The following is a 229,711-nucleotide window of genomic DNA, read 5'->3' as shown; positions in this document are numbered from 1 at the left end:
CATGCAGGCCGCATGGGCGGCAGGCTCGGATAAACCGGAGCAGGAAACGGTGCGCATCGGGTTTATCCCGCTGACCGACTGCGCCCCGGTGGTTATCGCAGCGCTGAAAGGCTTTGATAAAAAATACGGTATTACCATCGTGCCCACCAAAGAGGCGAGCTGGGCGGCGGTGCGCGACAAGCTGGTGGCGGGCGAGCTCGACGCCGCGCACATTCTCTACGGCCTGCTGTACGGCCTGGAGCTGGGCATCGCCGGCAAGCCGCAGCAGATGGCGAACCTGATGACGCTCAATCAGAACGGCCAGGCGATTACGCTTTCAAGCGATCTGGCGGAGAAGGGCGTTCGCGACCTGGACGGGCTGAAAAAGCTGATTGGGCAGCAGGCGCCCGGCACCTATACCTTCGCGCACACATTCCCGACCGGGACGCACGCCATGTGGCTCTACTACTGGCTGGCCAGCGCGGGCATTAACCCCTTTGACGACGTGCGCACGGTGGTGGTGCCGCCGCCGCAGATGGTGATGAACATGCGCATTGGCAACATGGTCGGCTTTTGCGTCGGCGAGCCGTGGAACGCCCGGGCCATCAACGACCGCATCGGTTTTACCGCCGCCACGTCGCAGTCCATCTGGGCCGATCATCCGGAAAAAATACTCGGTACGCGCCGCGACTGGGTGGAGAAAAACCCGCACACCGCGCGGGCGCTGGTGAGCGCCGTGATGGAGGCGGCGCGCTGGATCGAAGCCTCCCCGGAAAACAAACGCGAGACCGCGCAGATCCTCTCCCGCCGGGCGTGGCTCAACTGCAAGGAACAGTATCTCACCGGACGCATGCTCGGCGAGTACGATAACGGCCTGGGCCAGCGCTGGCAGGACGCGCACCCGATCCGCTTCTTCAACGAGGGGGCCGTCAGCTACCCGTATCTCTCCGACGGCATGTGGTTCTTAACCCAGTTCCGCCGCTGGGGCTTGCTCAAATCCGCACCGGACTACGCGGGCATCGCGCAGCGCATTAACCAGACGGCGGTCTGGCAGGATGCCGCCGCGGCGGTGGGGGGCATTACCACACCGACTTCACCACTGCGCAGCAGCACATTGATGGACGGCACTGTCTGGAACGGTACCGACCCGGAAGGATACGCCAGCCGTTTCGCCATTCACCGTAAAGGGGCCTGATTATGCAGCATCTGCAAAAGACGAATTCACACGAGACGCCGGAGAGTGGGGAGGTGATTGTCCTGCCTCCGGTGCAGGTTCGCCGCCGTACGCCGACGTTTGCGCGTCGGATTAACGCGATCCTTCAGCGCATCATCCCGGCGTTTCTCGGTCTGGGACTGCTGGCCGTGCTCTGGCAGCTGGCGGCGATTAACAGCAAAGGTTTCCCGACGCCGCTCAGCACGCTCGATTCCGCCATCACCCTGTTCGCCGATCCGTTTTATCGCGACGGGCCTAACGATATGGGCATCGGCTGGAACGTGCTCGCCTCATTACAGCGCGTGGCGGTGGGCTTTGGCCTGGCCGCGCTCGTCGGGATCCCGCTCGGCTTCCTGATTGGCCGCTTCACCTTTTTCTCTCGCATGTTCGGCCCGCTGATCGCGCTGTTACGCCCGGTTAGCCCGCTGGCCTGGCTGCCCATCGGCCTGCTGCTGTTCCAGAAAGCGGAGCCCGCGTCGAGCTGGACCATTTTTATCTGCTCCATCTGGCCGATGGTGATCAACACCGCCGAAGGCGTGCGCCGCATTCCGCAGGACTACCTCAACGTGGCCCGGGTGCTGCAGCTTTCCGAGTGGACCATCATGCGCCGCATTCTCTTCCCGGCGGTGCTGCCCGCGGTGCTGACCGGGGTGCGTCTCTCCATCGGCATCGCCTGGCTGGTGATCGTCGCCGCCGAGATGCTGACCGGAGGTTTAGGGATCGGCTTCTGGATCTGGAACGAGTGGAACAACCTCAACGTCGAAAACATTCTCATCGCCATCGTCATCATTGGCGTGGTCGGGCTGCTGCTGGAGCAGGGGCTGATGCTGATCGCCCGCCGCTTTAGCTGGCAGGAAAAATAAGGAGCGAATATGAAACCATTAATTCAGGTCCAGGCCGTGAGCCAGCGTTTTTCCACCGCCAGCGGCGAGTTTCTGGCGCTGCAGAACGTCTCTTTTGATATCCACGAGGGCGAAACCGTCAGCCTGATTGGTCACTCCGGCTGCGGCAAATCGACGCTGCTGAACCTCATCGCCGGTATTACCCTGCCGACGGAAGGCGGGCTGATTTGCGACAACCGCGAAATCGCCGGGCCGGGTCCGGAGCGCGCCGTGGTCTTCCAGAACCATTCGCTGCTGCCGTGGCTCACCTGCTTTGACAACGTGGCCCTGGCGGTCGATCACGTGTTCCGCCACAGCATGAGCAAGGCGGAGCGCAGGGAGTGGATTGAACACAATCTCGACCGCGTGCAGATGGGGCACGCCCTGCACAAGCGCCCGGGGGAGATCTCCGGCGGCATGAAGCAGCGCGTCGGCATTGCCCGCGCGCTGGCGATGAAGCCGAAAGTCCTGCTGATGGATGAACCCTTCGGCGCGCTCGATGCCCTGACGCGCGCGCATCTGCAGGACTCGGTGATGCAGATCCAGCAGGCGCTGAACACCACCATCGTGCTCATTACCCACGACGTGGACGAGGCGGTGCTGCTCTCCGATCGCGTGCTGATGATGACCAACGGCCCGGCGGCGACCGTCGGGGAGATCCTGCGCGTCGATCTGCCGCGCCCGCGCAACCGGGTGCAGCTTGCCGACGACAGCCGCTATCACCACATGCGCCAGCAGATCCTTCATTTCCTCTATGAAAAGCAGCCGAAAGCGGCGTAATGAGGGGGCTTTGATGCGTCTGGTCATTATCGGAAATGGCATGGCGGCCACGCGGCTGATTGCCTCGCTCACCGGGCGTGCTGCCGGTCGTTTCGCTATCACCGTCATCGGTGACGAGCCGGAGCATGCCTATAACCGCATCCTGCTTTCGCCGGTGCTGGGCGGTGAAAAGCAGGATGCAGACATCTCCCTTCAGGATGACGACTGGTACCAGTCGCGCGGCGTGACGGTGCTGCGGGGTGAAAAGGCGATCGCCGTGAACGTGGACGCGCGGGAAGTGCAAACCACCGCCCGCACGCTGGGCTGGGATGCGCTGGTGTTTGCCACTGGATCAACGCCCTTTGTTCCGCCAATTCGCGGCTGCGATGCGCCGCATGTGTTCACGTTCCGTACCCTGGCAGATACCCGGGCCATTCAGGCGATCGCCGGTCCGGCGGTGGTGCTGGGCGGCGGCGTGCTCGGGGTTGAGGCGGCGGCTGCGCTGGCGCGTTCAGGTGACGAGGTCACGCTTGTTCATCGCGGTCCGTGGCTGATGGAGCAGCAGCTGGATCGGCAGGCGGGAATGCTGCTGGAAGAGGCGCTGGCGGCGCGGGGCGTGCGCTGTGAGCTCGTCTCTGGCATCGCAGCGGTGAACGGAGATAGCGTGACGCTGCTCAACGGACGCCGCGTCGCCGCCTTGCGCGTGGTACTGGCGACCGGCGTGCAGCCCAGCGTCGCGCTGGCGCAGGCCAGCGGCATTCGCTGCGCGCGCGGCATCGTGGTGGATCACCAGATGCAAACCTCCGAACCGAACGTCTACGCCATCGGCGAGTGCTGCGAAATTGACGGCCAGACGTTTGGCCTGGTCGCCCCCTGCCTGGCGCAGGCGGAGATCCTCGCCGCGCGGCTGGCCGGGGACGCCACCGCGCCGTTTACCCTGACCGACAGCGGGATGCGCCTCAAGGTGACGGGCGTGGAGCTGTTCAGCCTCGGCCGCGCGGCGGAGCAGGAGGGCGACGTGGTCTGGAGCGCATGGGATCCGCTGACCCGTCACTATCGTCGTTTATTGATCCATCAGGGGGCGCTGGCTGGCGCGCTGCTGATCGGCGACTGCCGCAGCGCGGCAACGTTTACCGATTTACTGGCAACGGCTGCGCCCGCCCACGCGGACTGGCTGTTCGATCGTTTCACTACGCAACCGCAGGTTGCAGGACAGAATGCTATGACAAAACCTACTCTGGTGGTGGTTGGGCACGGTATGGTCGGCCATCATTTCCTCGAAGACTGCGTTAAGCGCAATCTGCATCAGCAGTATCAGATCGTTGTCTTTGGCGAGGAGCCCTATGCCGCCTACGACCGTGTGCATTTGTCGGAATATTTTGGCGGCCGCAGCGCGGCGTCGCTCTCGCTGGTGGAGGGGGATTTCTTTGCCGACAGCGGCATTGAGCTGCGCCTGTCGCAGCAGATCGTCGCTATCGATCGCGCCGCGCGCGTGGTGCGCACCGCCAGCGGGCATGAGACCCACTGGGACAAGCTGGTGCTGGCGACCGGCTCATACCCGTTCGTTCCGCCCGTGCCGGGCAACGACTTGCCGGGCTGTTTTGTCTACCGCACCCTTGACGACCTGGACAGCATTGCTGCACATGCGGCGGGCTCGCGCCGCGGCGTGGTGATTGGCGGCGGCCTGCTCGGACTGGAGGCGGCGAATGCCCTGAAGCAGCTCGGGCTGGAAACCCACGTGGTGGAGTTTGCGCCCAACCTGATGGCGGTCCAGCTCGACAGCGACGGCGCGGCGATGCTGCGCAAGAAAATCGAGGCGCTGGGCGTCGGCGTTCACACCAGTAAAGCCACGACGGAGATCGCCACCGCGGACGGCGGGCTGGTGCTGCGCTTTGCCGATGGCGAACAGCTGGAAACGGACATGGTGGTCTTTTCGGCGGGCATTCGTCCGCAGGACGCGCTGGCGCGCAGCAGCGGGCTGGCTATCGGCGAACGCGGCGGGATCTGCATTGACGACGGATGTCGCACCTCCGATCCGGACGTGCTGGCCATCGGCGAATGCGCCCTGTGGGAGGGGAAAATCTTCGGACTGGTCGCGCCCGGCTATCAGATGGCGCGCGTGGCCGCCGCCGCGCTGGCGGGAGAGGATAAAACCTTCACCGGCGCGGATATGAGCACTAAGCTCAAGCTGCTCGGCGTAGACGTGGCCTCGTTCGGCGACGCGCACGGGCGCACCCCGGGGGCGCTGAGCTACCAGTGGACGCACGGTCCGCAGCAAGTCTACAAGAAAATCGTGGTCAGCCACGACGGTAAAACGCTGCTCGGCGGCGTGCTGGTGGGCGATGCCAGCGAGTACGCCACGCTGGTGCAGATGATGCTCAACGGGATAGCCCTGCCGAAAGAGCCGGAAACGCTCATTTTACCCGCGTCGTCAGGCAGCGCGCCAAAAGCGCTGGGCGTGGCGGCGCTGCCGGAAAGCGCGCAAATATGTTCGTGTCATAACGTCAGTAAGGGCGATATCTGCCGGGCGGTGAGCGCGGGCGCGGCGGATATCGGCGCCGTTAAGCAGTGCACCAAAGCGGCGACCGGCTGCGGGGGATGTAGCGCGCTGGTGAAGCAGGTGATGGAGTTCCAGCTTGCGGAGCAGGGCGTGGAGGTGAAAAAGGACATTTGCGAGCACTTCCCGTACTCGCGCCAGGAGATATACCACCTTGTGCGGGTCAACCATATCCGCACTTTCGACCAGTTGATTAGCCGCTACGGACAGGGGCACGGATGCGAGATCTGCAAGCCGCTGGTGGGGTCGGTACTCGCCTCCTGCTGGAACGAGTATCTGCTGAAACCGGCGCACCTGCCGCTGCAGGACACCAACGACCGCTACTTCGCCAACATCCAGAAGGACGGCACCTACTCCATCGTGCCGCGCATGCCCGCAGGGGAAGTGACCGCCGACGGGCTGATTGCCATCGGCCAGATTGCGAAACGCTACAGCCTGTACAGCAAAATCACCGGCGGACAGCGTATCGACCTGTTTGGCGCCACCCTCGAACAGCTGCCAGAAATCTGGCAGGCGCTGGTGGAGGCCGGTTTTGAAACCGGGCACGCCTACGGGAAATCCCTGCGCACGGTGAAATCCTGCGTCGGCTCGACCTGGTGCCGCTACGGCGTGCAGGACTCCACAGGCCTCGCGGTCCGACTGGAGCACCGCTACAAGGGCCTGCGCGCGCCGCACAAAATCAAAATGGCGGTCTCAGGCTGTACCCGCGAGTGCGCGGAGGCGCAGAGCAAAGACGTGGGGGTCATTGCCACCGATAAGGGCTGGAACCTCTATCTGTGCGGCAACGGCGGGATGAAGCCGCGCCACGCGGATCTCTTCGCCAGCGATCTCGATGATGAAACGCTGATCCGGACCGTTGACCGTTTCCTGATGTTTTACATCCGCACGGCGGATCGCCTGCAGCGCACCAGCACCTGGATGGACAACCTTGAGGGCGGCCTCGACTATCTGCGGGAGGTGATCCTCAACGACAGCCTCGGCATCGCCCACGAGCTGGAGCAGGAGATGGCCCGGGTGGTGGAAACCTACCAGTGCGAATGGCAAACCACGCTCAGCGATCCCAACCGCCTGGCGCTGTTCCGCACGACGGTGAACGACACCGCGCCGGATGAAAGCAAGCGCTGGCAGGAAATCTGCGGCATCGACGATATCCCCGAGCAGGCGGGCATCGGCGCGCGGCTTGGACGTAAGCCGATTGCGCTCTTCCGCTTTGGCAAAACCGTTTACGCCCTCGACGATCGGGAGCCGGGCGGCGATGCGAACGTGCTTTCACGCGGCATTCTTGGCGATGCGGCGGGCGAGCCGGTGGTGATTTCACCGCTCTACAAGCAGCGCATTCGCCTGCGCGACGGCTGTCAGGTAGAGAACGGCGAACCCGCGGTGCGCGCCTGGCCAGTGAAAATTGAAAACGGCAAGGTGTGGGTTGGCAGCGACGCCCTGGTAATGCGTGCGGAGGCCTCATGACGGAAACCCGGACAACGTGCCCCTATTGCGGGGTGGGCTGCGGCGTGGTCGCCCGCGTGGAAGGTGAAGCGGTCAGCGTTCGGGGAGATGAAACCCATCCTGCGAACCTGGGTCGCCTGTGCGTGAAAGGATCGGCCCTGGGGGAGACGACGGGATTACAGGGGAGGCTTTTGCGCCCGGTCGTTGACGGCCTTGAGGTGGACTGGGCGCAGGCGCTGAGTGCGGCAGGGGAGCGCCTGCGGGAGATTATCGATAAATGGGGGCCGCAGGCGGTGGCGTTTTACGCCTCCGGCCAGCTGTTAACCGAAGATTACTATGCCGCCAACAAGCTGATGAAAGGGTTTATCGGCGCGGCAAACATTGATACCAACTCCCGGCTCTGTATGTCCTCGGCGGTGGTCGGCTACAAGCGCGCCTTTGGCGAAGACGTGGTGCCGTGCGGCTACGAGGATATGGAAAACAGCGATCTGGTGGTGCTGGCTGGCTCGAACGCGGCCTGGACGCATCCGGTGCTGTATCAGCGGCTGGTGCAGGCAAAGCACAGCAATCCGCAGATGAAGGTGGTGGTGATTGACCCGCGCCGCACCGCCACCTGCGATATAGCCGATCTGCATCTGGCGCTCGCCCCCGGCAGCGACGCCGGGCTGTTTGTCGGGTTACTCAATCTGATCCAGGGTGATGAGGAGTGGCCGATTGCCCGCGTGGCGGCGTTTTGCGACCTTCCGTCAGAGGAGATTGCTACCTTTTACGACTGGTTTGTCACCGCGCATCGCGCGATTACGCTCTACACGATGGGGATCAACCAGTCCGCCAGCGGCAGCGACAAGTGTAACGCCATCATTAACGTTCATCTTGCCAGCGGGAAGTTCAACCGTCCGGGCTGCGGCCCGTTTTCGCTGACCGGACAGCCAAACGCGATGGGCGGACGGGAAGTGGGCGGGCTGGCGAACCAGCTGGCGGCGCACATGAACTTTGAGCCGGACGACCTCTCGCGGGTGGCGCGTTTCTGGGGAACGGAACGGCTGGCGCAGACGCCGGGCCTGATGGCGGTGGAGCTGTTTGACGCCATTGCCCGCGGCGAGGTGAAGGCGGTGTGGATCATGGGCACTAACCCCGCCGTGTCGCTTCCGGACAGCCACGCGGTGTGTCAGGCGCTGGCGAGCTGCCCGCTGGTGATGATCTCTGAGGTGATGAAGGATACCGACACCAGCCGATTCGCCCATATCCGTTTTCCGGCGCTGGGCTGGGGAGAGAAGGACGGCACGGTGACCAATTCCGAGCGGCGCATTTCGCGCCAGCGCGCGTTTCTGCCCGCGCCGGGCGAGGCGAAGCCGGACTGGTGGATCGTCGCGCAGATGGCGAAACGGCTGGGCTACGGCGAGGCCTTTACCTGGCAACATCCGCACGAGATTTTTTGCGAACATGCGGCGCTGACGGCCTTTGAAAATGACGGCGCGCGGGCATTGAATCTTCATGACCTGGCTGCGCTAACCCGTGAGGAGTGGGATCAGCTTGAGCCCTGGCAGTGGCCGACGGGGGATTTCCCGTGCCGAAACATCGTTCCCGTTAACCCTCTGTCGCACGGCGCGACGGTCAGCGCGTTATACCCGCTGATTCTCAACTCGGGGCGCATCCGCGATCAGTGGCATACCATGACCCGAACGGGATACGTGGCGAGGCTGATGCAGCATATCGCCGAACCGTTTGTTGAGATTTGCCCCGCAGACGCCGTTCGGTTTTCCCTGTGCGACGGCCAGCTGGCGCGCATCAGCTCTCCGCGCGGCGTGATGGTGGCAAGAGTGTGCGTCAGCGACGGGATACGGGAAGGCGAGGCGTTTGCCCCGATGCACTGGAACGCCGGGTTTGCCCGCCAGGGAAAGGTGAATGCGCTGGTGGAAGGGCGCTACGATCCGGTTTCGGGCCAGCCGGGGAGTAAACAAACCGCCGTCAGGATCCTGCCCTGGCAGCCCGCCTGGCAGGGGGAACTCTATGCCCGGGAATGGCCGGAAATGCCCTCTTCGGCTTACTGGTGGCGTAAAGCCTCACGCCTGACGGTGGCGGGCGATCAGCCGCTGCTGCCGTGGGTAATGGAATACGCCAGCGCTCAGGGCTGGCAGCTGCAGGTTGCGCAAACCGGTGAACGCAGCAGCGTGCTGGCCTGGCATGAAGGCCGGCTGATGCTGGGCTTCTGGGAGGGCACCGCGTTACCGGCGCTGGCGCATGCGGTGATTGAAGCCGCTTTTCAATCCCCACCCGTGCGTCTCGCAGAACGCCATGCCTTGTTGAACGGACAGAGCGTCGGGAAGGCGGCTGATCCGGGACGCATCATCTGCAGCTGTTTCAGCGTCGGAGAGAATACGATACGGGAGGCGATCGTCGGCGGGTGTGATTCCGTCACCGCGCTGGGGGCGACGCTGCGCTGTGGTACGAACTGTGGCTCCTGCGTGCCGGAGCTGAAAGGGCTGTTTCAGGATAATCCTGAAATGTCCGCCAGAACTGCATTTCAAGGCTTATCGCGTTAACATAATAGGAGTTTATTCATAAACACAGGTTCTTATTTACGACGTTGATGGCTGTATCGTCCCGCATTCGTTTGCTGTTATTACTCTCCCTTGTTACGGTCGGAGCCGTTCACGGTGCGCCGAATTCCTTTATGCAGCAGGCGCAAAATCCCTTTGATAATAATGGGGATAGTTTGCCCGACCTCGGCATGGCGGCGCCAACGGGCGAGGGGGAAAAACACCTGGCCGAAATGGCGAAAGCCTTCGGTGAGGCCAGCATGACCGACAACGGCCTGACAACGGGCGAGCAGGCGCGTCAGTTTGCGTTTGGCCAGGTGCGCGACGCGGTGAGCGGCGAAGTGAACCAGCAGATTGAGTCCTGGCTTTCGCCCTGGGGGAACGCCAGCGTGAACTTGCTGGTGGATAACGATGGCAAATTTAACGGCAGCAGCGGGAGCTGGTTTATCCCCTGGAACGATAACAACCGCTATCTGAGCTGGAGCCAGCTTGGCCTGACCCAGCAGACGGATGGCCTGGTCAGTAACGCTGGTATAGGCCAGCGCTGGGTGGCGGGAAAATGGCTGCTGGGTTACAACACGTTTTACGATAACCTGCTGGATGAAAACCTGCAGCGTGCCGGGCTGGGCGCAGAAGCGTGGGGGGAAAATCTGCGCCTGTCAGCCAACTATTATCAGCCCTTTGCCGGCTGGCGCGATCGCTCCGACGTCCAGGAGCAGCGGATGGCGCGCGGCTATGACGTCACCGCGAAAGCCTGGCTGCCGTGGTTCCATCATCTGAATACCAGCGTGAGCTTCGAGCAATACTTCGGCGATAACGTCGATCTCTTCAACAGCGGAACCGGCTATCACAATCCGGTGGCGGTGAATCTGGGGCTTAACTATACCCCCGTACCGCTGGTCACACTGACCGCCGCGCACAAGCAGGCCGAAAGTGGCGAGAGCCAGAATAACCTCGGGCTGAAGGTCAACTATCGTTTTGGCGTGCCGCTGGTGAAGCAGCTTTCCGCCGGTGAAGTCGCCGCCACGCGCTCCCTGCGCGGAAGCCGCTACGACTCGCCGGAGCGCAATAGCCTGCCGGTGATGGAGTTCCGCCAGCGTAAAACGCTGTCCGTCTGGCTGGCGACGCCGCCGTGGGATCTGAAAGGGGGCGAGACCGTTATGCTGAAGCTTCAGGTTCGCAGCGCGCACGGCATTCGTCAGATCCACTGGCAGGGAGATACGCAGGCGCTGAGCCTGACGTCGCCGGCCAAAAGCAACAGCAGCGACGGCTGGAGCGTGATTATGCCTGCCTGGGATGACAGTGAAGGGGCGACAAACCGCTGGCACCTGTCGGCGGTGGTGGAAGATGAGAAAGGCCAGCGCGTCTCGTCCAATGAGATCGTGCTGACCGTCGTGCAGCCGCTGGTCGCATTACCGGACAACGACCCGCGCTGGAAGCTTCTGCCGGAGGAGTAATCCTTAAAAAATGCGTTCCTGATGCACCCACACGGCGGCTTCAACGCGGGATTTGAGCTTCATTTTCTTCAGCATATGCTTCACGTGTACTTTGACCGTGCTTTCGGTGATGTCCAGGCGGCGGGCGATCATTTTGTTCGGCAGTCCCTGGGCAATGAGTTTAAGAATATCGCGCTCGCGCGGGGTTAACTGGCTGACGTCACGATCAGAGGTGGCGCGGTTGGCGCGCAGGCTGGCGGCCAGCACCGGCGTTAAGGCTTCGCTGAGAACCATCTCGCCCGCCGCCGCCTGCTGCAGCGCCTTAAGCAAGTCTTCCGGCTCCATATCCTTGAGTAGATAACCATCCGCCCCGCGCTTCAGGGCCGTGACCACATCCTCTTCATGGTTTGACACGCTAAAGACAACGATGCGCCCGGAAAGCGATTTTTCCCGCAGCTTGTCGAGGGTTTCCAGACCGTTCATGCCGGGCATATTCAGATCGAGCAGGATCAGGTCGGGATCGAGGGATTCGGCAAGCTCAATACCCTGTTCACCGTTGCTGGCTTCGCCAACCACCGTGATATCGGGCGCCATGCTGACCAGCTGTTTCACGCCAGTACGCAGCATCGGATGGTCGTCGATCAACAGGATGGATGCCGGTTCCTGATTAGTCATGGGTTTCTCCTTGAGCAGTTGTAAGCGGTTTCTCGGGAATAAAGGTGACCACAACTTCCGTGCCACCCGTCTCTCTCCGGCGAACCTGGCAATCACCGCGCAGGCTTTGGGCGCGGTCTCGCATAATAATTAAACCATAGTGGTTAGTGCGTTCGGCATTTTCCGGCACGCCGCGGCCGTTGTCGTGAACCGTGAGCTTCACCTGATTGTTGTGCTGGCTGACGGTGACCGTTACCGCCGTCGCGCCGGAATGCTTAAGCACGTTGCTCAGCGCTTCACGGGCGATCTGCAGTACATGTATGGCCTGGTGGGAGGGGACAAACCGCGGCGGCAGCTGGTAGTCCAGCTTCACCGGGAACCCCAGACGGGCGCTAAATTCGTGACAGCTGGCCTCCAGCGCCGGGCGCAGGCCCGGCTCGGTCAGCTGCAGACGGAAGGTAGTCAGCAGCTCGCGAAGCTGTATCCAGGAGGTGTTCAGCTCGTTGCGGATCTGGCTAAGCAGCTGCTTGTTGCTTTCGGGCATCTCTGCATCCTGCATCTGCAGGCAGCTCACCTGCATTTTCATACAGGAGAGCGACTGGGCGATCGAGTCGTGAAGCTCGCGGGCGATGGTCGCGCGCTCTTCCATGACGATCAGCTGCTGCTGCTTTTCCTGATGCCTGTCGAGCGCCAGCGTGGCCGTGAGCTGTTCGACCAGCGTATCAACCAGCTGCTGCTGGTCGTGGCTCAGGTGACGCCCGGCTGGCAGCGTTGCCAGCAGAATACCGTACTGGGTGTGGCTGTCGGTCAGGCGCCACTTCAGGGTGGTGCCGCCGGACGTCAGCGGCGGCAGGCCGCGAGGGCAAAGATGGCAGCCTTTGTCATCGCAGGACATATCCGACTGACAGGTAAATTCCTGATGGTTATCTTCGTCTTCCACGTCGTAGACGCGCAGCTCAAGGTCGTGAAGCAGGGTCAGATTTTGCAGGCCGTTCAGGACAGGAGAGAGGCGCTCGCAGAGCGGTACCTGCATGTGCAGACGACGGTTGGCCTGCCACAGGAAGGAAAGTATTTCGTTTTTCTGCTCCAGCCCGGCCGTTTTTTCCTGAACGCGCTGTTCCAGCACCGCGTAGCTCTCGGATAGCTCTGCCGACATGGTGTTGAGCGCCTGGCCGAGCATGGCCATCTCGTTGCGCCCGCTGATGCGCGTGCGCTGGGTAAAATCGCGTGCGGTCACCGCGCGGGCCATCGCCAGCAGCTGTTTCCACGGGTTCAGCAGCCGCGCTCGGAGCCAGACGATGGTGAAGATCAGCAGTAGCCCCATAAACAGCGCCATGGCGCGGTGCACCATCACCACCCGGTCAATGCGTAATTCGGTGGTTTGGTCGAAAGAGGAGACCAGCGCATCGATGCGTGAGACGAACCCCGCCACGTCCTGCGCAACGGTTTCGGTGCTGCGCGCCTGTTTCAGCCCAGGCTGCAGCTGGGTGTGCCAGTAGCCCTGAAGGGCTTTAAGCTGGGATTGCTGACCGGCGCGGATGGCGGCGTTTTCCAGTTCGGGGCTGAAGACCGTGCGCTCCATTTCATCAATCAGGGGCCGATCGTCCTGCGTCAGGGGAACCGACGCCAGCAGGCGATAACTCTGCATGCGTAGCGAGCCTGCCTCGTTGATGGCATGCGCATTACCTTGTACGCCCTGTACCAGCCAGCCGGAGATCGCCATGCCGGTCACGCCGATGGCGGTGGACAGCAAAACAATCAGGGCTAGCTGATTCACGAGCGTCAGCGGAGATAAACATCTTTTTAACATAGAGGTGGCGTGCTCCTGACGTGGCCTGCTTGCAGGAATGGCGCTATTCTGGTGCATACCCTGGAGTATACCCATACCAATAAAGGATTACCCCTAAATTGCCAACGGAGTAGGGGGAAGGAGGTGGGGGTAGCCTGGAACCGTCAGTGCCGTGAAAAACCACGTCTTTTTTACCGAATTAGCCTACTCACTAAGGGTAAGGCCTTATTTTACGCCGCAAATCCTCCCACTTTTCCTTTGATTTATATCAACTTACCGCCGCCCTAAAACCCTAATGTTTGCAGCATCATTCGAGAATCAGAGGTGTCTATGAGTCACTCATCCGCTCCCGAAAGGGAAAATGGTGCCGTTATTACAGACTGGCGTCCAGAGGATCCGGCGTTCTGGCAACAGCGCGGCCATCGTGTAGCAAGCCGGAATCTGTGGATTTCCGTGCCGTGTTTGTTATTAGCGTTTTGCGTATGGATGTTGTTTAGCGCGGTGGCGGTAAATCTGCCGAAAGTGGGTTTTACATTTACTACCGATCAGCTGTTTATGCTGACCGCGCTGCCGTCGCTGTCAGGCGCGCTGCTGCGTGTACCTTACGCGTTTATGGTGCCGGTGTTTGGCGGTCGTCGCTGGACGGCGTTCAGTACGGGCATCATGATCGTTCCCTGCGTCTGGCTCGGCTTCGCGGTGCAGGATACCTCTACGCCGTTCAGCGTGTTCGTGATTATCTCCCTGCTGTGCGGTTTTGCGGGCGCGAACTTCGCCTCCAGCATGGCGAACATCAGCTTCTTCTTCCCGAAAGCGAAGCAGGGCGGTGCGCTGGGCATTAACGGCGGCCTGGGGAACATGGGCGTCAGCGTGATGCAGCTCATTGCCCCGCTGGCGATCTCCGTTTCTATTTTCGCGGCCTTTGGCGGCGGTGGCGTTGAGCAGGCGGATGGTTCTTCCCTCTATCTGCAGAACGCCGCCTGGATCTGGGTACCTTTCCTGGTGGTCTTCACCCTCGCAGCCTGGTTCTTTATGAACGACCTGTCCGCGTCGAAGGCGTCGCTGAGCGAACAGCTGCCGGTGCTGAAGCGCGGACACCTCTGGGTGATGGCGCTGCTGTATCTGGCCACCTTCGGTTCGTTTATCGGCTTCTCGGCGGGCTTCGCGATGCTGTCGAAAACCCAGTTTCCGGAGATTCAGATCCTGCAATTCGCCTTCTCCGGACCGTTTATTGGTGCCCTGGCGCGTTCGCTGGGCGGCATGGTCTCTGACCGCCTGGGAGGTACCCGCGTGACGCTGGTTAACTTCGTCGTGATGGCGGTCTTCTGCGCGCTGCTGTTCCTGACGCTGCCCGCTGACGGACAGGGCGGTAACTTCATCGCCTTCTTCGGCGTGTTTATGGTGCTGTTCCTGACGGCCGGGCTCGGGAGTGCGTCTACCTTCCAGATGATCTCCGTGATCTTCCGTAAGCTGACGATGGATCGCGTGAAGGCGCAGGGCGGGAGCGAAGAGCAGGCCATGCGCGAAGCGGCGACGGATACGGCCGCGGCGCTGGGCTTTATCTCTGCCATCGGCGCGATTGGCGGCTTCTTTATCCCGAAAGCGTTCGGTATCTCTCTGGACCTGACCGGCTCTCCGGCCGGTGCCATGAAAGTCTTCCTCGTCTTCTATATCGCCTGCGTTGTGATTACGTGGCTGGTATATGGCCGAAATACCAAAAAAAATAAGTAAGTGTGATTATCCGTTTACGCGGCCTTCGGGCCGCGTTTTTTTTAGCCTGAATAATAGTTACAACATACTTAAGGCTTTTACGGCAGACGCCTGCGGTGACATTGCGATCGCCATCGCTTTGCAGGTGGGTCTACCCCTTAATACCTGAGAGGTTAAATTTTGACTGGCTTTTTGTACGATAAAATAAAAATAACTCTATATTTCATGATGATATGAAATTTTTGAAGATACCACTTTGGTGGTATTTGGTGTAACCCCTCCCCGGAAAGTCCCTCCTCGTCTTGATCGTTATCAATTCTCCTCCTCTTTCAGGGCGTTACCTTCGCTGCAAATCAGCAATGTCGATTTAGAGAGCCACAGGCTCCACACAGGAGATACCCGATGAGCAAATTTTTGGACCGGTTTCGCTACTTCAAACAGAAGGGTGAAACTTTTGCCGATGGGCACGGCCAGGTTCTGGATACCAACCGGGACTGGGAAGACGGTTACCGCCAGCGCTGGCAGCATGACAAAGTCGTCCGTTCGACCCACGGCGTGAACTGTACCGGTTCATGCAGCTGGAAGATTTTCGTTAAAAACGGTCTGGTGACCTGGGAAATGCAGCAGACCGACTATCCGCGCACCCGCCCGGATATGCCAAACCACGAACCGCGCGGCTGCCCGCGCGGTGCCAGCTACTCCTGGTATCTCTACAGCGCCAACCGTCTGAAATACCCGCTGATGCGTAAGCGCCTGATGAAAATGTGGCGTGAGGCGAAAGCGCAGCACAGCGATCCGGTTGATGCCTGGGCGTCCATCATCGAAGACGCGGACAAAGCAAAAAGCTTCAAGCAGGCTCGCGGTCGCGGTGGTTTCGTTCGCTCCTCATGGAAAGAGGTAAACGAGCTGATTGCCGCCTCCAACGTCTACACCGTTAAAACCTACGGTCCTGACCGCGTGGCGGGCTTCTCGCCTATCCCGGCGATGTCGATGGTCTCTTACGCCTCCGGGGCGCGCTATCTGTCGCTGATCGGCGGTACCTGCCTGAGCTTCTACGACTGGTACTGCGACCTGCCGCCTGCGTCTCCGCAGACCTGGGGCGAGCAGACCGACGTGCCGGAGTCTGCGGACTGGTACAACTCCAGCTACATCATCGCCTGGGGCTCAAACGTTCCTCAGACCCGCACGCCGGACGCGCACTTCTTTACCGAAGTCCGTTACAAAGGCACTAAAACCGTGGCGGTCACCCCTGATTACGCGGAAATCGCCAAGCTTTGCGATCTGTGGCTGGCGCCGAAACAGGGTACCGACGCCGCGATGGCGATGGCGATGGGACACGTCATGCTGCGTGAATTCCACCTCGATAAGCCAAGCCAGTACTTCACCGACTACGTTCGCCGCTACACCGACATGCCGATGCTGGTGATGCTGGAAGAGCGTGAGGGCTACTATGCCGCGGGCCGCACGCTGCGCGCGGCCGATCTGGTGGATTCGCTGGGCCAGGAAAATAACCCTGAGTGGAAAACCGTTGCGTATAACAGCAACGGCGAGCTGGTGGCGCCAAACGGCTCTATCGGCTTCCGCTGGGGCGAGAAGGGCAAGTGGAACCTTGAGCAACGCAACGGTACGACCGGCGAAGAGACGGAGCTGCGCCTGAGCATGCTGGGCAGCCAGGACGAGATCGCCGAGGTCGGGTTCCCGTACTTCGGCGGTGAAGGTTCCGAGCACTTCAACAAGGTCGAACTGAAAAACGTTCTGATGCACAAGCTGCCGGTTAAGCGCCTGCAGCTGGCCGACGGTTCTACCGCGCTGGTCACCACCGTCTATGACCTGACCATGGCGAACTACGGTCTGGAGCGCGGCTTGGGCGATGAAAACTGCGCAACCGGCTATGACGACGTGAAGGCCTACACCCCGGCATGGGCGGAACAGATCACCGGTGTGCCACGCGCGCACATTACCCGTATCGCCCGTGAGTTCGCTGAAAACGCGGACAAAACGCACGGCCGTTCGATGATCATCGTCGGCGCGGGTCTGAACCACTGGTATCACCTCGATATGAACTATCGCGGTCTGATCAACATGCTGATCTTCTGCGGCTGCGTCGGTCAGAGCGGCGGCGGCTGGGCACACTACGTCGGCCAGGAAAAACTGCGTCCGCAGACCGGCTGGCAGCCGCTGGCGTTTGCCCTCGACTGGCAGCGTCCGGCACGTCACATGAACAGCACCTCCTACTTCTATAACCACTCCAGCCAGTGGCGCTACGAGACGGTCACCGCGCAGGAGCTGCTGTCGCCGATGGCGGATAAATCCCGCTACAGCGGCCACCTGATTGACTTCAACGTGCGCGCCGAGCGCATGGGCTGGCTGCCGTCTGCGCCGCAGCTGGGCACTAACCCGCTGCGCATTGCGGAAGCGGCGAAGCAGGCGGGCATGTCACCGGTGGATTACACCGTGAAATCCCTGAAGGATGGCTCCATCCGCTTCGCGGCTGAACAGCCGGAGAACGGTAAAAACCATCCGCGTAACCTGTTCATCTGGCGCTCCAACCTGCTGGGCTCGTCCGGCAAAGGCCACGAGTACATGCTGAAATACCTGCTCGGTACCGAAAACGGTATCCAGGGGAAAGATCTCGGCAAGCAGGGCGGCGTGAAGCCGGAAGAGGTGGAGTGGAAAGACAACGGTCTCGACGGCAAGCTGGATCTGGTGGTGACGCTCGACTTCCGTCTGTCCAGCACCTGCCTGTACTCCGACATCGTGCTGCCAACCGCGACCTGGTACGAAAAAGACGACATGAATACCTCGGATATGCATCCGTTTATTCATCCGCTGTCTGCGGCCGTTGACCCGGCGTGGGAATCGAAAAGCGACTGGGATATCTACAAAGACATCGCGAAGAAATTCTCCGAAGTCTGCGTAGGGCACCTCGGCAAAGAGACAGACGTGGTGACGCTGCCAATCCAGCACGACTCCGCCGCCGAACTGGCGCAGCCGCTGGACGTGAAGGACTGGAAAAAAGGTGAATGTGACCTGATCCCGGGCGTAACCGCGCCGCACATTATTCCGGTTGAACGCGACTATCCGGCAACCTATGAGCGCTTTACCTCTATCGGCCCGCTGATGGAGAAAATCGGTAACGGCGGGAAGGGGATCGCCTGGAACACCCAGAGCGAAATGGATCTGCTGCGCAAGCTCAACTACACCAAAGCGGACGGCCCGGCGAAAGGCCAGCCCATGCTGAACACGGCAATTGATGCGGCAGAGATGATCCTGACCCTGGCCCCGGAAACCAACGGCCACGTGGCCGTGAAAGCCTGGGCGGCACTGAGCGAGTTTACCGGTCGCGACCATACGCACCTGGCGACGAATAAAGAGGAAGAGAAAATCCGCTTCCGCGATATTCAGGCGCAGCCGCGCAAGATTATCTCCAGCCCTACCTGGTCAGGCCTGGAAGATGAGCACGTGTCTTATAACGCGGGCTACACCAACGTTCATGAGCTGATCCCATGGCGCACCCTGTCCGGCCGACAGTCGCTGTATCAGGATCACCAGTGGATGCGCGACTTCGGTGAAAGCCTGCTGGTCTACCGTCCGCCAATCGACACCCGCTCTGTGAAAGCCGTGATGGGGGCGAAATCGAACGGTAACCCTGAGAAGGCGCTTAACTTCCTGACGCCGCACCAGAAGTGGGGTATCCACTCCACCTACAGTGACAACCTGCTGATGCTGACCCTGTCTCGCGGCGGTCCGATTGTCTGGATGAGCGAAACGGACGCCAAAGATCTGGGGATCGAAGATAACGACTGGATCGAAGTGTTCAACAGCAACGGTGCCCTGACGGCGCGTGCGGTGGTGAGCCAGCGCGTACCGGCCGGGATGACCATGATGTATCACGCGCAGGAACGTATCGTTAACCTGCCGGGGTCAGAAATTACCGAGCAGCGCGGCGGGATCCATAACTCCGTGACCCGCATTACGCCGAAGCCGACCCACATGATCGGCGGCTATGCGCAGCTGGCCTACGGCTTTAACTACTACGGCACCGTAGGATCGAACCGCGATGAGTTCGTGGTGGTACGTAAGATGAAGAATATTAACTGGTTAGACGGCGAAGGTAATGACCAGGTACAGGAGAGCGTAAAATGAAAATTCGTTCACAAGTCGGCATGGTGCTGAATCTGGATAAATGCATCGGCTGTCATACCTGCTCGGTCACCTGTAAAAACGTCTGGACCAGCCGTGAAGGTATGGAGTACGCCTGGTTCAACAACGTGGAAAGCAAGCCGGGCACCGGCTTCCCGACCGACTGGGAAAACCAGGAGAAGTGGAAGGGCGGCTGGATCCGTAAAATCAACGGCAAGCTGCAGCCGCGCATGGGTAACCGCGCGATGCTGCTGGGTAAAATCTTCGCTAACCCGCACCTGCCGGGCATCGACGATTACTACGAGCCGTTTGACTACGACTACCAGAACCTGCACAACGCGCCGGAAAGCAAGCACCAGCCGATCGCCCGTCCTCGCTCGCTGATCACCGGTCAGCGCATGGACAAAATTACCAGCGGTCCAAACTGGGAAGAGATTCTGGGCGGCGAGTTCGAGAAACGCGCCAAAGACCAGAACTTCGAGAACATGCAGAAGGCGATGTACGGCCAGTTCGAAAACACCTTCATGATGTATCTGCCGCGCCTGTGCGAGCACTGCCTCAACCCGGCGTGCGTGGCGACCTGCCCGAGCGGCGCCATCTACAAGCGTGAAGAAGACGGCATCGTGCTGATCGACCAGGACAAGTGCCGCGGCTGGCGTATGTGCATCACCGGCTGCCCGTACAAAAAAATCTACTTCAACTGGAAGAGCGGTAAATCTGAGAAGTGCATCTTCTGCTACCCGCGTATTGAAGCCGGAATGCCGACCGTCTGCTCAGAAAGCTGCGTAGGCCGTATTCGCTACCTCGGCGTGCTGCTGTATGACGCGGACGCGATTGAAAACGCCGCGAGCACCGAGCACGAGAAGGATCTGTATCAGCGTCAGCTGGACGTGTTCCTCGACCCGAACGATCCGAATGTGATTGAGCAGGCGCTGAAGGACGGCGTGCCGCAGAGCGTGATTGACGCCGCGCAGCAGTCTCCGGTGTACAAGATGGCGATGGACTGGAAGCTGGCCCTGCCGCTGCATCCGGAATACCGCACCTTGCCGATGGTCTGGTACGTGCCGCCGCTGTCGCCGATTCAGTCTGCCGCTGACGCGGGCGAGCTGGGCAGCAACGGCATCCTGCCGGACGTGGAAAGCCTGCGTATTCCGGTTCAGTACCTGGCGAATCTGTTGACCGCAGGGGATACCCAGCCGGTACTGCTCGCGCTGAAGCGTATGCTGGCGATGCGTCACTTCAAACGTGCGGAAACCGTAGACGGTGTGACCGATACCCGCGCGCTGGAAGAGGTCGGTCTGACCGAAGCGCAGGCGCAGGAGATGTACCGCTATCTGGCGATTGCCAACTACGAAGACCGTTTCGTGGTGCCGAGCAGCCACCGCGAGCTGGCCCGCGAAGCCTTCCCGGAAAAAAATGGCTGTGGCTTTACCTTTGGTGACGGTTGCCACGGGTCAGACAGCAAATTCAACCTGTTCAACAGCCGCCGCATCGATGCCATGGATGTGACCAGCAAAACGGAGCCGCACCAATGATTGAACTCGTCATTGTTTCGCGTCTGCTCGAGTACCCGGATGCTGCGCTTGCGCAGCATCAGCAGGAACTCTTTGATGCACTCGCGTCATCTGAAAACCTGGATAAAGACGATGCCCAGCGGCTTGGCGTTTTCCTCCGCGATCTGCTGGCGCGCGACCTTCTGGATGCCCAGTCGGACTACAGCCAGCTGTTTGACCGGGGGCGTGCGACCTCGCTGCTGCTGTTTGAACACGTTCACGGTGAGTCCCGTGACCGCGGTCAGGCGATGGTGGACCTGATGGCCCAGTATGAACAGCACGGCCTGCAGCTCGACAGCCGCGAACTGCCGGACCATCTGCCGCTCTATCTGGAGTACCTGGCGCAGCTGCCGAAAGAGGAGGCGCTGGGCGGTCTGCAGGACATCGCGCCGATCCTGGCGCTGCTCGGCGCGCGTCTTCAGCAGCGCGAGAGCCGCTATGCGGTGCTGTTCGATCTGCTGGTGAAGCTGGCCAACGCCGCGGTCGACAGTGAAAAAGTGGCGGAGAAAATCGCGGATGAAGCCCGCGACGATACCCCACAGGCGCTGGATGCGGTCTGGGAAGAAGAGCAGGTGAAATTCTTTGCTGACCAGAACTGCGGCGAGTCTGAAATCTCCGCTCACCAGCGTCGTTTTGCCGGCGCGGTTGCCCCGCAATATTTGAATATCTCTAACGGAGGACGGCACTAATGCACTTCCTGAATATGTTCTTCTTTGACATTTACCCGTATATCGCGGGCACCGTGTTCCTGGTGGGAAGCTGGCTGCGTTACGACTACGGCCAGTACAGCTGGCGTGCGGCCTCCAGCCAGATGCTGGACCGCAAAGGGATGCATGTGGGCTCTAACCTGTTCCACATCGGTATTCTGGGGATTTTTGCCGGTCACTTCCTGGGGATGCTGACGCCGCACTGGATGTATGAAGCGTGGCTGCCGATCGAGGTGAAGCAGAAGATGGCGATGATCGCCGGCGGTGCCTGCGGCGTGATGACCCTGGTAGGCGGCCTGTTGCTGCTGAAACGTCGTCTGTTCAGCCCGCGCGTGCGTGCAACCACGACCGCAGCGGACATCCTGATCCTCTCCCTGCTGATGGTGCAGTGTGCGCTGGGCCTGCTGACCATTCCATTCTCTGCGCAGCATATGGACGGCAGCGAAATGATGAAGCTGGTCGGCTGGGCGCAGTCCGTGGTGACCTTCCACGGCGGAGCCTCCGCGCACCTGGACGGCGTGGCGTTTATCTTCCGCGTTCACCTTGTGCTGGGGATGACGCTGTTTGTGCTGTTCCCGTTCTCTCGTCTGGTGCATATCTGGAGCGCGCCGGTGGAGTACCTGACGCGCAAATACCAGATTGTGCGCGCCCGCCGCTAATTCGTCGTTTTGATACCAACCCCGCACTCGCGGGGTTTTTTTTCGCCCCAGCCCAGGTTATTGCCCGCGGCAGCAAACAGGATCAGCGCGCCGCCCGCCAGTTGGGTCAGGTTCAGCGAGTGTCCGAACACCAGATTATCGACAACGATCGCCACCACCGGATAGATAAACGACAGGGAGCCGGTAATGGGCGTAGGCAGCTTCTGGATCGCGCTGTAGAGCAGCTGGTACATAATGCCGGTATGGACGATGCCCAGCGTCAGCAGGGTAGGCCAGGGAAAATCACCGGAAAATGACGGCATGCTGGCAAACGGCAAAAGCATCACGACGCCCGTCAGCACCTGGATAAAGGCAATATGCTGCGGCGCAACGGATCTGAGTTTGCGGGCAATAATGGCCGTGACCGCGTAGAAGAAAGCCGCGGCCATCGCCAGACCGATTCCGGCGAGCCATTCACCGCCGTGCGCGCCGGTCAGCTCGCTGGAGAGCAAGATCACCACGCCGCCAAAGGCGAGGAACAGCCAGCCCCATTTCACCAGGGTGACGCGCTCACCTAAAAACATCCCCATCAGGACCAGCATAAACGGCTGGGTGTTATAGACCACGGTCGAAAGACCAATCGAGATCCGTTCATAGGCCGCGAAGAGCAACAGCCAGTTCACCACGAGCGCTACGCCGCCGAGAATAGCCAGCAGCAGCGTGGGGCGGGTGAGGGGGCTAAAGGGCTTTTGACTCATCCGGATAAAAATAAAAAGCGCCATTGCCCCGATAAGACAGCGCCAGAACACCACTTCCGTCACCGGCAGACCGCTGAGTAAAACAAACGCACCGATAGAGCCGGAAATTAACATCGCCAGGCTCATTTGCCAGACGCCTTTATGGAAATCACGCATCATCCACCTCCTGATTGATGTGCATATTGTCGAAAATCGCTGTCGGGTTTTACAGGAGTGATATAAGGTTGAAGGAAGAAATCACTTTTAAAAATTAGGTGAAAAGAATGGAATACCTTATCGATGATATCGATCGGCAAATTTTAGCCTGTCTGGTCGAAGATGCGCGCATGTCGTTGAAGGTCCTCAGCGGACGCATTGGTCTGACGTCCCCCAGCACGGCAGAACGCCTGAAGAGGCTGGAGGAGCGCGGTGTGATTCAGGGGTATGGCGCACGGGTGAATCTGGCAGCGCTGGGGTATACCCTGCAGGCGCTGGTGCGCGTGCGGCCTTTGCCGGGGCTGTTGCATAAGGTGGATAAATACATTCAGGCGATGCCGGAGTGTATTGAGAGCGACAAAGTCACCGGGGAAGATTGCTTTGTGATTAGGCTGGTGGTGCGCTCGATAGAGCAGCTGGATGTGCTGCTGGACGGCCTGGCGGAGCATGCCCAGTGCAATACGTCAATTGTGAAAAGTTCGCCGGTGAAGCGTCGTTTGCCGCCGATGTAGGCTTCTGTCGCCGGGTGGCGGCTGCGCCTTACCCGGCCTACAACGACGGATTCGGTTCAGTTTTAAAATGATTTTTTGGATTAGATGGGGGAAGGATTACTCGGCGCGTTGCGCCTCGCCCTTCGGGTCGTTGCCTACGGCAACGCTTTCTCGCTGCGCTCGAATCGAACCTTAGTCGAAGCTTCTCATCCTTCCCCGTTACGGAAATGCATGATGCATGGTGCGCACGTAAGGTTTGGAGTCGTTTGAAAGTGGTGGTGGTGGGGGAAGGATTCGAACCTTCGAAGTCGATGACGGCAGATTTACAGTCTGCTCCCTTTGGCCGCTCGGGAACCCCACCAGGGGTAATTCAAATTTTGAGGTCGTGCTGAGAGATGGTGGTGGGGGAAGGATTCGAACCTTCGAAGTCGATGACGGCAGATTTACAGTCTGCTCCCTTTGGCCGCTCGGGAACCCCACCACGGGGTAATGCTTTTACTGGCCTGCTTCCTGCTGGAAGCGGGGCGCATCATATCAAATGAGACGCCCCTGTAAAGCATTCCTTTAGGTAAATGAAGCTGTTTGCCTGCTTTTTATCCGTAAAGGCGTAAAGCTAATCAATTCATTTTCCGAAAGATTAAAGAATGATGGTTCTGTTGCCGTAGACAAAGACACGCTGTGCCAGCACCTGATACAGAGCGCGACTGAGCACGTTCTTCTCAACGTCACGCCCTGCACGCATCATGTCCTCGGCCGTGTAGGTGTGGTCCACGTGAATCACGTCCTGCATGATGATTGGACCTTCGTCTAGGTTGTCATTCACGTAGTGTGCGGTCGCACCGATGATCTTCACGCCGCGCTCGTAGGCCTGGTGGTAGGGACGCGCACCAATAAAGGCCGGCAGGAACGAGTGGTGAATGTTGATGATCTTGTTCGGGAAACGCGCCACGAAGGATGGCGTTAACACGCGCATATATTTCGCCAGCACCACGTAGTCCGGGTTATGCGCTTCAATGGCCTGGGCCATCAGATCGTCGTGCTCTTCGCGGGTATGGCCTTCATGGCTGACCAGCTCAAACGGAATATCAAAACGCTCGACCAGCGTGCGCAGCGTCTCATGGTTGCCAATAACGGCAGCTATTTCCACGTCCAGACCGCCGTAGTTTGCTTTCATCAGCAGGTCGCCAAGACAGTGTGCTTCTTTGGTCACCAGGATCACGATGCGGCGTTGACCGGCTGGGGTCAGTTCGCGCACGGAGCCTTCCGGAAGCGCGCTGTCGAGATCGGCAAGCAGGGTGGTGTCGTTGAAAATACCTTCCAGTTCGGTACGCATAAAGAAGCGGCCGGTACGGTGGTCAACGAACTCGTTGTTCTGCACGATATTCAGTTCATGTTTGTAGCAAATGTTGGTAATTCGTGCGATCAGCCCTTTTTGATCGGGACAGATGGTGCGCAGAACTTTACGTTGTAATGATTGCATCGCCGGGAAATCCTGTTTGTATTTGCGAAGTCTGGGTTGTCAGGCATTACTGCCCGCAACACTTTTTAAATTTTTTACCTGAACCACACGGGCAGGGATCGTTACGACCAAACTGTGGGCGCGTTCCGTCAATATAATACCACTGCCCGCTTTCCTTTAAGAACCGGGAACGCTCGATAATGGCCCCCGGTTTATTATTCTCGTTAAAACGGGCGACAAAGCTAACGTAACCTTCATCAACATGACTGCCCGTTGCGGATTCATAGACGGTGAGGCCGAGCCACTGCGTGTTCGCGAAGCCGGCTTCGATGTCCTGTCTGAATTCGGCAGCGTGGCAGGAGGGATGCCAGGTTTTAATCAGGTAGTCTGCGTCTTTGATCACAAAAGCAGTGTAACGTGAACGCATGAGGTGTGACGGGTCTGGTGCAACCTGATCGCCAGACAGATATCGCTGGCAACATAGGCTATACTCCAGAGCGCTACCACAAGGGCAGAGTTGAGACACGATTCTCTTCCTGGAACAAAAAATAAAGGCGTAAAACGCTTCGGGTAGCACTATGTTAACTGAGCTGTTGCGTTGACGCTATGTCAGGAATCCAGGGGAAGTAAAACAGGGCTAATGAGAAAGGTAAAAATTGGACTGGCGCTGGGCTCAGGTGCAGCCCGGGGATGGTCACACATCGGCGTGATTAATGCCTTAAACAAGATGGGCATTGACGTAGATATTGTCGCAGGGTGTTCAATAGGATCGCTTGTCGGCTCCGCTTACGCGTGCGGGAAGCTTCCTGAACTTGAGACATGGGTGCGTTCCTTCAGCTACTGGGACGTCCTGCGTCTGATGGACCTCTCGTGGCAGCGTGGCGGGCTGTTGCGCGGCGAACGCGTCTTTAACCAGTTCCGTCAGGTTATGCCTCTCGAAGACTTCACGGATTGTCAGATGCCCTTCGGCGCCGTCGCGACGAACCTCAGCACGGGACGCGAACTGTGGTTAACCGAAGGGGATATCCATCTTGCCGTGCGCGCCTCCTGCAGCATGCCGGGGCTCATGGCACCTGTCCCACACAACGGTTACTGGCTTGTCGACGGGGGCGTCGTGAACCCGGTTCCCATCTCTCTGACTCGTGCAATGGGGGCGGATATCGTGATTGCCGTCGACCTGCAGCACGACGCCCACCTGATGCAACAGGACCTCATGCCGGTCAATCTCCAGAGCGAAGATGCCGAGGGCGAGAAACTGGCCTGGCATGAGCGCCTGCGCGGCAGAATCGGGCGTATGGCCGCGCGACGCTCGGTTGTCGCGCCGACGGCGATAGAAATCATGACCACGTCAATCCAGGTTCTGGAGAATCGCCTCAAGCGCAATCGTATGGCAGGCGACCCTCCGGATATTCTTATTCAGCCGTACTGTCCGCAAATCTCTACTCTTGATTTCCATAGGGCTGAGGCCGCCATCGCAGCGGGCTCGTTAGCCGTCGAAAAGAAAATGGACGAATTGTTGCCTTTTGTGCAGACCGCACGTTAAGCACCTTTTTTTGACTACTTCAGCAAAATCTGACAGGCGATAGTGCCGATCGCATGCCACTATTTAGTTACTGTCAGCCAGGGGAGGAACCATGACGCAGCCATTGGCCGGAAAACACATTTTGATTGTTGAAGACGAGCCCGTTTTCCGATCGCTACTGGATTCGTGGTTATCATCGCTGGGAGCCATTACTTCACTGGCTGAAGATGGTATCGACGCCCTGGAAAAAATGATCAGCGTTACGCCCGATTTGATGATTTGCGACATTGCGATGCCGCGCATGAATGGACTGAAGCTGGTTGAACATCTGCGTAACGAAGGTAACCAGACGCCGATTCTGGTGATCTCTGCCACAGAGAATATGGCGGATATCGCCAAAGCATTGCGTCTTGGCGTACAGGATATTCTGCTTAAACCGGTCAAGGATCTGAACCGGCTGCGAGAAACGGTCTTAGCGTGCCTTTATCCGAATATGTTTAATTCCCGGGTAGAGGAGGAGGAGCGTCTTTTCCAGGACTGGGATGCCCTGGTGAGTGATCCTCCTGCTGCGGCGAAACTGTTGCAAGAACTTCAGCCGCCCGTACAGCAAACTATTTCACATTGCCGCGTAAATTATCGCCAGCTGGTGGCGGCTGACCAGCCGGGACTCGTGCTGGATATCGCACCATTATCTGATTCCGACCTTGCGTTTTATTCTCTGGATGTCACCCGTGCGGGGGATAATGGCGTATTAGCCGCGTTGCTTCTTCGCGCGCTATTTAATGGTTTGTTGCAGGAACAGTTATCGCATCAGGGACAACGGCTGCCGGAGTTAGGCAGTTTACTCAAACAGGTAAACCAGCTTTTTCGTCAGGCCAATTTACCTGGACAGTTCCCGCTGCTGGTCGGCTATTACCACAGCGGTTTAAAAAATCTGATCCTCGTCTCAGCAGGTCTCAACGCTTCACTGAATACCGGTGAACATCATATTGAGGTGAGTAACGGTGTGCCGCTTGGGACATTGGGCACGGCTTATCTTAATCAAATTAGCCACCGCTGTTCCTCCTGGCAGTGCCAAATTTGGGGCGCCGGGGGACGGCTACGCTTAATGTTGTCCACGGAATAAGCAATTGGATCTTAATTTTAAGATTGCTTTACCTGTGTTTTACGGGGAGTGCTACTATCGCTGCCCAGATTCATGCGTATTTGTCCTAATTGATCGGCAACGCGTTCTTTTCAGACCCGGACTGCGGGGCGAGGCTGATATACTCAACGCGTTATTTATTGCATAAAAGTTCAAAACTTGAACAGCTCAGGAGAATTTGAATGGCTGCCCTAAATTCGAAAGTCAGAAAGGCCGTCATCCCGGTAGCGGGATTGGGGACCAGGATGTTACCAGCAACTAAGGCAATTCCTAAAGAGATGCTGCCTCTGGTTGATAAGCCATTAATCCAGTATGTCGTTAATGAATGTATCGCAGCCGGCATCACTGAAATTGTGCTGGTTACGCATTCATCTAAAAACTCTATCGAAAACCATTTCGATACAAGCTTTGAACTTGAAGCCATGCTGGAAAAACGTGTTAAGCGTCAGCTGTTAGAAGAAGTTCAGTCTATTTGCCCGCCACACGTTACCATTATGCAGGTTCGTCAGGGCCTGGCTAAAGGTCTGGGCCACGCTGTTATGTGTGCACATCCTGTTGTAGGCGATGAGCCTGTAGCGGTAATTCTGCCTGACGTAATTCTGGACGAATACGAATCCGATCTTTCCCAGGATAACCTGGCAGAGATGATCAAACGTTTCGACGAAACCGGTAGCAGCCAGATTATGGTTGAGCCTGTTGAAGACGTGACGGCATACGGTGTGGTTGACTGCAAAGGCGTTAACCTTGAGCCGGGCGAAAGCGTGCCAATGGTTGGCGTGGTAGAGAAGCCTAAAGCCGACGTAGCGCCTTCAAACCTGGCCGTCGTAGGTCGCTATGTCCTGAGCGCTGAAATCTGGCCTCTGCTGGCTAAAACGCCTCCAGGAGCGGGTGATGAGATTCAGCTGACGGATGCCATTGATATGCTAATCGAGAAAGAGACCGTTGAGGCCTACCATATGAAAGGTAAGAGCCATGACTGCGGTAATAAGCTTGGTTATATGCAGGCGTTTGTTGAATATGGTATTCGCCACAATACTCTTGGTGAAGAATTTAAAACCTGGCTGAAAGAGAACGTAGGTATTAAGAAATAAGCCACGGTTACATATGTCCGAAACCGGTGAGGCGCTGCCCACCGGTTTTTTTATGCCCTAAACACTTCTGAAACCTGTCTCTAAGTACAGTTATTAAAATTGCCAAATAATGCTTTATGACAGAGTGTAAGGGGATGTTTGCGACAAATTTAGGTTAAAAAAAATCCCGCATTACGCGGGATTTTTCTGAATACTGCTGGATTAATCCTTGATCAGGAAGTCGTCCAGCTGTTTACCTTGTTCGTCCATGGCTTTCTTGATAACAGCAGGAGTGCGGCCCTGGCCAGTCCAGGTTTTAGTTTCGCCGTTCTCGTCAACGTAGCTATATTTAGCAGGACGTGCAGCACGCTTGGCTTTAGTACCGGTTTTAGCTGCAGCCATGCTGTTCAGCAATTCATTTGGATCGATACCATCAGCAATCAGCATTTCACGATATTGCTGCAGTTTACGAGTGCGTTCTTCGATTTCAGCAGCTGCTGCGCTTTCTTCTTCACGACGTTCATTAACTACAACTTCTAATTTTTCCAGCATTTCTTCAAGCGTTTCGAGGGTGCATTCTCTTGCCTGCGCACGAAGAGTACGGATGTTGTTCAGAATTTTAAGTGCTTCGCTCATTGTAGTAATCTCAAACTTATAATGGGGGGTGGTTTGTTGACCTAATAATAGAGCCATAAATTCAGTTGTGCAATAGCCAGGAATGTAAGGAATTCAAAAAATACTAAATAATGCCGCTATTATTAATTACGCTAACTTAAATTTCATCACCCCACAGTCTCGTTTGTTATCAGCTAACCCGGCTGAACCCGGCCGATTGCCTCTTTTTTTTGTGACATTTACCGCAGGAATTATAGTTGCGGCGGAGAAATATCAGCCTTTTGTATTAGTTCCGCGCCGTGATGTTAAGACTGAAATAGTTAATAAATAGTGAATTTTAAAGAACGGGGATTCCACTATAAAAAGCAGTGTTATGTTTGGGTGAACATATAACATATTGGCGGATTGAAGGGGTTTACTACATGTTTTAACGGGCTATTTTCACAAAAAGAAGGTTGTGAACTCCGCGCTGAAACGCTTCCCCTGCGTGCTACATCGCTGATGACCAGACAAATTATGGTACAATGAATCATCGGGAATATTACACATTGATTGGGGTTTTACGGCCAATGGCACAACTTTATTTCTACTATTCGGCTATGAATGCCGGGAAATCCACCGCGTTGCTGCAATCCTCGTACAATTACCAGGAGCGGGGGATGCGCAGCGTTGTTTATACGGCTGAAATTGACGATCGCTTTGGCGCAGGGAAGGTAAGTTCCAGAATAGGGCTCTCGTCGCCTGCCAGACTGTTTAACCCGAAAACCGATCTGTTTGAGGACATTCGCACAGAACACGCTGTTAAGCCCATTCACTGTGTTCTGGTAGATGAGTGCCAGTTCCTGACGCGTGAACAGGTTCATGCCCTTTCAGAGGTGGTCGATGAGCTCGATATTCCCGTGCTGTGTTACGGCCTGCGTACTGATTTCCGTGGTGAGCTCTTTGCAGGTAGCCAGTATTTGCTCGCCTGGTCGGATAAGCTTGTCGAATTGAAAACAATCTGCTTCTGTGGTCGCAAAGCCAGCATGGTGCTTCGCCTCGACCAGGCCGGGAAACCTTATGCAGATGGTGAGCAGGTGGTGATAGGCGGTAATGAACGCTATGTTTCGGTCTGTCGTAAGCATTATAAAGAAGCGCTAGCTGTAGGCTCGCTGACGGCGATTCAGCACGACAACAGAAAATAACATCCGCCTCATTATTCAGGCATAAAAAAACCCGCCATAAGACGGGTTTTTCATCTGCTGAGGTCAATTAAGCGCTTTTCTTCGCTTTCTTGTCAGCTTTGATGACAGGAACTTCTGTTTTCACAGCGGCAACGTCACCTTCTTTGAATTCACGACCGTAGTAGGTATCCAGCAGAATCTGTTTCAGCTCGGAGATCAGTGGGTAGCGCGGGTTAGCACCAGTACACTGGTCATCGAATGCATCTTCAGACAGCTTATCTACATGAGCGAGGAAGTCAGCTTCCTGAACGCCTGCTTCACGGATAGATTTAGGAATACCCAGCTCAGCTTTCAGGCTTTCCAGCCATGCCAGCAGTTTCTCAATCTTCGCGGCAGTACGGTCGCCCGGTGCGCTCAGACCAAGATGGTCTGCGATTTCAGCATAACGACGACGCGCTTGCGGACGGTCGTACTGGCTGAAAGCAGTCTGCTTGGTTGGGTTGTCGTTAGCGTTATAACGGATAACGTTGCTGATCAACAGGGCGTTCGCCAGACCGTGAGGAATGTGGAACTGAGAACCCAGTTTGTGCGCCATAGAGTGGCAAACACCCAGGAAGGCGTTCGCAAACGCGATACCGGCGATGGTTGCTGCGCTGTGAACGCGTTCACGTGCTACCGGGTTTTTAGCCCCTTCGTTGTAGGACGCTGGCAGGTTTTCCTTCAGCAGTTTCAACGCCTGCAGAGCCTGACCGTCAGAGAACTCAGATGCCAGCACAGAAACGTAAGCTTCCAGGGCGTGAGTTACCGCATCCAGACCACCGAACGCACACAGTGACTTCGGCATCTCCATAACCAGGTTCGCATCAACGATAGCCATGTCTGGGGTCAGTGCATAGTCAGCCAGTGGATATTTCTGACCTGTTGCATCGTCCGTTACTACCGCGAATGGCGTAACTTCTGAACCGGTACCGGAAGTGGTTGTTACCGCGATCATTTTCGCTTTTACGCCCATTTTCGGGAACTTGTAGATACGTTTACGGATATCCATAAAGCGCAGCGCCAGTTCTTCGAAGTGGGTTTCAGGGTGCTCGTACATGACCCACATGATTTTCGCGGCGTCCATTGGGGAACCACCACCCAGTGCAATAATCACATCTGGTTTGAAGGAGTTAGCCAGCTCAGCACCTTTACGCACAACGCTCAGGGTAGGGTCAGCTTCAACTTCAAAGAACACTTCAGTTTCAACGCCGGCCGCTTTCAGCACAGAGGTGATCTGGTCAGCGTAGCCGTTGTTGAACAGGAAACGGTCAGTCACGATGAGCGCACGTTTGTGGCCATCAGTAATCACTTCATCCAGCGCGATTGGCAGTGAGCCACGGCGGAAGTAGATAGATTTCGGAAGTTTGTGCCACAACATGTTTTCAGCTCGCTTAGCAACGGTTTTCTTGTTGATCAGGTGTTTTGGACCAACGTTTTCAGAGATGGAGTTACCACCCCAGGAACCACAACCCAGAGTCAGGGAAGGTGCGAGTTTGAAGTTGTACAGGTCACCGATACCACCCTGAGAAGCAGGGGTGTTAATCAGGATACGTGCAGTTTTCATCATCTGACCGAAGTGAGCAACGCGTTCTGGCTGGTTGTCCTGGTCGGTGTACAGACAAGACGTGTGACCGATACCGCCCATGGCAACCAGTTTCTCGGCTTTCTCTACCGCGTCTTCGAAATCTTTCGCACGGTACATGGCAAGCGTTGGAGACAGTTTTTCATGTGCAAACGGCTCGCTTTCGTCGACAACTTTCACTTCACCGATCAGAATTTTGGTGGTTGCCGGAACGGTAAAGCCTGCGAGCTCAGCAATTTTGTAAGCCGGCTGACCTACGATAGCGGCGTTCAATGCGCCATTTTTCAGGATAATGTCCTGAACCGCTTTCAGCTCTTTGCCCTGCAGCAGGTAGCCGCCGTGGCTGGCGAAACGCTCACGAACAGCGTCGTACACGGAATCGACAACAACAACAGACTGTTCAGATGCACAGATCACGCCGTTATCGAAGGTTTTAGACATCAGTACAGACGCAACGGCACGTTTGATGTCAGCGGTTTCGTCGATAACAACAGGGGTGTTACCGGCGCCCACACCGATCGCAGGTTTACCGGAGCTGTATGCGGCTTTAACCATGCCTGGACCACCGGTCGCCAGAATCAGGTTAATGTCCGGGTGGTGCATCAGCGCATTGGAGAGCTCAACGGAAGGTTGGTCGATCCAGCCAATCAGATCTTTTGGTGCGCCAGCAGCGATCGCCGCCTGCAGGACAATATCTGCAGCTTTGTTGGTCGCGTCTTTCGCACGTGGGTGTGGAGAGAAGATGATTGCGTTACGGGTCTTCAGGCTAATCAGTGATTTGAAGATAGCAGTAGACGTTGGGTTAGTTGTCGGAACAATACCGCAGATGATGCCGATAGGTTCAGCGATGGTGATGGTACCGAAGGTGTCGTCTTCGGACAGCACGCCACAGGTTTTCTCATCTTTATAGGCGTTGTAGATATACTCGGAAGCAAAGTGGTTTTTGATCACTTTATCTTCTACGATACCCATACCGGATTCGGCAACGGCCATTTTAGCGAGAGGGATTCGAGCATCTGCAGCAGCCAGTGCGGCCGCGCGGAAGATTTTATCAACCTGTTCTTGGGTGAAATTGGCATATTCACGCTGGGCTTTTTTAACGCGCTCGACGAGGGCGTTCAGTTCAGCGATATTAGTAACAGCCATAATGCTCTCCTGATAATGTTTAAACTCTTTTAGTAAACCAGCGCTCGATACGTCACACAGTATAGACAGAGCCGATACGACTTGCGTAACACAAAGTAAAACAAAGAGTTACTTTCTGCGTCTGCACACTAATTTACTAAAAGAGCCTTACCTTAGCATCATCCCTTTTTGTCAGGTGATCTCCCTGGGGGCGTAACCAAGATTACTCACTTCTGAGTACGGAAATCATGATCTGCGTCAATTTTCCCCCAAGCTGATACCTTTCAGCAGGGTTATTTCGTTGAGATTTTTCAAGTGTTAAATACTTACGTAAGTAATGGAAGCAGCGCTATCATTGATTATACATATGTTTAACATCCTGAAATGATAACGTTTTGCCACAGATTTCGAGTGAAGTATGCTGATAAAAAGGGTATCTTCAGCGCGATTTCTCATGACAAATTGTCAGTCCCGGGCATGTGTATAAGCGGAGCAAAACGTGATCCAAACGCTCTTTGATTTTCCAACGTATTTTAAATTTTTTATTGGTTTGTTTGCCCTGGTCAACCCGGTGGGGATCATTCCTGTCTTCATTAGTATGACGAGTTACCAGACGGCGGCGGCCAGGAATAAGACCAACCTCACCGCTAACCTGTCAGTGGCTATCATATTGCTCACCTCCCTTTTTCTTGGGGATGCCATTCTCCAACTCTTCGGCATTTCGATTGACTCTTTCCGCATAGCGGGTGGGATCCTGGTCGTGACCATCGCGATGTCCATGATCAGCGGTAAGCTGGGCGAGGATAAACAGAACAAGCAGGAGAAGTCAGAAACCGCCATCCGCGAAAGTATTGGCGTGGTGCCGCTGGCCTTACCGCTCATGGCTGGCCCCGGCGCCATCAGTTCAACCATTGTCTGGGGCACGCGTTACCATAGCCTGATGCACCTGATTGGTTTTTCCGTCGCCATTGCCATTTTCGCGCTCTGCTGTTGGGGGGTATTCCGCATGGCGCCCTGGCTGGTGCGCCTGTTGGGGCAGACGGGCATTAACGTCATAACGCGTATTATGGGCCTGCTGTTGATGGCGTTAGGGATTGAATTCATCGTTACGGGAATTAAAAGCATATTCCCCGGTTTGCTGCACTGATATTTCGTATGAAAGAACGGAGCCACGGCTCCGTTTTTTTACGTCATTATCAGTAAATCCTATAACTAAAGTTGAAATGCTCACATATCATAATAAATTCTACTAATAATGTTCATTGCTTGTATTTCAACAAGTTATTAATTCCCGCCAAACCCGCCTGCGCAGAAAACCTTCGATCGATCTGTTATTTTACTCACATGATACTCTGGGGCTTGCTGAGAGATAACCGAAATGATATTAGTAAATTCAACATTCCCCTAGATGAATGTGCTAAATAATAACCAGTTGTTAAATTTTTGTACAAAATCACTCGATGATAGCGCAGCGACGCGCGTGTAGAGAAAATTTTCTCTATCTTTTTGAATATCAGGCTTTTTTAGTGGTGTTCGATATCTGGCAGGGCTGCCCTCAACGACACGGTACTCACCGTAAAAGAGAATTGCTTAACAAATTTGCAAAATGTATTGGCGCGCGTTTACGCCATTTGATACTTTCCGGCCTAATATTTTGCAGCATAAAACAAGCAGATGAGAATTATTTTCATATGGTTCTCTTCTCAGATATCCATCGCAGGTCTCAAACAGGGGAGGCCTGCTAAGAATCGACGCAAGACGGCCATACGAGCTGTCAGTAATAAAAAAGTCGGTGATAGCAAGCAGTAAAAGAAGAACCTGACAGCAGCAAAAAAAACTCCTGCGCTGTACAGGCCCCAACAGGGGATTACACAGCTGGCGAAGGCCAGTCATTATAATGAGTGGAGTACCAACACAATGTCCATCATCACAAAAAAAAATCTGGTAGCGGCGGGGATTTTAACTGCGCTAATCGCGGGCAACGCTGCAATGGCTGCGGACGTTCCTGCAGGTGTTCAACTGGCGGAGAAACAGACGCTGGTGCGTAACAACGGTGCGGAAGTTCAGTCTCTCGACCCGCACAAAATTGAAGGTGTTCCTGAGTCCAACGTTAACCGCGACCTGTTCGAAGGCCTGCTGGTGACAGACGTAGACGGCCACCCGGCGCCGGGTGTAGCAGAAAAATGGGAAAACAAAGATTTCAAAGTCTGGACCTTCCATCTGCGTAAAGATGCGAAATGGTCCGACGGTACACCGGTCACAGCCGAAGATTTCGTTTATAGCTGGCAGCGTCTGGCGAATCCAAACACCGCCTCTCCGTATGCGAGCTACCTGCAATATGGCCACATTGCCAATATTGATGACATCATCGCGGGCAAAAAACCTGTAACCGATCTGGGCGTAAAAGCGATCGATGCCAATACCTTTGAAGTGACGTTGAGCGAACCTGTTCCGTACTTCTATAAGCTGCTGGTTCACCCGTCCGTCTCTCCGGTACCAAAATCCGCCGTGGAAAAATTTGGTGAAAAATGGACCCAGCCTGCCAATATCGTGACCAACGGTGCCTATAAGCTGAAAGACTGGGTGGTCAACGAGCGTATGGTCCTTGAGCGTAACCCGCAATACTGGGACAACGCTAAAACCGTTATTAATCAGGTTACCTATCTGCCAATTTCGTCCGAAGTGACTGACGTTAACCGCTACCGCAGCGGTGAAATCGACATGACCTATAACAACATGCCGATTGAACTGTTCCAGAAACTGAAAAAAGAGATCCCTAAAGAAGTTCACGTCGATCCGTACCTGTGCACCTATTACTATGAAATCAACAACCAGAAAGCACCGTTCACCGACGTACGTGTCCGTACCGCGCTGAAGCTGGCACTGGATCGCGATATCATCGTGAACAAAGTGAAAAACCAGGGCGATCTGCCAGCGTACAGCTATACCCCTCCATACACCGATGGCGCAAAACTGACCGAGCCAGAGTGGTTCAAACAGACTCAGGAACAGCGTAACGCGGAAGCGAAGAAACTGCTGGCCGAAGCGGGCTACACCGCAGATAAGCCGCTGACCTTCAGCCTGCTCTACAACACTTCCGATCTGCACAAAAAACTGGCTATCGCCGTTGCCTCAATCTGGAAAAAGAACCTGGGCGCGAACGTGAAGCTGGAGAACCAGGAGTGGAAAACCTTCCTCGACAGCCGTCATCAGGGCACCTTTGATGTGGCTCGTGCTGGCTGGTGTGCGGACTATAACGAACCGACCTCCTTCCTGAACACCATGCTGAGCGACAGCTCGAACAACACCGCTCACTATAAGAGCCCAGCTTTCGACAAGCTGATCGCCGACACGCTGAAAACCACTGACGAAGCACAGCGTAAAGAACTGTACTCTCAAGCCGAGCAGCAGCTGGATAAAGATTCCGCGATCGTTCCGGTTTACTACTACGTTAACGCCCGTCTGGTGAAACCGTGGGTAGGTGGATATACCGGTAAAGACCCGATGGATAATATCTACGTTAAAAACTTGTATATTATCAAGCATTAATGGCAATGAGTGGGGCGGGCATGCTCGCCCCACGGTGTCTAACCAACGTCACATAATATAGGCACACGCCAGAAGGTACGGGCAATGTTGAAATTTATCCTACGTCGCTGTCTTGAAGCGATTCCAACGCTATTTATTCTCATCACGATTTCCTTCTTCATGATGCGTCTTGCGCCGGGCAGTCCATTTACCGGTGAGCGTACGCTGCCGCCTGAAGTCATGGCGAATATCGAAGCGAAATACCACTTGAACGATCCTATCTCCACCCAGTACTTCAATTACCTGAAGCAGCTGGCCCACGGTGATTTTGGACCGTCATTTAAATATAAAGACTATTCCGTTAACGACCTGGTCGCGTCCAGCTTCCCGGTTTCGGCTAAGTTGGGTGCTGCGGCATTCATTCTGGCCATCGTTTTCGGGGTCACCGCAGGCGTTATCGCCGCGCTCAGACAAAATACCAAATGGGATTATGCCGTAATGGGGGTGGCAATGACCGGGGTAGTGATACCCAGCTTCGTTGTCGCGCCATTACTGGTGATGATATTTGCCATCACGCTGAAGTGGCTGCCTGGCGGCGGCTGGAACGGCGGGGCATTGAAGTTCATGATTTTGCCAATGGTGGCATTATCTCTGGCGTACATCGCCAGTATCGCGCGTATCACCCGTGGTTCAATGATCGAAGTGCTGCACTCGAACTTCATTCGTACCGCGCGCGCTAAAGGGCTGCCGATGCGTCGGATTATCTTCCGCCACGCGCTCAAACCGGCGCTGTTGCCCGTGCTCTCCTACATGGGACCGGCATTCGTTGGGATCATCACCGGCTCTATGGTTATCGAAACAATCTACGGCCTGCCTGGCATTGGTCAGCTGTTCGTTAATGGCGCGCTCAACCGCGACTATTCGCTGGTGCTGAGCCTGACCATTCTCGTCGGTGCGCTGACCATTCTCTTTAACGCTATTGTCGATGTGCTGTACGCCGTCATCGACCCGAAAATTCGTTACTAACGCTGGAGCACGCCATGATGTTGAGTAAGAAAAACAGCGAGGCGCTGGAAAACTTCAGTGAAAAACTGGAAGTAGAAGGTCGTAGCCTCTGGCAGGACGCGCGCCGTCGCTTTATGCACAACCGTGCAGCGGTTGCCAGTCTGGTTGTTCTGGTGGTCATCGCGCTGTTTGTGACCCTGGCGCCGATGCTGTCGCAATTTACCTATTTCGACACCGACTGGGGCATGATGTCCAGCGCGCCGGATATGGAATCAGGCCACTATTTTGGCACGGACTCCTCGGGACGCGACCTGCTGGTGCGTGTCGCTATTGGTGGCCGTATCTCGCTGATGGTCGGTATTGCTGCCGCGCTGGTCGCGGTGATCGTGGGTACGCTCTATGGCTCACTTTCCGGCTACCTCGGCGGCAAAATAGACTCGGTAATGATGCGTCTGCTGGAAATCCTGAACTCCTTCCCGTTTATGTTCTTCGTCATACTGCTGGTGACCTTCTTCGGCCAGAATATCCTGCTGATCTTCGTGGCTATCGGGATGGTTTCCTGGCTGGATATGGCGCGTATTGTTCGCGGCCAGACGCTGAGCCTCAAACGCAAAGAGTTTATCGAAGCTGCACAGGTTGGCGGTGTGTCCACCGGGAATATCGTGGTTCGCCATATCGTTCCTAACGTGCTGGGCGTGGTGGTGGTTTATGCCTCACTGCTGGTACCAAGCATGATCCTGTTTGAATCTTTCCTGAGCTTCCTGGGTCTCGGTACACAAGAGCCTCTGAGCAGCTGGGGCGCGCTGCTGAGCGATGGCGCAAACTCGATGGAAGTTTCACCGTGGCTGCTGCTTTATCCGGCGGGTTTCCTGGTCGTCACCCTGTTTTGTTTTAACTTTATCGGCGATGGCCTGCGTGATGCCCTCGACCCGAAAGACCGTTAAGGAGCGCCGTCATGACAATTATTGAAACGGCCACTGCGCCACAGGCGCAACAGCAGAATAATCTTCTGCTGGATGTGAAAGACCTCCGCGTGACCTTTAAAACGCCGGACGGGGATGTTACCGCCGTCAACGATCTCAACTTCAACCTGCGCGCGGGTGAAACGCTGGGGATCGTAGGGGAATCCGGTTCCGGAAAATCCCAGACCGCCTTTGCGCTGATGGGCCTGCTGGCCGCAAACGGCGTTATTGGCGGTTCCGCGAAATTCAACGGTCGTGAAATCCTTAACCTGCCGGAACACGAGCTGAACAAGCTGCGCGCTGAGCAGATTTCGATGATTTTCCAGGATCCGATGACCTCGCTGAACCCGTATATGCGCGTAGGCGAGCAGCTGATGGAAGTCCTGATGCTGCACAAAGGCCTGGGCAAAGCGGAGGCCTTTGAAGAGTCGGTCAAAATGCTCGATGCGGTGAAAATGCCGGAAGCGCGTAAGCGTATGCGCATGTTCCCGCACGAATTTTCTGGCGGTATGCGTCAGCGCGTGATGATTGCGATGGCGCTGCTGTGCCGGCCAAAGCTGCTGATTGCCGATGAACCTACCACCGCGCTGGACGTTACCGTTCAGGCGCAAATCATGACCCTGTTGAACGAGCTGAAGCGCGAGTTCAACACGGCGATTATCATGATTACTCACGACCTGGGCGTGGTGGCCGGCATCTGCGACAAAGTGCTGGTGATGTACGCCGGTCGTACCATGGAATACGGCAAAGCGCGCGATGTCTTCTATCAGCCTGCGCACCCGTACTCGATTGGTCTGTTGAATGCGGTGCCGCGTTTGGATGCGGAAGGGGAATCCCTGCTCACCATTCCGGGCAACCCGCCAAACCTGCTGCGTCTGCCGAAAGGCTGTCCGTTCCAGCCGCGCTGCCCGCACGCGATGGAAATCTGCAACAGCGCTCCGCCGCTGGAAGAGTTTGCACCAGGCCGTCTGCGCGCCTGCTTTAAGCCGCAGGAGGAGCTGGTATGAACGCATTAGATGAAAAACGCAACGTGCTGCTCGAAATTGCTGACCTTAAGGTGCATTTCGATATTAAAGACGGCAAACAGTGGTTCTGGCAGCCGCCGAAGACCCTGAAAGCGGTGGATGGCGTCACGCTGCGCCTGTACGAAGGGGAAACCCTGGGCGTGGTGGGTGAATCCGGCTGCGGGAAATCGACCTTTGCGCGAGCCATTATCGGCCTGGTCAAAGCCACCGACGGTAAAGTGGCCTGGCTGGGTAAAGATCTGCTGGGCATGAAGCCCGACGAGTGGCGCGAGGTGCGCAGCGATATCCAGATGATTTTCCAGGATCCGCTGGCATCATTAAACCCGCGTATGACCATCGGCGAGATTATTGCCGAGCCGCTGCGGACCTATCATCCAAAGATGTCTCGTCAGGAAGTGCGCGATCGCGTGAAGGCGATGATGATGAAAGTCGGCCTGTTGCCAAACCTCATCAACCGCTATCCGCATGAGTTCTCCGGCGGTCAGTGCCAGCGTATTGGTATTGCCCGTGCGCTGATCCTCGAACCGAAGCTGATTATCTGCGATGAGCCGGTTTCCGCGCTGGACGTGTCCATTCAGGCGCAGGTGGTTAACCTGCTGCAGAAGCTGCAGCGCGAAATGGGGCTGTCGCTGATCTTTATCGCGCATGACCTGGCCGTGGTGAAACACATTTCTGACCGCGTGCTGGTGATGTATCTGGGGCATGCCGTGGAGCTGGGCACCTATGACGAGGTATACCATAATCCATTGCACCCATACACCAGAGCGCTGATGTCCGCGGTGCCGATCCCCGATCCGGATCTGGAAAAGAATAAAACCATCCAGCTTCTGGAAGGGGAATTACCCTCACCCATTAACCCACCGTCAGGCTGCGTCTTCCGCACGCGCTGCCCAATGGCCGGGCCGGAATGTGCAAAAACGCGACCGGTTCTCGAAGGCAGTTTCCGACATGCGGTTTCCTGCCTGAAAGTAGACCCGTTATAATCGCAAGGGCTGACATGATGTCAGCCCTTATTTTTTGCGAGGTTACTGTGTCGCGTTTATTCACGTCAGCCCGTCGGCGGCTATATCATTTTTTATTCGATCCTGAAACGGTATCCGGACGACGCTTCGAAGGTCTGTGCGGTTTATTTGCGCTCCTCAGCGTGGTTGTCATCTTTATTGAATCGGGTGCCGGGACGCAATACCACCTGACCTTTGACGAATGGCATATCTTTGTCTGGCTTGAGCTGGCGATTACCCTGGTTTTTACCGCTGAATATCTCCTCCGGGTAATAGCCTGGCCCAACCCGGCCCGATATGTTTTCAGCTTCTGGGGATTTATTGATTTAGCCACCATTCTGCCGCTCTACGTCATGTGGCTGTGGCCGGAGATCAGCCTGAGCTATGTCTTTGCCTGGCGAGCGATGCGCGTTATTCGCGTCTTACGTATTCTGAAATTACTGCGCTTTATGCCGTCATTGCGCGTGTTCTGGAGCGCAATCGTCAGCGCCCGGCATCAGCTTATTTTGTTCTACTCCTTTATTGCCATCGTCATGATTGTTTTTGGCGCGCTGATGTATTTAATAGAAGGGCCCAAATATGGCTTTACGACGCTCAATGCGTCCGTCTACTGGGCCATTGTGACCGTCACGACCGTGGGTTACGGTGATATCACGCCCCATACGCCACTGGGCCGCATCGTGGCATCTGTGTTGATTTTGATTGGCTATTCGGTCATTGCGATCCCGACGGGACTTATTACCACACACATGAGCAGCGCCTTTCAGAGCCGCAAGCAGCAGCGCAAGTGTCCTCATTGCCAGCAGGGCGAACATGAACACGACGCGCGGTTTTGTCACCGCTGCGGCAGTAAATTACCGGAGTAAATAAAAAAGGCTGCAATCGCAGCCTTTTTTATTATTCGCGCCAGAGAATATGGCACAGCTTGTGGTCTTTCTCTCGACAGAGCAGAACGCGCGCGAAAATATCGTTAATTTCGCCGCCGTCTTCATCGGCCAGCCCAATCACCACTTCGGCAAAGAAGTCCGGATTCAGGTCGAAATCCACATGCTCAGCCCAGTCTTCTGAAGGGTCGAACAATTCGGCGCCGCCGCGCTCTTCGAACTGCAGATTGAAGAGGATCACGTCTGCGGGATCGAGGTTATCAACCGCCAGTTCGAGAAAAATGTCATAGGCCTGCTCGAGCGTTTCGTCTTCGGTCAGGCGATTGTTCAGATCCATTTCCATGATGACTACCTGTTTAACATCGTTGGGCACGTTTTACAGCAACGGACTAAAGAAGTAAAACAGTCGTTCGGCAATTCTCTGCCACAGCGGACGTTTTACCCACAGTCTGGCATCCAGCAGCCGCGAGCGGGAGATATAATCATCCTGCACCGCCGCAAGGTCGCCGCCAAAGCCGGCATCATCAATGACCAGCGTGATTTCAAAGTTTAGCCAGAGGCTGCGCATGTCCAGGTTGACCGTGCCCACCAGGCTCAGCTCACCGTCGACAAGAACGCTCTTGGTGTGGAGCAATCCGCCTTCAAACTGGTAAATTTTTACGCCTGCGGCCAGCAGTTCGCTGAAGAATGCCCGGCTGGCCCAGCCCACCAGTAGGGAGTCATTTTTGCGTGGCAAAATGATGCTGACATCGACACCGCGCTGCGCGGCGGTACAAATCGCGTGCAGGAGGTCGTCGCTGGGGACAAAGTAGGGCGTCGTCATGATCAGATATTCACGCGCCGAGTAGGTTGCCGTCAGCAGCGCCTGATGAATTAAGTCCTCCGGGAAGCCCGGCCCTGAAGCAATGGTATGAATGGTGTGACCGCTGGCCTCTTCAAACGGCATAATATTGCCGTCCGGCGGTGGCGGCAGGATACGCTTGCCGGTTTCAATCTCCCAGTCGCAGGAATAAACGATGCCCATCGAGGTGGCAATCGGACCTTCCATTCGCGCCATCAAATCCACCCATTGACCTACGCCCGAGTCCTGCTTGAAGAAGCGTGGATCAACCATATTCATACTGCCGGTGTAGGCAATATAGTTATCGATCATGACCATTTTGCGATGCTGGCGGAGATCCATCCGGCGCAGAAACACGCGCAGGAGATTCACCTTCAGCGCTTCAACCACTTCGATCCCGGCATTACGCATCATGCCGGCCCACGGGCTACGGAAAAATGCCACGCTACCCGCGGAGTCGAGCATCAGGCGGCAGTGAATGCCGCGCCGCGCGGCGGCCATCAGCGACTCAGCGACCTGGTCAGCCATCCCGCCGGGCTGCCAGATATAAAAAACCATCTCGATATTATGGCGAGCCAGCTGAATATCGCGGATTAACGCCTGCATGACGTCGTCGGACGAGGTCAGCAGCTGCAGTTGATTGCCCTTAACGCCTCCAATCCCCTGGCGGCGCTCGCACAGCTTAAACAGTGAGGAGGCGACGCTGCTGTTCTCCTCGGCAAATATATGTTTGCAGGCTTTGAGGTCGTTCAGCCACTTCGCGGTGGAGGGCCACATGGCACGGGCGCGCTCGGCGCGGCGTTTACCCAGATGAAGCTCACCGAAAGAGAGATAGGCAATAATTCCCACCAGCGGGAGGATATAAATGATCAGAAGCCAGGCCATGGCAGAGGGTACGGCTCTGCGCTTCATCAGGATGCGTAATGTCACACCCGCGATTAACAGCCAGTATCCCAGAATGACCAGCCAACTCACCACGGTGTAGAAGGTTGTCATAGGTAAAAAAATCCTTTTGAAAGCGTATTGTTATGAGTGTACGCATCAGGATTCATCTGGCAAATAAAAACGCCAGGTAAAAGCGCTGGTTTGCTGCCGGGTTGGGTTTATAATGGCCTTTCTTTTAGAGAAAAAGTGTTAGAGAAAGAGTTGTAGACATGAAGCGCAGTAGAACAGAAGTAGGGCGCTGGCGCATGTTGCGACAGGTGAGTCGTCGCAAGGCTCGTTGGCTGGAAGCACAATCCCGCCGCAATATGCGTATTCACGCCATCAGAAAATGTGGATTGACCCGGCATCGCAATGCGTTGCTGTTCGCAGTCCAGGATATCTGAATCCATGAGGGCACCGTAACCGGTGCCCGCTGATTTTATAGCGTCTGATTTTTAGGAGTAGCGTATTTGCAGCGCTATTCCTGCTGTATTGAGCAAAAGGAGGGAGAAGTGTTTGCGGAGTTTGGCGTACTGAATTTCTGGACGTATGTTGTCGGCGCGTTTTTTATCGTGCTGGTGCCAGGGCCGAATACCCTGTTTGTGCTAAAAACCGGGATCGGTCACGGCGTTAAAAAAGGATATCTTGCCGCCACAGGCGTATTTATCGGCGATGCGGTGCTGATGTTTCTGGCCTGGGCGGGCGTCGCGGCATTAATCCAGACCACGCCGGTACTGTTTAATATCGTGCGCTATCTCGGGGCTTTCTATCTGCTCTGGCTGGGCGGCAAAATGCTCTGGTCAGTGGTGAACCGCCAGAAAAACGCGCATGAGAGCGGCCCTGAACCGGCCAGTATGATCATGAAACGTTCGCTGGTGTTAAGCCTGACCAATCCCAAAGCGATTCTGTTCTACGTATCGTTCTTCGTTCAGTTCATTGACGTGAATGCGCAGAGCACCGGCACCTCTTTCCTGATCCTCGCGACGACGCTGGAGTTGATAAGCTTCATGTATATGAGCTTCCTGATCTTCTCAGGCGCGTTTGTCACGCGTTATCTGAAAACGAAAAAGAAACTGGCAAAGCTGGGGAACGGGCTGATAGGGCTGCTTTTTGTCGGGTTTGCTGCGAGGTTGGCATCGCTACATTGATGGTTTGAAAGGCTCCTGAGGGAGCCTTTTTAATGTCTGGCGTAGCTGGAAAGCCGCGCCAGACAAGGCTTCACGTTTTACTACTAGCAGTCAAAAGCCATAAAAAGCGGCTAGGGTGTGGACACATTGTGGACACTCTGACCACCATTAGCACCCTTCAACGGATTAAGCGAAATCGCGTCCTGCAGGTACTGAGGAGCGAAGTGCGCATAGACCATTGTCTGCGCAATTTTCGTATGACCTAAGATCCTCTGCAGTGTGATGATATTGCCCCCGTTAATCATAAAGTGCGTGGCGAAAGAGTGTCGTAGAGCATGTGTTGCTTGCCCCGCCGGTAAGTCGGGCTTAACTTCTTTGAGGATTCGCCTGAATTCAGCATAACTGGCCTCAGGAAACAGAAAGCCTCGTGCTTTGCCGACTACGTAAGCCGCAACGTCATCAGAGATCGGGACCGTGCGCGGTGTGTTGGTTTTCGTCTTAACGAAAGACACCCGGTTATGAATCACATTCTCCGCCTTCAATCGCGCAGCTTCTCCCCATCTTGCCCCGGTACTCAAACACAAAACCGCAATTTTACGATTATCACCTGAGAGCGCAGCAAGTAAGGCGTCAATTTCCTCAAGAGTGAGATAGCCCGTTTCGGCTGTCTGCTCTTTCAGTTTTTTGAATCCCCTGAATGGATGTTCACCGTTATACAGTTCTGACTCAATCAGGGTTGTGAACATCCCACCTAGCGTGATCAGGTCGCGGTTGATGGTAGTTGGCTTAATACCTTCACCCCGGCGTTGAGCACAATATTGCGTTATCAGGCTCTTGGTGATCTGGAAAGCGCACGGATTTCCGGTCATCGTTTCGAAACGCTCAATTTTCCTGAGATACGATTGACCGTGCTCCTCATGTTTACCTTTCAGCTTCCACCATAACTCTTTCAGTTCCGACAATTGGCGTTTGTCCGTTGGTTTTGAAAGCCATTCCTTTGAGTGATGGTTATATTGAGTATGCTTTTCAAAAGCCATCGCCTCGCTTTTCTTGTCGAACTTCCGACGGATGCGTTTTCCGTTACGCCCAGTCGGTCTAATGTCCACTTCATATCGACCATCATCGAGCTTTTTAACAGACATAAAGCCTCCCGATGATGTTACTGCGTACTTCAATTTCCTGATTTAAATAGCAAAAACTAACTGTGCATTTACTGCACAAATAAGCGCCATAAATAGTTAGCCAGTTTTCTGGTCTGAGTGGGATGACGTTGTTGTCTGCTGCCCAAAGTGCGCGAGAGCCGGTGCAATCTGCCCAGCTTCAGGTGATATCGTCTCTGTCATGAACCACATAGTGTATTTTTTGAACTGAGGATGATTCAAAATCTTCATCACCGCTTGTATGCCCATATCTTTTACACCCTTCTCGTAACTCGAAAGAGAGCTGTATGGAACGCCTGTTAAGTCACTGAATTCTTTCCTATTCATACGTTCTGACTCACGCATGATCGCTAGCTTTTCATTTACGGGTATCATCGTAATTAACACTCCACTATTGATAGAAAAACGATAACGGAGTAATCTTTAATTCGTTATCGCAAACCAATGGCTCCAATATGGCAATTAATAGCCATTAGGAGCAATTAAAACACTAACGAGGAATACTCACAAATGAATAGGGTCATTGATAGTGTGAGCGACGCCGTTCCATATCAGGAATTCGCGCGCCTTATTGGTAAAACACCTGCAGCCGTTAAAGGCATGATTGAAAAGGGCAAGCTTCCTGTTGTCGAGATGACTGATCCGCAGTCAACGAGTGGGCGCGCAGGGGAATATTGGGTTTATCTGCCTGCATGGAACAAGGGTATGAAGATGGCATATGACAGCCGCCCGAAGGAAATTCGTGATGGTTGGCTGATGTGGCTCGGATTAGGAGAGCCAGTATGAATAGTGAACCTCGCTGTATTGCACAGTTGCTTCGAAGAGAAAGTCCTAATTCTATCAACTTCACTATCACTCATGGTCGTGGACGTAAGGGCATCATCATCCGAACCCGAAAGCCGGGGGTTATCGAGAAGCTTCGTCGGCTGGTCAAAAAGAGAGGACTGTGGTTATGACGGTAATGACACTGGACGTGATCCAGAAACAACCAACAGCGCTTCGCGGTCTGGTCTGCAAGTATTTGGCTCAGCCTCGCTGGCAGGATACCTGTGATTTTTACAATCAGATGATGGAGCGGGAGCGTCTTACGGTTTGTTTCCACGCTCAATTAAAACAGCGTCACTCGGTCATGCGCTTAGAGGAAATGACCGAAGCAGACCGTGAGCGTCTTGTTTGTGCGCTTGATGAATTGAGAAATGCATTTGCCCGTCCCCGCCAAATTGGCTCGTCAAAAGCAACTTTCATCAGTCGCCTGACCGTTAGCCAAAGGCGCTCATTGTTTCTTCATGCGGGACTGACAGAACAGGAATTTATGATGCCGCACTGGCGTTTAAATGAAGAGGACTGTTATTGGCGTGACAAACTTTTCCGCGCTTTGCGAGAACTGTTTAGCCTTTTTGAGTACGCACCAACAATTTTAACCTCGGTAAAACCTGAGCAGTATTTACATTAATTAATCTGGATTCGTTTTATTACGCGCCTTACAGCGTGGGGACTCCTTTTGTCTGGAGATAGGCAAATGCAAACACAAAACATAGTACCAGATGGCATGTTTTCAGCTCTCCTGGGGCAGGCAGTAAACGAAGCACAGCGCGACCTCGCGACACGTTTCTCTTCTCGATTTGACGGGCTTATCGCGCATATCAGCAAGTCTGAGCTCAATCGTACCGAGATTATCGAGTTATTAGGCCAAGAGTCGGCAAATCTGCACAACTCAATTTTCGATTGAGCGGGCTAACCACTTTTAAAAGGAAGCCAGAATGAGCATACGCATCGAGATTAATAACCAATACGTCATCACCAGTGACCGTTATCAATTCATTTTGCAGGAGAAGAAGACCGCAACATCCGGGAAGAACAAAGGCAAGGATTGGCTGGACGCTGTGGGTTACTACCCAACTATCCCTAAGCTTATCTCAGGCCTGATATTGCATGATCTTTTGACCAGCGATCTTATTGGCTTCTCAGCTTTGGAAGCTCGAATTGAACGCCTGGGGAAGCAATGTCTGGACGCCTTTAAATAGTATGTCCATCGAATCTCGGGGGCGTATTGCCCCCTCGCCACCACCACCATTTTTGAAGGGCACCAGTGATTCATTCGTTGGTGCTTATCCCTGGAATAACGTCAACAAAGAGGCCATTGGCCGCGACAGACCCCTTACACGTGCCGAACTCCGTCAGGTGCAAGGTGTTTTAAACCGTATTGACCGTTTGCCGTTTTTCCTGCAAACGCTGTTTACATCGCGTTATAACTTCATCCGCCGTAAAAAGAGCCCTTTGGGTGGGCTGTATTTCCTTAAAAACACGTTTGAGCGCAAGCTGCTGCCGCGTCTTGAGCGTGTTAATCAGCTGTGCGGGATGAATGAATCCGCCTCGATTGGGTTTCTGTCCGAGCGCGACCAGTATGCGCGCTTACCAGATATGAATGACAAAGAGCTCAGGAAGTTTGCGGCCAGAATTGCCTCGCAGCTCTGGAGCAAATACGAGGAGTTAAGCGACGCATGGGCGGAGGCTCACGGCGGGAAAGAGACACTTTTCACCGATGAAGCTCAGTCGCACCTATACGGGCAAGTGGCCGGTATTGCTCGCGCATTTAACATCACCCCGATGTACTGGAAAAAATTCCGTAAGGGTCAGATGACGATCCGCATGGCATTTTCCGCTATTTCACGGCTTATTAAAGACGAGTGGTGGGACAACCAGCTCAAGGCTCAGCGGATGCGCTGGCGCGAGGCGTTGCTCATCGCAGCAGGTGAGGTCAACAAAGACCGTTCACCTTACGCAAGCAAAATGGCGATCCGCGATGTTCACGCGCGCCGCCTAGCTAACCTCGAATACCTGAAATCCTGCGAACTGGAAAACAAAATCACTGGCGAACGTATTGACCTCATAAGCAAGGTCATGGGGAGTATTTCGAACCCTGAAATACGTCGTATGGAGCTGATGAATACTATCGCCGGGATTGAACGCTACGCGACCAGCGTTGGTGACGTGGGGATGTTTATCACGCTGACCACGCCATCGAAGTATCACCCGACCCGTCAGGTTGGCAAAGGTGAAAGCAAAACGGTGCAGCTCAATCACGGCTGGAACGAAACAGCATTCACACCCAAAGACGGCCAGCGCTATCTATGCCGAATCTGGAGCCTGATGCGTACAGCTTTCAAAGATAACGATTTAGATGTTTACGGGATGCGCGTTGTCGAACCGCACCACGACGGCACGCCACACTGGCACATGATGCTTTTTTGCAAACCCGGTCAGCGTAAAGCCATTAACGAAATTATGCGTCGTTATGCCCTCAAAGAGGACGGACACGAAAAGGGCGCGTCAAAACAGCGCTTTGAGTCACGCCATCTTAATCAGGGCGGAGCGGCGGGTTATATCGCTAAATACATTGCAAAAAATATCGACGGTTACGCGCTCGACGGCCAGCTCGATCACGACACCGGCAAGCCTCTGAAAGATACGGCCGCAGCCGTCACCGCATGGGCGTCTACATGGCGCATCCCGCAGTTTAAACCGATTGGTCTCCCGACGATGGGCGCTTACCGCGAATTGCGCAAGCTGCCGCGCGGGGTGAGTATTGCCAGCGAGTTTGACGACAGGGTTGAAGCCGCGCGAGCTGCTGCAGATGAAGGGGACTTTGAGCGGTACATCATCGCGCAGGGTGGGGCAAACATGCCGCGTGATGCTCAGGCCGTAAGGGTTGCCCGTAAGGTGACGGATGAGGTCAACGACTATGAGGAAGATATCGAGAGGATTGTCGGGATTTATGCCCCTCACCTCGGGGCTCACCGTGTCCATGTAACCCGTACAGCCGAATGGCGAATCGTGCCAAAGGTTTTGGCCGTTGAGCCTTTGACCTTAAAAAGCGGCTCTGCCGCGCCTCGGAGTCCTGTCAATAACTGTGGAAAGATGAAAGTCGGGGATGACCCAGTTATGACGCCTACGCCGTCTGAGCATGCCGCAGCGGTGTTAAATCTGGTTGATAGAGGCGTTATAGGATGGGATGACCCCGAGGTCGTGACGGTACTTAGAGATGGATTGAAGTACTTATGTTATGAAAAGGGCGGAGCAAAGGAGTTGAGCATGACGAAATCTGTTCTGGTGACTCGACCATCCAAGGTGAAGAAAATCAATGGGGGTAGTGTGGTTTAATTAGATATGAAGTGAGCCGTAAATACATCATTTCTAATTATTTAAAGTAATTTGTTCTACAATTGCAAATTAATCCATTTTGAATAGTTTATACATGAAATTGAATGAGTTCTATTGCTTGTGTCGAATGGTTAAAAATGATGTTTAGTAGGGTTCTGAGTTAAGTGTAAGGAAAACATAGGGTTAATGCGATATATATAAAAATATTGCAGAAATGGCTAGGAAAAGCAACTGTGTGCATGTACAGTTGTTTTGTGGTTGATATAGTTACTTTCAATGCTGTAAATGTGAGCGTTTGGGTTTACTGTCTATAGAACAAGGGGTTATACTCTGAAAAAGTAATTTCTATGGACTAGGAATGTTTACTGATCCGAACAGCGACCCGAAAGTATGGGAGCAATATTTTAAGAGCATTATCCGTTTACACTATAAGCCAGCTAATTGCTGCGATTTGCCTGATTCGCAAAATGGTGATTTCGGCATTGAGTGTTACACCCTATCAGGGCATGTTTTTCAATGCTACTTACCCGAGCAATCAAGCGATATCGAAAAACTTGTTAAAGCACAGCGAAAAAAAATAAATAATGACATTTCAAAATTCACAACTAAATACAAAGCTGATCTTGAACTGTTGTTCGGCGATACAAAAATTAGTAGATGGATTTTGGCAACACCTTATAGTAAATCTGCAAAGCTTACGCAATATTGCACTCAAAAATCGTTACGAGTAAGAGAACTCAAATTACCGTATGTTGCAGATGACTTCCAGATTTTGGTGCAAACAGATAGTGACTATGTTACTGAGAGGGCACTTCTTAGGAGAACAAACTATCAGTTAAATCTAGATCTTAGTAATGCTACTGTTGATAATGCTGTAGCATTTATTAATGAGAATGTTGATTTTTTGGATAAATTGAATTTGAAACTTCCAAAAATTAACCCTTCGGAATCAGTACAGGACTCTTACAGGCATTTCATAATACAAAAATATCTTGATTATCAAAATCTTATAGATGAATTAAAGCAGAATTGGGTTGATATTTATGAAGTTGTATATAAATGCATTCAGCAAAGAGAAACTAACTTAGTTGGACTTTCTATGCTTACTTCCTCAAGTGCACAACCTGCCGAGAAGATGCTGAAGCAAATGGAAGTTCTTAAAGCAAATATCGAAAAGGAAATACCTACGCTCAAAGAATCAGATTTAGAAAAAATAAATTGGGGCGTAATAGCGGATTGGCTAATTAGGTGTCCTTTAGATTTTTAACAAGGTGAAAAATGAATATTAAAATAGAAGATATCATTGGACGGCCCTTCACATTTACCCGGAGGCCTGAACATCTTCCATGTGAAATGAGACCTATGTGGCGTTCTAGCCTTGTTTTAATAATATTCTCACTTATCGCTGCGAGAACGGGTTCATGCACTTTGAAAAAACTTCATGTTGTCAATTGGTTGTTAAAGTCAGAAAAAAACATCACTGATTTTGCATTTTGGGTTTTGAATAAAGATAGTGTTAAGCCTGAAGTCAGAATGGATCCGACTTTGGATAGGGCAATTGAACTTTTACTGGCCGATGGTTTTCTCACTCGCGAAAATGACAAGATGAAATTGACAGATAAAGGTAATATTTGTGCTGTCAATTTACTCGCATTAGATGTCTTTAAAAAGGAACGTATTGTCTTAGGAAAACATAAAAAAGGTTTGACAGAGACTAATATAACCAAAATATTTCAGGTGGGATGATATGTCTTTTGAAATAATTTCTCTTAAAATAACAGTCAATACCATCGATGGATTATATGGTATTGATATTCCTTTCTCAAATGGACTTTTTCTTTTACGTGTTGAAAACTCACATGGTAAATCAACATGTATGAATGCGATTGCTTATGCTCTTGGAATGGAAAAAGCTTTAGGATTAGGTGGTGCAAAGATACCATTCCCCCCATCTTTAACTAGAGTACTTACTAATAAGGATGGTAAAGAAGTTAGTGTAATTAAATCATATGTTGAATTGACAATAAAAAATAATAAAAATACTGTTGCGAAACTAAAGAGAAATATAGCGGGTTTTGAGACTGACAATCTCATAACTATTAATGAGGTTAGCTCTGGCGGCGATCAAAGCACTGGTTCATATTTTTTACATCTTGAAGGGGATGCTAAAAGAGAGCGAGGCTTTTATTTTTGGTTTTCTAAGTTCCTTGATTGGAATCTACCACAGGTTCCAAATCATAATGGTAAAGACACCCCCTTATATCCGTCGGTTCTTTTCCCTGCATGGTTTGTTGAACAGAAAAAAGGTTGGTCATCTATCCTTGCTACAATACCAACTCAATTTGGCATAAAGGAATCAAAGAAAAGGGCTTTAGAATTCTTACTTTCCTTAGATGTAAATGACAATATTTTGGAACGTAGCGCTATAAAAAATGATATAGAAGCTATTGGTTTTCAATGGAAGCTTGTAAGGCATAATGCCGAGATTGTTGCAGCGAAAGTTTCTGCGATTGTTTCAGGGATTCCTGAACAACCCGAAGTAAAGTTTGATACTTATAAAATGGATCTGATTTTAAAGGAAAAAGATACCATTATCGCAGCGATTGACTACCGGGCTAAACTCGAAAGCCAGTTAAAAAGTCTTAATAATGAGTATGTTAGCCCTGTTGATGATGAAAGACTTCAGAAAGAGGTTGTACGTATTATTAGTTCTAAATTGGATGAAATTAATTCATTAGAGCTCGATTTGCAAAAAATAAGTGATCACAAGAGCTATATATCACATCAGATTAATTCTACAACGGACAGGTTGAATAATCTTTTAGATGATAAAAGAAAATATGAAGATCTTAAAAAGATAGCTTCCTCAACAGTTTTTGATAATACTCATTTGAACAGTAATGAGTGCCCAACTTGTGGCGCTCATTATAGTGATAACTTGTTAGACCTTTCACCGCAAGATAATCTCATGACTTATGAAAGCAGTTTGAATTTCATCAAAGATCAGATTAAAGCTTTTGAGTTTGTTTTGGAAGATAGCAAGAATCAACTTAAATTTAAAACTACTGAGCAGATAAAAACACAAGAGGCAATCGCTGCCCTAAAAGTTGATATTAATAGGTTAAAGAAAAGAGATGATTCATCGCTTGCTTTACAAGAAGATATTTTGAGAAGAAAGATTAATTTAGAAAATTCAATTGAAAATATAACTAATGCCTATGCTGCATTAGCTGAAATAAAGCTTGAATTAAATACATTGCACTCAAAATACATCAAGCTTGTTTCTAAAAGAAAAGCATTGCCGCAGAGCGTACTCTCAAATAAAGATGTTGAGAAGTTGAATTCACTTAAGTTAGGAATGGTAAATAGACTTAATAAATATAACTTTACCAGCTTTGATGCAAGTCTTATTAGTATCTCAGAAGATACATATCTCCCTACTAGAGAGGGGTATGATATAGGTTTTGATACTTCGGCTAGTGACGGAATACGAATTATCTGGGGGTATTTATTGAGCTTGTTCTCTGTTGGTAGAGCATATTCTACAAATCATCCTGGGCTGGTTATATTTGATGAGCCACGTCAGCAAGAGGCAAATAAGGTGAGTTTTGCAGAGTTATTGAGAGATGCAGCGAGATCTGCATCAAATGGTGGACAAATAATTTTTGCGACATCAGAGGAAGAAAGTGTGCTTGTTGATGCATTGAAAGGACACAACTACAAGATAGTATCTTTCGATAAAAATGACGGCAAGCTGATTCGTAAACTGGATGCATAAATATGCTGCATTTTTTTGCATGTAATCCTGAATAATTTAACAAGTATGCTCTGCCAGCCCTGAAGCTGGCTAGAGCACATAATGCACCTGCATTAAAAGCGACTCTTTAAGCGCGCAGGCGAGGCGGGGATAGCACTGCGCGCCAGACGTGGTGACAAGATTTATTTTGCGCGTCTGTGCGCGCCGTGGCGGCGCGCTGAGCGATGAGGTCGAATCGTAGGCGGTGGCGGGGTTGCGTCGCGTGTGCGGCGGCTAGCTTGCTCTGAGGATGTGCCGCCCGCAGGCGGCATTTTGGGCGGGGCTTAGTCGGTCTCTATGGTGTAATCCTTAAAGCGGATCACCTCCATCCCGAGCCAGTCGTTTATCTCTTTGAAACGCTCCTGCAGCGGTGTCAGCTCGTTACGCACAAATACCCGAGCCACCTTCTCAATATCCCCCATCGAGCCGATATTTTCAGGCTTGCCGCCCATGAGCTGGAACGGCACGCGGTGCGCATCGAGCAGGTCAGCGGAGCTTACCTTCTTGATGTTAAAAAAATCATCCTTCGTGGCGACTTCACTCAACGGCACGATCTTAATACCATCCGGTTTCCCGTTCGGGGCGTAGAAAAACAGGTTTTTGAAATTTCCGAGCCCTTTCGAGTCGCGCATCGCGGAGCGCAGCGCCTCAACGTCGGTGCTGCTCTGCGCCGCGTCGGTCACGTACATGATGTAACCCGCGTGCGCGCCGTTCTGGTAATACTTGCGACGAAACAGCGTGGCGGATTCATTCAGCCAGGCGGAATTGAGCGCGCTCAGGTATTCCGGCATCCCGTAGAGCTCCTGATTGATATCGGGCTCAAGCAAATGGCACACCGAACCGGGTGCGAACTGGTGCGGGTGCGTATAGTCCGACACGTACCAGTAAACGCCATCCTCTACACCACGGCGGGTGTATTTGGCCGGGGAGGTTTCCAGTTTAAAGAGCTGGCCGGTCACGCTCATGCGCTTTTCGAGATAGCCGTTGGCGAAGACCAGATAATCAAGCACAAGGCGGCTGAAGTCCTGACGCGACAGCAACGGGTGCGGGATAAAGGTGCTGGTCAGAATGTTGCGCTTTACGTAAATCGGGGAGCTGTGGTGCACGGCGGCACGCAGGCTTTTTGCCAGTCCCGAAAAGTTGACCGGCGGCTCGTACCATTTGCCGTTATTGATGCATTCGACATAGTCGAGAATGTCGCGGCGATCCAGAACGGGGGAGGGCTCACCAAAGGTGAACGCCTCCATTTTCTGCGACGTGCTGGCCGTCATGCTGGTCTGTTTTGGCTGTTTCTTTTGGCGCTTTTTCATCTTAGTTAATATCCAGAATTGAGCTTGATTGCATACCGCTACCGGCGGAAAGCGGCTCGTTTAACAGCGCGTGCATGGTTGCCCACGCGATATCCGCGTGGCTGGCCTCTTCACTGCGGCTGGCTTCGTAGGTGGCGCTGCGGCCGCTGCTGGTCATGGTTTTGCGGATAGCCATAAATGACTGCGTGATGTCGGTTGCCCCGGCGTCGTATTCCAGACACCCGCGGCGAATGGTGTCTTTTGCTTTCAGCACCATTGCGGTTTTCATTTCCGGCGTGTAGCGGATGGCGCGCGCCGCCGGGAAGAATGAGCGCACGAGCTGGTAAACACCCTGGCCGATGCCGGTCGCATCGATGCCGATGTAATCGACTGTATATTTCTCGGTCAGCGCCCGGATGGCCTCGGCCTGCGCGGCAAAGTCCATGCCTTTCCACTGGTGACGCTCAAGGATGCGGAACTTGCCACCGGCAACCAACGGCGGAGCCAGTACCGCACAACCTGCGCTGTCGCCGGTGTGTGACGGGTCGTAGCCAATCCAGACCGGTCGCCAGTTAAACGGACGTTCGGCGAACGGCTCGAAGTCCTCCCATTCTTCCATCGCATCGACCATGCAGCGCTGCAGCTCCTCAAACGGGAATACCGACGCCTTGTCGTCGACGAACTCGCACATAAACAGGTTACGGAAGTCATCCGCGCTGTTTTCCTGCTTAAGCTGGTCGAGGTTAAACAGGGTGCAGCCACCGGCGAGCGCGTCCTCAATGGTAACAATCTGCCGCCACTGGCCGTCACCGCACAGCACGCCACCTGCGAGCGCCTGATGACTGATATCGATGTCGACACGTTCGTCGCGGTTACTGCGGCCACGGTTAAACAGCTCGCCTGACCAGAACGGGTACGCGCCGTGCGCCAGCGTCGACGGCGTCGAAAAATAGGTGGTGCGCAGGTGCGACTGCGAGGCCATGCCCGAGGCGACTTTGCGCAGCTTCTGGAAATTTGGGATCCAGAAAATTTCATCGACGTACAAATCCCCGTTGTGACTCTGCGCGGTGTTGGAATTGGTCCCGAGAAAAATCAGCTCAGCGCCATTGTTACCGATGACGATCGGGTCGCCTGACAGGTCGACGTCAACCAGACGGGCAAAGGCGATGATGTACTTACGGAACACGTAAGCCTGCGTTTTACTGGCCGACAAAAATATCTGGTTTTGCCCGGTCTTAAGCGCGCGCAGGAGTGACTCACGCGCAAAGTAGAACGTCGCGCCAATCTGGCGGGATTTCAGGATGTGGCGGATGCGGTGCTCTAATCCCGCTTTATGCCAGCGGAGCTGATAGTCAAACGATTGGTCGAAGAAAATCTCTTCCAGCTTTTCAATCGCTTCATCACTGAAGAAATTGCGTTTCGGCTTTTTGCGATCCCCTTTGTTACGGCTGGCGATATTGGGGTTTAAATCCACCTCGTTTCCGGTCTGGCCGTAGCGGTTAATGCGCGCGAGCCGCTCCATCTGGCGCGACAAAAAATCCGCGACTTTGAAGTCATGCGCGGTCAGGTCTGGCTTAGCGTAGAGCTGGATAAGCCGCGCCTCTAATGTTGATTCCACGCGGTTAATCGGCGCGGTTTCTTCCCATCCATCCCGCTGTTTCCAGCTCTGCACGGTCGGGCGCTTGAGCTGCAGCATGTTGCAGATTTGCGGCACGGCGAACCCCTGCCAGTACAACAGCCGCGCCTGTCGTCGCGGGTCATTTAACAGAGAAAGGTCAGTTGAAATGGTCATGGTTGCCTCGTTTTTGGTATGACGTGGCAAGGCTAAGGAAATAGGGGGTTATTCGCGCTAAGTGCCTGTTGTGTCAGATCTAATCAGATCGTAAGCGGTGGCTGATACGGGTCAGAGTCGGGAAACTAACCCCGACCCGAAAACCCAACTTCAGGACATCTGAACAATGGCAAAGAAAGTTTCTAAATGGTTTCGTATCGGCGTCGAGGGTGACACCTGCGATGGCCGCGTCATCAGCGGCGATGATATTCAGGATATGGCAGACACGTTCGACCCGCGCGTCTACGGCTGCCGCATTAACCTCGAACATATCCGGGGGTTGATGCCTGACAGCCAGTTTAAACGTTATGGCGATGTGACCGAGCTTAAGGCGGAGATTATCAGCGATGGCTCTGCGCTCGATGGCAAAAAAGCGCTGTTTGGCAAAATCGCCCCGCTAGACGAGCTGGTCAGCATGGTTAAGGCCGGGCAGAAGGTTTACACCTCCATGGAGATCCGCCCGAACTTTGCCAACAGCGGCAAATGTTACCTCGTTGGCCTTGCCGTCACCGATGACCCGGCAAGTCTCGGCACCGAATACCTCGAATTCTGCAGCCGCGCCGCGCAGAACCCGCTCGCCGGTAAAAAAGACCAGCCGGACGACGTTTTTTCTGTCGCCTCACTGGCTGAGCTGGAGTTTGAGGACGTTCCCGACACCATGCTCAACAGCCTTACCGATATGGTTAAGGCCATTTTCAGCCGGAAGCAGGTCAGCGATGACGCGCGTCTCGCGGATGTGCATGAGGCGGTGACCACCATCACCGAGCAGGTGCAAACCAATTTCAGCGCCACCGACCAGCGCATCACCGAGCTGGAGACCGCTTTTGCGCTGCTTAAGCAGAACGTGACCAGCAAAGCGGAAGAAAGCGCGCAGGCGTTTAACGCCCTCAAAAGCTCCCTCGATAACACCGAAAGCCAGAGCCAGCCGCGCCGCGAGCTTTCAAAAGGCGGTACAGGCGACGAGCTGCTGACCAACTGCTGATAACGCGCCGGGCGTGCTGCCCGGCCTGAACCCTTTTACCCGAACAGGAAAAACCATGCGTAAAGATACCCGTTTCAAATTTAATGCCTACCTGTCCCGCGTCGCGGAACTGAACGGTATTTCCACCGATGACGTGGCGAAGAAATTCACCGTCGAGCCATCGGTCACGCAAACCTTGATGACCACCCTGCAGATGTCATCCGCGTTTCTGACCAAAATCAACATCGTGCCGGTTGACGAGCTGAAAGGCGAAAAAGTCGGCGTCGGCGTTAACGGTACGATTGCGAGTACCGCCGACACCGCCGGTGATGATGAGCGTAAGACCGCTGACTTTACCGCGCTGGAGTCCAATAAATACGAGTGCGACCAGATTAACTTTGACTTCCATATCCGCTACAAACAGCTCGACCTGTGGGCGCGATTCCAGGACTTCCAGACCCGTATCCGTGACGCCATCATCAAACGTCAGTCCCTCGATTTCATCATGGCCGGTTTCAACGGCATCGAGCGCGCGGCGACGTCCGACCGCAAAAAGAATCCGATGCTGCAGGACGTGGCGATCGGCTGGCTGCAGAAGTACCGCAATGAAGCGCCAGCGCGCGTGATGTCAAAAATCACTGACGAAGAAGGTGCGGTGATTTCTGAAGTGATCCGAGTGGGTAAAAACGGCGACTATGCGAACCTCGATGCGCTGGTCATGGATGCCACCGGCAACCTGATTGACGAGATTTATCAGGATGACCCGGAGCTGGTTGTCATCACTGGCCGTAAGCTGATGGCGGATAAATATTTCCCGATCGTCAACAAAGAGCAGGCAAACACCGAGTCGCTGGCCGCTGACATCATCATCAGCCAGAAGCGAATCGGCAACCTGCCAGCCGTGCGCGTGCCTTACTTCCCGGCAGATGCGCTGATGGTGACGCGTCTCGACAACCTGTCTGTCTACTTCATGGATGACGCGCACCGTCGCAGCATCATCGAAAACCCGAAGAAAGACCGCATCGAAAACTACGAGTCAATGAATGTTGACTATGTGGTCGAGGCTTACGCCGCCGGTTGCCTGATTGAAAACATCAAGCTCGGTGACTTCACCGCACCTGCAGCACCGGAAAGCGGAGAGTAAGCCATGACGAGTCCCGCAGCGCGTCACATGATGCGGGTCTCGGCCTCTGAAACAGCGCAGCGGGCTGCCGTCCCGCTGCGCAACGCAACTGCCTATGAGCAGATGCTCGTTAAGCTGGCCGCAGACAACCGCACGCTAAAACAAATCAGCTCTAAAGAGCGCAAAGCCGCGAAAAAGCGCGAGCTGCTGCCGTTCTACCTGCCGTGGGTCGCAGGCGTCCTCGAAAACGGCAAAGGCGCACAGGATGACATTGTCATGACGGTGATGCTCTGGCGTCTCGATGCTGACGATATCGCCGGGGCGCTGGAAATCGCCCGTTACGCCATGACCTACGGCCTCACAATGCCGGTCGGTCGCCGTCCGACGCCGTGCCTGCTGGCCGAAGAGGTCGCGCTCGCAGCGCAGCGCCTGCTGGCGGCAAAGCAGCCGGTCAATCTGGCGAACCTGCTCGACACTATCGCGCTGACTGAACGCGCGGATATGCCCGATATCGTGCGTGCGAAGCTGCACAAAATCACCGGCTACGTGCTGCGTGATGTGGAGCAACTGCCCGAGGCGCTGGCGCACCTGCAGCGTGCGATCCAGTTAGAAAGCACTATCGGGGTGAAAAAGGATATCGAGCAGTTAGAGCGTCAGCTCAGACCAAAACCCGAACCGGCACCGAAAACCAAAACGACTAAACCGCGCACGCGCAAACCTGCCGCCAAACCGGCGGCACGGCGCGGGCGTCCACCAAAGGCGGCAAAAGCCGCAGGTTAACCGAGCGCTCCCCGAGCCGGGCGGCACGCCGGTCAATGCGGGTATCAATTGCCCTGACTGCGACCGGCGTCCACCGCCCACCCATTACCCGAGGTTGTCATGACGACGCTGATTATTGAGCCAAAAAAAGAGCCGCAGGATGTGCCGGGCGTGGTGATACCGCCACCGGGCGTGAGCGAGCCGGTAATCAAAAACACCCCGTTTTTTCCTGACGTTGATCCGAAGCGCGTGCGGGAAGAAATGCGACTGGAGCAGACCGTTTCCCCCGTGCGCCTGCGCCGGGCGATTAAGACCGCCATTGCGGAGACTAACGCGGAGCTGAGCGACTGGCGCGAAAGTCAGCTCGATGCCGGTTACGCCACGCTGGCGGATGTCCCGACCGACGAGCTCGACGGCGAGAGCGTGCGCGTTTTCCACTACTTCAACGCCGTGTGTTCGATGACGACGGCCACACTTTATGAACGTTTTCGCGGCGTGGATGCGACCGGCAAAGGGGATAAAAAAGCCGACAGCATCGACAGCACTATCGATGAAATGTGGCGGGATATGCGCTGGTCTGTGGCGCGCATCCAGGACAAAGCGCGCTGCATTGTGGGGCAAATCTGATGAAAGCGTATGCGCTGCAGGGCGACACCCTCGACGCAATTTGCGCCCGGTATTACGGGCGTACTGAGGGCGTGGTCGAAACCGTCTTAAAGGCTAATCCCGGCCTGTCCGAGCTCGGTGTGATCCTGCCACACGGCACGGCAGTAGAGCTGCCCGAGACCGAGAGCGCGGCCAGAACCGAAACGGTGAATCTATGGGACTGAGCATGGAAAAAATCACCACGTTTATCGCCTACTGGCTGGCCGTGGGGCTGGCGTATGTCGGGGCAATGTCCCCCGAAAAGATGGCGCTTTACGTGGGCGGCGGATGCGCCATTTTTACCGCGCTGACGAACTACTGGTTTAAGCGCAAAACGTACCTCTATCTGACATCGCTCGGACTCGATAAAGGGGCTATTCGTGAAATCAATCGTTAAAAAATGCAGTGTGGCCGCCGTGCTGGCGCTGGCAGCGCTGATGCCTGACTTTCGTCTGCTTAACACCTCGCCCGGGGGGCTGGCGCTGATTGCCGACCTCGAAGGTTGTCGCCTGACGCCTTACCAGTGCAGCGCGGGAGTGTGGACGTCAGGCATCGGCCACACTGCAGGCGTCGTGCCAAAAGGGGAAATCACCGAGCGACAGGCGGCGGCGAACCTCGTCGCGGATGTGCTGAACGTCGAGAAACGTCTGGCCGTATGTGCGCCGGTGAAAATGCCGCCGCACGTTTACGACGCGCTGGTCAGCTTTTCATTCAACGTGGGAACCGGCGCGGCCTGCCGGTCGACGCTGGTCTCGTTTATCAAACGCCAGCAATGGCCGCAGGCGTGCGACCAGCTCACCCGCTGGGTTTACGTGAATGGCGAAGTTAACAAAGGGCTGGAAAACCGCCGCGCGCGTGAGCGTGCCTACTGCCTCAGGGGGATTTAATGAAAGTGATGTTGTTTTTACTGGCCGCGCTGATGGCGGGTGTGCTCTGGCAGCGTCATGAAAACGGCAACCTGACGCGCTCGTTTGAACGGGCAAACAGGGTCGCCACGGAACAAAAAACTGCGATCGGAATGCTGAAAAATCAGCTTTCCGTTTCGCAGGGAATTGCCAGGCGAAATGAAACCGCGCAGGTCAGTTTACGCGGCGAACTGCTGGCCGCAGGTGCGATGGCCGTGCGGCGTGAAGAAACCATTACGAGGCTGATAAATGAGAATGAAACCTTACGCCGCTGGTATAGCGCTGAGCTGCCTGATGTTGTGCGTCGGCTGCACACCCGCGCCGCCTGTGCCTCCGCCGGTCATTGTTTACAGCGCCTGCCCGAAGGTGAGCTATTGCCCGATGCCGGGAAGCGACCCGGCCACTAATGGTGACCTGAGCGCCGATATTCGCAGGCTCGAGCACGCGCTCGCCGCCTGCGCGCTGCAGGTTGAAACCGTCAAAGACTGTCAGGATAAACTCGATGAAGAAAGCACGCAGCCTGCGCGAAGCGCTGATTAAAGCCGTTCCGCAGCTTGAAACAAACCCCGAAATGATGCGCATCTTTGCCGATGAGGGGAATATCGACGCGCGGCTCGCGGCCTCGCTGTCGCATGAGAAAATTTATACCCTGAATGTGATCGTGTGTGACTTTGTGGGCGACCCTGACCTGATTTTCGTGCCGGTGGCCGCATGGCTCAGGGAAAACCAGCCGGATATTTGCACGCTCGATGACGGCCGCAAAAAGGGCTACCGTTTCCAGATGGATTTGAACGACGGGGACAGCGTCGATATCAGTATCAGCCTGCAGCTCACCGAGCGCACCATCATCAAAGAGGAAAACGGCGCGCTGCACGTAAGCTATGCCTCTGAGCCGCCGCTGCCGGAGCCCGTCACCCGTCCAAAAGAGCTCTATCTTGATGGGGAGCTGGCGAGTAAATGGGATGAATGAATTTAAACCCTTTGATGACAGGCTCAATGGTCTGATTTCTGCCCTGTCACCGGCGGCGCGCCGGAAGTTGGCCGGGGAGATAGCAAAGGAGCTGCGCAAGTCGCAACAGCAACGTATCAAGCTGCAAAAAGCCCCGAACGGCTCACCCTATCAGGCGCGAAAGCGTCAGCCGCTCAGGGCTAAGACCGGGCGGATTAAACGGGCTATGTTCCAGAAGCTTCGAACAAGCCGCTACATGAAAGCCACTGGCCGTGAAAACAGCGCCGTGGTGGAGTTTACCGGCAAAGTGCAGCGTATCGCACGGATACATCATTACGGATTAAAAGACCGGCCAAACCCACACAGTCAAGATGTGCAATATTCGGAACGTCAACTGCTTGGTTTCTGTAATGATGATAAACAACTCGTTGATAAGCTCATCCTTAGGAGCTTGAGCTCGCTTTGAGGTGCTACTTACGATGGAGCGGATAAAAAAGATGGGTAAGTGGTGACTTTCATACAAATCCTATTTATCTTTTCAGGGGCCCATTCTGTCGATATGACATTTGATAACTTCTGGATGAAAGGATTGTGAAAGTGAACATAGACATAAACTCTATTCTGAATGATGCAGTAAAGGACATGCCTGTAGCTAACATTATAGTGATAGGTAAAACGGGCGTTGGAAAAAGTTCTCTTATAAATAGCGTGTTCAGAGGTGAGTTCGCAAAGACGGGTGTAGGAAAACCTGTGACAGAAAATATCAATGTAATCAAAAAGGCTGGTGTTCCTCTGCAGATCATTGATACTCAAGGACTTGAGGTTGCAGATTATGAAAAAACAAAGTTGAGTATTGAATCATATATTAATGAGCATAATAATAGTGAGCAGTCAGATAATTATGTTCATCTCGCATGGTTGTGTATAAATGACACAGGAAAGCGATATGAAAAAGCTGAATTGGATATAGCAAAATATCTTATCAGTAAGGGTGTGCCAATCATTGTTGTTCTAACCAAAACTAATTCTTTCAAAAATAATGAATTTGCCGATGAGGTTAAGACGGCATTTAAGAGTTATAGCCATGCTGTTTGTTTGACTCGAGCTGTGCCAGAGGTTATTTATGATGAAGATGAAACGGATGAGGTGTTGGGTACGAGAAAGGTTAGAGGGATTGATGAATTAATTCAGGTATCCTATGAGGTAATTCCTGAAGTGCAAAAAAAGGCTTTTTCCAATGCCTTGTCTGTAAAAAATAAAAAAGCATTGGAAATAAAAAAAGAGCAAGCTAGCAAGGAAGTGCTGGCAGCCACAGCTTTAGCTGCAACCGCTGCCGCTACACCAGTACCATTCTCAGATGCTTTTACATTAGTTCCTATTCAAGTTGCGATGATTGCTAAGATTAGCTATACGTTTGGAATGGATGTATCTAAAATGGCCCTAACAACAATGGTTACTTCATTAATTGGTACTGGAGGTGCTGTATTTGTTGGTCGAACAATTGTAACAGGGTTGCTTAAGATGATTCCTGGTGTAGGGAGTGTGGTTGGAGGGGCTATTTCAGCTACAACAGCAGGAGCAATAACTAAAGTTCTTGGAGATGCTTATGTTTTAGTTCTTTATAATCTTGCGACTGAATCTAAAACTGGTGAGATTGATTTTGAATTGGCGGCAAAAATTCTAAAGTCTAAAGTATTATTTTAACTTTGTGGCGGTGTGAGTTTTTCACACCGCTGTATTGATTGTTAAATACAGGCTTGGATGAAATGAAGCGTAGCCAGATAGCAACACTTTGAGTAAGTGTCCTAATGAATGGTTTTCAATGCTGATTGATTTAAATAGAGTTTTCACACGCTACTGTATTGCAGATATTAAGAATTGCGTCTCTCTTTTAATGATTTAGGTTTATAAAAAATAAAAACTTATGATTTTATTTTTCTATCCATAGTTTCTTTTAGGTTAGGGCTCGAATAGATAAAGTGTATCAAACAGGGAACGTTTGGGTAGCTCATTGTTGTCTCATCCCCCACAAAACCCCGCTCAATTGCCGCCGGCCTTGCCCGGCGGCATCCTTTCCCTATGAACAATCTAAATTCTCTGCAGGAAATCGCACGCGCGATCCGCAACCTTATCCGCACCGGCATCGTGACCGACGTTGACAACGACGAGGGACTTTGTCGTGTCCAGACTGGCGGCATGGAAACCACCTGGCTGAACTGGCTGACCTGTCGCGCCGGTCGCTCACGCGTATGGTGGGCTCCGTCCGTTGGCGAGCAGGTGCTTTTACTTGCTGTCGGCGGCGAGCTCGATACGGCCTTTGTGCTGCCCGGCATTTTCTCTGACGACAATCCCGCGCCGTCAGCTTCACCTGATGCGTTACATGTGTCATTTCCTGATGGCGCGGTCATCGAGTACGAACCCGAAAACGGGGCGCTCACCGTGTCCGGTATCAAAACCGCCGACGTCACCGCGTCGGATTCCATTACTGCCACCGTGCCGGTGGTGCTGGTGAAAGCCTCTACCCGCATCACGCTCGATACGCCGGAGGTGGTATGCACCAACAAGCTGACGACCGGCACGCTCGAAGTGCTGAAAGGCGGGAAGATGAGCGGGAATATCGAGCACACCGGCGGGACGCTGACCTCAAACGGCGTACAGGTGGATAACCACGCACACGGCAACGTTCAGAGCGGCGGAAGCTGGACTAAGGGGACGCAATGACGGTGCGTTATCTGGGAATGAACAGCCGGACCGGCCTCAGTATCTCTGAGGTTGAGCATATCCGGCAAAGCGTGCGCGACATTCTGGTCACGCCGGTTGGCTCGCGCGTCATGCGTCGTGAATACGGCTCGCTCCTGTCGCAGATGATTGACCAGCCGCAGACCCCGGCGCTGCGCCTGCAGATTATGGCCGCGTGCTATTCCGCGATCCAGAAGTGGGAGCCACGCGTAGACCTCGCGACTATTACCTTTGAACGGTCAGAGACCGACGGCGGGCTGTATGTCGACATCACCGGCACCCGCTCGACCAGCGGCCAGCCTTTTTCCATCACCATTCCACTGAGTTAAATCACTATGGCAACCGTTGACCTGAATCAGTTACCCGTTCCCGATGTGGTGGAAGAACTGAACTTTGAAACCATTCTTGCAGAACGCATTGCGACGCTAATTTCGCTTTATCCCGAAAATCAGCAGGAGGCTATCGCCCGGACGCTGGCACTTGAGTCAGAGCCGATTGTGAAGCTGCTGCAGGAAAACGCCTACCGTGAAGTTATCTGGCGTCAGCGTGTGAACGAAGCCGCGCAGGCGGTAACGCTCGCGTATTCAACCGGTCACGACCTTGACGTTGTGGCCGGGAACAATAATACCGGACGCCTGACCATTACCCCTGCTGATGACACCACCATACCGCCAACGCCTGCCGTTATGGAATCAGATGCTGACCTGCGACTGCGCACACAACAAGCTTTTGAAGGATTAAGCGTGGCGGGTCCGGTTGGCGCTTATGAGTATCACGGTCGAAGCGCTGACGGACGGGTCGCCGACGTGTCGGTCGAAAGCCCGTCGCCCGCCTGTGTGACGATTTCCGTGTTATCCCGTGAGGGTGACGGCACCGCGAGTCATGAGTTACTGGCAATCGTTGAAAAAGCACTGAACGCCGAAGATGTGCGACCGGTGGCTGACCGGGTGACCGTCCAGTCGGCGGAGATTGTACCGTACCAGATTGACGCGACGATCTACGTTTATCCCGGCCCCGAGTCTGAGCCCATCAAGCAGGCATCGGAGCAGAGGCTTCAGAGCTATATCAGCGCGCAGCACCGCCTCGGGCGTGATATCCGGCTGTCAGCCATTTACGCGGCGCTGCACGTTGAGGGGGTGCATCGTGTCGAGCTGGCATCGCCGCAGGCCGACATTGTGCTGAGTAAGTCGCAGGCGTCGAACTGTACCGAGTTCCAGATAACTATCGGGGGCTCGGATGAGTGACCGGCTGTTACCCGTTGGCTCGTCGCCGCTGGAGGTCGCCGCCGCTGCCGCGCTCTCTGAAATTCAGCGCGTGCCGGTACCGCTGCGCACCCTGTGGAACTGGCGCACCTGCCCGGTAAACCTGCTGCCGTATCTTGCGTGGGCACTGTCGGTCGACAGGTGGGATGAGAAGTGGCCGGAGACAACAAAGCGCAGCGTGTGTGCATCCTCCTTTTTCGTCCATCAGCACAAAGGCACCATCAGCGCATTGCGTCGGGTGGTTGAGCCGCTCGGCTTTCTGATTGAGGTGCGCGAGTGGTGGCAGCTCGACGAGGCGCCAGGCACGTTCCGCCTCGTTGTCGGCGTGCTCGACAGCGGCATCACTGACGAAATGTATCAGGAGCTTGAGCGCCTGATTGAAGACGCCAAACCGGCAAGCCGCCACCTGACGGGGCTTGCTATCAGCCTGAGTGCTACCGTTGAGCTGTATGTCGGCGCGGGATGCTACGACGGCGACGCGCTCACCGTTTACCCCTACACCCCTGAGGAAATTGTCGTCGGCGGTGAATATTACCCGGCCTCGGCCATCCATTTGATTGATAACCTGAGAGTGAACGCATGACCGCAAAATATTTTGCCATTCTGACCAATCAGGGCGCGGCGCGGCTGGCGAACGCGGCGGCACTCGGTACCAGACTAAACCTGACGCAGATGGCCGTCGGCGATGCGAATGGTACTTTGCCGACCCCTGACCCGGCGCAGACGAAGCTCATAAATCAGAAGCGCATCGCGCCGCTGAACCTGCTGAACGTTGACCCGGCCAATACCAGCCAGATTATCGCGGAACAGATTATTCCCGAGAATGAGGGCGGTTTCTGGATCCGCGAGATTGGGCTCTACGATGATGAGGGTATTCTGATTGCCGTGGCAAACTGCCCGGAGACCTACAAACCGCAACTGCAGGAGGGGAGCGGCCGCACGCAGACCATTCGCATGATTCTGATTGTGTCGAGCACGTCGGCCATTACCCTGAAAATCGACCCGTCGGTGGTGCTGGCAACGCGCCAGTATGTCGAGGATAAGGTTATCGAGGTGAAAGCCTATGCCGATAATCTGCTGGCCGCACACCTCGCCGCTGCAGACCCGCACACGCAATACCTCAAAACGGCGGATATTGATAAATATATTCCGGTCGGTTTTCCGCTGCCGTGGCCACAGGCAACTCCGCCGGAGGGCTGGCTTAAATGCAACGGCGCGGTTTTTGATAAGGTGAAATATCCAAAGCTGGCTGTCGCTTATCCATCCGGTAAATTGCCTGACTTGCGCAGTGAGTTTTTGCGAGGGTGGGATGACGGGCGCGGGATAGATAATGGACGAGCGCTATTATCCGCTCAGGTCGGCTCTGGAGTTGGGATGTTCATCGGGGGTCATTCAGATGGGACCGCATATATCCCATTGAGTGATTTCGACAGCGTTGTCGACAACAGCCCGTCATGGTCACACATAAATACCGCAGGGCTGATTTCTTCAATTGGTGGTCAACGGTCATCATTCGGCGCTCGCCCACGCAACATTGCATTTAACTACATCGTGAGGGCGGCATAATGGCAAAAGCGACGCTGAATAAACAGGGCATTACCACAAAAGCCGGTGATATGACGGTTTATAACTATGACGGTGAAACCCGCGAATATCTGACGTCCTCTGTCGAGTTTCTGGCGCTGGGCGTGGGGATTCCTGCTAATTCCTGCACCGATGCACCGGTCGAAGAAAAAGATGGTTTCGCGGTGTGTCGCGCGGCCAGTCTTGACGGGTGGGAGTATGTCGCAGACCATCGCGGTGAGACGGTTTATGACACGGAAACCGGTCAGCCGGCCAACATTACCGCGCCCGGTGACTATGCCGTCGGCGTAACTACAATTGCACCGTCGACCCCCTATGACCGCTGGAACGGTGGCGAATGGGTCACGGATAAGGACGCGCAGAAAAACGGTCAGGTTAAGGAGGCTGAACAGAAAAAATCCGCGCTGCTGTCAGAGGCGCAAAGCGCTATCAGCCTGTGGCAGACTGAGCTGCAGCTCGGCATCATCAGAGACGATGACAAGGCCAGCCTGATTGCGTGGATGAAATACATTCAGGCGCTGAACGCGATCGACACATCTACGGCGCCGGATATTGAGTGGCCGGAAAAACCAGAATAAACGAAGCCCTCCACCCGGAGGGCTTTTTTGTATGTTGTGTTATCCCTCCACCAACGGCATTGCATCGCGCCTGCGCGACACACAACAGAAAATAGTCGCACCCCTAACCACGGAGTTAAACAGATGGGCGACTATCATCACGGCGTCGAGGTCATCGAGATTAATGATGGCACGCGCACCATTTCCACCGTCTCGACGGCCATCATCGGCATGGTCTGCACGGCCAGCGATGCTGACGACAAGACGTTTCCCCTTAATGAGCCGGTGCTGATTACCAGCGTGCAAACGGCTATCGCTAAAGCCGGTAAAAAAGGCACGCTGTCAAAATCCCTGCAGGCCATCGCCGACCAGTGCAAGCCAGTCATTGTGGTGGTGCGCGTTCCCGAAGGTACCGACGACCCGTCAGACCCGGAAGCAGCGCAGAAAGAAACCATTTCCAACATCATCGGCACGACCGACGAAAACGGCAAATACACCGGGCTGAAAGCGCTGTTAACGGCGAAAACCGTCACCGGCGTTAAGCCGCGCATTCTCGGCGTGCCGGGGCTGGACACGCAGGAAGTGGCGACCGCGCTCGCGTCAACCTGCCAGAGCCTGCGTGCGTTCGGGTATGTGAGCGCGTGGGGCTGCAAGACCATTTCTGACGCCATCAAATACCGTGAGAATTTCAGCCAGCGCGAGATCATGGTGATTCACCCTGATTTTCTGGCATGGGACACCACGGCGAACGAAACCGATATTGCATGGGCGACCGCCCGCGCGCTCGGCCTGCGCGCCAGAATCGACCAGGATACCGGCTGGCACAAAACGCTGTCCAACGTCGGCGTGAATGGCGTCACCGGCGTCAGCGCCTCGGTCTCATGGGATTTGCAGGAGCAGGCCACCGACGCCAACCTGCTGAATCAGGCCGGGGTGACAACGCTCATCCGCAACGATGGCTTTAAATTCTGGGGTAACCGAACCTGCTCGGACGATCCATTATTCGTGTTTGAAAACTACACCCGCACGGCGCAGGTGCTGGCCGACACGATGGCGGAAGCGCACGCGTGGGCGATGGATAAGCCCGTTTCTGCAACGCTCATCCGCGACATCGTCGCCGGTATCAATGCCAAATTCCGCGAGCTGAAAAACAACGGCTATATCGTTGACGGCTCCTGCTGGTACGACCCGGAGTCAAACAGCGTGGAAACCCTCAAAGCCGGGAAGCTGTATATCGATTACGACTACACCCCCGTCCCGCCGCTGGAAAACCTGACCCTGCGCCAGCGCATCACCGATACCTATCTGGCAGACCTGTCAGACTCGGTCAACAGCTAAGGAGCTCAGAGCATGGCGTTACCACGCAAACTTAAATACCTGAACATGTTTAACGACGGTCTCAGCTACATGGGCGTCGTTGAATCCGTCACCCTGCCAAAGCTGACCCGCAAGCTTGAGAAATATCGCGGCGGCGGGATGCCGGGCTCGGTGTCTATTGACCTCGGCCTCGACGACGACGCGCTGTCGCTTGAGTGGACGCTGGGCGGCCTGCCTGACGTCGCGCTGTGGGCGCAGTATGCGTCACCGGGTGCCGACAGCGTGCCGCTGCGCTTCACCGGCTCATTCCAGCGCGATGATACCGGCGCAATTTCCGCCGTTGAGGTGGTCATGCGTGGCCGTCACAAGGAGTACGACGGCGGCGAGAACAAACAGGGCGAAAGCGGCACGACCAAAATCGCGACCGAGTGCTCGTATTACCAGCTCACGATTGACGGCAAAGAGGTCATCGAGATTGACGTCGTCAACATGGTGATGAAAGTCGACGGCGTTGACCGTCTCGCTGAGCACCGCCGGGCGATTGGCCTGTAACCCGTTAACCGGTCAGCCAGGCTGGCCGGTCACTTACTCACATTCAAAGAGAGCAACATCATGGAAAACATCAACGAAACCGCCACCATCGAAACCGAAAACCCAAACATTGTGATCCTCGATAATCCAATCATGCGCGGTGAGCAAAAAATCGAACAGGTGACCGTGTCCAAACCCAACGCCGGTACTCTGCGCGGTGTGAGTCTGGCCTCGCTGGCAAACTCTGACGTCGATGCGCTGATTAAGGTGCTGCCGCGCATGACGTACCCGGCGCTGACCGAGCCCGAGGTCATGCGTCTGGAAGCATCAGACCTGATTTTGTTCGCCGGTAAGGTGGTCGGTTTTTTGTCGCCATCTTCGGCTCGCTGACGTTCCCGGACAACCTTTCGGTCGATGACCTGATGGCGGATATCGCGGTGATATTTCACTGGCCGCCATCAGAGCTGAATTCCCTGAGCGTGACCGAGCTCATCACATGGCGCGAAAAGGCGCTGCAGCGAAGCGGACACCACCATGAGCAATAACGTCAGGATTGAGGTACTGCTGAACGCAGTAGACCGGGCAAGCCGACCGCTCAAAGCTATCCAGACTGCCAGCAAGACGCTTGCTGGCGATATCCGCACTTCACAGAACAGCCTGCGCGATCTGAATGCGCAGGCTGGCCGAATTGACGGATTCAGGAAAGCGAGCGCACAGCTTGCCGTGACAGGCCAGTCGCTTAACAAGGCGAAACAGGAAGCCGCCGCGCTGGCCGTCCAGTTTAAAAACACGCAGAACCCTACAACCGCGCAGGCGCGCGCGATGGAGGCGGCAAAGAAATCCGCCGCTGACCTGCAGCTCAAATACAACAGCCTCAGGCAGTCGGTGCAGCGCCAGCGTACCGAGCTCGCGCAGGCCGGTATTAATACCCGCACCCTGTCGGCGGATGAGCGCCGCCTGAAAACCAGCATCAGTGAAACGACCGCGCAGCTAGACCGGCAGCGCGAGGCACTGGCGCGGGTCAGTCAACAGCAGGCGCGACTGAGTCGCGTTAAAGAGCGTTATCAGGCCGGTAAATCCCTTGCCGGAGGCGCTGCAGCGGCAGGCGCGGCGGGCGTCGGTATTGCCACGGCGGGAACGATGGCCGGAGTGAAATTACTCACACCCGGTTATGACTTTGCACAGAAAAACTCTGAGCTGCAGGCCGTACTCGGGGTCGATAAACAGTCGCCCGAAATGGAGGCGCTGCGCAAACAGGCGCGCCAGCTCGGGGACAATACCGCTGCGTCTGCAGACGATGCGGCCAGCGCGCAGATTATCATTGCGAAAAGCGGCGGGGATGCCGCAGCGATTCAGGCGGCGACGCCGGTCACGCTGAATATGGCGCTGTCTAACCGTCGCTCGATGGAAGAAAACGCCGCGCTGCTGACGGGTATGAAATCCGCGTTTCAGATGTCTAACGACCAGATCGCGCACATTGGCGACGTGCTGTCGATGACGATGAACAAAACGGCCGCTGACTTTGACGGGCTGAGCGACGCACTGACGTATGCTGCGCCGGTGGCAAAAAATGCCGGGGTCAGTATCGAGCAGACCGCCGCAATGATCGGCGCACTCCATGACGCCAAAATCACCGGCTCGATGGCGGGAACGGGCAGCCGTGCCGTCCTGAGTCGCCTGCAGGCGCCGACCGGTAAGGCATACGAGGCTATCAAAGAGCTCGGCGTTAAAACGTCTGACAGCAAGGGCAACACGCGCCCGATATTCGCCATTCTGAAAGAAATGCAGCGCAGTTTTGAGAAAAACAATCTCGGAACAAGCCAGAAAGGCGAGTACATGAAAACCATCTTTGGTGAGGAAGCCAGCTCGGCGGCGGCGGTACTGATGACCGCGGCCTCAAGCGGCAAGCTCGACCAGCTCACGGCGGCGTTTAAAGCCTCGGACGGGAAAACCGCTGAGCTGGTTAAAATCATGCAGGACAACCTCGGCGGCGACTTCAAAGAATTCCAGTCAGCCTATGAGGCCGTCGGTACTGACCTGTTTGACCAGCAGGAGGGCTCACTGCGAAAGCTCACCCAGACCGCCACGAAATATGTGTTAAAGCTCGACGGCTGGATCCAGAAAAATCAGGGGCTGGCGCAAACCATCGGCATCATCGCAGGCGGTGCACTGGCAATTATTGGCATCCTCGGGGCAATTGGTCTCGTTGCCTGGCCGGTTATTACCGGCATTAATATGTTAATAGCCGGTGCATCGCTGCTCGGAACGATTTTCTCGGTGGTGGGTGGTGCCATTATGGCCGTGCTCGGGGCGCTTACCTGGCCGATAGTGGCTATTGGCGTTGCCATCGTCGCCGGTGCGCTGCTTATCCGCAAATACTGGGAGCCCATAAGCGCGTTTTTCTCAGGCGTAATGGAGGGGCTAAAGCAGGCTTTTGCCCCTGTAGTGGAACTATTCGAACCGTTAAAGCCGGTTTTTGACTGGCTGGGTGACAAACTGAAAGCGGCGTGGCAGTGGTTTAAAGACCTGATAGCCCCGGTTAAGTCGACGCAGGAGACGCTCGACAGCTGCAAAAATGCGGGTGTGATGTTCGGTAAGATGCTGGCCGAAGCGCTGATGTTACCGCTCAAAAGCTTTAATACATTGCGCACCGGCGTTAACTGGCTGTTGGAAAAGCTCGGGGTTATCAATAAAGAATCGAGCGACCTTGACCAGAAGGCCGCTAAAGCCAGTGCCGCCACCGGCTCGCAAAATGGGTCTTATATTCCGGCAACCTCAGCATATGGCGGTTATCAGGCATATCAGCCGGTAACAGCACCCACTGGTAAGACTTACGTCGACCAGAGCAAGCCTGAATATAACATCAACCTGAATGGTGGCATCGCGCCGGGCAGCGACCTTGACCGGCAACTCCGCGAGGCTGTCGATAAATTCGACCGTGAAAACCGTGCGCGTCAGCGCTCAAGTATGCGCCATGACTGAGGGGGATAAAGCATGTTAATGGTTTTAGGTTTGTTTGTGTTTGAGCGCCGCACGCTGCCCTATCAGTCCATGCAGTATTCGAAGGATTACCGCTGGGTGTCAAACGACCGTATCGGCAAGCCACCGGCTTACCAGTATCTCGGGGAAGGTGAAACCACGCGCACGCTGTCGGGCGTGCTCTATCCCGAAATTACCGGCGGACGTCTGTCACTGACCGCCATCGAGCTGATGGCGGACGAGGGGCGCGCGTGGCCGCTGATTGACGGAACGGGCATGATCCACGGCATGTATGTCATCGACAAAGTAACGCACACGCACACCGAGCTATTCAGCGACGGAGCGGCGAGAAAAATCGAGTTTAGCCTTTCCCTTAAGCGGGTCGATAAATCGCTGGCGGCCATTTATGGCGACCTGAAAACGCAGGCCGACAATCTGGTCACGTCTGCCGGTGACTGGCTGGGAGGGCTGGCAGGATGATTACAGGAATGGATATTCAGGCCGGGGCGAAGATTGCCCCGGCGTTTATGCTCAAACTGGATAACGACGATATCACAAAGGATTTTAGTGACCGCCTTATCAGTCTGACCATGACCGACAATCGCGGATTCGAAGCCGACCAGCTCGATATCGAGCTCGATGACACTGACGGCCAGATAGCAATGCCACCGCGCGGCGCAACGTTGACGCTGTGGTTAGGATGGCAGGGGTCCGCGCTGATAAAAAAAGGGACGTTCACGGTCGACGAAATCGAGCACAGGGGCGCGCCTGATACGCTGACCATCCGGGGGCGAAGCGCCGATTTTCGCGGTACGCTGAACTCGCGCCGGGAGCAGTCATGGCATAACACAACGCTCGGGCAAATTGTCGAGACGATTGCGGCACGCAATAAACTGACGGCCAGCGTGGCCGACACGCTGAAAGCCGTCGCCGTGCCTCACATTGACCAGTCGCAGGAATCCGACGCGATGTTTCTGTCCCGCCTGGCTGACCGGAACGGGGCGGCGGTTTCGGTAAAAGCGGGGAAACTTTTATTTTTGAAAGCGGGGAGCGGTAAGACTGCCAGCGGGAAGCCCATTCCGCAGATGACGCTTGAGCGCGGCGACGGCGATCGTCATCAGTTTGCCATTGCTGACCGGGAAGCCTTTACCGGCGTGACGGCGAAATGGCTGCACACCAAAGACCCGAAGCCGCAAAAGCAAAAGGTGAAGCTCAAGAGAAAGCCCAAAGAGAAGCACCTCCGCGCGCTACAGCACCCGAAAGCGACCAAAGCCCCAGCAAAGGCCAAAGCCAAAAAAGAGCAGGAAGCGCGCGAGGGGGAGTATATGGCCGGTGAGGCTGACAACGTGCTGGAGCTGACGACCATTTACGCGACAAAGGCGCAGGCCATGCGCGCCGTTCAGGCGAAGTGGGACAAGCTGCAGCGCGGCGTTGCGGAGTTTTCAATCTCGCTGGCTATCGGCCGCGCCGATTTATTTCCTGAAACGCCAATCGCGGTGAAAGGCTTTAAGCGCGTCATAGACGATCAGGCGTGGATAATCAGCAGGGTGGTGCATAACCTCAACGGGAGCGGCTACACGACGGGCTTAGAGCTTGAGGTTAAGGTTTCGGATGTGGAGTACGAAAGCGAAGAATTAACGCAGTGATTTTCTTTTAAATATTTGTTATATAAGGATAAGTTGAGTAAAATTAACGCATCGGAAATTAAATGAGGTGCTTGCCATGTTTCACTGTCCAAAATGCCATTTTGCCGCTCACGCCCGCACAAGTCGCTATTTTACCGACACGACCAAAGAGCGCTATCACCAGTGCACAAACATCAACTGCAGCGCGACGTTTGTCACCACCGAAACTGTCGAGCGGTTTATTGTTTCTCCAGGTGAGGTGATGCCAGCACCGCCGCATCCAGCAGCGTCAGGCCAGCAGCAGATGCATTGGATGTGAAGGGAAATAGAATCCTGATAATTCGGGATTCTATTATTTTGTTTATTATCCGTCGTAGAAACTTCCGTTCTGGAGAATGCTATCTAAAGTTGATACTACGATGCTACTAGAAAAAGATTTTTTAATTATATCTTCATTATAATTGCTGTAGTGGTTTAAAAATTTTGATAGCGAATTAAGAACTTTATTGTTCCTATTTTTATTCGATTTGGCATCTACTAAAGAGAAAGCATCTTCATAGCACAGCCCGGTATTAACACAAGATGAAGCGAGTTTGCTTTTTGAAAATATGGGTTTTCGTTGCTCTACGGATATTGAAATCAGAATGGTCCTGACACACCAAGAAATTCTTTTGTTTGCAATTGGCCAATTTGAAATATTGTCTACCTCACTAAGTATCGTTCTGGCTAAATAATAGGCGGTGGCGATATCAATGTCATAGTTTTTCTTATAAATAAAGTTATCTTTGATCTCATTGAAAACTTGTTGGTTGAATACACAAACTCCATCCATAAGAACATGAAGGAGAAATATATTTCCTGACTTAGCCATTTTTATTAACTCACTGAACGAGTAGAGAGAAAGATTTACCTTCCCATTCTCCCTGACCGTTCTTAGTGTTGAATTGTTGACGCCCAACAAATCAATGTCGGAATCATCACTCGCTTCGTTGGTTGCATGGCTACCAAATAATACAAGGCAGTTTATGTTGTTATCTTTAATTAATTCAATCATATACGGTTGATGCTTATTTTATTTATGACGGTTGGAATGCTTATCGCATACCATGTTAATCCTAAAAGCATATTCAAAAGACATACTAATTGAGTTGCATAGTCATCCTTTGCACTCACATATTTAGTATAACCTGCAAGGAATGTAATATCAAAACTCTGAATTATGCTCTTGATTATGTGTGGTAAAAACCCCTCATGCGGTTGCGATGGTTCCATTCCAGAGAAGAAATAAATGATTGAAAATAACGTCAGTAGTGAAGTTCCAAAAAGTGCGCATCTTGATATGCTTGCACCCCAACCATTAAGAAAACCTAAAGCATTTAAAATAAAACTTTCTATAGGCATTGCAAAATATATAAGGAAACAACGACATTTAGTTAGAATCCATCCCACCCAATTAGTGGGTTTGTCTTTTTTGATGTCCCATATTTTTTTATAATGTCTTTCTTTAATTTTAAGTTTGTGGACTTGTTTCGCAGCATTATAATAGTATGCGTCATCGCCATTTTGGGATACAGACTCAAGAATGTTTCTCGAAAGTTTAACCATTGAGGTAAACATCATCGATTTTTCTGCGTCAATATTTTTGGATGGGTTATTTAGACAGTAATCTTTCGTGGCATATTGAAAGATTGAGTTAATAAACTTATCAGCAGAGATTACACTTTCAGTAAAAACAGTTTTCCCACCTGAAATTGATATAAGGTTAAAATTGCAATTATGATCAAATCTGCATCTAATAAATTTCGTTAATGCAAATGATGATGAATTAAAGGTGCAATTCTCAAAATTAACATCAGTTAAGGTTGAATATCCGAAGTATGATTTTTCAAATGTACAATTGCGGAATGTGATTTTTTTTCCATTGTTGGAACCAATGAAATCACAAGTGTTAAATTGAATATCTTTGATGTAAATTCGTTCGGATTTCTTTTTAACATTATCAAGTGTTTGCTCATTCTCATTTGAATCAACATAACTTAAATCAATGATGTAACATTGGAATTGTTTATGCTTTCTTGCTATTTCATTAATGTCGTACACACTGATGCCGTTAAAATCGTCTATGTCGATTTTAGGGTCAAAAGTTATATCCCAAACATTGTTTATTCTGTGGTTATCACTTGTAACCTTATTTTGGATTTCTGCCATTTTTCTAGGGTTGTAATTGAAATTTTCATATTCATACATTTAGCACTCAGATAAGTCAAGGTTATTGTGATTTTAATGAGATGAAACCCAATTAAAACAATGTGTTGGGTGGAGTGGATGAACATCCTTTTTGCAGGTAACAATGATGCTTTAGTTTGAAAAAATGAAGAATAGAATTGACAATCTCCATCACCTGAAATTGAAGAAATTTTCAGCTACAAATTTGAAACATCAAGCTGTTAATTCGTTATGTGTACTATTTAGTCAGTGATAAATTGTTAAAAAGCCTGTTGACTTTATCAAAATCTTGATGAGATAGCCCCGCAACTGAGCGGGGCTTCTTGTATTGATGTGGTCAACATGTGGACGTGACCTGAAATAAATCCTTATATTTCATTATATTGTGAACTTTAAGAAGGCTCCTGAGGGAGCCTTTTTTATTATGTTTGACAACCCCTCATCGGATAGTTGTATAGTGCAACTAAATGATGAGGGCATAACATGCATAGTGAAACCCCAGTAGTCAGTGTTATTCGACGTTCCTCACGCCTCATGGTGCGCGAGTTAGGCTTTATGGCCTCGACCCTGGCCTCAACGAATTACTCACCTTCGGCCGTCCATACCCTGGTCGAAATCGCCTTACGCAAAGAGATGACGGCGAGTCAGCTGGTGCAGCTGCTGGGCCTGGAAAAGTCCAGCGTCAGCCGGATGCTCGCTCGCCTGATTGCTGCGGGCGAACTCGAGGAGGTAATTTCAGCTGAAGATGCGAGAGCGAAGAGTCTCAGGCTGACCGCGAAAGGTCATGAGACGGTCAGTAAAATTAATATTTTTAGCAATGAGCAAGTGGTCTCAGCAATAAAGTGCCTGGCTCCTGCGCAGCAGCAGACCATTTCTGAGGGACTCACCCTTTATGCCAACGCGCTGCTGGCGTGCCGTGAGACTGGCAGCGACACGCGCCCCGACGAACTCATGATAGTTAAGGGGTATATTCCCGGCATGATTGGCCGTATCGCGGAGATGCACGGGGTCTTTTTTGAGGCCAAAGTGGCCGCAGGGGTTGCAGAATTTAGTGACCGCCTGGATACGCCATGCAACCAGATCTGGCTGGCGGTGATGAACGGCAGGATAGTGGGGTCAGTGGCGATAGATGGCGAGGATTTAGCGCCGGGTGAAGCCCATCTTCGCTGGTTTATTCTTGACGATGGCTGCCGGGGACGCGGGGTGGGGAAAAAGCTGCTGACCGAAGCGATGCGCTTTTGCGACAGCGTTGGTTTTTCTGTCGTACATCTCTGGACATTCAATAAGCTGACCGCCGCACGGCGTTTATACGAATCGTTTGGATTTACGCTCGTCAAAGAGTGGGAGGGCGACCAGTGGGGAAGCCTGATTACAGAGCAGCAGTTTACCCGTTATAAAGACGCTAACCGCCGCTAAAAAAGGCTCCTTTCGGAGCCGCTTTGGTATCAGAACACTTTCTTATACGGTCTGACCGTTACTTTCGCATACACACCTGCGGCAACATACGGATCTGCGTCAGCCCATGCCTGAGCGGCTTCCTGGGATTCAAACTCAGCAATCACAGTGGAGCCGGCAAAACCGGCGGCGCCCGGATCGTTGCTGTCTACTGCGGGCATGGGGCCGGCGGTCAGTAAACGGCCTTCATCCTGGAGCAGCTGCAAACGTGCCAGATGCGCAGGGCGCACAGACTGGCGTTTTTCGAGCGAATCAGCAACATCTTCAGAGTAAATCACGTAAAACACGGCGAAGCTCCTTAACCGGTAAAAGTGTCAGTTACGTTATGTGAAAGGGCAAACGACTGCAATGTAAAATAAAAACAATGTTAATACCCTGATCTGAATGCGCCTTTTTTGGCCTCTCATGCGCTAAAGTTGCGTCAGAACAAAGTGTCTTATTGAATATGATTGCTATTTGCATTTAAAATCAGTGTTCGGTTTTTTAACGTTGATGATTATGACTTCGATGACCCTTGATTTACCTCGCCGCTTTCCCTGGCCGACGCTGCTTTCTGTCGTGATTCACGGTGCCGTTGTGGCGGGTTTGCTGTATACCTCGGTTCATCAGGTTATTGAAATGCCCGCGCCCGCGCAGCCGATTTCCGTGACGATGGTATCGCCAGCGGATCTCGAACCGCCGCAGGTTGCCCCTCCGCCGCCGCAGCCGGTGGCTGAACCGGAGCCTGAGCCCGAGCCTGTTCCGCCTCCACCGAAGGAAGCGCCGGTGGTAATCCACAAGCCTGAACCGAAGCCAAAACCTAAGCCGAAGCCAAAGCCGGTGAAGAAGGTTGAGGAGCGTCCGAAACGCGAGGAACGTCCGGTTGAACCGCGCGCGACCCAGACGGTGGAGAATGCGGCGCCTTCGCGTCCGGTGATGAATAACACCGCAACCGCGTCTAAGCCGACAGTCAGTGCCCCTGCGGGTCCGCGCGCGCTGAGTCGCAACCAGCCTCAGTATCCGGCGCGAGCGCAGGCCTTACGTATTGAAGGCCGCGTACGGGTTAAATTTGACGTTACTGCCGATGGCCGCGTGGATAACGTGGAAATATTGTCCGCTCAGCCTTCTAATATGTTTGAGCGCGAAGTGAAATCGGCGATGCGCAGATGGCGCTATGAGGCCGGGAAACCGGGCAACGGACTGATTGTGAATATTGTTTTCCGCCTGAATGGCGGGGCGCAAATGGAATAAAAAAAGCCTCCTGATGGAGGCTTTTTTTTGCCTGTCAATCAGGCCTGCGGAAGTTGACGAGGTTTACCCTCGCTATCCACTGCAACATAAATAAACAGCGCTTCGGTGGCCTTATAACGCTGCCCAATGGGTTCCGAAGAGACTTTCTTAACCCATACTTCGATGTTGATTGAAATAGAGGTGTTGCCGCGTTTGACGCAGCGCGCGTAGCAGCAAACCACATCTCCCACCGCAACCGGGCGCAGGAAGGTCATGCCGTCCACTCGCACAGTCACCACGCGTCCGTGGGCAATCTCTTTTGCCAGAATTGCGCCGCCCATATCCATCTGCGACATCAGCCAGCCGCCAAAAATATCGCCATTGGCATTGGTGTCAGCGGGCATTGCCAGTGTGCGTAAAACCAGTTCGCCCTGCGGGGCGTTAGTTGTTGTCATTGTTTTAACTCGTAACGGAAGACTTCAGGCGGGATGCTACTATGATTTTACAGCGGAGAGAATAGACCAGAACGCCTGTCGTAGACGTTCTGGTCAGTCATTAATCAGTGCTTGTCGTCCTGCGGCATGTGGCGATAGATGTATACGCCGCTTAACAGCGTGAAGATAAGCGTCAGCGCGGTCAGGCCGAAGACCTTAAAGTTGACCCAGATATTCTGCGGCAGCCAGAAGGCAATATAGATATTGGCAAGACCACAGAGAATAAAGAAGACCGCCCAGGCGATATTCAGACGGGACCAGACTTCCTGAGGCAGCGTCAGCTCTTTGCCCAGCATGCGCTGGATCAGCGGCTTTTTCATGACCCACTGGCTGATTAACAATGCGCCCGCAAACAGCGCGTAAATGACGGTCACTTTCCACTTGATAAATTCATCATTGTGGAAGAACAGAGTAAGCCCACCGAATACGGCGACCAGGACGAAGGTGATCAGCGCCATTTTTTCGACTTTACGATAGCGAACCCAGCTGTAGATCAGCACCACAGCCGTTGCAACGATCAGCGCAGTGGTCGCGGCATAAATGTCGTACAGCTTATAAAAAGCAAAAAAGACCACGAGCGGTAAAAAATCAAGAAACTGCTTCATTCTGTGATTCCATCTTCTGAGCGGGGCGGGAGGCTGCGATGCCCCCGCCTCAGGATTACTGACGAATTAACATATACAGGCGGAACAGATAGACCAGCAGTATCGCTGAAATCAGGTTGCTCAGCGTATTCGCCACCACGGCGCCAACGTTTGGCGTTAATACCGCAAAATTCGGTGCAAACAGCAGCAGGAGCGTTTTGGCGAGCAGCCAGCCGATCACGGCGGGTGCCACCAGACGCATATTCGCCCATGCCAGCCTGATGCTGCTGCGCATTGCGGTAAATATACCCATCTTATCCTGCACAACCATCACCGGGGCAAATGAGAGCACGATAGCCAGCAGTACGCCCGGCACCACGACCAGCATAATCCCCATCTGCACCAGCAGGGTGGTTAAAAAGATCAGAATAAACAGCTTAGGTAAGACCGGCGCGCTGGCACCAATCGCTCGTAAGGCGCTGACCCGGTGACCCGCCGATACCAGCTGAATCATCAGCAAAACGCCGCCCGCCAGAACCGCATTACCAATCAGGCCTGAGAACGTTGACGCGGCAGAAGCGCGCAGCAGGATTTGCTGCTGTTCCGGCGTCATGTTTTGCACCAGCTCAAACAACCCCACGCTACCCGCAAGATGGTCGCCCTGGCTCAGGCTGGCAATCTGTTCTTCACTCGGTGAGAAGGCATGGCCCAGCACCACCGTGATAAAGGCGCAAAGCAACGCGATCAGTAAAAAGGTAATGAACTGATTGCGGAAAAAGTTTCCCGTGTCACGGTAGACAGACTTCGCCGTGATAGACATGCACTCTCCTTGAGTATTGCAGGTGTTAATTAGCCGGCAATTGTACACCGGATGCACCTGCTGTGGCAGCATCAAGGCTTGTATGGAAAAGCATATCTTTGTAAAGCGGTGGTAATCCAACGCGCGCCCGGGCCCGATTGCAGGCTTCGTTGACCTGGCCATCTTCCCCCGACATGGCAAATTCCCGGCACGGGCTGGGCCGGTCATCATAGATAGAACACCGGGTAGAGACCCCAGGCTCACCCTGTAGCGCCACGCAGCGGGCCTGCTTTTGGTTTGTGCCGCTCATGCAGCGCAGAAAGGGCGTTAACGGCTCAGTAAGATGAACCGGAACGGTACCGCCGCCATCGCTGGCTTCGGCCCAGTAGAAAGAGACTCGAAAATACGCACAACAGGCTCCGCACGTCATGCACGGGTTGATATCACTCATGGCACACCTGCTAAAGAAGAACGCATCAAATCAACTTGTGAGAGCGATAAATTATCCAGCCGTCAGAGGAAGAGCAAGAGGGGGAAAAGGGAAAACTTTGTAACCGTGAAATGCCAAAAATTGACATGGAAACAACTTATTGCTTTTCGGTACGCCACAAAAAATTAACCCAGATCAATGAATGTTAACTTACTGGTTTTAATGTGATCTGTGGCAGATCACTTATTACTCATTTTGTGAGTATATTCTCATCCGCGATTAAAACCACAACGATGGAGCGGATATGAAAAAATTAGCGGTGGCAGCCCTTGTATTAAGCAGTCTCTCTGGCGGCGCGTACGCGCATGAAGCAGGCGAATTCTTTATTCGTGCCGGTTCGGCTACGGTTCGCCCGACTGAAGGATCGGATAACGTGCTGGGTATGGGCGGTTTTAACGTCAGTAATAACACCCAGTTAGGGTTAACGTTCACCTATATGGCGACGGAAAACGTTGGTGTTGAGCTTCTGGCTGCAACGCCGTTCCGTCATCGCGTGGGTCTGGGCGCAACGGGTGATATCGCCACGGTTCACCATTTACCGCCAACGCTGATGGCGCAATGGTACTTTGGCGATGCCAGCAGCAAGGTGCGTCCTTATATTGGCGCCGGTGTAAACTACACCACCTTCTTTGACGAGAAGTTTAACGATACCGGTAAAGAGGCCGGTCTGACCGATCTCAGCCTGAAAGATTCGTGGGGTATGGCGGGGCAGGTCGGTCTGGACTATCTGATTAACCGCGACTGGCTGATCAACGCCTCGGTCTGGTACATGGATATTGATACGGACGTACGCTTTAAGGCGGGCGGTCAGCAGCAAAGTATCAATACTCGCCTGGATCCGTGGGTCTTTATGTTCTCTGCGGGTTATCGTTTCTGATCCCCCGTCAAACTGGCCACGGGGTGGCCAGTTTGCTTTGCTCACTTCAAAACGACGGATAAACCGGCCGCTCATCAAGCTTTACGCAGTGCCTCAGGATCTTTTCCCCATCATATAAATAGCTGAAAGCGTCGCTGGACAGGGAATGGAAGAGAATATCGCCGTTGGCAAACGGGATAATTTCGGTATCACCCGCACGTTTATGTCCCGCGCCGGTTTCAAAATGACCGCGCCATCGTTCCTGGGTATGGTCATAAACGTGCAGAATGACCTCGACAAGTCCTCGTTGCGGACAATTAAGGCGCAGGAAGGTGGAAGAGAAATTCAGGGACAGCGCATGGAAGGGAATCAATAAGGCGAAAACCAGTAAAGCTCGTAAATACATCAAACCGCGAAAACCTCCTTCATAAGGGATATGAGATTTTACTTAAGTTAAAAATCGCGTTTTTGCCGTGGATCAAGATGTCTTATAATTCAATGCGATAAAGGCCCCGACGAGGCCCTTAGCGATTATTTTTGAATCAGATAGCGAATGGTCGGGCCATCCTGCTGGATATCCAGCACCGTGTAGCCGTGGTTTTTCGCATCCAGCGGAATATTGTTGATGGACTGCGGACAGTCGCTAACCACCTCCAGAATTTCCCCTTTTTTGAGCTGCGGTAGGGCTTCAAGCGTGGCAACAGCCGGATAAGGGCAGGGCTCACCGACCATATCCAGACGGTAATCGGGCACGATCTCTTTCATGCAGCATTCTCCTGGGTTTCTGTTTTAACACTTGCGCGGCGGAAGAAGCGTTTCTCCTGTGCGACAACCAGTAAAAAAGCCACCAGCAGCAGGGCGTAGGTGACCAGCAGGCCGCCGAGGGGGCCGAAGGTGCTCAGCAGGTTGACCTTATCCCAGCTCGTGGCCAGCGCCGGGGAGAGATCGTCCCAGAAGTACGCCAGGATCGTCGAGCCGATAACATTTCCCAGACCCACCCACCAGTAGTGTACCTGGCCTTCGACGGCGCGGTACATCCAGCCGGTTTCACACCCGCCAGCCAGCACGATCCCGAAGCCAAACAGCAGGCCGCCGATCACGGCGTTAGGGCCAGCCCACATGATTTTCGGTTCGACGCCCAGTTGAACATAGCTGAAGATGCCGATGGCGCTGACCGCCATCCCGGCGATAATCGCCTTTGCCATCATCGTACGGCCGGTGATCCACATATCGCGAAACGCGGAGGTAAAGCAGATCTGCGCGCGTTCAATGAGCAGACCAAAACCCACGCCGAACAGCATCGCCAGGCCGAGTTTGGGCTGATTCATCGCAGTGCAAAGCGCCCAGGCGACCATAGCCAAAAAGACCAGCATACCGAGGCGGAAACGACGACGCGCCTGGTCCGGCTTCTGGGTTAACGGAGACGCTGCGCTGACTTTTGTCATTTTCACCGGAATGCGGAACAGCGGTAGCAGGGTGAATTTTGCACCGAAGTAAGAGCCGATGGCCGTGGCGACAGCAAAGAACCAGGCGTGAAGCGAAAACTGAGGAATCCCCGTAAAGAAAGCGGCCAGGTTACAGCCCATCGCCAGACGGGCGCCAAACCCGGCAATGATACCGCCGCCCACCGCCTGCATTATACGAATGCGGCTTTTGGGCATCCGCAACTTAACGTTGTTTGCCCACAGCGCCGCCGCGAAACAGCCGCCGAACATGCCGACGATCATCATCCCGTCGATGCGGGTGAGCGGTGTGCCGTCCAGATGGATGAGTTTAAAGTAACCCCACTCCTCGGCATGTACGCCTGCGAGCTGTAGCAATTGACCACCCCAGCGGGTGAACTCGCCGGTCACGGCCCAGAAGGTGCCGGTGATGCCGAAATAGTAGGTAGAGAGAATGCCTGCCGCGATAACGGCCGGGACAGGTGACCAGAACTTAACCAGGTAAGTCTGTTTGAAGTATTGCCATGACATGAATAAGCCTCTGAACTCAGAAGGATTAGAGATAAAAAAGAGTCCAGATCATACGCTTGCACGCCAGAATGGAAAGCCATTAACGCCGAAAATATCGACGGGATCAATTTTGAGGTAATCCGTTGTAGAAGGTGGGGAAGGAAGGGGAACCGTCTGGCAGGGATGCCAGACGGTAGAGGGGTCAGGCTTTACGCGTCGCCGCTTTCATTGACGTTACGAACGCTTTCAGCTCGGCAAGCATCTGCTCTGGCTTGTCCACGTTCTTCTCGATGATCTTCACAATCGCGGAGCCGGAGATGGCACCCGCAGCCTTCGCGTCAATTGCCGCGGTGACCTGATCCGGAGAAGAGATCCCGAAGCCCTGCAGCGGCGGCGCGGCATGGTACTCGGCCAGCTTCTCCACCAGATGATGCAGAGGCAACGCCGCTTTATTCTCGGCACCGGTCACGCCCGCGCGGGAGAGCAGGTAGGTATACCCGCGTCCGTAAGAGGCAATCTGGCGCAGCAGTTCGTCATCGGCGTTCGGCGGGCAGATGAAAATCGGGGCGACGTTATGGCGCATCGCCGCCTGACGGAACGGGGCGGACTCTTCAACCGGCACGTCTGCCACCAGAACGGAGTCGACGCCCACGCGCGCGCACTCGGCGTAAAACTCATCGATACCGCGGTTGAACACCAGGTTGGCGTACATCAGCAGGCCAATCGGAATGGTCGGGTGCTTCTGGCGAATCGCCGCCAGCATCTCGAAGCACTGGGTCGGCGTCACACCGGAGGCAAACGCGCGAAGCGTCGCATTCTGAATGGTTGGGCCATCTGCCAGCGGGTCAGAGAACGGGATCCCCAGCTCCAGCGCGTCGGCGCCGGCTTCAATCAGGGTGTCGATAATCTTCAGCGACTGTTCCGGGCCCGGGTCGCCCAGGGTGACGAAGGGAACGAACGCGCCTTCCTGGCGGGATTTCAGTTCTGCAAATACGTTATCGTAGCGTTCCATCAGATTTCCCCTCGTGCTTTCAGAATATCGTGAACGGTGAAGATATCTTTGTCACCGCGGCCGGAAAGGTTCACCACCAGCAGCTGTTCTTTTTCCGGATTGTCTTTCATCATTTTCAGCGCGTGCGCCAGGGCGTGGGAAGACTCCAGCGCCGGGATAATCCCTTCGCTGCGGCACAGCGTTTTAAAGGCTTCCAGCGCTTCATCATCGGTAATGGAGACATAGTCCGCGCGACCGGTCCTGTTCAGATACGCATGCTGCGGCCCGACGGACGGGAAGTCGAGGCCGGCAGAAATAGAGTAAGACTCTTCAATCTGGCCCTCATCGGTTTGCATCATCGGGGATTTCATCCCGAAGTAGATCCCCACGCGGCCATGCTTCAGCGGCGCGCCGTGTTCACCCGATTCAATGCCGTGACCGGCTGGCTCGACGCCAATCAGACCCACGCTGGTGTCGTCGATAAAGTCTGCGAACATGCCGATGGCGTTAGATCCGCCGCCAACGCAGGCGATCACCGCATCCGGCAGGCGACCCTCTTTTTCGAGGATCTGCGCTTTGGTCTCTTCACCGATCATGCGCTGGAATTCGCGCACGATAGTCGGGAACGGGTGCGGGCCAGCCGCGGTACCAAGCATATAGTGTGCGGTTTCATAGCTGCCAGACCAGTCGCGCAGCGCTTCGTTACAGGCATCCTTCAGCGTCGCGGAGCCACTGTGCACCGGGATCACTTCTGCCCCCATCAGACGCATGCGGAAGACGTTCGGAGATTGGCGCTCAACGTCTTTCGCCCCCATATAGATGCGGCATTTCAGACCGAGCAAGGCGCTGGCAAGCGCAGAGGCCACGCCGTGCTGGCCCGCACCGGTTTCGGCGATGATTTCGGTTTTGCCCATACGCTTCGCGAGCAGCGCCTGGCCCAGCACCTGGTTAGTTTTATGCGCGCCGCCGTGCAGCAGGTCTTCACGCTTCAGATACAGCGTGGTTTTGGTGCCTTCCGTCAGATTGCGGCATTTGGTCAGCGCGGTTGGACGACCGGCGTAATTTTTCAGCAGGTCGGTAAATTCCGCCTGAAACGCAGGATCCTTCTGCGCGCTGACAAACGCTTCTTCCAGCTGGCGCAGCGCGGGCATCAGGATTTGCGGGACGTACATCCCGCCGAACTCACCAAAATACGGGTTAAGTAATGTCGTCATCTTCTCTTCCTTAATATGCACGCAGAGTTTTAAAAACCGAGGCCAGCTTGCTGGCATCTTTGATACCCGGTTGGGACTCTACGCCTGAATTGAAATCGAGGCCTGCGCAGCCGGTTTTGGCGGCTTCTACGCAGTTGTCCGGGCTTAATCCGCCCGCCAGCAGAACGTTGTCCAGCTTTTCGCCGTTCAGCAGAGACCAGTCAAAACGCTGGCCGGTTCCGCCCTGGCCGTTATCGAGGACGTATTTATCCACGTGATTCAGGTTACGCGGGGGCAACGTATCGTCAACGCGTTGCGCTTTCCAGATCTGTACCTGCGGTGCCAGCGCGGCGCGCAGGGCATCGATATAGCTCTGGTCTTCATCGCCGTGGAGCTGCACCGCGCTCAGGGATAACGCGTCGGCTTTCGCCGCAACGTCTGCAATATCTGCGTTGCGGAAAACGCCCACGTAGCTGAGCGGAGCCGCTGCGATGACCTTACGCGCCTGCTCTTCGCTGACCGCGCGAGGAGAGGAGTCCACAAAGATCAGCCCGCCGTAAATCGCCCCGGCTTCATACGCGGCCTGAGCATCCTGTTCGCGGGTTAAGCCGCAGACTTTGTTTTCACCCAGCAACACGCGACGCACAGCCGCATTGAGATCGTCATGTTCCATCATGGCGGAGCCAATCAGGAATCCGTTGGCGAAGTGGCTCAGCTCGCGCACCTGGGCGTAGCTGTTAATGCCGGATTCGCTGATCACCGTAACGCCAGACCCCAGACGCGGCGCCAGCTGGCGCGTACGGTTAAGGTCAATCGACAGGTCACGCAGATCACGGTTGTTAATGCCGACCACTTTGGCTTCCAGCGCAATCGCGCGTTCCAGCTCTTCTTCGTTGCTCACTTCGGTCAGAACGCCCATGTTCAGGCTGTGCGCCACGGCGGAAAGCTGGCGATACTGCTCGTCGTCGAGCACCGAGAGCATAAGCAGGCAGGCGTCGGCCTGGTAAAAGCGCGCCAGCCAAATCTGATACGGGTCGATAATAAAGTCTTTGCACAGGATCGGCTGCGGCGCGATGCCGCTGACGATGGGCAGAAAATCGAAGCTGCCCTGAAAATATTTCTCATCCGTCAGCACGGAGATGGCTGACGCATGATGCTTATAAATGCCGGCAATACGCGCCGGGTCGAAATCGTCACGAATAACGCCTTTGGACGGGGACGCTTTTTTGCACTCAAGAATAAACGCGGTGCGCGTACCCCGCAGGGCGTCATAGAAACGACGGCTGCTCGGGACGACGTCATTCTGGAAACTGGCAAGCGGCTGCTGTTGCTTGCGGGCTTCCACCCAGATGGCCTTATCGGCAACGATTTTCGCTAAAACGGTCTGCATTCTTTACCCTCTTGCCGCAAGTGCGGTAACGCGATCGTAAGCTGCACCGGAGCGCAGTACATCCAGAACTTTTTGAACGTTGGCCTTCAGGTCTTCCTCACCGTGCAAACGCATCAGCATGGCGACGTTGGCAGCAACGGCGGCCTCATGGGCGACCTCTCCTTTACCTTGTAATAAGCGCGTGAGAATGTCACGGTTTTCTTCCGGCGTCCCGCCAGCCAGCGCTTCCTGATGATACGGGGTTAAACCAAAGTCAGCGGCTTCAAGCTGGTAGCTGAGGATTTCACCGTCGCGCAGTTCGGCCACCAGCGTCGGCGCATGAAGAGAAACCTCATCCATACCGCCGCTGTGCACCACGGCGGCACGTTGGTAACCCAGCACGCGCAGCGTCTCGGCAATCGGCAGCACCAGCTCAGGGCTGTAAACGCCAATCAGCGCCAGCGGCGGGTGCGCCGGGTTAATCAGCGGGCCAAGCACGTTAAACAGCGTGCGGGTTTTAAGCTGCTGACGAACCGGCATAGCATGGCGGAAACCGGTGTGATACTTCGGCGCAAACAGGAAGCAGACGCCCAGGTCATCCAGCGCTTCGCGGGAACGCTCGGGGTTCATATCGAGATTAATGCCGAATGCCGCGAGCAAATCGGACGAGCCTGACCGGCTGGAAACGCTGCGGTTACCGTGCTTCGCGACCTTCAAACCGCACGCCGCCGCCACTAAGGCGCTGGCGGTGGAGATATTGATGCTGTTACTGCCGTCACCGCCGGTACCGACGATATCCGCAAATTGATAGTCCGGGCGCGGGAACGGGGCGGCATTTTCCAGCAGGGCCGTGGCGGCACCGGCGATTTCCTGCGGGCTTTCGCCGCGCACCTTCATGCTCACCAGCGCGGCCGCCAGCTGTTCAGGCTTCAGCTCACCGCGAACCACGGCGGAGAAGAGCTGATGGCTCTCCTGCTGACTCAGGGTCTGCGCCTGGTAGAGTTTTTCCAGAATCGGCTGCAGGGTGTTGGTCTGCTCCAGCTTCTGTAACGCCCAGTCCAGCGTCTGCTCGAGCAGACGGGCGCCATGGGAGGTCAGGATCGATTCCGGATGGAACTGCATCCCGCAAACGCGATCCGCGTCGTGACGTACCGCCATTACCATCCCTTCAAACGAGGCGTTGATCGTCAGCCCGGCGGGAATATTGCTGCCGACCAGCGAGTGGTAGCGCGCGACCGGGAGCGGATTCGGCAGCCCGGCAAACATTGCCTGGCCGTCATGTTCAATGCTGGACGCCTTACCGTGCAGGATCTCACCCGCCTGTCCGACGTAGCCGCCGTAGGCTTCCACAATCGCCTGATGACCGAGGCAGATGCCGATTATCGGCAACTTGCCGCGCATACGGGTCAGCAGCTCCGGCATACAGCCCGCTTCGCTCGGTGCGCCTGGCCCCGGGGAGAGCATCAGCACAGGATTTTGCATGGTGGCCAGGCGGTCAATCAGGGTCTGGGCCGGAACGTGGTTGCGATAGATAACGACGTTATGGCCATTCGCACGCAGCTGATCTGCCAGGTTGTAGGTAAAGGAGTCGATATTATCGAGCAGCAGAATGTCAGCCATCAGAAAATCTCCTGTGCATGGTGTGCGGTAGCAATGGCGCGAAGGACCGCTCGGGCTTTACTGCGCGTTTCGTCAGCTTCAGACTGCGGAACGGAATCAAGAACAATCCCGGCACCCGCCTGGACGGTGGCAATCCCGTCTTCGACATAGGCGGAGCGGATTACGATGCAGGTATCGAGATCGCCGTGGGCGGTGAAGTAACCCACCGCGCCGCCGTAGCTGCCGCGACGGCGTCCTTCGGCGGCGGCAATCAGCTGCATGGCGCGTACTTTCGGCGCGCCGCTGAGGGTGCCCATGTTCATACAGGCGCGATAGGCGTGCAGCACGTCCAGATCGTGGCGCAGCTCGCCGACCACGCGGGAGACGAGGTGCATCACGAACGAATAGCGGTCGACTTTGGTCAGGTCCGCCACGTAGCGGCTGCCGGGAGTACAAATGCGTGCCAGATCGTTACGCGCCAGGTCAACCAGCATCAGGTGCTCGGAGAGTTCTTTGTGGTCGGTACGCATCTCCAGCTCGATGCGGCTGTCCAGATCCCGGTCCAGCGAGCCATCGGCGCGACGTCCGCGCGGACGGGTACCGGCAATCGGGTAGATCTCAATCTGACGGCTGGTGGCGTCATATTTCAGCGAGCTTTCCGGCGAGGCGCCGAACAGCGTGAATTCGTTGTCCTGCATAAAGAACATGTACGGGCTGGGATTGCTTTTCTTCAGCACGTCGTAGGCTGCCAGCGGAGACGGGCAGGGCAGTGAGAAGCGACGGGACGGCACGACCTGGAAAATTTCCCCGGCGCGAATCGCTTTTTGCATCTGGCGAACCACGGCGCCGTACTGATCGTCGGTCTGGTTAACGTCGCAGGTCATTTTCTCTACACGCTGCACCGGCAGCGCGGGCGGCGCTTCCGTCATCTGCTGCTGCAGTTGAGCGATACGATGCTCAAGACGGTCTTTCTCAGCAGTTGAAGGCGTAAACAGGCTGGCCTGAATGCGGGTGTATTGTTTCTGATGGTCGATCACCAGCAGGGTTTCGGCCAGATAAAAGCAATAGTCCGGGCAGCGATTACCCTGCTCGGTTTCCGGCAAATCTTCAAAACCGGCAACCAGGTCGTAAGCAAACAGCCCGCCGAAGAACATCGCCTCTCGCTCGTCTTCCGGCACGGTGACGAGGTTCTGCAGCAGGCGGAAGGCATCGAAAACGGACAGGGAGCAGAGGCGCGCGTCTTCGTCCAGCAGCTGGCTCACCGGCGGGAAATGCAGAATACGCATTTCCGGGTGACGTTCATTTTCAATGCCTGACGGCAGGGCGGCATCCAGCAGCGGCAGCAGCGATGCGCCATTGTCTGATAATGCCTTGATTGTGACAGTGTCACCTAAAGCGGTAATGCGCAGCGCGCTGTCGACCAGCAGCAGGCTTTTGAGATCGTCCTTGCTGTCGATATCCGCAGACTCAAGCAGCAGCGTTGCCGGACGAGCCCCGCACACCTGATGAAACAGCGCGGTCGGGTTGTGGCGATAGGCCGCCTCGCAGGTCAACAGTTCGAGATGAGGTTTGGCTGTTTGCATGTTGTTGTTCTCATATTTTGTTCAAAAAAAAGCCCGCTGGTTAGCGGGCGGGTATCTGTTTGCATTTCGCAGACGCGTGACACTGCCCGAAGATCAGGAAGTGCGCCACCAGCCGTGCAGAGTGAAATGTGCTGTCATTTTCAGATACCTTTCTCGTGTGAACTTGCGTACTAGTTAACTAGTTCGATGGCCAGTTGTCAACCCTTGATTTCAGAATTTCGCGTTAAGTCGGTATCATGGTGCTTTCGGATGTCTCCAACCTGTTACGGGAAGTGCTTTGAGCGATACCACCTACGCCATTATTTATGATTTACATAGCCATACTCAGGCCTCTGACGGCCTGCTGACACCCGAAGCCCTGGTTCATCGCGCCGTTGAAATGCGCGTCGGCACGCTGGCGATAACCGATCACGATACGACAGATGCCATTCCGGCGGCGCGCGCCGAGATTGCCCGCAGCGGACTGGCGCTGAATCTGGTGTCCGGCGTCGAGATCTCGACCGTCTGGGAAAATCATGAGATTCATATTGTTGGCCTGAATATCGATATAGACCATCCGGCACTTACGGCTTTTTTGCAAGAACAAAAAACGCGCCGCAATCAGCGCGCAGAGATGATCGGCGAGCGTCTGGAAAAGGCGCATATTCCGGGCGCGCTGGAAGGCGCACAAAAGATGGCGAACGGCGGGGCGGTCACCCGCGGTCATTTCGCCCGTTTTCTGGTTGAAGCCGGCAAAGCGACGAACATGGCGGATGTCTTTAAAAAGTATCTGGCGCGCGGGAAAACCGGATACGTTCCACCACAGTGGTGTACAATAAAACAAGCTATTGATGTGATTCATCATTCTGGCGGTAAGGCCGTGCTGGCCCATCCGGGGCGGTATAATCTTTCTGCTAAATGGCTGAAAAGGCTGCTGGCACACTTTGCCGAATGCGGTGGCGAGGCGATGGAAGTCGCCCAGTGTCAGCAGGCGCCCAACGAGCGCGCGCAGCTCGCGACCTATGCCCGCCAGTTCGGCCTGGTTGGGTCTCAGGGGTCTGATTTCCATCAGCCCTGTGCGTGGATCGAACTGGGGCGCAAGCTCTGGCTGCCCGCTGGCGTTGAGCCGGTCTGGCAGCTCTGGGAACAGCCGCAGCAAATTGAAGAGAGGGAAGTATGAGTCAGTTTTTCTATATCCATCCGGATAACCCGCAGCCACGTTTGATTAACCAGGCCGTGGAGATCGTCCGCAAAGGCGGCGTGATTGTCTACCCGACCGATTCAGGCTACGCGCTGGGCTGCAAAATTGAAGATAAAGGGGCAATGGAGCGCATTTGCCGTATTCGCCAGCTGCCGGACGGCCATAACTTTACTCTGATGTGCCGCGATCTCTCTGAGCTGTCGACCTATGCGTATGTTGATAACGTGGCGTTTCGCCTGATTAAGAACAACACGCCGGGCAACTACACCTTCATCCTGAAGGGCACGAAGGAAGTACCGCGTCGACTGCTGCAGGAAAAACGTAAAACCATCGGCATGCGCGTGCCGTCTAACCCGATTGCGCAGGCGCTGCTGGAAACCCTCGGCGAACCGATGCTTTCTACCTCACTGATGCTGCCGGGCAGCGAGTTTACCGAGTCCGATCCGGAAGAGATCAAAGATCGTCTGGAGAAGGTGGTCGAGCTGATTATTCACGGCGGCTACCTCGGCCAGCAGCCGACCACCGTGGTCGACTTAACCGAAGATGCACCGGAAGTGATTCGTGAAGGCGTGGGTGATGTAAAGCCTTTCTTGTAAAGGTATAAGCAGATATACTACGCGGCCATCAAAGCAGGGCTCAGCCCTCTTTTGACCTGATTCGACGCCTGTGAAGGCGACACCTGAGGAAGCTCAATGAGCGAGAAGTTACAGAAAGTGCTGGCGCGTGCCGGCCACGGTTCACGCCGTGAAATCGAAGCCATTATTGAAGCGGGCCGCGTGAGTGTGGACGGTAAAATCGCCACGCTGGGTGACCGCGTAGAAATCGTACCGGGGCTGAAGATCCGCATCGACGGTCATCTTATCTCCGTGAAAGAGTCCGCTGAACAGATCTGCCGCGTGCTGGCTTATTACAAGCCAGAAGGCGAGCTGTGCACCCGCAACGACCCGGAAGGTCGCCCGACGGTGTTTGACCGTCTGCCTAAACTGCGTGGCGCTCGCTGGATTGCCGTCGGTCGTCTGGACGTGAACACCTGCGGTCTGCTGCTGTTTACCACCGATGGTGAACTGGCAAACCGTCTGATGCACCCAAGTCGCGAAGTGGAACGTGAATACGCGGTGCGCGTATTTGGCCAGGTTGACGAAAATAAACTGCGCGATCTGTCGCGTGGCGTTCAGCTGGAAGACGGTCCTGCGGCGTTCAAAACCATCAAGTTTACCGGTGGGGAAGGCATTAACCAGTGGTACAACGTGACCCTGACCGAAGGCCGTAACCGCGAGGTGCGTCGTCTCTGGGAAGCGGTAGGCGTCCAGGTGAGCCGCCTGATCCGCGTCCGTTACGGCGACATTCTGTTGCCGAAAGGTCTGCCGCGCGGTGGGTATACCGAACTGGATCTGACCCAAACCAACTACCTGCGCGAGCTTGTCGGCCTGACGCCGGAAACCACCTCAAAAGTGGCGGTGGAAAAAGATCGTCGTCGCATGAAGGCGAATCAGATCCGTCGCGCGGTGAAGCGACACAGCCAGGTGAGCAGCAGCCGCCGCTCCGGCAGCCGTAACAACAACGGTTAATATAAAAGCCCGGTCAACGCACCGGGCTTTTTTCTTTAGTAATCAATTCCAATTTGCGCTTTGATGCCCGCATCAAACGCGTGTTTGACCGGACGCAACTCGCTGACGGTATCGGCCATCTCAACAATATCCCGATGACACCCGCGCCCCGTGACGATAACCGTCTGGTGTACAGGACGATTCTTCAGAGCATCCAGCACGGCTTCCAGCGGCAGGTAGTCGTAGGCGACCATATAGGTGATCTCATCCAGCAGAACCATATTCAGCGAGGGATCGGCCAGCATTCTCTTTGCATGCTCCCAGACGGCGAGACAGGCGGCTGTATCCGTTTCCCGGTTCTGGGTATCCCACGTAAACCCGGTCGCCATCACCTGAAACTCAACGCCGTGAGGCTCAAGCAAATTCCGTTCACCGTTGGGCCATTCGCCTTTAATAAACTGGATCACGCCCACTTTTTGCCCGTGACCGACGGCGCGTGTCGCCGTGCCGAATGCGGCGGTGGTTTTCCCTTTTCCATTGCCGGTAAAAACGATGACGATCCCACGTTCGTCCTGTGCCGCCGCGACCCGCGCATCGACCTGTTCTTTCAGACGCTGCTGGCGCTGCTGATGACGTTCTTCACTCATTGCGAAATTCCCGGTTTACGGCCCGGCTGGGCATCAAAGGTCATCCCAGTCTTGCGGCGGCTGTCGTCGCCCATCAGCCAGAGATAGAGCGGCATAATGTCTGCCGGGGTTTTCAGCTTCTGCGGATCTTCGCTCGGGAACGCGCTGGCGCGCATTTTGGTGCGCGTACCGCCCGGGTTGATGCAGTTCACGCGAAGATGACGGCTCTGATACTCCTCCGCCAGCACCTGCATCATGCCTTCGGTGGCGAATTTTGATACGGCATAAGCACCCCAGTTTGCGCGCCCCTCGCGACCTACGCTGGAGGAGGTAAAGACCAGTGAGCCAGACTCGGATTTGAGTAATAAAGGAAGCAATGCCTGCGTGAGGAAAAACGTGCCGTTGACGTTAACCTGCATCACCTGCTGCCAGATATCCGGATCCTGTTCATCCATCGGACGCACTTCACCTAACAAACCGGCGTTATGCAGCACGCCGTCGAGTCTCGGATAGTGAGCGCTGATGCGCTGGGCTAATTCCTGGCACTCCGCGGGCGTGCAGGCCAGTAAATCGAGCGTATACCACGGGGCCGGCGTGCCGCATACGGCCTCAATCTCCTGAGCGACGTTTTTCAGTTTTTCTTCGTTGCGCCCTATCAGAATAACGTTCGCGCCGTACTCGGCGTATGTCAGGGCTGCCTCGCGGCCAATCCCGTCGCTGGCACCGGTGACAAGAATAATCCGGTTTTGCAGCAGATTTTTTTGCGGTTGATAATGCACGGTGACTCCTCAGGCGACCGGTGACGCAATGGCGCCTTTATAATGACTTTTCGGCTTTATGCCCGAATTCGTCTGATAATTCAATCAGTCTACAGGACGCATTACTGTAAAATTAACAATTTGCAAATATTTAAACTCCAGTCCGGGGATTCCTGAAGGCGGCTCGCAGAGGTAATGTCACGAGCGAGACGCATGGGCAGGGCTGTTGTACACTGCCGTGAAAGATTCGTGGTTAAATCAAGGTGGAACGCGTGGAATTAGTTTCTCAATATGGGTTGTTTTTGGCCAAAATCGCGACGGTGGTGGTTGCCATTGCGGTGGTAGCCGTTCTGATTGTCAACCTGACGCAGCGCAAGCGTCAGCGTGGGGAGTTACGCATCACCCGCCTGAGCGAGCAGTATAAAGAGATGCAGGAAGAGATGTCTCTGGCGCTGCTTGATAGTCATCAACAGAAGCTCTGGCAGAAAGCGCAGAAGAAAAAGCATAAACAGGAAGCCAAAGCGGCAAAGGCAAAAGCAAAGCTCAATGCGCCGCAGGATAAGGCCACGCCACGCGTCTATGTGCTCGATTTTAAAGGCAGTATGGATGCGCATGAAGTGTCTTCTCTGCGGGAAGAAGTGACTGCCGTTCTGGCCGTGGCGACACCACAGGATCAGGTTGTCGTGCGTCTTGAAAGCCCGGGCGGGGTGGTTCACGGTTACGGACTGGCCGCCTCACAGCTGCAGCGCCTGCGTGAAAAACAGATCCCGCTGACCGTGGCGGTGGATAAAGTGGCGGCGAGCGGTGGCTACATGATGGCCTGCGTGGCGGACAAAATTGTTGCCGCGCCGTTCTCCATTATTGGCTCGATCGGCGTGGTCGCGCAAATTCCGAACTTTAACCGCTTCCTGAAAAATAAAGAGATTGATATCGAACTTCACACGGCGGGTCAGTACAAACGTACCCTGACGCTGCTGGGGGAAAACACGGAAGAAGGGCGTCAAAAGTTCCGCGAAGATCTCAACGAAACGCATCATCTCTTTAAAGATTTTGTACACCGTATGCGCCCAACGCTCGATATTGAACAGGTCGCGACGGGCGAGCACTGGTACGGCGTCCAGGCGCAGGAGAAAGGGCTGGTGGATGAAGTCGGAACCAGCGACGATCTGCTGCTCAATCTGATGGAAGGCCGGGAACTGGTGGGCGTGCGCTTTACCCAGCGTAAGCGACTCCTTGACCGCTTTACCAACAGTGCCGCAGAAAGCGCGGACCGCCTGCTGCTGCGCTGGCTACAGCGCGGACAAAAACCGTTGCTGTAAACAAAAACGCGAGGCATATGCCTCGCGTTTTGCATTAATCGACCAGGTGATATTTCTCGGAAAGCGTATGCGCCAGGTATTTAAACATGTTAAACACGGCGGTGCTTTTCGGGGTCGGTAAACCCTGTTCGTCAAGGAAGTATTCGCCGCTGAAAATCAGCACACCATTACGCTGCTCTACGCCGGTGGCTTCAATGCCCGCCAGCGTATCTTCATGGTCACGGATAAGCTTGTTTGCTTCGATAAGCAGAGAGGCTCGGTCAATAGGTTGGGTCGTATTCTGCATAATCCACTCCTTAAACAGTGACAATAGTCTACGCCGAGGGCGCTTTGGGGGCAAATTTTCCCTGTAATGTGAGGGGATAAGGTGCAGGGTCCTGGCTGGCGGGATCTGCTTTTGCATGCTAATAAAGTTGCGTAACGAATTTTATCAGGTAGAGTGTGCGCTTTCGTCATTCTGGCAACAGAATTGCTTGACATTCAACCGGGAATTCGTCACGAATTACACGAGATGTGAGAAAAATACCCGAAAACTCAATCACCTGGGCGTATTCTCATTAACGTCCGGTAAGTCAAAGGGGTTGATATCTCCTGACGCAGTCGCAATATCATTGGCGCGTCGTCAGCGGAAGGGAAATCAACGTGCGGCGTATTCCTGGAAGAATTAAATTAGGTAAAGGTGAATATGGGTAAAGCTCTCGTCATCGTTGAGTCCCCGGCAAAAGCCAAAACGATCAATAAGTATCTGGGTAATGACTACGTGGTTAAGTCCAGCGTCGGTCATATCCGCGATTTGCCGACCAGTGGCTCAGCCAGCAAAAAGAGCGCAGACTCTACCTCCACCAAAGGGGCTAAAAAGCCTAAAAAGGATGAACGTAGCGCGCTTGTCAACCGCATGGGTGTAAACCCATGGCATAACTGGGATGCACAATATGAAGTGCTGCCCGGGAAAGAAAAAGTCGTTAACGAGCTGAAGCAGCTTGCTGAAAAAGCAGACCACATCTATCTCGCAACCGACCTTGACCGCGAAGGGGAAGCCATTGCGTGGCACCTGCGGGAAGTGATCGGTGGTGATGACAAACGCTACAGCCGTGTAGTGTTTAACGAAATTACGAAGAATGCGATTCGTCAGGCATTTGAGAAGCCGGGCGAACTGAACATTGACCGCGTAAACGCACAGCAGGCACGTCGCTTTATGGACCGCGTTGTGGGCTACATGGTCTCTCCACTGCTGTGGAAGAAGATTGCCCGTGGCCTGTCCGCAGGGCGTGTGCAATCCGTCGCCGTGCGTCTGGTCGTTGAGCGTGAGCGCGAAATTAAAGCCTTCGTGCCGGAAGAGTTCTGGGAAGTCGATGCCAATGTGACCACGCCGGGCGGTGACGCTCTGCCGCTGCAGGTGAGCCATCACAACGACAAGCCTTTCCGTCCGGAAAACCGCGACCAGACCATGGCCGCCGTCGCGCTGCTGGAAAAAGCACGTTATCAGGTGCTGGAACGTGAAGACAAACCGACCAGCAGCAAGCCAGGTGCGCCGTTTATTACCTCCACGCTGCAACAGGCTGCAAGCACGCGTCTGGGGTATGGCGTGAAGAAGACGATGATGATGGCTCAGCGCCTGTATGAAGCGGGCTACATCACCTATATGCGTACCGACTCAACCAACCTGAGCCAGGACGCGGTCAACATGGTGCGTGGCTACATCAGCGACAACTTCGGTAAGAAATACCTGCCGGAAAGCGCTAACCAGTTCGCCAGCAAAGAGAACTCCCAGGAAGCGCACGAAGCGATTCGTCCTTCTGACGTCTCGGTGTTAGCGGAATCGCTGAAAGACATGGAAGCCGACGCGCAGAAGCTGTATCAGCTGATCTGGCGCCAGTTCGTGGCGTGCCAGATGACGCCAGCGCAGTATGACTCCACCACGCTGACCGTTGGCGCGGGCGAGTTCCGTCTCAAAGCGCGCGGTCGTATCCTGCGTTTCGACGGCTGGACGAAGGTGATGCCTGCGCTGCGTAAAGGTGATGAAGACAGAACGCTGCCTGCCGTAAACAAAGGTGACGAGCTGTCACTTGTCGATCTGGTTCCGGCACAGCACTTCACCAAGCCGCCTGCGCGCTTCAGTGAAGCGTCCCTGGTGAAAGAGCTGGAAAAACGCGGTATTGGTCGTCCATCGACCTACGCATCCATCATCTCGACCATTCAGGACCGTGGCTACGTGCGCGTTGAAAACCGCCGTTTCTATGCGGAAAAAATGGGTGAGATCGTCACTGACCGTCTGGAAGCAAACTTCCGCGAGTTGATGAACTACGATTTCACCGCGCAAATGGAAGACAGCCTCGACCAGGTTGCCAGCCATCAGGCGGAATGGAAAAAGGTCCTCGACAGCTTCTTCAGCGACTTTACCGACCAGCTTGAAAAAGCGGAAAAAGACCCTGAAGAGGGCGGTATGCTGCCAAACCAGATGGTTCTGACCAGCATCGACTGTCCAACCTGCGGCCGCAAGATGGGGATCCGCACCGCAACCACGGGCGTGTTCCTTGGCTGCTCCGGCTATGCCCTGTCACCAAAAGAGCGCTGCAAAACCACTATCAACCTGGTGCCTGAGAACGAAGTGCTCAACGTGCTGGAAGGTGATGATGCGGAAACAAACGCTCTGCGTGCCAAACGCCGCTGCAAAAAATGCGGCACGGCAATGGACAGCTACCTGATCGATCCAAAACGTAAGCTGCACGTTTGCGGTAATAACCCAACGTGTGACGGGTATGAGATCGAAGAGGGTGAGTTCCGCATTAAAGGCTATGACGGGCCGATTGTGGAGTGCGAGAAGTGTGGCTCTGAAATGCACCTGAAAATGGGGCGTTTCGGTAAGTACATGGCCTGTACCAACGACGAGTGTAAAAACACGCGCAAAATTCTGCGTAACGGCGAAGTGGCTCCTCCGAAGGAAGATCCGGTTCCGCTGCCAGAACTGCCGTGCGAGAAATCCGACGCGTACTTCGTGCTGCGTGATGGTGCCGCAGGTGTCTTCCTGGCCGCCAACACCTTCCCGAAATCGCGTGAAACGCGCGCGCCGCTGGTGGAAGAGCTGCATCGCTTCCGCGATCGTCTGCCTGAGAAACTGCGTTATCTGGCCGATGCGCCACAGCAGGATCCGGAAGGCAATAAAACCGTGGTACGGTTTAGCCGTAAAACTAAGCAGCAGTATGTTGCGGCCGAGAAAGAGGGTAAAGCGACCGGATGGTCAGCCTTCTTTGTCGATGGCAAATGGGTTGAAGGCAAGAAATAATCTTCCCTTACCGTAACTTACCTGTAAAAGGGCCGGATTTCCGGCCCTTTTTTATTGCCTTGTTATTATTTTTTGTTCCGTACTATACAGTCAGGCTATAAATGATATAGTGGTTATAGTTAACCAGTTTCTTATTATTAAATCGTCTTAAGCGATTGACCGCATGCGCTAAATCGGATGGTCTGGCATGAAATTACAGCAGCTTCGTTATATCGTTGAGGTGGTGAATCATAACCTTAACGTCTCTTCTACCGCCGAGGGGTTGTATACCTCGCAACCGGGCATCAGCAAACAAGTTCGTATGCTGGAGGACGAGTTAGGTATCCAGATATTTGCCCGCAGCGGTAAGCATCTCACTCAGGTGACGCCTGCGGGGCAGGAAATCATCCGCATTGCGCGGGAAGTCCTCTCCAAAGTCGATGCGATTAAGTCGGTGGCAGGGGAACACACCTGGCCGGATAAAGGCTCGCTGTATATTGCCACGACGCATACCCAGGCGCGCTATGCGCTACCCGGCGTTATCAAAGGCTTTATCGAGCGTTATCCTCGCGTCTCTTTGCATATGCACCAGGGCTCGCCAACGCAAATTGCTGAAGCCGTCTCCAAGGGTAATGCAGACTTTGCCATCGCCACGGAAGCGCTCCACCTGTATGACGATCTGGTGANTGCTTCCATGCTATCACTGGAACCGCTCTATTGTGGTGACCCCCGATCACCCCCTGGCGGGTAAAGGGTCGGTCACTATCGAAGAGCTGGCGCAATATCCGCTGGTAACGTATACGTTTGGCTTTACCGGACGGTCCGAGCTTGATACGGCCTTTAACCGGGCAGGGTTAACGCCGCGCATTGTCTTTACCGCGACGGATGCCGACGTGATTAAGACCTATGTGCGGCTTGGTCTGGGAGTGGGCGTTATTGCCAGCATGGCGGTGGATCCGGTGTCAGACCCTGACCTGGTGCGTCTTGATGCGCATGATGTTTTCAGTCATAGCACCACAAAGATTGGCTTCCGTCGCAGCACCTTCCTGCGCAGCTATATGTATGATTTTATTCAGCGCTTTGCCCCTCATTTAACGCGTGACGTGGTGGATACCGCCGTTGCATTACGCTCAAATGAAGATATTGAAGAGATGTTTAAAGACATCAAACTCCCCGAAAAATAATCACACCCGGTATCTTTCCCTTACGGAAAGATACCGAAATAACGCCTCAAAGCTAAATTAGAATTATCATCATCTACGTATCCCCTGTCATATAATGTCATTATCCATTTAATCCGTATGGTTATAATGTCGTGAATTGGCGACAAAAGTAGAAACTAATTTACGCCTTCGCAAATTTTTCTTTTCAATTATTTATTTCTGGTCAAAAGATTGAATATTTCATACCTCCCGGTGCGTAAATTCACTGGCTTTTCGGCTAAAGTTTCTTTAGGATTTATCTCAACAGATGATTAATTGTACCAATTGTTTGGTCCTAAATGATAAGCGATATCGATTGTATGAGGTTAGCAATGCCTTCAGGAAGTGAAGAACCGCAAAGGGATCCTGCGCTCAAGCGTAAAGCCTGGCTGGCGGTCTTTCTCGTCTCTACCCTGTTTTGGGTGGTGGTTGCTCTCCTGGCCTGGAAATATTGGGGTTAAATATGGCAGTGACGGTACGTACAGCTTCGGTAAAACAGATGTGTCAGCATCGTGACAACGGCCACAGAGGGCGTAAAGCACCTGCGACTGTTGTACCCGCGTCCTGGAAACTGACGCCGCAGCAGCAAGCGTTTATTGATGTGTTCGCAGAAGACGAACCCAAAAAACAATAATTTAGTTAATTGCGTAATGATGCAAATAGTCTGAATATCGACTCTGCACTTTTGTACTCTTTAATAAATACACATCAGCAATATAGCACTGAGGACTTACCTCGGAACTTTTAATAAATAATGCCTGGTGTCCCTATGATGAATAACATGACGTCTCACAAATACTGGTCATGGATCGGCGTTTTTACCGTGTCGATTCTGTTCTGGAGTCAGCTCATCTGGTTGGCCCTCCACTAAATTGTAAAACCTCGCTACGGCGGGGTTTTTTGTTTTTCCTTTCTGGACCAATCCTAAATTTATCAATTTGGGTTGTTATCAAAACGTTACGACATCTTTGTGTTATCTTTAATTACGGCCCTGATGATTGTCGGGGCATCTCTGTGATTAAGGAGGAGCTTATGTCGTTAACCCTACGCGAAGCCAGTAAGGACACGTTACAGGCAGAAAATAAAACCTGGCATTACTACAGCCTGCCGCTGGCTGCCAGAACGCTTGGGGACATTTCGCGTTTACCCAAGTCATTGAAAGTTTTACTGGAAAATCTATTGCGCTGGCAGGACGGTGACTCTGTCACCCTCGACGATATCCAGGCGCTGGCAGGGTGGCTTGAAAATGCCCATGCCGACAGAGAAATCGCCTACCGCCCGGCAAGGGTGTTGATGCAGGACTTTACCGGTGTTCCTGCCGTCGTTGATTTAGCCGCGATGCGCGAGGCCGTTAAGCGTCTCGGCGGAGATACGGCAAAAGTGAATCCGCTTTCCCCTGTTGACCTCGTCATTGACCACTCCGTAACCGTTGACCGCTTTGGTGATGACGACGCCTTTGGCGAGAACGTGCGTCTGGAGATGGAACGCAACCACGAGCGCTACGTGTTCCTGAAGTGGGGGCAGCAGGCGTTCAGCCGGTTTAGTGTGGTCCCGCCGGGTACCGGTATTTGTCACCAGGTGAACCTTGAATATCTGGGTAAAGCCGTCTGGAGTGAATTGCAGGATAAAGAGTGGGTCGCCTATCCGGACACGCTGGTGGGCACGGACTCCCATACCACCATGATCAACGGTCTGGGCGTGCTGGGCTGGGGCGTTGGGGGTATCGAAGCGGAAGCGGCCATGCTCGGCCAGCCGGTGTCCATGCTTATCCCTGACGTGGTGGGCTTCAAGCTCACCGGCAAGCTGTCTGAAGGCATTACCGCCACCGATCTGGTGCTCACCGTCACCCAGATGCTGCGTAAGCATGGTGTGGTGGGCAAGTTTGTAGAATTCTACGGTGACGGACTGGATTCGCTGCCGCTGGCCGACCGTGCCACTATTGCCAATATGGCGCCGGAATACGGTGCAACCTGCGGCTTTTTCCCCATCGATGACGTCACGCTGGAATACATGCGCCTTAGCGGGCGCAGCGAAGAGCAGGTCGCGCTGGTCGAGGCCTATACCAAAGCGCAGGGCATGTGGCGAAACCCGGGCGATGAACCGGTCTTCACCAGCACGCTTGAAGTCGATATGGGAAGCGTTGAGGCGAGCCTCGCCGGACCGAAACGTCCGCAGGATCGGGTTGCGCTGAGTGACGTGCCAAAAGCCTTTGCCGCCAGCAATGCACTGGAAGTGAACGTGGCGCAGAAAGATCACCGTCCAGTCGACTATGTTCTGAACGGACATCAGTATCAGCTCCCGGATGGCGCGGTTGTGATTGCGGCCATTACCTCCTGCACCAACACCTCGAACCCCAGCGTATTAATGGCGGCCGGTCTGCTGGCTAAAAAGGCGGTAGAGCTTGGGCTAAAACCTCAGCCATGGGTCAAGGCCTCGCTGGCACCGGGTTCCAAAGTGGTATCGGATTACCTGGCGCAGGCCAAACTGACGCCGTACCTTGACGAACTGGGCTTTAACCTCGTGGGCTACGGCTGTACGACCTGTATTGGTAACTCCGGCCCGCTGCCTGAACCGATTGAAACGGCGATTAAGCAGGGTGACCTGACGGTAGGCGCGGTCCTGTCCGGTAACCGAAACTTTGAAGGGCGTATCCACCCGCTGGTGAAAACCAACTGGCTGGCCTCGCCGCCTCTGGTTGTGGCGTATGCCCTGGCAGGGAACATGAATATCAACCTGGCGACCGATCCGATTGGTCACGATCGCAAGAACGATCCTGTCTACCTGAAAGATATCTGGCCATCTTCGCGTGAAATCGCGCTGGCCGTTGAAAAGGTCTCAACCGAGATGTTCCGCAAAGAGTATGCGGAGGTCTTTGAAGGCACGCCGGAGTGGAAAACCATCAACGTCGTGGGCTCAGATACCTACGACTGGCAGGATGACTCGACCTATATTCGTCTGTCGCCGTTCTTTGATGAGATGCTGGCCGAGCCGGCACCGCTTAAGGATATCCACGGCGCGCGCATACTGGCGATGCTGGGAGATTCCGTCACGACCGACCATATCTCTCCGGCGGGGAGTATCAAAGCTGATAGCCCGGCGGGCCGTTATCTGCAGAGCCGGGGCGTCGAACGCCGCGATTTTAACTCCTACGGCTCGCGTCGCGGTAATCATGAAGTCATGATGCGCGGGACCTTTGCCAACATACGCATTCGTAACGAAATGGTACCGGGCGTGGAAGGGGGGATGACCCGCCATCTGCCGGGGACGGAAGTGGTTTCGATTTATGATGCGGCGGTCAAATATCAGCAGGAAGGTACGCCGCTGGCGGTGATCGCCGGGAAAGAGTACGGTTCCGGCTCCAGCCGCGACTGGGCGGCGAAAGGTCCGCGTCTGCTTGGCGTTCGCGTGGTCATCGCCGAATCGTTCGAACGTATTCACCGCTCGAACCTGATCGGCATGGGGATCCTGCCGCTCGAGTTTCCGCAGGGCGTGACGCGTAAAACGCTGGGACTGACCGGGGAAGAGCAGATTGAGATTAGCGGTCTGCAAAACCTGCAGCCGGGGAAAACGGTGCCGGTGAAGTTAACGCGGGCAGACGGGAAAACCGAGGTGCTGGATTGCCGGTGCCGTATTGATACGGCAACCGAGCTGACCTATTACCAGAACGACGGCATTTTACATTATGTGATTCGTAAGATGCTGGACTGATGAAACGAGCCCGGCACGCGTGCCGGGCTTTTTAGCATCACTCTTTCAGCAGATGGCCCATTTTGGCGGCTTTGGTATCAAGGTAGTGGGCGTTTTTCGGGTTACGGCCGACAATCAGCGGTACGCGCTCGACGATGTTGATCCCCGCTTCGGTCAGGATCTCCACTTTTTTCGGATTATTGGTCAGCAGTCGAACTTCGTCCACGCCCAGCAGCTTGAACATATCGGCGCACAAGGTGAAGTCGCGTTCGTCAGCGGCAAAGCCAAGCTGATGGTTTGCTTCAACCGTATCGTAGCCCTGGTCCTGAAGCGCGTAGGCGCGGATTTTGTTCAGCAGACCAATATTACGACCTTCCTGACGGTGATAAAGCAGCACACCTCGGCCTTCTTCTGCAATATGAGACAGGGCGGCTTCCAGCTGGAAACCACAATCACAGCGCAGGCTGAACAGCGCGTCGCCGGTGAGACACTCTGAATGGACGCGGGACAGCACCGGCGTCTGCCCTGAAATGTCGCCATACACCAGCGCGACATGATCCTGTCCGGTTGCCAGTTCTTCAAAACCCACCATCAGGAAATCGCCCCATGGGGTTGGCAGTTTGGCTTCTGCCACACGTTTAAGCTGCATGTGATTCTCCAGAGTAGGCTGACACGTTTCGTGCCTTTGCCCTGTTTTGCTTTCTGTATCAGTTCATTTTGCCACAAGCTCAGCAGGTTCGCCTAATGGGCACCATGCTATATGAACGTTAAACGCACGATCCGACATATCCACCCGGAGGATTAATTTCGGTTATGATTGTGACGCTTAGCGAAAAAGGAGAAGACATGCTTTCAATCGCCAGACGTACGGCAGCAGGTGCGGCCATTTTACTGATTATGCCTCTGGCCGTATGGCTTTCAGGCTGGATGTGGCAGCCCGGGCAGAACGCCATGTGGCTGAAAACGTTATACTGGATAACGGAAACGGTCACCCAGCCGTGGGGAATAATTACCCACGTACTCCTCTGCGCCTGGTTTCTGTGGTGCCTGCGCTTTCGCTTGCGCGCGGCGCTGATGCTCTTTGCGATACTCGGGGGCGCTATCCTTGTCGGTCAGGGCGTGAAGTCCTGGGTTAAAGATCGCGTTCAGGAACCGCGTCCTTTTGTCGTCTGGCTGGAAAAAACGCATCATGTTCCGGTAGATGAGTTCTACAATTTAAAGCGTAAAGATCGTGGCGCGCTGGTGAAAGAACAGCTTGCGGAACAGCAGGATATCCCGAAATTCTTGCGTAAACACTGGCAGAAAGAGACCGGGTTCGCGTTTCCTTCCGGTCACACCATGTTTGCGGCCAGCTGGGCGTTGCTGGGGGTTGGGCTGCTTTGGCCAAGGCGTCGAACGATCACTATCGTGATTTTACTGGTCTGGGCGACGGGGGTTATGGGCAGCCGCCTGCTGCTGGGGATGCACTGGCCGCGGGACCTGGTCGTCGCCACGCTCATCTCATGGCTGCTGATTATGATGGCGACCTGGCTCACTGAACGATTCTGCGGCCCGCTAACGCCACCGCCAGAAGAGAAAGAAGAAATAGCCGAAAGGGACCAGACAGACGCCTGACGGTTGATATTCCGCATTTTGCCCATAGATCCATGACCTGCGCGTCACTTTTTCCGTTTCGCGCTCGTCGCTAAAATGGTAGTTTATAAGGCTGATTGCGGTGAGTTGAACACACTTTATTCGCTTGAACCACATAACGGGAAGTAATGTGAAATATTTACTCATTTTCTTACTGGTATTGGCGATTTTTGTCATTTCAGTCACGTTGGGTGCACAAAACGATCAGCAGGTGACGTTTAACTATCTGCTGGCTCAGGGTGAGTATCGCGTCTCGAGCCTGCTGGCGGTCCTATTTGCTGCCGGCTTTGCCATTGGCTGGCTGGTTTGCGGTCTGTTCTGGCTGAAAGTCCGTGTTTCTCTTGCGCGCGCTGAACGTAAAATTAAGCGACTCGAAAATAATATTGCCCCTGCGTCTGACATCCCGGAAAGCTCTGGTGTGCCGGTCGTGAAGGAATAATCGACTATGCTGGAGTTGTTGTTTCTGCTTTTGCCTGTAGCCGCAGCCTATGGCTGGTATATGGGCCGCAGAAGTGCGCAACAAACAAAACAGGATGAGGCCAACCGACTCTCCCGCGACTACGTTGCGGGGGTGAACTTCCTCCTGAGTAATCAGCAGGACAAAGCGGTAGATCTGTTCCTCGATATGCTGAAAGAGGATACGGGGACGGTTGAAGCGCATCTCACCCTGGGCAACCTGTTCCGCTCGCGCGGCGAGGTCGATCGCGCCATTCGTATTCACCAGACCCTGATGGAAAGCGCCTCGCTGACCTACGATCAACGCCTCCTGGCGGTGCAACAGCTGGGGCGGGATTACATGGCCGCGGGGTTATACGATCGCGCTGAAGATATGTTCGCGCAGCTGGTTGATGAAACAGATTTTCGCATCGGCGCGCTGCAGCAGCTCCTGCAGATTTATCAGGCCACCAGCGACTGGCAGAAAGCCATTGATACCGCTGAACGTCTGGTGAAGCTGGGTAAAGATAAGCAGCGCGTTGAGATCGCCCATTTCTACTGTGAGCTTGCTCTTCAGCAGATGGGCAACGACGACATGGATAAAGCCATGGCGCTGCTGAAGAAAGGCGCCGCCGCGGACCGCAACAGCGCGCGTATCTCCATCATGATGGGGCGCGTCTTTATGGCGAATGGCGACTACGCCAAAGCCGTTGAAAGCCTGCTGCGGGTTATCGACCAGGACAAAGAGCTGGTCAGTGAAACGCTGGAAATGCTGCAAACCTGCTATCAACAGCTAGACAAGCAGGAAGAGTGGGTAGCGTTCCTGCGTCGCTGCGTGGAAGAGAATACCGGCGCCACCGCTGAACTGATGCTCTCGGACGTCGTTGAGCAGTATGAGGGAAGCGACACCGCGCAGGTTTATATTACGCGCCAGCTGCAGCGCCATCCAACCATGCGGGTATTCCACAAGCTGATGGATTACCACCTGAACGACGCAGAAGAAGGGCGAGCCAAAGAGAGTCTGATGGTGCTGCGCGATATGGTTGGCGAGCAGGTGCGCAGCAAGCCGCGCTATCGTTGCCAGAAGTGTGGTTTTACCGCGTATACGCTCTACTGGCACTGTCCTTCCTGCCGCGCCTGGTCCACCATCAAGCCAATCCGCGGTCTGGACGGGCAGTAATTTTTTAAAACGCTCCATTTTAGTTACAACATACTGAAGATTTTTCCCTTGTCCTGAACTCCGTGCGGTTTGCCGGTCTGGCAGGCGCGTAAATGGATCCTGTCAATTTGCGGCGTCGGCAGGTAGAATGCTGGCCGTTTATCTGTTCCGCGCCGCTGCGCGCCCATAGACGAAAAGGGCTGGTCATGACGTCTGTTACATCCTCCACTTCCCGCGTAATTACGGATTCTCCTGTTGTTGTTGCGCTTGATTACAATCAGCGTGACGCTGCACTGGCGTTTGTCGACGGCATCGACCCTCGCGACTGCCGTCTGAAAGTTGGCAAAGAGATGTTCACGCTGTTTGGACCGCAAATCGTTCGCGATCTTCAGCAGCGCGGCTTTGACGTTTTCCTCGACCTTAAATTCCACGATATCCCGAATACCACGGCGCACGCCGTTGCCGCAGCCGCAGAGCTGGGCGTATGGATGGTTAACGTCCACGCATCGGGTGGGGCAAGAATGATGACGGCCGCCCGTGAGGCGCTTCTGCCGTTCGGTAAAGATGCACCGTTGCTGATTGCGGTCACGGTGCTGACCAGTATGGACGAAAACGATCTTCGCGACCTGGGCGTGACGTTGTCACCCGCCGAGCATGCCGAACGTCTCGCGCGTCTGACGCAGCATTGCGGCCTGGATGGCGTCGTCTGCTCCGCGCAGGAAGCGGTACGTTTCAAATCAGCGCTGGGCCAGGATTTTAAACTGGTTACGCCGGGTATCCGTCCTGCAGGCAGCGAAGTGGGCGATCAGCGCCGTATTATGACGCCTGAGCAGGCGCTGGCTGCTGGCGTTGACTACATGGTCATCGGGCGTCCTGTGACGCAGTCTGCCAACCCGGCTGAGACGCTTAAGGCTATCAACGCATCGCTGAAAAAGGGGGCGTAATGACCGATTCCAACAGCCGTCTGGTCTATTCAACCGATAGCGGGCGTATAGACGAGCCGAAAGCGAAAGTGGAACGTCCTAAGGGGGACGGCATCGTTCGGATCCAGCGCCAGACCAGTGGACGAAAAGGGAAAGGGGTTTGCCTCATCTCCGGCATTGACCTGGATGATGCTGAACTGGCAAAGCTGGCGGCCGAGTTGAAAAAAAAATGTGGCTGCGGCGGCGCCGTGAAAGACGGCATTATTGAAATCCAGGGAGATAAGCGCGATTTAATAAAATCTCTGCTGGAAGCCAAAGGTATGAAAGTCAAACTGGCAGGCGGTTAAAATAAATGAGCCACGGCAGATGCCGTGGCTCGTATTATATACGTGCGTATGTCAGACCTGAAATGCGTTCAAATATCGCAATACCGGGGAAGGCTTAGATAATAATTATTTGCCAACCTGGTGACCGATAATACCACCGACAGCAGCGCCACCTAATGTACCCAGCGTACTACCATCCGTTAATACTGCACCACCGAGAGCACCGGCACCGGCACCAATAGCGGTGTTACGGTCACGTTTAGACCAGTTAGAGCACGCGCTCAGGGACATTGCTACAGTGATTGCCAGAACAGCGGCGGCTAATTTTTTGCTGGTTAAGGTCATAATACTTTCTCCTGAATTATCGATTCACGGAAAGATGTACACGTTAAGTATAGACGAATCGAATACTTAATTCTGTTTTCCGTGAAAGCTGGTCGCGCAGGCGTTACGTAATCACGCAGGTGATAGTCACTTCCTGTTATATCGCTAACATTAATTTTACGACTTTAATGCAGGTTAAACAGGTAAAAACTCTTAAAGAAGTACCAGGAATCATCTCAGAGAAAGAAGGGCGTATGCGCCCGAAATTCGGGCGCGGAGGGGACTCAGGCGGTCGTTTTAATAATATTGACGATCAGCCCGTCATCTTCCAGTGTATTACGGTGCGCGTCGCTCAATCTTTCGTCGGTAATCACGCGGCTAAAGCGTGAAACCGGGCCCATCGTGTATGGGTGAACGGCGCCAAATTTGGAGCTGTCGGTGAGCACAATAGCTTCACACTCTTTTTCCAGCACGGCATTCACCACGTCGGAGCGCATCATATCCCGGCCGGTAAAACCTGTCTCCGGCTGCCAGCCGTCAATCCCGATAAAGGCCTTGCTGAAATGAACCTGCTGAACATACTGACGGGTCAGCGGGCCTACCATGCTTTCACTTTTTTTCTGGTAAATACCGCCGAGCAGAATCACCTCACAGCGCGTCTCTTTGAGCAAGTGCGCGATATAGCTGCTGACGGTGATGATGGTAACGTCTTTTTGATCGGCAAGCGTGCGCGCCAGAAGGGCATTACTGCTGCCGTTTTCAATAAAGACGGTCTCGCCGTTGTTCACCAGGGACGCGGCAAATTCCGCCAGTTCACGTTTGAGCGCGTAGTTATTCATCATGCGCGTCTCAACGTCGTCACTGTCCAGCGGGACAGCATATCCGTGCGCGCGACGCAGATAGCTCTGTTTTTCCAGCAGATTAAGATCCTGACGGATGGTGACTTCAGAAACGCCGGTGGTTTTAGCGAGATCGACTACGCTTACGCGTCCCTGATCGATGACCATCTGCAAAATGAGTTGTTGTCGGGAATTCATAGCATCCATTTAATAAAGCGAAACGAGGTCGGAGACGGTGGGGTTAAACTTCCCACGGCGCTTTTGGCTGTCTGTTTTCTGGCGCATTGTCAGCACCATTCTGAGCAAGAAGTTCAGACTTCAGGATCTCGAGATTCCGGATAGCAGAGTGATAATCGCCCGCCACTAGGATATCCAGCACGGTATCAATTCGTTGTGCTACAGCTTGTGCGTCAATAGTCGACATAATCTCACCCCAGGCGCGAAAAGTTAATATTTTCAATGATGCAGAAATTAGGATCAAAAGAGAAGGGAAAAAATACAATAACTAAATTACATAAACGTAAGTGATAAATTTAATCCCCTTCATGCAGATGTCAGGTTATTGCGAGGCGGAGCGTCACACGGTCTGGATGATGCTGCGGCCTCACGGGGGGGCAGCGACTGGTGACCCTGCAAAATCGCTATCACGCGGCGGGCCTGCGTAAAGCCAGTTAACGTTGATTTCGCGCTTGATATCGTTTTAGCCATCGCTCGAATGCGGCAGCGGGCATCGGCTTAGCAAACAGAAAACCCTGCCGTTCGTTGACGCCGTTCTTGGTCAGAAAGGCGTCTTCTTTTGCATTTTCCACACCCTCGGCAATCACCTGCAGATTTAACGCCTGCGCTACCGCGACGATAGCGCGCACCAGCGACTGTGAAATGGACTGCTTATGAATATCCCTGACAAAAGCCTGATCGAGTTTAATGGCATCGATAGGGAAGCGGGCCAGCTGAGAAAGGGAAGAGTAGCCGGTGCCAAAATCATCTAGATGAATTTGCGCCCCGAGTCGGCTGAACTGCTGGATCACGGACAGCGCCAGCTCTTCATTCTCGATAAGACAGCTTTCGGTCAACTCGACGTCGACCGGGCAGTATTCAAAATTCAGATCCTTTAGCGCCTGCTTTAAGTCGCTGAAGATGGTCTGGTCGGCCAGCTGGCGTGCAGAGACGTTCACCGCCACGCGCAGGTTTATTCCCTTATCGCGCCATTTTGCCACCTGACGAACCACATCAAGCATCACCCAGCGGCCCAGCGGCACAATTAGACCCGACTCCTCGGCATAAGAGATAAACTCTAGCGGCGCGATCAGGCCGCGTTCTGGTGATTGCCAGCGGACCAGCGCTTCAAGGCTTCTGACTTCCCCGCGCCAGGTTATTTTCGGCTGATAGTGGATCAGCAGCTGATCGTTATCCAATGCCTTACGCAGGTTGGTATCCAGCCAGAGATATTCAAACACGCGCTGGTTCATCTCGGGTGAGAAGACGCAAAACGTGCCCCGGCCGTTCTCTTTGGCGGTGTACATGGCGGTATCGGCGTTTCGAATGACGCTTTCCCGGTCGTTCCCGTGCTGTGGTGCGAGGGCGATACCCAGAGAGCAGCCGGTATAAATCTCAATCAGACCGATTCGGAACGGCTGACGAAGACGGGTTAAAATGCGTGACGCCATCGCCTCCAGAGAGCCCTGAGAGGTATTTGTGGCCATGACGATAAATTCATCGCCGCCAAGACGCGCAAGAACCTGTTCCTCATCCAGACAGCTCAAAATCGCGAGAGCGACAGCCTGCAAAAGCTGATCGCCAAACATATGCCCGTAAGCGTCGTTGATCTTTTTAAAGTTATCCAGATCGAGATACACGACGCCAACCTGCGTATCGCCGCGGCTGGCGATGGCGTCAGAAATCAGGTCGTGGATCGCATTGCGGTTTGGCAAGCCGGTGATGGTATCGGTATTGGCCAGCACGCGCAGCCGCTCCTGAGCGCGGCGCTCCTCGGTAATATCGGTCCCGGAACAGATAAGGAAAATTTCATTTTTACCGCTGCCGCTGTGGACGAATTTGTTTCTGAACAGAAACAGCCGCTGACCCTTACGCGTTTTGATCCAGCGTTCGACTTCGTAGGAGCTGCCGTTGCGAAAAAAACCGGTAATATTGCGCTTTGAGGCTGCCGCTTCGCTGCGGCTCATAAACAGCTTAAACACGTTCTGACCAATCACTTCCTGCTCTTTCAGGCCGGTGTACTCTTCGCTAAGCCGGTTAAAACGCTGAATATTGCCGTGCTTATCGAGAATAACAATGACGGAGTTGGCCTCTGATACAACCTGCTCCGCGAAAGAGAGCCCCTGAGCCAGATCGCGCGCCACGGAGGGCGTATCGTTCCAGGCGGAAGCGGTGCCTGCCCACTCGTTGCGGGTAATCTTACGGCCCACAAGATGAACCGGGAGGTCTTCCCCGAATAACGAGAGCGTCATGGAAATGCTGGAGGTAATAACGGTTAAATGACGGATGAGATCGGCCTGTTCATCGTCCAGCGCCACGACCTGAGTGACATCGGCATTTTCGCTGGTGGAAAGGTGCAGAGCGTTGCTGTCAGCTGACAGGCGCCACCACGGGCTGTGAGTGCCCATGTAGCGAAACAGCAAATTCTGCTCCAGATCGTCCATCATGTTTTCTCCCGCAGCTGTTCATAAGCGCACAAATTATTCATTTGCTGTCGACTTTTCCGTTGAGAAACAGCGGCAAAACCGAAGTGAACCTGTTGTTTTTCCCTGCTTTCTTATAATAAAACGAGTCAGGTTAAAAAAGGTACGGAGCGTATAGAAATTCACATAACCGAATATAACAACACTCTTTTACTGTAGATAATTATGGCGGGTTTGGGCGAAGGGATACTGAAAATAGTAAGGAAAAATAATGATTTTGTGGCGGGGATAAAAAGAAAAATTGTCGGCCTTTCCGCAGAGGAAATGACCGACAATTGAACCGGTTATCAGGCGACAGGACGCGCGATAATACTGCGGGTTTCCATGCGAACTTCGGCGATAGTAACGTCAATCACGTCGGTGACTTTGTAAACTGTTTCACCTTTAATTTGCACGGTACCGTTTTCCTGGCTACAGACCATTTCGTCACGAACAGCATGCAGGAACGGCGCAGGAATAAACGCGACAGCACCGTTATCGACCAGACGGACACGCATACCCCCGCGGCTAATATCGATGATCTCTGCGGCGAAACGGGTATCCGTACCGGCTTTATCCTGCAGGAAGCGTGCGTACAGCCAGTCTCCAACGTCACGCTCGGCCATGCGGTTCAGACGGCGACGATCGGCCATCTGCAGCGTGGTGTCCTCCTGAGGACGGGCAATGGTTTCACCTTTGATAATCGCTTTCAGCAGACGGTGGTTAACCATATCGCCATACTTACGGATCGGCGATGTCCAGGTGGCGTAAGCTGCGAGGCCAAGACCAAAGTGCGGGCCAGGCTCGGTGCTGATTTCAGCGAAGGACTGGAAGCGACGAATGCGGCTGTCCAGGAAACCCGACGGCTGCGCGTCCAGTTCGCGGCGAAGCTTGCAGAAGCCCGGCAGCGTCAGCACTTCTTCCGGATCAACGTGCACATCGTGATTCTTCAGCAGGGCCGCCAGCGCTTCGGTATTCGCCGGATCAAACCCGGTGTGGACGTTGTAAATGCCAAAGCCCAGCTTGTCGCGCAGCACGCGTGCGGCGCAGATGTTGGCGGAAATCATCGCCTCTTCAACGATGCGGTTCGCAATGCGTCGCGGTTCGGCCACGATGTCCAGCACTTCGCCTTTCTCACCCAGAACAAAGCGATAATCCGGACGATCTTTAAACACCAGCGCATGGGTTTTACGCCACTCGCCGCGGTTCAGGCAGATGCGATGCAGCAGACGGATTTGCGCGGCAATGGCGTCGGAATCAGGTTTCCAGCTACCGGTATTTTCAAGCCAGTCGGAGACGTTATCGTAGGCCAGCTTGGCTTTCGATTCGATGGTGGCGGCAAAGAACTCGATATCGTCTTCAATCGCGCCATCTGCGGCGATAGTCATGCGGCAGGCAAGGACCGGGCGCACTTCATTTGGACGCAGCGAGCAGAGATCGTCTGACAATTCGCGCGGCAGCATCGGAATGTTGAAGCCCGGCAGGTAGTTGGTGAACGCACGGATTTTCGCCGCGTCATCAAGCTTGCTGCCTTCGGCAATCCAGGCGGTTGGATCGGCAATGGCAACGGTCAGATGCAGTTTGCCATCGGCGCTCTCTTCAGCATACAGTGCGTCATCCATATCTTCCGTGCTGGCGCTGTCGATGGTGACAAACTCCAGTGCGGTGAGATCGCGGCGCGTCAGACCTTCGTCCTGGATCTCGGTCGCTACGCCGTTCGGCGCTTCTTTTTCAAGATTGTGGCGTGCCAGCGTGACCCACCATGGCACGAAATGGTCGGCACCAAAGGTGATGAACTGGGTCAGCTCAGCATAAAAACCGCGATCGCCTTTCAGAGGATGACGGCGCATTTCTGCTACGGCCCAGTCACCTTCTTTAAAATCATGCTCAACGCCACGGGCGGCGCGGCAGGGAATGGCATCTTTCAGTAGGGGATGATCTGGCACGATGGAAAGACGATCGTCTTTTCTCTGCACCTTACCCACAAAACGGGTCAGGAACGGTTCGATCAGTTCTTCCGGCTCGGCAGACTCGCGGTCCTTCTCGGTATGAATGACGGCCATGACGCGATCGCCATGCATCACTTTCTTCATCTGCGGAGGCGGAATGAAGTAGCTTTTCTGCGCGTCAACCTCAAGGAAGCCAAAGCCCTTTTCCGTGGCTTTTACGACCCCTTCTGCACGCGGCGTCTGGGAATGCAGTTGCTGTTTAAGCTGCGCTAGCAGCGGGTTGTCCTGAAACATAATGTTCTATTTTCGTAGCCATTGAGCGGCTGACAGTTTTACGCGATTCTCACTGTCTCAGCAAGCGCTCTTTGGGTAATTAGTATGGTTATTCCTCTTTACCAAACGCGACTTTCAAACGATTGAGCCAGCCGTCAAACGCGCTCCGGGTAAGCAGCATGATGGCATGTTCGCCGGGGAGCCCCTGATCCGTGAGCGGGGTAAACTGCGCGGCGCTGAAGCGGTCCGGAGAGCGCGTCAGCAGTTCGACCGCCGCCGAAAGTGCGGGGGACGTCAGCGGGATCGCGTCGCGGGTGTTTAACAGGATCTCTCCGGTCAGGTCGAACAGCGACGGCTCGTGGCAAAGGACCGGCGTCAGGGCCTCCAGCGCGGGTTCTGCCTGCCAGCGGGACAGCGACTCAAGCTGATGCGCGCTCGCATAGCGCAGCTCGACGACGGGCAAAAGCGGAACCCAGGCGGCGTGGCTCGCGGGCAGCGTGTGCGGCTGAATATGATGGCCCGGCAACCAGCGAACGGGGTGTCCTAACAGCGCCTGAAAAACCGCGACCACGCGCGCCTGAAAGCCGATAAAGCCGATAATCTGGTTAATCACCACAATGTCATAGATTGACAGGCCAACCTCATCAAGCTGGTTCTGCGCTTTATCATCAATGACATCAGGAGAGCTGGCGAGCTGGCGGGCATACTGCGTAATTTGCGCCAGACGTCGGTTACTTTCGCGCGAGGAGTCCGGGCCGGGAAGCGGGGCGAGGAGGGCGGCGTAATGGTTACAGAGCCGCTGAACGCCACAGGCCTGGGCGACCGTTAGCGCGGTGCTGAGCCGATCGTAGGCGCTGAGCGTATGCAGGCGGTTCACGGGAATCGAGAGCGGAAACAGCTGGTGGCACAAGGCTCGGGCAGGGGTAAGCCAGCCAGAACAGGCGGCGACAATCTCATCAGGCAGGGCTAAATCGAGCAAAAAACGATCGTCGACGTTAGCGGCTTCGGGCACCAGAGGCAGAACATCCGTCTGCGCGTGGTTCGACTGGGTCTCGTGATACCAGTGGCCTTTGCCGGAAAAACGGCGTTGTTCCATGTGCGTTCCTTGATCTCAAAATGGCGATCAATATCCTGGCGTAAGGCAGATAAAGGGAAAAATATTGTTAGGTGATAACAAATAGCAGAACGGAATAACGAAGGGGTGGTGCGGGGGGAAAACTCTCTTCCCGTGCGGGAAGAGAGTCACAGCTTATTTAATTTCCAGCTCGTTCATTGCCGCGATGTTGAAGCCGCCGTCAACGTGAACCACTTCACCGGAGATACCAGCGGAAAGGTCAGAGCACAGGAATGCTGCAGAGTTACCCACATCTTCAATGGTAACGGTACGACGAATCGGGGTAACCGCTTCGCAGTGTGCCAGCATTTTACGGAAATCTTTAATACCGGAAGCTGCCAGGGTGCGGATAGGACCTGCAGAGATGGCGTTAACGCGCACGCCTTCAGGGCCCATTGCGTTCGCCATGTAGCGTACGTTGGCTTCCAGAGAGGCTTTCGCCAGGCCCATAACGTTGTAGTTAGGGATAGCACGCTCAGCGCCCAGGTAGGACAGGGTCAGCAGGGCTGCGCCCGGGTTCAGCATCGCTCGGCAGGATTTCGCCATCGCAACGAAGCTGTAGGAGCTGATATCGTGAGCGATTTTGAAGCCATCACGGGTAACCGCGTTCACGTAGTCGCCGTCCAGCTGGTCGCCAGGAGCGAAGCCAATGGAGTGAACGAAACCGTCGAATTTCGGCCATGCTTTTGCCAGTTCAGCAAACATGCCGTCGATGCTTTCGTCTTGTGCAACGTCACATTCCAGAACGATGCTGGAACCCAGCTGCGCGGCAAACTCTTCAACACGGCCTTTCAGCTTGTCGTTCTGGTAGGTGAACGCCAGCTCAGCGCCTTCGCGATGCATTGCCTGTGCGATGCCGTATGCGATGGACAGTTTGCTGGCAACGCCAGTCACCAGAATGCGCTTACCGGAAAGAAAACCCATAGCTTTAATCCTTATATTCATTGCTAATTTTGCCTTGTAATTCATAGCGTTACAGGCAGTATTTCAAAATCATTCGAAATTAGCTCGAAATTATAGCCCACTCACAGCCCCTTGTGTCACGATATTTCTTGCTCTTCTCCGAAGACGCCTGCCCCGAAGAAAGCGCCGCGGACTCGCGGGGGCTCAAAATTTCAGCATTCGTCCAGTATATCACCCGGCAACAGGTTCACCTCATCCAACCAGCGAGGAAGCGCGATCCCGCACGGGGATTCACGCTTTCCTGAGGTTGTCGATGAAGCGCGCGATGACGATAAAGAAAACCGGCACGAAGAAAATGGCGAGAAGCGTACCGCTAATCATGCCGCCAAATACGCCGGTACCGATGGCATGCTGCGTACTGTCGCTCGCACCATTGGCCAGCATCAACGGAACAACCCCTAAGGTGAAGGCTAACGACGTCATCAGAATGGGGCGCAGGCGCTGGCCGGCGGCATGAATGGTTGCCGCCAGCAGGGGCTGCCCCTGGCGATGGAGCTGCCTGGCAAACTCCACAATCAGAATGGCGTTCTTTGCCGACAGGCCGATAAGCGTAATCAGGCCAACCTTGAAGAAAACGTCATTCGTCATGCCGGCGGCGGACACCGCGATCACCGCGCCGATAAGACCCAGCGGAACGACCAGCATGACCGCAAATGGAATAGACCAGCTCTCATACAGGGCGGCCAGCACCATAAACACGACCAGTATCGACAGCACGATAAGGCCCGGAAGCTGAGATTCCGATTTTCTCTCCTGCAATGAACTCCCGGCCCACTCGCCAGCCATGCCCTGAGGTAAATCTCTGGACAAACTCTCCATAACCTTCATTGCGGTGCCGCTGGATGCTCCCGGCGCCGCATTTCCGGTAATGCGAATAGCCGAATATCCCTGATAACGCGTCAGCTGCTGCGGCGCAACGTTCCAGGAAAGCGTGGCAAACGTTGATACCGGCACCATCTGTCCCATCCGGTTTTTCACTGATAATGCCAGTATCTGCTCAGGCTGCATTCGGTATGGCGCATCGGCCTGAATAATCACCTGCTGAACGCGGCCGTTATTCGTATAGTCATTGACGTAATTTGAGCCCAGGGTGACGGAGAGCGTCTGGTTGATTTCATCAAATGAGACCCCCATCGCTTCCGCCTTTTCTCTGTCCACCTGGAGCGCAAGGCTTGTTCCTTCCGGAAGCCCGTCTATATACACGTCACTCAGTTCAGGGCGCTGGTTGGCCTGCAGGACCAGCGCGTCGGCAGCGCGCTTTAACGCCTCGTAGCCCTGACCCGCTCTGTCCTGCACGTACCAGGTGAAGCCCGACGAGGTGCCCATATCCGAAATGGCTGGCGGGAGCAGGCTCATCGTGACGGCATCAGAGACGTTCGCCATGCTGGCCTGTATATGGTCGGCTTCACCCTGGGCCGTCGACCCCTGCCGATCTTTCCAGTCTTTCAGCGTGGTGAAGGCCATAGCCGAATTTGGTCCTGAACCTGAAAATCCAAACCCCAGGATCATAATGTTGCTTTCAATATCCGGCCGGGCCGCAATTTCCTCTTCAAATTTTTTAACCACGTTGAGGGTACGCTGCATCGTGGCATCAGAAGGCAGCTGGATGGAGGACATAAAGTAGCCCTGATCTTCGTCCGGCAGAAAAGACGACGGTAACGAAGACAATCCCAGAAACAGCGCAGCACAAAGCGCAGCGTACAGGAGCAGCATACGCCCGGTTCGCTTCAGAACGGCACCCAGCCCGGCTTCATAACAGGCGGTGAGCGAACGGAAGCGCGCGTTAAACCCGACTGCGAACCTTCCGCCTCCGCTCTTTTCTGCCTTATGCGGCTTGAGTAACGTTGCGCACAGGGCCGGCGTCAGCGTCAGGGCAAGAAACGCGGACAGCAGTATGGAAACCGCCATGGAAATACAAAATTGTCGGTAGATAATCCCGACGGATCCTTCCGCAAACCCCATGGGGATAAAGACGGCGGTAAGCACCAGCGTGATGCCAATAATCGCCGGGGTGATTTCCTGCATGGCTTGCCGCGTGGCGTCACGCGGGGAGAGGCTTTTTTCTTCCATCAGCCGTTCAACGTTTTCTACGACCACGATGGCATCATCAACGATAATCCCTATCGCCAGCACCATGCCGAACATCGTCAGAATATTGATGGAGTAGCCGCTCAGTAACATCACCGTGAAGGTGCCAAGCAGTGCGACGGGAGCAACAATCGCCGGGATAAGCGTGCAGCGTATCTTGTGCAGAAACAGCAGCATAACCAGGAAGACCAGAACCATCGCTTCTACAAATGTCTGAACAACCTTCATGATAGAAAGTTTCACAAACGGCGCGGTATCGAAGGGAACCGTAAACGCCATTCCTTCAGGTAACACCCGGGAAAGCTCGTCGATGCGCGCCCGTACGCCGGAAGCCGTGCTCATCGCATTGGCGCCAGGCGAGAGCTGGATTGCCGCCGCCGTTGCGGGTACACCATTTTCACGGATACCAAAGGCGTAGCTTTGCAGGCCAGATTCAACCCGCGCAACGTCGGACAATTTCAGGCGGGCGCCGGATGCGTCAGATTTCAGGGTGATATTGCTGAACGCCTCTACCGAGGAGAGCTGTCCCTTTACGGTGATGGGATACGTTACCCCTTGTCCTGCAGACGCTGGCTCATCTCCCGTTTTACCGGGCGAAACAAGGGCATTTTGCTGGCCAACGGCGGTAAGAACATCGCTCACCGAAAGCCCGTAGCCGTGGAGCTTCATGGGATCCAACCAGATGCGCAGCGCTTTTTCGCCGCCAAACAGCTGAACTTTCCCTACGCCGGGCACGCGACGAAGCTCGTCACTGACGTTTCTGGCAAAATAGTCGCTTAAATCGGCTTCCTCAAATTGACCCGTCGCGGACTTCAGCCCCACCATCATTAAAAATCCAGAATTAGCGGCCTCGACGTTAATGCCGTTTTGCCTTACCGCCTGAGGTAGACGAGGCTCGACGATCTTAATCTGATTCTGCAGATCCATCTGCGCCAGCTTGATGTCCGTACCCGGTTTAAACGTGACGGTAATCGATGCCGAACCGGTTGTGTCACTGGTGGATTCGAAATAGAGCAAGTTATCGACTCCAGAGATTTCGCGCTCTATTAACGACACCACCGACGTATTCATGATATCGGGGCTGGCCCCCGGGTAACTGACGGAAATAATGATTCCCGGCGGTGCCACCGCCGGATACTGCGCAACCGGTAAACGGGGAATAGACAGGAGACCCGTCAAGACGATAAACAGCGCCACTACCCAGGCAAAAACGGGGCGTTCAATAAAAAAATGAGGCATTGGGTTATTTTTGTGCAAAAGAGTGAGGTAGAAAGTCTACCGCGCACCTGTTTAGCGGAAGTGGGCGGTTTGTGGAGGCTGTGTGGAGCAACGGCTCAAATCATTCTCATAATCAGGTACAGCGGCGCTCCGCCAAAAAAAATGATCAAATAACACTCGTAGTAAAAGAGCAGATCCTCAATATCGGGCATTGTGTTTAACAGCACGGTGAACGTAATAATGAGATAAACAAAAATAACTATTAGCCAGAAGGCGATGACAAGCAGCTCAGTCAACGCGCCGGCTTTATTTTGGATGATCAGAGAAACCACCGACAATGCGATGCAACCATAAATAATGGGTGAAGAGAGCAGCGTCGAGGCGACTTTTTCATCCATTCTGTGTACCAAAATCAGCCAGGTATAAAGTAATCCCCACGACAGCAGCAGGAACAGGGAATATATGCCTAGTTTTTTAGGAGAGAAATATTTAGAAAGTTCCATGTTCATTATTTCAGTCAACTTCATAAAATCTTTAAGAAACAGTGGTAATTTGCAGCGCGCAATGCACAACGGGTTATGCCCCAATAGCGATTTTGAACGCGCATTGTCGAGTCTTTATTGACGGAATGTGTAGGCTGTGTGGAGAAATAACCGGGAATTTAATTCAGCGGGGAAATTTTCGTGACTACGGCACTTTTTCCCGGAGGCTGTGTCTTATTGTGCTAAAGATATCTGATAGCGTGCTTAAAGGGATTTCACCCGCGGAGATAATATGAACAAAAATACGCTGATCCTTGTTGTTGAAGATGAAGACGAAATCGCCGATATACTGATGAGCTACTTAGAGCGTTCGGGAATGAAAACGCTCCGAGCCAGACAGGGTGAACAGGCCATAGCGCTCAATCGTCTCCATAAACCGGATCTCATATTGCTGGACATTCACCTGCCCGTATGTGACGGCTGGAGCGTACTTACGACGCTTCGTCAGGAAAGCGTTGTCCCCGTCATCATGGTTTCCGCTCTCGATCAGGATGTCGATAAGCTCATGGGGCTGAGGCTGGGCGCGGATGATTACGTGATCAAACCCTTCAACCCTTCTGAAGTTGTCGCCCGGGTTGAGGCGGTGCTGCGCAGGACAAAACCCGCGCTTCAGCAGGCAGGTTCCCAGCCGCTCAGAACGCCGTTTATTACGGTCTATCCGGATGACTTCTACGTGGAAGTCACCGTGGGAGCAGAGGTTGTCTCCCCGGTATTAACGACGACCGAATTTAAATTGCTCACGTACCTGGTGAGATACCCGCGAAAGGTCTGCTCCCGCGAAGAGCTACTCAACGCGTGTCTGCCGGAAGGGGATACGCTCGACAGAACGGTCGACAGCCATATGAGCAAGTTGCGTAAAAAACTGGAGCTTGCAGGCCTTTACGGTGTTCCTGAGAGCATCAGAGGCATGGGTTACCGGCTTGGGGAAAAGAAATGAACAAAGAGTCTGTCCTGAGTCGTCAAATCTTAACGTATATGCTGTTGCTGACGTTTACGATCATTGCCATCGCCATACTCGGCTCCTGGTTTTTTTACTCCTTTATTCTGGATCATCTCCCGGGCGGCGCTGCTGCGGGCGATGACGAGCAGATGACGATGTGGGACTGGGTATGGATTGGGACCGCGACAACGATCAGTCTGATTATCGCTCTCTTTTTCACGGTCAAACTTTCATCGCGAATACTCACCCCGCTAAACGCGGTAGCGTCCAGCCTGAAAAAGATTTCTCAGGGCGATCTGGACGCCCGGGCATTCTGCACCAGTTCCCGGCTGGGTGAAATCAATCACCTGGTGACGGATTTCAATGAAATGGCGGAAAAATTACAGACGCTGGATATTCAGAGGAAATCCTGGAATGCCGCTATTGCGCATGAGCTGAGAACCCCGGTCACGATCTTACGCGGACGGCTTCAGGGGTTGGTTGACGGCGTTTTCATCCCGGACCCGGTGCTGTTTAATAATCTTCTCAAACAGACGGAAGGGTTAACCCGTCTGATTGAAGATCTGCGGGTTATCAGCTCGGACGGCGGGGCGGGATATACGTTATATCCGTCCCGAACGGATCTCAAAGGGACAATACAGAACGCACTCGATACGTTCATGCCCGAGTTCAGCCGTAAGGCGTTTACCGTCAATACAGACCTGAGGGAGCAGCAATGCGTATTCGATCCATTACGCATCAATCAGTGTCTGACCGTTTTATTTGATAATGCCTTACACTATTCAACCTCGCGGATGCTCATCGTGAAAAATGGCGTTTCTGATAAAGGCAATTATATCCTTATTCAGGACGGGGGGCCGGGCATCCCCAGAGAGTTTCATGATTTCCTGTTTCAGCCCTTTCAGCGCGATAATGGCGCCAGACATGTGAACCCGGAAGGCTGTGGTTTGGGCTTGTCGGTGGTAAAAGCCATCATGCTGGCTCATGGTGGCGATGTTACCTATACCTTATCGACGCAAAACCACTCGATATTTAAGCTCACCTGGCCCGACTCGTGAGCTTCAGCGGCAGGTCAAATGCACCTGCCGGCGATAAATGCCATATTTTTCCTAACTTAGCATCCCATTCCTGCGGGGTAATCGTCAGTTTACCGCGTCTTGGGCTTAAGGTTATTTCGCTGAAATAGATTTCATCTTTTTTTAGCATAAGGTCAACGCGGCAGTAGTCAATTCCNATCCGCCAGCTCCTGGGAGGCCAACAGTGCCTGACGGAACAAGAGCGGTTCGCCAGGCGTTGCTGAAGTATTCGGATATTCCATCCGGAAGGGTTGTAAGTTCCACTGCCTGTCATAAACGTTGATAAACCCTTTGCCGTTATCATCCGTAAAATCTGCTTCTACATAGTGGGCAACGCCATGAAAACAGTGGATCCTCAGCATTTCGGGCGTTGTGCTTCTGTCAGCATCGTCGAAGAGATCGACGAACGGCTCGCAAAGTATACTCGGCGTAATGTTTTTGTACTGCCATTCGCGCGTCGTGTAGTAAAGATTTTTCTTTAACGCGAGGCTCAGCTTTTTACACGCTTCTTTTTCATTAAATTGCGCTTTGTTTGTACATATTATTGTGCTGCCGCTGTCATGGTTGCACTTAAGGACGAATTTATCAGGAAGAACTGAAAAATCAATCTGCGACGGCCGGGTATAAACGCCAATTAATGGCACCGTTTTCACGCGCGTTGTTCTGGAGGAAACGTATGCCCGAACGGCGAGTTTATCGGCAAGCATCGTGTAGAAGTTATTATGGTCATAGATCAGGCGATGACATATTTTTTCACTCAACGTCGTGGGCGAGTTAATGTCAGGGGTTTTACCGGATGTTCTCTTAAGCCTCACGGTATGAAAGTGCAGGTCCGTCATTAAAAATGAACGGCATTTTCTGATGAGATACTCTGTGTATTTTAGAACGTAAGTGGCGGTGTTCATTTCTTCTCCTCCGTAATGTCCGGATATTCTGGAGAAGAACTGTTGATTGATATTGCTTAAAATATGGAGCAGGGATGGAGACGAAAAATTATAGGATTAAATAGCGCACGCAGGCTATTTAATCCTTATTTTAGTGGGGTGATTTGTGTTGAGCGTCGCGCTTAGCGGTCCTTTCTCCACGCATCGGCGGTTAATGCTTCACCGAAATGACCGGCAATCAGCCGTTTTGTCAGCTCATGCAGCGGGGAGGCCATCACATCCGCCGTACTGCCGCGCTCGACCACTTCGCCCTGGTGCATGACCATCACCTGATCGCTGATGTGCTTCATCATTCCCAGATGCTGGGTGACGTAGATATACGAGATCCCCTGTTTTTCCTGCAATTCCAGCATCAGGTTAATCAGCTGTGAGCGCATCGACATATCCAGCGAGGCAAGCGCTTCATCCGCAATGATCACTTTTGGCCGCAAAATCAACGCGCGCGCCAGTCCCAGGCGCTGTTTCTGGCCGGGGGCCAGCATATGCGGGTAGTAGCTTTCGTGATCCGGTAACAGCCCAACCATACGCAGGGTTTCAAATACGCGCTTACGGCGCGCCTCCGGCTCCAGGTCGGTGTTCAGACGCAGCGGAAAATCGAGGATCTGCGAAATACGCTGGCGCGGGTTAAGCGAGGTAGAGGGATCCTGAAAAATCATGCGGATGCGCTGGCTGCGGAAAGAGTAATCGCCGAACGTCAGAGGATGATCGTCAATCAACACTTCGCCTGCAGTCGGTTCAACCATGCCGGCGAGCATTTTCGCCAGGGTGGATTTCCCGGAACCGTTCTCGCCGATGATCGCCAGAGTCTGTTTTTCACGCAGCGTAAAGCTCAGCGGCTTCACCGCGTCGACAGTTTGACGATGAAACAGCCCCGTGCGGTAGCGAAAGGTCTTACTCAGGTTGCGGACTTCCAGTAAGGTTTCGACCATTTCACTCTCTCTCCATGTTCAGCGGGAAATGACAGGCGTATAGATGATTTTTGGCCCCGGTCAGGCGTGGCGTCTCGATACATTTACGCTGAGCGTAGGGGCACCGCGGCCCCAGACGACAGCCTATCGGCAGGGATTCCAGCAGCGGAATCGCCCCCGGCAGGGTATTCAGGCGGCTTTTATGCGGCATCGCGCTGCCAAAATCCGGAATAGCGCGGATTAGCGCCTGCGTATACGGGTGGTGCGGCGCGGTGATCAGGTCTTCACTCGGCGCGGTTTCGACCGTTTGCCCGCAGTACATGACGTCAATTTTATCCGCCCATTTGCTGAGCATTTGCAGGTCATGGCTGATCAGCAAAATGGTGGTGTTGTTATTCTGGTTGAGACGCGACAGCAGGCGGAAGATTTGCGCCTGCGTGGTGGGTTCCATCGCGTTCGTCGGTTCATCCGCAATCAGCAAACGCGGCTGATTTGCCAGCGCGATGGCAATCATCACTTTCTGACATTCGCCGTCGGTCAGCTCATAGGGGAAGCTGCGCATCGCATCTTTGTGATCTTTGATCCCGACGCGGTGTAAAAGCTCGATGGCACGACGCTTGCGCCAGCCAACGCGTTGCCACCAGCGGCCTTTGTAGGTCCAGCCGGGGATGTTCTGCATGAGCTGTTTACCCACGCGTTCGGACGGGTCGAGACAGGACTGCGGCTCCTGGAAAATCATTGAGACGTTATGCCCGACCAGCTTACGCCGCTCGCGGGGGGAAAGGCGCAGCAGATCGATATCGTCAAAACGCATACGGTCTGCCGTCACGCGCCAGTTGTCTTTCGCCACGCCGCAGATAGCTTTGGCAATCAGGCTTTTTCCCGAGCCGGATTCCCCCACCAGCCCGCGTATTTCACCCTCCGCAAGGGTGATGCTGATGCGATCGACGGCTTTAACCCAGCCTTCACCGGTTTTGAATTCGATGGTGAGGTTGCGAATATCAAGAAGCGGCATTATTGCACCCCCGCGTTAATTGCACGGCGAATACCGTCGCCCAGCAGGTTGATAAGCAGCACGCTCACCATAATGGCCGCCCCCGGCAGCATGACCGTCCACGGTGCCACGTAGATCAACTCCAGCGCGTCGCCGAGCATCGCACCCCATTCGGGCGACGGCAGCTGTGCACCGAGGTCGAGAAAGCCGAGCGCCGCGATGTCCAGGATCGCCATCGACAGAGCGCGGGTGATCTCGGTGACCAGCCCGGCGGCGATGTTGGGCAGCACGGCAAACCACAGAATGTTAAAGGTTGTCGCGCCGTCCAGACGCGCGGCAACGACGTACTCTTTTTCCAATTCATCATGCACCATGCTGTAAACCGAGCGCACGATGCGGGGCAGGATAGCCAGCCAGACGGCGAACATGGCATGCGACAGGTGCGGACCGGCAAAGGCAACAACGATGATCGCCAGCAGCAGGGATGGAATCGACAGCAGCGTATCCAGAATGTGGTTAAGGACCGCCGAACGCAGGCCATGGGTGGATCCCGCAAAAATACCGAGCGCCAGCCCGCAGATCGTTGCCGCGAGCGTTACCACAAATGCGCCGCCCACCGTCGGGGCTGCACCGCTCAGCAGGCGGCTCAACACGTCACGTCCGAGGTCGTCCGTTCCCAGGAAGAAAGAGACTTCACCGTAGCGCGACCAGGACGGCGGCAGCAGCTGATAGCCAAGGAACTGCTGGTCGATGCCGTACGGCGCAAACCACGAGCCAAAGACGCAAAGCAACACCAGGCCGGCGCAGCCGTAAAGGCCGATCATCGCCGTGGTGTCACCATAGAATTTACGCCACACGGTACGCAGCACGCCAGGCGTGCGCTTTTCACTGTATACGCTATCGTAAGGCATACCATTCCTTATGCTTCAATGGGTTAGCCATGGCACCCAGAATATCGGACAACACGTTAACAATAATCACCAGCGAACCAATCACCATCACGCCCGCAGAAATCGCGGCGTAGTCCTGCTGGCGGATGGCGTTAATCAGCCATCGCCCCAGGCCAGGCCAGCTAAAGACCATCTCGGTGATCATGGCCAGCGTCAGCATGGTGGAAAACTGTAACCCCAGACGCGGAATAACCGGCGGCAGCGCGTTGTGCAGGACGTTGCGGCGCAGTATGGTCAGGCGGGACAACCCGCGCGTGGCGGCGGCTTTGACGTAGTTCTGGTCAAATACCTCAATGGTGCTCAGGCGCATCAGGCGGATCACTTCGGTTGTTGGCGCAACCGCCAGCGTCAGCACCGGCAATACCATATGGCGCACGGCGCTGACGATCATCTCATGGCGCCACACCGAATCGGACAGCCACGCGTCGATGATGGCAAAACCCGTCACCGTTTTAACCGTATAGAGCAGGTCAAAGCGACCCGAAACCGGCAGCCAGCCCATCGTCAGCGAGAAGAACAGCGTCAGCAGCAGCGCCAGCCAGAATACCGGGATGGAGAAGCCTAACAGGGCGAGGGCGCTGATAAACTTATCCTGCCATTTGTTGCGATAGATCCCGGCCAGCATACCCACCGGGATACCGACCATCAGGGCAAAGCCGAAGGCCAGAATGCACAGCTCCATCGTGGCCGGGAAAACCTCTTTCAACTGCTCGGAAATCAGCTGGCCGTTAATGCTGGACACGCCGAAATCCCAGTGCAGCAGCCCGTTAAACCAGAACAGCCAGGCATCCCACAGCGACGACCCCTGGAGCGGGGCGTGGGGCGTGAAATAGCTCAGGCTGAAGCCGACAAAGTTCAGGAAAAAGAGCGTCACCAGCAGCAAAAGGAGCCGACGTAAGGTAAAAATAATCATGGTTTTTTCACCTCTTGTTCTTTTTCTCTCGACACGCCTGCAAACGAGGCGTTGCCGAACGGACTCAGCACCAGACCTTTAATATCATAACGATAGGCCTGAAGACGCAGGGAAGAGGCCAGCGGCAGCACCGGCAGTTCCTGGGCAAGGATCTTCTGCGCTTCATCATAGGCGTCGATGCGTGAGGCCAGCTGCTGGGAAGCCAGCGCTTTTTGCAGCACGGCGTCAAACTCCCGGTTACACCAGTGGGCGTAGTTGGTCTGCGAATTAATCGCCGCACAGCTTAGCAGCGGCCTGAAGAAACTGTCCGGATCGTTACTGTCGGTCGCCCAGCCGGTCAGGGTTAAATCATGATTCATGTCCATCAGGCGCGCCTCCTGGAAACGGCCCTCAACCGGTACGATGATCACTTTGACGCCCACCTGCGCCATATCTGCCTGCAGCAGTTCGGCGGTCTTGAGCGGGCTCGGGTTCCACGCCTGAGAGCTGGTTGGCACCCAAAGCTGCAGCGTGAGGTTTTCCGCCCCCAGCGCCTTCAGCTGTTCACGTGCTTTTGCCGGATTGTATTCCGTAATTTTAGCTTCACCGTCATAGGCCCACGAGGCGCGCGGTAAAATTGAGGCGGCGGTTTCCGCCGTGCCGTAGTAGATCGACTGCATTAAACGCTGGTTGTTAATCGCCAGCGCCAGAGCGTGACGTACGGCAGGGTTATTCAACGGCGGCTTATCCGTGTTAAAGGCGAGATAAGCGATATTCATTCCGGGGCGTAACGTCAGGCGCAGGCGCGGATCGTCGCGCAAAATGGTGAGCTGGCTGGCCGCGGGCCAGGCGAGCACGTCGCATTCACCCGTGAGCAGTTTTGACAGACGTCCTGTCCCGCCAGAGCCGAGATCCACTACCACCTGCGGCATCAGCGGGGTACCGCGCCAGAAATGCTCATGGCGCTGCAGGCGAATATACTGCCCGGCGCGGTATTCGGCCAGCTGGAACGGACCGGTGCCGACCGGCTGACGATCGAGTAACTCCTGACGATCTTTTTTCGTCAGGTTCGCCGCGTATTCAGCGGACATGACCGACGCATAGTGGGTTGCCAGGTGCCAGAGGAAGGAGGCATCCGGGCGCGTCAGCGTAAATTCAACCGTCCGGTTATCCAGCTTGCGCACGCTCTTGACGGTGTCGGCAAACTGCAGGCTGTCGAAATAGGGGAAGTTGCTGCCGTTAACGTTATGCCACGGATGGTTGCGGTTAAAGATGCGCTGGAAGGTGAAGACCACGTCATCCGCATTCAGCTTGCGCGTGGGGGTAAACCACGGCGTGCGTTGAAACGCGACGTCATCGCGCAGGTGAAAACGGTAGGTTGCGCCGTTATCCAGCACTTCCCAGCTTTCCGCCAGCTCAGGCACCAGACGGTAGGTGTATGGGTCAACATCAAGCAGACGGTCGTAAAGCTGTGCGGCCAGGGTATCCACGATCAGGCCGCTGCCCGCTTTTTGCGGGTTGAAGGTGTCCACCTGGCCGCTTACGCAATAGACAAAGCCGCTGTCACGAATGTCAGGCTGGAGAGTTTGCCCGGGCGCGGCAAAGGCCTGGCTGCTAAACAGACCGAGTGCAAAAAAGGACGATAAAACCAGACGCATAATTTTTAAGGTTTTTAGGTTCGATCTGCAAAGTGTATCGCACTTACGCCTGCTTCGTAAAAATGTCTGCAGGTAAGTGCTGATATTGTCAGCGCATTTGATGCTTTTTGAGCAATGCCCTCAATTGATGGTAGGTCAGACCAAGCAGTTCAGCCGCCCGTTTCTGGTTATATTTCGCCGTCTTCAGGCTTTGCTCCAGCAGCTGTTTCTCCTGATCGTTTTGAAACTGGCGTAAATCAAGGGGGAGGGTAGGAACATCGCCTGAAGACGCTGGTGCGGACAGTGGCGCTGCGCTGCGCTGAAAAGGATCGATAATGATGTTGTCCAGCTCCGTCTCGCTGCTGCCGTGGCGATAGACGGAACGCTCCACGACGTTTTTCAGTTCGCGGATATTTCCCGGCCAGTGGTAAGCCAGCAGCGTCTCCTGCGCATAATCGCTGAAGCCTGGGAACAGCGGCAGGCCGAGCTCGCGGCACATCTGAATCGCAAACTGATCTGCCAGCAGCATGATGTCGCTTCTGCGCTCGCGCAGGGGAGGAAGCTGAACGACGTCAAAGGCCAGGCGGTCAAGCAGGTCGGCACGGAATTTCTCCTCCGCCACCATCTCCGGCAGGTTGGCGTTCGTGGCGCACACCAGGCGCACGTTAACCTGCAGCGGCTGGCTACCGCCGACGCGCTCCAGCTCGCCGTACTCAATCACGCGCAGCAGTTTTTCCTGCACCAGCATGGGCGCGGTGGCCAGCTCATCCAGAAATAGCGTACCGCCGTCAGCGCGCTCAAAGCGTCCGGGATGGCGTTTCTGGGCACCGGTAAACGCGCCCGCTTCATGGCCGAAAAGCTCGGTGTCGAGCAGGTTTTCATTCAGCGCCGCGCAGTTAAGGGAAATGAAGGGGCCATCCCAGCGCCCGGAGAGGTAATGCAGACGGTTGGCTATCAGCTCTTTCCCCGTTCCGCGTTCACCGATGATCAGCACCGGTTTATTGAGCGGCGCGAGGCGAGAGACCTGTTCCAGCACTTCGAGAAAGCTGTTTGCTTCGCCGAGTAAATTGTCTTTGTATCCGGGCATGATGAAATTAACCACTCCTTAGCGATATTCACCAGGGAAGAATAGTTCTTCATCGCGCAAAAATCAATCAGACTCTGGAAAATCAATAAGATAAAAACCTGGCATGATGTTTGTATTATCAGTACAGCAGGGCATAGCCCGATAACAGAACTATGAGGATTTGATTATGGGTATTTTTTCTCGTTTTGCCGACATCGTGAACGCCAACATCAACTCACTGCTTGAGAAAGCGGAAGATCCGCAGAAGCTGGTACGTCTGATGATTCAGGAGATGGAAGACACGCTGGTTGAAGTGCGTTCAACCTCCGCCCGCGCGCTGGCGGAGAAAAAACAGCTTACGCGTCGTATTGAACAGGCAACCGCACAGCTGAACGAATGGCAGGAAAAAGCGGAACTGGCGCTGCGTAAAGACAAAGAGGATCTGGCCCGTGCGGCGCTGATCGAAAAACAGAAGCTGGCCGAAATGGTCGCGACGCTCGAGCATGAAGTCACGCTGGTGGATGACACGCTCACCCGTATGAAGAAAGAGATTGGTGAGCTTGAAAATAAACTTAACGAAACCCGCGCGCGTCAGCAGGCGCTGACCCTGCGTCACCAGGCGGCAAGCTCTTCCCGCGACGTGCGTCGTCAGCTGGACAGCGGTAAGCTTGATGAAGCGATGGCGCGTTTTGAATCGTTTGAACGTCGTATCGACCACATGGAAGCGGAAGCTGAAAGCCACGGCATCGGTAAGCAGAAGTCGCTGGATCAACAGTTCGCCGATCTGAAGGCTGATGATGAAATCAGCGAGCAGCTGGCGGCACTGAAAGCCAAAATGAAGCAAGACAACCAATAATAATTCCTGCGGCACCTGAGCGTGCCGCCTCATAAGACAAGGAGTACACATGAGCGCGCTTTTTCTGGCCATTCCCCTGACAATTTTCGTGCTGTTCGTTTTGCCGATTTGGCTATGGCTGCACTACAGCAACCGTTCTTCTCGGGGCGAACTCTCCCAGAGTGAACAACAGCGTCTGGTGCAGCTCTCCGACGAGGCGAACAAAATGCGCGAGCGCATTCAGGCGCTGGAAGCCATCCTGGATGCTGAGCATCCAAACTGGAGGGACCGTTAATGTCTGGACTGAATCTGAACAAAAAGCTGTGGCGAATTCCACAGCAGGGCATGGTGCGCGGCGTTTGTGCCGGGCTGGCTCACTATCTTGATGTTCCGGTAAAACTGGTCCGCGTGGTCGCGGTGCTATCGATCTTCTTTGGCCTGGCGTTTATTACCCTGGTGGCATACATCGTCCTGTCGTTTGTCCTTGACCCAATGCCGGACGGAGAACTGGCAGCGGAGGGAGCCCCGACAAGCAGCGATCTTCTCAATGCCGTTGATGAGCAACTCGCCGCCGGTGAGAAGCGGCTACGGGAAATGGAACGCTATGTCACGTCGGATACCTTTACGCTGAGAAGTCGCTTTCGTCAGCTTTAAGAGAGAGATGAGATGAAACAACACTGGCAACAGGCCGGTCAGAAGGTAAAACCCGGCCTGAAAATCGCAGGTAAACTGGTCCTGCTGACCGCGTTACGGTTCGGCCCGGCAGGTGTGGCGGGTTGGGCAATTAAATCCGTTGCCCGCAAACCGGTCAGAATGGTGCTGGCCGTGGCGCTCGAACCGCTGCTGCAAAAGGTGGCAAAACGGCTTTCTCGCCGCTACTTATCCCAATAATTCCCGCTGGCGTTAGCCCTTTCCCTGACGGGGGAGGGACTGGCGACGGTTAACCGCATTTCCTCTTTTCCCCGTTCTTTCTTTGCGGCAGCTCACAATATTTCGCCGAGCTGCTTTGCAATCATCTTTTTCTCTTTCCTGGTCCGTTGACAGATATTTTTCATGGGAGTAGATTGCCACTTCGTGGGACCGCTACCATGGAAAATGAAATGAATCGAAAAATTAAAGAGATTATTAATTTTGTTTACGGGGAAACGTTTTCTGACGCCCATCTTAATGTGCTGCTGGAAAATATTGGAAATGCCGCTTCTGTTATTACGGAAAAACGTAAAACGGGTTGGGATGAAAAAGACGTTGTCCTGATTACCTATGCCGATCAGTTTTCAGCGAAAGGGGAGAAGGCGCTACCGGTTTTTACACGTTTTTATAACAGGTGGCTTGATCACTCTTTTTCTCATGTCCATCTCTTGCCTTTTTATCCATGGTCTTCGGACGACGGATTTTCTGTTATCGATTATCACGAGGTTGCACCGGAAACCGGAACGTGGCGAGACGTTTTCGAATTAAAACAGTCAGCCAGTTTAATGTTCGATTTCGTATGTAACCATATGTCGGCCAAAAGCAAATGGTTCGCTAATTACCTGAAGCAAATGCCAGGATATGAAGATTTCTTTATTTCTGTCGATCCTGAAACAGACTTATCCGCGGTGACGCGTCCGCGTGCCTTACCGCTTCTTACGCCTTTCACGCTGCATGATGGCAGCGTGCGACACCTGTGGACCACCTTCAGCGAGGACCAGGTCGATCTCAATTTCGCCTCTCCGCAGGTGCTGATCGCGATGGTCGACGTGCTGCTGCATTACCTGATTGAAGGGGCGCGATACATTCGTCTGGATGCGGTCGGATTCATGTGGAAAATACCCGGAACAAACTGCATCCACCTTGAGCAAACCCATCAGCTCATCCAGTTTTTCCGCGCCATTACCGAGGCTGTCGCCCCTGGAACGGTGATTATTACCGAGACGAACGTTCCGCATAAAGATAACGTTGCTTACTTTGGTGACGGTGAAAATGAAGCGCAGATGGTGTATCAGTTCTCATTGCCTCCGCTGGTGCTGCATGCGGTACATTCTCAGGACGTCCGGACGCTGAGCCAGTGGGCAGCGTCGCTGACGTTGCCTTCCACGAAAACCACCTGGTTTAACTTCCTGGCCTCGCATGACGGGATTGGTCTGAATCCATTACGCGGAATTTTACCCGAGTCGGAAATCCTCTCGCTTGTGGAAAAACTTCAGGCTGAAGGCGCGTTGGTTAACTGGAAAAATAACCCAGATGGCACACGCAGCCCTTATGAAATTAATGTGACCTATCTGGATGCTTTAAGTCCGCGTGACGGTCTTGATAGCCAACGGATTGCCCGGTTTATTCTGGCGCATGCCGTCCTTTTAAGCTTCCCCGGCGTGCCCGCGGTTTATATCCAGAGCATTCTCGGTTCCCGTAATGATTATGCAAGTGTTGAACGCCTGGGATACAACCGTGCGATTAATCGTGAGAAATACACTGCAGGACAAATTGATGGCGAGCTTGAAGATAAAAATAGCCTACGCTCTCAGGTCTATCGCTCGTTAAGCCAGTTAATTGCGCTGCGTCGGGCGGAAAAGGCATTCCATCCTGACAGCGAGGCTTATTTCAGTGTGCCAGGTGAACATGTTTTAAAAATCGTTCGCGTGGCGGATTGTGGTGAGAAAGTAACGGCGCTGTTTAATTTCAGTGACGGCATTCAAACGGTGGAATCCGATATTCATTCCGGAACGGAGTTGATTTCCGGGAAAGATATTACGGATAAAACGCTGACCCTATATCCATGGCAGGTGTTGTGGATTAAAGAAAACTAAAAAGGACCTTAAAAATGAAAATGCCCAGAATTGTGCTGATATCAGCACTGGTTTCGTGCGCCTTGTTATCAGGGTGCAAGGACGACAAAAAGTCTGCTGTCACCATTGAGTTTATGCACTCGTCAGTTGAGCAGGAGCGCCAGGCGGTTATCACGAAGCTTATCGAAAAGTTCGAGAAAGAGAACCCCGGCATCACGGTGAAACAGGTGCCGGTAGAAGAGGATGCTTACAACACCAAGGTCATTACGCTCGCCAGAACGGGCGCGCTGCCAGAGGTGATTGAAGTCAGCCATGACTACGCGAAAGTTATGGACAAGGAACAGCTGCTGGATCGCAAAGCCATCGCCGAAGCCATTAACGCGGTAGGCAAGGATACCTTCTATGACGGCATCTTGCGCGTGGTTCGTACGGAAGACGGTTCTGCCTGGACGGGGGTGCCAGTCAGCGCCTGGCTATCGGGCGTCTGGTATCACAAAGATGCGCTGGCTGCGGCGGGTATTCAGGAGCCGCATAACTGGGAACAGCTGCTGAAAGCCAGCCAGAGCCTTAACGACCCGGCCAAAAAGCATTACGGCATTGCGCTGCCCACCGCGGAAAGCGTGATGACGGAGCAGGCATTCTCCCAGTTTGCGCTTTCCGGCGGCGCGAACGTTTTTGATGCCAAAGGGAACGTCGACATCGATACCCCTGAAATGGCAAAAGCTCTGGCGTTTTACAAAGATCTGGCCGCGACCACCATGCCGGGTTCAAACGACGTCATGGAGATCAAAGATGCCTTCATGAACGGTTCTGCGCCGATGGCGGTTTACTCCACCTACATCCTGCCGGCGGTATTCCAGGACGGAAACCCTGCAAACCTGGGCTTCGTCGTCCCAACTGAAACCTCTTCTGCTGTTTACGGCATGGTCACGTCGCTGACGATTACCACCGGTCAAACCGAAGATGAGACTCAGGCGGCTGAAAAGTTTGTGACCTGGATGGAGCAGGCTCAAAACGCAACCGACTGGGTCATGATGTCGCCCGGCGCGGCACTGCCGGTGAACAAGCTGGTGGTGGGCACCGATACCTGGAAAAACAACGATGTGATTAAAGCGTTTGGGCAACTGCCTTACGAACTGATTGCGCAGTTCCCGAATGTGCAGGTGTTTGGCGCGGTGGGGGACAAAAACTTCACGCGCATGGGCGATGTTACCGGGTCCGGCATCATCAGTTCCATGGTGCATAACGTCACGGTGGGGAAAAAAGATCTCAGCAACACGCTTAGTAACAGCCAGAAGCGTCTGACCGATCTGATTTCACAACGATAGGAGCGCTCTGCGGAAGGAAATTATGAAGACGTTGTTTTCTGGTCGTTCAGATATGCCTTTCGCCATGCTGCTGTTGGCCCCCAGCCTGATTTTGCTGGGGGGCCTGGTGGCCTGGCCAATGATTTCCAATATTGAAATCAGTTTCTTACGTCTGCCGCTCAACCCGCGTATTGATGCGGTGTTCGTCGGGCTGGATAACTACATCCGCATCCTGGGGGATGCTGCGTTCTGGCACTCGCTGTGGATGACGTTCTGGTACACCGCGCTGGTGGTGATCGGCAGCACGGGGTTGGGGCTGGCGGTTGCGATCTTCTTTAACCGTGAATTCCGTCTGCGGAAAACGGCACGTTCACTGGTGATTTTGTCCTACGTCACCCCGTCCATTTCGCTGGTGTTTGCGTGGAAATACATGTTCAACAACGGCTACGGCATTGTGAACTATCTGGGCGTTGACCTGCTGCATCTGTATGACCAGGCACCCCTGTGGTTCGACAATCCTGGCAGCAGCTTTGTGCTGGTGGTGTTGTTCGCCATCTGGCGCTACTTCCCGTACGCGTTCATTTCGTTCCTCGCGATTTTGCAGACCATTGATAAGTCGCTGTATGAAGCGGCGGAAATGGACGGCGCGAATGCCTGGCAGCGTTTTCGAATCGTTACGCTGCCCGCGATTATGCCAGTGCTGGCAACGGTGGTGACGCTCCGCACTATCTGGATGTTCTACATGTTTGCGGATGTCTACCTGTTGACGACCAAGGTCGATATTTTGGGCGTCTACCTATACAAAACGGCATTCGCTTTCAACGATTTGGGTAAGGCTGCGGCGATATCCGTTGTGCTGTTCGTGATCATCTTCGCGGTGATTCTGCTGACCAGAAAAAGGGTAAACCTCAATGGCAACAAATAAACGCGTACTGAGCCGTATTGGTTTCTACCTCGGTCTGGCGGTGTTCCTGGTCATTACGCTATTCCCGTTCTTCGTGATGCTGATGACGTCATTCAAAAGCGCGAAAGAGGCGATATCGCTTAACCCGACCATTTTGCCGCAGGCGTGGACGCTGCAGCATTACGTCGACATCTTTAACCCACTGATTTTCCCGTTCGTGGACTATTTCAAAAACAGCATGGTGGTGTCGCTGACCTCCTCGGTGATTGCCGTATTTCTCGGCACGCTGGGGGCTTACGCCTTGTCCAAACTGCGTTTTAAGGGCCGCACGACGATCAACGTGAGCTTTTACACCGTTTACATGTTCTCCGGGATCTTGCTGGTGGTACCGCTGTTCAAAATCATCACTGCCCTTGGGATCTACGACACCGAGCTGGCGCTGATTATCACCATGGTGACGCAGACGTTACCGACAGCGGTGTTCATGCTGCGCAGCTATTTCGACACCATCCCGGACGAAATCGAAGAAGCCGCGATGATGGACGGCCTCAACCGCCTGCAAATCATCTTTCGCATCACCGTGCCGCTGGCGATTTCCGGGCTTGTATCGGTGTTTGTCTACTGCTTCATGGTGGCGTGGAACGACTACCTGTTTGCGTCCATTTTCCTGTCCAGCGCCAGCCATTTCACCTTGCCGGTCGGGCTGAACACGCTCTTTAGCACGCCAGATTATATCTGGGGTCGCATGATGGCGGCATCGCTGGTGACGGCGCTTCCGGTGGTCATCATGTACGCCCTGTCTGAACGTTTTATTAAAAGTGGTTTGACCGCCGGCGGCGTGAAGGGCTGAGGCGGCCAATTTTAACAAGGAGTCAGTCATGAAAAAATTAGTTGCGACAGCGCCTCGTGTAGCGGCGCTGGTGGAATATGAAGATCGTCCGGTTGCGGTCCATGAAGTGAAAATTCGCGCCCGCTTTGGCGCGCCGAAACATGGTACCGAAGTGGTGGATTTCCGCGCCGCCAGTCCGTTTATCGATGAGGAGTTCAACGCGGAGTGGCAGATGTTTACCCCGCGTGAAGAGGGGACGGCCCGCGGGATCGAATTCGGTAAGTTCCAACTGGGCAATATGGTGGTTGGCGACATTACTGAATGTGGTGCAGACGTCACGGAATACCAGATCGGCGACAGCGTCTGCTGCTACGCACCGCTGCAGGAAACGGTGATCGTTAACGCGGTGAATAACTACAAGCTGCGCAAAATGCCGCAGGGTGCCTCCTGGAAAAACGCCGTTTGCTACGATCCGGCGCAGTTCGCCATGAGCGGCGTGCGTGATGCCAACGTGCGGGTCGGCGATTTTGTGGTTGTGGTGGGGCTGGGTGCGATTGGGCAGATTGCGATCCAGCTGGCCAAAAAAGCCGGTGCGTCAATTGTCATCGGCGTCGACCCTATCGAACACCGCTGTGACATCGCCCGTCGTCATGGGGCAGACCACTGTCTGAACCCAATCGGCACAGATGTCGGTCTGGAAATCAAAAAGCTGACCGGGAAGCAGGGCGCGGATGTGATCATCGAAACCAGCGGCTTTGCAGATGCGCTGCAGTCCGCGCTGCGCGGGCTGGCCTATGGCGGCACCATCTCCTACGTAGCCTTCGCGAAACCGTTCGCGGAAGGTTTTAACCTTGGCCGCGAGGCGCATTTCAATAACGCGAAGATTGTCTTCTCCCGTGCCTGCAGCGAACCCAATCCGGATTACCCGCGCTGGAACCGCAAACGTATTGAAGAGACCTGCTGGGAACTGCTGATGAACGGCTATCTGAATTGTGAAGATCTCATCGACCCGGTCGTCACCTTCACCACCAGCCCGGAAAGCTACATGAAGTATGTCGATCAGCATCCGGAACTGAGCATCAAAATGGGCGTCACTTTTTAAGCTAAGGAAAGCAAAACATGAAAATCGCAACACAAAATCAGGCCTTTTTCCCGGTCAATATCATGGAGAAATTCCAGTACATCAAAGCGATGGGTTTTGATGGTTATGAAATTGACGGCAAGCTGCTGGTGGAGAATCTCGCCGAGGTAAAAGCGGCGATTAAGGCCACCGGCCTGCCGGTGACGACGGCCTGTGGCGGATACGATGGCTGGATCGGCGACTTCATCGAAGAACGTCGTCTGAACGGGTTAAAGCAGATTGAACGCATTCTGGAAGCGCTGGCTGAAGTGGGCGGCAAGGGCATTATCGTGCCTGCTGCCTGGGGAATGTTTACCTTCCGTCTGCCGCCAATGACCTCCCCACGCAGCCTGGACGGTGACCGCAAAGCCGTAAGCGCCTCCCTGCGCTGGCTGGATGAGGTGGCGGCGCGCACCGGAACAACCGTCTACCTGGAGCCGCTGAACCGCTATCAGGATCACATGATCAACACCCTGGCTGACGCGCGTCGCTATATCGAAGAGAACGGCCTGAAGCACGTGCAGATCATCGGCGATTTCTATCATATGAACATCGAAGAAGACTCGCTGACGGATGCGCTGCATCAGAACCGCGATCTGCTTGGCCATGTGCACATCGCAGATAACCACCGCTACCAGCCGGGCAGCGGCAGCCTCGATTTTGCCAGCCTTTTCGATCGGCTGCGTGCGGATAACTACCGGGGTTACGTGGTGTATGAGTGCCGTGTTCGCGCCGAGGATCCGGCTAAGGCATACCGGGACTCGCTCACTTACTTGCGTAAATGCTAAGGATGACGAGCGTGATGAGTGCTTCTACACCTTCGCCTCTGCGCGTCGCCATCATTGGCGCCGGGCAGGTCGCGGATAAAGTGCATGCCTCGTATTACGCCACGCGCAGTGATGTTCAGATGGTGGCTGTCATGGACAGCCATCCTGAACAGGCTCGGGCGTTTGCGGAACGTCATGGTATTTCCTCGGTATGGCAGGATGCGCGAGAGATGCTCGAGGCGGTTAAGCCGGATGTGGTGAGCGTCTGTTCGCCTAACCGGTTCCATTTCGGGCACGTCATGGCAGCGCTGGAAGCTGGCTGCCACGTGATGTGTGAAAAACCACCTGCTATGACGCCGCAGGAGGCCGACCGGATGCGCATGGCCGCGCGCAAGGCGGGAAAAGTGCTGGCGTATGATTTTCACCATCGTTTTGCTCTCGATACGCAACTGCTGCGTGAAGCTGTGATAAAGGGGGAACTGGGCGAAATTTATTACACCACGGCGCAGGCGCTACGCCGCTGCGGGGTTCCCGGCTGGGGCGTCTTAACCAACAAAACGCTTCAGGGCGGTGGGCCGCTGATTGATATCGGCATCCATATGCTCGATGCCGCGATGTACGTGCTGGGGTTCCCGGCGGTAAAACGGGTGACGGCACACAGCTTCCAGAGGCTGGGGAACCGTAAATGCAGCGGTCAGTTTGGTGCGTGGGATCCCACGCAGTTTACCGTTGAAGATGCCCTGTTTGGCACCATTGAATTTTGCAACGGCGGCATTCTGCGTCTGGACACGTCGTTTGCGCTCAATATCCGCGAACAATCCATCATGAATGTCGCATTTTGCGGTGAAAAGGCGGGCGCCATGCTGTTCCCGGCGCACATCTACAACGACGAAGCCGGTACTTTAGTCACCCTCACGCAGCGTGAAGAGGCTGACGATCGGCGTCATATGCGCAGTATGGATGCCTTCGTACGGCATGTGCAGGGAGAGCCCGTCATGATCGCTGATGCGGAGCAGGGGCTGGTTATCCAGCAGCTCGTCGCCGCGCTGTATGAATCAGCAGAAACAGGGGAAAGCGTGACGTTATGCTAAACGTGTCTGTATTAACCGACCCGGGCTTTTGTCCACACAGCCTGAATAAATACGCCTCCATCATGGCCTGCGGTAATGGCTACATGGGGATCCGCGCTGCGCATGAAGAAGATTACACCCAGCAAACCCGAGGCATGTATCTTGCGGGCCTCTATCATCGTGCCGGTCGCAACGAGACCACTGAGCTGATCAATCTGCCGGATATCATCGGTATCGATGTTGAGCTGGATGGCGTCAATTTCACGCTCCTGTCAGGCGAAATCCTCGAGTGGCAGCGCGAGCTGGCGTTTGCTAATGGCGAGCTTCGTCGCAGCGTCGTCTGGCGCTCGCCTGACGGGAAACGCTATCGTCTGGAGAGCCGTCGTTTCGTGTCGATGGACCAGTTGCCCTTAGTGGCCATGCAGCTTTCGATTACACCGCTCGATGCCGCCACGCAGGCCGTGCTGAAAACCGGCATTGACGCAACGCAAACGAACAGCGGCAGACAGCATCTGGATGAAGTGTCGGTCAGAGTGTTCGACAAGCAATATATGCAGGGCGTGTATGAAACGCAGGACCGCGCGTCTGAGATTATTGTTTCAGCGTATTGTCGGCTCTCAGCGAAGAGCGACAGCTGTTTCACCGCCAAAAATCGTCGTCTCAGCGTACATCATTCGCTGACGATTGCTAAGGGTGACACTGTCACGCTGGAGAAGATCGTCTGGGTGGCACATCGCAGTGATAAAGCTCTGTCGCAGGCGTCTTTCGCCCGCAACGCGCTGGCCGATCTTAAGGTCTGTGCGGCAAGAGGCTACGACGCGTTGATTGAGAGTTCGGCGTATGCCTGGAAAGCGGTCTGGCGTGACGCTCGGGTGGAGGTGGACTCTACGGAACATCAGGATCAGATGGCGCTGGATTACGCCGTCTGGCATTTGACGACCATGACGCCAGCCCATGATGAGCGAAGCAGTATCGCCGCCAAAGGGCTGACGGGAGAGGGGTATAAAGGCCACGTCTTCTGGGATACCGAAGTTTTCCTGCTGCCTTTCCATCTCTTCACTCGCCCCCAAACCGCCCGTAGCCTGCTGCGCTATCGTTGGCTCAACCTGGCCGGGGCGCGGGAAAAAGCCCGACGCAACGGCTGGCCCGGCGCGTTGTTCCCATGGGAAAGCGCCGCCAGCGGCCTGGAAGAGACGCCAGAGTTCGCGGCTATCAACATCCGAACCGGCACGCGCCAGAAGGTGGCCTCCGCGCTGGCGGAACACCACATCGTGGCGGACATTGCCTGGGCCGTCGTCGCTTACTGGCAGGCGACGCACGATGATGCCTTTATGCGAAACGAAGGCCTGACGCTGCTGATGGAAACCGCCGCGTTCTGGATGGGCCGCGCAACGGAAATCAATGGTCGCCTCGAAATCCATGACGTCATCGGACCGGACGAATATACCGAGCATGTGAACAACAACGCTTATACCAACTATCTGGCCTGGCACAACGTTGCCTGCGCTCGCCAGTTTGTGACGATGTTTGGGCGCGAGGATGAAGGTTTTACGCAGAAAGCGACACGGTTCCTGACGCGCTTATGGCTGCCGGAGGCCAATCCAGACGGTGTGATCCCGCAGGATGATACCTTCATGGCGAAACCCGCCATTGATCTCAGCCGCTATAAAGCAAAAGCAGGGAAGCAGACCATTCTGCTCGATTATTCCCGCGCGGAAGTCAACGACATGCAGATCCTTAAGCAGGCTGATGTTGTGATGCTTACCTACCTGTTGCCGGAGCGGTTTACCCCGCAGCAGTGCGCCGCCAATCTGGCGTTCTACGAGCCCCGCACGATCCATGATTCATCGCTGAGCAAGGCCATTCACGGCATTGTGACCGCCCGCTGTGGTGACACCGAAGGTGCCTACGCCTTCTGGCGCGATGGCGTCGCCATCGATCTTGGGGACGACCCGCACAGCTGCGATGACGGAATTCACGCCGCTGCGACCGGCGCTATCTGGTCCGGCGTCATTCAGGGCTTTGCCGGTGTGCAGATTGTAGAAGGGGAGCTGCATCTTGCGCCGAAACTGCCAGCTCACTGGCAAAAACTGGCATTCCCCCTGCGCTGGCGGAACGCAACGCTGCACTTTACCTATGAAAACGAAGTGTTAACCATTGAAGCTTCGGCACCTTCCATGCTGACGCTGTGGGGCAAGACGCTACACGTATCGGGGCGGAAAGTTTGCGCTTATAAGGATTTTCTTGCACCTGTTAATGGGACCGCTACCACGGAGGGGCACTATGACGCTTAAGGCTGTTGTATTCGATCTGGACGGTGTGATCACCGATACCGCCCACCTCCATTTTCTGGCCTGGCGTGCAGTGGCGGATGAAATCGGCATCACTTTCGACGAAGCGTTTAACGAACAGCTGAAGGGCATTAGCCGCATGGATTCCCTTCAGCGCATCCTGAAGCATGGCGGGAAAGAGGGGACGTTTAGCGATGAGCAGCGCCTCGCGCTGGCGACCAAGAAAAACGCGCTCTATGTCCAGTCTCTGGCGTCGCTGACGGAGGATTCACTGCTTCCCGGTATTCGCGACGTGCTGGCGGATATCCGTGCGGCGAAAGTCAAAATTGGGCTCGCCTCCGTTTCCCTGAATGCCCCGGGGATTCTGCACGCGCTGGGCATTCATCAGGCCTTCGATTTTTGCGCCGATGCTTCCCGTATTTGCCGCTCAAAGCCAGACCCGGAGATCTTCCTTGCCGCCTGTGCAGGCCTGAATGTGCGTCCTGACGCGGCTATAGGTATCGAAGATGCACCTGCAGGCGTTGAGGCGATCAACGCGGCGGGAATGCTATCGGTTGGGATTGGATGTGGCCTGAACCATGCGGGTTTACAACTTCATTCAACGCGGGAACTGACCTGGAAATGCCTGACCGAGTTTTGGGCATCCCGGACGTATTGATAAGGAATTAACAATGGCTCAACTGTCCCTGAAACACATTCAGAAAATCTATGATAACCAGGTCCACGTGGTTAAGGATTTCAATCTCGAAATCGAAGACAAGGAGTTCATCGTCTTCGTCGGGCCTTCGGGCTGCGGCAAATCCACGACGCTGCGCATGATTGCCGGTCTGGAGGAGATCAGTGCGGGTGAACTGATTATTGACGGGGTATGCATGAATGACGTGCCCGCCAAGTCTCGTGATATCGCGATGGTGTTCCAGAACTATGCGCTTTATCCGCATATGACGGTCTACGACAACATGGCGTTTGGCCTGAAGATGCAAAAAATTGCGCCAGTGGTTATCGACGAGCGCGTTAACTGGGCGGCACAGATCCTCGGATTACGCGAGTACCTCAAGCGTAAACCGGGCGCGCTGTCCGGCGGCCAGCGACAGCGCGTGGCGTTGGGCAGGGCGATCGTGCGCGAAGCGGGCGTGTTCCTGATGGATGAACCGCTCTCCAACCTCGATGCCAAGCTTCGCGTGCAGATGCGGGCTGAAATCAGCAAGCTGCATCAGAAGCTTAACACCACCATGATTTACGTGACCCACGACCAGACGGAAGCCATGACCATGGCGACCCGCATCGTGATCTTAAAAGACGGCATTATTCAGCAGGTCGGTGCACCTAAGCAGGTCTACAACGAACCGGCAAATATGTTTGTTGCCGGGTTTATTGGATCGCCAGCCATGAATTTCATTCGCGGCGCTATCGACGATCGCTATTTCGTCACGGAAACGCTGCGTCTGAAGATTCCAGAGGACAAGCTCGCTTCACTGAATGCCGCAGGGTATCAGCGCAAAGCCGTGGTCTTTGGGATCCGCCCGGAAGATATCCTCACTCTGCAGAGCAGCGGTAAGCATATCGCAGCGAAAGTCAGCGTAGCCGAACTGACCGGCGCGGAGTTCATGCTTTACGCCAGCGTTGGGGGCCATGAGCTGGTGGTTCGCGCTGGCGCCGCGAATGATTATGCCGCTGGGGATAATATCAACATCCAGTTCGATATGAACGAGTGCCATTTCTTCGACGCTGAAACCGAAGCGGCTATTAGATAAGAAAGGTGTTCGCCGGAAATGCAAATTTCCGGTTTTTTTGTTTGTTACTTATAAAGGGAAAATTAAATGAGTACTCTACTAAGAAGTGCTGCGCTCGTGCTGTGCGCAGGAGTTAGCTGTGCACAAGCATCAGAGGCAGCTAAACATTGGGAATTTAATATTGGCGCAATGTATGAAATCGAAAACGTTGAGGGGCAGGGCGACGATAAAGATGGATTATATGAACCTTCCGTGTGGTTTAATGCAACCTGGGATGCGTGGACTATTTCGCTGGCGATGTATCAGGAGGGGCCGGTTGATTACAGCAGTATGACCCGTGGAACCTATTTCGATCGTCCTGAATTTCAATTACGCTATCGCTTTATCGGAACCGATGATTTTACCTTCGGTCTGACCGGCGGTTTCCGTAATTATGGTTATCACTTTAAAGATGAACACGGCGCCAAAGACGGCAGCGCGAATATGCAGCGCTATAAAGTTCAGCCTGACTGGGATATTAAATTAACCGACAACTGGCGTTTTGGCGGCTGGTTTGCCCTGTATCAGTTTGCTAACGATCTGCAAAAAACCGGCTATGCTGACAGCCGCGTTGAAACCGAAACGGGCTTTACCTGGACCATTAACGAAACCTTTGCGGCTAAAGTGAATTACTATTTAGAGCGCGGTTTCAATATGGACAGTTCCCGTAATAACGGCGAGTTTTCTACTCAGGAAATTCGTGCCTATCTGCCCATTTCGTTAGGCCAGACCACCTTAACGCCTTATACCCGCCTGGGGCTAGATCGTTGGTCGAACTGGGACTGGCAGGACGATCCTGAGCGTGAAGGACACGATTTTAACCGACTGGGTCTCCTCTACGCTTACGATTTCAACAATGGTTTATCCATGACGCTTGAATACGCTTATGAGTGGGAAAACCACGATGAAGGCGAGAGCGACCGCTTCCACTATGCGGGGGTTGGCGTAAACTACGCGTTCTGACCGACGGCGCGCCAGGGGCACTTCGCCCCTGGTTTTATCGAAGGGATGCGGCCAACAAAAAGTGGGTATCAACCAGCACTTTTTGCGGGGCGGGATGCCCCGCGATACGCCTGAAAAGAAGATCGCAGCTCTCTTCCCCCAGCTTACGGGTGGGGATATCAAAGCCGCCAGGTGCGGGCGTTAAAATGAGAGACAGCATCGGATCACTGTATCCGGCTATCACCACCTGCTCAGGGATCATCAGATTCAACTCATCCGCCGCGCGATAGAGGCTAAGTAACTTCATGCTGTCGGTAGCGAATACCGCATCAGGTGGCGTGGGTGAAGACAACAGTTCCAGAGCCGCCGTAAGCGCACTCTCATGGGTATAACCGCCGTCCCTGATCCAGTCCGGATTAAGGGCAATATGGTGCTTTTCCAGACTGGCTTTATAGCCCGCAAGGCGATCGATCGAAACATGATAATCAAGCGGGGCATGCAGACAGGCAATTTTACGGCGTCCGTTTTTAATAAAGGTTTCGGTCAGCGTGGCGCTGTCATGGAAATTATCCGTGTCGACGGAATAAATATTCTGAAACTCACCTTCAACTTTGCCGATAACCACTACCGGTACGCCATACGCATCCAGCGTGGTGAAAAAGGATTCATTTGCCGGTGAACTCAGCATTATGATCCCTTTGATCATCTTCTGTTTTATTTTACTCACGCATTTCAGCAGATCGTCTTCGCTGCTTTTTGACGTTTGTAAAATAACGTCAAAGCCTTCTTCTTCCGCTTTTGCCGTAATGGCATGCAGGACATCGGAGAAAAAAGGATTTCCGGCAGTGGTTTTGGTTGAACGGGTCGAAATAACCATAATGGCATCGAAGCCTGAAGAGGTCAGGGCGCGGGCCAGTTTGTTGGGCTGATAATTTAATTCGTCAATCGCCTTCAGCACTTTTTCACGCGCTTCGGGAGAAATATTCGTTTGTTTATTCAGAACGCGGGAAACGGTTGATTTCGATACGCCCGCAACCCGTGCGATATCATAGATGGTGGGTGACATACACCTTACTCACTCCGGACTGACAGCAATGCCGTTCATCTTACTGGAGAGAAAACGGCAATAGCAATAAATAAGAATTGATAATCAACGATCTGCCCCCATTTATTGTATTCTGAAGCCATGCATTCAAGGCTTCCAGGCAACGAAGGACGGCGATGAAGCGACTTAAAAACGAAATCAATTCACTGGTGAACCGTGGCGTTGACCGTCATCTGCGTCTGGCCGTGACGGGGCTGAGCCGCAGCGGTAAGACGGCGTTTATCACCGCGATGGTAAACCAGCTCCTGAACCTGCACGCCGGGGCACGTCTGCCGCTGCTCAGCGCGGTGCGGGAAGAACGCCTGCTGGGCGTGAAGCGCGTCCCTCAGCGTGATTTTGGTATTCCGCGTTTTACCTATGACGAAGGGCTGGCGCAGCTCAACGGCGATCCGCCCACGTGGCCGACGCCGACGCGAGGAGTCAGTGAAATTCGCCTCGCGCTGCGCTTTCGCTCGAATGAATCCCTGATGCGCCACTTCAAGGATACCTCCACGCTGTACCTTGAAATCGTCGATTACCCCGGTGAATGGCTGCTCGACCTGCCGATGCTGGCGCAGGATTACCTCAGCTGGTCCCGCCAGATGACGGGGTTGTTGCAGGGGCAGCGCGCCGGGTGGTCGGCCAAATGGCGACAGCTTTGCGAAGGCCTGGACCCGCTTGCGCCGGCCGATGAAAACCGTCTGGCGGCCATTGCCGAAGCCTGGACGGCGTATCTGCACCAGTGCAAGCAGGAAGGGTTGCACTTCATTCAGCCGGGTCGCTTTGTCCTGCCGGGTGATTTAGCGGGCGCGCCTGCGCTTCAGTTCTTCCCCTGGCCGGACGTGGATGGGGTGGGCGAGTCGAAGCTGGCGCAGGCCGACAGGCACACAAACGCCGGGATGCTGCGCGAGCGTTACAATTACTACTGTGAAAAAGTGGTCAAGGGATTCTATAAAAACCATTTCTTGCAATTTGACCGTCAGATTGTGCTGGTGGATTGTCTGCAGCCGCTCAACAGCGGGCCGCAGGCCTTCAACGATATGCGCCTGGCGCTGACGCAGCTGATGCAAAGTTTTCACTACGGGCAGCGGACGCTGTTTCGCCGTCTGTTCTCACCGGTGATCGACAAACTGCTTTTTGCGGCCACCAAGGCCGATCACGTTACGGTCGACCAGCATGCCAATATGGTATCGCTGCTGCAGCAGCTGGTGCAGGACGCCTGGCAAAACGCCGCCTTCGAAGGGATCGCCATGGATTGCCTTGGGCTTGCGTCCGTGCAGGCAACGCAAAGCGGGCTGATTGACCTTAACGGCGAGAAAATACCGGCATTACGCGGGAACCGGCTCAGCGACGGTGAACCGCTTACCGTCTATCCGGGCGAAGTGCCTGCGCGGCTGCCGGGTCAGGCCTTCTGGCAGAACCAGGGCTTCCAGTTTGAAGCCTTCCGCCCGCAGGCAATGAGCGTCGATCGGCCATTACCACACATCCGTCTGGATGCGGCGCTGGAGTTTTTGATTGGAGATAAATTGCGATGACGGAACCGTTAAAACCGCGCATAGACTTTACCGGAACGCTTGAGCAGGACCCTCAGGAGGCGTTCAAAACCGCGCAGACGTTCAGCGGTACGCAGGCTGATAACTTTGCTCCGGCCCTGACAGAGGAGCCCGGCGTTGAGGAAGGTCCGGCAGAGGCGGTTGTTGAAGCCGCCCTGCGTCCAAAGCGCAGCCTGTGGCGCAGGATGGTCACCGCCGGTCTGGCGCTGTTTGGCGTAAGCGTGGTTGGGCAGGGCGTGCAGTGGACGATGAATGCCTGGCAAACTCAGGACTGGGTCGCGCTGGGCGGATGTGCCGCGGGCGCGCTGATTGTGGGTGCGGGTATCGGATCGGTTGCCACCGAGTGGCGGCGGCTCTGGCGTTTGCGCCAGCGCGCGCACGAGCGTGATGAAGCGCGGGATCTGCTCCACAGTCACGGCACCGGCAAAGGCCGCGCGTTCTGTGAAAAGCTGGCCAGCCAGGCCGGCATCGATCAGTCGCATCCGGCGCTTCAGCGCTGGTACGCCGCCATCCATGAAACCCAGAACGACCGGGAAGTGGTGACGCTCTACTCCCATATAGTTCAGCCAGTGCTGGATGCCCAGGCGCGACGCGAGATCAGCCGTTCTGCGGCGGAATCCACCCTGATGATTGCCGTCAGCCCGCTGGCGCTGGTCGATATGGCCTTTATCGCCTGGCGTAACCTGCGCCTGATCAACCGTATCGCGAACCTGTACGGCATAGAGCTGGGTTATTACAGTCGACTCCGGCTGTTCAAGCTGGTCCTGCTCAATATCGCGTTTGCCGGGGCGAGTGAACTGGTGCGCGAAGTGGGAATGGACTGGATGTCGCAGGATCTGGCGGCGCGTCTTTCTGCTCGAGCCGCCCAGGGTATCGGCGCGGGATTGTTGACGGCGCGTTTGGGGATTAAAGCGATGGAAGTTTGCCGTCCGCTGCCGTGGATTGACGGCGATAAGCCCCGGCTGGGGGATTTCAGGCGCGAGCTGATCGGCCAGCTCAAAGAGACGCTCAATAAAAAACCGGCTCCGTGAGGTTTTGTTCACTTATCGTGCTGGCTGTCAATATTTGTTGACAGCCATCTTCCCGATCACCGTGTTCTGACATATCATTTTACTGTTATTGGCTTAAAACGGTGAATTTCCCATGCGTCTTGAAGTCTTCTGTGAAGACCGTCTCGGTCTGACCCGCGAGTTACTCGATCTTCTTGTTTTACGTAGCATTGATTTACGTGGCATTGAGATCGATCCTGTCGGGCGAATTTACCTCAATTTTGCCGAAATTGAATTTAATACCTTCAGCAGCCTGATGGCGGAAATCCGCCGTATCGCTGGCGTTACGGATGTACGCACCATTCCCTGGATGCCCTCTGAGCGTGAGCACCTGGCGCTGAGCGCGCTGCTGGAAGCCATGCCTGAGCCGTTCCTCTCCCTGGATTTGAAAAGCAAAGTTGAGCGCGTTAACCACGCGAGCTGCCAGCTTTTCGCGCAGAGCCAGGAGAAGCTCAGCAATCATAATGCCGCGCAGCTGATCCCCGGTTTTAACTTCCAGCGCTGGCTGGACAGCAATCCGCAGAACACGCTTAGCGAGCACGTGGTGATTAACGGGCAGAACTTCCTGATGGAGATCACGCCGGTCTATCTGAAAGGGGAAGGGAATACCCGAGTATTGACTGGCGCGGTGATCATGCTGCGCTCGACGTTACGCATGGGTCGCCAGCTGCAAAACATTTCCAGCCAGGATGTTGGCGCGTTCAGCCAGATTATTGCCGTCAGCCCGAAAATGCGCCATGTGGTTGATCAGGCGCGCAAGCTCGCAAGCCTGACCGCGCCGCTGCTGATTACCGGGGACACCGGCACCGGGAAAGACCTGCTGGCTCACGCGGTGCACCTGGCGAGCCCGCGTGCGGCCAAGCCTTATCTGGCACTTAACTGCGCCTCTATTCCGGAAGATGCCGTTGAAAGCGAGCTGTTTGGCCACGCGCCGGAAGGCAAGAAAGGGTTCTTCGAGCAGGCTAACGGCGGCTCGGTGCTGCTGGACGAAATCGGCGAAATGTCGCCACGTATGCAGGCTAAGCTGCTGCGTTTCCTTAACGACGGAACCTTCCGCCGCGTCGGCGAGGATCACGAAGTGCATGTGGACGTGCGCGTCATTTGCGCCACCCAGAAGAATCTGGTGGAGCTGGTGCAAAAGGGGATCTTCCGCGAGGATCTCTATTACCGCCTCAACGTCCTGACGCTGAATATTCCCCCGCTGCGCGATTGTCCGCAGGACATCATGCCGCTAACGGAACTGTTCGTCGCCCGCTTTGCCGACGAGCAGGGGGTGCCGCGTCCGAAGCTGTCTGCCGATCTCGGCACGGTGCTCATGCGCTACGGCTGGCCGGGCAACATTCGCCAGCTTAAAAACGCCGTTTATCGTGCGCTGACCCAGCTGGAAGGTTATGAACTGCGTCCGCAGGATATTCTGTTGCCTGATTACGACGCGGGGACGGTATCGGTCGGCGAAGAGGCGATGGAGGGTTCGCTGGATGATATCACAAGCCGTTTTGAGCGCTCCGTGCTGACGCAGCTGTACCGCAGCTATCCCAGCACCCGCAAGCTGGCAAAACGTCTTGGCGTCTCGCATACCGCGATCGCGAACAAGCTGCGTGAGTATGGATTGAATCATAAGAAAGGTGACGAATAACAAAAAGCCTCTGTAAAGAGGCTTTTTGCTTTATGGTTATTCCTTCGCCATCGGCGTGTTAACGATTTCTGTTTTTGTCTCTCCCTGAATCGACGCAATCCTGTTTTCGACCTCTTTCACCTGCTGCGGACTGTGCAGCAGGGTATAGGTCAAGTCAAACTGCGCGCTGGCACCGGGCTGCAGCTGCTTAACCCGCTTCTGCTCGCGTTCAATCGTAACGGGGTAGGCGTAGCTGGTGCCTGGCTCAATGCCCGTGACGTAGCCCTGCTTCAGCGTGTCGGTGTTCTTCCACAAGGTCAGCACGGGCAGCTGGCGGGTATCAAACTGGATTGACGCGCCTTTATCTCCGGCTTTATTGACCACCGCTGCAAGCGTTTCGTGGTTATTGTCCGCGAGCGGTTTAATGTTAAAGACCATCTCATCAAAGCCTTTTGTCGGCCCGGCATAGGTTTGCCAGACGTTAACGCCCGCTTTGGCGTAGTCATTGAACGGGCTCACGCTCGCCGCCGGCGCAAGGAAACGCGCGCCTTCTTCGAGGATCGGCGTGCCGAAGTTGCTGTGATAGATGATTTGGTAATCATGAGGGTAATCCGCATGGTTGGTCAGAACATCATGCAGGCTGAACTGGTTGGTTCCGGGAACGTAGCGCAGTTCGGTCATGGTTTGCAGATCCGATTTTTTAAACGTGCTCTCTTTGATCAAACCCCGAACGCGGATCTCATGCGGAGCAGCATCGGCGATTTCAACCTCGACCTGCGAAACGGGGGTATTACCGGCCCTGCCGTGCAGGGTGTAAATTTGCCCATCCGCAGTGACCGGGTGTCCTGTCCACTCATAGCCACAGCGCACCATCATCTCGTTGAAACCATCCAGCCAGCCGAGACCGTTGCGGCTCTCAAGATTGATATATGCCGGATTAACGACCTCTTTAACGGGCGAATTCCACCCCAGTCGGGTTCCAAAGCCTTCTACGTGCAGAAGGTTCATCCCGCGAGTCGGGCTCAGGGTAATCGTCAGGCCATCTTTGCTGCTAATTATGATGACTTTGCTGCCTTCCTGTTTACCACCGTGTAAGACTTTTTGCTCAATGCTGAACGTTTGATCTTTAACTTTCAGCTCATCACTGGAAATCTTCCAGTTTCCCTTCTCTACGCTGCTTTCAGCGCTTGTCAGCACCCAGGTTTTGGCCGCTGCATGGCCAGAAATCAGTACCGCAAGGAGCGTAAAAGCGAATTTAATTTTCATATTTTATCCTTTTTGCTGAAACGATTATTTTCTTTCGTAAGCAAATCTAATGTTTAGGCTAAAAGGGAAATGTGATGTGCTTCACTGCGGTCGAAAATAGAGAATTTTAACGATTATTATGCGCTATTGATCACGACAGCGTTACATATTGTCTTAGTTATTGCATGATTAATGTGATTTGTGTTCATTTTAGCTTTAACGATTCAGCTTTAAGGCAATAAAAAACCCCGCCGCGGCGAGGTTGAGATTAAGTTGTATAGAATGCTAAGTACTTATTATGCTTTCAGCACGTCCAGCGCGGCAGTGTAGTCCGGCTCGGTGGTTATTTCGTTAACCAGTTCGCTGAAGACAACGGTATCGTTTTCATCCAGAACCAGTACGGCACGTGCTGCCAGACCTTTCAGTGGGCCTTCCGCGATGCTGACGCCGTATTTCTCGAGGAAATCTGCGCTGCGCAGGGTGGAGAGGGTAATAACGTTGCTCAGGCCTTCGGCACCGCAGAAACGGGACTGGGCAAACGGCAGGTCAGCGGAAATGCACAGCACAACGGTGTTGTCCATTTCAGTCGCCAGCTGGTTGAATTTACGCACGGACGCGGCACAAACGCCGGTATCAATGCTTGGGAAAATGTTCAGTACTTTGCGTTTACCCGCAAACTGAGCCAGTGTGACGTCAGACAGATCTTTAGCCACCAGAGTAAAAGCCTGCGCTTTGTTGCCAGCCTGCGGAATGGAACCTGCAACAGCAACCGGGTTGCCCTGGAAATGAACGAGTTGTGACATAGATATCTTCCTGTTTACATATAGTTAACGTCGGGGCTAGTGTATGCCATCAGCGGATAACACGGCAAACCAAATTTTTCGCCTTTCCGGGCCGCAAGGAGTCAGTGATGAGAAGCGTTAAGGTCTATGAAGAAGCCTGGCCATTGCATACCCCGTTTGTGATCTCTCGCGGCAGCCGAAGTGAAGCCAGCGTGGTCGTGGTTGAAATCGAAGAAGAGGGGGTCAAAGGCGTCGGGGAATGTACGCCTTACCCGCGCTATGGAGAAAGTGTCGCGTCGGTGATGGCGCATATCATGACCCTGGTGCCTGAGCTGCAAAAGGGGCTCACGCGCGAGGCGTTACAGCAGCGTTTACCCGCCGGGGCAGCGCGTAATGCCATCGACTGCGCGCTATGGAGCCTTGAGGCCGCCAGGCAGCAGCAATCGCTGACGTCCTTGCTGGGTGTGGCGCTGCCGGAGTCCGTCGTGACGGCGCAAACGGTCGTGATTGGTGAGCCGGAGCAGATGGCCGCCAGCGCAAAAGCGCTCTATGACGCCGGGGCCACGCTGTTAAAAGTGAAGCTCGACGATCGCCTGATCAGCGAGCGGATGGTCGCCATTCGCTCGGCGGTTCCCTCGGCCACGCTGATTGTTGACGCCAACGAGTCGTGGCATCCCGAGGGGCTTGCCGCCCGATGCCAGCTGTTGGCCGACCTGGGCGTGGCGATGCTGGAACAGCCTCTGCCAGCGAAGGATGATGCGGCGCTGAAGAATTTTATCCATCCGCTGCCCGTCTGTGCGGATGAAAGCTGTCATACCCGCGAGAATTTGAGCGCGCTTAAGGGCAGCTATGAGATGGTCAATATCAAGCTCGACAAGACTGGCGGGCTGACAGAAGCGCTGGCCCTGGCGGCGGAAGCGCAGGCGCAGGGCTTTTCCCTGATGCTGGGATGCATGCTCTGCACATCCCGGGCGATCGGCGCGGCGCTACCGCTGGTCAATCAGGTCCGTTTCGCCGATCTGGATGGCCCGACGTGGCTGGCGGTTGACGTTTCACCGGCGCTTAATTTTACCAGCGGCGTGCTTCATCTTTGAGGCTGCCAGCGCAGTAGCTCCATCATCGCGTTTAAGTATTTTTCGCTGGCTTCGTCGGAGGAAATTGGCGGGAATTCAGCGGTGATGCAGGGCAGGCTCAAATCGGCGCACCAGCTACCGAACGATCCGGGTGTTTCATAGCCCACGCTGGTGACGAGCGGCAGGGCAAAAGCCTGCGCCAGCCAAGCGCCCAGGTCGGAGTGACGCGGATCTTCAATACAGGCCAGCGGATCGTGGAAGGAGACAACCCAGGCGGGGTGGATCTTATGGATAAGCTGGCACAGCGCCTGCGTTTCCGGCTCGGAGCCGGGCTTGTCTCCCGTCAGCAGCACCACGTCCCGCTCCTCGGCGGAGCTGTTCCAGCGATAAACCGTTTCGCCGGCGCGCCAGTTTGCCGCCGGGAAATTACGGTTCAGGTCAACGCCCCTCGCATTCGCCCGTAATCCAAGCTGACAGCCGTCCGGATTGACGGCAAGAATGACGTGGTGACGTCGCAATGAAGGCGTCAGCGTCCGCAGCGCGCAGGAAAGCGTGACGATGGACGAGTTTTCATCTCCGTGCGTGCCGGCAATGATCAAACCGCTGCTGCGATCGGCATCGGGCGCCGGGAACCAGATCAGCGATGCGCCTAAAAATGAGCGGCCATATTGTTCAGCGCCCGGCGGGAAGGCGCCGCGCTCCGCGCGTGGTCGGGTGGTTGCCATACGAAATCCTGATAAAGAAGTCTCTACTGGCAGTGTTGTGCAAAACCCGCTGTTAATCAAATAGTTTCCGTAACGCTTGAGAATTGCCTTAAATCACTATTCGGGCGTAAGGTATTTGCATTTCTCTTTTTCGAAACAAATAATTACGCATCTGCTTGTTACCTGAATTCATCAAAGGGGATCTTATGAAGCATCCTGTTTCGCGTCTTTGCGCTGCACTGTACCTGTGCGGACTCTCTACACTCTCGTACGCTGCTGATGTGCCCCAGGGCACGGTACTGGCGCAAAAACAGGAGCTGGTCAGGCATATTAAAGACGAGCCGGCTTCGCTCGATCCGGCAAAAGCGGTGGGATTACCCGAGATTCAGGTGATTCGCGATCTTTTCGAAGGGCTGGTGAATCAGAACGAAAAAGGGGAGCTGACCCCGGGCGTGGCGACGCGCTGGCAGAGCAACGATAACCGTATCTGGACGTTCACCCTGCGCGATAACGCGAAATGGTCTGACGGTACGCCCGTCACCGCGCAGGATTTTGTCTACAGCTGGCAGCGTCTGGTTGACCCGAAAACCACCTCTCCGTTTGCCTGGTTTGCGGCGCTGGCAGGCATCAACAACGCGCAGGCCATTATTGATGGCAAAGCGGCGCCAGATACCCTGGGCGTGACGGCGGTGGATGCCAGAACCTTACGCGTCCAGCTGGATAAACCGCTCCCGTGGTTTAGCAACCTGACGGCGAACTTTGCCTTCTATCCGGTGCAAAAAGCGAACGTTGAAAGCGGGAAAGAGTGGACGCGTCCGGGCGCTCTGGTGGGTAACGGCGCGTACGTCCTGAACGACCGCGTGGTGAATGAAAAACTGGTTGTCGTACCGAATACACACTACTGGGACAATGCGAAAACTGTCCTGCAAAAAGTGACTTTCATTCCGATTAATCAGGAATCGTCCGCCACTAAGCGCTATCTGGCGGGAGATATTGATATCACCGAATCGTTCCCGAAAAACATGTATCAGAAGCTCCTGAAGGACATTCCGGGACAGGTGTATACGCCGCCTCAGCTCGGGACCTATTACTATGCGTTTAACACGCAAAAGGGTCCGACGGCCGATGCCCGGGTGCGTCTTGCGCTGAGCATGACTATCGATCGCGGCATTATGGCAGAAAAGGTATTAGGTACAGGCGAGAAGCCGGCCTGGCATTTCACCCCTGACGTGACGGCGGGTTTCACCCCTGAACCTTCTCCGTTCGAGCAGATGTCCCAGCAGGAGCTGAACGCTCAGGCGAAAACGTTGCTTCAGGCCGCAGGTTACGGCCCGCAGCGTCCGCTGAAGTTGACCCTGCTGTACAACACCTCGGAAAACCACCAGAAAATCGCCATTGCGGTGGCGTCTATGTGGAAGAAAAATCTCGGTGTGGACGTCAAACTGCAAAACCAGGAGTGGAAAACCTATATCGACAGCCGTAATACCGGCAATTTTGATGTGATCCGCGCGTCATGGGTAGGCGATTACAACGAGCCGTCGACCTTCCTGTCTCTGCTGACCTCAACCCACAGCGGTAATATCTCGCGTTTCAATGAGCCGGCCTACGATAAAATTATCCACCAGGCGACGCTGGAAACCACGGCGAAAGCGCGTAATACGGACTACAACATGGCGGAGAAAATCCTCATGGAGAAAGCGCCTATCGCACCCATTTACCAGTACACCAACGGTCGTCTTATTAAACCGTGGGTTAAAGGGTATCCGATTAATAACCCAGAAGACGTGGCGTATAGCCGGACGATGTATATCGAGAAGCACTGATGTTTTATGAGACCTGGCGCATTCTCGCGCCAGGTCTGCAAAACGCGGTACCGCTTCATCCGTTGTTATTCTAACAGCGCGTTAAACTTCGCCAGCCACTGCGGATGCGCGGGCCAGGCGGGAGCCGTCACCAGGTTGCCGTCAACATGGGCCTGATCGATGCCGATAGCGGCGTAGTGTCCCCCGCTGAGACGTACTTCAGGCGCGCAGGCAGGGTAGGCGCTACAGGTTCGTCCTTTCAGGATGCCCGCGGCAGCAAGCAGCTGCGGGCCGTGGCACACCGCAGCAATCGGCTTACGCGCGGCGTCAAATGCCTGCACCAGCTTTAACACGTCCTCATTTAGCCGCAGATACTCGGGCGCTCTCCCACCGGGGATGAGCAGCGCGTCGTAGTCCTGCTCCTTAACGGCGGAAAAATCGGCGTTGAGGGTAAACCGGTGACCGGGCTTTTCGCTATAGGTCTGGGCACCGTCAAAGTCATGGATTGCCGTCATGATGTAGTCGCCCTTCGGTTTGTCGGGGCAGACCGCATCCACCTGATGGCCAATCATCTGCAAAGCCTGAAAAGGCACCATGGTTTCGTAATCTTCGGCGTAATCGCCAACCAGCATCAGGATCTTCTTGCTCATCTTTCCTCACCTCTATCAATAAAGATGATTAAGATATAGCCTGGCGTGGCTGAATTGCCGGAAATAAAAAAGCCCGTCAGAGCACGGGCAACATAAGCAAATGAATAAGTGATTCGTTATCAACGTTGTTGGAGGATAACGCCGCGTATTTTACGCGGCTGTAAGGGAAGCAGATACCTGACATATTCGGTAGGTGAAACAAGCGATTAAACGTGCGTTACGGTGCGTCGAAGGTCGGGTAAAGGCTATTTTCAAGAAACTCGACGAGATACCAGATCTCACCGCTAAAAATAAACCAGAAGCCAAATATAATAAGGAGTAAAATAATTAAGGTGAGTATTATTTCTGTTTTTCCCATTGCGGCTTTTACCCACCTGACGCTAATTCATTCGAGGTGGGCATTGTAGCGGGGCTTTTCCGGATACTCCAGTTTCATGCAGCAAGGACTTTATTGCGTCCGTCATTTTTAGCGCGATACAGCGCATCGTCCACACGCTTAAACAGCTCGTCAATACTTTCACCCTGATTGTGCCGCGCTACGCCGATGCTGACGGTGAACCGCGGCAAGCCAGGAATCGTAATGCGGGCAACGGCCGCGCGGACTGACTCGGCAATCTGCAACGCGGTGTCGAGAGAGGTGCGCGGCAGCAGGATAACGAACTCTTCGCCACCCCAGCGGAACACCATGTCGCCTTCCCGACTACAGGCTTCCAGCGTTCGGGAAAGGGCGATAAGCACCTCATCGCCTTTCAGATGGCCGAACAGGTCATTAATGTTTTTGAAATGGTCGGTATCCACCAGCAGCAGGCTAAATTGCTGCTGCGCAGGAAGTTTATTCAGGTTGCTTTGATCGGTAATCGCGTGGATGATGCACAGCATCAGCTTGTCGCCGTAGATCTCAATGGGCCCGGCATACGTCTGAACGTGGCGGGTGGATCCATCGGCAAGGCGGTGAACAAAATTGAGCGGCTTATGACCGCCGGGCAGCGCGGCAATTGCAGTCATAATGGGCATCACATCTCGCCCCAGCGTATTGATTTCCCAGGTATGCTTACTGCACATGTCATCATGTGAATAACCATAAAAATTGAGCGCGGCCAGATTCGCATCGACGATTTGACCGTCGCGGGCCGGATCGATTAGCAGCATCGGGGCGCTGTTGGTCAGAAAAAAGCGCGCATAAAAACCCTGCTTTTTCCGCCGGTAGGTGGCGGAACGGCTGGCCTTCAATCCTGAGAGTATTGGTTGGGAGACGCCCTCGAAAACGATCACATCTCCCCAGGGCACGTAGTGGGCAAGCGAGAGGCGACAGCTTAACGGCGTATCCTGTCCAACCCGGTTCGTTGTCCAGATTTCGACGATCTCCTGCTCTGTTTTCAGTTCAGATACATACATCGACAGGACGGTTTGCGCACTGGCTGAATAAATCCCTTTTCGCAGGTCATTGAGCGTTTTATCCCCCATGATCTGCGTTGCGGCCACATTCGCAAAAACGATCTTTTCCGACACGGGTGAAACGAGCCACACGGGTGTTTTAATTACATTCAACGCATCAAAACAAGGTTGCGACATAGGCGTTTCCTGTTCATCGACAACATGTGCCTGACAATCATGACAGAATTGACTCGCGTGCAATCCTTTGAAACATACTCCACTTAACCCCGTCAGGCATGATTTTTTTGAGAAATAAATGCGGGATCCGTTTGAATTTTATTAATGGGTATAATCTGTTTGTCTGAGTTTATCTGCAGCAGTAGCCACGGTACCTGTTCGGCAGGTAAGGGCCGGGAGAAAAGATATCCCTGCAGGTAATCGCAGCCGAGACGGGTGAGAACCACCTGCTGTTCTTCCGTTTCTATCCCTTCTGCCACCACATTCATCTCCATGGTCCGGGCGATACTGATAATAGTTTCAACCAGCTTGTAGCTTTTTTCATTTTCCAGCATCGACGTGACAAAGCTTCTGTCGATCTTGAGTTCTTTTGCCGGAAGCACGCTCAGCATCAGAAGGTTGGAATAGCCCGTTCCAAAATCATCAATCGAGACAACGATCCCCGCGTGATTAAACGCGTTGAGCAACTCAATGCTGCGGTCGAGATTTTTAAGCGCGGTGCTTTCCGTTACCTCCAGGATCAGCCGGGATGGAGACAGGCTATATTTTTCCAGCATCGACGAGATGATCTGGAAAATGTCCGGCTGTTCAAACTGGATGGGGGATAGGTTGAGCGACAACGTCCACTGGCTGAAACCTTGTTCAGTCCAGAAATGAAGCTGTCGGCATGCCGCCTCAATGGCCCAGTTACCTACCGGAATAATTAAGCCAGTCTGTTCCAGCGTGGGGATAAACAGATTAGGCAGCACAACGCCTTGCTCAGGATGCCGCCAGCGCAGAAGGGCTTCAAAACCGTGAATGGTTTTTTCTCCCGCATGCCAGGTTGGCTGGTACCACAGTTCAAACTGATCGCGTTCAAGCGCCTGAGAGAGTTCCTGCAGGAAACCGGGTTTCGCCGGGATCGCCGTTGACATCTCGGCACGGTAAATCGCCCAGCCGTTGCGGCCATCTTCCTTGACGCGATGTAAGGCTGCATCCGCCTTGAGCTTCAGCTCATGCAGCGTTTCGCCATCCTGAGGATAGAGGCTGACGCCTGCGCTGATCGTCGTGCTTAACGTATGCCCGCAGACAGACAGAGGGCGTCGCACATCCTCGAGCAACGCGGTGAGCAGGGCGTTGAGCCTGTCGTCGTCACATTCCGGCACCAGCAGGATAAAGGCGTCGCCACCCAGCCTTGCCAGAGTCATCTCACGCGTGAGCCGGGCCGTGATGCGCTGCGCGACCGTGATCAATAGCTCATCACCGACGCTGTGACCCCACGTATCGTTAACGCGTTTGAAGAGATCGACGTTCAGGAAAATCACCGCAAATGGCTTCTTGCTCAGCAGCGCGCTGCGCAGACAATCCTGCATGCGGAGATCCATCTGGTGGCGGTTTGCGAGCCCGGTGAGCGCGTCAAAACGCGCCTGTAGCTCAAGCTGGCGGTTGAGCTGCTGCAGATTATCCGTCAGCCGGTTAGTGCGCCGGTGAGAGTCGATAAGTGAAATGATTAACATCACCCCGAGCAGGCAGAGCGTGGTGACCGAAACCCAGATGGATAACCCCAGCTCGCCGATGCCGCCCGGCAGGGTGTGCGCCATTTCCTGAAACTGAGCGGCACTCATGCCGGTATAGTGCATCGCACAAATGGCGGCACCCATGACGAAGGCCGCGAGAATGCGATTGATAAAGACGCCTTTGCGTTTATCCCGAAGACGGAAAGCCAGCCACAGCGCCGTGCCGGAGGCAACAACGGCAATAACCACGGACAACCCCACGAGGCGGCGATCCCAGATGATGCTGCCATCCAGCATCAGGGCCGCCATACCGATGTAGTGCATAGACACCACGCCAGCGCTCAGGATCGCCGTAGCAAAGATCAGTCGAAAGGGAGAAAGTTTTTTGCCCGCGACGGCAATATTAAGTGCCGTGGCCGATGCAACCACCGCGACGCCCAGTGACGCAAGGGTTAACCAGAGGTCGTAGCTCATCATCATGGGCATTTGCATCGACAGCATGCCGATAAAGTGCATCGACCAAATGCCAATGCCCAGCGTGACCCCACCGGCAATGCGCCAGAACAGGGCAGCCTTTCGGCTGGAGAGGGGGATCTTGCCGGCGCTGTCCAGCGCCACAAAGGAGGCGATAAACGCCACCAGATAAGAGATAGCGATTAACACAGGGTCCCACGATATATTGAGCATTATGCAATCCCACGCCTGAGAGGGTTACCGATTTCGCCTGCCGGGTACATCTTTATCGGGCAACGAACATGCGCATTCAAACCATATTAGTTATTTATCGTGAAAAATGACCAGTCATATTAATACTCTAAAACTTATTAAGAATATAAAATATATTCTCTTGTTAATATATTAAGCATTGCTAAACAAGAACCAATAACAGTAGCAAAGCTCCTTAAATATGAAGGCGATCGTGTCGTCTCACCGCGGGCGATACTATCGCTTAAGATGGCGGGAGACCAGTATCACAGCATGCTGAGCAGAACATTTTCACTAATACGCTCTTTTTATCTGACTTAACGTAAATCTCAGGATGCTAACGGCGAAACAAAAAACAAGCGTCGTTTGCGATGAAAAACTTCCGGGCCAATGCTATAAGTCTAAGTGCCGACCAAAATATAAAACGTGGGTATTATCATGCTAAAAAATATTAGTGTAAGGACCTTTATTATCGGGTTCCTTTTCTCTCTTTTTTTGGTAAGTGCAGGTGTCGTTGTTCTATTTTCCAGCAATACGTCTCTCTTTATTTCGCTTAATGTCATCAATTTCGTTGCGCTATTTTTGCTCTGGGTCTATATGACGAAGTATCTTGTGACGCCGATCAATACGGTGAAGAAAAGTATTGAAGAGGTAACCGCAGGCAACCTTGGCGTCTCTATCCCTGAATTTGGCAATAACTGTGCGGGCCGACTCATTCCCGGGATAAACAGCCTTTCCGGCAATATTGCGACGCTGGTGCGTGAGATCAGGGCATCATCACAAACCGCCATGACCTTATCGGATCAACTCTCGGCACGTAGCGCTCAGCTATCGGTGAAAACCGAGCAGCAGTCTGCGTCTTTGGTGCAAACCGCAGCCAGCATGGAGCAAATGGCCGCGAGCACCAAAAACAATGCCGATAACACCCGCCTGGCGAGCGAGCAGGCAAATGTGGCGACGTTACAGGCGCGCAAGGGCGGCGAGCTGATGGGGCAGGTCGCCAGCAATATGCAGTCCATTACCGAATGCGCGCAGCAGATGACGGAGATTATTTCGCTCATTGACGGCATTGCGTTCCAGACGAATATTCTGGCGCTCAACGCGGCCGTTGAGGCGGCAAGGGCGGGCGATCATGGCAAGGGTTTTTCTGTGGTCGCGGAAGAGGTAAGAAACCTGGCACACCGCAGCGCGGAAGCCGCGAAGAATATCAAAACGCTGATTGAAGTCACCAGCAGTAACGTCACGCAGGGAGCCAGCGTTGTGTCACAGGCAGAGAAAAACATGCATGAAATCGTGACCGGCTCGGGAAATGTCAGCCGCTTAATGGACGATATTTCCGCGTCAACCTCAGAGCAGGAGAAAGGCATTTCTCAGATTACCCTGGCGCTATCGGAGCTGGAGCGGGTTACGCAAAGTAACGTGGCAATGGCAGAGGAGCTCAACGGTTCGTCTGATGTACTGCGTAATCAGGTGATTGAGCTGCAGACCCGAACGCGTAATTTCAGGCTCGATCGGTCATCCTTGTCCTCATCACCTGGCGGCTCGCCATCCTTCCTCCAGCGGCCAGAGCACTCTCTCTGACAGCACCTCAAAGCCTGGCATGCCAGGCTTTTTTTACGCCTCCGCCTGGTATGTACAATTCCTGAGCGATTTCAGCGCGATGGGATACATAGTTGTTGCTTAACCCCTGATGAAAGCTAGACTGACACCGAAAGAGCTAAAAAGGTGGAGGCGCTGTGGAAAGCATTAAAGGATCTGAACTTAACGTTCCGGACGCAGTTTTTGCGTGGGTGCTGGATGGTCGCGGCGGTGCGCGACCGCTGGAAGATAATGATGTGATCGATAGTGCGCATCCCTGCTGGCTACATCTGAACTACACCCACCCGGACAGCGCTGACTGGCTGGCTTCGACGCCGCTCTTGCCCAATAACGTGCGCGATGCACTGGCGGGTGAAAGCCTGCGGCCCCGCGTGAGTCGAATGGGTGACGGGACGCTGATCACCCTGCGCTGCATTAACGGCAGCACGGATGAACGCCCGGATCAGCTGGTTGCGATGCGTGTCTACATGGACGATGGGCTCATTGTGTCCACCCGGCAGCGTAAAGTCCTGGCGCTGGATGACATCGTCAACGATCTGAAAGAGGGCACCGGGCCGGTCGACTGCGGCAGCTGGCTGGTGGACGTCTGTGACGCGCTGACCGATCATGCTAGTGAATTTATTGAAGAACTGCACGACAAAATCATCGACCTGGAAGATAACCTGCTCGATCAGCAGATCCCGCCCCGCGGTTTTCTGGCCTTATTGCGTAAGCAGTTGATTGTGATGCGCCGCTACATGACGCCGCAGCGCGACGTGTATGCGCGTCTTGCCAGCGAAAGGCTCGCGTGGATGAATGACGATCAGCGACGCAGAATGCAGGATATTGCCGACAGGCTGGGACGCGGGCTGGACGAGATTGATTCCTGTATTGCCAGAACGGCGGTGATGGCGGACGAAATCGCGCAGGTGATGCAGGAGTCGCTGGCGAGAAGAACCTATACGATGTCCCTGATGGCGATGGTGTTTTTACCCAGCACGTTTCTTACCGGGCTGTTTGGCGTGAACCTGGGGGGAATTCCGGGTGGTGCTTATCGCTACGGCTTTACCGCCTTTTGCGTGATGTTAGTTGTTTTGATTGGTGGTGTTGCATGGTGGTTGCATCGTAGTAAATGGCTGTAAATTTACGCTTTTTTCAGCTTTCAACGGGATCAAAACGCTCTTTTAATTGAGCGAAGTCAATAAACATCTACCCCGTAAGGTGCAATATGACTCCCGCAGGTGAATGCAACGTCAAGCGATGGGCGTTGCGCTCCATATTGTCTTACTTCCTTTTTTGAATTACTGCATAGCACAATTGATTCGTACGACGCCGACTTCATAGTCGGCTTTTTTTTGCCTCCTGATTCTCAGCGTCTACCCTAAAAGGGACGACAGCAAATTCTGGAGGGAATGATGAGCATCCTGAACGCTCTGCTACTGCAACAATCGCGTCAATCCGATCCCGTCCCCACCGATCCGGTGCCAATGCCCGATCCCATCCCGCGTCCGCAGCCGATGCCCGACCCGCCGCCCGATCAAGAACCGATTAAATTGTCGCATCGAACCGCGAGATCTGCGAGGATACGCGCCATCTGACCGCAAAGATGACCACGAGAGACTACTGTGACCGCTTTTTCTACCCTGAAAGTTCTGCCCGCCGCCCAACTCGATAACCTCAACGAGTTGGGTTACCTCACGATGACGCCTGTTCAGGCGGCCGCGTTGCCCGCCATCCTTGAGGGCCGTGACGTGCGCGTGCAGGCGAAAACGGGCAGCGGGAAAACGGCGGCATTTGGCCTTGGCCTGTTGCAGCATATCGATGTGGCGCTATTTCAGACCCAGTCTCTGGTGCTGTGCCCGACCCGCGAACTGGCAGACCAGGTCGCGGGTGAACTGCGTCGCCTGGCGCGTTTCCTGCCCAACACCAAGATTTTAACCCTCTGCGGCGGACAGCCGTTCGGCGCGCAGCGTGATTCACTCCAGCATGCGCCGCACATCATTGTCGCAACGCCCGGCCGCCTGCTGGATCACCTGCAAAAAGGCACCGTCTCGCTGGATGCGTTACAAACGCTGGTGATGGATGAGGCAGACAGGATGCTGGATATGGGCTTCAGCGATGCGATTGACGAGGTGATCCGTTTCGCCCCGGCCGATCGTCAGACGCTGCTGTTCTCCGCGACCTGGCCGGAGGCCATCGCCGCCATCAGCGGGCGCGTGCAGAAAAATCCGCTCACCATTGAAATCGACAGCGTAGATGCGCTGCCCGCTATCGAGCAGCAGTTCTTTGAAACCTCGCAGCAGGGGAAAATTTCGCTCCTGCAGAAATTGCTGAGCCAGCATCAGCCTGCGTCCTGCGTGGTGTTCTGTAATACCAAAAAAGACTGTCAGTCGGTCTGTGATGCCCTGAATGCCGCCGGCCAGAGCGCACTGTCGCTGCATGGCGATCTGGAGCAGCGCGATCGCGATCAGACGCTGGTCCGTTTCGCTAACGGCAGCGCCCGCGTTCTTGTTGCAACCGACGTCGCTGCGCGCGGTCTGGACATTAAATCCCTTGAGCTGGTGGTGAACTATGAGCTGGCGTGGGACCCTGAAGTGCACGTGCACCGTATTGGCCGTACCGCGCGTGCGGGAAACAGCGGTCTGGCGATCAGCTTCTGCGCACCGGAAGAGGCGCAGCGCGCCAACATTCTCTCTGAGATGCTGCAGATTAAGCTGAACTGGATGAATACACCGGCCAGCGCCAGCATTGTGCCGCTGGAGGCTGAAATGGCGACGCTGTGTATTGATGGCGGTAAAAAAGCCAAGATGCGTCCAGGTGACGTATTAGGGGCGCTGACCGGGGATGTGGGTCTGGACGGGGCGGATATCGGCAAGATTGCGGTCCATCCGGCGCATGTCTACGTAGCGGTTCGCCAGGCGGTTGCCCATAAGGCATGGAAGCAGCTGCAAAACGGGAAAATTAAGGGTAAAACCTGTCGCGTACGTCTGCTGAAATAAAGAATGGAGCGTCTCAGAAGGTCCTTCTGAGACGCTAATCGCTTACTTCACTTCAAGCACGTTGAGACGCAGCTCTTCAAACTGATTGTCATCTTCTTCCGGCTGCCAGCCCGCTGGCTGCATGGGAATATCTTCCCGATCAAACGCCAGGTCTCCGCCGTTCACGACTTCTGACTCGTGGTTGATGCCCTTAAAGTCGAACAGCTCTACATCCGCGAGATGGGAAGGGACAACGTTTTGCATCGCGCTAAACATGGTTTCGATACGCCCTGGATAACGCTTATCCCAGTCGCGCAGCATGTCGCCAATTACCTGACGCTGCAGGTTCGGCTGAGAGCCGCACAGGTTACATGGAATGATCGGGAATCCTTTAGCCTGAGAAAAACGCTCAATGTCTTTTTCGCGGCAGTAGGCGAGAGGGCGGATCACAATGTGCTTGCCGTCATCGCTCATCAGTTTAGGCGGCATGCCTTTCATCTTGCCGCCGTAGAACATATTGAGGAACAGCGTTTGCAGGATATCGTCGCGGTGATGGCCCAGCGCAATTTTGGTCGCGCCCAGCTCCGTCGCGGTACGATACAGAATGCCGCGGCGCAGACGAGAACAGAGTGAGCAGGTGGTTTTCCCTTCCGGGATTTTCTCTTTCACAATGCCGTAGGTATTTTCTTCGACGATTTTATACTCAACGCCCAGCTTTTCGAGGTATTCCGGCAGAATGTGCTCCGGGAAGCCCGGCTGTTTCTGGTCAAGGTTGACCGCCACCAGGGAAAATTTCACCGGTGCGCTTTGCTGAAGATTACGCAGGATCTCCAGCATGGTATAGCTGTCTTTACCCCCTGACAGGCAGACCATGATGCGGTCGCCTTCTTCAATCATGTTGAAGTCTGCAATGGCTTCGCCCACGTTACGGCGCAGTCGCTTTTGCAGTTTATTCAGGTTGTATTGTTCTTTTTTGTTAATTTCTTGATTCTGTTGCATTAAGTACTACCTTCGGAGCCAGCAGGGGCAAACATTGTATGCCGCGTATGGTACGGATTCCGGCGACGAATACCAGCACGTTTTACAGCGGGGTTAAATATGGAACCCTATAACGATTCACATCATGCAGGCTTAAGGGTAATGACTAGTGATGCCGGGGTGATGCGTTATATCGACAAGGGTAGCTTTAAAAAGCCTGAAAAACCTGGGAGGGCATCAGAAGGGTGCAGGCTCGCTGGGATAAGTATCACTTTTATCTCAGCTTAAAGCACCTCAACCAATTCAAATTCTTCTGCGATCAGTTCCATATCTTCAGAAAAATGGCCTTCGCGGAAGAAAAATCGCTGATGCTCTTTCTGCCAGTATTCAAGGCTTAAATCACCTTCACCCTCTTTGCGAGCGAACTCCTCATTAACATCGCAAAAACGCACCAGCCGCATTGAAACCAGCCGGATCACACAGACTGGGACATCCTGGCCATCAAGGATTATGTTGTAGCTCCCCATCCGCGGAGCAGACATATCCTGCGCGTACGAGGCAAAAGATCCGCAGGTGGCCGTTTTGATTCCTTTTTTAATCAGGTCCGCAAGCACGCTGGCCAGTTCCGGGCCATCACCCATTTGCCAGGCCACTGCGCCTGGGTATTTCATTTTTAATTCCTCAACCTTTACCATGCCAATCCTTTCTTAACCCTTGATTAAAACAGTTTTAGCATAAACTCTGTCGTTACAGGAAGCGTAGTCGGCTTTTCCTACACCTTTGTGCACGGGTGGGCAGGAAAACAAAGCGTTGCGCATATTGGCCGAGTAAATATAACCTTATGGGGTTATTTGTGTGGTGAATCTGTTGCCTGCAGCCAGGCGCGTGACGTTGTATAACGAGGAAAAGTCAGCGGAACAGAACCGACACCACGCTTTTTCTGTAACTTTTATATTTCTGACGCCTGACATGGTATTTCTTTCTTTATCAACCATGCTTAAGACGATGACAATTCAATCACTTCAGCATCATCGAAGCGGCAACTTCACTCTGGTCGAGAATCCTCAATGCGCCGTGTATCGATTTATTTAGCTGTAGCCACGACAATTTTTATACTGGGCGTTTTTATTATCAATTTACAGGTCTGGTATTCTTCACGGGCAGACAGTCTGGCAGGGGCGCGCTACGTCGTCAGGAATATGAATGTTATTCTTAAGGAAGCCCGCGATGCAGCCCGGATAGCGATGCAACTTGCTGAAAATGAATGCGATGCTGAAGGACAATATCGGCTCGGCACCGAAGCTGCGCTACAGCCACACCTGAGAACGATCGTTATTCTGAAAAAAGATGCGGTCTGGTGCTCTTCGTTGCCGGGAAACCGCGTATTGTTGGTTAACGGCTCAGCGCTGCCTGAAACAACATTGCTGCTCGTTCCCGCGAAAAGTACGGTCAACGGCCTGCCGGTTCTTTTATACCAGACACAGCATGCCGGAAGCCGAATCATGGTGAGCATCAGTGACAGCCATATCCGGGATGCGCTGAATATGCCATTACGTGGCGTGGCGTATTCACTGCAGGTTGGCAATCGTAGCTTAGGCCAATCCGGCGATGTGATGACGCCAGCCCATGCAAACAAAGATGTACTCAGGGTAAAAGACGCTGATTATCCTTTCGCGATTCAATTTAACTCTCCGCCTTTTTTTAGCCTGACGAGACTATTCGACCAGGCCGGTGGAGTGCTGTTATTTCTGCTGCTCATCTCCTCTCTTCCTGCTTATCTTCTGCAGCGATATTTCTCTAAGGATATTTCGCCTGAGGAATCGCTGCGTATTGCCATCTACAGAAATGAAATTATTCCCTACTACCAACCCGTAGTAAGCGGTAAAGAGGGAACGTTGCGTGGGGTAGAAGTGCTGGCCAGATGGAAACACCCGAAGTCAGGGTTTATCTCTCCCGCGTCATTTATTCCTCTCGCTGAGAAATCGGGCTTAATCATTCCCTTAACCCAGAGCTTAATGCGTCAGGTTGCATCGCATATGAATTCGATTTCTACCTTGTTACCCGAAGGGTTCCATGTCGGTATTAACTTCAGCGCGTCTCATATTGTTGCCTCCACTTTTGTTGAAGAGTGTCTCCACTACAAGCGTAGCTTTATTCATCAGGATCTTAACCTTGTCATTGAAGTGACCGAGCGAGAACCCCTCCATGTCGATGAACATCTCGTTAAGACCCTGAATGCGCTCCACGAGATTGGTTTTGCTATTGCACTGGATGATTTTGGAACCGGCTATTCTGGTCTGTCTTACCTGCAGGATTTGCAGATTGATTACATCAAAATCGACCAAAGCTTTGTTGCCAGGGTTAATGCCAGTGCGGACTCAACCGTTATACTGGATTCGGTACTGGAGCTGGCAAAAAAATTGTCAATCAGTATTGTGGCAGAAGGCGTTGAAACACCAGAGCAGCTGGATTATCTCACGCGTAACCACATCAATTTTTTACAAGGTTTTTACTTCTTCAAACCCACACCGTTTAAGGAACTGGTGAAAGTTCTTTTGTCGAAGCCAAAAGTTAAGGTGAAAGTAGAGTGAGGTTTATCACATCGTATAAAAGGGGGGCAACATCTTGTGTTTAAATAACAGAGACAATCTTTCATTTAAGAGACAGGCGTAAGAGAGGGTATACTGCGCCCTCGGCAACCGCTTCACAACCCAGTAACCCGTACTATGACCCTCAATCGCTTTTGTTATTCACTTCTGATTTTCGCTGCAATAGCTAGCCTTGTTACCTCGCATCCGCTGATCATCTGGTTTCTGCTGATTAACGCCCTGACGACAGGCATGTATGGCGCCGATAAAATGGCGGCGCGTAAAGGTTTGCGCAGGGTGCCGGAAGTCACGCTGCTGGTGTTTGGCGCGACAGGCGGCTGGCCTGGTGCCATTGTGGGCCAACAGCTCTTTCGTCATAAAACTCAAAAGCAGCCCTTCAAAACCTACTTTGTTATCAGCATTTTCGTCAGCATCGCCGTAATGGCGACGGCTTACCATTTCTCTTCTTTTGCTTCCTGACCAGCGCAGGGAGAAACAGATGAAGTGCTTGTTGACATCAAGTTAACTTGAGCTTTTAAGATGCCTCCACGCGCTGATAAAGGAGTAACATCTTAAAATGAAAGATATCGATGTTGGTTTTACCCACGTTGCGTTTATGGTCAGGGATCTGGAAAGGAGTATCGCTTTCTACCGTCGCTACGCCAATATGGACGTCATCCACCTGCGTGAACCCGGTATTCCCGATGCCCGAAAGGTGGCATGGTTAAGCGACCATACCCGTCCTTTCGCTCTTGTGCTGGTGCAGGCCGACCTTGTGACGGATACGCCGCTGGGCAACTTTGGTCACCTGGGGATTGCCTGCGCCACGCGTGAAGAACTCGACAGGAAAACGGAGATGGCAATCGCTGAAGGGGTGTTAAGAAAAGCACCGGAGGAGTTGGGCGATCCCGTCGGTTACTATGTATTTTTTGCCGACCCTGACGGCAACACATTAGAACTGTCATTCGGGCAGCGGGTTGGGCTTGAGGCAATCCGGACGGCTCATACGGAAAAATGAAGATAACGGGTGATATGAGAAAAAAGATGGAAGACAGGTTGCCGTTTCAAACCCCCCGGTTACGACTACGTCCTCTGGCATCTGCCGATTTGTCGCAGCTTGTAGGCTACCGTAACCAGCCTGAAGTTGCCCGTTTTCAGAGCTGGGAGCGGTTTACGACGCGAGATGCAGAGAAATTATATGCTCAGCAGATCCTTCTTGAGTTTAACAGCGATGATATCAGATTATTGTTGAACGGCAAACGGACGGGGCAGTGGCGGGTGATATTGGTGTTCATTTTTTTGATGAGGGCAGGCAGGCTGAACTGGGTATGACCTTTGATATGAAATATCAGAAGCAGGGTTATGCCCGGGAAGCACTCAATGCCGTTATCACGCTGCTATTTACGCATTACGCAAAGCACCGGCTCATCGCCGTTGTGGATATACGAAATACGCCTGCAGTAAATCTGCTGGAAAAACTCCACTTTCGACGAGAAGCTCATTATCGGCAGAATGTCTTTTTTAAGGGAGAGTGGGGGGATGAATATCTTTATGCATTGCTGAGAGAGGAGTACCTCCAGCCTTAACGCCTCGTCACCATTAGACGCCAGCACTGCTAATAGTAGTAGGTCTATTCTCAATGGCTTGCTGTTTTTTGCACAATCTGAATAATAAATGCACCAACAAGGAAGACAACATCCCATGAGAATTCAAACTATTACACTGGCGGCGCTGGCGTTTATTTCTGCGCCTTCCTGGTCCGCTTTTCAGGAGCGCGAATACAATACATGGTATATAAAAAATGCCGTTCTTTATGATATGACGCAGACCTCAGAAGGTTTCCCCGTCATGGTGAGTATTTCTCAACCGGCCCGGCGTTCGGCCAATCTGCTGGTGTCCTACATATCCCCTGGACAATGTGGTGCGAACCGGCAAGAGCTTAACGTCAATGGCAAGGTGCTTCCTGCACAATATCACTGTGTTCAGGTGGGAGAGTACAGAATTGAGCATTTTTCAGTACTGGACGCTGACAGCGTTAATAGTATGGTGACACATTTGAAATCCGATTTTACCGTACTGCTTCAAAATGACATCAAGGTTTGGGCGGCAAACATTAAGACACCCATATATGGGCTGACGCCGAGATTTTAAATACTAAAATTCCGTCTTACGACGGTTTTTTTAGGTGAAAAAATCATTGCCTTAATAATAATTCCCGTATTTTATTATTCAAAATAAATGACAAGTGGTTTTATTTATTTACGCATTAACATTTCTGTACGCTAAATGATACGGAATATCAGCAAATAACTTTGCTGAATGTTATTTTTAATATGGCTAAAGCTTAACTCCAGACTTACGCTTGCTAATGGATTTTGGTTGTCCAACACATCTTTATTGGTAAGGAGCAGAAAATGTCACAACGTAATAATCTGGATTTACTCAGCCGTAAAGAAGGAATGTGTTTGTTAGAGCAAAGCATGGGTTTTGTATGGCAGGCAGCACTTCGGGCTGTCGCGGTATTAGGCGTTGCAGATCTACTGGCTGAAGGAAAGAAATCCGTTAAGCAGCTGGCGAAGGAGCTTAATGTCGATGGCGATTATCTTCATCGAATCATGCGTTTATTGTCTTCGCGTGGGGTGTTCAACGAAGTATCCGAAGCGGAATACGGTCTTAGCCATTCAGCACAATTCCTGCGTTCCGATCATGAATTTTCCTTGCGTGCGGCGGTGCTCATGCTGACAGACCAAACATTCTGGCAGCCAGCGGCCAGAATGGATGAAATATTGCAAGGTAAACCCGTTTTTAACGAATTGTTTGGCAAGCCTTTTTACGATTACTGGCAGCATGACGACACGGCGACGGGTAGCAATATTTTTCACGCCGGTATGGCCTCTATGTCATCCGTAGAGAATGAAGCGATTACTGATAGCTATTTGTTCCCTGAAAACGCTGTCGTTGCCGATATCGCCGGTGGGCTGGGTAATTTATTGCTGGCCGTTTTACGTCGAAATCCGACCTTAACAGGGATCCTGTTTGATCAAAAAGACGTGCTTGCGCGCAATCGACTGTCACTATTGAATGATAATCGCCGATGGAAGACGGTAGAGGGTAGCTTTTTTGAAGCCTGTCCTGCAGCGGACATTTATCTGCTTAAGTATATCCTCATGGACTGGCCTGATGAGAAGGCGGTACAGATACTTCAGTGCTGCAGAAATGCAATGAAAGAGAACGCCCGCTTATTAATTTTTGAACCGCTTATTAAAAAAGAAAATAATGAGCAGGGACGATTTGAAATTGACCTTCTTCTGTTAACAAGCTTTGATGGCGGGCGGGCAAGAACAGAGCCTGAGTATCAGGTCTTGTTTGAAAAGACCAATCTGAAGCTGAACAAAATAATAGATACCCGTTCCTATCTGTCGATTTTGGAGGTCATACCTGTCTGAACTTGTCCGTCATTCCGTTTTACCATATTCCTGCTAACCTTGTTTGTTGTACCAGGAGCATGAATATGAAAAACAAAGATGAACAAACCGGATTAGTGGGGCTGGCGATTGGGGCCGCCGTTATTGGGCTGGTTTCCGCCCAGAAACCGATCCATCGCAACAGTATTGTGGATGAACTGGTCAGGCTCGGCAGGCAAAAAGGCGATGGCGTAGAAGATGAGGTTTTCGTTAAGGCTGCCGAGCTGGTGAGAAAAGGGGTATAGCCCATGGCTGAAAGACGGAATGCGAAGTGCCATTGCGGGGCGGTGGCGTTCACCGTTGAGCTCACTGATGGCCTCAACACCGCGCGGCGCTGCAGCTGTTCCTTTTGTCGCATGCGGGGCGCGGTCGTTGTCTCTGCGCCTTTGTCAGGGATTAAGGTGACCAAAGGTGAGGATAAGCTCACCGAGTACCGCTTTAACACGGGAACGGCACGGCATTTCTTCTGCTCGGTGTGCGGGATCTACACGTTCCATCAGCGGCGTTCTAACCCAAACGAATATGGCGTGAATGTCGCCTGTTTTGAAAACGTTTCACCTTTTGATTTTCCAGAGGTGAAGGTGATGGACGGCGTTAACCACCCCATGGATGGGGAAAGTGGGGTATTTGGTTATCTCTCTTTTCGCGAGAAAGGGGAAGAGCAGGCATGATTGCCGCCTGGCCACTCTTTACTCAGCCTGGCTATAGTGGAAAATGGTTATCTGATACAGGAGAAACTATGCTCTGTGTTGAAAAAGACGATCCGCGTGAGGCCCCTGAGTCAGGGGATAAAAAGCCTCAACCTGTGAAAAAATAACGCGACATACGCGTTTACCCGCCACCGGCACTGCTGGTGGCTTTTTATTTTCTGGAACACGGTCAACTGCCATCCAGATGGTTTAACAGCGCGCCGAGATGCCCGACAATATCACCAAAATCAAAAATTAACGCCATCCACAACAATGCTAAAAGGGTAAGTACGACAAGGGATATACGACCAAACAACGCTGTTATCCTTAGTGACGAAAGGGCTATCACCGCAGTTTAACCCGCTTGTTTTCAACTTTCCCTCAACCAATCTCTTTCTTAAACTGTCTTTTGTGACAAATGTCATAAAAAAGCGAGCCCGCATAATTATGCGGGCTCTGACCATCAGAACTGGTAAACCAGGCCTAACGCTACAACGTCATCGGTGCTGATGCCGTTGTCTTTGTAGAAGTTGTCATCTTCATCCAGCAGGTTGATTTTGTAATCAACGTAGGTGGACATGTTTTTGTTGAAGTAATAGGTAAACCCTACGTCAGCATATTTAACCAGATCCTGGTCGCGCTGGCCGTTGCCCAGGTCCTTACCTTTCGACTGCAGGTAGGAAAGGGACGGGCGCAGGCCGAAGTCGAACTGGTACTGCGCGGTCACTTCGAAGTTCTGGGTTTTGTTCGCCACGGCGTCGATATTATCACCATACGGCGTCATATTGCGGGTTTCAGAATACATGGCCGCCAGATAGATGTTATTGGCGTCATACTTCAGGCCCGCCGTCCAGGCATCCGCTTTGTCTCCACCCGCAGTGGTATTCATGACCTGCTCGTTGGTACGGTCAGAAGAGGTATACGCGGCCCCTGCAGTAATCCCCATGCCAAAGTCATAGGTTGTGGAGATACCAAAGCCATCACCGTTCTCGTGACGCGTGTCGCGTCCGTTGTTGGTGCCTTCCTGGTTGTTGCTGGCGTCTTCATTTTTGCCCTGGTACTGCAGCGCAAAGTTCAGGCCCTGCACCAGACCGTAGAAGTCGGTGTTACGGTAGGTTGCCACACCGTTGGCGCGGCCGGTCATGAAGTTGTCGGCTTTGGTGTAGGAGTCGCCACCAAATTCAGGCAGCATATCGGTCCAGCCTTCCACGTCGTACAGCACGCCATAGTTACGGCCGTAATCGAAGGAGCCGTAGTCCCCCACCTTCACACCGGCGAAGGCCAGACGCGTCCAGGACTGATTATCAGACCCTTCCGTATTATTCGCCTGGATGTTGTATTCCCACTGCGCGTAGCCGGTCATCATGTCGTTGATCTGGGTTTCGCCTTTGAAGCCCAGACGCATATAGGTTTGATCACCGTCAGCGCCTTTATCGTCGGAGAAATAGTGCAGACCATCTACTTTTCCGTACAGATCTAATTTGTTGCCGTCTTTATTATAAATCTCTGCTGCATGAGTTGCGCCAGCCATTAACAGAGCCGGAATCATCAGGGCCAGTACTTTTCTTTGCATTGTGATATTCCTTTGCAGTTGTTTTTATTTAATTACCTGTTGAACTTTCAGAATGAGAAAGTTGTCTCATGCTAGATCACTCCCGCGAAGGAGTAATAAAATATAATTGTTACGAACTAAGTAAAATCTAAACCGAATAAATCGGCGGTAATGATCATTGATTTGATGAATGATTTAAAAGTTTTTATATTAAATTGAAATTATTAAACAGGGTTTAATTAAGGTAATATTGAAGGCGTTATATGCCTGTAAGATGATTAATCCATAATTAACGTGAATGCTATTAAGAGAACTAAATAGATATTCAATGATTATCTGGATTCGCCCGGTGTGAATACGCCGGGCTTTTTTTATGGCAAAAAAATGCCCGGACAAGCCGGGCAGGGGAACTAGTCGCTGGTCGGTTTTTCGGCTTTACCCGCCATCTGCGCCAGGAAGTCATAGCGTTTTTGCAGGTCAGCAGCGGCATCTTTCCAGAGCTGCCCGGCCACTTCCGGCTGCTGGGCGTTAAGGCGACGGAAGCGCTGTTCCTGCATTAACGTCTCGGCCAGTGCGTCCGACGGCGGACGCGAATCCAGCGCCAGCGGTAATTTACCCTCGTCTGCACGACGCGGGTCGAACCGGTACAGCGGCCAGAAGCCGGTCGCGGTCAGCTGGCGCATCTGGTCGTGGCTGAGGGCCAGATCGTAGCCATGCTCTTCACAAGGGCTGTAGGCAATGATCAGCGACGGGCCAGGATACGCTTCCGCTTCCTGAATCGCTTTCACCGTCTGGTTAAGCTGCGCGCCCAGCGAGATTTGCGCGACGTAAACGTGACCGTACATCATCATGCTCACGCCGAGATCTTTGCGCGCCTTGCGTTTACCGTGTTCGCCGAATTTCGTTACCGCGCCTAACGGCGTCGCTTTCGACGCCTGGCCGCCGGTATTGGAATAACACTGCGTATCCAGAACCAGGATGTTGACGTTTTCGGTCAGGCTCAACACGTGATCCAGCCCGCCAAAGCCGATATCGTAAGCCCAGCCGTCACCGCCAATCAGCCAGATTGATTTTTCGACCAGGGCGTCAGCGTCGGTCAGCAGCTGTTCAGCCCCCGTCACGCCCTGCAGCGCGCGGCGCAGCTCAGCAACCTGCTCACGGCGTTCTTCTGGCGTCGCGTCCGCGTGAAGCGCGTCATTGAGCTCCGCGGGGATCTGCCCGGCAAACTGCTCCAGCAGGCGCATCACGCGCGCGCGGTGCTGGTCGACGGTCAGGCGGAAGCCCAGGCCGAATTCGGCATTGTCCTCGAATAGCGAGTTTGCCCACGCCGGACCGCGCCCATTCGCGTCGGTGGTGTACGGCGTAGAAGGCAAATTGCCCCCGTAGATGGATGAACAGCCGGTAGCGTTGGCAATCAGCATCCGGTCACCGTACAGCTGGGTAAGCAGCTTGATATACGGCGTTTCACCGCAGCCGGAGCAGGCGCCAGAGTACTCAAACAGCGGCGTAATCAGCTGTGACGTACGAATATCAATACGTTCCAGTTTGCTGCGATCGATTTCCGGCAGATTCAGGAAGAAGTCATAATTGACCTTCTCCTCTTCAACGTGCTCCAGACGCGACATCATATTGATGGCTTTGATCTCCGGATCCTGCCTGTCTTTCGCCGGACAGACCTCGACGCACAGGTTACAGCCGGTGCAATCTTCCGGCGCGACCTGCAGAACGTATTTCTGTCCGCGCATATCGCGAGACTTCACATCCAGCGAATGCAGGCTGGCTGGTGCAGTTTCCATCTCTTCCGGTGAAACCACTTTGGCACGAATGGCAGAGTGCGGGCAGGCCGCAACGCAGTGGTTGCACTGGGTACACAGCTCTTCTTTCCAGATGGGGATCGCTTCGGCGATGTTGCGTTTTTCCCAGCGGGTCGTACCCATCGGCCAGGTGCCATCCGGCGGTAGCGCAGAGACGGGAAGGGCATCGCCCAGACCGGCCAGCATCGCCGCCGTCACGGTCTTAACGAAATCGGGCGCCGCATCGGACACCACCGGAGGGCGGTTCGGGCTTGCGGCATCCACCGGCTGCAGCGGTACCTCATACAGCGATTCGCGCGCCAGCGCCAGCGCCAGCCAGTTGCGCTCGACCAGCTCCTGGCCCTTGCTGCTGTAGCTTTTGGCAATCGCCCCCTGCAGCTCCACCAGCGCGCTGTCGCCCGGCAGGATATTGGTCAGATGGAAGAAGGCCATCTGCATAACGGTATTAATACGCGCAGCCAGGCCACATTCGCGGGCAATTTTTGCGGCGTTGACGACGTAGAAACGGGCTTTTTTCTGGTTCAGCACCGCCTGAACTTCCTGCGGCAGTCGACCCCAGACTTCGTCTGCGCTGTACGGCGTATTGAGGAGGAAAATGCCTCCGGGCTTCAGGCGCTCGGCCATCTGGTATTTATCGATAAACTGCAGCTGGTGGCAGCCAACAAAATCAGCCTGAGAAATAAGATACGCGGAGCGGATGGGCTGTTCGCTCACGCGCAGGTGGGAAACGGTCAGGCCGCCTGCTTTTTTGGAGTCGTAGACGAAGTATCCCTGGGCGTACCACGGCGTTGAGTTGCCGATGATTTTAATGTTGTTTTTGGTCGCGGAGACGCTGCCGTCGCTGCCCAGACCATAGAACAGCGCCTCAAGTTTTGCGGTCGAGGGCAGGGTATTTTCCGGCAACGACAGGGACAGATTCGTCACGTCATCATAAATGCCGACGGTAAAGCGCGGTCTGGGTTTCGCTTCGCTTAACTCGTTGAATACCGCCTGCACGCAGTCCGGCCCAAACTCCTTGGAGGACAAACCATAGCGCCCCCCGATAACGCGCGGCAGCGTTTCACGCTCGCCCTGATTAAAGGCTTCTGCCAGGGCCGTCATCACATCCAGATAGAGGGGTTCCGCCTGCGCGCCAGGCTCTTTGGTACGATCGAGCACCGCCACAGCGCGCGCGCTTTCAGGCAGCGCCGAAAGCAGATGTTTAGCCGAGAACGGGCGATAGAGACGCACTTTAAGCACGCCAACTTTTTCGCCGCGCGTCAGCAGCTCGTCAACCACCTCTTCACAGGTCCCAATGGCTGACCCCATCAGCACGATCACCCGTTCCGCCAGCGGATGGCCGTAGTACTCAAACGGTTTGTACTGCCGGCCGGTTGCGGCGGCAAAATCATTCATTGCCTGTTCAACATGATCGTAAACCGCGTTGTACCAGGGGTTCGTGGCCTCTCGGGACTGGAAATAAGTATCCGGGTTCGCCGATGTCCCACGAATAACCGGGTGTTCAGGATTAAGAGCCCGGGCGCGATGCGCGTCGATTTCCGCCTGCGGCAGCAGATTCAGGATACTATCGTCGGCCAGCGGGACGATTTTGTTGATTTCGTGAGAGGTGCGGAAACCATCAAAGAAGTGAATAAACGGCACGCGGCTTTTAAGCGTGGCGATATGCGAAATTAAGGCAAAGTCCTGCGCTTCCTGAACGCTGCTGGCGCATAGCATCGCGCAACCGGTCTGGCGCACGGCCATGACGTCGGAGTGGTCGCCAAAGATAGAGAGCGCGTGGGTAGCAACGGTACGCGCGGCAACGTGCAGAACGAAGGGGGTCAGCTGACCGGCGAGTTTGTACAGCGTAGGGATCATTAACAGCAATCCCTGTGAGGAGGTAAACGACGTGGAAAGCGCGCCGGTTTGAAGCGCACCGTGTACCGTGGCAATCGCACCGGCTTCAGACTGCATTTCAACCACTCTCGGGACATCGCCCCAGACGTTTTTTAACCCGTTACCCGCCCAGGCATCCGCCTGCTCGGCCATGGTAGAACTTGGCGTAATCGGGTAGATGGCGATAACTTCACTGGTGCGAAACGCGACTGAGGCAACTGCACCATTACCGTCAATAGTTTGCATAGGACAACACCCTTACATTGCGCAAAAAATAGGGGTCTGTATAACGGCAACAAACCCTGAATATTATCTGTGTATTCTAGCAAACGGGGGATTTTACGATTTTCGCTTTTGTGTCCTTGGTATTCTTGCCATCAATGAGTAGATCAAACTTTTGGCGAAAAAATTGCGAGAAATTGTTTCTGTAGCGCATAAATACGCACTTCCGCTCTCGACGACACGGGATGTGATGCCTATTATGCATAGGTTTCGTATTATTAATGGGGGAGAGAGCATGCGCTCAGCATTTTGGGTAGGGTGTGCCGCGTTATTGTTGTCGGCATGTAGCAGTGAACCAGTCCAGCAGGCAACGGCAGCCCACGTGGCACCGGGAATGAAAGCGGCAATGTCCAGTTCAGGTCAGGCCAACTGCGCGATGATTGGCGGTTCGCTGTCTGTCGCCCGCCAGCTTGATGGTTCTGCTATTGGGATGTGCGCCTTGCCAAACGGCAAACGCTGTAGCGAACAGTCGCTTGCCGTTGGAAGCTGCGGTAACTACTGATTATTCTACACGCTTAAACATCAGCGTTTTATCGGCTGTCGCCAGCGTTAACTGGTCCTCAGTCAGGTCGACCTGCGCCCCTTTGCGCAGCATGTCGCCGATGGCCTGATCCAGCTCATTCAGCTGCGGCTCGGTACAGAGCTTGCGCGTCATGGCGAGCGTTTTAACCTTAAGCTCGCCTTCGGACAATTTCCCCTGTCCGTTGAAGCGGTTACACATCTGGCCGGAAACGCTGATGTTATTCACCAGGCTGATATCTGGCAGCGCGCTAAAACCGATTTCAGGTTGCGTTGTCGCGGTCTTCACGGCCTTACCGTTTACGTTTTCCAGCACAAAGCGGTGGTTTTTAAGTTGCTCCGGCTGTACGGAGGCTTTACCCGGATTAACGCAGCCGGTAAGGACAAGACTAATAACGCTTAACGCAATGAGCTTTTTCATTTTTCTTCTCAAACTATAAGTACCGTGAATCTTTTTCCAGTGTAACGATACTCTGCCGTGGGTTAATGGGGTTTATCTGAAAGTGCGGGGATAAGTACCGGGCAACGCAGCGGTTGCCCGGAATGACGTTAATGCGATTTAAATCCTGCCGCCGTCATCAGCATGCGGAAGAGCATACTGACAGCAGCCAGCGCCAGTACGCTGCCGCCCCAGATAATGGCCAGCCACAGTAATCTTTTCCAGACCGGTTGTTGCATCAGTGATAACCCTCCCCATGCTGAACTTTGCCGCGAAACACGTAGTAGCTCCAGAAGGTGTAGACCAGAATAACGGGAATGATCAACAGCGCGCCCACAAGCATAAAGCCCTGGCTTTGCGTCGGGGCGGCGGCCTGCCACAGGGTGATCGACGGTGGAATAATATGCGGCCAGATGCTGATCCCAAGCCCGCTAAAGCCGAGGAATATCAGCCCCAGCGTCAGAATAAACGGACGGCTATGGCTGGCGGGATTATTCAGGCAACGCCACTGGTAGAGGCTAAAAATCACCACCAGAGCAGGGACCGGCAGCAGATAAAACAGATTTGGTAGCGTAAACCAGCGCGCAGCGATGACCGGTTGCGCCAGCGGCGTCCAGAGGCTGATCGCCGCAATAAACGCCAGCAGCACGATTAACAGCGTTTTCGACACCTCACGCATCCGCTGCTGCAGCGCGTTTTCGCTTTTCATCACCAGCCAGGTAGAGCCTAACAGCGCATAAGCCACCACCAGCCCCGCGCCGCAAAACAGGTTAAACGCGGTAAACCAGTCAAAGGGGCCGCCGGTATAGGCCCGGCCGGTGACGGTAAAGCCGTTAATAACGGCGCCTACCGTCACGCCCTGGGTGAACGTTGCCAGAATGGAACCGCCAATAAACGCCTTATCCCAGAAAGGGCGGTGGGCCGGCGTGGCTTTAAAGCGAAACTCAAAAGCCACCCCGCGGAAAATAAGTCCGATCAGCATTAATGTTAGCGGAATGGTCAGGGCATCAACGATCACTGCATACGCCAGCGGGAATGCGCCGAACAGGGCGGCACCGCCAAGCACCAGCCAGGTTTCATTTCCGTCCCAGACCGGCGCGACGCTGTTGACCATTACGTCGCGATCGTCGGCGTTCTGCGTGGCAGGGAACAGAATGCCGATCCCCAGATCAAAACCGTCCATCACGATATACATCAGCGTGGCGAAGACGATGATCACAAACCAGATAATGGAAAGATCGATACCCATTATGGCTGCTCCTTATGTTCAGTTGTGACGGCAGAAAGCGGGCGCGCCGGACGTCCGTCGGACTCGGTAGCGAAAGTTTCATGCGGCTGTGGGCCTTTTCGGATGAGGCGTACCATATAGCTGTAACCCACGCCGAATACCGAGGTATAGACGACGAAGAAGGCCAGCAGGCTCACGCTCATATGCAGATCACCGTGGGCGGACACCGCATCCTTCGTTCGCTGGAGTCCGTAGACCACCCACGGCTGGCGGCCCACTTCGGTGGTGATCCACCCGGCCAGGATGGCAATCAGCCCGGTTGGCCCCATCAGCAGCGCAAACCACAGGAAAGGGCGCGACGAATAAACGCGCTTTTTATAGCGCAGCCAGAGTGCCGTCACCCCGAGCAGCAGCATCAGCATGCCCAGGCCCGCCATGATGCGGAACGACCAGAAGACGATGGTGGAATTCGGACGATCTTCCTTCGGAAACTCTTTGAGTGCCGGAACCTGTTTATCCAGACTGTGCGTCAGGATAAGACTCCCCAGCGCCGGGATCTCCAGCCCAAATCGGGTGCGCTCCTGTTCCATATCCGGCCAGCCAAACAGCAGCAGCGGGGTAGACTCACCCGGCGGATTTTCCCAGTGGCCTTCAATGGCGGCAATCTTGGCAGGCTGGTGCTTTAAAGTGTTCAGGCCGTGCATATCGCCAACCATGGCCTGAATGGGGGCGACAATCAGCGTCATCCACAGCGCCATAGAAAACATCGCCCGGATGGCAGGAGTATTATTCCCGCGCAGCAGATGCCATGCCGCGGATGCGCCCACAAACAGGGCGCTGCTCAGGAATGCGGCTATCGACATATGCAGCAGGCGGTAAGGGAAGGAGGGATTAAACACCACGGCGAACCAGTCCACCGGTACCACCTGGCCGTTGACGATCTCATAGCCCTGCGGGGTCTGCATCCAGCTGTTCGACGAGAGGATCCAGAAGGTGGAGATAATGGTGCCCAGCGCCACCATGCAGGTGGCGAAGAAGTGCAAACCCGGCCCGACTTTATTCCAGCCGAACAGCATCACGCCGAGGAACCCGGCCTCGAGGAAGAAGGCGGTCAGCACTTCATAGGTCAGGAGTGGGCCGGTAATACTGCCCGCAAACTGTGAAAAGCCGCTCCAGTTGGTGCCAAACTGGTAGGCCATCACCAGCCCGGAGACCACGCCCATGCCAAAGTTGACGGCAAAAATCTTCGACCAGAAATGGTACAGCGAGCGCCAGACCGGATTTTTTGTTTTCAGCCACAGCCCTTCGAGCACGGCAAGATAGCTTGCCAGGCCGATGGTGATCGCCGGGAAAATAATGTGAAAGGATACGGTAAAGGCAAACTGTATCCGTGCAAGGTGAAAAGCATCTAAACCAAACATGCACAGCCTCAATGTCAAACGGTGTGCTGTTATGGTATAGGGGCAAAGTTCGGACTATCAGACGCAGAAAAGTGATTTTTAACCATAACAGTTGGCTTAAAACTCATGCTTTAGCCATCTGATATACCTCGAGTGAGGAATAAAAACCGTCTTTTTATGAATTTCACGCATAAAACTGCTTGCCTTGTCGTCTGCGCCGTGCGTTAATGGCTCTCTGGTTTTGAGTCCAAATAAATATCTGACGTAGTTTTATAAAGCAGTTCTCATCACGTTGTGCCTCTCCGCAGCCTCTCTTGGGTCTTTATCTACTTTCCGATTCGTTTTGTTTTAAAACCATTATTGCCCAATCGGCCCATTAGTAATTTACGTTTTTACGTTCACAGGAGAATCCTATGACTTCTTATATTCATTTCCGCTGCCCATGCTGTCATGGCTCGCAGTACCGTACCTCAGTCTTTGATATGTCTGAGAAAAACCCGCTCGGCGCGAAATGCATCTTTTGCAAATCGTCGATGATTACGCTCGATCACCTGGCCGCCGCGCGTCAGGCGCAAAGCCACGTTACCGAGTACCGTAAGTAATTCGTTTCCCGAACCATAACAGTTAGCTAAATCTTCTCTTTTTCTCCTGCTGATATACACTGTCGGTCACAAGGAGAATTTGATGAAAAAATACCAGCGTCTGGCGCAACAAATTATCTCGCAGATTGAGCTTGGCGTATGGCTGCCGGGCGATAAGCTGCCTTCGCTGCGAGAGCAGGTGGCGAGCAGCGGCATGAGTTTTATGACCGTTGGCCACGCGTATCAGATGCTGGAAAGTCAGGGGCGCATTGTCGCCAGACCGCAGTCGGGCTATTACGTTGCCTCGCGCCCGACCGCACATCAGCCTGCTCCACCTGCCCAGGTGATGCGTGACGAAGTGGTGGATATTAATACCTACATCTTCGACGTCTTACAGGCCAGCCGCGACCCGTCCGTTGTTCCTTTTGCCTCCGCGTTTCCCGATCCCCGACTTTTCCCGCTGCAGCAGCTCAACCGCTCGCTGGCGAACGTCAGCAAAACCGCGACGGCGATGAGCGTGATTGAGAACCTGCCGCCGGGTAACGTCGATCTCCGCCACGCTATTGCCCGTCGCTACGCGCAGCAGGGGATGAACATCTCCCCGGAAGAGATTGTGATCACCGCAGGCGCGCTTGAAGCGCTCAATCTCAGCCTGCAGGCGGTAACCGAGCCGGGCGACTGGGTGATAGTCGAAAACCCGTGTTTTTACGGCGCGCTGCAGGCGCTGGAACGCCTGAAGCTCAAAGCGTTGTCGATTGCGACGGATGTCCGCGAGGGGATTGACCTGAATGCCCTTGAACAGGCGCTGAAGGAGTACCCGGTTAAAGCCTGCTGGATCATGACCAACAGTCAGAACCCGCTTGGATTCACGCTGAGCGCTGCGAAAAAAGCGCAGCTTGTCGCGCTGTTAACGCAGCACAACGTCCCCCTGATTGAAGACGATGTCTACAGCGAGCTCTATTTTGGCCGCGAAAAGCCGCTCCCGGCGAAAGCATGGGATCGCCAGGACATGACGCTGCACTGCTCGTCCTTTTCAAAATGCCTGGTGGCCGGTTTTCGCATCGGCTGGGTTGCGGCAGGAAAACACGCGAGACGCATTCAGCAGCTGCAGCTGATGAGCACGCTCTCCACCAGCTCGCCCGTGCAGCTGGCGCTGGTGGATTATCTGGCGACCAAACGCTACGACGCCCATCTGCGCCGCCTGCGGCGTACGCTCGCCGAGCGAAAACAGCAGGCCTGGCAGTCACTTCTGCGCCATATGCCTGCCGGCGTCAAAATTCACCATAACGACAGCGGCTATTTTTTATGGCTGGAGCTGCCGGCGCAGCTGGATGCGGGTCTGCTCAGCGAAAAGGCCTTAACGCACCACATCAGCATTGCTCCTGGAAAGATGTTTTCCACCTCCGACGCATGGACTCCGTTCTTCCGGTTTAATACCTCCTGGGCCTGGGGAGAGCGAGAAGAGCAGGCGGTCATTCAGTTAGGAAAATTAATTAGCACGATGCTGGAATAATCAATTCGACCTTATTTAAATAATCAATTCTTATCCTGATGACGGCGCTGCGAATATTTCGCGGTGCCCTGTCATAGGAAATCTGCATACCGTCTTTCGCGCCTAACTCCTTGTCTATAATCCAGTTAACGGGGAATGCGCCCTCTGTCACACCTTGATGAAATTTCCTGAAGCCATACGGTGCGGCGCATTTGCGCGGTCTACGTTTAATAAGGGAGATATTTTTACGGCACGGCTGCCGCTAAATTTCATTGCGACAGGAGTAACTCTTATGAGCAAACATTTTGCCCGCAGCAGCCTGTGCGCGCTCGGCATGACTATCATGACAGCGCAAGCCGCAGAACCACCAAAGGCCATCGGCGACGGGGAAGGTCGGCTGGATATTATCGCCTGGCCGGGATACATCGAACGCGGACAGACGGATAAAAATTATGACTGGGTCACCCAGTTTGAAAAAGAGACCGGTTGTGCGGTCAACGTCAAAACGGCAGCCACGTCGGATGAAATGGTCAGCCTGATGGCGAAAGGGGGATACGATCTGGTTACCGCCTCAGGTGACGCCTCCCTGCGCCTGATCATGGGCAAACGCGTTCAGCCCATTAACCCCGATCTTATCCCCAACTGGAAAACGCTCGACGCGCGGATTGTAAAAGGGGAATGGTTTAACGTCGGCGGGAAAGTCTACGGCACGCCTTACCAGTGGGGGCCAAACCTGCTGATGTACAACACCAAAACCTTCCCGACGCCGCCGGACAGCTGGAGCGTGGTCTTTACTAAACAGGATCTGCCGGACGGTAAAACCAACCAGGGACGCGTGCAGGCGTATGACGGCCCGATTTATATCGCCGATGCCGCGCTGTTCGTCAAAGCCACGCAGCCGCAGCTGGGTATCAAAGACCCGTATCAGCTCACCGAAAAACAGTATGCCGCCGTGCTCAAGGTGCTTCGCGACCAGCACGCGCTGATCCACCGCTACTGGCATGACACCACCGTCCAGATGAGCGACTTTAAAAATGAAGGCGTTGTGGCCTCCAGCGCCTGGCCGTATCAGGCGAATGCGCTGAAGGCTGAGAACCAGCCCGTTGCCACCGTCTTCCCGAAAGAGGGGGTGACCGGCTGGGCGGACACCACCATGCTGCACGCGCAGGCAAAACACCCGATGTGCGCCTACAAATGGATGAACTGGTCGCTGACGCCGAAAGTGCAGGGCGATCTGGCCGCATGGTTTGGCTCCCTGCCCGTAGTTGCAGAAGGGTGTAAGGCCAGCACGCTGCTGGGTGATAAAGGCTGCGAAACAAACGGTTATAACGAGTTCGACAAAATCATGTTCTGGAAAACCCCCATCGCAGAAGGCGGCAAATTTGTGCCTTACAGCCGCTGGACGCAGGACTACATCGCCATCATGGGCGGTCGTTAATTGCCCGGGAGCAGAACATGACGTACGCGGTAGAGTTTAACAACGTTTCCCGTCTGTACGGCGACGTACGGGCGGTGGATGGGGTCACCATTGCCATTCGTGACGGAGAATTTTTCTCCATGCTGGGGCCTTCGGGCTCCGGTAAAACCACCTGCCTGCGTCTGATCGCCGGTTTCGAACAGCTGTCAGGCGGGACGATTTCTATCTTCGGCAAAGAGGCGAGCGAACTGCCCCCCTGGGAGCGGGATGTGAATACCGTCTTTCAGGACTACGCGCTGTTCCCGCATATGTCGATCCTCGACAATATTGCCTACGGGCTGATGGTCAAAGGCATCGACAGGAAAAAACGTCATGCGCAGGCCCGTGATGCCCTGGAAAAAGTGGGCCTGAGCTTTGCCGTTGCCCGCAAACCTTCACAACTTTCCGGCGGCCAGCGGCAGCGTGTTGCCATCGCCCGGGCGCTGGTTAATGAGCCGCGCGTCCTGCTGCTGGATGAACCCTTGGGTGCGCTCGATCTCAAACTGCGTGAACAGATGCAGTTCGAGCTGAAGAAGCTTCAGCAGGAACTCGGCATCACCTTTATTTTTGTCACTCACGATCAGGGCGAGGCCCTTTCCATGTCAGACCGGGTGGCGGTGTTCAATAACGGGCGAATCGAGCAGGTGGATACCCCGCGCGATCTCTATATGCGTCCGCGCACGCCGTTTGTCGCCGGTTTTGTCGGCACTTCCAACGTCTTTGATGCGGGCCTTGCGCAGAAACTATGCGGTATGGAAGGCAGCTATTCCCTGCGCCCGGAACATATTCGCCTTAATCAGGACGGAGACGTTCAGGTTCAGGGCATCGTGCAGGCCGTTCAGTATCAGGGGGCGGCCACGCGGCTGGAGCTGAAGCTCGCGGATGGCGTCAAACTGCTGGTGAGCCAGGCTAATCTCAGTGAAATCTCGCCGCTGAGCGGGATTGCGCCGGGGCAGGCGGTGATGGCGTCGTGGTCACGCGAGGCGATGATTCGCCTGCACGAGGAGAGGTGAAATGGCTATGAGCGTTGCGCATCCTCCCGCCTCGCCCGGGCGCTTAAGCCGCATGACGGCGCTGTTCTGGCGCAAACCGTCGCTTGGCCTGTTCCTGCTTCTGCTCGCGCCGCTCATGTGGTTTGGAATCGTCTATTTAGGATCGCTTCTGACCCTGCTGTGGCAAGGTTTTTACACCTTTGACGATTTCACCATGACCGTCACGCCGGATCTGACCCTGGCGAACATTCAGGCACTTTTCAACCCGGCAAACTACGACATCATCCTGCGCACGTTAACCATGGCGATTGCGGTGACGATAGCCAGCGCCATCCTGGCATTCCCGATGTCCTGGTACATGGCGCGATACACCCGCGGCAAGTGGAAAGCGTTTTTCTATATCGCTGTGATGCTGCCAATGTGGGCAAGCTACATCGTCAAAGCCTACGCCTGGACGCTGCTGCTGGCGAAGGATGGGGTGGCGCAGTGGTTTCTCAACCATATGGGGCTGGAGCCGATCCTGACCTCACTCCTTACGCTCCCGGCGATTGGCGGCAACACCTTGTCGACCTCCGGGCTGGGACGGTTTCTGGTGTTCGTCTATATCTGGCTGCCGTTTATGATCCTGCCCGTCCAGGCGGCTCTGGAACGCCTGCCGGCCTCGCTACTGCAGGCCTCAGCCGACCTCGGCGCGCGCCCTCGGCAGACCTTTCGCTACGTTGTTCTGCCGCTGGCCATTCCAGGCATTGCGGCGGGCTCAATATTCACCTTTTCCCTGACGCTGGGAGATTTCATCGTTCCGCAGCTGGTGGGGCCGCCGGGCTACTTCATCGGTAACATGGTCTACTCACAGCAGGGCGCCATTGGCAATATGCCCATGGCCGCCGCGTTCACGCTCGTGCCCATCGTGCTGATTTCACTCTATCTGGCGTTCGTGAAACGTCTGGGAGCATTCGATGCACTCTGAACGCGCACCGCTGTTCCTGAAAGTGGCAGCCTGGGGAGGCATCATCTTCCTGCACTTCCCGCTGCTGATTATCGCGACCTATGCCTTCAATACCGAAGACGCGGCCTTCAGATTTCCGCCGCAGGGGCTGACGCTTAAGTGGTTTAGCGTGGCGGCGGGGCGCGGCGACATTATTGAATCCGTGACTTTGTCACTTCAGATTGCCGCGCTCTCCACCGCGATTGCCCTCGTGCTTGGCACGCTTGCTGCAGCGGCGCTGTGGCGAAGCGAGTTTTTTGGCAAGAATGCGATCTCGCTGCTGCTGCTGTTGCCGATTGCATTGCCGGGGATCATCACCGGTCTGGCGCTGCTGACGGCCTTCAAAACGATCGATCTGGAGCCGGGGTTTTTCACCATCGTGGTGGGACACGCCACCTTTTGCGTGGTGGTGGTGTTTAACAACGTGATTGCCCGGTTCAGACGTACCTCCTGGAGCCTGGTGGAAGCGTCGATGGATCTCGGGGCCGACGGATGGCAAACCTTCCGCTATGTGGTGCTGCCCAATCTGGGTTCCGCGCTGCTGGCCGGGGGAATGCTGGCGTTTGCCCTGTCGTTTGACGAGATAATCGTCACAACGTTTACGGCGGGACACGAGCGCACGTTACCGCTGTGGTTGCTCAATCAGCTCGGTCGTCCGCGCGACGTGCCGGTCACCAACGTTGTAGCACTGCTGGTGATGCTGGTGACAACTATCCCCATTCTGGGAGCCTGGTGGCTAACCCGCGACGGCGAGAACATCGCCGGCAGCGGGAAATAACAGTGAATTCAACAGGAAAATGCTATGCAAACACAACTGCTGATAGAGGGAAAACTGGTAACCGGAGAGGGAGAAAAACAGCCGGTCTATAACCCGGCCACTGGAGAACTCCTGCTGGAGATTGCCGAGGCGTCAGCGGCTCAGGTCGACGCGGCGGTTCAGGCGGCCGACCGTGCTTTTGCGGAGTGGGGACAAACCACGCCGAAGACGCGCGCCGAGTGCCTGCTGAAGCTGGCGGATGCGATTGAAGCGCATGGGGAGGACTTTGCCCGGCTCGAATCTCTCAACTGCGGGAAGCCGCTGCACTGTGCTCTGGGTGATGAAATTCCGGCGGTGGTCGACGTTTTCCGTTTCTTTGCCGGGGCCGCCCGCTGTCTGAACGGGCTGGCCGCCGGGGAGTACCTTGACGGCCACACGTCGATGATCCGCCGCGATCCGGTGGGCGTGGTTGCCTCTATTGCCCCCTGGAACTATCCGCTGATGATGGCGGCCTGGAAGCTGGCCCCCGCGCTGGCCGCAGGGAACTGCGTGGTGATTAAGCCCTCAGAGATCACGCCCCTGACCGCGCTGAAGCTGGGAGAGCTGGCAAAAGATATCTTACCGGCAGGCGTTCTGAACGTCCTGTTTGGCCGGGGTAAAACGGTCGGCGATCCGCTGACCGGGCATGAAAAAGTTCGTATGGTCTCGCTGACCGGTTCGATTGCTACCGGGGAACATATCATCGGCCATACGGCGTCCTCTATTAAACGCACCCACATGGAGCTGGGCGGTAAAGCGCCGGTTATCGTCTTTGATGATGCTGACCTGGATGCGGTTGTCGAAGGGGTGCGGACGTTTGGTTTCTACAATGCCGGACAGGACTGTACGGCGGCGTGCCGGATTTATGCCCAGAAGGGCATCTATGCCGCGCTGGTGGAAAAGCTGGGCGCAGCGGTCGCCAGCCTCAAAATGGGTGCGCCGGAGGATGCTTCTACCGAACTGGGGCCGCTCAGCTCAGCCGCCCATCTTTCACGCGTTTGTCAGGCGGTCGATGAGGCGAAAGCGCTCGGTCATATCCGCGTTGTCACCGGCGGGAGCAAAAAAGAGGGGGCGGGCTACTACTTCCAGCCAACCCTGCTGGCGGGGGCAAAACAGGACGATGCCATCGTTCAGCGCGAGGTGTTTGGCCCGGTAGTGAGCGTCACCGAGTTTGATGACGAGGCGCAGGTGCTGGCCTGGGCGAACGATTCGCAGTATGGCCTGGCGTCATCGGTCTGGACCAAAGACGTGGGCCGCGCCCATCGCCTGAGCGCGCGGCTGCAGTACGGCTGCACCTGGGTGAATACTCATTTTATGCTGGTGAGCGAAATGCCGCACGGCGGCATGAAATTATCCGGCTACGGCAAAGATATGTCGGTCTACGGGCTTGAGGATTATACGGTCGTGCGGCATGTCATGATCAAACACTAAGCCCGCCATGCCTGGTCGCATGCGCGGCCAGGCGTTTCCCGCGCCCGCCATGAGTGTTACGCAATATACTCAATTGTTACTATCCATAATTTTTAAGTGGTTATTCTGTAACGAAAAAACTTGATCTGTATCAACATATGACGCATATTGCGTGCGGTTATTTTTTCGGCTCTGGTATACAGAATGACGTTGTATCAAAAGATGTTGGTTTTTTACGCAATCATGGCTTCCATCTGCGCATTAATTACCTGGTTCCTCTCTAAAGACCGCAAACGTATCCGCCTGCTCAGCGCTTTTCTGGTGGGGTCAACCTGGCCAATGAGCTTTCCCGTTGCGCTGCTGGTCTCGCTTTTCTGAAGCACGCTTCCATTTTTAAAAGATGAATATGGCATTCCAGATACGGTAACTGTATAAATAAACAGTGCATCGTAAAAGGAGTGTTTATGAACAGTTTTTACTCGCAGCAGGCCGGTTGTACCGTGCGCTGGCATGACCTGCCCGGCACCGGCGATCCCGTGGTGTTCATTCACGGGCTGGGCTGCGCCTCTTCCTATGAATATCCCCGTGTCGTTCATGACCCGCTGTTTGGCGCGCGAAGAGCGATTCTCATCGATTTGCCCGGCAGCGGCTACAGCGACAAGCCTGAGCACTACAGCTATAAAACCACCGACCAGGCGCACGTAGTGGCGGAACTGATTGACCATCTAGAGCTGGAGTCCTTTTGGTTATACGGCCACAGCATGGGCGGCAGCATTGCTATCGAAACGGCGGGGCTGCTGGCGTCGCGCGTGAAGGGCCTGATGGTGTCAGAGCCTAATTTTCACGCGGGCGGGGGCATGTTCAGCCGGTCTATTGCGGCGCAAACCGAGCAGCAGTTTCTGACGCAGGGCTATGACGCCATGCTCGGCGCGGAAAAAACGGCGTGGGCCGGGTGCCTGCAGAGCAATGCGCCGTATGCCGTCTGGCGGGGTGCATCGAGCCTGGTGGCGGGCGTTGAACCGGAATGGGAAGCGCAGTTTCTGTCACTTCCTTGCCCGGTAACGTTGATTTTCGGCGAGCAGTCTCTTCCGGATGACGATGTGGAAAGTCTGAAGCAAAAGGGCGTCGAGGTGAAAATCATTCCTGCGGCAGGGCATTCAATGTCGTGGGAAAACCCTTCTGCGATGGCGCAGACGATCGTTGGCTGTATGGCGCGGTGAAAATGGCCCGCATGGCTGCGGGCCGACATCTCAGCGCAATAACGCCTGTAAAGCCCGGCGAGCACCGGGCTGAACATCATGCGGATGCTGGTAATCAATGTTCTCTATCGCGCGGCTATAGAGTGCAACCAGCCAGTCGTAAACGTACGCGGTGGCCGCATGCACGGGCTGTTCCCCCAGGCGGGTCAGGCGAGGCTCCGCGCTGCTGACCACCGGCGTGACGAAGATGGCCTGGCCCTTGCGGATGCGGCTTGCCGGGCGCGTCGCCACGGGCGTCTGGTCGTAACCCAGCCAGCCAATGAAATTGCCCATCACGGCATGCAGCTGTGCAGCGCTGCTTTTATCCGCTTCGACAATGCGCTGAAGCTGTTGAGGCAGATTAAGCCGGTAGCTGGTGACCACCAGCACATCCGCGATTTGCTGTAATACCTCAGGCTCCAGCCCAAGACGGGCGGCCGTTGCCTCGTTGCGGCTCCACTGACGCAGATGATTTATCCAGACTCTGTGCGCCAGACGCGCTTTGTCTTTTGTCTGGAACAGGCCGGTGCTTTCCTGCGTATTCTCGGCAAACAGGTCAATCGTGTCCGTAAACAGTCCGTTCACCTGCTCCTCGCGCGGCTGCTGAACGGTGAGCAGCGTTTCAAAGGCTTTCAGCGGCGGCAGCAGGCCTTCAAGCAGTTCGCCGTGGCGGGCGGCGCTGCTTTGCAGCGTGCGCACCATGCTTTCGGCCTGAGCGCGTCTTGTCCCCGGTTCTTCTACCAGCGGCGCCAGATAGCTTTGCATCAGCGATGAGAGCTCCTGTCGCAGCAAGCCTTTCAGCGTGCCGAGACGCTTCTGTCGCTGCGCGGGCAGCGTGGCCTGAGACAGCCATTCGATGACGCGCTGCATGCTGTGGCTGTCCAGCGCCTGCAGCGTGCCCCAGCGTAAACCCGGCTTTCCGAGCAGATGCTGCACGGCTTCATCGAGATTCTGCCGGGTGGTAAAGCGGGCGTCGTGAGGGGTAATCGCCCATACCAGCCCCGGCAGGGCAGATTCTTCAGCAGGCTGCGTCTCCTTGACCCAGTTCATTAACACTTTTGCTTTTTTGGCCGTCTGCTCGTGCTGCGCCGTCGCATTGCAAATCACCAGCACATCCGGCTGAAGCTGTTGACGGTAATGCTCGAGCAGCCACTGGGACTTCGCCTGGCGTAGCGGGTCGGCACTGTTATCTTCAAAGACCGGAATATCAATAATATCGACGTTATCCAGCGCGCCGTTCTCAACCGGCAGCACCAGCTCGCGGGTCAGCAAGGTCAGCACGTCGACGGGGATGCTGATGGCGTTTAGCATTTCACCGCTATTCAGCGGATGAAGCAGCGTCTCCTGCGCGTCCTGGAGATCTAACGTGCCGTCGTGCGTCAGGAAACCCTCACCCGGCAGGCCAAAGCTGTCCACCAGCAGGCTAAGCGGGGCAGCAAGCTCCCCGGCATGGCTGGTCTGGTGCAGCACATGGGCCAGTTTTAACCACTGCTGGGTCAACTCCTGCTGCTCGCCCCACAGCAGCGACCAGACGCTGGCCCGCGTGCTGAGATCGAGAGAAGGCACCAGCCGGGCGAACTCATGCCACAGGGCATCGTCAATTTGCTGTTTAGCGGCGGGTACGGTGCTTTGCCAGAAGCGGGCTATCGCCCCCACTTCCTGAGCCGTGATGCCGGGCACGCCCTGCGGCTGGCGCAGCCCGCGCCATTTGTCCAGACGTGTCTCAATGACCGCCTTATCCACCGCGCGCATCTGCGGATGCAGCGTCGTGCGGGCAATAAACAGCTGTACCAGCTCGGCCTCGGTGACCAGGCTAAGACGCAGCGGGAACGCCTCATCCGCCACCTCCGTGTTTTCACGGGTAAAGCGGACGGCCATGTTGGTCAGGGCATGTCCCGGATTGATATGCGAAAAATAGTCAAAGGTGCGCTGGCCCGGCGTTACGTTCAGGCGTCCATTACCGCTGCCGCACAGGGACAACAGCAGATGGGCTTTCGCGCTCTGCGAATGGCCGTAAAGCCCAATGCTGCTCTGGCGGGTCATGGCGCGTTCAATGGCCTGTTCCCGCGCCTGCGCCGCGTTGATGCGAGCAAGCAGGGCGTCAGCATCGTTATCCAGCACAGGGGCGTTCAGGCGCGTCTCATTAATCCACCCGATTAAGGCCTGAGTGGTGGTCGTCGTCGCTGTCATTTCAGGTATACGCTCCCGCTGTCGATCCAGTAGTGGCTGCCGCTATGTCGGCGATCGGCCAAGGTATTCAATTTGAAGGTTAATGCGTCAGGGGCAACCGGCGTGCCGTCCTGCAGCCAGGCATCGCTCAGCTCGAAGGCCTCAGGGCCTTCCTGCTTGCTGCCGCCGCAGAGCTTCAGCCGCACGTTCAGCACGCCGTCACCGGCAATGGCTTTCGCCAGTTCAGCCGAGTTGATGCTAAGCGTGTAGAGCGGCGTGGCGGGCCAGCGCGCGTTCGCCAGCTGGCGGAAGCCGAGGGTAACGTTACGTGGGAAGTACAGACGCGCGTCGAGCTTCGCGCCCGGCTTATCGAGGTCGATATCTTGATACCAGACGTTTTCCTCGCGCAGGGTATTAACAGTGTTATCCAGCACGCCGAGATACCGCACGGTGGAATACGCGCCAATGTCCGCGGCTTTAAAGTTGAAGCGCGGCAGACGCAAGTCGAGCGCCAGGCTGCAGAGCATAGCCCCCACGGCGGCCGTTGATTTCGGGTTGCCAATGCGCCCTTGTTGGCTGAACGGATACCACTCGTGCACCTGGTATTTATCCAGCCAGACGATGCGGTTGACCGGCACCGGCTGCAGATGACGAATCAGCGCCTGAACGCCAGGCAGGCAGCCGGGGCGTCCGGTGATCAGCAGAACATCGCAGCTATAATGGGATATCGCCTCGCACACTGCGTGGAGCGGCGAGGCCAGCGTAAATTGCCCGGCCAGCATCGCATCCTGCATTTCGCGGAAATTCACGTGCAGCGGCACCGCGAACAGGTCAAACGCGTCTGAACCCGCAGGCAGGGCATGGTCGATCGCCTGCTGCAGATAGTTCATGACGTTGCGCGTCGGTTTCTGCGCCAGGAGATCGCCAAAGGTGGCATGCAGACCGGCCAGCGGATCGTCAACGTCGCTCGATTCCCACGCGGCAAGAATGGCGTGGCCAATCGGCATAAACAGCTGAAGCGCCGTTTGCTGACGGAGTACCGCCTGGGTATCGATACGCCCGGAGTCGCCGAACAGCGACGCCATCAGCAGCGAGGCGTCCGCGATACCGGATTTCTGCAGCTGCGTTTGCAGCGCGGGCAACACGTAGCGCTGAATCACGTCCAGAAGCGTATCGTCGCCAGCGACTTTGAAGCCTTCACGGAACAGCAGCTGCGGGGTGATTTTGACGTTATTGCCAGAACCGTCATCCAGCTGATAATGGGTGATCGCCATATCCGTTGTGCCGCCGCCGATGTCGATGGACGCGACGCGCAGCGCGCGGCCCGGCTGGCTACCCGGCTCAGGCTCACGGTCCGGGCGGGCCAGGGAGGCGAAGAAGGCTTCGGTCTGGCCGCCAAAGCGGGAGATCGCTTCGTTATACAGCCAGACCAGCTGACCGCAGCTGGCTTCATCCCACTCCATCTGGATTTCAGGAACCGGCACCACGCTTTTATCCTGCTGTTTGCGGGTGACAAAATCCTCATCCTGCGGGTGCCAGCCCATCGCTTTCCAGACGATGGCGATGGCTTCGAACATGCGGCGACGGAAAATCTCGCGCTCCTGCTTTGGCATGGCCGAGGGCAGGGTCAGGATCAGGGTGCGCAGCTGGCGCGGTGACGCGGGGAAGCCCAGACGCAGGCGCGTGGCGACGCTGTTGATCTGCCCCAGCGCCTGCGCCAGCAGCTCGCACAGCATGTGCGTCATCAGCGTACTGCGGCTGTACTGCGGCGAGAAGACCGGCAGCCGCTCGTCCTGCGGCAGCGTGAAGAGCGGCTCGCCGTCATCGTTCATCAGGTTCATCAGCGGAAACGCGGTGGCAAGCGGCTCACGCTGGGTTTTGCTGTTCATCTGGCTAAAGCGCCAGTCCTGCACGACCGGCGTTTCATCCCACAGGTAGCGACGCGGGCTGGAGATGCCGCTGTTGCCTTCTGTTCCCAGACGCTGCATCGCCAGCTTGCGGGCTTCATCGCCCACGCGAACAATCGACGGCCAGACAAAGGCATCTTCGCGACCGCTTTCAACCGAGAAGTGCTGCTTGCCGAAGCGCGCCTCCGAAAACTCGAGACGGCTGGTGAACAGCGGCGCATTCAGGAACTGCGGCTCGCTGAGCGAGCGGACCTGCAGCTCGGCGGTCTGGCGCAGGCCATCGTTGGCGTCGCCGTGGTCTTCAATAATGACGCCGCAGGTGTGGGTATTGCCCACGTCGAGGATCAGGTCGACCGGAATGGCTGGCGTGCTGAGCGTATGGGTAACAAATTTCACCTCCGGCACGGTGAGCTGTTCACCGAGCATGGTCAGCAGGTTAAGCCAGTGGGCCTGATATTCAAACCCGCGCATCGCCTGCTGGAGATCGCGTTCTGAGCGGTTTTCAACGCCGTCGGCATACTGGGTAAATGCCTCGCGCAGCCAGCCGTCAATCCAGGTCTGGTCGAGGAAATTTTCAACTTCGTTGTCTCGCCAGGCCAGCGCGAATCGGGTCCCGTTCAGAATATCGTTTTCAACCGGGGACAGGGCGGACGTGGCGTGTTCGGCTATCTGGCTGTCAAGGGCGAGAGTGACGCGGTGCGTATTGCCCGCCGTGTCGGGTGTATCCAGCCTGCGCACCTGAACGCGGGCCCAGTTATCCGGCCCCTCAACGAAGGTCCGCGGTGGGTTGAAGCGCAGAAACGGAACCGGGAGCCAGACGCCGTCCAGCACCGCCAGGGACTGATGTAGCGGGATGGTGGTTTCCGGCTTAACTACTTCAGGCTGCCCGCCGTTCGTCCCAGGCACGGTATAGCGCCCGTTAACCAGGTCGAAATCGAGCCGCAGCAGCGGGCCGTTCGCGGTTTTACGTACGAAGCGCCCGTTGCTGGCGGTGTCCTGCGGCGTCAGACCAAAATCAAGGAACTGCACGCCGCTGTTGGCAATAAGCGTGACGCTTTGTTTATAGTCGCAAAGATTTACCAGCATAGGATCAGGCACCTGCTTTCTTGAACGTCAGGGGAACGACGGTATTGGCATCATAACGGGCGCGACATTCTGCGATATCGCTGGCGCCTGCTTTACAGGCAACCTCCGGCATCGGGTAGCGGGAGCCGTCGGTGCAGCGGGCAGTACCGCGACTTTTAATCATCAGCTCGCCGTTGCTGTGTAGCCCGGAGAACACTTCCGCGCGGCAGACAACGTTGTCGCCATGGACAACCCGGGCGAAGCCTTTATTGTTCTGGATCTGATAGCGCATTGACGGCGGCTTGCCGGTGACCGGATCTTTCACGTCGAGAACCGCACGCCAGGTGCCGTTCAGGAAACGCGTCGATCCCGCTTTCACCTGATTCGCTTCCATCACCATGGCGTCTTTCGGGATGGCGACAATCACCACCGGGGCAGGCTGTGGTGCAGGAACGGGAGCAGGCTCTTTTTCTTTGCTTGCCAGGACCTCTGCCTGATGCAGCGGTAATTTCATGGCCAGCGGCTCAACCGCTTTGATCGGCTTTGGTGCAATCTCTACGGGCTGAGGTGCGGGCGCCGGGGCGGGCTCAGCGGAAGGGGACTGTTTTGGCCACATCAGCGGCGCGGCAACGGCGGCAACGATCGCGACGGCAACCGGCAGCGTCCACACGGGAACGCGGCGCTTTTTCGCGACGATCGGCACAGGCGGTTCCTGAACGGGTTGCGCAACGGCCGGGGCCGGCTCAGGCTCATACAGATCTTCCGGCGTGATGCGCACTACGGTGGACGGGGCGATCAGCGGTTCGTCGGCGTGTTCAAAGGCCACAACCGGTTCAGGCTCAGGCTCGGGTTCAGGATCTTCAATCACAACGGGGGCGGGCTCAGGGACCAGCGACTCACGCAGGCAGTCGAGGACATCGTCGCGCGCATTTTCGTTCAGGTTTACAAACCCCCAGAAGCTGATGACCGGCTTTCCGTCCACCAGGAAGAGGAAGTTTTCACCCGGGAACTGAAACGCCTTTGACAGCAGAGAGCCAAAAAGCTGCTGCGCGGTTTTGGGCGACTGGAGGCATTTCTTGCTTAATGACTCGACGCTGGCGAGCGTGTTTTCCAGGTAGCGCAGGGCGCGATAACGGTCATCCTCATCGGCCGCTTTCCAGCTGGTTACGCTCCCTTCAACAGGAGAATACCAGTCCACGCGGTCACCGCTGTCGTTGACCTGAGGAATAGCCAGACAGTCGACGATGGCCTGTTGTTTGCGCAACCGGAGCGCTTCCCGGATTTGTAACGCTGATTCAAAAACGGCTTGTCCGCCGCCGCCAACGGCCTGAAAGTCATCCAGGTTACCGCTGCGTAAAAGAGTTTTTGCCACGATTTGATCCCATATACTTCTTCACACCATTACTTTAACGAAACGAGGAAGCAACCAAACGGGGGAAGAGACGCTAAAAGGGCCGATTTCTTGCGGCATAGAAAGTGACGGTTGTGCTTGACGAATAACGGCCCTTAAGGCAAATCACCTTTTCGGGCGCTGGCTGTTAAAACAGCAAAAAACGCGGCTTTAGAATAACCTGATAGTGTTTCGTTATTTGCCAGGTCATATCGCCTGTGCTGTTATTACTGTCTTATATAATAAAACTGTCAGGGTTATAACCATGTCTACAGGGAAAATACTGCTCGCCCTCGCGCTGAGCACTCTTTTACCAGCCGGTGCCGCATGGGCCGCAAACAACGACACCCTTATTTACTGTTCTGAAGCGTCCCCCGAGTCCTTCAACCCGCAAATCGCCAGCTCTGGCCCGTCTTTCGTGGCCAGCTCTCAGGTACTGTACAACCGCCTGATCAATTTCGACCCGGTAAAAAACACCCCGGTACCGTCGCTGGCGGAGTCATGGACGATTTCGCCGGACGGTAAGACGTATACCTTTGCTCTGCGCAAAGGGGTGAAGTTCAACAGCAATAAATACTTCAAACCGACGCGCGACTTTAACGCCGATGACGTTATTTTCTCGGTTATGCGTCAGAAAGACCCTAAACACCCGTACCATAATGTGTCGCAGGGCAACTACGAATACTTTAACGATGTCGGGCTCGATAAGCTGATTCAGGACGTGAAAAAGGTCGATGATTATCACGTTCAGTTCACCCTCAGCGAGCCCAACGCCGCGTTTCTGGCCGACTGGGGGATGGATTTCGCCTCCATTCTCTCCGCCGAATACGCCGACGCGATGCTGAAAAAAGGCACGCCTGAAAACGTAGACACCTGGCCGATTGGTACCGGGCCTTATGTCCTGCAGCAGTACAAAGTGGATTCGTTGATTCGCTATGTTGCTAACCCGAACTACTGGGATGGCGCGGTGCCGACCAAACACCTGATCTTCTCCATTACCCCTAACGTGGAGACCCGTCTGGCGAAGCTGCAGACCAACGAGTGTCAAATCATTCCTGCACCGTCCCCGGTTCAGTTTGACGTGATTAAAAAGAACAAAGATTTGACGCTGCACTCTGTCGATGCGCTGAACGTCGGCTATCTGGCGTTTAACACCGAGAAAAAACCGTTTGATAACGTGCTGGTGCGCCAGGCGCTTAACTACGCGACCGACAAGAAGGCTATCGTCAATGCGGTCTTTATGGGTTCCGGTACGGTGGCAAAATCGCCGATCCCGCCAAATATGCTGGGCTTTAATAAAGACCTGAAAGACTACAGCTACGATCCAGAAAAAGCGAAAGCGCTGCTAAAGCAGGCGGGGCTGGAGAAGGGGGCGGAAGTCACGCTGTGGTCAATGCCGGTTCAGCGTCCGTATAATCCGAACTCGCGTCGTATCGCGGAGATGATCCAGAGCGACTGGGCGAAAGTCGGCGTGAAGGCCAAAATTGTCTCTTACGAGTGGGGCGAATATCTCTCCGGGATGCGTAAAGGCGAACATGACTCCGCGCTGTTTGGCTGGATGTCCGATAACGGCGACCCGGACAACTTTGCCGACGTGCTGCTGGGCTGCAACAGCATTAAAACCGGATCAAACGCCGCGCGCTGGTGCGATAAGGGTTATGATGATCTGGTGCAAAAAGCGAAGCTGACCAGCAGCCCGGCCGAGCGTGCGAAACTCTACGGCCAGGCGCAGGAGATTTTCTACCAGCAGGCGCCCTGGATCGCACTGGCAAACGGGAAAACGTTCTATGCGACCCGCAGCAACGTGACGGGATACAGCGTAAGCCTGATGGGCAGCGATTTCTCTAAGGCGAAGCTGAACTAAGCGTTTTATTGCCCGGTACGGCGTAGCGCCACCGGGCTCATAACAAGGAGTGACAATGTCACATTTAAACGACGTTACCGCCCTGGTGGATGCCGCCATTGAAGAGGGCGTCATTACCCATATGAATGAACTGCTGATCGAATTAAGCGATGATGCAGAGCTGAGCCGGGAAGATCGCTATACCCAGCAGCAGCGCCTGCGTACCGCGATTTCGCATCACGGCAAGCAGCATAAAGAAGAGATAGACGCGCGTGAGGAACAGCTGACCAAAGGCGGCACCATACTGTAACGTTCAAAACTGGCGTCGCGCCACCAGCCAGGCTCCGACCACCAGCATCACCGCGCCGCATACCGGGCCAATCAGGGCGCGGAGCGGAATGCCGTTGCTCCTCAGCACGTCCATCACCAGCCCGCCGATGAGCTGGCTTGCCACCAGCACGGCGATGGTCGTCGCCGCGCCAACGTTCTGATACCCGCTGATGCTGGCAAACACGAAAAACGACCCCAGCAGCCCCGGGATGAGCGTCCACCAGCGTACCGTTGCGGCCAGCTCGCTAAACCCGGCGACGCCCTGTTTCAGCAGCAGAATGCTGACAAACAGCACAATGCCGACCAGCGAATTCAGCAGCATCGCGATAAGAATGGTGGAAGAGGACTGGGTGATACGCACCATTAAGGTATTTTGCACCACCAGGCCAATTCCCGCCGCCACCAGAAACGCCAGGGTCAGGGATTGATTCATGGGATGGCGTCCGGATCGCTGCGCTCGTCCAGCTGCAGCTGCATAAAGGTTAAGTCCAGCCAGCGGCCAAACTTGGTTCCCACCTGCGGCATCTGCCCCGTGGTGACAAAACCAAGCGTTTCATGGAGATGAATCGAGGCATGGTTTTGCGCTTCAATACCGGCCACCATCACGTGTTTACCGATGGCGCGGGCCTCGTTTATCAGCGCGATCATCAGCGTGCGGCCAATGCCTTTGCCCTGATGGTCCGGGTGGACGTAGACAGAATGCTCAACCGTATGACGGAAACCGTCGAAGGCGCGCCAGTCGCCGAAAGAGGCGTAACCGGTGATAACGCCGTCTTCCTCACTCACCAGAACCGGGTAACCCGCGAGCGTGCGCGCCTCAAACCAGGCGATTCGGTTATCGGTATCGACGGTTTTATCGTTCCAGATCGCGGCAGTATGCAGCACCGCGTGGTTGTAGATTTCGCCTATCGCAGCGCAGTCTTCCTTGCAGGCATGACGAACGATCATGATTAACCCTCTGTGTGTTGTTCACTATAGTATTACGCGGTAGCTACGATATTACACAACTGTACTGCCCGATCGCTACGGCATAAGCCATATTTTTTTGTTATCAAAAGCCCATTGAAATGCCGTTCATACACTATAGTATGACGTCATGAACACCATAACAGACACAATGAATCAACGGATTAGCGCAAGAATTCGCCTTGAACGCGAGTCTCGCGGATGGTCCCTGAGCGAGCTTGCTGACCGGGCAGGGGTCTCGCGCGCGATGATCCACAAGATTGAACGTGGAGACAGCAGCCCGACAGCCACCTTGCTCGCCCGTCTGTCCGGCGCGTTTGGCATCAGCATGTCCACGCTGATTGCCCGGGCCGAAATGCAGGAAGGCAAGCTGCTGCGCCTTGCAAACCAGCCCGTCTGGCGCGACCCTCAGACGCACTACCTCCGCCGCCATGTTTCTCCCCGCACCGATCTGCCCATCGACCTTGTTCAGGTTGAACTGCCTGCGGGCAGCGATGTTCCGATGCCTGCATCTTCTTACGCGCTGGCACGTCAGCTTATCTGGCTTCAGTCCGGCGAGCTGGTGTTTCAGGAGGGCGATACGCGCCACGAGATGCACGCCGGAGACTGTCTTGAGCTGGGGCCGCCAAATGACTGCCGGTTCATCAACGAAACGAATGAACCCTGCATCTATCTGGTTGTACGGCTTAACCAGTCTGGCTCGTAATGCTAATGCGATAACGCCATTCGTGAGCCAGGCTGTAATGACATTTGTACCAGAAGGAGATCCCGATGAATCAACCTGTTTCACAAAATCGCCGCTGGGTACTGGCCTCCCGTCCTCAGGGCGCGCCGGTGGCGGAAAATTTTCGTCTGGAAACGCAGCCTGTTCCCGCCCCTGGTGAGGGGCAGCTTTTGCTGCGTACCGTCTGGCTGTCGCTGGACCCGTACATGCGGGGCCGCATGAGCGATGCGCCATCCTATTCCCCTCCGGTTGAGATTGGCGCGGTGATGGTGGGGGGAACGGTCAGTCGCGTTGAGCAGTCGAATCATCCCGAGTTCAACGCCGGGGAGTGGGTGCTGGGCTACAGCGGCTGGCAGGAATATGAACTCTCGGACGGCAGCGGCCTGGTGAAGCTGGGCGAAAATCCGTCTCATCCTTCCTGGGCGCTGGGTATTCTGGGTATGCCGGGCTTCACCGCCTATATGGGATTGCTGGATATCGGGCAACCAAAAGCGGGTGAAACGCTGGTGGTCGCCGCGGCGACAGGCCCGGTGGGCGCGACCGTCGGGCAGATCGGCAAAATTAAAGGTTGCCGGGTGGTCGGCGTCGCCGGTGGGGCTGAAAAATGCCGCCATGCCGTTGAGGTCCTCGGGTTTGACCTGTGTCTGGATCACCACGCGGCGGACTTTGCCGAACAGCTGAAACGCGCCTGCCCGAAAGGAATTGATGTCTATTATGAAAACGTCGGCGGGAAAGTATTTGACGCCGTGCTGCCGTTACTGAATACCTCCGCGCGCGTGCCGGTGTGTGGCCTGGTGAGCGGCTACAATGCGACGGGCCTGCCCGAGGGGCCGGATCGCCTGCCGCTCCTGATGGCAACCATCCTGAAGAAACGCATTCGTATGCAGGGCTTTATCATCGGCCAGGATTACGGTCACCGCATTAAGGAGTTCCAGGAGGCGATGGGACGCTGGGGGCAGGAGGGCAAAATTCACTATCGCGAACAGATAACGGACGGGCTGGAGAACGCGCCCGAGGCGCTGATTGGCCTGCTTGAAGGGCGTAACTTCGGCAAAGTCGTGATTCGCGTCGCGAGCGACAATAAATAAACAGCACTATGGCGGGGTTTCCCGCCATATTTATTTGTGAAGATACGATATATTGTCTTTAATTAATGGACATGGCATTTCGCGCCCGCATCCCGGATGGGCCCGGAACCAATAAAAAAACAAATTTTGCTTTTTTGATGTTTTTACGTACTTCCCACCACCAGGCATAACGATACAGGATATATCGGGCCGGCGTCGTTTTATTAAAACTGGCGTTTAAAAATAGCATTAAGTTTTAGCTACAGGAATTTCACATGCTTGATTTGGATCACTTAGAAAAAGCCCAAAGGGTTAGCCTTACCATGCAGGTTGAACACAGTTTGAAAGGGGCGTTAATAACAGGCTCCCTAAAACCAGGAGCACGACTGATTACAAAAGAGATCGCCGATAAATTAGGCACCAGTATTACCCCTGTTCGCGAGGCGCTTTTGCGCCTGGTGTCATCAGGGGCGTTACACGCCACGCCGGCGCAGGCATTTCTGGTTCCGGAGGTCACGCTGGAGCGCTATAACGAGATTAACGCCATCCGCAAGCAGCTTGAGCCGATGGCGGTCGCCGCAGCCTGTCATAATATGTCTGATAGCAAACTGGAGGCGTTGCGCAAATTGTCGGATGCCTTTCATGAGGCCATGCGCAACGGGAACGTCCAGCAGGCACTGCATGCGAATCGCGTCTTCCGGTTCACGCTTTATCAGTATGCGGAAATGCCTACGCTTAATGCATTAATTGAGCAGCTGTGGGTGCGCATCGGGCCCTGTATGAACTATCTGCATCAGGAGCTTAACGACATCAAAGCCTCGACATATCACTATGAAGAACTCCTTTCCGCCCTTGAGCGAAGAGATGTTGTTGCCTGCCAGAAGGCGATTGATAAGGTGATTGATGAAGCGAATTTGCTTTTACAGCGACAATATTTTAACTAAGCGATTATTTAACAGAGCGACTATATATCACGCCTAATTATTTAGCTGATGAATAACTCCTGATGGCTTATTGCCATCAGGAGCGTTATTTCATTAATAAGATCAACTTTTCTTTTCGCTTACTCGAAGCGATAAGAGACCGACAGCCCGACCCCGTAGTTACGGCCTGGTGCAGGCTCGTAATAACGACCGTTAGACTCGTTGACAATAACCGAGCCCGCGTACTCTTTATCGAACAGGTTATCGACGCGGCCAAAGACGTCCATGCCCCAGTTGCCGTAGTTAAACTTATACCCGGTATTCAGCCCGACCACCGTATACGACGGCGCTTTCGCCGTATTCTCGTCGTCGGCCATGATATCGCTCATGTAGCGCACGTCTGAGCCCGCGTACCAGCCTTCCTCCGGCTGCCAGCCAAACGAGGCGTAACCCATGTTGCGGGCGATACCCGGCATCCGGTTACCGTTGCAGTCTGCGTCGCTGCAGACGTTAGTCCGGTAGGTGGCATCCAGGTAAGTCCACGTCATCTTCAGCTTCCAGTTCTCGGCAAACTGCTGGTCGAGGGAGACTTCCACCCCCTGACGACGGGTTTTACCGGCATTTTTATAGCTGGTACGCCCGCCAGAGCTGGCATCTACCACGATCTCATCATCCGTATCGGTGCGGAACAGCGCTGCGGTCAGGAGGCCATTGCCGATGCGGGTTTTGCTGCCCACTTCATACGTGTTGTTGGTGGACGGCTGCAGGCCGATGTTCAGGCCGCCCTGGTTATCGGCGCGATAGGAAAGTTCGTTGATGGTTGGCGTTTCGAACCCACGCCCTGCGGCAGCGTAGAGGTTCCATGCGTCCGTCACCGCATACTTAACGGAACCGGCCGGGAGCCACTTGTGATAGCTCGCGTCACCGCTGTCGTCACCGTTGCCCGGCGTAACGTAATGGTCGTTGGAATCAAACCACACAGAGCTGTAGCGCACTCCCGCATCCACCGACAGTTTCTGCGTCAGCTGCCAGCTGGTTTGCAGGTAAGGGTCAACGTTCCACATCAGGTTACGTTCGTTGCGACGCTTGTCACCCTTCACGCCGTAATCCGGCACGCCGTTGTTCATCACGAAGTTCTCGTATCCGCGACGATCTTCGCTCATGTTTTCGTAGTTCAGGCCGGTAGTAAAGGTCACCGGCACCAGCAGCTCGCCACGGTGCGTCCAGCGGGTATCGATACCCTGATAATGACGCTGCATATCAATCACCCCGCCGGAGTGGGAGGGTTTTAGCTGCGGCTGATACGGAATTGACTGATACTGCGTCATTTCACGCTCGCCGGCGTACATCATCACGCTGAGGTCGTCCTGGGTGCTGAGCTGACGATCGTAGCGCAGGCCTGCCTGGGTCTGCTTGATGGTCTTACGGGTATTGTACTGATCGCCGCGCGGAGACTGACGCGGATTGTTCTGCCACTCCTGATAGCTCAGCCCGCCCGGATCGTTGGCCTTCATGTCCACGCTGTTGAAAATCAGCGTCAGCTTGCTCGCGTCGTCAATGCGCACGCCCAGCTTAGCATTGGCCAGATTCTTCCGCGCGCCGCTGTGGTCGCGGTAGCCTTTGGTGGTGAAACGGGTGGTGGAAACGGTGTAATCCACGTCGCCCGCGTGGGTGCCGTCACCCATCGCGCCGGTGGCTTTCATGCCGTAGCGCCAGGTACCGTAGCTGCCGTAATAGCTGCTGGCTTCAATGGTCGGCGGCTGCTGCCCGGTCTGGGTGTTGATGTTAATCACGCCGCCGGAGGCGTTGCCGTACAGGGCAGAGAAGGGGCCGCGCAGCACTTCAACGCTCTCCACGCTGGAGAGATCGATGTTGGAGGTCTGGCCCTGTCCGTCCGGCATGGTGGCAGGGATACCGTCGACATACATACGGATACCGCGCACGCCAAACGTTGAGCGGGCACCAAACCCGCGCATTGAAAGCTGGAGATCCTGGGCATAGTTCTGGCGGTTCTGGATTTGCAGTCCCGGGACGCTGCCAAGAGATTCAGACAGGTTGATGCGCGGCGCAGCGTGGCGCATGTCATCGCCATTGACGACGCTGACCGCGGCCGGGGTATCCAGCTCCGATACGGTTTGCGGCGTGGCGCTGACGATCATGGTCTGTTCCTCCGCGCTCAACGCGGTGAGCGGCGCAAGAATAACGGGAACCAGCAGCAGCGGGAGAGAGGCCTTACGGGCAGAAATGATTTTCATGAATGAAACCGGTTGTGGTGTATAAACGAACCAAATGGAACATGTCCATACATGTTAAAGGTTTTGTAAATGTTTTGAAAACTATAACCGCACATTGCGTTAATGAAAGGCGAAGCGTGAAAGAAAAACTCCACATTCAGTTCATTAATGATTACTATTCTCATTATCAAAAGGCAATGCCATGACGTTGTCTGCCGGAAGTGATGTCAGCGGAACCCCCTCTTTTCAGAAAAGGAATTGTTATGTCTTTACGTCATCTGTGCTCGCCGCGTCTGAGCCTGTCACTGCTGTCTGCCACTTTACTGCTTGCCGGGACGTTCCAGGTACATGCCGCCGAAGAGGTGCTGCGTAAAGCGGTGGGCAAAGGGGCGTATGAAATGGCGGTCAGCCAGCAGGAGAATGCGCTGTGGGTGGCGACCTCGCAAAGCCGCAAAACCGATAAGGGCGGGGTTGTCTATCGCCTTGATCCGGTCACCCTGGACGTGACGCAGGCGATCCATAGCGATCTCAAGCCCTTTGGTGCCACCTTTGACAATGCGACCCAAACGTTGTGGTTCGGTAATACCATCAACGGTGCGGTGACGGCCATTGATGCGAAAACGGGCGACGTGAAAGGGCGTCTGGTGCTGGACGGGCGTCAACGCAGCGAAACCGTCAAACCGCTGCAGCCGCGCCAGCTGGTGGCGGATGACGCGAGCAACACGATTTACATCACCGGTGTCGGCAAAGAGAGCGTGATTTGGGTGGTGGATGGCGCCACGCTGAAGCTGAAAGAGACCATTGCCAATACCGGTACGTACAGCACCGGCCTGGCGCTGGATGCGCAGGCGAAACGTCTGTACACCACGAATGCGGACGGTGAGCTGGTGACGATTGATACGGCCACCAACAAAATCCTGAGCCGCAAAAAGGTGCAGGATGACGGTAAAGAGCATTTCTACCTGAACCTCAGCCTCGATACCGCCGGCCAGCGCGCTTTCCTGACCGATTCAAAACAGCCGGAAGTGCTGGTGGTGAGCCTGAAAGACGGCAGCGTGATCGAGAAAATCGCCGCGCCGGAATCACTGGCGGTCCTGTTTAACCCTGCCCGCAATGAAGCCTATGTGACGCACCGTGAAGCCGGTAAGGTGAGCGTAATTGACGCGAAAACGTATAAAGTCACAAAAACCTTCGACACGCCGGTCTACCCGAACAGCCTGGCGCTCTCTGCGGATGGCAAAACCTTGTACGTAACGGTGAAACAAAAATCCACCCGCCAGCAGGAAGCCACCCAGCCTGACGACGTGATTCGTATCGCGCTGTAAATAAAAAAAGGGAAGGCATTTGCCTTCCCTTTTTAATGCTTACCGGATGCTTAACGCGAGGTTTCTTCCACCAGCGGTGCGTCGTGTTTTTCATCGTCGTGATGAACCGGCGCGGTGCTGTGGATCTCGTGAACGCGCTTACGCACGCCGAACCAGCCGGCAATCAGCAGTACCGCCAGCAGCGGAATGGTCGCGATGGTGTAGGTACCGTTCGGGTAGTCAAACGCCATCAGCACCAGCACGCTGAACAGGAACAGCAGGGTGAGCCAGGAGGTCACCGGTGCGCCCGGCATCTTGAAGCTCACATCAGCCGCTTTGCCTTCTTTGATCGCTTTGCGCAGACGCATCTGGCAGACCACAATAAAGGCCCAGGAGGCGATAATCCCCAGTGCAGCGACGTTCAGAACGATCTCAAATACGCGGGACGGCACCAGATAGTTCAGGAACACGCCAAAAACGTAAACCACCAGCGTTGCCAGAATCCCCGCATAGGGAACCTGCTGCTTGCTCATCTTCGACATGAACTTCGGCGCAGAACCGCCCATCGACATGGAGCGCAGGATACGACCGGTAGAGTAAAGACCGGAGTTCAGGCTGGAGAGCGCCGCCGTCAGGACCACGATGTTCATGATGCTGCCAACGTAAGGCACGCCCAGCTTAGAGAAGAAGGTCACAAACGGACTCTGACCTGCCTGATAGGCAGTCCACGGGAGCAGCAGAACCAGCAGCACTACGGAACCGACGTAGAACAGACCGATACGCCAGATCACGCTGTTAATGGCTTTTGGCACCATGGTCTGCGGATCTTTACATTCACCTGCTGCGGTGCCCACCAGTTCGATAGAGGCGAAGGCGAACACGACGCCCTGAACCAGGACCAGCGCAGGCAGCAGACCGTGCGGGAAGAATCCGCCGTTATCGGTTATCAGATGGAAGCCGGTGGCATTGCCGTCCAGCGGCTTGCCGCTGCCGAGGAAGACGGTACCTACGACCAGGAAAATCACGATGGCCAGCACTTTTACCAGCGCAAACCAGAACTCCATCTCCGCGAACCACTTCACGCCGATCATGTTCATGGTGCCCACAATCGCCAGCGCGCCAAGCGCAAAGACCCACTGCGGAACATCACCAAACGCGCCCCAGTAGTGCATATACAGCGCAACGGCGGTGATATCAACAATACCGGTCATCGCCCAGTTGACGAAGTACATCCAGCCCGCAACGTAGGCCGCTTTTTCACCGAGGAATTCTCGGGCGTAAGAGACGAAGCTTCCGCTGGAAGGGCGATGCAGTACCAGTTCGCCCAGCGCGCGTAGAATGAAGAAAGAGAAGATCCCGCACACCAGATAGACCAGGGCGAGAGCCGGGCCAGCCATTTGCAGACGCGCACCCGCACCTAAAAACAGCCCCGTTCCGATAGCGCCGCCGATGGCGATCATTTGAACCTGACGGTTGCCCATCGCTTTGTGGTAGCCCTCTTCGTGGGAGTTCAACCAGCGACGTTTAGCAGCATGATGATCGGCTGCGCTTTTATTGCTTGTTTTCATTGAGTTACCTGTTTGCCTGTCTGAACCATTATCGTGATAGTCCTGCCTGGCAGAGCGCAATACAAACGATTGCTTCTGCGCAAACACATGTCGCCTTCCCAGTCATTCTGCGTATGGATAAGGCGAAACATGGCGAGGCATCCTACCTGCAATTCATAAGCGACGCAAAATATAACCGTGCCGAAAGTGATGCACGTCGAAGGAAATCGTGTGGTCAGAGCAGACGGCGATCACAACACGCTGAATCGTGATGACTTTTTAGACAAAACGGTCGGTGGCTTGATTATTTAATCATCAGAATCTCTTAATTATTACCAGGTGGTAAAGATTTTAACGGTTGCAGAGCATAAAAATGGCCCCAGGCTTCAAAACCCCAGCGGCTAACCGCCAAAAACGGCAATCGCCTGCTGCAGGCGCGTGGTGCGCTGCGTCAGGTGATTCGCCGCGTGAGTGACGTTATCCACCATCCCCGTATTGTTCTGAGTCATTGCGCCGATACGGGAGAGGGAGGCGTTGATGAGCGTCAGCGCCTGGGTTTGCTCCTGCGTGGCGTGGCCGATCTCCTTAATCAGGGAGGAGACCTGCAGCACGTTGTTAATCATGACCGTCAACTGCGTTTCGGTCTGTTCCACTTTATCCACGCCAGCGTTGACGCTGCCGACATTTTTCTCAATCAGCACTTTGATCTCTTTCGCCGCCGTCGCGGAGTGCTGCGCAAGGTTGCGCACCTCGGCCGCCACCACGGCAAAACCGCGCCCGGCTTCACCTGCGCGCGCCGCTTCCACGGCAGCATTCAGCGCAAGAATGTTGGTCTGGAAGGCAATACGATCGATGACGCTGATAATATCGACGATCTGGCTGTTATCCTGCGACACGGATTGCATCATACCGATGGTCTCTTTCATCATCGCTTCACCGCGATGGGCGCTGTCGCGGGTGCGATCCGCCATCTCCGTGGCTTCTTTCGCGGTTTCTGCCGTCTCCTTCACCGCGCTGGCGATCTCTTCCACCGCTGACGCGGTCTGCTGCAGGAAGTCTGCGGTCTCTTCTGAACGCGTCTGCAGCGCCGCACCTTCTTTCGCGACCTGCTGGCTGATGGTGCCAATCCCGCTGATTTGCGCCCCGACATCGTCAACCAGCGAATTCAGGTTCAAACCTGATTGATTCACCAGGCGCATCATCAGCCCGATGTCATCGATCCTGTCAAAATGGTAATAGTCCGTTTTACGTCCTGAAACCACGCGCTGCATCTGTTGCACAATAGATTTTACCGGACGGGCGATCTGCGCATGAAGATAATAGGTCAGGGCAATAAACAGCAGCGCCAGACTTCCCGACTGCACAAGTTTATCAGGGAATAAATACACCGCCAGGCAGGAGAGTAACGCCGTCGTCGCAATACTCAGATGGATACGTTTACTGGTGCTGAGACATTTAAAGAGCGACATAAACGAAAATAAACCGCGCCGAACCAGTAACCCTTTATAAAAGCGGTAATGTTTTAATTCGTTATTACGCACTTTTGCATACAGTTTTTCACTGGCCGCAATCTCTTCCCGGGCGGGTATATTTCGCACGGAAATATACCCCGTCAGGGATCCACCCTGCCAGACAGGCGTCACGTTAGCCCGCACCCAGTAGTGGTCGCCATTATGACGACGGTTCTTCACCAGCCCCGTCCAGGTCTCACCTTGCTGCAGGGTATACCACATGTCGCCAAACGCTTCGGCAGGCATGTCGGGATGGCGGATGAGGTTATGCGGCTCACCCAGAAGATGTTCTTCTTTATATCCGCTGGCCTCAATAAAAGCGGAATTAGCATAGGTAATATGGCTTTTGGTATCGGTGGTCGACATTAACGTCGAACCATCGTTAAGTAAATACTCGTTTTGTGTAACGGGGGTGTTACGCCTCATGAGTAACTCCATGATGTTGTGCAAGAATAAAAAATGCCCGGAAAATGCTCCGGCAAGATGAGTTTGATTATTTTTATGTAACGGACTGCTGCATATTCTCTCTGAAATTATGGCTGCCTGAAATACCCATTCTCCATTATTTTTAATCTGTTAATGTTCTCGAATGTAATAAAAATGAAAATATTTTCAGGGGCGTTTTTTTGAGTCGCTGCAAATAAACGACATAACCAAAACTGAAAGAGAGAGATCGTCTCTCAGGAAAAATTGCCATGCTGAAATAGCGTTTCGTTAACAGAATGAAAACGCTATGATTTGGTCAATTTTCGTTAACACAGTGAGGCTGAGGTGAAAATTAACGTCATCGGAACCAGCGGGAGCGGAAAAAGCACGCTGGCGAAGCAGATTGCGACCGAACTGGCTATTCCCTATATCGAGATGGACAGACTCTACTGGCGACCTGACTGGCAGGGGACGCCGGACGATGAGTTTCAGTCAAAGCTGGAGCAGGCGCTACAGGCTTCGCCAGACTGGGTGCTCGACGGTAACTATAACCGCACGCGGCCGGTGAAATGGCGCAATGTCGACGTTGTGGTGTGGGTCGATTATGGCTTTGCCCGCACCCTCTGGCAGGCCGTCAGCAGGGCAATCAAACGGGCCTGGCATAAGCACGAGCTCTGGCCCGGCACCGGGAACAAAGAGAGTTTCCGGCGCGCGTTCTTCAGCAGAGAGTCCATCCTTATCTGGACGATGAAAACCTGGCGTAACAACCGCACGCGTTATGAAGCCGATCTGCAAAACCCGCAGTATGGGCATATTCGCTTCGTCCGTATTACCCGGCGCGGGCAGGTGAAAACGCTGATTGCCGACTTAAAGTCTTATTCTTAGCATGGTTTTATATATCTGATTTCCGGCAAACTAAATGTAAATTAATTGTTTCTCAGCGGTGAAATGCGCCTTTAATAATGTCGACATGTTAAGTCAAACGAGAACGCAACATGTCATGGCGAATCAGCATTCTGGATAAAAGCCCCATCGCTGAAAACGAAACGGCTGCTGATGCGCTGGCGCGTACCCTGGCGCTGGCGCAGCAGGCAGAAAATCTGGGCTATCACCGCTTCTGGATTGCCGAACACCACAACACTCCCCACCTTGCCAGCCCCTCGCCGGAGCTGCTGATTGCCTGGATCCTCGGGCAAACCACGCGCATCCGCGTCGGATCCGGCGGCGTGATGCTCCAGCACTACAGCCCTTATAAAGTCGCCGAGAATTTCAACGTGCTGGCCGCGCTGGCGCCAGGCCGCGTGGATCTCGGCGTCGGAAAAGCCCCTGGCGGGCTGCCGCTCTCAACCCGCGCGCTTCAGCAGGGTCTGAATCAACAGGAAAAGGGCGGCTTCGCCGAACAGCTGGCCCAGCTTGACCGCTGGATCCGTCCTGAGCATCAGTCTCATGAAGAGGCCGTTCGCGCCACGCCGCTGCCACCGTTGCCTGCTGAGGGTTTCCTGCTGGGCGCGAGCATCGATAGCGCGCTGCTGGCCGCCGGGCTCGGCTGGCACTTTGTGTTTGCCGCGCATCTGAACGGTGACCCGGACCTGCTGCGCGAGGTGGTCTCGACCTGGCGTAAGCACAGCGCGCGGGACGTAATTGTGACGGTACAGGCGATTGTCGCGCCGACGCAGGCCGAGGCGGAAGCCCTGGCGCAAAAGGTCGAAGTGTGGGGCGTTGAGCTGGCAAACGGCCAGCGTGTCACCGTGGCCAGCGAAGAGCAGGCCTACGCTTTTGCACGTCAGGCGGGCAGCGAGCCGGTGCGCATTGCCCGTCGGGCGCAGTCGCTGCTGGCGGGTACCGCTGTGTCGGTGCTCGAACAGCTTAACGCCCTGCATGAAAAGTGGGGCATTGATGAATTTATCATCGACACGCCGGTAGCGGAGGGGGCAACGCGCGTCGCGTCGCTGCGCCTGCTTGCCGAGGCGCGTCTTAACAGGGAGGTCACCGTATGAGCTTTGGCGAACAGCTGATTGCCTGGCGTCGCGAACTGCACCAGAACCCGGAGCTCTCCGGCCAGGAAGTGGAGACCACGACGCGCCTGCGCCAGTGGCTGACGAATGCCGGGATTACTCCGCAGCCTTACGACCTGTCGACCGGACTGGTGGCGGAAATCGGCTCGGGCAACAGGCTGATTGCGCTGCGGGCAGATATCGATGCTCTGCCGATTGAAGAGCGCAGCGGCGTGCCGTTTAGTTCGCAGCGTGCAGGGGTGATGCATGCCTGCGGTCACGATATCCACACCAGCGTGATCCTCGGCGCCGCGTTAAAGCTGAAAGAGCGGGAAGCGTCGCTTAACGGCCGGGTGCGGATCCTGTTTCAGCCTGCCGAAGAGAACTTTGGCGGTGCGAAGAGCATGGTGCGGGCCGGTGCCCTGCGTGACGTCAGCGCCATCTTCGGCATGCATAACGAGCCCGGCCTGCCGGTCGGTGAGTTCGCTACCCGCGGCGGGCCGTTCTATGCCAACGTCGATCGCTTCGTGATCCGCATTACCGGTAAGGGCGCGCACGCCGCGCGTCCGCACGAAGGCAACGACGCCATCGTGCTGGCGAGCCAGCTGGTGACGGCGCTGCAAAGCGTCGCCAGCCGCAACGTCAATACGCTGGATTCGGTGGTGCTGAGCGTGACGCGCATTGCGGGCGGTAACACCTGGAACGTGCTGCCGGAAAGCGTCGAGCTGGAAGGCACGCTGCGCACCCACCGCACGGAAGTGCAGCAGAACGTTAAAGCCCGCGTGGGCGAAATCGCCGCCGGGTTTGCCAGCGCCTTTAGCGCGCAGATTGATATCACCTGGTATGCCGGACCCACCGCGCTGGTGAACGACGAGCGCTGGGCCGATTTCGCCACCTCGGTCGCCAGAGAAGCAGGCTACGAAACCCGGCACGCCGAGCTGCATATGGGCGGGGAAGATTTCGCGGTCTATCTGCAGCAGATCCCGGGGGCGTTTGTCAGCATCGGCAGCAACAGCCCGTACGGTTTACATCATCCGGCATTCAATCCGGATGAAGCATTAATTGAGCCCGCTGCCCGCTATTTTGCACAGCTTGCGGAAAAAGCCCTGCAACACGTTTAATTCTTAAGAGGTGAATATGTCTGCACATCGTCAACTGCGGCTCGGGACCATTTTGCATGGTGCATCCGGAAATATGTCCGCCTGGCGTCACCCTGAGGCCGTCGCCGATGCCAGCATCAATTTTGATTTCGTCAAAGCGACGGCGTTAAAGGCGGAGGAGGGCAAACTCGATTTTTTATTCGTTGCCGACGGTCTCTATATCAACGAGAAATCGATCCCGCATTTTTTAAATCGCTTTGAACCGCTGACGGTGTTATCCGCTCTCGCCAGCATCACCTCGCGCCTGGGGCTGGTGGGAACCTTATCCACCTCCTACACGCCAGCCTCGACCACCTGAGCAACGGGCGCGCGGGCTGGAACGTGGTGACGTCCCCGCTGGAAGGGTCAGCAAAGAACTTCTCTCGCGAAAAACACCCCGAGCACGCGCTGCGCTACCGGATTGCGGATGAGTATCTCGACGTGGTGAAAGGGCTGTGGGATTCCTGGGAAGGCGACGCCTTTGTGCGCAATAAAGAGAGCGGTCAGTTTTTTGACCCGGCAAAATTGCATACCCTGGACCACCACGGTGATTTCTTCCAGGTCGCCGGGCCGCTGAATATTGGGCGCACGCCACAGGGACGACCGATCGTCTTTCAGGCGGGCGCGTCGGACGACGGGAAAAAGCTGGCGGCGAAACATGCCGACGCCATTTTTACCCATCACGAAAAGCTCGACGAGGCGAAAGCGTTTTATCGCGACGTGAAGCAGCAGCTGGAAAGTAACGGACGCCGCGCGTCAGATTTACATATTTTCCAGGGCGTCAGCGTGATTGTGGGTAAAGACGCCGATGACGTGGAGAACCAGTATCAGACCACGGCGGCGCTGGTGTCGATTAACGATGCCCTCAACTACCTCGGACGCTATTTCGAGCATCACGATTTCAGCCAGTACCCGCTCGACGAGCCGTTCCCGGATATCGGCGACTTAGGCAAAAACAGCTTCCGCAGCACCACCGATGAAATCAAGCGTAACGCCCGCGAGCGCAGCTTAACCCTGCGTCAGGTGGCGCTTGAAGCCGCTTCGCCGCGCCCGCGCTTTTCCGGTACGCCGGAAGAGGTGGCCGACGGCCTGCAGGCCTGGTTTGAAGGCTATGCCGCAGACGGCTTCATTATTCAGGGCGGCACGCCGGACACCTTCCCGCGCTTTGTTGACCAGGTGGTGCCTGTTCTGCAGGCCCGCGGCCTGTTCCGTACCGACTACCCTGGCACCACGCTGCGCGAAAGCCTGGGTTTAGACGAACCTAAAAACCAGTTCACACAACAATAAAAGAGAACTCCGCTATGCAGAAGACAACGCTTATTCTGGCGCTCGCGCTGGCCTTTACCCCTGCCGTCTGGGCAGAGAATGTGAATATTAACGGCACCGGCGTGAGCATCGAGGCCAATAAAACGCCGGTTAATACCGCCAAAAACAACGATGCGGTGGCACAGCTGCCAAAAGACTATCGCTTTGCCGTGCCGGGAAAATTTACCGTGGCGGTGGCGGGCCTCAATCAACCGCCGCTGACGGTGTTTTCCGATGACAACAAAACGCTGCTGGGAAGCGAGGTTGACGTCGCCCGTCTGGTCGCAGACAGCCTGGGGCTGGAGCTGAACGTGGTGCCAACCTCATGGGAAGACTGGCCGCTGGGTGTGGCTTCCGGGAAATATGATGCCGCTATCAGCAACATCACCGTCACCAAAGAGCGTAAAGAGAAGTTTGACTTTGCCACCTACCGCAAAGATTCCCTCGGGTTCTACGTGAAGTCCACCAGCCCGATCAAGTCGCTGCAGAAGGCGGAAGACATCGCCGGGCTGCGGATTATCGTCGGCTCCGGCACCAACCAGGAGGCCATCCTGCTGGCCTGGAATGCCGAAAACCTCAAGAAGGGGCTGAAGCCCTTTACCCCGATCTACACCAAAGACGATGCGGCGCAAACGCTGGCGCTGCAGTCCGGGCGCGCGGATGCCTACTTTGGTCCGAACGTGATTGGCGCCTGGAAAGCGGCGCTGAACGGGAAAACCAAACTGGTGGGTAGCGTCGACGGCGGCTGGCCGAAGGCGGCGCACATCGCGGTCACGCTGAAGAAAGGCAGCGGGCTGGTTGAGCCGGTGCAAACCGCGCTGAACGGGGTCATCAAAAACGGCGACTACGACAAAGTGCTGAACCGCTGGGGGGAAGGGGTTGAGCGTATTCCTCAGTCAGAAGTGAACCCGGCTGGCCTGGGCGATTAAGGAGGCGTGATGAGCGAACGATTTCGTGATGTTTCACCGGAAGACGCCGAGCTTCAGCCCATTATCGAGGGGCTGTTCGGTGAATATGCCGCCCGCTACGGGGACTACTTCTCCAAAGACGCGGAAGTTGAGCTTACAGAGTGGTATTTAGCGCCGCAGGGGCTGTTTATCGTCCTGGAGCGCGACGGGAAGATTATCGCCACCGGCGCGTACAAACCTTTCGACGAACGCACCGCGGAAATCAAACGCATCTGGACGGACAAAACCCTGCGTCAGCAGGGGCTTGCCGGGCGCGTGGTGCAGGAGCTTGAGCGCAGGGCGGTGCTGGCAGGGTACAGCCAAATCTACCTGACAACCGGCTTTCGCCAGCCGGAAGCGGTGCGGCTCTATCTCAGCCAGGGCTATCAGGCGCAGTTCGATCTGAACCGCGATCCGGAAGAGTACAGCCAGCCTCCGTTTGACGGTCGACTGCGCTTCACCAAAACGCTGGTACGCGAAGCGTTCAGTAAAACCGCATGAGGAACGACGATGAGCAACGTTGAAACCATTAAGGTGGTCCCGGCGCGTTATCCGCTGCGGGCCGTCGGCGCAGCGGTGGCGCTGTTTGCCCTGGCAATCGTGATTCAGTCCGTGGCCTTTAACCCGCGCTGGGAGTGGGCGGTGTTTGCCCGCTGGTTCTTTGACCCGGTGATCCTCGAAGGTGTCGGGCAGACCCTGCTGCTGACGCTGATCGGCACCGCGCTGAGCGTGGTGCTGGGCGGCATGCTGGCGCTGGCGAGACTCTCTTCATCCTGGCTGCTGAGCAGCCTGGCGTGGGCCTATATCTGGCTGTTTCGGTCGCTGCCGCTGATCGTGGTGCTGATCATTCTCTACAACTTTTCCTATCTCTACGACACGCTTTCGCTCGGCGTGCCGTTCACCGGCATCACCTGGGGCAGCTTTGAAACCATCAACGTGCTGGGGCAGTTTTCTACCGCCGTGGTGGGGCTCACCCTGGTGCAGAGCGCCTATACCGCCGAGATCGTTCGCGGCGGATTCCTCGGGGTCGATCACGGCCAGTATGAGGCCGCCGCCGCGCTCGGCCTGCCGGCCTGGCGACGCACGGTGCGCATCATTTTGCCTCAGGCGCTGCGCACCATCCTGCCGTCGGGGTTCAATGAAATCATCAGCCTCGCCAAGGGCACGGCGATGGTGTACGTCCTGGCGATGCCGGAACTGTTCTATACCATCCAGATGATCTACAACCGTACGCAGGAGGTGATCCCGCTGCTGATGGTCGGTGCCGCGTGGTATCTGGCGATCACCACCGTCCTGTCCGCTATCCAGTATGGCGTCGAGCGCGCGCTTGCCCGCAGCGAACGCCGCTCTGCCGTTAACCAGAACCGTGCCGTCCGTCGCACCCGTTCTGTCACCACCACGCCAGCACAGGAGCCCGTCCATGCAAGCCTCTCCTGAAGGACACATTTCGATTACCGGCGTCAGCAAGTATTTTGGTCGGCATAAGGCGCTCGACAACGTTTCGCTTGAGATCCCGCCCGGTTCCGTGACGGTGATCCTCGGGCCGTCCGGCTCCGGCAAATCGACGCTGCTGCGCACCATTAACCACCTGGAGCGCGTCGATGAAGGTTTTATCCAGATCGACGGGGACTACATTGGCTACCGTCGTCAGGGAGACAGGCTCTACGAGCTGAAAGAGAAGGAGATCCTCAAACAGCGCGTCAACGTGGGCTATGTGTTCCAGAACTTCAATCTCTTTCCGCATCTCACGGTGCTGGAAAACCTGATTGAGGCGCCCATCGCGCATAAAAAGCTCAGCAAAAAAGAGGCGGTGGAAAGGGCGTACAGCCTGCTGGACGTGGTCGGGCTGCGGGATAAAGCCGATGCCTGGTCCCGCCATCTCTCCGGCGGACAGCAGCAGCGTATCGCTATTGCCCGCGCGCTGGCGCTGCGTCCCCGCGTGATGCTGTTTGATGAGCCCACCTCGGCGCTGGATCCGGAGCTGGTGGGGGAAGTGCTGGACGTGATCAAAAAGCTGGCCCGGTCCGGCACCACGCTGGTGGTGGTGACCCACGAGATCGGCTTTGCCCGGGAAGTGGCGGATCAGGTGGTATTTATGGTTGACGGGAAAATCGTCGAGCGGGGAAGCAGTGACGAGGTATTAAACCGTCCGTCACATGCGCGAACGCGCCAGTTTCTCTCCAAAGTCTTGTAAGGAGTGCCAATGAAATATGGACTTCTGGCGGGGCTGGTCTTCACGACGGTGAGCCACGCCAGCATTGATTTGAAAGCCAACGAGCAGCCGCTGCCGGTGACGGTGGATCGGCAGGCCGTGGCGAAGATCCCCGCAAGCTACAAATTCGTTGAGCCGGGTACGCTGACGGTCGCCGTTTCGGCGCTAAATTCTCCGCCGCTGGCGCTGCTGGCCAGCGATAACCGCACGCGCATTGGCAGCGACCCGGATATCGCCCGCCTGCTGGCGGGCAGCCTGGGGCTAAAGCTGAAGCTGGTGCCGACGGCGTGGGAAGACTGGCCGCTGGGGATCGCCTCCGGGCGCTACGACGTGGCGCTGGTGAACATTGCGGTGACCGAACAGCGTAAAGAGAAATTTGATTTTGCGACCTACCGCGTCGATTCGCTGGCGTTTTCGGTGAAATCCACCAGCGAGATTCAGTCAATCAAAAGCGCGGAAGATCTGGCCGGGAAAAAAGTGATCGTCGGCTCTGGTACCAATCAGGAACGCATCCTGCTGGGCTGGAACGAAGAGAACAAAAAGGCAGGGCGGGCGCCTGCGCTGCCGGTCTATCTCCACGACGATGCCTCGGGCAATCTCTATATTCAGTCCGGCAGGGCGGATGTGTTCTTTGGCCCGCAGTCGGTATCGGCCTATAAGGCTGCGCTTACGGGCAAAACCCGCGTTGTCGGTTTAGGGCCGAAAAAAGCCTATGTTGCGACCACCACCAAAAAAGGCAATGAGCTGGTGTACGCGCTGCAGGCCGCGCTGGACGGCGCGATTAAGCGGGGTGATTACCAGAAGGTGCTGGCGCGCTGGGGCGAGCAGGGCGAAGCGGTGGCGCACTCGGAGGTCAACCCGCCTGGGATAACCTACTAATGGTGCTCTACACTTAGGGTTTTCATCCCGCAGGGGGCAACATGATTAAACTCTATGGCGTACCCGGCTGGGGCTCGGCGATCGGTGAAGTGATGCTAACCCTGGCCGATATCCCTTATCAATTTATCAACGTGGACGGGTTTGACCAGCCCGGCCCGCAGCGCGAGCTGCTGCAAAAGCTCAACCCGCTGTGTCAGGTGCCCACGCTGGAGCTGGAAAATGGCGCCATCATGACCGAAACGGCGGCGATTGCCCTGATGGTGCTCGACAGATGTCCCGATCTCGCGCCGCCCGTGGGGCAGGCCGAACGCCAGCAGTTTCAGCGCTTGCTGATCTGGTTTGTGGCCAACGTCTATCCCACGTTTACGTATGCGGACTATCCCGAACGCTGGGCGCCGGATGCGCCTGAACAGCTGCAGAAAAACTGCATCGAATACCGGAAATCCCTCTATTTGTGGTTCGAAACTCAGCTCAAGGCCGCCCCGTTTGCGCTGGGGGAACGGCTGACGCTGCTGGATGTGTATATCGCGGTGGCGCGAACCTGGGGGCCACGCCATGACTGGTTTGCAACCAATACGCCAAGGTTTACGGCTATTGCGGACACCGTATGCCAGCTGCCGGAACTGCACAAGGTGTTAAAGGCCAACGGTATTATCTGATAACGTGGAGCCCTGACTCACAACTGGAAGCCTGTATATGCCACACGTAGATATCAAATGTTTTCCCCGCGATTTGAACGACGAACAAAAAGCTGCCCTGGCCGAGGATATTGCTGAGGTCATTATTCGCCATTTCAACAGCAAAGACAGCTCGGTGTCCGTTGCGTTGAATCAGGTGAACCAGGAGGACTGGAAAGCGCAGGTCTGGGATATCGAAATAGGACCGAAGCTGGACGAATTAATCAAAAAGCCTGGCTATTCAATGTAAGCGCAATTGCCGGGGGAACGCTCCTCCCCGGTTTTCCCCGCCTCGTCTTCCCGCTTTTTCGCAAAAATCGATAAAAATGCGTTTTATCTTATCCGTTACACTTTACGTTTCTGACTGACATTTCATACATCCTTAGGAAAGATCTCAAACAGAATCAATTAAGGACAGACACGCTAAAGGATAATTTTCTCATGACAAAATTACCCCGTTTTTCACTCGCCTTTCTTCACCCTCGCTACTGGCTAAGCTGGGCTGGCATCGCCGCGCTGTGGCTCATCATGCTGCTCCCTTATCCGCTGCTGTTCCGAATCGGCCACGGCCTTGGACGGCTGGCGATGCGCCTGCTTCCGCGCCGCGTTGAGATTGCCCGCCGCAACCTGGAACTCTGTTTTCCGGAGATGAAAAAGGCGGAGCGAGAGTTACTGCTGCAGCGTAATTTTGAATCGGTAGGAATGGGGGTAATCGAAACCGGGATGGCATGGTTCTGGCCTGCGTGGCGGGTGAAGAAATGCTTTACCGTGCAGGGGTATGAGCACATGGAAAAGGCGCGGGCAAAGGGCAATGGCGTGGTGCTCGTTGGCATGCATTTTCTCACCCTTGAGCTGGGCGCGCGGATCTTTGGCATGCTCAACCCTGGGATTGGGGTGTATCGTCCGAATAATAACGCGCTGCTGGACTGGCTTCAGACGCGCGGGCGCCTGCGCTCTAATAAAACCATGCTCGATCGTCATGATTTAAAGGGCATGATCCGCTCGCTGAAGCAGAATGAAATTTTGTGGTATGCCCCGGACCACGACTATGGCAAAACCAACAGCGTGTTTGTGCCGTTCTTTGCGGTTCCGGATGCCGCCACGACCGCGGGAAGCTATATGCTGGTCAAAAGCGCTAAGCCTGCCGTCATTCCCTTTGTGCCGCGCCGTAGGGCGGACGGTACCGGCTACGAACTGATTATTCTGGAGGATATCAGCGAGGCGCTGCAGGGGGGAGATAAAGAATCTGTAGCGACGCAGATGAACAGGGCGATTGAGCAGGCGGTGCGCATGGCCCCAGAGCAGTATATGTGGCTGCACCGTCGCTTCAAAACGCGTCCTGAAGGTCAGCCTGACCGCTATGCCCGCCGCAAGAGCGTGGCACCACGGGCTGATATCCTGTCCGCAGCCGATCTTTCCGATCGGTCTGGCGTCCAGCACTGAGGCAGCAATCCTGCCCTCACCGTGCAGTGAGGGAAGGATCGAGGCTTACAGCGCAGACCTGCGGTACGGCGCATAGTCCGCCTGCCACCAGGTCTTCTCAATACGCACCATCAGCGTCTCATCATCAATCGCCGGAGCCACGTCCTGTTCAATGGCGGCCCGGGCGACGGCGGCGGCAATCTGGCGTGAGACCGTTTCAATCTGATCTACCGGCGGCAGCAATCCGCCTTTTTCCGTGGTGACCAGCGGAGACTGCGCGGCCAGGCTGCGGCTTGCTGCCATCAGCATCTCTTCCGTCACCCGGCGCGCGTTGCAGGCTAGCACGCCCAGCCCCAGGCCCGGGAAGATATAGGCGTTGTTACACTGGGCGATCTCGTAGTGTTCATTCTCCCAGAATACCGGGGCGAACGGGCTGCCGGTGGCCACCAGTGCGGCACCCTGGGTCCAGGCAATGAGATCCTGCGGCTGGGCTTCCGCCCGCGAGGTCGGGTTCGAGAGCGGCATGATGATGGGGCGCGGACAGTGGCGATGCATCTCTTTGACAATCTCTTCGCTGAACAGCCCCGGCTGGCCCGAAACGCCGATCATCACCGTTGGATGCGCGTTCTTCACCACGTCCAGCAGGGAAATGTTCTTCGCGTCAACCTGCCAGCGGCAAACGGCGTCGCGCGCGGTAAGCAGATTTTTCTGGAAATCGAGCAGGTTGGTCATGTCGTCGGTCAGCAGGCCGAAGCGATCGACCATAAAGATCCGGCTGCGCGCTTCCGGCTCGGTCAGGCCGTCATCCACCATCAGCGCCACTATTTTTTCAGCTATCCCGCATCCGGCAGAGCCGCTGCCCAGGAAGACCACGCGCTGGTCGCGAATGCGCGTGCCTGCCGCCTGGGCCGCCGCCATCAGCGTACCGGCGGTGACGGCGGCCGTGCCCTGGATATCATCATTGAAGCAGCACAGCTGGTCGCGGTAGCGCTGGAGCAGCCTGGTGGCATTTTTCTGCGCGAAGTCCTCAAATTGCAGGAGCACATTGGGCCAGCGCGCTTTAACGGTGCTGACAAACATATCCATAAACTCAGCGTACTGGTCGTCGCTGATGCGCGGGTGGCGCCAGCCCATGTACATCGGGTCGTCGAGGTGTTGCTGATTATTGGTGCCAACATCCAGCATAATCGGGAGGGTAGAGGCCGGATGGATCCCGCCGCAGGCGGTGTACAGCGACAGCTTGCCAATTGGGATGCCCATGCCGCCGATACCCTGATCGCCAAGCCCTAAAATACGTTCCCCATCCGTCACCACAATCACGCGAACGTCGTTGCGCGAAAAGCTTTGCAGCATCTCATCAATACGATGGCGATTCGGCCATGAAATAAACAGGCCCCGCGCGCGTCGATAAATCGTGGAGAAATGCTCGCAGGCTTCACCGACCGTCGGGGTATAGATAATCGGTAACGTCTCTTTGAGATGCGAACGCAAGAGGTTATAAAAAAGAGTTTCATTGGTGTCCTGAATATTTCGCAGATAAACGTGACGCGAAATATCGCTTTTAAAATGACAGAACTGCACCCAGGCGCGCTCGGTTTGTTCTTCAATGGTTTCAACGTTGTGCGGCAATAACCCATGCAGATTAAAATTGTCACGCTCCTCTTTAATAAATGCGAGCCCTTTATTTAGCAGCGGGTTTTCCAGCAATACGGCCCCGTTATAGGGGGTGTACAGAACTTCTTTCCTGGACATGGTTAACTCCTGATTTTTTTATATAAAGCAGATTAAGAGATGAAATAGATCATAATGCCTTCGGTCACGACCCCGACGGCAGTGCCAATTAATATGGAAGAGGATGCGGTATCAATATAGGTATCGCTGCGCAACGCAAACATCCCCGCGGCAATCGCGGAAGGCGTTGCGCCAATAATCACGACCTGCTGCAGTAAGGTATGGCTCAGGCCAAAGGCGATTCCCGCGGCGGCCATCATTGCCGGCTGAATAAGGTTTTTAATACTGATATTGGTAAACGTCTGCACGTTCAGTTTTGGACGTTCACCGTAAAACAGCAGGCCGAGGGCAAACAGGGACAGTCCGCCTGAAACCTTGCCAACCATCTCAATAGGCATGCTGAGAATGGCAGGGATTTTCACGCCGGCCAGGCTGAGCAATACGCCGGAGACCGGGATCCAGACGATAGGGTTGCGTGCCGCTTTGATGAGGTTTTGCACGATCATCGCGCCCGGGTGCAGCGCCTCCAGGCCATCTTGACCGTTTTTATCACCCATACGAATCAGGACAATAGTCAGAGGGATCATGAAAACGCTGGTAATAATATTGCCAATCAGCACGCCGATAAATCCTTCCGGACCAATCAAGACCGCCAGGACCGGTGCGCCAAAGTAAGCCATATCGGGAAAGGCGCAAACCAGAGACTGAATGGCGCTGGTTTTGATATCGTGGCGAAAAACGTAGCGTGAAATAAATAGCGTCAGTAAATACGACCCCATTAAACCGACAACTAAAACGGCCATAAAGGTCAGGTTCTTAATTTTATTGGGATCGGTATGCAATGCACCGATAAAAAGATGGAAAGGAAGGGCGAAACGAATCACCACGGTTGCCATAACGTTTGCATCTTCACGTCGGGAATATCCCAGCTTTCCACTTAGCCATCCAAGTAACATTATAAAGACGAGCGGAAACAGTGACTGTAATAGTAATGAAGGCATAGTATTTCCTGTAGGGTATTTTATGTGTTTTATTGCAGCGCTAATCTAGCGCTTAGAAAGCAGGGCAGGAGTGACAAGGGTCACACTCTCTCTGGTTTTATTAATTTCAAAAAGATTGCATTAGTTGGATAACTAATACTTTCGTCAAATATTGATAAGACGCAAAAAAGCAACATTAGCTGTTATAAATAACTTTAGTTACTTAATGCTGAATTAAGTTATTTAAAGGCAAAGAGCCGAATTGTTCACATTTCTCCCGGCAGGCCCGTGATAATTTCATCGTGAGCCTGTTTTTAGAAAAGGCCATCTAAGTCTTTATTTATATTTAAGAACATTTATTCGTATCAGGAATAGTTTCAGTTATTCCTTTCTCTGTTTATCCGAACACAAATTCAGGTGATTATATGAAAGATAATCCTGTACCGACTTCAGAACTGTCGACCCCGCGTTTTGCCTTTGGGCTCAACAATACCGAGGTGGGCACGGTCCCGTTGATGCTGTTCGTCGGGATTGCCGCGATTGTGGCGACGTCCGCCTGGGCAGGGCTGCTGCCAAAAAATATGATTGGTGGTCTCGCGGTCATCATGACCCTCGGCTTCGCGTTTGCCAAAGTGGGGCGTCAAATTCCGGTGCTGAAAGATATCGGCGGCCCGGCGATCCTGTGCCTGATGGTGCCCTCCGTACTGGTCTATTTTGGCGTATTCGAAAAACATACCCTTGATACCGTGCATCTGCTGATGAAAGAGGCGAATCTGCTCTATTTCGTCATCGCCTGCCTGGTGGTCGGCAGCATTCTGGGGATGAACCGGGTGCTGCTGATCCAGGGGATGATGCGCATGTTTGTTCCGCTGGTGGCCGGAACCTGCATGGCCGTGCTGAGCGGCCTCATTGTGGGCTCACTGTTTGGTTATACGCCTTACCACACCTTCTTCTTCATCATTGTGCCCATCATCGGCGGAGGGATTGGCGAGGGGATTTTGCCGCTGTCCCTGGCCTATTCGGCAATACTGGGGCAGACGCCTGACGTCTACGTTGCGCAGCTGGCACCCGCTGCGGTTGTCGGGAATATCTTCGCCATTATTTGTGCGGGCTCGCTGGCGCGTCTCGGCGCGAAACGTCCTGCGCTTTCGGGAAATGGCATGCTTACGCGGAGTAAAGACGACGCCAGCCTGTTTGCCGGGGCGCAAAGCACGCAGCAGACGGATTTTCATCTGATGGGGGGCGGATTGCTGATGGTGTGCGCGTTTTTCATCGTCGGCGGATTGTTTGAAAAACTGGTTCACATTCCCGGCCCGGTGCTGATGATCCTGATTGCCGTTCTGTGTAAATACTTCAGGGTGATCCCGGCCTCAATGGAGCAGGGCGCGCACAGTTGCTATAAATTCGTCTCGGCTGCGCTGGTCTGGCCGCTGATGATCGGCCTCGGGATGTTATACGTGCCGCTTGAGAGCGTGGTGTCGGTCTTTTCGGTGGGATACGTGGTGGTATGCGGTTCGGTTGTGATTGCGATGGCGCTGAGCGGCTACTTTATCGCGTCGCGTCTGAATATGTATCCTGTGGAAGCGGCCATTGTGACCTGCTGCCACAGCGGGCTGGGCGGAACGGGGGACGTAGCCATTTTGTCCGCGTCTAACCGGATGTCGCTCATGCCGTTCGCACAGATCGCCACCCGCATCGGCGGCGCGTCGACGGTGATTTTCGCCACGCTGCTGATGGGCTGGATTATGGCGCATTGATCCGATACGTCAGGATGCTGAATCGCAACGACATTTTCAGGGTGCCGCTGCGGTTCAGTCCTTTATAAAACTCACCGCGCTGTATAGAATTACCGCATCCACAGTGACGGGATACCACACGATGACCGGAAGAGTTGATTATCAGATTGAAAAATACCTCCTTACCGAAGCCGCCGAGCCGGAGCGCCTGACGCGCCAGTGGGCAGAGGTGATGGAGGAGTGTCGTGAGCAACAGTCCGGTGCAGAGGAGCGGCTGCGTCTCGCGCTGCTTAATGTGGATTACGTCACCAGCTTCGAGCTGCCCTTCAGGCTACTCCTTACCCGTGCGCCTCAGCTGATAGACGTTGTCAGAAAAGAGCTTCAGCTCAGCCAGAAAAATGTTCTGTTTAACGGCAAGCGCTTTGGCTGCGTCTATAGCCTTAAAAGGGATCTCGACGGCATACCTGACGAGTTTACCTATCAGCTGAAAACCCGTATCCAGCGCAGTGACGCGACAGGATGCAATGAACTGCCTTACCGGCAAATTGCCCAGCAGGTTAAAGCCCCGAAGGAACGCCTCAGGCTGGCGCTGGAAAACGGGCTGTCGGTGACGGCACTCGACGGGCTTTTCTGGTTTGGCATTCAGCGCATCGCGGCTGATGTGCAGAGATTACGCAAAACGGGGATGAGGATCGTGACGTCCGACGCCGAGGTGTTTGATACGCTCACCAAAACAACCCGGCGGATCCCAGCCTATAGCCTTGCTCGCCCGGAATGAGTGTCAGTCTCTTACCCGTCGACGGCATCAAACATGATGGAAAATTGCGGCCAGTTTTTTTACAGCGTCTTCTATTTCCCTTTCCGTGTAAGCTGCAAATCCCATCAAAAAACCGGTGGACGCGGGGGGACCTGCATATAAATCGGTAAGCCCTAGCATATCAACACCCGCGCGGCGGGCGGCGGTGGCTATTTCTTTCTCGGATATTCCGTGCTTCAGGTGACAAGGCATTTGCATTCCGCCCGCTGGCGTTTCACAGGTAACATATTCGGAGAGATATTCGGCCATCATGCTTGCCAGCGCGTCTCGACGAGCAACGTAAATACTCCGCATCTTACGAACATAGGCGCCAAAATGGCCTCCCTCCAGAAATTTTGCCAGCGTCAGTTGGGTAATTGAGGCGGTGTGACCATCCATTAATGTTCTCGCCATGGTGAAGGGCTCTGTCAGTTCTGAGGGGACGATCGTGTAGGCAATACGTAGCCCAGGGAACAGAGACTTGGTGAACGTGCCGATATAAATTGTCCGGTTGTACGTATCAAGCCCCTGAAGACTGGCCATAGGCTTACCTTCGTAGTGAAACTCACTGTCATAGTCATCCTCAATGATCCAGGCTCCGTAACGGTTTGCCCATTTAATAACCGCCAGTCGTCGGTCAAGAGAGAGCGTCACACCGGTAGGGTACTGATGAGAAGGCGTCAGGTAGATCGCCCTGGCTGGCTCGGTCAGAGAATTAAGCCCGTCAACCGAGATGCCTTTTTCATCAAGAGGAACCGGAATACAGCGAAGCCCTGCAGCGTTGAACGCTTTGTGCGCCCCTTGATAGGAGGGATCTTCAATGACAATGCCATCCCCGGCGTCCATCAGCACGTGGGAACAGAGCGCGAGCGCCTGTTGAGAACTTGTCAGAACGATGACCTGTTCCGCCCTCGCACGCGTTCCGCGCTCAAGGTTGACGTATTCCGCAATTGCCCGTCGCAGGCGCTCTATACCCTGTGGGGGACTTTGCTCTAATGCCTGGTGCTGAAACTCCTTCAGCACCTGTCGCTGAAGACGCTCCCAGATCGAAATGGGAAACATGCGGGTTTCAGGAATGCCGGGCGCAAGGGGGCGAGGTGAAGAAAATTCGCGGATCCCGCCGCTTTCATAAACGATCTTTCCCCGGACGCTGAGTTTTGCTTTTCGTATCTCAGCGGTTGGCTGATGCTGTCGAGGACGGGGTTTTAAAAAACGCGCGCTGGAAGAGACGAAGCTCCCTCTGCCTGTTTGTCTCTCAATAAAACCTTCGGCATGCAGGCTGGAGTAGGCCGCTTCTATGGTATCCCGGGAAACGCTGAGAGAAGCCGCCAGAGCGCGTGAGGCAGGAAGGGCCTTACCGTGAGATAATACCCCTTCCAGTATTAGCGTCCGTATTGCTCTCTGGATCCTTTCATGAAGCGGTAGCGATCCGTTAGCGGGGTCGATAATCCATGCCTTAACCGTTTCTAGCTGCGCGTGCTTAAACATTACGTTGTCCACTTTCCCTCTGTGCCTTTTGATTCTAAAGCAATATTGCACGCAGAAGGATGAAAAATTGGTCTGCCTTGATGGCGAGAATTGGCGGGGCAAAACGTGCCATTCAGCGAATACACTCTTCCTGAAACGAATAAACGGGTGACCAAAGAGGCAATATGAATAATACGAGCGTGACAATTGAGGCAGTTAAAGAACATGATTTTGAAAGCTGGATGCCACTGTGGAGTAAATACCAGGAATTTTATAATGTCGACCTCTCTGGGGCCGTCACTCAACGAACCTGGCAGCGATTTTTCAGCCCCGTTGAGCCGCTATTCTGCGTGGTAGCACGATGTAATGGAGACATAGTGGGTTTTGCGCATTATCTTTTTCACCGCTCGACCTGGGCTGAGAGCGATTACTGCTACCTCGAAGATTTATACGTCTGTGAAGCCGTAAGGGGCAAACACATTGGCAAACAGTTAATAGAATATGTTCAGAGAGAAGCGAGAAAACATCATGCCAGCCACCTTTACTGGCATACGCATGAAGCCAACTATCGCGGGCAACGATTGTACGACTGGATTGCGAAGAAAAGTGGAATGATTGAATATCGTATGCAGGTTAGATAAATCCCTTCGCTGACGTAATGCCCCCTCAAATATGTACGGGGCATTTTTCAGGAAAAAACAGGCATGTCCTTATGATTTAGCCTGTAAAAGTATCTCCATCAGCCCTGGAAAACGGGCATCCAGATCCTCTCTGCGTAAGGAAATCATGTTCTCCCGCCCCTGCGGGCGCTGCCAGATCACGCCGCTGTCGCGCAAAACGCGCCAGTGGTGTGTCATCGTGGACTTCACCACATCTTCCGGACGCAGCGCGTTACAGCTGAGTTCGCTGCCATCGGCGAGCCGGCGAATAATCGACAGCCGGAGCGGATTGCCGAGGGCAAACAGCACATTTTCCAGCAGTATTTGTTCAGTTTCAGGGTGGTTTGGGATCATCGTTTTCCTGCGTTTGGCGTTAGATTGAGCTATATCAACAATAGGTCAACCGTTAAAAAATAGTTCGATAATACTCGTACAATAGGACTATTATAGCAAACGAACGAATGCACGACCATCCTGGTCGTCACAGACAAGTCATAAGACTTAAGGAAATATCATGCCCCGACCCATCCCTCTCGAACGTTATCGCAACATCGGTATCTCCGCGCATATCGATGCCGGTAAAACCACCACCACTGAGCGCATCCTGTTTTACACCGGGATGAGCCACAAGCTGGGTGAAGTACACGATGGCGCGGCAACCACTGACTGGATGGCGCAGGAGCAAGAGCGCGGGATCACGATTACCTCCGCGGCCGTCAGCTGCTTCTGGCCGGGTATGGACAGAGGCTATGAACCGCACCGGATCAACATCATCGACACCCCGGGCCACGTGGATTTCACCATTGAGGTGGAACGTTCCATGCGCGTGCTCGACGGCGCCGTGATGGTGTATGACTCCGTGGGCGGCGTGCAGCCGCAGTCGGAAACCGTCTGGCGTCAGGCCAATAAATATCACGTTCCGCGTCTGGCCTTCGTCAACAAAATGGACCGTCCGGGTGCCGATTTCTTCCGCGTCGTACGGATGATGCAGGAGCGGCTGAAGGCCAATCCGGTGCCGATTGTCATTCCGGTGGGTGCAGAAGATCATTTCACCGGCGTGGTGGACCTCATCAAGATGCGCACCATTCTGTGGGACGACGCGACGCAGGGCATGGTGTTTACCTATGCGCCCGTGCCGGACGATTTGGTGAATACCGCTCAGGAATGGCGGGA

The 229,711-nt window shown here is 54.7% G+C and carries 216 protein-coding genes, 2 tRNA genes, 1 other RNA gene, 5 pseudogenes and 1 other annotated feature (2 of these 225 running past the window's edge); of the genes and pseudogenes, 144 read left to right on the top strand and 80 right to left on the bottom strand.

Features of this window, described 5'->3' with window-relative positions:
• The 6 genes in view from LA04_RS08435 to LA04_RS08410 are tightly spaced (at most 47 nt apart) and all read left to right on the top strand, a layout consistent with a single transcriptional unit that may run on beyond the window.
• Positions 1–1,174, top strand: partial view of a CmpA/NrtA family ABC transporter substrate-binding protein gene (locus LA04_RS08435; protein WP_047651175.1) — the 3' portion only. The gene continues 74 nt to the left of window position 1, outside the view; 1,174 of the gene's 1,248 nt are visible here — the last part of the coding sequence; its start codon lies off the left edge, out of view; it ends in the stop codon at positions 1,172–1,174.
• Positions 1,175–1,176: 2 nt separating this feature from the next.
• Positions 1,177–2,055, top strand: a complete 879-nt coding sequence (gene ntrB / locus LA04_RS08430) for a nitrate ABC transporter permease (RefSeq protein ID WP_047651174.1) — start codon at positions 1,177–1,179, stop codon at positions 2,053–2,055.
• Positions 2,056–2,064: 9 nt separating this feature from the next.
• Complete coding sequence (locus LA04_RS08425) at positions 2,065–2,853, top strand: ABC transporter ATP-binding protein (protein WP_033145769.1); 789 nt, start codon at positions 2,065–2,067, stop codon at positions 2,851–2,853.
• 13 nt (positions 2,854–2,866) lie between these two features.
• Positions 2,867–6,853, top strand: a complete 3,987-nt coding sequence (gene nirB / locus LA04_RS08420) for a nitrite reductase large subunit NirB (protein ID WP_081957670.1) — start codon at positions 2,867–2,869, stop codon at positions 6,851–6,853.
• On the top strand, positions 6,850–9,375 hold the full coding sequence (locus LA04_RS08415; RefSeq protein WP_047651173.1) for a nitrate reductase: 2,526 nt from the start codon (positions 6,850–6,852) through the stop codon (positions 9,373–9,375). The genes nirB and LA04_RS08415 overlap by 4 nt, the downstream gene beginning before the upstream one ends.
• Before the next feature lie 47 nt (positions 9,376–9,422).
• Positions 9,423–10,829 carry a YchO/YchP family invasin gene (locus LA04_RS08410; RefSeq protein ID WP_047651172.1) on the top strand — a complete coding sequence of 469 codons (1,407 nt, stop codon included), beginning with the start codon at positions 9,423–9,425 and terminating at the stop codon, positions 10,827–10,829.
• Positions 10,830–10,832: 3 nt separating this feature from the next.
• Here LA04_RS08410 and narL read toward each other — a convergent pair whose 3' ends face one another.
• On the bottom strand, positions 10,833–11,483 hold the full coding sequence (gene narL / locus LA04_RS08405; protein ID WP_008499531.1) for a two-component system response regulator NarL: 651 nt from the start codon (positions 11,481–11,483) through the stop codon (positions 10,833–10,835).
• Positions 11,476–13,272 (bottom strand): nitrate/nitrite two-component system sensor histidine kinase NarX, encoded by a 1,797-nt coding sequence (gene narX, locus LA04_RS08400; RefSeq protein WP_047651171.1) that lies wholly within the window; start codon positions 13,270–13,272, stop codon positions 11,476–11,478. The genes narL and narX overlap by 8 nt, the downstream gene beginning before the upstream one ends.
• A gap of 309 nt (positions 13,273–13,581) precedes the next feature.
• On the opposite strand from narX, the gene LA04_RS08395 reads away from it, so the two are divergent.
• The 5 genes from LA04_RS08395 (at position 13,582) to narI (ending at position 22,020) form a co-directional block, all read left to right on the top strand.
• Complete coding sequence (locus LA04_RS08395; protein WP_047651170.1) at positions 13,582–14,979, top strand: NarK family nitrate/nitrite MFS transporter; 1,398 nt, start codon at positions 13,582–13,584, stop codon at positions 14,977–14,979.
• Positions 14,980–15,360: 381 nt separating this feature from the next.
• Positions 15,361–19,104 carry a nitrate reductase subunit alpha gene (locus tag LA04_RS08390; protein ID WP_047651169.1) on the top strand — a complete coding sequence of 1,248 codons (3,744 nt, stop codon included), beginning with the start codon at positions 15,361–15,363 and terminating at the stop codon, positions 19,102–19,104.
• The gene (narH, locus tag LA04_RS08385; RefSeq protein WP_047651168.1) at positions 19,101–20,636 is read left to right on the top strand and encodes a nitrate reductase subunit beta; all 1,536 of its coding nucleotides are present in this window, start codon (positions 19,101–19,103) and stop codon (positions 20,634–20,636) included. The genes LA04_RS08390 and narH overlap by 4 nt, the downstream gene beginning before the upstream one ends.
• The gene (gene narJ / locus LA04_RS08380) at positions 20,633–21,343 is read left to right on the top strand and encodes a nitrate reductase molybdenum cofactor assembly chaperone (RefSeq protein WP_039263578.1); all 711 of its coding nucleotides are present in this window, start codon (positions 20,633–20,635) and stop codon (positions 21,341–21,343) included. The genes narH and narJ overlap by 4 nt, the downstream gene beginning before the upstream one ends.
• Complete coding sequence (gene narI, locus LA04_RS08375; protein WP_047651167.1) at positions 21,343–22,020, top strand: respiratory nitrate reductase subunit gamma; 678 nt, start codon at positions 21,343–21,345, stop codon at positions 22,018–22,020. Before narJ ends, narI begins: the two co-directional genes overlap by 1 nt.
• Here narI and LA04_RS08370 read toward each other — a convergent pair.
• Positions 22,017–22,913, bottom strand: a complete 897-nt coding sequence (locus LA04_RS08370) for a DMT family transporter (protein WP_047651166.1) — start codon at positions 22,911–22,913, stop codon at positions 22,017–22,019. The two genes, narI and LA04_RS08370, sit on opposite strands and share 4 nt — an antisense overlap.
• 107 nt (positions 22,914–23,020) lie before the next feature.
• On the opposite strand from LA04_RS08370, the gene LA04_RS08365 reads away from it, so the two are divergent.
• A complete protein-coding gene (locus tag LA04_RS08365) occupies positions 23,021–23,464 on the top strand; it encodes an Lrp/AsnC family transcriptional regulator (RefSeq protein ID WP_047651165.1) in 444 nt (147 codons plus the stop codon).
• A 79-nt stretch (positions 23,465–23,543) separates the two neighbouring features.
• Here the strand turns inward: LA04_RS08365 and LA04_RS23110 are convergent.
• From LA04_RS23110 to LA04_RS08345, 5 genes are all read right to left on the bottom strand, one after another.
• A non-coding RNA gene (locus LA04_RS23110) (RtT sRNA) lies at positions 23,544–23,674 on the bottom strand.
• A 45-nt stretch (positions 23,675–23,719) separates the two neighbouring features.
• A tRNA-Tyr gene (locus LA04_RS08360) sits at positions 23,720–23,804 on the bottom strand.
• 35 nt (positions 23,805–23,839) lie between these two features.
• A tRNA-Tyr gene (locus LA04_RS08355) sits at positions 23,840–23,924 on the bottom strand.
• A gap of 156 nt (positions 23,925–24,080) precedes the next feature.
• Positions 24,081–24,923: a formyltetrahydrofolate deformylase gene (purU, locus tag LA04_RS08350; RefSeq protein ID WP_047651164.1), complete on the bottom strand. Its 843-nt coding sequence runs from the start codon at positions 24,921–24,923 to the stop codon at positions 24,081–24,083.
• Between the two features lie 46 nt (positions 24,924–24,969).
• Positions 24,970–25,428 carry a YchJ family protein gene (locus tag LA04_RS08345; RefSeq protein WP_047651163.1) on the bottom strand — a complete coding sequence of 153 codons (459 nt, stop codon included), beginning with the start codon at positions 25,426–25,428 and terminating at the stop codon, positions 24,970–24,972.
• 114 nt (positions 25,429–25,542) lie between these two features.
• Between LA04_RS08345 and rssA the strand changes: the two genes are divergently transcribed.
• From rssA to galU, 3 genes are all read left to right on the top strand, one after another.
• A complete protein-coding gene (gene rssA / locus LA04_RS08340) occupies positions 25,543–26,445 on the top strand; it encodes a patatin-like phospholipase RssA (RefSeq protein ID WP_047651162.1) in 903 nt (300 codons plus the stop codon).
• Between the two features lie 91 nt (positions 26,446–26,536).
• Positions 26,537–27,550, top strand: a complete 1,014-nt coding sequence (gene rssB / locus LA04_RS08335; RefSeq protein WP_047651161.1) for a two-component system response regulator RssB — start codon at positions 26,537–26,539, stop codon at positions 27,548–27,550.
• 200 nt (positions 27,551–27,750) lie between these two features.
• Positions 27,751–28,659 carry a UTP--glucose-1-phosphate uridylyltransferase GalU gene (galU, locus tag LA04_RS08330; RefSeq protein ID WP_047651160.1) on the top strand — a complete coding sequence of 303 codons (909 nt, stop codon included), beginning with the start codon at positions 27,751–27,753 and terminating at the stop codon, positions 28,657–28,659.
• A 201-nt stretch (positions 28,660–28,860) separates the two neighbouring features.
• Here the strand turns inward: galU and hns are convergent, their stop codons facing one another.
• Positions 28,861–29,274 carry a histone-like nucleoid-structuring protein H-NS gene (gene hns, locus LA04_RS08325; protein WP_008502781.1) on the bottom strand — a complete coding sequence of 138 codons (414 nt, stop codon included), beginning with the start codon at positions 29,272–29,274 and terminating at the stop codon, positions 28,861–28,863.
• A 548-nt stretch (positions 29,275–29,822) separates the two neighbouring features.
• On the opposite strand from hns, the gene tdk reads away from it, so the two are divergent.
• On the top strand, positions 29,823–30,437 hold the full coding sequence (gene tdk / locus LA04_RS08320) for a thymidine kinase (RefSeq protein WP_047651159.1): 615 nt from the start codon (positions 29,823–29,825) through the stop codon (positions 30,435–30,437).
• Between the two features lie 67 nt (positions 30,438–30,504).
• Here tdk and adhE read toward each other — a convergent pair whose 3' ends face one another.
• Positions 30,505–33,183: a bifunctional acetaldehyde-CoA/alcohol dehydrogenase gene (gene adhE / locus LA04_RS08315; protein WP_047651158.1), complete on the bottom strand. Its 2,679-nt coding sequence runs from the start codon at positions 33,181–33,183 to the stop codon at positions 30,505–30,507.
• 478 nt (positions 33,184–33,661) lie between these two features.
• Between adhE and LA04_RS08310 the strand changes: the two genes are divergently transcribed.
• The 7 genes from LA04_RS08310 to LA04_RS08280 all read left to right on the top strand — a co-directional run bounded on the left by LA04_RS08310 (position 33,662) and on the right by LA04_RS08280 (position 41,549).
• Positions 33,662–34,309, top strand: coding sequence for a YchE family NAAT transporter (locus LA04_RS08310; protein ID WP_021240330.1), 648 nt, complete (start codon positions 33,662–33,664; stop codon positions 34,307–34,309).
• Between the two features lie 770 nt (positions 34,310–35,079).
• Positions 35,080–36,711 carry an oligopeptide ABC transporter substrate-binding protein OppA gene (oppA, locus tag LA04_RS08305; protein ID WP_047651157.1) on the top strand — a complete coding sequence of 544 codons (1,632 nt, stop codon included), beginning with the start codon at positions 35,080–35,082 and terminating at the stop codon, positions 36,709–36,711.
• A gap of 84 nt (positions 36,712–36,795) precedes the next feature.
• Positions 36,796–37,716: an oligopeptide ABC transporter permease OppB gene (gene oppB, locus LA04_RS08300; protein WP_008502786.1), complete on the top strand. Its 921-nt coding sequence runs from the start codon at positions 36,796–36,798 to the stop codon at positions 37,714–37,716.
• 14 nt (positions 37,717–37,730) lie between these two features.
• On the top strand, positions 37,731–38,639 hold the full coding sequence (oppC, locus tag LA04_RS08295) for an oligopeptide ABC transporter permease OppC (RefSeq protein WP_047651156.1): 909 nt from the start codon (positions 37,731–37,733) through the stop codon (positions 38,637–38,639).
• An 11-nt stretch (positions 38,640–38,650) separates the two neighbouring features.
• Positions 38,651–39,664, top strand: coding sequence for an ABC transporter ATP-binding protein (locus tag LA04_RS08290; protein ID WP_023312095.1), 1,014 nt, complete (start codon positions 38,651–38,653; stop codon positions 39,662–39,664).
• The gene (gene oppF / locus LA04_RS08285) at positions 39,661–40,665 is read left to right on the top strand and encodes a murein tripeptide/oligopeptide ABC transporter ATP-binding protein OppF (RefSeq protein ID WP_023312094.1); all 1,005 of its coding nucleotides are present in this window, start codon (positions 39,661–39,663) and stop codon (positions 40,663–40,665) included. Before LA04_RS08290 ends, oppF begins: the two co-directional genes overlap by 4 nt.
• 14 nt (positions 40,666–40,679) lie before the next feature.
• The gene (locus tag LA04_RS08280) at positions 40,680–41,549 is read left to right on the top strand and encodes an ion transporter (RefSeq protein ID WP_047651155.1); all 870 of its coding nucleotides are present in this window, start codon (positions 40,680–40,682) and stop codon (positions 41,547–41,549) included.
• 31 nt (positions 41,550–41,580) lie between these two features.
• On the opposite strand, the gene LA04_RS08275 is transcribed toward LA04_RS08280, so the two are convergent.
• Complete coding sequence (locus LA04_RS08275; protein WP_006810881.1) at positions 41,581–41,910, bottom strand: HI1450 family dsDNA-mimic protein; 330 nt, start codon at positions 41,908–41,910, stop codon at positions 41,581–41,583.
• A gap of 33 nt (positions 41,911–41,943) precedes the next feature.
• Positions 41,944–43,404, bottom strand: a complete 1,461-nt coding sequence (gene cls, locus LA04_RS08270; protein WP_028013424.1) for a cardiolipin synthase — start codon at positions 43,402–43,404, stop codon at positions 41,944–41,946.
• A 158-nt stretch (positions 43,405–43,562) separates the two neighbouring features.
• Here cls and LA04_RS24350 point away from each other — a divergent pair, with 158 nt between their 5' ends.
• A complete protein-coding gene (locus LA04_RS24350; RefSeq protein ID WP_086379783.1) occupies positions 43,563–43,736 on the top strand; it encodes a YciY family protein in 174 nt (57 codons plus the stop codon).
• A gap of 108 nt (positions 43,737–43,844) precedes the next feature.
• Positions 43,845–44,480 (top strand): leucine efflux protein LeuE, encoded by a 636-nt coding sequence (gene leuE / locus LA04_RS08265; RefSeq protein ID WP_023312092.1) that lies wholly within the window; start codon positions 43,845–43,847, stop codon positions 44,478–44,480.
• 110 nt (positions 44,481–44,590) lie between these two features.
• Here leuE and LA04_RS08260 read toward each other — a convergent pair whose 3' ends face one another.
• Positions 44,591–45,601, bottom strand: a complete 1,011-nt coding sequence (locus LA04_RS08260; RefSeq protein WP_047651154.1) for a phage integrase — start codon at positions 45,599–45,601, stop codon at positions 44,591–44,593.
• Positions 45,602–45,697: 96 nt separating this feature from the next.
• The gene (locus tag LA04_RS08255; protein ID WP_032658822.1) at positions 45,698–45,994 is read right to left on the bottom strand and encodes a helix-turn-helix domain-containing protein; all 297 of its coding nucleotides are present in this window, start codon (positions 45,992–45,994) and stop codon (positions 45,698–45,700) included.
• Between the two features lie 135 nt (positions 45,995–46,129).
• Between LA04_RS08255 and LA04_RS08250 the strand changes: the two genes are divergently transcribed.
• The 8 genes from LA04_RS08250 (at position 46,130) to LA04_RS08215 (ending at position 53,558) form a co-directional block, all read left to right on the top strand.
• Entirely contained in the window at positions 46,130–46,405 is a 276-nt protein-coding gene (locus LA04_RS08250; protein ID WP_032658818.1) for a regulatory phage cox family protein, read from the top strand.
• Positions 46,406–46,571: 166 nt separating this feature from the next.
• Positions 46,572–47,072: a hypothetical protein gene (locus tag LA04_RS08245; RefSeq protein ID WP_047651153.1), complete on the top strand. Its 501-nt coding sequence runs from the start codon at positions 46,572–46,574 to the stop codon at positions 47,070–47,072.
• A gap of 66 nt (positions 47,073–47,138) precedes the next feature.
• Positions 47,139–47,348: a DUF2732 family protein gene (locus LA04_RS08240; protein ID WP_047651152.1), complete on the top strand. Its 210-nt coding sequence runs from the start codon at positions 47,139–47,141 to the stop codon at positions 47,346–47,348.
• A gap of 31 nt (positions 47,349–47,379) precedes the next feature.
• Positions 47,380–47,643: a DUF5405 family protein gene (locus tag LA04_RS08235; protein ID WP_045630572.1), complete on the top strand. Its 264-nt coding sequence runs from the start codon at positions 47,380–47,382 to the stop codon at positions 47,641–47,643.
• Between the two features lies 1 nt (position 47,644).
• Positions 47,645–49,780, top strand: a complete 2,136-nt coding sequence (locus LA04_RS08230; protein WP_235211324.1) for a replication endonuclease — start codon at positions 47,645–47,647, stop codon at positions 49,778–49,780.
• A 358-nt stretch (positions 49,781–50,138) separates the two neighbouring features.
• Entirely contained in the window at positions 50,139–51,047 is a 909-nt protein-coding gene (locus LA04_RS08225; protein ID WP_047651151.1) for a hypothetical protein, read from the top strand.
• An 11-nt stretch (positions 51,048–51,058) separates the two neighbouring features.
• Positions 51,059–51,526, top strand: a complete 468-nt coding sequence (locus LA04_RS08220) for a hypothetical protein (RefSeq protein WP_052119536.1) — start codon at positions 51,059–51,061, stop codon at positions 51,524–51,526.
• 1 nt (position 51,527) lies between these two features.
• A complete protein-coding gene (locus LA04_RS08215) occupies positions 51,528–53,558 on the top strand; it encodes an AAA family ATPase (protein WP_047651150.1) in 2,031 nt (676 codons plus the stop codon).
• A 302-nt stretch (positions 53,559–53,860) separates the two neighbouring features.
• Here the strand turns inward: LA04_RS08215 and LA04_RS08210 are convergent, their stop codons facing one another.
• Positions 53,861–54,886 carry a phage portal protein gene (locus tag LA04_RS08210; RefSeq protein WP_047651149.1) on the bottom strand — a complete coding sequence of 342 codons (1,026 nt, stop codon included), beginning with the start codon at positions 54,884–54,886 and terminating at the stop codon, positions 53,861–53,863.
• A 1-nt stretch (position 54,887) separates the two neighbouring features.
• Positions 54,888–56,657 (bottom strand): terminase ATPase subunit family protein, encoded by a 1,770-nt coding sequence (locus tag LA04_RS08205; protein ID WP_047651148.1) that lies wholly within the window; start codon positions 56,655–56,657, stop codon positions 54,888–54,890.
• 166 nt (positions 56,658–56,823) lie between these two features.
• Here LA04_RS08205 and LA04_RS08200 point away from each other — a divergent pair, with 166 nt between their 5' ends.
• The 26 genes from LA04_RS08200 (at position 56,824) to LA04_RS08080 (ending at position 74,951) form a co-directional block, all read left to right on the top strand.
• Positions 56,824–57,678 (top strand): GPO family capsid scaffolding protein, encoded by an 855-nt coding sequence (locus LA04_RS08200; RefSeq protein WP_047651147.1) that lies wholly within the window; start codon positions 56,824–56,826, stop codon positions 57,676–57,678.
• A 55-nt stretch (positions 57,679–57,733) separates the two neighbouring features.
• Positions 57,734–58,801 (top strand): phage major capsid protein, P2 family, encoded by a 1,068-nt coding sequence (locus LA04_RS08195; protein ID WP_047651146.1) that lies wholly within the window; start codon positions 57,734–57,736, stop codon positions 58,799–58,801.
• A gap of 3 nt (positions 58,802–58,804) precedes the next feature.
• Positions 58,805–59,560: a phage terminase small subunit gene (locus LA04_RS08190; protein WP_047651145.1), complete on the top strand. Its 756-nt coding sequence runs from the start codon at positions 58,805–58,807 to the stop codon at positions 59,558–59,560.
• Positions 59,561–59,659: 99 nt separating this feature from the next.
• Positions 59,660–60,166 carry a head completion/stabilization protein gene (locus LA04_RS08185; RefSeq protein ID WP_052119535.1) on the top strand — a complete coding sequence of 169 codons (507 nt, stop codon included), beginning with the start codon at positions 59,660–59,662 and terminating at the stop codon, positions 60,164–60,166.
• Positions 60,166–60,369 (top strand): tail protein X, encoded by a 204-nt coding sequence (locus tag LA04_RS08180; RefSeq protein WP_047651144.1) that lies wholly within the window; start codon positions 60,166–60,168, stop codon positions 60,367–60,369. Before LA04_RS08185 ends, LA04_RS08180 begins: the two co-directional genes overlap by 1 nt.
• A complete protein-coding gene (locus tag LA04_RS08175; RefSeq protein WP_001354073.1) occupies positions 60,360–60,581 on the top strand; it encodes a hypothetical protein in 222 nt (73 codons plus the stop codon). Before LA04_RS08180 ends, LA04_RS08175 begins: the two co-directional genes overlap by 10 nt.
• Positions 60,565–61,071 (top strand): lysozyme, encoded by a 507-nt coding sequence (locus tag LA04_RS08170; RefSeq protein ID WP_047651143.1) that lies wholly within the window; start codon positions 60,565–60,567, stop codon positions 61,069–61,071. Before LA04_RS08175 ends, LA04_RS08170 begins: the two co-directional genes overlap by 17 nt.
• Positions 61,071–61,496 (top strand): Rz-like lysis system protein LysB, encoded by a 426-nt coding sequence (gene lysB / locus LA04_RS08165; RefSeq protein ID WP_047651142.1) that lies wholly within the window; start codon positions 61,071–61,073, stop codon positions 61,494–61,496. The genes LA04_RS08170 and lysB overlap by 1 nt, the downstream gene beginning before the upstream one ends.
• The gene (gene lysC / locus LA04_RS24965; RefSeq protein WP_074173243.1) at positions 61,384–61,629 is read left to right on the top strand and encodes an Rz1-like lysis system protein LysC; all 246 of its coding nucleotides are present in this window, start codon (positions 61,384–61,386) and stop codon (positions 61,627–61,629) included. The genes lysB and lysC overlap by 113 nt, the downstream gene beginning before the upstream one ends.
• Positions 61,592–62,059: a phage tail protein gene (locus tag LA04_RS08155; protein WP_047651141.1), complete on the top strand. Its 468-nt coding sequence runs from the start codon at positions 61,592–61,594 to the stop codon at positions 62,057–62,059. The genes lysC and LA04_RS08155 overlap by 38 nt, the downstream gene beginning before the upstream one ends.
• The gene (locus tag LA04_RS08150) at positions 62,052–62,504 is read left to right on the top strand and encodes a phage virion morphogenesis protein (protein WP_047651140.1); all 453 of its coding nucleotides are present in this window, start codon (positions 62,052–62,054) and stop codon (positions 62,502–62,504) included. The genes LA04_RS08155 and LA04_RS08150 overlap by 8 nt, the downstream gene beginning before the upstream one ends.
• Before the next feature lie 131 nt (positions 62,505–62,635).
• Entirely contained in the window at positions 62,636–63,742 is a 1,107-nt protein-coding gene (locus tag LA04_RS08145; protein ID WP_052119534.1) for a YcjF family protein, read from the top strand.
• 375 nt (positions 63,743–64,117) lie between these two features.
• On the top strand, positions 64,118–64,759 hold the full coding sequence (locus tag LA04_RS08140) for a phage baseplate assembly protein V (RefSeq protein WP_047651138.1): 642 nt from the start codon (positions 64,118–64,120) through the stop codon (positions 64,757–64,759).
• Positions 64,756–65,106, top strand: coding sequence for a GPW/gp25 family protein (locus tag LA04_RS08135; RefSeq protein ID WP_047651137.1), 351 nt, complete (start codon positions 64,756–64,758; stop codon positions 65,104–65,106). Before LA04_RS08140 ends, LA04_RS08135 begins: the two co-directional genes overlap by 4 nt.
• Positions 65,107–65,112: 6 nt before the next feature.
• Entirely contained in the window at positions 65,113–66,021 is a 909-nt protein-coding gene (locus LA04_RS08130) for a baseplate assembly protein (protein WP_047651136.1), read from the top strand.
• Positions 66,014–66,622: a phage tail protein I gene (locus LA04_RS08125; RefSeq protein ID WP_047651135.1), complete on the top strand. Its 609-nt coding sequence runs from the start codon at positions 66,014–66,016 to the stop codon at positions 66,620–66,622. Before LA04_RS08130 ends, LA04_RS08125 begins: the two co-directional genes overlap by 8 nt.
• Entirely contained in the window at positions 66,619–67,605 is a 987-nt protein-coding gene (locus tag LA04_RS08120; RefSeq protein WP_047651134.1) for a phage tail-collar fiber domain-containing protein, read from the top strand. The genes LA04_RS08125 and LA04_RS08120 overlap by 4 nt, the downstream gene beginning before the upstream one ends.
• The gene (locus LA04_RS08115; protein ID WP_047651133.1) at positions 67,605–68,201 is read left to right on the top strand and encodes a tail fiber assembly protein; all 597 of its coding nucleotides are present in this window, start codon (positions 67,605–67,607) and stop codon (positions 68,199–68,201) included. Before LA04_RS08120 ends, LA04_RS08115 begins: the two co-directional genes overlap by 1 nt.
• A gap of 123 nt (positions 68,202–68,324) precedes the next feature.
• Entirely contained in the window at positions 68,325–69,518 is a 1,194-nt protein-coding gene (locus LA04_RS08110; RefSeq protein ID WP_047651132.1) for a phage tail sheath protein, read from the top strand.
• A 12-nt stretch (positions 69,519–69,530) separates the two neighbouring features.
• On the top strand, positions 69,531–70,049 hold the full coding sequence (locus tag LA04_RS08105; protein ID WP_001207673.1) for a phage major tail tube protein: 519 nt from the start codon (positions 69,531–69,533) through the stop codon (positions 70,047–70,049).
• Between the two features lie 60 nt (positions 70,050–70,109).
• The gene (locus LA04_RS08100) at positions 70,110–70,418 is read left to right on the top strand and encodes a phage tail assembly protein (RefSeq protein ID WP_000427886.1); all 309 of its coding nucleotides are present in this window, start codon (positions 70,110–70,112) and stop codon (positions 70,416–70,418) included.
• Positions 70,415–70,573 (top strand): GpE family phage tail protein, encoded by a 159-nt coding sequence (locus LA04_RS23105; RefSeq protein WP_240326290.1) that lies wholly within the window; start codon positions 70,415–70,417, stop codon positions 70,571–70,573. Before LA04_RS08100 ends, LA04_RS23105 begins: the two co-directional genes overlap by 4 nt.
• A complete protein-coding gene (locus LA04_RS08095) occupies positions 70,563–73,010 on the top strand; it encodes a phage tail tape measure protein (protein ID WP_047651131.1) in 2,448 nt (815 codons plus the stop codon). Before LA04_RS23105 ends, LA04_RS08095 begins: the two co-directional genes overlap by 11 nt.
• Before the next feature lie 12 nt (positions 73,011–73,022).
• Positions 73,023–73,487 (top strand): phage tail protein, encoded by a 465-nt coding sequence (locus LA04_RS08090; RefSeq protein ID WP_047651130.1) that lies wholly within the window; start codon positions 73,023–73,025, stop codon positions 73,485–73,487.
• The gene (locus LA04_RS08085) at positions 73,484–74,653 is read left to right on the top strand and encodes a phage late control D family protein (RefSeq protein WP_047651129.1); all 1,170 of its coding nucleotides are present in this window, start codon (positions 73,484–73,486) and stop codon (positions 74,651–74,653) included. The genes LA04_RS08090 and LA04_RS08085 overlap by 4 nt, the downstream gene beginning before the upstream one ends.
• Positions 74,654–74,729: 76 nt before the next feature.
• The gene (locus tag LA04_RS08080) at positions 74,730–74,951 is read left to right on the top strand and encodes a DNA-binding transcriptional regulator (RefSeq protein ID WP_047651128.1); all 222 of its coding nucleotides are present in this window, start codon (positions 74,730–74,732) and stop codon (positions 74,949–74,951) included.
• A 45-nt stretch (positions 74,952–74,996) separates the two neighbouring features.
• On the opposite strand, the gene LA04_RS08075 is transcribed toward LA04_RS08080, so the two are convergent.
• Together LA04_RS08075 and LA04_RS08070 are read right to left on the bottom strand one after the other, a co-directional pair.
• Positions 74,997–75,686, bottom strand: a complete 690-nt coding sequence (locus LA04_RS08075) for a nucleotidyltransferase domain-containing protein (protein ID WP_047651127.1) — start codon at positions 75,684–75,686, stop codon at positions 74,997–74,999.
• Positions 75,683–76,879 carry a pentapeptide repeat-containing protein gene (locus tag LA04_RS08070; protein WP_047651126.1) on the bottom strand — a complete coding sequence of 399 codons (1,197 nt, stop codon included), beginning with the start codon at positions 76,877–76,879 and terminating at the stop codon, positions 75,683–75,685. Before LA04_RS08070 ends, LA04_RS08075 begins: the two co-directional genes overlap by 4 nt.
• A gap of 462 nt (positions 76,880–77,341) precedes the next feature.
• Here LA04_RS08070 and LA04_RS08065 point away from each other — a divergent pair, with 462 nt between their 5' ends.
• A complete protein-coding gene (locus LA04_RS08065) occupies positions 77,342–78,274 on the top strand; it encodes a bifunctional helix-turn-helix transcriptional regulator/GNAT family N-acetyltransferase (RefSeq protein ID WP_047651125.1) in 933 nt (310 codons plus the stop codon).
• Between the two features lie 29 nt (positions 78,275–78,303).
• Here the strand turns inward: LA04_RS08065 and LA04_RS08060 are convergent, their stop codons facing one another.
• Positions 78,304–78,600 (bottom strand): YciI family protein, encoded by a 297-nt coding sequence (locus LA04_RS08060; RefSeq protein WP_023327637.1) that lies wholly within the window; start codon positions 78,598–78,600, stop codon positions 78,304–78,306.
• 220 nt (positions 78,601–78,820) lie between these two features.
• On the opposite strand from LA04_RS08060, the gene tonB reads away from it, so the two are divergent.
• Positions 78,821–79,543, top strand: a complete 723-nt coding sequence (gene tonB, locus LA04_RS08055) for a TonB system transport protein TonB (RefSeq protein WP_047651124.1) — start codon at positions 78,821–78,823, stop codon at positions 79,541–79,543.
• Between the two features lie 38 nt (positions 79,544–79,581).
• On the opposite strand, the gene yciA is transcribed toward tonB, so the two are convergent.
• The 4 genes from yciA to LA04_RS08035 all read right to left on the bottom strand — a co-directional run bounded on the left by yciA (position 79,582) and on the right by LA04_RS08035 (position 81,850).
• Complete coding sequence (gene yciA, locus LA04_RS08050; protein ID WP_008502796.1) at positions 79,582–79,977, bottom strand: acyl-CoA thioester hydrolase YciA; 396 nt, start codon at positions 79,975–79,977, stop codon at positions 79,582–79,584.
• A gap of 104 nt (positions 79,978–80,081) precedes the next feature.
• Positions 80,082–80,621: a septation protein A gene (locus LA04_RS08045; RefSeq protein WP_023312088.1), complete on the bottom strand. Its 540-nt coding sequence runs from the start codon at positions 80,619–80,621 to the stop codon at positions 80,082–80,084.
• Positions 80,622–80,676: 55 nt separating this feature from the next.
• Positions 80,677–81,420 carry a YciC family protein gene (locus LA04_RS08040; protein ID WP_047651123.1) on the bottom strand — a complete coding sequence of 248 codons (744 nt, stop codon included), beginning with the start codon at positions 81,418–81,420 and terminating at the stop codon, positions 80,677–80,679.
• Between the two features lie 25 nt (positions 81,421–81,445).
• Positions 81,446–81,850: a YkgJ family cysteine cluster protein gene (locus LA04_RS08035; RefSeq protein ID WP_047651122.1), complete on the bottom strand. Its 405-nt coding sequence runs from the start codon at positions 81,848–81,850 to the stop codon at positions 81,446–81,448.
• Between the two features lie 283 nt (positions 81,851–82,133).
• Between LA04_RS08035 and ompW the strand changes: the two genes are divergently transcribed.
• Together ompW and LA04_RS24635 are read left to right on the top strand one after the other, a co-directional pair.
• The gene (gene ompW / locus LA04_RS08030; protein WP_023312086.1) at positions 82,134–82,766 is read left to right on the top strand and encodes an outer membrane protein OmpW; all 633 of its coding nucleotides are present in this window, start codon (positions 82,134–82,136) and stop codon (positions 82,764–82,766) included.
• A 145-nt stretch (positions 82,767–82,911) separates the two neighbouring features.
• Positions 82,912–83,121 carry a hypothetical protein gene (locus LA04_RS24635; protein ID WP_161785589.1) on the top strand — a complete coding sequence of 70 codons (210 nt, stop codon included), beginning with the start codon at positions 82,912–82,914 and terminating at the stop codon, positions 83,119–83,121.
• A 155-nt stretch (positions 83,122–83,276) separates the two neighbouring features.
• On the opposite strand, the gene yedF is transcribed toward LA04_RS24635, so the two are convergent.
• The 8 genes from yedF to trpL all read right to left on the bottom strand — a co-directional run bounded on the left by yedF (position 83,277) and on the right by trpL (position 91,570).
• Entirely contained in the window at positions 83,277–83,510 is a 234-nt protein-coding gene (yedF, locus tag LA04_RS08020; RefSeq protein ID WP_003856774.1) for a sulfurtransferase-like selenium metabolism protein YedF, read from the bottom strand.
• Positions 83,507–84,718 carry a selenium metabolism membrane protein YedE/FdhT gene (gene yedE / locus LA04_RS08015; RefSeq protein WP_047651121.1) on the bottom strand — a complete coding sequence of 404 codons (1,212 nt, stop codon included), beginning with the start codon at positions 84,716–84,718 and terminating at the stop codon, positions 83,507–83,509. The genes yedF and yedE overlap by 4 nt, the downstream gene beginning before the upstream one ends.
• Before the next feature lie 181 nt (positions 84,719–84,899).
• Positions 84,900–85,709, bottom strand: a complete 810-nt coding sequence (trpA, locus tag LA04_RS08010; protein WP_047651120.1) for a tryptophan synthase subunit alpha — start codon at positions 85,707–85,709, stop codon at positions 84,900–84,902.
• Positions 85,709–86,902, bottom strand: coding sequence for a tryptophan synthase subunit beta (gene trpB, locus LA04_RS08005; protein WP_047651119.1), 1,194 nt, complete (start codon positions 86,900–86,902; stop codon positions 85,709–85,711). The genes trpA and trpB overlap by 1 nt, the downstream gene beginning before the upstream one ends.
• A 10-nt stretch (positions 86,903–86,912) precedes the next feature.
• The gene (trpCF, locus tag LA04_RS08000; RefSeq protein WP_047651118.1) at positions 86,913–88,271 is read right to left on the bottom strand and encodes a bifunctional indole-3-glycerol-phosphate synthase TrpC/phosphoribosylanthranilate isomerase TrpF; all 1,359 of its coding nucleotides are present in this window, start codon (positions 88,269–88,271) and stop codon (positions 86,913–86,915) included.
• A 3-nt stretch (positions 88,272–88,274) separates the two neighbouring features.
• On the bottom strand, positions 88,275–89,870 hold the full coding sequence (trpD, locus tag LA04_RS07995) for a bifunctional anthranilate synthase glutamate amidotransferase component TrpG/anthranilate phosphoribosyltransferase TrpD (RefSeq protein WP_047651117.1): 1,596 nt from the start codon (positions 89,868–89,870) through the stop codon (positions 88,275–88,277).
• The gene (locus tag LA04_RS07990; protein WP_047651116.1) at positions 89,870–91,432 is read right to left on the bottom strand and encodes an anthranilate synthase component 1; all 1,563 of its coding nucleotides are present in this window, start codon (positions 91,430–91,432) and stop codon (positions 89,870–89,872) included. The genes trpD and LA04_RS07990 overlap by 1 nt, the downstream gene beginning before the upstream one ends.
• A 23-nt stretch (positions 91,433–91,455) precedes the next feature.
• Positions 91,456–91,549: a sequence feature (Trp leader region), on the bottom strand.
• A complete protein-coding gene (gene trpL, locus LA04_RS25220; protein WP_106993556.1) occupies positions 91,526–91,570 on the bottom strand; it encodes a trp operon leader peptide in 45 nt (14 codons plus the stop codon). It overlaps the preceding feature by 24 nt.
• A 139-nt stretch (positions 91,571–91,709) precedes the next feature.
• On the opposite strand from trpL, the gene rnm reads away from it, so the two are divergent.
• The 3 genes from rnm to rluB all read left to right on the top strand — a co-directional run bounded on the left by rnm (position 91,710) and on the right by rluB (position 94,180).
• Positions 91,710–92,591 carry an RNase RNM gene (rnm, locus tag LA04_RS07985; RefSeq protein WP_047651115.1) on the top strand — a complete coding sequence of 294 codons (882 nt, stop codon included), beginning with the start codon at positions 91,710–91,712 and terminating at the stop codon, positions 92,589–92,591.
• Entirely contained in the window at positions 92,588–93,208 is a 621-nt protein-coding gene (locus LA04_RS07980; RefSeq protein WP_003856793.1) for an L-threonylcarbamoyladenylate synthase, read from the top strand. Before rnm ends, LA04_RS07980 begins: the two co-directional genes overlap by 4 nt.
• 96 nt (positions 93,209–93,304) lie before the next feature.
• The gene (rluB, locus tag LA04_RS07975) at positions 93,305–94,180 is read left to right on the top strand and encodes a 23S rRNA pseudouridine(2605) synthase RluB (protein WP_023312076.1); all 876 of its coding nucleotides are present in this window, start codon (positions 93,305–93,307) and stop codon (positions 94,178–94,180) included.
• 35 nt (positions 94,181–94,215) lie between these two features.
• Here the strand turns inward: rluB and cobO are convergent, their stop codons facing one another.
• Positions 94,216–94,806, bottom strand: a complete 591-nt coding sequence (gene cobO, locus LA04_RS07970) for a cob(I)yrinic acid a,c-diamide adenosyltransferase (protein ID WP_047651114.1) — start codon at positions 94,804–94,806, stop codon at positions 94,216–94,218.
• Positions 94,803–95,564 (bottom strand): YciK family oxidoreductase, encoded by a 762-nt coding sequence (locus LA04_RS07965; protein ID WP_047651113.1) that lies wholly within the window; start codon positions 95,562–95,564, stop codon positions 94,803–94,805. The genes cobO and LA04_RS07965 overlap by 4 nt, the downstream gene beginning before the upstream one ends.
• A gap of 251 nt (positions 95,565–95,815) precedes the next feature.
• Here LA04_RS07965 and sohB point away from each other — a divergent pair, with 251 nt between their 5' ends.
• A complete protein-coding gene (gene sohB / locus LA04_RS07960; protein ID WP_047651112.1) occupies positions 95,816–96,862 on the top strand; it encodes a protease SohB in 1,047 nt (348 codons plus the stop codon).
• A gap of 34 nt (positions 96,863–96,896) precedes the next feature.
• On the opposite strand, the gene LA04_RS07955 is transcribed toward sohB, so the two are convergent.
• The gene (locus tag LA04_RS07955; RefSeq protein ID WP_023312072.1) at positions 96,897–97,148 is read right to left on the bottom strand and encodes a YciN family protein; all 252 of its coding nucleotides are present in this window, start codon (positions 97,146–97,148) and stop codon (positions 96,897–96,899) included.
• A gap of 399 nt (positions 97,149–97,547) precedes the next feature.
• Between LA04_RS07955 and topA the strand changes: the two genes are divergently transcribed.
• From topA to acnA, 6 genes and pseudogenes are all read left to right on the top strand, one after another.
• Positions 97,548–100,145, top strand: a complete 2,598-nt coding sequence (gene topA / locus LA04_RS07950; protein WP_047651111.1) for a type I DNA topoisomerase — start codon at positions 97,548–97,550, stop codon at positions 100,143–100,145.
• A 187-nt stretch (positions 100,146–100,332) separates the two neighbouring features.
• Positions 100,333–101,308, top strand: a pseudogene (cysB, locus tag LA04_RS07945) (HTH-type transcriptional regulator CysB).
• A 338-nt stretch (positions 101,309–101,646) separates the two neighbouring features.
• Positions 101,647–101,787, top strand: a complete 141-nt coding sequence (locus LA04_RS07940) for a YmiA family putative membrane protein (protein WP_213327741.1) — start codon at positions 101,647–101,649, stop codon at positions 101,785–101,787.
• Between the two features lie 2 nt (positions 101,788–101,789).
• Positions 101,790–101,960: a hypothetical protein gene (locus tag LA04_RS24725; protein WP_021240301.1), complete on the top strand. Its 171-nt coding sequence runs from the start codon at positions 101,790–101,792 to the stop codon at positions 101,958–101,960.
• 138 nt (positions 101,961–102,098) lie between these two features.
• A complete protein-coding gene (ymiC, locus tag LA04_RS24960) occupies positions 102,099–102,197 on the top strand; it encodes a small membrane protein YmiC (RefSeq protein WP_032623144.1) in 99 nt (32 codons plus the stop codon).
• 161 nt (positions 102,198–102,358) lie between these two features.
• Positions 102,359–105,034 (top strand): aconitate hydratase AcnA, encoded by a 2,676-nt coding sequence (acnA, locus tag LA04_RS07925; protein ID WP_047651110.1) that lies wholly within the window; start codon positions 102,359–102,361, stop codon positions 105,032–105,034.
• A 37-nt stretch (positions 105,035–105,071) separates the two neighbouring features.
• Here the strand turns inward: acnA and ribA are convergent, their stop codons facing one another.
• Complete coding sequence (ribA, locus tag LA04_RS07920) at positions 105,072–105,662, bottom strand: GTP cyclohydrolase II (protein WP_008501210.1); 591 nt, start codon at positions 105,660–105,662, stop codon at positions 105,072–105,074.
• 197 nt (positions 105,663–105,859) lie between these two features.
• On the opposite strand from ribA, the gene pgpB reads away from it, so the two are divergent.
• From pgpB to yciH, 5 genes are all read left to right on the top strand, one after another.
• Positions 105,860–106,627, top strand: a complete 768-nt coding sequence (gene pgpB, locus LA04_RS07915) for a phosphatidylglycerophosphatase B (protein ID WP_047651189.1) — start codon at positions 105,860–105,862, stop codon at positions 106,625–106,627.
• 148 nt (positions 106,628–106,775) lie between these two features.
• On the top strand, positions 106,776–107,084 hold the full coding sequence (locus LA04_RS07910) for a LapA family protein (RefSeq protein ID WP_023312067.1): 309 nt from the start codon (positions 106,776–106,778) through the stop codon (positions 107,082–107,084).
• 6 nt (positions 107,085–107,090) lie between these two features.
• Positions 107,091–108,260, top strand: a complete 1,170-nt coding sequence (gene lapB, locus LA04_RS07905) for a lipopolysaccharide assembly protein LapB (RefSeq protein WP_023335944.1) — start codon at positions 107,091–107,093, stop codon at positions 108,258–108,260.
• A gap of 185 nt (positions 108,261–108,445) precedes the next feature.
• Positions 108,446–109,183, top strand: a complete 738-nt coding sequence (gene pyrF / locus LA04_RS07900; protein ID WP_047651188.1) for an orotidine-5'-phosphate decarboxylase — start codon at positions 108,446–108,448, stop codon at positions 109,181–109,183.
• A complete protein-coding gene (gene yciH, locus LA04_RS07895) occupies positions 109,183–109,509 on the top strand; it encodes a stress response translation initiation inhibitor YciH (RefSeq protein WP_023312064.1) in 327 nt (108 codons plus the stop codon). Before pyrF ends, yciH begins: the two co-directional genes overlap by 1 nt.
• A 105-nt stretch (positions 109,510–109,614) precedes the next feature.
• Here yciH and osmB read toward each other — a convergent pair whose 3' ends face one another.
• The 9 genes from osmB to crrC form a co-directional block, all read right to left on the bottom strand.
• On the bottom strand, positions 109,615–109,833 hold the full coding sequence (osmB, locus tag LA04_RS07890) for an osmotically-inducible lipoprotein OsmB (RefSeq protein ID WP_008501216.1): 219 nt from the start codon (positions 109,831–109,833) through the stop codon (positions 109,615–109,617).
• Positions 109,834–110,096: 263 nt separating this feature from the next.
• Positions 110,097–110,849 (bottom strand): DNA-binding transcriptional regulator YciT, encoded by a 753-nt coding sequence (gene yciT, locus LA04_RS07885; RefSeq protein ID WP_047651109.1) that lies wholly within the window; start codon positions 110,847–110,849, stop codon positions 110,097–110,099.
• Positions 110,850–110,892: 43 nt separating this feature from the next.
• Complete coding sequence (locus LA04_RS07880; RefSeq protein WP_024907126.1) at positions 110,893–111,075, bottom strand: YciZ family protein; 183 nt, start codon at positions 111,073–111,075, stop codon at positions 110,893–110,895.
• A 247-nt stretch (positions 111,076–111,322) separates the two neighbouring features.
• Positions 111,323–113,314, bottom strand: a complete 1,992-nt coding sequence (gene pdeR / locus LA04_RS07875; RefSeq protein ID WP_047651108.1) for a cyclic di-GMP phosphodiesterase — start codon at positions 113,312–113,314, stop codon at positions 111,323–111,325.
• Positions 113,315–113,637: 323 nt separating this feature from the next.
• Entirely contained in the window at positions 113,638–115,572 is a 1,935-nt protein-coding gene (locus LA04_RS07870; RefSeq protein WP_047651107.1) for an exoribonuclease II, read from the bottom strand.
• Positions 115,573–115,660: 88 nt separating this feature from the next.
• Positions 115,661–116,647, bottom strand: coding sequence for a CMD domain-containing protein (locus LA04_RS07865; RefSeq protein ID WP_047651106.1), 987 nt, complete (start codon positions 116,645–116,647; stop codon positions 115,661–115,663).
• Positions 116,648–116,800: 153 nt separating this feature from the next.
• Entirely contained in the window at positions 116,801–117,589 is a 789-nt protein-coding gene (gene fabI, locus LA04_RS07860) for an enoyl-ACP reductase FabI (protein ID WP_003856831.1), read from the bottom strand.
• 270 nt (positions 117,590–117,859) lie between these two features.
• Entirely contained in the window at positions 117,860–120,955 is a 3,096-nt protein-coding gene (locus LA04_RS07855; RefSeq protein ID WP_047651187.1) for a multidrug efflux RND transporter permease subunit, read from the bottom strand.
• 95 nt (positions 120,956–121,050) lie between these two features.
• Positions 121,051–121,437: a colistin resistant protein CrrC gene (gene crrC / locus LA04_RS07850; RefSeq protein WP_047651186.1), complete on the bottom strand. Its 387-nt coding sequence runs from the start codon at positions 121,435–121,437 to the stop codon at positions 121,051–121,053.
• Positions 121,438–121,708: 271 nt separating this feature from the next.
• Between crrC and LA04_RS07845 the strand changes: the two genes are divergently transcribed.
• On the top strand, positions 121,709–122,413 hold the full coding sequence (locus tag LA04_RS07845; protein ID WP_047651105.1) for a response regulator: 705 nt from the start codon (positions 121,709–121,711) through the stop codon (positions 122,411–122,413).
• A complete protein-coding gene (locus tag LA04_RS07840; RefSeq protein ID WP_047651104.1) occupies positions 122,410–123,474 on the top strand; it encodes an ATP-binding protein in 1,065 nt (354 codons plus the stop codon). The genes LA04_RS07845 and LA04_RS07840 overlap by 4 nt, the downstream gene beginning before the upstream one ends.
• On the opposite strand, the pseudogene LA04_RS07835 reads toward LA04_RS07840, so the two are convergent.
• The 7 genes and pseudogenes from LA04_RS07835 to pspF form a co-directional block, all read right to left on the bottom strand.
• Positions 123,455–124,397 (bottom strand): annotated as a pseudogene (locus tag LA04_RS07835) (ATP-grasp fold amidoligase family protein). The gene LA04_RS07840 and the pseudogene LA04_RS07835 sit on opposite strands and share 20 nt — an antisense overlap.
• Before the next feature lie 161 nt (positions 124,398–124,558).
• The gene (gene sapF, locus LA04_RS07830) at positions 124,559–125,365 is read right to left on the bottom strand and encodes a putrescine export ABC transporter ATP-binding protein SapF (protein ID WP_023312051.1); all 807 of its coding nucleotides are present in this window, start codon (positions 125,363–125,365) and stop codon (positions 124,559–124,561) included.
• A gap of 1 nt (position 125,366) precedes the next feature.
• Positions 125,367–126,359: a putrescine export ABC transporter ATP-binding protein SapD gene (sapD, locus tag LA04_RS07825; RefSeq protein WP_008501228.1), complete on the bottom strand. Its 993-nt coding sequence runs from the start codon at positions 126,357–126,359 to the stop codon at positions 125,367–125,369.
• On the bottom strand, positions 126,359–127,249 hold the full coding sequence (sapC, locus tag LA04_RS07820; RefSeq protein ID WP_032656751.1) for a putrescine export ABC transporter permease SapC: 891 nt from the start codon (positions 127,247–127,249) through the stop codon (positions 126,359–126,361). The genes sapD and sapC overlap by 1 nt, the downstream gene beginning before the upstream one ends.
• Positions 127,236–128,201: a putrescine export ABC transporter permease SapB gene (gene sapB / locus LA04_RS07815; RefSeq protein ID WP_047651103.1), complete on the bottom strand. Its 966-nt coding sequence runs from the start codon at positions 128,199–128,201 to the stop codon at positions 127,236–127,238. The genes sapC and sapB overlap by 14 nt, the downstream gene beginning before the upstream one ends.
• A complete protein-coding gene (sapA, locus tag LA04_RS07810; RefSeq protein ID WP_047651102.1) occupies positions 128,198–129,838 on the bottom strand; it encodes an ABC transporter substrate-binding protein SapA in 1,641 nt (546 codons plus the stop codon). Before sapA ends, sapB begins: the two co-directional genes overlap by 4 nt.
• A gap of 88 nt (positions 129,839–129,926) precedes the next feature.
• Complete coding sequence (pspF, locus tag LA04_RS07805; protein WP_047651101.1) at positions 129,927–130,904, bottom strand: phage shock protein operon transcriptional activator; 978 nt, start codon at positions 130,902–130,904, stop codon at positions 129,927–129,929.
• A 166-nt stretch (positions 130,905–131,070) separates the two neighbouring features.
• Between pspF and pspA the strand changes: the two genes are divergently transcribed.
• From pspA to LA04_RS07730, 15 genes are all read left to right on the top strand, one after another.
• Positions 131,071–131,739, top strand: coding sequence for a phage shock protein PspA (gene pspA / locus LA04_RS07800; protein ID WP_047651100.1), 669 nt, complete (start codon positions 131,071–131,073; stop codon positions 131,737–131,739).
• A 49-nt stretch (positions 131,740–131,788) separates the two neighbouring features.
• Positions 131,789–132,013 carry an envelope stress response membrane protein PspB gene (gene pspB / locus LA04_RS07795; protein WP_023312045.1) on the top strand — a complete coding sequence of 75 codons (225 nt, stop codon included), beginning with the start codon at positions 131,789–131,791 and terminating at the stop codon, positions 132,011–132,013.
• Positions 132,013–132,372 carry an envelope stress response membrane protein PspC gene (gene pspC, locus LA04_RS07790; RefSeq protein WP_047651099.1) on the top strand — a complete coding sequence of 120 codons (360 nt, stop codon included), beginning with the start codon at positions 132,013–132,015 and terminating at the stop codon, positions 132,370–132,372. The genes pspB and pspC overlap by 1 nt, the downstream gene beginning before the upstream one ends.
• A 12-nt stretch (positions 132,373–132,384) precedes the next feature.
• Positions 132,385–132,609, top strand: a complete 225-nt coding sequence (gene pspD / locus LA04_RS07785) for a phage shock protein PspD (protein ID WP_023312043.1) — start codon at positions 132,385–132,387, stop codon at positions 132,607–132,609.
• A 197-nt stretch (positions 132,610–132,806) separates the two neighbouring features.
• Positions 132,807–134,504, top strand: coding sequence for a sugar phosphorylase (locus LA04_RS07780; RefSeq protein WP_047651098.1), 1,698 nt, complete (start codon positions 132,807–132,809; stop codon positions 134,502–134,504).
• A 14-nt stretch (positions 134,505–134,518) separates the two neighbouring features.
• Positions 134,519–135,811, top strand: coding sequence for an ABC transporter substrate-binding protein (locus LA04_RS07775; protein WP_047651097.1), 1,293 nt, complete (start codon positions 134,519–134,521; stop codon positions 135,809–135,811).
• 22 nt (positions 135,812–135,833) lie between these two features.
• Positions 135,834–136,715 carry a carbohydrate ABC transporter permease gene (locus LA04_RS07770; protein ID WP_029740504.1) on the top strand — a complete coding sequence of 294 codons (882 nt, stop codon included), beginning with the start codon at positions 135,834–135,836 and terminating at the stop codon, positions 136,713–136,715.
• Complete coding sequence (locus LA04_RS07765; RefSeq protein WP_047651096.1) at positions 136,702–137,544, top strand: carbohydrate ABC transporter permease; 843 nt, start codon at positions 136,702–136,704, stop codon at positions 137,542–137,544. Before LA04_RS07770 ends, LA04_RS07765 begins: the two co-directional genes overlap by 14 nt.
• 28 nt (positions 137,545–137,572) lie before the next feature.
• The gene (locus tag LA04_RS07760; RefSeq protein WP_047651095.1) at positions 137,573–138,625 is read left to right on the top strand and encodes a zinc-dependent alcohol dehydrogenase; all 1,053 of its coding nucleotides are present in this window, start codon (positions 137,573–137,575) and stop codon (positions 138,623–138,625) included.
• A 17-nt stretch (positions 138,626–138,642) separates the two neighbouring features.
• The gene (locus LA04_RS07755) at positions 138,643–139,431 is read left to right on the top strand and encodes a sugar phosphate isomerase/epimerase family protein (protein WP_047651094.1); all 789 of its coding nucleotides are present in this window, start codon (positions 138,643–138,645) and stop codon (positions 139,429–139,431) included.
• Positions 139,432–139,442: 11 nt separating this feature from the next.
• Positions 139,443–140,501 (top strand): Gfo/Idh/MocA family protein, encoded by a 1,059-nt coding sequence (locus LA04_RS07750; protein ID WP_152594357.1) that lies wholly within the window; start codon positions 139,443–139,445, stop codon positions 140,499–140,501.
• Positions 140,495–142,774 (top strand): glycoside hydrolase family 65 protein, encoded by a 2,280-nt coding sequence (locus LA04_RS07745; protein WP_047651092.1) that lies wholly within the window; start codon positions 140,495–140,497, stop codon positions 142,772–142,774. Before LA04_RS07750 ends, LA04_RS07745 begins: the two co-directional genes overlap by 7 nt.
• Positions 142,764–143,429, top strand: a complete 666-nt coding sequence (gene pgmB / locus LA04_RS07740) for a beta-phosphoglucomutase (RefSeq protein ID WP_047651091.1) — start codon at positions 142,764–142,766, stop codon at positions 143,427–143,429. The genes LA04_RS07745 and pgmB overlap by 11 nt, the downstream gene beginning before the upstream one ends.
• A gap of 13 nt (positions 143,430–143,442) precedes the next feature.
• On the top strand, positions 143,443–144,525 hold the full coding sequence (locus tag LA04_RS07735; RefSeq protein WP_047651090.1) for an ABC transporter ATP-binding protein: 1,083 nt from the start codon (positions 143,443–143,445) through the stop codon (positions 144,523–144,525).
• A gap of 66 nt (positions 144,526–144,591) precedes the next feature.
• On the top strand, positions 144,592–145,506 hold the full coding sequence (locus LA04_RS07730; RefSeq protein ID WP_047651089.1) for an OmpG family monomeric porin: 915 nt from the start codon (positions 144,592–144,594) through the stop codon (positions 145,504–145,506).
• 34 nt (positions 145,507–145,540) lie between these two features.
• Here the strand turns inward: LA04_RS07730 and LA04_RS07725 are convergent, their stop codons facing one another.
• Positions 145,541–146,551, bottom strand: a complete 1,011-nt coding sequence (locus LA04_RS07725; protein ID WP_047651088.1) for a LacI family DNA-binding transcriptional regulator — start codon at positions 146,549–146,551, stop codon at positions 145,541–145,543.
• Positions 146,552–146,706: 155 nt separating this feature from the next.
• On the opposite strand from LA04_RS07725, the gene LA04_RS07720 reads away from it, so the two are divergent.
• The 3 genes from LA04_RS07720 (at position 146,707) to tyrR (ending at position 150,807) form a co-directional block, all read left to right on the top strand.
• Positions 146,707–148,104, top strand: a complete 1,398-nt coding sequence (locus LA04_RS07720) for a YcjX family protein (protein WP_047651087.1) — start codon at positions 146,707–146,709, stop codon at positions 148,102–148,104.
• Positions 148,101–149,153: a YcjF family protein gene (locus LA04_RS07715; RefSeq protein ID WP_047651086.1), complete on the top strand. Its 1,053-nt coding sequence runs from the start codon at positions 148,101–148,103 to the stop codon at positions 149,151–149,153. The genes LA04_RS07720 and LA04_RS07715 overlap by 4 nt, the downstream gene beginning before the upstream one ends.
• 112 nt (positions 149,154–149,265) lie before the next feature.
• Positions 149,266–150,807 carry a transcriptional regulator TyrR gene (tyrR, locus tag LA04_RS07710; protein WP_023335909.1) on the top strand — a complete coding sequence of 514 codons (1,542 nt, stop codon included), beginning with the start codon at positions 149,266–149,268 and terminating at the stop codon, positions 150,805–150,807.
• 36 nt (positions 150,808–150,843) lie between these two features.
• On the opposite strand, the gene LA04_RS07705 is transcribed toward tyrR, so the two are convergent.
• Together LA04_RS07705 and tpx are read right to left on the bottom strand one after the other, a co-directional pair.
• A complete protein-coding gene (locus tag LA04_RS07705; protein WP_047651085.1) occupies positions 150,844–152,052 on the bottom strand; it encodes an aldose 1-epimerase family protein in 1,209 nt (402 codons plus the stop codon).
• A 275-nt stretch (positions 152,053–152,327) separates the two neighbouring features.
• The gene (tpx, locus tag LA04_RS07700) at positions 152,328–152,834 is read right to left on the bottom strand and encodes a thiol peroxidase (protein ID WP_047651084.1); all 507 of its coding nucleotides are present in this window, start codon (positions 152,832–152,834) and stop codon (positions 152,328–152,330) included.
• A gap of 107 nt (positions 152,835–152,941) precedes the next feature.
• Here tpx and ycjG point away from each other — a divergent pair, with 107 nt between their 5' ends.
• Positions 152,942–153,907 carry an L-Ala-D/L-Glu epimerase gene (gene ycjG / locus LA04_RS07695; RefSeq protein ID WP_047651083.1) on the top strand — a complete coding sequence of 322 codons (966 nt, stop codon included), beginning with the start codon at positions 152,942–152,944 and terminating at the stop codon, positions 153,905–153,907.
• Here ycjG and mpaA read toward each other — a convergent pair.
• Positions 153,898–154,611 carry a murein tripeptide amidase MpaA gene (gene mpaA, locus LA04_RS07690; protein ID WP_047651082.1) on the bottom strand — a complete coding sequence of 238 codons (714 nt, stop codon included), beginning with the start codon at positions 154,609–154,611 and terminating at the stop codon, positions 153,898–153,900. The genes ycjG and mpaA overlap by 10 nt on opposite strands.
• Before the next feature lie 185 nt (positions 154,612–154,796).
• On the opposite strand from mpaA, the gene LA04_RS07685 reads away from it, so the two are divergent.
• Positions 154,797–156,413, top strand: coding sequence for a peptide ABC transporter substrate-binding protein (locus LA04_RS07685; protein ID WP_047651081.1), 1,617 nt, complete (start codon positions 154,797–154,799; stop codon positions 156,411–156,413).
• A gap of 65 nt (positions 156,414–156,478) precedes the next feature.
• Here the strand turns inward: LA04_RS07685 and LA04_RS07680 are convergent, their stop codons facing one another.
• From LA04_RS07680 to LA04_RS07665, 4 genes are all read right to left on the bottom strand, one after another.
• Positions 156,479–157,042 carry a DJ-1/PfpI family protein gene (locus LA04_RS07680; protein WP_033145709.1) on the bottom strand — a complete coding sequence of 188 codons (564 nt, stop codon included), beginning with the start codon at positions 157,040–157,042 and terminating at the stop codon, positions 156,479–156,481.
• 217 nt (positions 157,043–157,259) lie between these two features.
• Positions 157,260–157,400 carry an Ecr family regulatory small membrane protein gene (locus tag LA04_RS24340; protein WP_021240268.1) on the bottom strand — a complete coding sequence of 47 codons (141 nt, stop codon included), beginning with the start codon at positions 157,398–157,400 and terminating at the stop codon, positions 157,260–157,262.
• 74 nt (positions 157,401–157,474) lie between these two features.
• Positions 157,475–158,614: a sensor domain-containing diguanylate cyclase gene (locus LA04_RS07670; RefSeq protein ID WP_047651080.1), complete on the bottom strand. Its 1,140-nt coding sequence runs from the start codon at positions 158,612–158,614 to the stop codon at positions 157,475–157,477.
• Positions 158,615–158,706: 92 nt separating this feature from the next.
• Complete coding sequence (locus tag LA04_RS07665; RefSeq protein WP_047651079.1) at positions 158,707–160,836, bottom strand: putative bifunctional diguanylate cyclase/phosphodiesterase; 2,130 nt, start codon at positions 160,834–160,836, stop codon at positions 158,707–158,709.
• 456 nt (positions 160,837–161,292) lie between these two features.
• On the opposite strand from LA04_RS07665, the gene LA04_RS07660 reads away from it, so the two are divergent.
• From LA04_RS07660 to dbpA, 4 genes are all read left to right on the top strand, one after another.
• On the top strand, positions 161,293–162,435 hold the full coding sequence (locus LA04_RS07660) for a methyl-accepting chemotaxis protein (RefSeq protein ID WP_072015514.1): 1,143 nt from the start codon (positions 161,293–161,295) through the stop codon (positions 162,433–162,435).
• A 155-nt stretch (positions 162,436–162,590) separates the two neighbouring features.
• Entirely contained in the window at positions 162,591–163,574 is a 984-nt protein-coding gene (zntB, locus tag LA04_RS07655; protein ID WP_023335899.1) for a zinc transporter ZntB, read from the top strand.
• A 273-nt stretch (positions 163,575–163,847) separates the two neighbouring features.
• Positions 163,848–164,030 (top strand): proline-rich small protein YnaL, encoded by a 183-nt coding sequence (gene ynaL / locus LA04_RS25140; RefSeq protein ID WP_071786533.1) that lies wholly within the window; start codon positions 163,848–163,850, stop codon positions 164,028–164,030.
• A 27-nt stretch (positions 164,031–164,057) separates the two neighbouring features.
• On the top strand, positions 164,058–165,431 hold the full coding sequence (dbpA, locus tag LA04_RS07650; RefSeq protein WP_047651077.1) for an ATP-dependent RNA helicase DbpA: 1,374 nt from the start codon (positions 164,058–164,060) through the stop codon (positions 165,429–165,431).
• 42 nt (positions 165,432–165,473) lie between these two features.
• Here dbpA and ttcA read toward each other — a convergent pair whose 3' ends face one another.
• From ttcA to LA04_RS07640, 3 genes and pseudogenes are all read right to left on the bottom strand, one after another.
• Entirely contained in the window at positions 165,474–166,409 is a 936-nt protein-coding gene (gene ttcA / locus LA04_RS07645) for a tRNA 2-thiocytidine(32) synthetase TtcA (protein ID WP_033145703.1), read from the bottom strand.
• A 35-nt stretch (positions 166,410–166,444) separates the two neighbouring features.
• Positions 166,445–166,516: pseudogene (locus tag LA04_RS24955) on the bottom strand (hypothetical protein); the annotation flags it as partial.
• 156 nt (positions 166,517–166,672) lie between these two features.
• Entirely contained in the window at positions 166,673–167,083 is a 411-nt protein-coding gene (locus LA04_RS07640) for an ASCH domain-containing protein (protein WP_047651076.1), read from the bottom strand.
• 372 nt (positions 167,084–167,455) lie between these two features.
• Between LA04_RS07640 and LA04_RS07635 the strand changes: the two genes are divergently transcribed.
• The 9 genes and pseudogenes from LA04_RS07635 (at position 167,456) to LA04_RS24950 (ending at position 173,257) form a co-directional block, all read left to right on the top strand.
• Positions 167,456–168,979 (top strand): EAL domain-containing protein, encoded by a 1,524-nt coding sequence (locus LA04_RS07635; RefSeq protein ID WP_047651075.1) that lies wholly within the window; start codon positions 167,456–167,458, stop codon positions 168,977–168,979.
• Positions 168,980–169,114: 135 nt separating this feature from the next.
• Entirely contained in the window at positions 169,115–169,456 is a 342-nt protein-coding gene (locus tag LA04_RS07630) for a DUF1294 domain-containing protein (RefSeq protein ID WP_047651074.1), read from the top strand.
• 97 nt (positions 169,457–169,553) lie between these two features.
• Positions 169,554–169,994, top strand: coding sequence for a VOC family protein (locus LA04_RS07625; protein ID WP_047651073.1), 441 nt, complete (start codon positions 169,554–169,556; stop codon positions 169,992–169,994).
• Between the two features lie 26 nt (positions 169,995–170,020).
• Positions 170,021–170,562: pseudogene (locus LA04_RS07620) on the top strand (GNAT family N-acetyltransferase).
• A gap of 115 nt (positions 170,563–170,677) precedes the next feature.
• On the top strand, positions 170,678–171,127 hold the full coding sequence (locus tag LA04_RS07615; RefSeq protein WP_047651072.1) for a hypothetical protein: 450 nt from the start codon (positions 170,678–170,680) through the stop codon (positions 171,125–171,127).
• Between the two features lie 263 nt (positions 171,128–171,390).
• Entirely contained in the window at positions 171,391–172,422 is a 1,032-nt protein-coding gene (locus tag LA04_RS07610) for a methyltransferase (protein ID WP_052119533.1), read from the top strand.
• A gap of 65 nt (positions 172,423–172,487) precedes the next feature.
• A complete protein-coding gene (locus tag LA04_RS07605) occupies positions 172,488–172,685 on the top strand; it encodes a hypothetical protein (protein ID WP_023312007.1) in 198 nt (65 codons plus the stop codon).
• 3 nt (positions 172,686–172,688) lie between these two features.
• Positions 172,689–173,111, top strand: a complete 423-nt coding sequence (locus LA04_RS07600; protein WP_047651071.1) for a GFA family protein — start codon at positions 172,689–172,691, stop codon at positions 173,109–173,111.
• A gap of 68 nt (positions 173,112–173,179) precedes the next feature.
• Entirely contained in the window at positions 173,180–173,257 is a 78-nt protein-coding gene (locus tag LA04_RS24950) for a hypothetical protein (protein WP_223239581.1), read from the top strand.
• A gap of 335 nt (positions 173,258–173,592) precedes the next feature.
• On the opposite strand, the gene ompC is transcribed toward LA04_RS24950, so the two are convergent.
• A complete protein-coding gene (ompC, locus tag LA04_RS07595; RefSeq protein ID WP_047651070.1) occupies positions 173,593–174,702 on the bottom strand; it encodes a porin OmpC in 1,110 nt (369 codons plus the stop codon).
• Positions 174,703–175,091: 389 nt separating this feature from the next.
• Positions 175,092–178,616 (bottom strand): pyruvate:ferredoxin (flavodoxin) oxidoreductase, encoded by a 3,525-nt coding sequence (gene nifJ, locus LA04_RS07590; protein ID WP_047651069.1) that lies wholly within the window; start codon positions 178,614–178,616, stop codon positions 175,092–175,094.
• Between the two features lie 271 nt (positions 178,617–178,887).
• Between nifJ and LA04_RS07585 the strand changes: the two genes are divergently transcribed.
• Complete coding sequence (locus LA04_RS07585) at positions 178,888–179,154, top strand: putative hemolysin (protein WP_023312003.1); 267 nt, start codon at positions 178,888–178,890, stop codon at positions 179,152–179,154.
• Here the strand turns inward: LA04_RS07585 and hslJ are convergent, their stop codons facing one another.
• From hslJ to LA04_RS07565, 4 genes are all read right to left on the bottom strand, one after another.
• Positions 179,155–179,592, bottom strand: coding sequence for a heat shock protein HslJ (hslJ, locus tag LA04_RS07580; RefSeq protein ID WP_045400079.1), 438 nt, complete (start codon positions 179,590–179,592; stop codon positions 179,155–179,157).
• Between the two features lie 128 nt (positions 179,593–179,720).
• Positions 179,721–179,849 (bottom strand): DUF2474 domain-containing protein, encoded by a 129-nt coding sequence (locus tag LA04_RS07575; RefSeq protein WP_008501283.1) that lies wholly within the window; start codon positions 179,847–179,849, stop codon positions 179,721–179,723.
• Complete coding sequence (cydB, locus tag LA04_RS07570) at positions 179,849–180,859, bottom strand: cytochrome d ubiquinol oxidase subunit II (protein ID WP_047651068.1); 1,011 nt, start codon at positions 180,857–180,859, stop codon at positions 179,849–179,851. Before cydB ends, LA04_RS07575 begins: the two co-directional genes overlap by 1 nt.
• Entirely contained in the window at positions 180,859–182,259 is a 1,401-nt protein-coding gene (locus LA04_RS07565) for a cytochrome ubiquinol oxidase subunit I (RefSeq protein WP_047651067.1), read from the bottom strand. Before LA04_RS07565 ends, cydB begins: the two co-directional genes overlap by 1 nt.
• A gap of 392 nt (positions 182,260–182,651) precedes the next feature.
• Between LA04_RS07565 and ymcF the strand changes: the two genes are divergently transcribed.
• The 9 genes from ymcF (at position 182,652) to LA04_RS07520 (ending at position 191,170) form a co-directional block, all read left to right on the top strand.
• Positions 182,652–182,840 (top strand): cold shock small protein YmcF, encoded by a 189-nt coding sequence (gene ymcF / locus LA04_RS07560; RefSeq protein WP_023335881.1) that lies wholly within the window; start codon positions 182,652–182,654, stop codon positions 182,838–182,840.
• Positions 182,841–182,922: 82 nt separating this feature from the next.
• Positions 182,923–184,332, top strand: a complete 1,410-nt coding sequence (locus tag LA04_RS07555; RefSeq protein ID WP_047651066.1) for an aminotransferase-like domain-containing protein — start codon at positions 182,923–182,925, stop codon at positions 184,330–184,332.
• 271 nt (positions 184,333–184,603) lie between these two features.
• On the top strand, positions 184,604–185,749 hold the full coding sequence (gene ydcS / locus LA04_RS07550) for a putative ABC transporter substrate-binding protein YdcS (protein WP_029741508.1): 1,146 nt from the start codon (positions 184,604–184,606) through the stop codon (positions 185,747–185,749).
• Positions 185,750–185,766: 17 nt separating this feature from the next.
• Entirely contained in the window at positions 185,767–186,780 is a 1,014-nt protein-coding gene (locus tag LA04_RS07545) for an ABC transporter ATP-binding protein (protein ID WP_047651065.1), read from the top strand.
• 1 nt (position 186,781) lies between these two features.
• Positions 186,782–187,726, top strand: coding sequence for an ABC transporter permease (locus LA04_RS07540; protein ID WP_047651064.1), 945 nt, complete (start codon positions 186,782–186,784; stop codon positions 187,724–187,726).
• The gene (locus LA04_RS07535; RefSeq protein ID WP_047651063.1) at positions 187,716–188,522 is read left to right on the top strand and encodes an ABC transporter permease; all 807 of its coding nucleotides are present in this window, start codon (positions 187,716–187,718) and stop codon (positions 188,520–188,522) included. The genes LA04_RS07540 and LA04_RS07535 overlap by 11 nt, the downstream gene beginning before the upstream one ends.
• A 24-nt stretch (positions 188,523–188,546) precedes the next feature.
• Entirely contained in the window at positions 188,547–189,971 is a 1,425-nt protein-coding gene (gene patD / locus LA04_RS07530; protein ID WP_047651062.1) for an aminobutyraldehyde dehydrogenase, read from the top strand.
• A 183-nt stretch (positions 189,972–190,154) separates the two neighbouring features.
• Entirely contained in the window at positions 190,155–190,328 is a 174-nt protein-coding gene (locus LA04_RS07525) for a GhoT/OrtT family toxin (RefSeq protein WP_013096478.1), read from the top strand.
• An 86-nt stretch (positions 190,329–190,414) separates the two neighbouring features.
• Positions 190,415–191,170, top strand: coding sequence for an alpha/beta fold hydrolase (locus LA04_RS07520; RefSeq protein WP_047651061.1), 756 nt, complete (start codon positions 190,415–190,417; stop codon positions 191,168–191,170).
• A gap of 30 nt (positions 191,171–191,200) precedes the next feature.
• Here LA04_RS07520 and LA04_RS07515 read toward each other — a convergent pair whose 3' ends face one another.
• From LA04_RS07515 to LA04_RS07505, 3 genes are read right to left on the bottom strand one after another with little or no spacing between them, the layout of a single operon-like run.
• The gene (locus LA04_RS07515; protein ID WP_047651060.1) at positions 191,201–193,378 is read right to left on the bottom strand and encodes a virulence factor SrfC family protein; all 2,178 of its coding nucleotides are present in this window, start codon (positions 193,376–193,378) and stop codon (positions 191,201–191,203) included.
• Entirely contained in the window at positions 193,375–196,350 is a 2,976-nt protein-coding gene (locus LA04_RS07510; protein ID WP_047651059.1) for a virulence factor SrfB, read from the bottom strand. The genes LA04_RS07515 and LA04_RS07510 overlap by 4 nt, the downstream gene beginning before the upstream one ends.
• A gap of 4 nt (positions 196,351–196,354) precedes the next feature.
• A complete protein-coding gene (locus LA04_RS07505; protein ID WP_047651058.1) occupies positions 196,355–197,701 on the bottom strand; it encodes an SrfA family protein in 1,347 nt (448 codons plus the stop codon).
• Positions 197,702–197,984: 283 nt separating this feature from the next.
• Between LA04_RS07505 and LA04_RS07500 the strand changes: the two genes are divergently transcribed.
• Both LA04_RS07500 and LA04_RS07495 read left to right on the top strand, forming a co-directional pair.
• A complete protein-coding gene (locus LA04_RS07500) occupies positions 197,985–199,583 on the top strand; it encodes an ABC transporter substrate-binding protein (protein ID WP_047651057.1) in 1,599 nt (532 codons plus the stop codon).
• 55 nt (positions 199,584–199,638) lie between these two features.
• Positions 199,639–199,872, top strand: coding sequence for a YdcY family protein (locus LA04_RS07495; protein ID WP_047651056.1), 234 nt, complete (start codon positions 199,639–199,641; stop codon positions 199,870–199,872).
• A gap of 3 nt (positions 199,873–199,875) precedes the next feature.
• Here LA04_RS07495 and LA04_RS07490 read toward each other — a convergent pair whose 3' ends face one another.
• Positions 199,876–200,325: a DMT family transporter gene (locus LA04_RS07490; RefSeq protein ID WP_032656841.1), complete on the bottom strand. Its 450-nt coding sequence runs from the start codon at positions 200,323–200,325 to the stop codon at positions 199,876–199,878.
• The gene (locus LA04_RS07485; protein WP_033145680.1) at positions 200,322–200,840 is read right to left on the bottom strand and encodes a GNAT family N-acetyltransferase; all 519 of its coding nucleotides are present in this window, start codon (positions 200,838–200,840) and stop codon (positions 200,322–200,324) included. The genes LA04_RS07490 and LA04_RS07485 overlap by 4 nt, the downstream gene beginning before the upstream one ends.
• Before the next feature lie 148 nt (positions 200,841–200,988).
• Between LA04_RS07485 and LA04_RS07480 the strand changes: the two genes are divergently transcribed.
• From LA04_RS07480 to LA04_RS07470, 3 genes are all read left to right on the top strand, one after another.
• The gene (locus tag LA04_RS07480; RefSeq protein ID WP_032643265.1) at positions 200,989–201,564 is read left to right on the top strand and encodes a helix-turn-helix domain-containing protein; all 576 of its coding nucleotides are present in this window, start codon (positions 200,989–200,991) and stop codon (positions 201,562–201,564) included.
• Positions 201,565–201,629: 65 nt separating this feature from the next.
• A complete protein-coding gene (locus LA04_RS07475) occupies positions 201,630–202,670 on the top strand; it encodes an NADP-dependent oxidoreductase (protein WP_047651055.1) in 1,041 nt (346 codons plus the stop codon).
• A gap of 254 nt (positions 202,671–202,924) precedes the next feature.
• On the top strand, positions 202,925–203,593 hold the full coding sequence (locus LA04_RS07470) for a GntR family transcriptional regulator (protein WP_047651054.1): 669 nt from the start codon (positions 202,925–202,927) through the stop codon (positions 203,591–203,593).
• Between the two features lie 119 nt (positions 203,594–203,712).
• On the opposite strand, the gene pqqU is transcribed toward LA04_RS07470, so the two are convergent.
• Positions 203,713–205,827, bottom strand: a complete 2,115-nt coding sequence (gene pqqU / locus LA04_RS07465) for a TonB-dependent receptor PqqU (protein ID WP_047651053.1) — start codon at positions 205,825–205,827, stop codon at positions 203,713–203,715.
• Between the two features lie 242 nt (positions 205,828–206,069).
• On the opposite strand from pqqU, the gene yncE reads away from it, so the two are divergent.
• Positions 206,070–207,131, top strand: coding sequence for a 7-bladed beta-propeller protein YncE (gene yncE / locus LA04_RS07460; protein ID WP_047651052.1), 1,062 nt, complete (start codon positions 206,070–206,072; stop codon positions 207,129–207,131).
• A gap of 50 nt (positions 207,132–207,181) precedes the next feature.
• Here yncE and ansP read toward each other — a convergent pair whose 3' ends face one another.
• Positions 207,182–208,678 (bottom strand): L-asparagine permease, encoded by a 1,497-nt coding sequence (gene ansP, locus LA04_RS07455; protein WP_047651051.1) that lies wholly within the window; start codon positions 208,676–208,678, stop codon positions 207,182–207,184.
• Between the two features lie 380 nt (positions 208,679–209,058).
• Complete coding sequence (locus LA04_RS07450; RefSeq protein ID WP_047651050.1) at positions 209,059–210,594, bottom strand: methyl-accepting chemotaxis protein; 1,536 nt, start codon at positions 210,592–210,594, stop codon at positions 209,059–209,061.
• Between the two features lie 345 nt (positions 210,595–210,939).
• Between LA04_RS07450 and LA04_RS07445 the strand changes: the two genes are divergently transcribed.
• From LA04_RS07445 to LA04_RS07390, 11 genes and pseudogenes are all read left to right on the top strand, one after another.
• Positions 210,940–211,479 (top strand): AAA family ATPase, encoded by a 540-nt coding sequence (locus LA04_RS07445; protein ID WP_047651049.1) that lies wholly within the window; start codon positions 210,940–210,942, stop codon positions 211,477–211,479.
• 110 nt (positions 211,480–211,589) lie between these two features.
• On the top strand, positions 211,590–212,591 hold the full coding sequence (locus LA04_RS07440) for an LLM class flavin-dependent oxidoreductase (protein ID WP_047651048.1): 1,002 nt from the start codon (positions 211,590–211,592) through the stop codon (positions 212,589–212,591).
• Positions 212,588–213,709: an amidohydrolase gene (locus LA04_RS07435; protein ID WP_047651047.1), complete on the top strand. Its 1,122-nt coding sequence runs from the start codon at positions 212,588–212,590 to the stop codon at positions 213,707–213,709. Before LA04_RS07440 ends, LA04_RS07435 begins: the two co-directional genes overlap by 4 nt.
• Before the next feature lie 16 nt (positions 213,710–213,725).
• Positions 213,726–215,961: pseudogene (locus LA04_RS24945) on the top strand (NtaA/DmoA family FMN-dependent monooxygenase).
• Positions 215,962–215,970: 9 nt separating this feature from the next.
• Entirely contained in the window at positions 215,971–216,480 is a 510-nt protein-coding gene (locus LA04_RS07420) for a GNAT family N-acetyltransferase (RefSeq protein WP_032656866.1), read from the top strand.
• 9 nt (positions 216,481–216,489) lie between these two features.
• Entirely contained in the window at positions 216,490–217,416 is a 927-nt protein-coding gene (locus LA04_RS07415) for an amino acid ABC transporter permease (protein ID WP_047651046.1), read from the top strand.
• Positions 217,400–218,173: an amino acid ABC transporter ATP-binding protein gene (locus tag LA04_RS07410; RefSeq protein ID WP_047651045.1), complete on the top strand. Its 774-nt coding sequence runs from the start codon at positions 217,400–217,402 to the stop codon at positions 218,171–218,173. Before LA04_RS07415 ends, LA04_RS07410 begins: the two co-directional genes overlap by 17 nt.
• A gap of 9 nt (positions 218,174–218,182) precedes the next feature.
• Positions 218,183–219,070 carry an ABC transporter substrate-binding protein gene (locus LA04_RS07405; RefSeq protein WP_047651044.1) on the top strand — a complete coding sequence of 296 codons (888 nt, stop codon included), beginning with the start codon at positions 218,183–218,185 and terminating at the stop codon, positions 219,068–219,070.
• A 41-nt stretch (positions 219,071–219,111) separates the two neighbouring features.
• On the top strand, positions 219,112–219,729 hold the full coding sequence (locus tag LA04_RS07400; protein WP_023311965.1) for a glutathione S-transferase family protein: 618 nt from the start codon (positions 219,112–219,114) through the stop codon (positions 219,727–219,729).
• Between the two features lie 37 nt (positions 219,730–219,766).
• On the top strand, positions 219,767–219,997 hold the full coding sequence (gene pptA / locus LA04_RS07395; RefSeq protein WP_047651043.1) for a tautomerase PptA: 231 nt from the start codon (positions 219,767–219,769) through the stop codon (positions 219,995–219,997).
• Between the two features lie 191 nt (positions 219,998–220,188).
• Complete coding sequence (locus LA04_RS07390) at positions 220,189–221,190, top strand: Kdo(2)-lipid IV(A) acyltransferase (RefSeq protein WP_047651042.1); 1,002 nt, start codon at positions 220,189–220,191, stop codon at positions 221,188–221,190.
• A gap of 45 nt (positions 221,191–221,235) precedes the next feature.
• Here LA04_RS07390 and LA04_RS07385 read toward each other — a convergent pair whose 3' ends face one another.
• Together LA04_RS07385 and LA04_RS07380 are read right to left on the bottom strand one after the other, a co-directional pair.
• Complete coding sequence (locus tag LA04_RS07385; RefSeq protein WP_047651041.1) at positions 221,236–222,921, bottom strand: NAD-dependent malic enzyme; 1,686 nt, start codon at positions 222,919–222,921, stop codon at positions 221,236–221,238.
• Between the two features lie 32 nt (positions 222,922–222,953).
• Positions 222,954–223,901, bottom strand: coding sequence for an AEC family transporter (locus LA04_RS07380; RefSeq protein WP_047651040.1), 948 nt, complete (start codon positions 223,899–223,901; stop codon positions 222,954–222,956).
• Between the two features lie 404 nt (positions 223,902–224,305).
• Here LA04_RS07380 and LA04_RS07375 point away from each other — a divergent pair, with 404 nt between their 5' ends.
• A complete protein-coding gene (locus LA04_RS07375; RefSeq protein ID WP_047651039.1) occupies positions 224,306–225,637 on the top strand; it encodes a 2-hydroxycarboxylate transporter family protein in 1,332 nt (443 codons plus the stop codon).
• A 121-nt stretch (positions 225,638–225,758) separates the two neighbouring features.
• On the top strand, positions 225,759–226,394 hold the full coding sequence (locus LA04_RS07370; protein ID WP_047651038.1) for a helix-turn-helix domain-containing protein: 636 nt from the start codon (positions 225,759–225,761) through the stop codon (positions 226,392–226,394).
• 27 nt (positions 226,395–226,421) lie between these two features.
• Here the strand turns inward: LA04_RS07370 and pdxR are convergent, their stop codons facing one another.
• On the bottom strand, positions 226,422–227,900 hold the full coding sequence (pdxR, locus tag LA04_RS07365) for a MocR-like pyridoxine biosynthesis transcription factor PdxR (protein ID WP_047651036.1): 1,479 nt from the start codon (positions 227,898–227,900) through the stop codon (positions 226,422–226,424).
• 164 nt (positions 227,901–228,064) lie between these two features.
• On the opposite strand from pdxR, the gene LA04_RS07360 reads away from it, so the two are divergent.
• Positions 228,065–228,520: a GNAT family N-acetyltransferase gene (locus LA04_RS07360; RefSeq protein WP_047651034.1), complete on the top strand. Its 456-nt coding sequence runs from the start codon at positions 228,065–228,067 to the stop codon at positions 228,518–228,520.
• 69 nt (positions 228,521–228,589) lie between these two features.
• Here the strand turns inward: LA04_RS07360 and LA04_RS07355 are convergent, their stop codons facing one another.
• Entirely contained in the window at positions 228,590–228,892 is a 303-nt protein-coding gene (locus LA04_RS07355; protein WP_045354132.1) for an ArsR/SmtB family transcription factor, read from the bottom strand.
• Between the two features lie 160 nt (positions 228,893–229,052).
• On the opposite strand from LA04_RS07355, the gene fusA reads away from it, so the two are divergent.
• On the top strand, positions 229,053–229,711 hold the beginning of the coding sequence (gene fusA / locus LA04_RS07350) for an elongation factor G (RefSeq protein WP_047651032.1). The gene runs 1,441 nt beyond the window's last position; only the first 659 of its 2,100 coding nucleotides appear in the window; it begins with the start codon at positions 229,053–229,055; its stop codon lies off the right edge, out of view.

The sequence above is a fragment of the Enterobacter sp. UCD-UG_FMILLET genome (assembly GCF_000762975.1).
GTDB classification, from domain to species: domain Bacteria; phylum Pseudomonadota; class Gammaproteobacteria; order Enterobacterales; family Enterobacteriaceae; genus Enterobacter; species Enterobacter dykesii.
This window is presented reverse-complemented; position numbering and strand designations above follow the sequence as displayed.

What these genes read in the sequence shown, in the direction of transcription:
- ntrB (WP_047651174.1), top strand. Translation starts at nt 1,177, where the DNA reads ATGCAGCATCTGCAAAAGACGAATTCACACGAGACGCCGGAGAGTGGG.
- LA04_RS08425 (WP_033145769.1), top strand. Translation starts at nt 2,065, where the DNA reads ATGAAACCATTAATTCAGGTCCAGGCCGTGAGCCAGCGTTTTTCCACC.
- nirB (WP_081957670.1), top strand. Translation starts at nt 2,867, where the DNA reads ATGCGTCTGGTCATTATCGGAAATGGCATGGCGGCCACGCGGCTGATT.
- LA04_RS08415 (WP_047651173.1), top strand. Translation starts at nt 6,850, where the DNA reads ATGACGGAAACCCGGACAACGTGCCCCTATTGCGGGGTGGGCTGCGGC.
- LA04_RS08410 (WP_047651172.1), top strand. Translation starts at nt 9,423, where the DNA reads ATGGCTGTATCGTCCCGCATTCGTTTGCTGTTATTACTCTCCCTTGTT.
- narL (WP_008499531.1), bottom strand. Translation starts at nt 11,483, where the DNA reads ATGACTAATCAGGAACCGGCATCCATCCTGTTGATCGACGACCATCCG.
- narX (WP_047651171.1), bottom strand. Translation starts at nt 13,272, where the DNA reads ATGTTAAAAAGATGTTTATCTCCGCTGACGCTCGTGAATCAGCTAGCC.
- LA04_RS08395 (WP_047651170.1), top strand. Translation starts at nt 13,582, where the DNA reads ATGAGTCACTCATCCGCTCCCGAAAGGGAAAATGGTGCCGTTATTACA.
- LA04_RS08390 (WP_047651169.1), top strand. Translation starts at nt 15,361, where the DNA reads ATGAGCAAATTTTTGGACCGGTTTCGCTACTTCAAACAGAAGGGTGAA.
- narH (WP_047651168.1), top strand. Translation starts at nt 19,101, where the DNA reads ATGAAAATTCGTTCACAAGTCGGCATGGTGCTGAATCTGGATAAATGC.
- narJ (WP_039263578.1), top strand. Translation starts at nt 20,633, where the DNA reads ATGATTGAACTCGTCATTGTTTCGCGTCTGCTCGAGTACCCGGATGCT.
- narI (WP_047651167.1), top strand. Translation starts at nt 21,343, where the DNA reads ATGCACTTCCTGAATATGTTCTTCTTTGACATTTACCCGTATATCGCG.
- LA04_RS08370 (WP_047651166.1), bottom strand. Translation starts at nt 22,913, where the DNA reads ATGCGTGATTTCCATAAAGGCGTCTGGCAAATGAGCCTGGCGATGTTA.
- LA04_RS08365 (WP_047651165.1), top strand. Translation starts at nt 23,021, where the DNA reads ATGGAATACCTTATCGATGATATCGATCGGCAAATTTTAGCCTGTCTG.
- purU (WP_047651164.1), bottom strand. Translation starts at nt 24,923, where the DNA reads ATGCAATCATTACAACGTAAAGTTCTGCGCACCATCTGTCCCGATCAA.
- rssA (WP_047651162.1), top strand. Translation starts at nt 25,543, where the DNA reads ATGAGAAAGGTAAAAATTGGACTGGCGCTGGGCTCAGGTGCAGCCCGG.
- rssB (WP_047651161.1), top strand. Translation starts at nt 26,537, where the DNA reads ATGACGCAGCCATTGGCCGGAAAACACATTTTGATTGTTGAAGACGAG.
- galU (WP_047651160.1), top strand. Translation starts at nt 27,751, where the DNA reads ATGGCTGCCCTAAATTCGAAAGTCAGAAAGGCCGTCATCCCGGTAGCG.
- hns (WP_008502781.1), bottom strand. Translation starts at nt 29,274, where the DNA reads ATGAGCGAAGCACTTAAAATTCTGAACAACATCCGTACTCTTCGTGCG.
- tdk (WP_047651159.1), top strand. Translation starts at nt 29,823, where the DNA reads ATGGCACAACTTTATTTCTACTATTCGGCTATGAATGCCGGGAAATCC.
- adhE (WP_047651158.1), bottom strand. Translation starts at nt 33,183, where the DNA reads ATGGCTGTTACTAATATCGCTGAACTGAACGCCCTCGTCGAGCGCGTT.
- oppA (WP_047651157.1), top strand. Translation starts at nt 35,080, where the DNA reads ATGTCCATCATCACAAAAAAAAATCTGGTAGCGGCGGGGATTTTAACT.
- oppB (WP_008502786.1), top strand. Translation starts at nt 36,796, where the DNA reads ATGTTGAAATTTATCCTACGTCGCTGTCTTGAAGCGATTCCAACGCTA.
- oppC (WP_047651156.1), top strand. Translation starts at nt 37,731, where the DNA reads ATGATGTTGAGTAAGAAAAACAGCGAGGCGCTGGAAAACTTCAGTGAA.
- LA04_RS08290 (WP_023312095.1), top strand. Translation starts at nt 38,651, where the DNA reads ATGACAATTATTGAAACGGCCACTGCGCCACAGGCGCAACAGCAGAAT.
- oppF (WP_023312094.1), top strand. Translation starts at nt 39,661, where the DNA reads ATGAACGCATTAGATGAAAAACGCAACGTGCTGCTCGAAATTGCTGAC.
- LA04_RS08280 (WP_047651155.1), top strand. Translation starts at nt 40,680, where the DNA reads ATGATGTCAGCCCTTATTTTTTGCGAGGTTACTGTGTCGCGTTTATTC.
- LA04_RS08275 (WP_006810881.1), bottom strand. Translation starts at nt 41,910, where the DNA reads ATGGAAATGGATCTGAACAATCGCCTGACCGAAGACGAAACGCTCGAG.
- cls (WP_028013424.1), bottom strand. Translation starts at nt 43,404, where the DNA reads ATGACAACCTTCTACACCGTGGTGAGTTGGCTGGTCATTCTGGGATAC.
- LA04_RS24350 (WP_086379783.1), top strand. Translation starts at nt 43,563, where the DNA reads ATGAAGCGCAGTAGAACAGAAGTAGGGCGCTGGCGCATGTTGCGACAG.
- LA04_RS08260 (WP_047651154.1), bottom strand. Translation starts at nt 45,601, where the DNA reads ATGTCTGTTAAAAAGCTCGATGATGGTCGATATGAAGTGGACATTAGA.
- LA04_RS08255 (WP_032658822.1), bottom strand. Translation starts at nt 45,994, where the DNA reads ATGATACCCGTAAATGAAAAGCTAGCGATCATGCGTGAGTCAGAACGT.
- LA04_RS08250 (WP_032658818.1), top strand. Translation starts at nt 46,130, where the DNA reads ATGAATAGGGTCATTGATAGTGTGAGCGACGCCGTTCCATATCAGGAA.
- LA04_RS08245 (WP_047651153.1), top strand. Translation starts at nt 46,572, where the DNA reads ATGACGGTAATGACACTGGACGTGATCCAGAAACAACCAACAGCGCTT.
- LA04_RS08240 (WP_047651152.1), top strand. Translation starts at nt 47,139, where the DNA reads ATGCAAACACAAAACATAGTACCAGATGGCATGTTTTCAGCTCTCCTG.
- LA04_RS08235 (WP_045630572.1), top strand. Translation starts at nt 47,380, where the DNA reads ATGAGCATACGCATCGAGATTAATAACCAATACGTCATCACCAGTGAC.
- LA04_RS08230 (WP_235211324.1), top strand. Translation starts at nt 47,645, where the DNA reads ATGTCCATCGAATCTCGGGGGCGTATTGCCCCCTCGCCACCACCACCA.
- LA04_RS08225 (WP_047651151.1), top strand. Translation starts at nt 50,139, where the DNA reads ATGTTTACTGATCCGAACAGCGACCCGAAAGTATGGGAGCAATATTTT.
- LA04_RS08220 (WP_052119536.1), top strand. Translation starts at nt 51,059, where the DNA reads ATGAATATTAAAATAGAAGATATCATTGGACGGCCCTTCACATTTACC.
- LA04_RS08215 (WP_047651150.1), top strand. Translation starts at nt 51,528, where the DNA reads ATGTCTTTTGAAATAATTTCTCTTAAAATAACAGTCAATACCATCGAT.
- LA04_RS08210 (WP_047651149.1), bottom strand. Translation starts at nt 54,886, where the DNA reads ATGAAAAAGCGCCAAAAGAAACAGCCAAAACAGACCAGCATGACGGCC.
- LA04_RS08205 (WP_047651148.1), bottom strand. Translation starts at nt 56,657, where the DNA reads ATGACCATTTCAACTGACCTTTCTCTGTTAAATGACCCGCGACGACAG.
- LA04_RS08200 (WP_047651147.1), top strand. Translation starts at nt 56,824, where the DNA reads ATGGCAAAGAAAGTTTCTAAATGGTTTCGTATCGGCGTCGAGGGTGAC.
- LA04_RS08195 (WP_047651146.1), top strand. Translation starts at nt 57,734, where the DNA reads ATGCGTAAAGATACCCGTTTCAAATTTAATGCCTACCTGTCCCGCGTC.
- LA04_RS08190 (WP_047651145.1), top strand. Translation starts at nt 58,805, where the DNA reads ATGACGAGTCCCGCAGCGCGTCACATGATGCGGGTCTCGGCCTCTGAA.
- LA04_RS08185 (WP_052119535.1), top strand. Translation starts at nt 59,660, where the DNA reads ATGACGACGCTGATTATTGAGCCAAAAAAAGAGCCGCAGGATGTGCCG.
- LA04_RS08180 (WP_047651144.1), top strand. Translation starts at nt 60,166, where the DNA reads ATGAAAGCGTATGCGCTGCAGGGCGACACCCTCGACGCAATTTGCGCC.
- LA04_RS08175 (WP_001354073.1), top strand. Translation starts at nt 60,360, where the DNA reads ATGGGACTGAGCATGGAAAAAATCACCACGTTTATCGCCTACTGGCTG.
- lysB (WP_047651142.1), top strand. Translation starts at nt 61,071, where the DNA reads ATGAAAGTGATGTTGTTTTTACTGGCCGCGCTGATGGCGGGTGTGCTC.
- lysC (WP_074173243.1), top strand. Translation starts at nt 61,384, where the DNA reads ATGTTGTGCGTCGGCTGCACACCCGCGCCGCCTGTGCCTCCGCCGGTC.
- LA04_RS08155 (WP_047651141.1), top strand. Translation starts at nt 61,592, where the DNA reads ATGAAGAAAGCACGCAGCCTGCGCGAAGCGCTGATTAAAGCCGTTCCG.
- LA04_RS08150 (WP_047651140.1), top strand. Translation starts at nt 62,052, where the DNA reads ATGAATGAATTTAAACCCTTTGATGACAGGCTCAATGGTCTGATTTCT.
- LA04_RS08140 (WP_047651138.1), top strand. Translation starts at nt 64,118, where the DNA reads ATGAACAATCTAAATTCTCTGCAGGAAATCGCACGCGCGATCCGCAAC.
- LA04_RS08135 (WP_047651137.1), top strand. Translation starts at nt 64,756, where the DNA reads ATGACGGTGCGTTATCTGGGAATGAACAGCCGGACCGGCCTCAGTATC.
- LA04_RS08130 (WP_047651136.1), top strand. Translation starts at nt 65,113, where the DNA reads ATGGCAACCGTTGACCTGAATCAGTTACCCGTTCCCGATGTGGTGGAA.
- LA04_RS08125 (WP_047651135.1), top strand. Translation starts at nt 66,014, where the DNA reads ATGAGTGACCGGCTGTTACCCGTTGGCTCGTCGCCGCTGGAGGTCGCC.
- LA04_RS08120 (WP_047651134.1), top strand. Translation starts at nt 66,619, where the DNA reads ATGACCGCAAAATATTTTGCCATTCTGACCAATCAGGGCGCGGCGCGG.
- LA04_RS08115 (WP_047651133.1), top strand. Translation starts at nt 67,605, where the DNA reads ATGGCAAAAGCGACGCTGAATAAACAGGGCATTACCACAAAAGCCGGT.
- LA04_RS08110 (WP_047651132.1), top strand. Translation starts at nt 68,325, where the DNA reads ATGGGCGACTATCATCACGGCGTCGAGGTCATCGAGATTAATGATGGC.
- LA04_RS08105 (WP_001207673.1), top strand. Translation starts at nt 69,531, where the DNA reads ATGGCGTTACCACGCAAACTTAAATACCTGAACATGTTTAACGACGGT.
- LA04_RS08100 (WP_000427886.1), top strand. Translation starts at nt 70,110, where the DNA reads ATGGAAAACATCAACGAAACCGCCACCATCGAAACCGAAAACCCAAAC.
- LA04_RS08095 (WP_047651131.1), top strand. Translation starts at nt 70,563, where the DNA reads ATGAGCAATAACGTCAGGATTGAGGTACTGCTGAACGCAGTAGACCGG.
- LA04_RS08090 (WP_047651130.1), top strand. Translation starts at nt 73,023, where the DNA reads ATGTTAATGGTTTTAGGTTTGTTTGTGTTTGAGCGCCGCACGCTGCCC.
- LA04_RS08085 (WP_047651129.1), top strand. Translation starts at nt 73,484, where the DNA reads ATGATTACAGGAATGGATATTCAGGCCGGGGCGAAGATTGCCCCGGCG.
- LA04_RS08080 (WP_047651128.1), top strand. Translation starts at nt 74,730, where the DNA reads ATGTTTCACTGTCCAAAATGCCATTTTGCCGCTCACGCCCGCACAAGT.
- LA04_RS08075 (WP_047651127.1), bottom strand. Translation starts at nt 75,686, where the DNA reads ATGATTGAATTAATTAAAGATAACAACATAAACTGCCTTGTATTATTT.
- LA04_RS08070 (WP_047651126.1), bottom strand. Translation starts at nt 76,879, where the DNA reads ATGTATGAATATGAAAATTTCAATTACAACCCTAGAAAAATGGCAGAA.
- LA04_RS08065 (WP_047651125.1), top strand. Translation starts at nt 77,342, where the DNA reads ATGCATAGTGAAACCCCAGTAGTCAGTGTTATTCGACGTTCCTCACGC.
- tonB (WP_047651124.1), top strand. Translation starts at nt 78,821, where the DNA reads ATGACCCTTGATTTACCTCGCCGCTTTCCCTGGCCGACGCTGCTTTCT.
- yciA (WP_008502796.1), bottom strand. Translation starts at nt 79,977, where the DNA reads ATGACAACAACTAACGCCCCGCAGGGCGAACTGGTTTTACGCACACTG.
- LA04_RS08045 (WP_023312088.1), bottom strand. Translation starts at nt 80,621, where the DNA reads ATGAAGCAGTTTCTTGATTTTTTACCGCTCGTGGTCTTTTTTGCTTTT.
- LA04_RS08040 (WP_047651123.1), bottom strand. Translation starts at nt 81,420, where the DNA reads ATGTCTATCACGGCGAAGTCTGTCTACCGTGACACGGGAAACTTTTTC.
- LA04_RS08035 (WP_047651122.1), bottom strand. Translation starts at nt 81,850, where the DNA reads ATGAGTGATATCAACCCGTGCATGACGTGCGGAGCCTGTTGTGCGTAT.
- ompW (WP_023312086.1), top strand. Translation starts at nt 82,134, where the DNA reads ATGAAAAAATTAGCGGTGGCAGCCCTTGTATTAAGCAGTCTCTCTGGC.
- LA04_RS24635 (WP_161785589.1), top strand. Translation starts at nt 82,912, where the DNA reads ATGGAAGAGAATATCGCCGTTGGCAAACGGGATAATTTCGGTATCACC.
- yedF (WP_003856774.1), bottom strand. Translation starts at nt 83,510, where the DNA reads ATGAAAGAGATCGTGCCCGATTACCGTCTGGATATGGTCGGTGAGCCC.
- yedE (WP_047651121.1), bottom strand. Translation starts at nt 84,718, where the DNA reads ATGTCATGGCAATACTTCAAACAGACTTACCTGGTTAAGTTCTGGTCA.
- trpA (WP_047651120.1), bottom strand. Translation starts at nt 85,709, where the DNA reads ATGGAACGCTACGATAACGTATTTGCAGAACTGAAATCCCGCCAGGAA.
- trpB (WP_047651119.1), bottom strand. Translation starts at nt 86,902, where the DNA reads ATGACGACATTACTTAACCCGTATTTTGGTGAGTTCGGCGGGATGTAC.
- trpCF (WP_047651118.1), bottom strand. Translation starts at nt 88,271, where the DNA reads ATGCAGACCGTTTTAGCGAAAATCGTTGCCGATAAGGCCATCTGGGTG.
- trpD (WP_047651117.1), bottom strand. Translation starts at nt 89,870, where the DNA reads ATGGCTGACATTCTGCTGCTCGATAATATCGACTCCTTTACCTACAAC.
- LA04_RS07990 (WP_047651116.1), bottom strand. Translation starts at nt 91,432, where the DNA reads ATGCAAACAGCCAAACCTCATCTCGAACTGTTGACCTGCGAGGCGGCC.
- LA04_RS07980 (WP_003856793.1), top strand. Translation starts at nt 92,588, where the DNA reads ATGAGTCAGTTTTTCTATATCCATCCGGATAACCCGCAGCCACGTTTG.
- rluB (WP_023312076.1), top strand. Translation starts at nt 93,305, where the DNA reads ATGAGCGAGAAGTTACAGAAAGTGCTGGCGCGTGCCGGCCACGGTTCA.
- cobO (WP_047651114.1), bottom strand. Translation starts at nt 94,806, where the DNA reads ATGAGTGAAGAACGTCATCAGCAGCGCCAGCAGCGTCTGAAAGAACAG.
- LA04_RS07955 (WP_023312072.1), bottom strand. Translation starts at nt 97,148, where the DNA reads ATGCAGAATACGACCCAACCTATTGACCGAGCCTCTCTGCTTATCGAA.
- topA (WP_047651111.1), top strand. Translation starts at nt 97,548, where the DNA reads ATGGGTAAAGCTCTCGTCATCGTTGAGTCCCCGGCAAAAGCCAAAACG.
- LA04_RS07940 (WP_213327741.1), top strand. Translation starts at nt 101,647, where the DNA reads ATGAGGTTAGCAATGCCTTCAGGAAGTGAAGAACCGCAAAGGGATCCT.
- LA04_RS24725 (WP_021240301.1), top strand. Translation starts at nt 101,790, where the DNA reads ATGGCAGTGACGGTACGTACAGCTTCGGTAAAACAGATGTGTCAGCAT.
- ymiC (WP_032623144.1), top strand. Translation starts at nt 102,099, where the DNA reads ATGAATAACATGACGTCTCACAAATACTGGTCATGGATCGGCGTTTTT.
- acnA (WP_047651110.1), top strand. Translation starts at nt 102,359, where the DNA reads ATGTCGTTAACCCTACGCGAAGCCAGTAAGGACACGTTACAGGCAGAA.
- ribA (WP_008501210.1), bottom strand. Translation starts at nt 105,662, where the DNA reads ATGCAGCTTAAACGTGTGGCAGAAGCCAAACTGCCAACCCCATGGGGC.
- pgpB (WP_047651189.1), top strand. Translation starts at nt 105,860, where the DNA reads ATGCTTTCAATCGCCAGACGTACGGCAGCAGGTGCGGCCATTTTACTG.
- lapB (WP_023335944.1), top strand. Translation starts at nt 107,091, where the DNA reads ATGCTGGAGTTGTTGTTTCTGCTTTTGCCTGTAGCCGCAGCCTATGGC.
- pyrF (WP_047651188.1), top strand. Translation starts at nt 108,446, where the DNA reads ATGACGTCTGTTACATCCTCCACTTCCCGCGTAATTACGGATTCTCCT.
- yciH (WP_023312064.1), top strand. Translation starts at nt 109,183, where the DNA reads ATGACCGATTCCAACAGCCGTCTGGTCTATTCAACCGATAGCGGGCGT.
- osmB (WP_008501216.1), bottom strand. Translation starts at nt 109,833, where the DNA reads ATGACCTTAACCAGCAAAAAATTAGCCGCCGCTGTTCTGGCAATCACT.
- yciT (WP_047651109.1), bottom strand. Translation starts at nt 110,849, where the DNA reads ATGAATTCCCGACAACAACTCATTTTGCAGATGGTCATCGATCAGGGA.
- LA04_RS07880 (WP_024907126.1), bottom strand. Translation starts at nt 111,075, where the DNA reads ATGTCGACTATTGACGCACAAGCTGTAGCACAACGAATTGATACCGTG.
- pdeR (WP_047651108.1), bottom strand. Translation starts at nt 113,314, where the DNA reads ATGATGGACGATCTGGAGCAGAATTTGCTGTTTCGCTACATGGGCACT.
- LA04_RS07870 (WP_047651107.1), bottom strand. Translation starts at nt 115,572, where the DNA reads ATGTTTCAGGACAACCCGCTGCTAGCGCAGCTTAAACAGCAACTGCAT.
- LA04_RS07865 (WP_047651106.1), bottom strand. Translation starts at nt 116,647, where the DNA reads ATGGAACAACGCCGTTTTTCCGGCAAAGGCCACTGGTATCACGAGACC.
- fabI (WP_003856831.1), bottom strand. Translation starts at nt 117,589, where the DNA reads ATGGGTTTTCTTTCCGGTAAGCGCATTCTGGTGACTGGCGTTGCCAGC.
- LA04_RS07855 (WP_047651187.1), bottom strand. Translation starts at nt 120,955, where the DNA reads ATGCCTCATTTTTTTATTGAACGCCCCGTTTTTGCCTGGGTAGTGGCG.
- crrC (WP_047651186.1), bottom strand. Translation starts at nt 121,437, where the DNA reads ATGGAACTTTCTAAATATTTCTCTCCTAAAAAACTAGGCATATATTCC.
- LA04_RS07845 (WP_047651105.1), top strand. Translation starts at nt 121,709, where the DNA reads ATGAACAAAAATACGCTGATCCTTGTTGTTGAAGATGAAGACGAAATC.
- LA04_RS07840 (WP_047651104.1), top strand. Translation starts at nt 122,410, where the DNA reads ATGAACAAAGAGTCTGTCCTGAGTCGTCAAATCTTAACGTATATGCTG.
- sapF (WP_023312051.1), bottom strand. Translation starts at nt 125,365, where the DNA reads ATGGTCGAAACCTTACTGGAAGTCCGCAACCTGAGTAAGACCTTTCGC.
- sapD (WP_008501228.1), bottom strand. Translation starts at nt 126,359, where the DNA reads ATGCCGCTTCTTGATATTCGCAACCTCACCATCGAATTCAAAACCGGT.
- sapC (WP_032656751.1), bottom strand. Translation starts at nt 127,249, where the DNA reads ATGCCTTACGATAGCGTATACAGTGAAAAGCGCACGCCTGGCGTGCTG.
- sapB (WP_047651103.1), bottom strand. Translation starts at nt 128,201, where the DNA reads ATGATTATTTTTACCTTACGTCGGCTCCTTTTGCTGCTGGTGACGCTC.
- sapA (WP_047651102.1), bottom strand. Translation starts at nt 129,838, where the DNA reads ATGCGTCTGGTTTTATCGTCCTTTTTTGCACTCGGTCTGTTTAGCAGC.
- pspF (WP_047651101.1), bottom strand. Translation starts at nt 130,904, where the DNA reads ATGCCCGGATACAAAGACAATTTACTCGGCGAAGCAAACAGCTTTCTC.
- pspA (WP_047651100.1), top strand. Translation starts at nt 131,071, where the DNA reads ATGGGTATTTTTTCTCGTTTTGCCGACATCGTGAACGCCAACATCAAC.
- pspB (WP_023312045.1), top strand. Translation starts at nt 131,789, where the DNA reads ATGAGCGCGCTTTTTCTGGCCATTCCCCTGACAATTTTCGTGCTGTTC.
- pspC (WP_047651099.1), top strand. Translation starts at nt 132,013, where the DNA reads ATGTCTGGACTGAATCTGAACAAAAAGCTGTGGCGAATTCCACAGCAG.
- pspD (WP_023312043.1), top strand. Translation starts at nt 132,385, where the DNA reads ATGAAACAACACTGGCAACAGGCCGGTCAGAAGGTAAAACCCGGCCTG.
- LA04_RS07780 (WP_047651098.1), top strand. Translation starts at nt 132,807, where the DNA reads ATGGAAAATGAAATGAATCGAAAAATTAAAGAGATTATTAATTTTGTT.
- LA04_RS07775 (WP_047651097.1), top strand. Translation starts at nt 134,519, where the DNA reads ATGAAAATGCCCAGAATTGTGCTGATATCAGCACTGGTTTCGTGCGCC.
- LA04_RS07770 (WP_029740504.1), top strand. Translation starts at nt 135,834, where the DNA reads ATGAAGACGTTGTTTTCTGGTCGTTCAGATATGCCTTTCGCCATGCTG.
- LA04_RS07765 (WP_047651096.1), top strand. Translation starts at nt 136,702, where the DNA reads ATGGCAACAAATAAACGCGTACTGAGCCGTATTGGTTTCTACCTCGGT.
- LA04_RS07760 (WP_047651095.1), top strand. Translation starts at nt 137,573, where the DNA reads ATGAAAAAATTAGTTGCGACAGCGCCTCGTGTAGCGGCGCTGGTGGAA.
- LA04_RS07755 (WP_047651094.1), top strand. Translation starts at nt 138,643, where the DNA reads ATGAAAATCGCAACACAAAATCAGGCCTTTTTCCCGGTCAATATCATG.
- LA04_RS07745 (WP_047651092.1), top strand. Translation starts at nt 140,495, where the DNA reads ATGCTAAACGTGTCTGTATTAACCGACCCGGGCTTTTGTCCACACAGC.
- pgmB (WP_047651091.1), top strand. Translation starts at nt 142,764, where the DNA reads ATGACGCTTAAGGCTGTTGTATTCGATCTGGACGGTGTGATCACCGAT.
- LA04_RS07735 (WP_047651090.1), top strand. Translation starts at nt 143,443, where the DNA reads ATGGCTCAACTGTCCCTGAAACACATTCAGAAAATCTATGATAACCAG.
- LA04_RS07730 (WP_047651089.1), top strand. Translation starts at nt 144,592, where the DNA reads ATGAGTACTCTACTAAGAAGTGCTGCGCTCGTGCTGTGCGCAGGAGTT.
- LA04_RS07725 (WP_047651088.1), bottom strand. Translation starts at nt 146,551, where the DNA reads ATGTCACCCACCATCTATGATATCGCACGGGTTGCGGGCGTATCGAAA.
- LA04_RS07720 (WP_047651087.1), top strand. Translation starts at nt 146,707, where the DNA reads ATGAAGCGACTTAAAAACGAAATCAATTCACTGGTGAACCGTGGCGTT.
- LA04_RS07715 (WP_047651086.1), top strand. Translation starts at nt 148,101, where the DNA reads ATGACGGAACCGTTAAAACCGCGCATAGACTTTACCGGAACGCTTGAG.
- tyrR (WP_023335909.1), top strand. Translation starts at nt 149,266, where the DNA reads ATGCGTCTTGAAGTCTTCTGTGAAGACCGTCTCGGTCTGACCCGCGAG.
- LA04_RS07705 (WP_047651085.1), bottom strand. Translation starts at nt 152,052, where the DNA reads ATGAAAATTAAATTCGCTTTTACGCTCCTTGCGGTACTGATTTCTGGC.
- tpx (WP_047651084.1), bottom strand. Translation starts at nt 152,834, where the DNA reads ATGTCACAACTCGTTCATTTCCAGGGCAACCCGGTTGCTGTTGCAGGT.
- ycjG (WP_047651083.1), top strand. Translation starts at nt 152,942, where the DNA reads ATGAGAAGCGTTAAGGTCTATGAAGAAGCCTGGCCATTGCATACCCCG.
- mpaA (WP_047651082.1), bottom strand. Translation starts at nt 154,611, where the DNA reads ATGGCAACCACCCGACCACGCGCGGAGCGCGGCGCCTTCCCGCCGGGC.
- LA04_RS07685 (WP_047651081.1), top strand. Translation starts at nt 154,797, where the DNA reads ATGAAGCATCCTGTTTCGCGTCTTTGCGCTGCACTGTACCTGTGCGGA.
- LA04_RS07680 (WP_033145709.1), bottom strand. Translation starts at nt 157,042, where the DNA reads ATGAGCAAGAAGATCCTGATGCTGGTTGGCGATTACGCCGAAGATTAC.
- LA04_RS24340 (WP_021240268.1), bottom strand. Translation starts at nt 157,400, where the DNA reads ATGGGAAAAACAGAAATAATACTCACCTTAATTATTTTACTCCTTATT.
- LA04_RS07670 (WP_047651080.1), bottom strand. Translation starts at nt 158,614, where the DNA reads ATGTCGCAACCTTGTTTTGATGCGTTGAATGTAATTAAAACACCCGTG.
- LA04_RS07665 (WP_047651079.1), bottom strand. Translation starts at nt 160,836, where the DNA reads ATGCTCAATATATCGTGGGACCCTGTGTTAATCGCTATCTCTTATCTG.
- LA04_RS07660 (WP_072015514.1), top strand. Translation starts at nt 161,293, where the DNA reads ATGCTAAAAAATATTAGTGTAAGGACCTTTATTATCGGGTTCCTTTTC.
- ynaL (WP_071786533.1), top strand. Translation starts at nt 163,848, where the DNA reads ATGAGCATCCTGAACGCTCTGCTACTGCAACAATCGCGTCAATCCGAT.
- ttcA (WP_033145703.1), bottom strand. Translation starts at nt 166,409, where the DNA reads ATGCAACAGAATCAAGAAATTAACAAAAAAGAACAATACAACCTGAAT.
- LA04_RS07640 (WP_047651076.1), bottom strand. Translation starts at nt 167,083, where the DNA reads ATGGTAAAGGTTGAGGAATTAAAAATGAAATACCCAGGCGCAGTGGCC.
- LA04_RS07635 (WP_047651075.1), top strand. Translation starts at nt 167,456, where the DNA reads ATGCGCCGTGTATCGATTTATTTAGCTGTAGCCACGACAATTTTTATA.
- LA04_RS07630 (WP_047651074.1), top strand. Translation starts at nt 169,115, where the DNA reads ATGACCCTCAATCGCTTTTGTTATTCACTTCTGATTTTCGCTGCAATA.
- LA04_RS07625 (WP_047651073.1), top strand. Translation starts at nt 169,554, where the DNA reads ATGAAAGATATCGATGTTGGTTTTACCCACGTTGCGTTTATGGTCAGG.
- LA04_RS07615 (WP_047651072.1), top strand. Translation starts at nt 170,678, where the DNA reads ATGAGAATTCAAACTATTACACTGGCGGCGCTGGCGTTTATTTCTGCG.
- LA04_RS07610 (WP_052119533.1), top strand. Translation starts at nt 171,391, where the DNA reads ATGTCACAACGTAATAATCTGGATTTACTCAGCCGTAAAGAAGGAATG.
- LA04_RS07605 (WP_023312007.1), top strand. Translation starts at nt 172,488, where the DNA reads ATGAAAAACAAAGATGAACAAACCGGATTAGTGGGGCTGGCGATTGGG.
- LA04_RS07600 (WP_047651071.1), top strand. Translation starts at nt 172,689, where the DNA reads ATGGCTGAAAGACGGAATGCGAAGTGCCATTGCGGGGCGGTGGCGTTC.
- LA04_RS24950 (WP_223239581.1), top strand. Translation starts at nt 173,180, where the DNA reads ATGCTCTGTGTTGAAAAAGACGATCCGCGTGAGGCCCCTGAGTCAGGG.
- ompC (WP_047651070.1), bottom strand. Translation starts at nt 174,702, where the DNA reads ATGCAAAGAAAAGTACTGGCCCTGATGATTCCGGCTCTGTTAATGGCT.
- nifJ (WP_047651069.1), bottom strand. Translation starts at nt 178,616, where the DNA reads ATGCAAACTATTGACGGTAATGGTGCAGTTGCCTCAGTCGCGTTTCGC.
- LA04_RS07585 (WP_023312003.1), top strand. Translation starts at nt 178,888, where the DNA reads ATGCGCTCAGCATTTTGGGTAGGGTGTGCCGCGTTATTGTTGTCGGCA.
- hslJ (WP_045400079.1), bottom strand. Translation starts at nt 179,592, where the DNA reads ATGAAAAAGCTCATTGCGTTAAGCGTTATTAGTCTTGTCCTTACCGGC.
- LA04_RS07575 (WP_008501283.1), bottom strand. Translation starts at nt 179,849, where the DNA reads ATGCAACAACCGGTCTGGAAAAGATTACTGTGGCTGGCCATTATCTGG.
- cydB (WP_047651068.1), bottom strand. Translation starts at nt 180,859, where the DNA reads ATGGGTATCGATCTTTCCATTATCTGGTTTGTGATCATCGTCTTCGCC.
- LA04_RS07565 (WP_047651067.1), bottom strand. Translation starts at nt 182,259, where the DNA reads ATGTTTGGTTTAGATGCTTTTCACCTTGCACGGATACAGTTTGCCTTT.
- ymcF (WP_023335881.1), top strand. Translation starts at nt 182,652, where the DNA reads ATGACTTCTTATATTCATTTCCGCTGCCCATGCTGTCATGGCTCGCAG.
- LA04_RS07555 (WP_047651066.1), top strand. Translation starts at nt 182,923, where the DNA reads ATGAAAAAATACCAGCGTCTGGCGCAACAAATTATCTCGCAGATTGAG.
- ydcS (WP_029741508.1), top strand. Translation starts at nt 184,604, where the DNA reads ATGAGCAAACATTTTGCCCGCAGCAGCCTGTGCGCGCTCGGCATGACT.
- LA04_RS07545 (WP_047651065.1), top strand. Translation starts at nt 185,767, where the DNA reads ATGACGTACGCGGTAGAGTTTAACAACGTTTCCCGTCTGTACGGCGAC.
- LA04_RS07540 (WP_047651064.1), top strand. Translation starts at nt 186,782, where the DNA reads ATGGCTATGAGCGTTGCGCATCCTCCCGCCTCGCCCGGGCGCTTAAGC.
- LA04_RS07535 (WP_047651063.1), top strand. Translation starts at nt 187,716, where the DNA reads ATGCACTCTGAACGCGCACCGCTGTTCCTGAAAGTGGCAGCCTGGGGA.
- patD (WP_047651062.1), top strand. Translation starts at nt 188,547, where the DNA reads ATGCAAACACAACTGCTGATAGAGGGAAAACTGGTAACCGGAGAGGGA.
- LA04_RS07525 (WP_013096478.1), top strand. Translation starts at nt 190,155, where the DNA reads ATGACGTTGTATCAAAAGATGTTGGTTTTTTACGCAATCATGGCTTCC.
- LA04_RS07520 (WP_047651061.1), top strand. Translation starts at nt 190,415, where the DNA reads ATGAACAGTTTTTACTCGCAGCAGGCCGGTTGTACCGTGCGCTGGCAT.
- LA04_RS07515 (WP_047651060.1), bottom strand. Translation starts at nt 193,378, where the DNA reads ATGACAGCGACGACGACCACCACTCAGGCCTTAATCGGGTGGATTAAT.
- LA04_RS07510 (WP_047651059.1), bottom strand. Translation starts at nt 196,350, where the DNA reads ATGCTGGTAAATCTTTGCGACTATAAACAAAGCGTCACGCTTATTGCC.
- LA04_RS07500 (WP_047651057.1), top strand. Translation starts at nt 197,985, where the DNA reads ATGTCTACAGGGAAAATACTGCTCGCCCTCGCGCTGAGCACTCTTTTA.
- LA04_RS07495 (WP_047651056.1), top strand. Translation starts at nt 199,639, where the DNA reads ATGTCACATTTAAACGACGTTACCGCCCTGGTGGATGCCGCCATTGAA.
- LA04_RS07490 (WP_032656841.1), bottom strand. Translation starts at nt 200,325, where the DNA reads ATGAATCAATCCCTGACCCTGGCGTTTCTGGTGGCGGCGGGAATTGGC.
- LA04_RS07485 (WP_033145680.1), bottom strand. Translation starts at nt 200,840, where the DNA reads ATGATCGTTCGTCATGCCTGCAAGGAAGACTGCGCTGCGATAGGCGAA.
- LA04_RS07480 (WP_032643265.1), top strand. Translation starts at nt 200,989, where the DNA reads ATGAACACCATAACAGACACAATGAATCAACGGATTAGCGCAAGAATT.
- LA04_RS07475 (WP_047651055.1), top strand. Translation starts at nt 201,630, where the DNA reads ATGAATCAACCTGTTTCACAAAATCGCCGCTGGGTACTGGCCTCCCGT.
- LA04_RS07470 (WP_047651054.1), top strand. Translation starts at nt 202,925, where the DNA reads ATGCTTGATTTGGATCACTTAGAAAAAGCCCAAAGGGTTAGCCTTACC.
- pqqU (WP_047651053.1), bottom strand. Translation starts at nt 205,827, where the DNA reads ATGAAAATCATTTCTGCCCGTAAGGCCTCTCTCCCGCTGCTGCTGGTT.
- yncE (WP_047651052.1), top strand. Translation starts at nt 206,070, where the DNA reads ATGTCTTTACGTCATCTGTGCTCGCCGCGTCTGAGCCTGTCACTGCTG.
- ansP (WP_047651051.1), bottom strand. Translation starts at nt 208,678, where the DNA reads ATGAAAACAAGCAATAAAAGCGCAGCCGATCATCATGCTGCTAAACGT.
- LA04_RS07450 (WP_047651050.1), bottom strand. Translation starts at nt 210,594, where the DNA reads ATGAGGCGTAACACCCCCGTTACACAAAACGAGTATTTACTTAACGAT.
- LA04_RS07440 (WP_047651048.1), top strand. Translation starts at nt 211,590, where the DNA reads ATGTCATGGCGAATCAGCATTCTGGATAAAAGCCCCATCGCTGAAAAC.
- LA04_RS07435 (WP_047651047.1), top strand. Translation starts at nt 212,588, where the DNA reads ATGAGCTTTGGCGAACAGCTGATTGCCTGGCGTCGCGAACTGCACCAG.
- LA04_RS07420 (WP_032656866.1), top strand. Translation starts at nt 215,971, where the DNA reads ATGAGCGAACGATTTCGTGATGTTTCACCGGAAGACGCCGAGCTTCAG.
- LA04_RS07415 (WP_047651046.1), top strand. Translation starts at nt 216,490, where the DNA reads ATGAGCAACGTTGAAACCATTAAGGTGGTCCCGGCGCGTTATCCGCTG.
- LA04_RS07410 (WP_047651045.1), top strand. Translation starts at nt 217,400, where the DNA reads ATGCAAGCCTCTCCTGAAGGACACATTTCGATTACCGGCGTCAGCAAG.
- LA04_RS07405 (WP_047651044.1), top strand. Translation starts at nt 218,183, where the DNA reads ATGAAATATGGACTTCTGGCGGGGCTGGTCTTCACGACGGTGAGCCAC.
- LA04_RS07400 (WP_023311965.1), top strand. Translation starts at nt 219,112, where the DNA reads ATGATTAAACTCTATGGCGTACCCGGCTGGGGCTCGGCGATCGGTGAA.
- pptA (WP_047651043.1), top strand. Translation starts at nt 219,767, where the DNA reads ATGCCACACGTAGATATCAAATGTTTTCCCCGCGATTTGAACGACGAA.
- LA04_RS07390 (WP_047651042.1), top strand. Translation starts at nt 220,189, where the DNA reads ATGACAAAATTACCCCGTTTTTCACTCGCCTTTCTTCACCCTCGCTAC.
- LA04_RS07385 (WP_047651041.1), bottom strand. Translation starts at nt 222,921, where the DNA reads ATGTCCAGGAAAGAAGTTCTGTACACCCCCTATAACGGGGCCGTATTG.
- LA04_RS07380 (WP_047651040.1), bottom strand. Translation starts at nt 223,901, where the DNA reads ATGCCTTCATTACTATTACAGTCACTGTTTCCGCTCGTCTTTATAATG.
- LA04_RS07375 (WP_047651039.1), top strand. Translation starts at nt 224,306, where the DNA reads ATGAAAGATAATCCTGTACCGACTTCAGAACTGTCGACCCCGCGTTTT.
- LA04_RS07370 (WP_047651038.1), top strand. Translation starts at nt 225,759, where the DNA reads ATGACCGGAAGAGTTGATTATCAGATTGAAAAATACCTCCTTACCGAA.
- pdxR (WP_047651036.1), bottom strand. Translation starts at nt 227,900, where the DNA reads ATGTTTAAGCACGCGCAGCTAGAAACGGTTAAGGCATGGATTATCGAC.
- LA04_RS07360 (WP_047651034.1), top strand. Translation starts at nt 228,065, where the DNA reads ATGAATAATACGAGCGTGACAATTGAGGCAGTTAAAGAACATGATTTT.
- LA04_RS07355 (WP_045354132.1), bottom strand. Translation starts at nt 228,892, where the DNA reads ATGATCCCAAACCACCCTGAAACTGAACAAATACTGCTGGAAAATGTG.